Annotated in this window: 233 protein-coding genes, 4 tRNA genes and 2 pseudogenes (1 of these 239 only partly in view); 84 read left to right on the top strand and 155 right to left on the bottom strand. The window is 70.4% G+C overall.

From position 1 onward, the window contains the following. Positions 1-809: the 3' portion of a nucleotide sugar dehydrogenase gene (locus tag AB6L24_RS29020; protein WP_405660018.1), read on the top strand. 445 nt of this gene lie to the left of the window's left edge; the window shows 809 of its 1,254 coding nt (coding positions 446-1,254); its start codon lies off the left edge, out of view; the stop codon is at positions 807-809. 101 nt (positions 810-910) lie between these two features. Beyond that, positions 911-1,525, top strand: a complete 615-nt coding sequence (locus tag AB6L24_RS29015; protein WP_405660015.1) for a hypothetical protein — start codon at positions 911-913, stop codon at positions 1,523-1,525. A 108-nt stretch (positions 1,526-1,633) separates the two neighbouring features. Here the strand turns inward: AB6L24_RS29015 and AB6L24_RS29010 are convergent, their stop codons facing one another. The 4 genes from AB6L24_RS29010 to AB6L24_RS28995 form a co-directional block, all read right to left on the bottom strand. Then, positions 1,634-2,758, bottom strand: coding sequence for a GuaB3 family IMP dehydrogenase-related protein (locus tag AB6L24_RS29010; RefSeq protein WP_405660012.1), 1,125 nt, complete (start codon positions 2,756-2,758; stop codon positions 1,634-1,636). Positions 2,759-2,865: 107 nt separating this feature from the next. Further along, positions 2,866-4,374 carry an IMP dehydrogenase gene (guaB, locus tag AB6L24_RS29005; protein WP_380854124.1) on the bottom strand — a complete coding sequence of 503 codons (1,509 nt, stop codon included), beginning with the start codon at positions 4,372-4,374 and terminating at the stop codon, positions 2,866-2,868. Positions 4,375-4,684: 310 nt separating this feature from the next. After that, a complete protein-coding gene (locus tag AB6L24_RS29000; protein ID WP_030361423.1) occupies positions 4,685-5,260 on the bottom strand; it encodes a sigma-70 family RNA polymerase sigma factor in 576 nt (191 codons plus the stop codon). 266 nt (positions 5,261-5,526) lie between these two features. Beyond that, complete coding sequence (locus tag AB6L24_RS28995) at positions 5,527-6,138, bottom strand: response regulator transcription factor (RefSeq protein WP_003948568.1); 612 nt, start codon at positions 6,136-6,138, stop codon at positions 5,527-5,529. 399 nt (positions 6,139-6,537) lie between these two features. Between AB6L24_RS28995 and AB6L24_RS28990 the strand changes: the two genes are divergently transcribed. Further along, positions 6,538-6,855 carry a WhiB family transcriptional regulator gene (locus AB6L24_RS28990; RefSeq protein WP_030361422.1) on the top strand — a complete coding sequence of 106 codons (318 nt, stop codon included), beginning with the start codon at positions 6,538-6,540 and terminating at the stop codon, positions 6,853-6,855. 43 nt (positions 6,856-6,898) lie between these two features. Here the strand turns inward: AB6L24_RS28990 and AB6L24_RS28985 are convergent, their stop codons facing one another. Continuing rightward, positions 6,899-7,795, bottom strand: a complete 897-nt coding sequence (locus tag AB6L24_RS28985) for a LysR family transcriptional regulator (RefSeq protein WP_030361421.1) — start codon at positions 7,793-7,795, stop codon at positions 6,899-6,901. 80 nt (positions 7,796-7,875) lie between these two features. Between AB6L24_RS28985 and AB6L24_RS28980 the strand changes: the two genes are divergently transcribed. The 3 genes from AB6L24_RS28980 (at position 7,876) to AB6L24_RS28970 (ending at position 11,028) form a co-directional block, all read left to right on the top strand. Beyond that, on the top strand, positions 7,876-8,544 hold the full coding sequence (locus tag AB6L24_RS28980) for an MOSC domain-containing protein (RefSeq protein WP_405660005.1): 669 nt from the start codon (positions 7,876-7,878) through the stop codon (positions 8,542-8,544). Between the two features lie 164 nt (positions 8,545-8,708). Beyond that, the gene (locus AB6L24_RS28975) at positions 8,709-10,235 is read left to right on the top strand and encodes a multicopper oxidase family protein (protein WP_405660002.1); all 1,527 of its coding nucleotides are present in this window, start codon (positions 8,709-8,711) and stop codon (positions 10,233-10,235) included. A 19-nt stretch (positions 10,236-10,254) separates the two neighbouring features. Beyond that, entirely contained in the window at positions 10,255-11,028 is a 774-nt protein-coding gene (locus AB6L24_RS28970; RefSeq protein ID WP_405660000.1) for an SDR family NAD(P)-dependent oxidoreductase, read from the top strand. 181 nt (positions 11,029-11,209) lie between these two features. Here the strand turns inward: AB6L24_RS28970 and groL are convergent, their stop codons facing one another. The 3 genes from groL to AB6L24_RS28955 form a co-directional block, all read right to left on the bottom strand. After that, positions 11,210-12,838, bottom strand: coding sequence for a chaperonin GroEL (groL, locus tag AB6L24_RS28965; RefSeq protein WP_405659997.1), 1,629 nt, complete (start codon positions 12,836-12,838; stop codon positions 11,210-11,212). Between the two features lie 138 nt (positions 12,839-12,976). Further along, on the bottom strand, positions 12,977-13,285 hold the full coding sequence (gene groES, locus AB6L24_RS28960) for a co-chaperone GroES (protein ID WP_004955293.1): 309 nt from the start codon (positions 13,283-13,285) through the stop codon (positions 12,977-12,979). Between the two features lie 498 nt (positions 13,286-13,783). Further along, the gene (locus AB6L24_RS28955) at positions 13,784-14,764 is read right to left on the bottom strand and encodes a polysaccharide deacetylase family protein (RefSeq protein ID WP_405659995.1); all 981 of its coding nucleotides are present in this window, start codon (positions 14,762-14,764) and stop codon (positions 13,784-13,786) included. 82 nt (positions 14,765-14,846) lie between these two features. On the opposite strand from AB6L24_RS28955, the gene AB6L24_RS28950 reads away from it, so the two are divergent. Continuing rightward, complete coding sequence (locus AB6L24_RS28950) at positions 14,847-16,061, top strand: THUMP-like domain-containing protein (RefSeq protein ID WP_405659993.1); 1,215 nt, start codon at positions 14,847-14,849, stop codon at positions 16,059-16,061. 91 nt (positions 16,062-16,152) lie between these two features. Here the strand turns inward: AB6L24_RS28950 and AB6L24_RS28945 are convergent. After that, positions 16,153-16,275: pseudogene (locus AB6L24_RS28945) on the bottom strand (transcriptional regulator); the annotation flags it as partial. Between the two features lie 75 nt (positions 16,276-16,350). Beyond that, a complete protein-coding gene (locus tag AB6L24_RS28940) occupies positions 16,351-17,916 on the bottom strand; it encodes an MFS transporter (protein WP_405659991.1) in 1,566 nt (521 codons plus the stop codon). Between the two features lie 111 nt (positions 17,917-18,027). Between AB6L24_RS28940 and AB6L24_RS28935 the strand changes: the two genes are divergently transcribed. Beyond that, a complete protein-coding gene (locus AB6L24_RS28935; protein WP_405659989.1) occupies positions 18,028-18,831 on the top strand; it encodes a TetR/AcrR family transcriptional regulator in 804 nt (267 codons plus the stop codon). A gap of 66 nt (positions 18,832-18,897) precedes the next feature. Next, entirely contained in the window at positions 18,898-20,079 is a 1,182-nt protein-coding gene (locus tag AB6L24_RS28930) for a hypothetical protein (RefSeq protein WP_405659987.1), read from the top strand. Here the strand turns inward: AB6L24_RS28930 and AB6L24_RS28925 are convergent. From AB6L24_RS28925 to tsaB, 4 genes are read right to left on the bottom strand one after another with little or no spacing between them, the layout of a single operon-like run. Next, positions 20,043-20,300: a hypothetical protein gene (locus AB6L24_RS28925; RefSeq protein WP_405659985.1), complete on the bottom strand. Its 258-nt coding sequence runs from the start codon at positions 20,298-20,300 to the stop codon at positions 20,043-20,045. The two genes, AB6L24_RS28930 and AB6L24_RS28925, sit on opposite strands and share 37 nt — an antisense overlap. 16 nt (positions 20,301-20,316) lie before the next feature. Next, on the bottom strand, positions 20,317-21,432 hold the full coding sequence (gene tsaD / locus AB6L24_RS28920; RefSeq protein WP_030361410.1) for a tRNA (adenosine(37)-N6)-threonylcarbamoyltransferase complex transferase subunit TsaD: 1,116 nt from the start codon (positions 21,430-21,432) through the stop codon (positions 20,317-20,319). Continuing rightward, positions 21,425-22,015, bottom strand: a complete 591-nt coding sequence (gene rimI / locus AB6L24_RS28915; RefSeq protein ID WP_405663400.1) for a ribosomal protein S18-alanine N-acetyltransferase — start codon at positions 22,013-22,015, stop codon at positions 21,425-21,427. Before rimI ends, tsaD begins: the two co-directional genes overlap by 8 nt. A gap of 47 nt (positions 22,016-22,062) precedes the next feature. Then, positions 22,063-22,728 (bottom strand): tRNA (adenosine(37)-N6)-threonylcarbamoyltransferase complex dimerization subunit type 1 TsaB, encoded by a 666-nt coding sequence (gene tsaB / locus AB6L24_RS28910; protein WP_405659983.1) that lies wholly within the window; start codon positions 22,726-22,728, stop codon positions 22,063-22,065. 103 nt (positions 22,729-22,831) lie between these two features. Here tsaB and AB6L24_RS28905 point away from each other — a divergent pair, with 103 nt between their 5' ends. Further along, on the top strand, positions 22,832-23,380 hold the full coding sequence (locus AB6L24_RS28905) for a hypothetical protein (protein ID WP_087887802.1): 549 nt from the start codon (positions 22,832-22,834) through the stop codon (positions 23,378-23,380). A 43-nt stretch (positions 23,381-23,423) separates the two neighbouring features. Here AB6L24_RS28905 and AB6L24_RS28900 read toward each other — a convergent pair whose 3' ends face one another. From AB6L24_RS28900 to glmS, 7 genes are all read right to left on the bottom strand, one after another. Beyond that, entirely contained in the window at positions 23,424-23,615 is a 192-nt protein-coding gene (locus AB6L24_RS28900; protein WP_405659981.1) for a hypothetical protein, read from the bottom strand. A 208-nt stretch (positions 23,616-23,823) separates the two neighbouring features. Further along, a complete protein-coding gene (gene tsaE / locus AB6L24_RS28895) occupies positions 23,824-24,336 on the bottom strand; it encodes a tRNA (adenosine(37)-N6)-threonylcarbamoyltransferase complex ATPase subunit type 1 TsaE (protein WP_405659980.1) in 513 nt (170 codons plus the stop codon). A 61-nt stretch (positions 24,337-24,397) separates the two neighbouring features. After that, the gene (locus AB6L24_RS28890; protein ID WP_405659978.1) at positions 24,398-25,630 is read right to left on the bottom strand and encodes an alpha/beta fold hydrolase; all 1,233 of its coding nucleotides are present in this window, start codon (positions 25,628-25,630) and stop codon (positions 24,398-24,400) included. 13 nt (positions 25,631-25,643) lie between these two features. Next, the gene (alr, locus tag AB6L24_RS28885; RefSeq protein ID WP_405659975.1) at positions 25,644-26,804 is read right to left on the bottom strand and encodes an alanine racemase; all 1,161 of its coding nucleotides are present in this window, start codon (positions 26,802-26,804) and stop codon (positions 25,644-25,646) included. A gap of 491 nt (positions 26,805-27,295) precedes the next feature. Beyond that, positions 27,296-28,762 carry an NAD(P)H-hydrate dehydratase gene (locus tag AB6L24_RS28880; protein WP_405659972.1) on the bottom strand — a complete coding sequence of 489 codons (1,467 nt, stop codon included), beginning with the start codon at positions 28,760-28,762 and terminating at the stop codon, positions 27,296-27,298. Positions 28,763-28,851: 89 nt separating this feature from the next. After that, on the bottom strand, positions 28,852-29,220 hold the full coding sequence (locus AB6L24_RS28875) for a holo-ACP synthase (protein WP_385712015.1): 369 nt from the start codon (positions 29,218-29,220) through the stop codon (positions 28,852-28,854). Between the two features lie 44 nt (positions 29,221-29,264). Then, positions 29,265-31,121 (bottom strand): glutamine--fructose-6-phosphate transaminase (isomerizing), encoded by a 1,857-nt coding sequence (gene glmS, locus AB6L24_RS28870; protein WP_405659970.1) that lies wholly within the window; start codon positions 31,119-31,121, stop codon positions 29,265-29,267. A gap of 80 nt (positions 31,122-31,201) precedes the next feature. Here glmS and coaA point away from each other — a divergent pair, with 80 nt between their 5' ends. Together coaA and AB6L24_RS28860 are read left to right on the top strand one after the other, a co-directional pair. Continuing rightward, positions 31,202-32,209, top strand: coding sequence for a type I pantothenate kinase (coaA, locus tag AB6L24_RS28865; RefSeq protein WP_234311341.1), 1,008 nt, complete (start codon positions 31,202-31,204; stop codon positions 32,207-32,209). Positions 32,210-32,241: 32 nt separating this feature from the next. Next, a complete protein-coding gene (locus AB6L24_RS28860) occupies positions 32,242-33,192 on the top strand; it encodes a DUF389 domain-containing protein (RefSeq protein WP_405659968.1) in 951 nt (316 codons plus the stop codon). Here AB6L24_RS28860 and glmM read toward each other — a convergent pair. The 4 genes from glmM to AB6L24_RS28840 form a co-directional block, all read right to left on the bottom strand. Then, entirely contained in the window at positions 33,189-34,547 is a 1,359-nt protein-coding gene (gene glmM / locus AB6L24_RS28855) for a phosphoglucosamine mutase (RefSeq protein ID WP_087885490.1), read from the bottom strand. The two genes, AB6L24_RS28860 and glmM, sit on opposite strands and share 4 nt — an antisense overlap. A 189-nt stretch (positions 34,548-34,736) precedes the next feature. Beyond that, entirely contained in the window at positions 34,737-35,261 is a 525-nt protein-coding gene (gene rpsI, locus AB6L24_RS28850; RefSeq protein ID WP_380854168.1) for a 30S ribosomal protein S9, read from the bottom strand. Between the two features lie 42 nt (positions 35,262-35,303). Further along, positions 35,304-35,747 carry a 50S ribosomal protein L13 gene (gene rplM, locus AB6L24_RS28845; RefSeq protein ID WP_405659965.1) on the bottom strand — a complete coding sequence of 148 codons (444 nt, stop codon included), beginning with the start codon at positions 35,745-35,747 and terminating at the stop codon, positions 35,304-35,306. Between the two features lie 211 nt (positions 35,748-35,958). Next, on the bottom strand, positions 35,959-37,218 hold the full coding sequence (locus tag AB6L24_RS28840; protein ID WP_405659962.1) for a glycosyltransferase 87 family protein: 1,260 nt from the start codon (positions 37,216-37,218) through the stop codon (positions 35,959-35,961). 74 nt (positions 37,219-37,292) lie between these two features. Between AB6L24_RS28840 and AB6L24_RS28835 the strand changes: the two genes are divergently transcribed. After that, a complete protein-coding gene (locus tag AB6L24_RS28835; protein ID WP_405659959.1) occupies positions 37,293-38,141 on the top strand; it encodes a hypothetical protein in 849 nt (282 codons plus the stop codon). 21 nt (positions 38,142-38,162) lie between these two features. On the opposite strand, the gene truA is transcribed toward AB6L24_RS28835, so the two are convergent. The 49 genes from truA to AB6L24_RS28590 all read right to left on the bottom strand — a co-directional run bounded on the left by truA (position 38,163) and on the right by AB6L24_RS28590 (position 77,000). Beyond that, complete coding sequence (gene truA / locus AB6L24_RS28830; RefSeq protein ID WP_405659957.1) at positions 38,163-39,029, bottom strand: tRNA pseudouridine(38-40) synthase TruA; 867 nt, start codon at positions 39,027-39,029, stop codon at positions 38,163-38,165. A gap of 73 nt (positions 39,030-39,102) precedes the next feature. Then, complete coding sequence (rplQ, locus tag AB6L24_RS28825; RefSeq protein ID WP_405659955.1) at positions 39,103-39,612, bottom strand: 50S ribosomal protein L17; 510 nt, start codon at positions 39,610-39,612, stop codon at positions 39,103-39,105. A gap of 187 nt (positions 39,613-39,799) precedes the next feature. Then, positions 39,800-40,822: a DNA-directed RNA polymerase subunit alpha gene (locus AB6L24_RS28820; protein WP_016645160.1), complete on the bottom strand. Its 1,023-nt coding sequence runs from the start codon at positions 40,820-40,822 to the stop codon at positions 39,800-39,802. Positions 40,823-40,998: 176 nt separating this feature from the next. Then, the gene (gene rpsK, locus AB6L24_RS28815) at positions 40,999-41,403 is read right to left on the bottom strand and encodes a 30S ribosomal protein S11 (protein WP_003948617.1); all 405 of its coding nucleotides are present in this window, start codon (positions 41,401-41,403) and stop codon (positions 40,999-41,001) included. Positions 41,404-41,468: 65 nt separating this feature from the next. After that, positions 41,469-41,849: a 30S ribosomal protein S13 gene (gene rpsM, locus AB6L24_RS28810; protein ID WP_380854180.1), complete on the bottom strand. Its 381-nt coding sequence runs from the start codon at positions 41,847-41,849 to the stop codon at positions 41,469-41,471. 220 nt (positions 41,850-42,069) lie between these two features. Then, the gene (gene rpmJ / locus AB6L24_RS28805) at positions 42,070-42,183 is read right to left on the bottom strand and encodes a 50S ribosomal protein L36 (protein WP_003948619.1); all 114 of its coding nucleotides are present in this window, start codon (positions 42,181-42,183) and stop codon (positions 42,070-42,072) included. Between the two features lie 59 nt (positions 42,184-42,242). Continuing rightward, complete coding sequence (infA, locus tag AB6L24_RS28800) at positions 42,243-42,464, bottom strand: translation initiation factor IF-1 (RefSeq protein ID WP_003948620.1); 222 nt, start codon at positions 42,462-42,464, stop codon at positions 42,243-42,245. Between the two features lie 182 nt (positions 42,465-42,646). Continuing rightward, positions 42,647-42,796: a hypothetical protein gene (locus AB6L24_RS28795; RefSeq protein ID WP_405659949.1), complete on the bottom strand. Its 150-nt coding sequence runs from the start codon at positions 42,794-42,796 to the stop codon at positions 42,647-42,649. A 106-nt stretch (positions 42,797-42,902) separates the two neighbouring features. Continuing rightward, complete coding sequence (gene map / locus AB6L24_RS28790; protein WP_405659947.1) at positions 42,903-43,739, bottom strand: type I methionyl aminopeptidase; 837 nt, start codon at positions 43,737-43,739, stop codon at positions 42,903-42,905. A gap of 99 nt (positions 43,740-43,838) precedes the next feature. Then, positions 43,839-44,492, bottom strand: a complete 654-nt coding sequence (locus AB6L24_RS28785; protein ID WP_030359012.1) for an adenylate kinase — start codon at positions 44,490-44,492, stop codon at positions 43,839-43,841. After that, complete coding sequence (secY, locus tag AB6L24_RS28780; RefSeq protein ID WP_380854184.1) at positions 44,492-45,805, bottom strand: preprotein translocase subunit SecY; 1,314 nt, start codon at positions 45,803-45,805, stop codon at positions 44,492-44,494. Before secY ends, AB6L24_RS28785 begins: the two co-directional genes overlap by 1 nt. A 252-nt stretch (positions 45,806-46,057) precedes the next feature. Further along, positions 46,058-46,513 carry a 50S ribosomal protein L15 gene (gene rplO, locus AB6L24_RS28775; RefSeq protein WP_289946941.1) on the bottom strand — a complete coding sequence of 152 codons (456 nt, stop codon included), beginning with the start codon at positions 46,511-46,513 and terminating at the stop codon, positions 46,058-46,060. A 2-nt stretch (positions 46,514-46,515) separates the two neighbouring features. Beyond that, a complete protein-coding gene (gene rpmD / locus AB6L24_RS28770) occupies positions 46,516-46,698 on the bottom strand; it encodes a 50S ribosomal protein L30 (RefSeq protein ID WP_005481207.1) in 183 nt (60 codons plus the stop codon). Positions 46,699-46,700: 2 nt separating this feature from the next. Further along, positions 46,701-47,306 (bottom strand): 30S ribosomal protein S5, encoded by a 606-nt coding sequence (gene rpsE, locus AB6L24_RS28765; RefSeq protein WP_005313527.1) that lies wholly within the window; start codon positions 47,304-47,306, stop codon positions 46,701-46,703. A gap of 38 nt (positions 47,307-47,344) precedes the next feature. Then, on the bottom strand, positions 47,345-47,728 hold the full coding sequence (rplR, locus tag AB6L24_RS28760; protein ID WP_030359015.1) for a 50S ribosomal protein L18: 384 nt from the start codon (positions 47,726-47,728) through the stop codon (positions 47,345-47,347). Between the two features lie 3 nt (positions 47,729-47,731). Further along, positions 47,732-48,271: a 50S ribosomal protein L6 gene (rplF, locus tag AB6L24_RS28755; RefSeq protein WP_030359016.1), complete on the bottom strand. Its 540-nt coding sequence runs from the start codon at positions 48,269-48,271 to the stop codon at positions 47,732-47,734. A gap of 24 nt (positions 48,272-48,295) precedes the next feature. Next, a complete protein-coding gene (gene rpsH / locus AB6L24_RS28750) occupies positions 48,296-48,694 on the bottom strand; it encodes a 30S ribosomal protein S8 (protein WP_030359017.1) in 399 nt (132 codons plus the stop codon). 225 nt (positions 48,695-48,919) lie between these two features. Next, on the bottom strand, positions 48,920-49,105 hold the full coding sequence (locus tag AB6L24_RS28745; protein ID WP_003956452.1) for a type Z 30S ribosomal protein S14: 186 nt from the start codon (positions 49,103-49,105) through the stop codon (positions 48,920-48,922). A 5-nt stretch (positions 49,106-49,110) separates the two neighbouring features. Further along, positions 49,111-49,668 carry a 50S ribosomal protein L5 gene (gene rplE, locus AB6L24_RS28740; RefSeq protein WP_030359018.1) on the bottom strand — a complete coding sequence of 186 codons (558 nt, stop codon included), beginning with the start codon at positions 49,666-49,668 and terminating at the stop codon, positions 49,111-49,113. Continuing rightward, positions 49,668-49,991 (bottom strand): 50S ribosomal protein L24, encoded by a 324-nt coding sequence (gene rplX, locus AB6L24_RS28735; RefSeq protein WP_016645174.1) that lies wholly within the window; start codon positions 49,989-49,991, stop codon positions 49,668-49,670. The genes rplE and rplX overlap by 1 nt, the downstream gene beginning before the upstream one ends. Before the next feature lie 2 nt (positions 49,992-49,993). After that, the gene (gene rplN / locus AB6L24_RS28730; RefSeq protein ID WP_003974257.1) at positions 49,994-50,362 is read right to left on the bottom strand and encodes a 50S ribosomal protein L14; all 369 of its coding nucleotides are present in this window, start codon (positions 50,360-50,362) and stop codon (positions 49,994-49,996) included. A 135-nt stretch (positions 50,363-50,497) separates the two neighbouring features. Continuing rightward, the gene (gene rpsQ, locus AB6L24_RS28725) at positions 50,498-50,785 is read right to left on the bottom strand and encodes a 30S ribosomal protein S17 (protein ID WP_030039759.1); all 288 of its coding nucleotides are present in this window, start codon (positions 50,783-50,785) and stop codon (positions 50,498-50,500) included. Next, entirely contained in the window at positions 50,785-51,009 is a 225-nt protein-coding gene (gene rpmC / locus AB6L24_RS28720; RefSeq protein WP_010036720.1) for a 50S ribosomal protein L29, read from the bottom strand. The genes rpsQ and rpmC overlap by 1 nt, the downstream gene beginning before the upstream one ends. Continuing rightward, on the bottom strand, positions 51,009-51,428 hold the full coding sequence (gene rplP / locus AB6L24_RS28715) for a 50S ribosomal protein L16 (RefSeq protein WP_005313579.1): 420 nt from the start codon (positions 51,426-51,428) through the stop codon (positions 51,009-51,011). Before rplP ends, rpmC begins: the two co-directional genes overlap by 1 nt. A gap of 5 nt (positions 51,429-51,433) precedes the next feature. Beyond that, on the bottom strand, positions 51,434-52,273 hold the full coding sequence (rpsC, locus tag AB6L24_RS28710; protein ID WP_087885483.1) for a 30S ribosomal protein S3: 840 nt from the start codon (positions 52,271-52,273) through the stop codon (positions 51,434-51,436). Further along, positions 52,273-52,620, bottom strand: a complete 348-nt coding sequence (gene rplV / locus AB6L24_RS28705) for a 50S ribosomal protein L22 (protein WP_030359020.1) — start codon at positions 52,618-52,620, stop codon at positions 52,273-52,275. Before rplV ends, rpsC begins: the two co-directional genes overlap by 1 nt. A 41-nt stretch (positions 52,621-52,661) precedes the next feature. After that, a complete protein-coding gene (rpsS, locus tag AB6L24_RS28700; RefSeq protein ID WP_003992359.1) occupies positions 52,662-52,943 on the bottom strand; it encodes a 30S ribosomal protein S19 in 282 nt (93 codons plus the stop codon). 12 nt (positions 52,944-52,955) lie between these two features. Further along, positions 52,956-53,792, bottom strand: coding sequence for a 50S ribosomal protein L2 (gene rplB / locus AB6L24_RS28695; RefSeq protein WP_016645178.1), 837 nt, complete (start codon positions 53,790-53,792; stop codon positions 52,956-52,958). 39 nt (positions 53,793-53,831) lie between these two features. Beyond that, the gene (gene rplW / locus AB6L24_RS28690; RefSeq protein ID WP_030359021.1) at positions 53,832-54,248 is read right to left on the bottom strand and encodes a 50S ribosomal protein L23; all 417 of its coding nucleotides are present in this window, start codon (positions 54,246-54,248) and stop codon (positions 53,832-53,834) included. Next, positions 54,248-54,904 carry a 50S ribosomal protein L4 gene (rplD, locus tag AB6L24_RS28685; protein WP_030359022.1) on the bottom strand — a complete coding sequence of 219 codons (657 nt, stop codon included), beginning with the start codon at positions 54,902-54,904 and terminating at the stop codon, positions 54,248-54,250. The genes rplW and rplD overlap by 1 nt, the downstream gene beginning before the upstream one ends. A gap of 7 nt (positions 54,905-54,911) precedes the next feature. Continuing rightward, a complete protein-coding gene (rplC, locus tag AB6L24_RS28680; protein WP_030359023.1) occupies positions 54,912-55,556 on the bottom strand; it encodes a 50S ribosomal protein L3 in 645 nt (214 codons plus the stop codon). A gap of 14 nt (positions 55,557-55,570) precedes the next feature. Next, positions 55,571-55,879: a 30S ribosomal protein S10 gene (gene rpsJ / locus AB6L24_RS28675; protein ID WP_003948644.1), complete on the bottom strand. Its 309-nt coding sequence runs from the start codon at positions 55,877-55,879 to the stop codon at positions 55,571-55,573. A gap of 512 nt (positions 55,880-56,391) precedes the next feature. Beyond that, the gene (gene tuf / locus AB6L24_RS28670; RefSeq protein ID WP_030359024.1) at positions 56,392-57,585 is read right to left on the bottom strand and encodes an elongation factor Tu; all 1,194 of its coding nucleotides are present in this window, start codon (positions 57,583-57,585) and stop codon (positions 56,392-56,394) included. Between the two features lie 154 nt (positions 57,586-57,739). After that, positions 57,740-59,866 carry an elongation factor G gene (gene fusA / locus AB6L24_RS28665; protein ID WP_030359025.1) on the bottom strand — a complete coding sequence of 709 codons (2,127 nt, stop codon included), beginning with the start codon at positions 59,864-59,866 and terminating at the stop codon, positions 57,740-57,742. Between the two features lie 39 nt (positions 59,867-59,905). After that, a complete protein-coding gene (gene rpsG / locus AB6L24_RS28660; RefSeq protein ID WP_003974303.1) occupies positions 59,906-60,376 on the bottom strand; it encodes a 30S ribosomal protein S7 in 471 nt (156 codons plus the stop codon). A gap of 2 nt (positions 60,377-60,378) precedes the next feature. Beyond that, the gene (gene rpsL, locus AB6L24_RS28655) at positions 60,379-60,750 is read right to left on the bottom strand and encodes a 30S ribosomal protein S12 (RefSeq protein ID WP_003948652.1); all 372 of its coding nucleotides are present in this window, start codon (positions 60,748-60,750) and stop codon (positions 60,379-60,381) included. Positions 60,751-61,067: 317 nt separating this feature from the next. Further along, positions 61,068-61,604, bottom strand: coding sequence for a DUF1707 and DUF4190 domain-containing protein (locus AB6L24_RS28650; RefSeq protein ID WP_405659930.1), 537 nt, complete (start codon positions 61,602-61,604; stop codon positions 61,068-61,070). Positions 61,605-61,713: 109 nt separating this feature from the next. Beyond that, entirely contained in the window at positions 61,714-65,625 is a 3,912-nt protein-coding gene (locus AB6L24_RS28645) for a DNA-directed RNA polymerase subunit beta' (RefSeq protein WP_405659927.1), read from the bottom strand. Between the two features lie 94 nt (positions 65,626-65,719). Further along, a complete protein-coding gene (rpoB, locus tag AB6L24_RS28640; protein ID WP_016645186.1) occupies positions 65,720-69,205 on the bottom strand; it encodes a DNA-directed RNA polymerase subunit beta in 3,486 nt (1,161 codons plus the stop codon). A gap of 599 nt (positions 69,206-69,804) precedes the next feature. After that, positions 69,805-70,194, bottom strand: coding sequence for a 50S ribosomal protein L7/L12 (gene rplL, locus AB6L24_RS28635; RefSeq protein WP_016645187.1), 390 nt, complete (start codon positions 70,192-70,194; stop codon positions 69,805-69,807). 112 nt (positions 70,195-70,306) lie between these two features. Next, positions 70,307-70,834 carry a 50S ribosomal protein L10 gene (gene rplJ / locus AB6L24_RS28630; RefSeq protein ID WP_030359029.1) on the bottom strand — a complete coding sequence of 176 codons (528 nt, stop codon included), beginning with the start codon at positions 70,832-70,834 and terminating at the stop codon, positions 70,307-70,309. Between the two features lie 334 nt (positions 70,835-71,168). Continuing rightward, on the bottom strand, positions 71,169-72,020 hold the full coding sequence (locus AB6L24_RS28625) for an LppX_LprAFG lipoprotein (RefSeq protein WP_405659923.1): 852 nt from the start codon (positions 72,018-72,020) through the stop codon (positions 71,169-71,171). A 129-nt stretch (positions 72,021-72,149) separates the two neighbouring features. Further along, positions 72,150-73,049 carry a hypothetical protein gene (locus AB6L24_RS28620; RefSeq protein WP_405659921.1) on the bottom strand — a complete coding sequence of 300 codons (900 nt, stop codon included), beginning with the start codon at positions 73,047-73,049 and terminating at the stop codon, positions 72,150-72,152. 219 nt (positions 73,050-73,268) lie between these two features. Further along, entirely contained in the window at positions 73,269-73,991 is a 723-nt protein-coding gene (rplA, locus tag AB6L24_RS28615; protein WP_030359032.1) for a 50S ribosomal protein L1, read from the bottom strand. A gap of 107 nt (positions 73,992-74,098) precedes the next feature. Next, positions 74,099-74,533: a 50S ribosomal protein L11 gene (gene rplK, locus AB6L24_RS28610; RefSeq protein ID WP_030359033.1), complete on the bottom strand. Its 435-nt coding sequence runs from the start codon at positions 74,531-74,533 to the stop codon at positions 74,099-74,101. A 214-nt stretch (positions 74,534-74,747) separates the two neighbouring features. Next, positions 74,748-75,275 carry a hypothetical protein gene (locus AB6L24_RS28605; protein WP_030359034.1) on the bottom strand — a complete coding sequence of 176 codons (528 nt, stop codon included), beginning with the start codon at positions 75,273-75,275 and terminating at the stop codon, positions 74,748-74,750. 266 nt (positions 75,276-75,541) lie between these two features. Continuing rightward, positions 75,542-76,456 (bottom strand): transcription termination/antitermination protein NusG, encoded by a 915-nt coding sequence (nusG, locus tag AB6L24_RS28600; RefSeq protein WP_030359035.1) that lies wholly within the window; start codon positions 76,454-76,456, stop codon positions 75,542-75,544. A 77-nt stretch (positions 76,457-76,533) separates the two neighbouring features. Further along, positions 76,534-76,821 carry a preprotein translocase subunit SecE gene (gene secE / locus AB6L24_RS28595; protein ID WP_030359036.1) on the bottom strand — a complete coding sequence of 96 codons (288 nt, stop codon included), beginning with the start codon at positions 76,819-76,821 and terminating at the stop codon, positions 76,534-76,536. Between the two features lie 106 nt (positions 76,822-76,927). Next, a tRNA-Trp gene (locus AB6L24_RS28590) sits at positions 76,928-77,000 on the bottom strand. A gap of 192 nt (positions 77,001-77,192) precedes the next feature. On the opposite strand from AB6L24_RS28590, the gene AB6L24_RS28585 reads away from it, so the two are divergent. Both AB6L24_RS28585 and AB6L24_RS28580 read left to right on the top strand, forming a co-directional pair. Further along, positions 77,193-78,419, top strand: coding sequence for a pyridoxal phosphate-dependent aminotransferase (locus AB6L24_RS28585; RefSeq protein WP_380854212.1), 1,227 nt, complete (start codon positions 77,193-77,195; stop codon positions 78,417-78,419). A 128-nt stretch (positions 78,420-78,547) separates the two neighbouring features. Further along, positions 78,548-79,567, top strand: coding sequence for an adenosine deaminase (locus AB6L24_RS28580; RefSeq protein WP_405659916.1), 1,020 nt, complete (start codon positions 78,548-78,550; stop codon positions 79,565-79,567). Positions 79,568-79,590: 23 nt separating this feature from the next. On the opposite strand, the gene AB6L24_RS28575 is transcribed toward AB6L24_RS28580, so the two are convergent. The 8 genes from AB6L24_RS28575 to AB6L24_RS28540 all read right to left on the bottom strand — a co-directional run bounded on the left by AB6L24_RS28575 (position 79,591) and on the right by AB6L24_RS28540 (position 84,629). After that, positions 79,591-80,655, bottom strand: a complete 1,065-nt coding sequence (locus AB6L24_RS28575) for a UDP-N-acetylmuramate dehydrogenase (RefSeq protein WP_405663398.1) — start codon at positions 80,653-80,655, stop codon at positions 79,591-79,593. A 178-nt stretch (positions 80,656-80,833) separates the two neighbouring features. Then, positions 80,834-82,267, bottom strand: a complete 1,434-nt coding sequence (locus AB6L24_RS28570) for a DHA2 family efflux MFS transporter permease subunit (protein ID WP_405659914.1) — start codon at positions 82,265-82,267, stop codon at positions 80,834-80,836. Positions 82,268-82,395: 128 nt separating this feature from the next. After that, entirely contained in the window at positions 82,396-82,968 is a 573-nt protein-coding gene (locus AB6L24_RS28565; protein WP_405659912.1) for a TetR/AcrR family transcriptional regulator, read from the bottom strand. A 185-nt stretch (positions 82,969-83,153) separates the two neighbouring features. Beyond that, on the bottom strand, positions 83,154-83,582 hold the full coding sequence (locus AB6L24_RS28560; protein ID WP_380854220.1) for a MaoC family dehydratase: 429 nt from the start codon (positions 83,580-83,582) through the stop codon (positions 83,154-83,156). A gap of 2 nt (positions 83,583-83,584) precedes the next feature. Further along, positions 83,585-84,049 carry a MaoC family dehydratase N-terminal domain-containing protein gene (locus AB6L24_RS28555; RefSeq protein ID WP_030359044.1) on the bottom strand — a complete coding sequence of 155 codons (465 nt, stop codon included), beginning with the start codon at positions 84,047-84,049 and terminating at the stop codon, positions 83,585-83,587. A gap of 131 nt (positions 84,050-84,180) precedes the next feature. Beyond that, positions 84,181-84,345 (bottom strand): 50S ribosomal protein L33, encoded by a 165-nt coding sequence (gene rpmG, locus AB6L24_RS28550; RefSeq protein ID WP_003956487.1) that lies wholly within the window; start codon positions 84,343-84,345, stop codon positions 84,181-84,183. A gap of 89 nt (positions 84,346-84,434) precedes the next feature. After that, positions 84,435-84,507, bottom strand: a tRNA-Met gene (locus AB6L24_RS28545). 49 nt (positions 84,508-84,556) lie between these two features. Then, positions 84,557-84,629 (bottom strand) — tRNA-Thr (locus AB6L24_RS28540). Between the two features lie 302 nt (positions 84,630-84,931). Between AB6L24_RS28540 and AB6L24_RS28535 the strand changes: the two genes are divergently transcribed. Then, a complete protein-coding gene (locus tag AB6L24_RS28535) occupies positions 84,932-86,344 on the top strand; it encodes an amidohydrolase family protein (RefSeq protein ID WP_405659909.1) in 1,413 nt (470 codons plus the stop codon). A 97-nt stretch (positions 86,345-86,441) separates the two neighbouring features. After that, the gene (locus AB6L24_RS28530) at positions 86,442-87,098 is read left to right on the top strand and encodes an SDR family oxidoreductase (RefSeq protein WP_405659907.1); all 657 of its coding nucleotides are present in this window, start codon (positions 86,442-86,444) and stop codon (positions 87,096-87,098) included. 58 nt (positions 87,099-87,156) lie between these two features. Here the strand turns inward: AB6L24_RS28530 and AB6L24_RS28525 are convergent, their stop codons facing one another. Both AB6L24_RS28525 and AB6L24_RS28520 read right to left on the bottom strand, forming a co-directional pair. Beyond that, positions 87,157-87,381, bottom strand: a complete 225-nt coding sequence (locus tag AB6L24_RS28525) for a hypothetical protein (protein ID WP_033263997.1) — start codon at positions 87,379-87,381, stop codon at positions 87,157-87,159. Positions 87,382-87,671: 290 nt separating this feature from the next. Beyond that, positions 87,672-87,753 (bottom strand) — tRNA-Tyr (locus AB6L24_RS28520). 202 nt (positions 87,754-87,955) lie between these two features. On the opposite strand from AB6L24_RS28520, the gene AB6L24_RS28515 reads away from it, so the two are divergent. Beyond that, positions 87,956-88,444: a YajQ family cyclic di-GMP-binding protein gene (locus AB6L24_RS28515; RefSeq protein WP_030359047.1), complete on the top strand. Its 489-nt coding sequence runs from the start codon at positions 87,956-87,958 to the stop codon at positions 88,442-88,444. Positions 88,445-88,553: 109 nt separating this feature from the next. Here the strand turns inward: AB6L24_RS28515 and AB6L24_RS28510 are convergent, their stop codons facing one another. The 13 genes from AB6L24_RS28510 to AB6L24_RS28450 form a co-directional block, all read right to left on the bottom strand. Beyond that, complete coding sequence (locus tag AB6L24_RS28510; protein WP_030359052.1) at positions 88,554-88,820, bottom strand: GlsB/YeaQ/YmgE family stress response membrane protein; 267 nt, start codon at positions 88,818-88,820, stop codon at positions 88,554-88,556. Between the two features lie 254 nt (positions 88,821-89,074). Next, positions 89,075-89,491 (bottom strand): YccF domain-containing protein, encoded by a 417-nt coding sequence (locus AB6L24_RS28505; RefSeq protein ID WP_405659902.1) that lies wholly within the window; start codon positions 89,489-89,491, stop codon positions 89,075-89,077. Next, positions 89,488-90,351, bottom strand: coding sequence for a zinc metalloprotease HtpX (gene htpX, locus AB6L24_RS28500; RefSeq protein WP_405659899.1), 864 nt, complete (start codon positions 90,349-90,351; stop codon positions 89,488-89,490). The genes AB6L24_RS28505 and htpX overlap by 4 nt, the downstream gene beginning before the upstream one ends. A gap of 171 nt (positions 90,352-90,522) precedes the next feature. Beyond that, the gene (locus AB6L24_RS28495; RefSeq protein WP_405659896.1) at positions 90,523-92,061 is read right to left on the bottom strand and encodes an NADH-quinone oxidoreductase subunit N; all 1,539 of its coding nucleotides are present in this window, start codon (positions 92,059-92,061) and stop codon (positions 90,523-90,525) included. After that, complete coding sequence (locus tag AB6L24_RS28490) at positions 92,058-93,638, bottom strand: NADH-quinone oxidoreductase subunit M (protein WP_405659894.1); 1,581 nt, start codon at positions 93,636-93,638, stop codon at positions 92,058-92,060. Before AB6L24_RS28490 ends, AB6L24_RS28495 begins: the two co-directional genes overlap by 4 nt. 6 nt (positions 93,639-93,644) lie before the next feature. After that, positions 93,645-95,639, bottom strand: a complete 1,995-nt coding sequence (locus AB6L24_RS28485; protein WP_405659892.1) for an NADH-quinone oxidoreductase subunit L — start codon at positions 95,637-95,639, stop codon at positions 93,645-93,647. Continuing rightward, positions 95,636-96,046, bottom strand: coding sequence for an NADH-quinone oxidoreductase subunit NuoK (nuoK, locus tag AB6L24_RS28480; RefSeq protein WP_405659890.1), 411 nt, complete (start codon positions 96,044-96,046; stop codon positions 95,636-95,638). The genes AB6L24_RS28485 and nuoK (AB6L24_RS28480) overlap by 4 nt, the downstream gene beginning before the upstream one ends. Then, complete coding sequence (locus AB6L24_RS28475) at positions 96,046-96,681, bottom strand: NADH-quinone oxidoreductase subunit J (protein ID WP_405659888.1); 636 nt, start codon at positions 96,679-96,681, stop codon at positions 96,046-96,048. The genes nuoK (AB6L24_RS28480) and AB6L24_RS28475 overlap by 1 nt, the downstream gene beginning before the upstream one ends. Continuing rightward, entirely contained in the window at positions 96,678-97,331 is a 654-nt protein-coding gene (locus AB6L24_RS28470; RefSeq protein WP_405659886.1) for a NuoI/complex I 23 kDa subunit family protein, read from the bottom strand. The genes AB6L24_RS28475 and AB6L24_RS28470 overlap by 4 nt, the downstream gene beginning before the upstream one ends. Continuing rightward, positions 97,331-98,299: an NADH-quinone oxidoreductase subunit H gene (locus AB6L24_RS28465; RefSeq protein ID WP_405659884.1), complete on the bottom strand. Its 969-nt coding sequence runs from the start codon at positions 98,297-98,299 to the stop codon at positions 97,331-97,333. The genes AB6L24_RS28470 and AB6L24_RS28465 overlap by 1 nt, the downstream gene beginning before the upstream one ends. Next, entirely contained in the window at positions 98,296-99,486 is a 1,191-nt protein-coding gene (locus AB6L24_RS28460; RefSeq protein WP_405659882.1) for an NADH-quinone oxidoreductase subunit C, read from the bottom strand. The genes AB6L24_RS28465 and AB6L24_RS28460 overlap by 4 nt, the downstream gene beginning before the upstream one ends. Further along, on the bottom strand, positions 99,483-100,109 hold the full coding sequence (locus AB6L24_RS28455) for an NADH-quinone oxidoreductase subunit B (protein WP_405659880.1): 627 nt from the start codon (positions 100,107-100,109) through the stop codon (positions 99,483-99,485). The genes AB6L24_RS28460 and AB6L24_RS28455 overlap by 4 nt, the downstream gene beginning before the upstream one ends. Continuing rightward, positions 100,100-100,501: an NADH-quinone oxidoreductase subunit A gene (locus AB6L24_RS28450; protein ID WP_030359076.1), complete on the bottom strand. Its 402-nt coding sequence runs from the start codon at positions 100,499-100,501 to the stop codon at positions 100,100-100,102. The genes AB6L24_RS28455 and AB6L24_RS28450 overlap by 10 nt, the downstream gene beginning before the upstream one ends. A 261-nt stretch (positions 100,502-100,762) precedes the next feature. Between AB6L24_RS28450 and AB6L24_RS28445 the strand changes: the two genes are divergently transcribed. The 5 genes from AB6L24_RS28445 to AB6L24_RS28425 all read left to right on the top strand — a co-directional run bounded on the left by AB6L24_RS28445 (position 100,763) and on the right by AB6L24_RS28425 (position 107,958). After that, the gene (locus AB6L24_RS28445) at positions 100,763-101,947 is read left to right on the top strand and encodes a sensor histidine kinase (protein WP_405659878.1); all 1,185 of its coding nucleotides are present in this window, start codon (positions 100,763-100,765) and stop codon (positions 101,945-101,947) included. Between the two features lie 282 nt (positions 101,948-102,229). Next, complete coding sequence (locus tag AB6L24_RS28440; protein ID WP_405659876.1) at positions 102,230-103,615, top strand: sensor histidine kinase; 1,386 nt, start codon at positions 102,230-102,232, stop codon at positions 103,613-103,615. Between the two features lie 343 nt (positions 103,616-103,958). Next, complete coding sequence (locus tag AB6L24_RS28435) at positions 103,959-104,618, top strand: response regulator transcription factor (protein WP_282916681.1); 660 nt, start codon at positions 103,959-103,961, stop codon at positions 104,616-104,618. A gap of 330 nt (positions 104,619-104,948) precedes the next feature. Continuing rightward, positions 104,949-106,883, top strand: coding sequence for a 2-oxoacid:acceptor oxidoreductase subunit alpha (locus tag AB6L24_RS28430; RefSeq protein WP_405659874.1), 1,935 nt, complete (start codon positions 104,949-104,951; stop codon positions 106,881-106,883). Beyond that, positions 106,876-107,958: a 2-oxoacid:ferredoxin oxidoreductase subunit beta gene (locus tag AB6L24_RS28425; protein WP_405659872.1), complete on the top strand. Its 1,083-nt coding sequence runs from the start codon at positions 106,876-106,878 to the stop codon at positions 107,956-107,958. Before AB6L24_RS28430 ends, AB6L24_RS28425 begins: the two co-directional genes overlap by 8 nt. A 113-nt stretch (positions 107,959-108,071) precedes the next feature. Here AB6L24_RS28425 and AB6L24_RS28420 read toward each other — a convergent pair whose 3' ends face one another. Then, positions 108,072-108,461 carry a winged helix-turn-helix transcriptional regulator gene (locus AB6L24_RS28420; protein ID WP_405659870.1) on the bottom strand — a complete coding sequence of 130 codons (390 nt, stop codon included), beginning with the start codon at positions 108,459-108,461 and terminating at the stop codon, positions 108,072-108,074. Positions 108,462-108,571: 110 nt separating this feature from the next. Here AB6L24_RS28420 and AB6L24_RS28415 point away from each other — a divergent pair, with 110 nt between their 5' ends. After that, positions 108,572-109,432 (top strand): SDR family oxidoreductase, encoded by an 861-nt coding sequence (locus tag AB6L24_RS28415; protein ID WP_405659867.1) that lies wholly within the window; start codon positions 108,572-108,574, stop codon positions 109,430-109,432. A gap of 293 nt (positions 109,433-109,725) precedes the next feature. Then, the gene (rarD, locus tag AB6L24_RS28410; protein ID WP_405663395.1) at positions 109,726-110,706 is read left to right on the top strand and encodes an EamA family transporter RarD; all 981 of its coding nucleotides are present in this window, start codon (positions 109,726-109,728) and stop codon (positions 110,704-110,706) included. Here the strand turns inward: rarD and AB6L24_RS28405 are convergent. Beyond that, a complete protein-coding gene (locus AB6L24_RS28405) occupies positions 110,642-111,529 on the bottom strand; it encodes an NAD(P)H-binding protein (protein WP_405659865.1) in 888 nt (295 codons plus the stop codon). The two genes, rarD and AB6L24_RS28405, sit on opposite strands and share 65 nt — an antisense overlap. A 144-nt stretch (positions 111,530-111,673) precedes the next feature. Between AB6L24_RS28405 and AB6L24_RS28400 the strand changes: the two genes are divergently transcribed. Beyond that, positions 111,674-112,549, top strand: a complete 876-nt coding sequence (locus AB6L24_RS28400; RefSeq protein ID WP_405659862.1) for an AraC family transcriptional regulator — start codon at positions 111,674-111,676, stop codon at positions 112,547-112,549. Here AB6L24_RS28400 and AB6L24_RS28395 read toward each other — a convergent pair. Further along, on the bottom strand, positions 112,489-114,039 hold the full coding sequence (locus AB6L24_RS28395; protein WP_405659859.1) for an MFS transporter: 1,551 nt from the start codon (positions 114,037-114,039) through the stop codon (positions 112,489-112,491). The genes AB6L24_RS28400 and AB6L24_RS28395 overlap by 61 nt on opposite strands. A gap of 104 nt (positions 114,040-114,143) precedes the next feature. Here AB6L24_RS28395 and AB6L24_RS28390 point away from each other — a divergent pair, with 104 nt between their 5' ends. After that, a complete protein-coding gene (locus tag AB6L24_RS28390; RefSeq protein ID WP_405659856.1) occupies positions 114,144-114,617 on the top strand; it encodes a winged helix-turn-helix transcriptional regulator in 474 nt (157 codons plus the stop codon). On the opposite strand, the gene AB6L24_RS28385 is transcribed toward AB6L24_RS28390, so the two are convergent. Next, positions 114,614-115,201 (bottom strand): CGNR zinc finger domain-containing protein, encoded by a 588-nt coding sequence (locus AB6L24_RS28385; protein WP_405663392.1) that lies wholly within the window; start codon positions 115,199-115,201, stop codon positions 114,614-114,616. The genes AB6L24_RS28390 and AB6L24_RS28385 overlap by 4 nt on opposite strands. A 138-nt stretch (positions 115,202-115,339) precedes the next feature. On the opposite strand from AB6L24_RS28385, the gene AB6L24_RS28380 reads away from it, so the two are divergent. Next, complete coding sequence (locus AB6L24_RS28380; RefSeq protein ID WP_405659853.1) at positions 115,340-115,789, top strand: VOC family protein; 450 nt, start codon at positions 115,340-115,342, stop codon at positions 115,787-115,789. 58 nt (positions 115,790-115,847) lie between these two features. On the opposite strand, the gene AB6L24_RS28375 is transcribed toward AB6L24_RS28380, so the two are convergent. Then, positions 115,848-116,261 carry a cupin domain-containing protein gene (locus tag AB6L24_RS28375; RefSeq protein WP_405659850.1) on the bottom strand — a complete coding sequence of 138 codons (414 nt, stop codon included), beginning with the start codon at positions 116,259-116,261 and terminating at the stop codon, positions 115,848-115,850. Between the two features lie 51 nt (positions 116,262-116,312). Between AB6L24_RS28375 and AB6L24_RS28370 the strand changes: the two genes are divergently transcribed. Next, entirely contained in the window at positions 116,313-117,329 is a 1,017-nt protein-coding gene (locus tag AB6L24_RS28370) for a helix-turn-helix domain-containing protein (RefSeq protein WP_405659847.1), read from the top strand. Between the two features lie 69 nt (positions 117,330-117,398). Next, positions 117,399-118,031 carry a GNAT family N-acetyltransferase gene (locus AB6L24_RS28365; protein WP_405659844.1) on the top strand — a complete coding sequence of 211 codons (633 nt, stop codon included), beginning with the start codon at positions 117,399-117,401 and terminating at the stop codon, positions 118,029-118,031. A 148-nt stretch (positions 118,032-118,179) separates the two neighbouring features. Here AB6L24_RS28365 and AB6L24_RS28360 read toward each other — a convergent pair whose 3' ends face one another. Further along, the gene (locus tag AB6L24_RS28360) at positions 118,180-119,067 is read right to left on the bottom strand and encodes a TIGR03619 family F420-dependent LLM class oxidoreductase (RefSeq protein WP_405659841.1); all 888 of its coding nucleotides are present in this window, start codon (positions 119,065-119,067) and stop codon (positions 118,180-118,182) included. A gap of 188 nt (positions 119,068-119,255) precedes the next feature. Between AB6L24_RS28360 and AB6L24_RS28355 the strand changes: the two genes are divergently transcribed. From AB6L24_RS28355 to AB6L24_RS28345, 3 genes are all read left to right on the top strand, one after another. Then, complete coding sequence (locus AB6L24_RS28355) at positions 119,256-120,731, top strand: hypothetical protein (protein ID WP_405659839.1); 1,476 nt, start codon at positions 119,256-119,258, stop codon at positions 120,729-120,731. 168 nt (positions 120,732-120,899) lie between these two features. Beyond that, positions 120,900-121,862 carry a M28 family metallopeptidase gene (locus AB6L24_RS28350; protein ID WP_087885453.1) on the top strand — a complete coding sequence of 321 codons (963 nt, stop codon included), beginning with the start codon at positions 120,900-120,902 and terminating at the stop codon, positions 121,860-121,862. Positions 121,863-121,982: 120 nt separating this feature from the next. Then, positions 121,983-122,597 (top strand): flavodoxin family protein, encoded by a 615-nt coding sequence (locus AB6L24_RS28345; RefSeq protein WP_405659837.1) that lies wholly within the window; start codon positions 121,983-121,985, stop codon positions 122,595-122,597. A 66-nt stretch (positions 122,598-122,663) separates the two neighbouring features. Here the strand turns inward: AB6L24_RS28345 and AB6L24_RS28340 are convergent, their stop codons facing one another. From AB6L24_RS28340 to AB6L24_RS28310, 7 genes are all read right to left on the bottom strand, one after another. After that, entirely contained in the window at positions 122,664-123,584 is a 921-nt protein-coding gene (locus tag AB6L24_RS28340; RefSeq protein WP_405659834.1) for an ABC transporter permease, read from the bottom strand. Beyond that, positions 123,571-124,524: an ABC transporter ATP-binding protein gene (locus AB6L24_RS28335; protein ID WP_380854282.1), complete on the bottom strand. Its 954-nt coding sequence runs from the start codon at positions 124,522-124,524 to the stop codon at positions 123,571-123,573. The genes AB6L24_RS28340 and AB6L24_RS28335 overlap by 14 nt, the downstream gene beginning before the upstream one ends. A gap of 266 nt (positions 124,525-124,790) precedes the next feature. Then, the gene (locus AB6L24_RS28330; protein WP_405659833.1) at positions 124,791-126,041 is read right to left on the bottom strand and encodes a LolA family protein; all 1,251 of its coding nucleotides are present in this window, start codon (positions 126,039-126,041) and stop codon (positions 124,791-124,793) included. A gap of 329 nt (positions 126,042-126,370) precedes the next feature. Further along, entirely contained in the window at positions 126,371-127,399 is a 1,029-nt protein-coding gene (locus AB6L24_RS28325) for a CHRD domain-containing protein (protein WP_405659831.1), read from the bottom strand. A gap of 295 nt (positions 127,400-127,694) precedes the next feature. Beyond that, on the bottom strand, positions 127,695-128,705 hold the full coding sequence (locus AB6L24_RS28320; RefSeq protein WP_380854288.1) for a polyprenyl synthetase family protein: 1,011 nt from the start codon (positions 128,703-128,705) through the stop codon (positions 127,695-127,697). 595 nt (positions 128,706-129,300) lie between these two features. Further along, positions 129,301-130,107, bottom strand: a complete 807-nt coding sequence (locus AB6L24_RS28315; RefSeq protein ID WP_405659829.1) for an HAD family hydrolase — start codon at positions 130,105-130,107, stop codon at positions 129,301-129,303. A 708-nt stretch (positions 130,108-130,815) separates the two neighbouring features. Continuing rightward, positions 130,816-131,952, bottom strand: a complete 1,137-nt coding sequence (locus AB6L24_RS28310; protein ID WP_405659828.1) for a hypothetical protein — start codon at positions 131,950-131,952, stop codon at positions 130,816-130,818. 96 nt (positions 131,953-132,048) lie between these two features. On the opposite strand from AB6L24_RS28310, the gene AB6L24_RS28305 reads away from it, so the two are divergent. Together AB6L24_RS28305 and AB6L24_RS28300 are read left to right on the top strand one after the other, a co-directional pair. Next, on the top strand, positions 132,049-132,558 hold the full coding sequence (locus tag AB6L24_RS28305) for a MarR family winged helix-turn-helix transcriptional regulator (RefSeq protein ID WP_237307436.1): 510 nt from the start codon (positions 132,049-132,051) through the stop codon (positions 132,556-132,558). A gap of 115 nt (positions 132,559-132,673) precedes the next feature. Next, on the top strand, positions 132,674-133,030 hold the full coding sequence (locus AB6L24_RS28300) for a hypothetical protein (RefSeq protein ID WP_405659826.1): 357 nt from the start codon (positions 132,674-132,676) through the stop codon (positions 133,028-133,030). 90 nt (positions 133,031-133,120) lie between these two features. On the opposite strand, the gene AB6L24_RS28295 is transcribed toward AB6L24_RS28300, so the two are convergent. Next, on the bottom strand, positions 133,121-134,326 hold the full coding sequence (locus AB6L24_RS28295) for an FAD-dependent oxidoreductase (RefSeq protein ID WP_405659824.1): 1,206 nt from the start codon (positions 134,324-134,326) through the stop codon (positions 133,121-133,123). A gap of 90 nt (positions 134,327-134,416) precedes the next feature. Beyond that, positions 134,417-135,670: an ATP-grasp domain-containing protein gene (locus AB6L24_RS28290; protein WP_405659822.1), complete on the bottom strand. Its 1,254-nt coding sequence runs from the start codon at positions 135,668-135,670 to the stop codon at positions 134,417-134,419. A gap of 213 nt (positions 135,671-135,883) precedes the next feature. Here AB6L24_RS28290 and fahA point away from each other — a divergent pair, with 213 nt between their 5' ends. Continuing rightward, positions 135,884-137,179, top strand: coding sequence for a fumarylacetoacetase (fahA, locus tag AB6L24_RS28285; RefSeq protein ID WP_405659819.1), 1,296 nt, complete (start codon positions 135,884-135,886; stop codon positions 137,177-137,179). 209 nt (positions 137,180-137,388) lie between these two features. Here fahA and recQ read toward each other — a convergent pair whose 3' ends face one another. The 15 genes from recQ to AB6L24_RS28210 form a co-directional block, all read right to left on the bottom strand. Continuing rightward, positions 137,389-139,404 (bottom strand): DNA helicase RecQ, encoded by a 2,016-nt coding sequence (gene recQ, locus AB6L24_RS28280; protein ID WP_405659816.1) that lies wholly within the window; start codon positions 139,402-139,404, stop codon positions 137,389-137,391. Positions 139,405-139,651: 247 nt separating this feature from the next. Continuing rightward, a complete protein-coding gene (gene nuoN, locus AB6L24_RS28275) occupies positions 139,652-141,301 on the bottom strand; it encodes an NADH-quinone oxidoreductase subunit NuoN (protein WP_405659814.1) in 1,650 nt (549 codons plus the stop codon). Continuing rightward, positions 141,298-142,869, bottom strand: coding sequence for an NADH-quinone oxidoreductase subunit M (locus AB6L24_RS28270; RefSeq protein WP_380854304.1), 1,572 nt, complete (start codon positions 142,867-142,869; stop codon positions 141,298-141,300). Before AB6L24_RS28270 ends, nuoN begins: the two co-directional genes overlap by 4 nt. Positions 142,870-142,874: 5 nt before the next feature. Beyond that, entirely contained in the window at positions 142,875-144,776 is a 1,902-nt protein-coding gene (gene nuoL, locus AB6L24_RS28265; protein ID WP_405659811.1) for an NADH-quinone oxidoreductase subunit L, read from the bottom strand. A gap of 15 nt (positions 144,777-144,791) precedes the next feature. Further along, a complete protein-coding gene (nuoK, locus tag AB6L24_RS28260; protein WP_030359114.1) occupies positions 144,792-145,091 on the bottom strand; it encodes an NADH-quinone oxidoreductase subunit NuoK in 300 nt (99 codons plus the stop codon). Beyond that, a complete protein-coding gene (locus AB6L24_RS28255) occupies positions 145,088-145,981 on the bottom strand; it encodes an NADH-quinone oxidoreductase subunit J (RefSeq protein ID WP_380854308.1) in 894 nt (297 codons plus the stop codon). The genes nuoK (AB6L24_RS28260) and AB6L24_RS28255 overlap by 4 nt, the downstream gene beginning before the upstream one ends. Then, on the bottom strand, positions 145,978-146,706 hold the full coding sequence (nuoI, locus tag AB6L24_RS28250) for an NADH-quinone oxidoreductase subunit NuoI (protein WP_405659809.1): 729 nt from the start codon (positions 146,704-146,706) through the stop codon (positions 145,978-145,980). The genes AB6L24_RS28255 and nuoI overlap by 4 nt, the downstream gene beginning before the upstream one ends. Next, positions 146,699-148,087, bottom strand: a complete 1,389-nt coding sequence (nuoH, locus tag AB6L24_RS28245; protein WP_405663389.1) for an NADH-quinone oxidoreductase subunit NuoH — start codon at positions 148,085-148,087, stop codon at positions 146,699-146,701. The genes nuoI and nuoH overlap by 8 nt, the downstream gene beginning before the upstream one ends. Further along, positions 148,087-150,600: an NADH-quinone oxidoreductase subunit G gene (locus AB6L24_RS28240; protein WP_405659807.1), complete on the bottom strand. Its 2,514-nt coding sequence runs from the start codon at positions 150,598-150,600 to the stop codon at positions 148,087-148,089. The genes nuoH and AB6L24_RS28240 overlap by 1 nt, the downstream gene beginning before the upstream one ends. Next, positions 150,597-151,964, bottom strand: a complete 1,368-nt coding sequence (gene nuoF / locus AB6L24_RS28235; protein ID WP_405659804.1) for an NADH-quinone oxidoreductase subunit NuoF — start codon at positions 151,962-151,964, stop codon at positions 150,597-150,599. The genes AB6L24_RS28240 and nuoF overlap by 4 nt, the downstream gene beginning before the upstream one ends. Continuing rightward, positions 151,964-152,821 (bottom strand): NADH-quinone oxidoreductase subunit NuoE, encoded by an 858-nt coding sequence (gene nuoE / locus AB6L24_RS28230; protein WP_405659802.1) that lies wholly within the window; start codon positions 152,819-152,821, stop codon positions 151,964-151,966. Before nuoE ends, nuoF begins: the two co-directional genes overlap by 1 nt. Next, entirely contained in the window at positions 152,818-154,152 is a 1,335-nt protein-coding gene (locus AB6L24_RS28225; RefSeq protein WP_405659799.1) for an NADH-quinone oxidoreductase subunit D, read from the bottom strand. Before AB6L24_RS28225 ends, nuoE begins: the two co-directional genes overlap by 4 nt. Continuing rightward, positions 154,149-154,880: an NADH-quinone oxidoreductase subunit C gene (locus tag AB6L24_RS28220; protein ID WP_405659797.1), complete on the bottom strand. Its 732-nt coding sequence runs from the start codon at positions 154,878-154,880 to the stop codon at positions 154,149-154,151. Before AB6L24_RS28220 ends, AB6L24_RS28225 begins: the two co-directional genes overlap by 4 nt. Continuing rightward, on the bottom strand, positions 154,877-155,431 hold the full coding sequence (locus AB6L24_RS28215) for an NADH-quinone oxidoreductase subunit B family protein (protein WP_016640165.1): 555 nt from the start codon (positions 155,429-155,431) through the stop codon (positions 154,877-154,879). The genes AB6L24_RS28220 and AB6L24_RS28215 overlap by 4 nt, the downstream gene beginning before the upstream one ends. 13 nt (positions 155,432-155,444) lie before the next feature. Then, positions 155,445-155,804: an NADH-quinone oxidoreductase subunit A gene (locus tag AB6L24_RS28210; RefSeq protein WP_003992243.1), complete on the bottom strand. Its 360-nt coding sequence runs from the start codon at positions 155,802-155,804 to the stop codon at positions 155,445-155,447. Positions 155,805-156,674: 870 nt separating this feature from the next. Here AB6L24_RS28210 and AB6L24_RS28205 point away from each other — a divergent pair. Then, positions 156,675-157,514: a C40 family peptidase gene (locus AB6L24_RS28205; protein ID WP_405659793.1), complete on the top strand. Its 840-nt coding sequence runs from the start codon at positions 156,675-156,677 to the stop codon at positions 157,512-157,514. A gap of 206 nt (positions 157,515-157,720) precedes the next feature. Then, complete coding sequence (locus tag AB6L24_RS28200; protein ID WP_405659790.1) at positions 157,721-159,403, top strand: recombinase family protein; 1,683 nt, start codon at positions 157,721-157,723, stop codon at positions 159,401-159,403. 76 nt (positions 159,404-159,479) lie between these two features. Here the strand turns inward: AB6L24_RS28200 and AB6L24_RS28195 are convergent, their stop codons facing one another. Then, positions 159,480-159,665, bottom strand: coding sequence for a hypothetical protein (locus AB6L24_RS28195; protein WP_159399602.1), 186 nt, complete (start codon positions 159,663-159,665; stop codon positions 159,480-159,482). Between the two features lie 476 nt (positions 159,666-160,141). Here AB6L24_RS28195 and AB6L24_RS28190 point away from each other — a divergent pair, with 476 nt between their 5' ends. After that, the gene (locus AB6L24_RS28190; protein WP_405659786.1) at positions 160,142-161,140 is read left to right on the top strand and encodes a LuxR C-terminal-related transcriptional regulator; all 999 of its coding nucleotides are present in this window, start codon (positions 160,142-160,144) and stop codon (positions 161,138-161,140) included. Here AB6L24_RS28190 and AB6L24_RS28185 read toward each other — a convergent pair. Further along, positions 161,137-161,565 (bottom strand): hypothetical protein, encoded by a 429-nt coding sequence (locus AB6L24_RS28185; protein ID WP_405659784.1) that lies wholly within the window; start codon positions 161,563-161,565, stop codon positions 161,137-161,139. The genes AB6L24_RS28190 and AB6L24_RS28185 overlap by 4 nt on opposite strands. 207 nt (positions 161,566-161,772) lie before the next feature. Here AB6L24_RS28185 and AB6L24_RS28180 point away from each other — a divergent pair, with 207 nt between their 5' ends. From AB6L24_RS28180 to AB6L24_RS28145, 8 genes are all read left to right on the top strand, one after another. Beyond that, positions 161,773-161,922 (top strand): hypothetical protein, encoded by a 150-nt coding sequence (locus tag AB6L24_RS28180; RefSeq protein WP_405659782.1) that lies wholly within the window; start codon positions 161,773-161,775, stop codon positions 161,920-161,922. 13 nt (positions 161,923-161,935) lie between these two features. Further along, positions 161,936-162,223, top strand: coding sequence for a hypothetical protein (locus tag AB6L24_RS28175; RefSeq protein WP_405659779.1), 288 nt, complete (start codon positions 161,936-161,938; stop codon positions 162,221-162,223). 251 nt (positions 162,224-162,474) lie between these two features. Further along, entirely contained in the window at positions 162,475-163,476 is a 1,002-nt protein-coding gene (locus AB6L24_RS28170) for a hypothetical protein (RefSeq protein ID WP_405663386.1), read from the top strand. 159 nt (positions 163,477-163,635) lie between these two features. After that, on the top strand, positions 163,636-164,457 hold the full coding sequence (locus AB6L24_RS28165; protein WP_405659776.1) for a hypothetical protein: 822 nt from the start codon (positions 163,636-163,638) through the stop codon (positions 164,455-164,457). After that, positions 164,454-165,260 carry a hypothetical protein gene (locus AB6L24_RS28160; RefSeq protein WP_405659773.1) on the top strand — a complete coding sequence of 269 codons (807 nt, stop codon included), beginning with the start codon at positions 164,454-164,456 and terminating at the stop codon, positions 165,258-165,260. The genes AB6L24_RS28165 and AB6L24_RS28160 overlap by 4 nt, the downstream gene beginning before the upstream one ends. Beyond that, positions 165,257-165,508 (top strand): hypothetical protein, encoded by a 252-nt coding sequence (locus tag AB6L24_RS28155; RefSeq protein ID WP_405659771.1) that lies wholly within the window; start codon positions 165,257-165,259, stop codon positions 165,506-165,508. Before AB6L24_RS28160 ends, AB6L24_RS28155 begins: the two co-directional genes overlap by 4 nt. Then, the gene (locus AB6L24_RS28150) at positions 165,505-165,927 is read left to right on the top strand and encodes a hypothetical protein (protein WP_405659769.1); all 423 of its coding nucleotides are present in this window, start codon (positions 165,505-165,507) and stop codon (positions 165,925-165,927) included. The genes AB6L24_RS28155 and AB6L24_RS28150 overlap by 4 nt, the downstream gene beginning before the upstream one ends. Continuing rightward, on the top strand, positions 165,924-166,796 hold the full coding sequence (locus AB6L24_RS28145) for a hypothetical protein (RefSeq protein ID WP_405659767.1): 873 nt from the start codon (positions 165,924-165,926) through the stop codon (positions 166,794-166,796). Before AB6L24_RS28150 ends, AB6L24_RS28145 begins: the two co-directional genes overlap by 4 nt. 312 nt (positions 166,797-167,108) lie before the next feature. Here the strand turns inward: AB6L24_RS28145 and AB6L24_RS28140 are convergent, their stop codons facing one another. Continuing rightward, positions 167,109-168,014 carry a restriction endonuclease gene (locus AB6L24_RS28140; RefSeq protein ID WP_405659765.1) on the bottom strand — a complete coding sequence of 302 codons (906 nt, stop codon included), beginning with the start codon at positions 168,012-168,014 and terminating at the stop codon, positions 167,109-167,111. A gap of 344 nt (positions 168,015-168,358) precedes the next feature. Between AB6L24_RS28140 and AB6L24_RS28135 the strand changes: the two genes are divergently transcribed. Next, on the top strand, positions 168,359-168,805 hold the full coding sequence (locus tag AB6L24_RS28135; RefSeq protein WP_405659763.1) for a helix-turn-helix domain-containing protein: 447 nt from the start codon (positions 168,359-168,361) through the stop codon (positions 168,803-168,805). Further along, entirely contained in the window at positions 168,805-170,064 is a 1,260-nt protein-coding gene (locus AB6L24_RS28130; RefSeq protein WP_405659760.1) for a PBSX family phage terminase large subunit, read from the top strand. The genes AB6L24_RS28135 and AB6L24_RS28130 overlap by 1 nt, the downstream gene beginning before the upstream one ends. On the opposite strand, the gene AB6L24_RS28125 is transcribed toward AB6L24_RS28130, so the two are convergent. Further along, on the bottom strand, positions 170,041-170,409 hold the full coding sequence (locus AB6L24_RS28125; protein ID WP_405659757.1) for a hypothetical protein: 369 nt from the start codon (positions 170,407-170,409) through the stop codon (positions 170,041-170,043). The two genes, AB6L24_RS28130 and AB6L24_RS28125, sit on opposite strands and share 24 nt — an antisense overlap. Before the next feature lie 102 nt (positions 170,410-170,511). On the opposite strand from AB6L24_RS28125, the gene AB6L24_RS28120 reads away from it, so the two are divergent. Further along, complete coding sequence (locus AB6L24_RS28120) at positions 170,512-171,987, top strand: phage portal protein (protein WP_405659755.1); 1,476 nt, start codon at positions 170,512-170,514, stop codon at positions 171,985-171,987. 4 nt (positions 171,988-171,991) lie between these two features. Here AB6L24_RS28120 and AB6L24_RS28115 read toward each other — a convergent pair whose 3' ends face one another. After that, a complete protein-coding gene (locus tag AB6L24_RS28115; protein ID WP_405663628.1) occupies positions 171,992-173,164 on the bottom strand; it encodes a hypothetical protein in 1,173 nt (390 codons plus the stop codon). Here AB6L24_RS28115 and AB6L24_RS28110 point away from each other — a divergent pair. Further along, positions 173,087-175,330 carry a phage minor capsid protein gene (locus tag AB6L24_RS28110; RefSeq protein WP_405659753.1) on the top strand — a complete coding sequence of 748 codons (2,244 nt, stop codon included), beginning with the start codon at positions 173,087-173,089 and terminating at the stop codon, positions 175,328-175,330. The genes AB6L24_RS28115 and AB6L24_RS28110 overlap by 78 nt on opposite strands. Positions 175,331-175,343: 13 nt before the next feature. Continuing rightward, a complete protein-coding gene (locus AB6L24_RS28105) occupies positions 175,344-175,511 on the top strand; it encodes an Rmf/CrpP fold protein (RefSeq protein WP_405659750.1) in 168 nt (55 codons plus the stop codon). Here the strand turns inward: AB6L24_RS28105 and AB6L24_RS28100 are convergent. Continuing rightward, positions 175,508-175,822, bottom strand: coding sequence for a hypothetical protein (locus AB6L24_RS28100; protein ID WP_405659748.1), 315 nt, complete (start codon positions 175,820-175,822; stop codon positions 175,508-175,510). The genes AB6L24_RS28105 and AB6L24_RS28100 overlap by 4 nt on opposite strands. Positions 175,823-175,826: 4 nt before the next feature. After that, the gene (locus AB6L24_RS28095; RefSeq protein WP_405659746.1) at positions 175,827-176,351 is read right to left on the bottom strand and encodes a hypothetical protein; all 525 of its coding nucleotides are present in this window, start codon (positions 176,349-176,351) and stop codon (positions 175,827-175,829) included. Positions 176,352-176,455: 104 nt separating this feature from the next. On the opposite strand from AB6L24_RS28095, the gene AB6L24_RS28090 reads away from it, so the two are divergent. From AB6L24_RS28090 to AB6L24_RS28065, 6 genes are read left to right on the top strand one after another with little or no spacing between them, the layout of a single operon-like run. Further along, positions 176,456-177,121: a hypothetical protein gene (locus AB6L24_RS28090; protein ID WP_405659744.1), complete on the top strand. Its 666-nt coding sequence runs from the start codon at positions 176,456-176,458 to the stop codon at positions 177,119-177,121. 19 nt (positions 177,122-177,140) lie between these two features. Then, the gene (locus AB6L24_RS28085) at positions 177,141-178,154 is read left to right on the top strand and encodes a major capsid protein (RefSeq protein ID WP_405659742.1); all 1,014 of its coding nucleotides are present in this window, start codon (positions 177,141-177,143) and stop codon (positions 178,152-178,154) included. Further along, positions 178,151-178,357, top strand: coding sequence for a hypothetical protein (locus AB6L24_RS28080; RefSeq protein ID WP_405659739.1), 207 nt, complete (start codon positions 178,151-178,153; stop codon positions 178,355-178,357). The genes AB6L24_RS28085 and AB6L24_RS28080 overlap by 4 nt, the downstream gene beginning before the upstream one ends. Positions 178,358-178,361: 4 nt before the next feature. Then, the gene (locus AB6L24_RS28075) at positions 178,362-178,757 is read left to right on the top strand and encodes a hypothetical protein (RefSeq protein WP_405659737.1); all 396 of its coding nucleotides are present in this window, start codon (positions 178,362-178,364) and stop codon (positions 178,755-178,757) included. Further along, entirely contained in the window at positions 178,757-179,077 is a 321-nt protein-coding gene (locus AB6L24_RS28070; RefSeq protein WP_405659734.1) for a hypothetical protein, read from the top strand. Before AB6L24_RS28075 ends, AB6L24_RS28070 begins: the two co-directional genes overlap by 1 nt. After that, positions 179,074-179,427, top strand: coding sequence for a hypothetical protein (locus AB6L24_RS28065; RefSeq protein WP_405659732.1), 354 nt, complete (start codon positions 179,074-179,076; stop codon positions 179,425-179,427). The genes AB6L24_RS28070 and AB6L24_RS28065 overlap by 4 nt, the downstream gene beginning before the upstream one ends. Here the strand turns inward: AB6L24_RS28065 and AB6L24_RS28060 are convergent. Further along, a complete protein-coding gene (locus AB6L24_RS28060; RefSeq protein ID WP_405659729.1) occupies positions 179,424-180,011 on the bottom strand; it encodes an HNH endonuclease in 588 nt (195 codons plus the stop codon). The two genes, AB6L24_RS28065 and AB6L24_RS28060, sit on opposite strands and share 4 nt — an antisense overlap. 38 nt (positions 180,012-180,049) lie before the next feature. Between AB6L24_RS28060 and AB6L24_RS28055 the strand changes: the two genes are divergently transcribed. The 10 genes from AB6L24_RS28055 to AB6L24_RS28010 all read left to right on the top strand — a co-directional run bounded on the left by AB6L24_RS28055 (position 180,050) and on the right by AB6L24_RS28010 (position 189,095). Next, positions 180,050-180,481 carry a minor capsid protein gene (locus tag AB6L24_RS28055; protein ID WP_405659726.1) on the top strand — a complete coding sequence of 144 codons (432 nt, stop codon included), beginning with the start codon at positions 180,050-180,052 and terminating at the stop codon, positions 180,479-180,481. Between the two features lie 14 nt (positions 180,482-180,495). Further along, on the top strand, positions 180,496-181,041 hold the full coding sequence (locus tag AB6L24_RS28050) for a phage tail tube protein (RefSeq protein WP_405659724.1): 546 nt from the start codon (positions 180,496-180,498) through the stop codon (positions 181,039-181,041). After that, a complete protein-coding gene (locus AB6L24_RS28045) occupies positions 181,041-181,520 on the top strand; it encodes a hypothetical protein (RefSeq protein ID WP_405659722.1) in 480 nt (159 codons plus the stop codon). Before AB6L24_RS28050 ends, AB6L24_RS28045 begins: the two co-directional genes overlap by 1 nt. After that, positions 181,517-181,714, top strand: a complete 198-nt coding sequence (locus AB6L24_RS28040) for a hypothetical protein (RefSeq protein ID WP_405663383.1) — start codon at positions 181,517-181,519, stop codon at positions 181,712-181,714. Before AB6L24_RS28045 ends, AB6L24_RS28040 begins: the two co-directional genes overlap by 4 nt. Before the next feature lie 57 nt (positions 181,715-181,771). Continuing rightward, positions 181,772-183,832, top strand: coding sequence for a hypothetical protein (locus AB6L24_RS28035; protein ID WP_405659720.1), 2,061 nt, complete (start codon positions 181,772-181,774; stop codon positions 183,830-183,832). 22 nt (positions 183,833-183,854) lie between these two features. Beyond that, positions 183,855-186,002, top strand: a complete 2,148-nt coding sequence (locus tag AB6L24_RS28030) for a hypothetical protein (protein WP_405659718.1) — start codon at positions 183,855-183,857, stop codon at positions 186,000-186,002. Continuing rightward, positions 185,965-187,644 carry a right-handed parallel beta-helix repeat-containing protein gene (locus AB6L24_RS28025; RefSeq protein ID WP_405659715.1) on the top strand — a complete coding sequence of 560 codons (1,680 nt, stop codon included), beginning with the start codon at positions 185,965-185,967 and terminating at the stop codon, positions 187,642-187,644. The genes AB6L24_RS28030 and AB6L24_RS28025 overlap by 38 nt, the downstream gene beginning before the upstream one ends. A 68-nt stretch (positions 187,645-187,712) precedes the next feature. Then, positions 187,713-188,504 (top strand): peptidoglycan-binding protein, encoded by a 792-nt coding sequence (locus AB6L24_RS28020; RefSeq protein ID WP_405659713.1) that lies wholly within the window; start codon positions 187,713-187,715, stop codon positions 188,502-188,504. Between the two features lie 82 nt (positions 188,505-188,586). Beyond that, positions 188,587-188,847, top strand: a complete 261-nt coding sequence (locus AB6L24_RS28015; RefSeq protein ID WP_405659710.1) for a hypothetical protein — start codon at positions 188,587-188,589, stop codon at positions 188,845-188,847. Then, complete coding sequence (locus AB6L24_RS28010; protein ID WP_405659707.1) at positions 188,844-189,095, top strand: hypothetical protein; 252 nt, start codon at positions 188,844-188,846, stop codon at positions 189,093-189,095. The genes AB6L24_RS28015 and AB6L24_RS28010 overlap by 4 nt, the downstream gene beginning before the upstream one ends. A gap of 63 nt (positions 189,096-189,158) precedes the next feature. Here AB6L24_RS28010 and AB6L24_RS28005 read toward each other — a convergent pair whose 3' ends face one another. Continuing rightward, entirely contained in the window at positions 189,159-190,508 is a 1,350-nt protein-coding gene (locus AB6L24_RS28005) for a transcriptional regulator (protein WP_405659705.1), read from the bottom strand. A 334-nt stretch (positions 190,509-190,842) separates the two neighbouring features. On the opposite strand from AB6L24_RS28005, the gene AB6L24_RS28000 reads away from it, so the two are divergent. The 8 genes from AB6L24_RS28000 (at position 190,843) to AB6L24_RS27965 (ending at position 197,319) form a co-directional block, all read left to right on the top strand. Continuing rightward, the gene (locus AB6L24_RS28000) at positions 190,843-191,079 is read left to right on the top strand and encodes a hypothetical protein (RefSeq protein ID WP_405659703.1); all 237 of its coding nucleotides are present in this window, start codon (positions 190,843-190,845) and stop codon (positions 191,077-191,079) included. Between the two features lie 35 nt (positions 191,080-191,114). After that, positions 191,115-191,525, top strand: a complete 411-nt coding sequence (locus AB6L24_RS27995) for a hypothetical protein (protein WP_405659700.1) — start codon at positions 191,115-191,117, stop codon at positions 191,523-191,525. 271 nt (positions 191,526-191,796) lie between these two features. Further along, a complete protein-coding gene (locus tag AB6L24_RS27990) occupies positions 191,797-192,009 on the top strand; it encodes a hypothetical protein (RefSeq protein WP_405659699.1) in 213 nt (70 codons plus the stop codon). Between the two features lie 206 nt (positions 192,010-192,215). After that, a complete protein-coding gene (locus AB6L24_RS27985; RefSeq protein ID WP_159399591.1) occupies positions 192,216-192,998 on the top strand; it encodes a hypothetical protein in 783 nt (260 codons plus the stop codon). A 213-nt stretch (positions 192,999-193,211) separates the two neighbouring features. Next, positions 193,212-193,502 carry a hypothetical protein gene (locus tag AB6L24_RS27980; RefSeq protein ID WP_087885396.1) on the top strand — a complete coding sequence of 97 codons (291 nt, stop codon included), beginning with the start codon at positions 193,212-193,214 and terminating at the stop codon, positions 193,500-193,502. Between the two features lie 12 nt (positions 193,503-193,514). After that, positions 193,515-194,492, top strand: coding sequence for an ATP-grasp ribosomal peptide maturase (gene tgmB / locus AB6L24_RS27975; protein WP_405659695.1), 978 nt, complete (start codon positions 193,515-193,517; stop codon positions 194,490-194,492). After that, the gene (locus tag AB6L24_RS27970) at positions 194,489-195,637 is read left to right on the top strand and encodes a methyltransferase domain-containing protein (protein ID WP_405659692.1); all 1,149 of its coding nucleotides are present in this window, start codon (positions 194,489-194,491) and stop codon (positions 195,635-195,637) included. The genes tgmB and AB6L24_RS27970 overlap by 4 nt, the downstream gene beginning before the upstream one ends. Before the next feature lie 554 nt (positions 195,638-196,191). After that, a complete protein-coding gene (locus tag AB6L24_RS27965; RefSeq protein ID WP_405659690.1) occupies positions 196,192-197,319 on the top strand; it encodes a pentapeptide repeat-containing protein in 1,128 nt (375 codons plus the stop codon). Between the two features lie 115 nt (positions 197,320-197,434). Here the strand turns inward: AB6L24_RS27965 and AB6L24_RS27960 are convergent, their stop codons facing one another. Beyond that, on the bottom strand, positions 197,435-198,718 hold the full coding sequence (locus AB6L24_RS27960) for a geranylgeranyl reductase family protein (RefSeq protein ID WP_405659687.1): 1,284 nt from the start codon (positions 198,716-198,718) through the stop codon (positions 197,435-197,437). A gap of 133 nt (positions 198,719-198,851) precedes the next feature. Here AB6L24_RS27960 and AB6L24_RS27955 point away from each other — a divergent pair, with 133 nt between their 5' ends. Next, the gene (locus AB6L24_RS27955) at positions 198,852-199,394 is read left to right on the top strand and encodes a GNAT family N-acetyltransferase (RefSeq protein ID WP_405659685.1); all 543 of its coding nucleotides are present in this window, start codon (positions 198,852-198,854) and stop codon (positions 199,392-199,394) included. Between the two features lie 102 nt (positions 199,395-199,496). Next, positions 199,497-199,886 (top strand): PASTA domain-containing protein, encoded by a 390-nt coding sequence (locus AB6L24_RS27950; RefSeq protein ID WP_405659683.1) that lies wholly within the window; start codon positions 199,497-199,499, stop codon positions 199,884-199,886. 128 nt (positions 199,887-200,014) lie between these two features. Here the strand turns inward: AB6L24_RS27950 and AB6L24_RS27945 are convergent, their stop codons facing one another. The 16 genes and pseudogenes from AB6L24_RS27945 to AB6L24_RS27870 form a co-directional block, all read right to left on the bottom strand. Continuing rightward, positions 200,015-202,690 (bottom strand): hypothetical protein, encoded by a 2,676-nt coding sequence (locus tag AB6L24_RS27945; protein WP_405663627.1) that lies wholly within the window; start codon positions 202,688-202,690, stop codon positions 200,015-200,017. Positions 202,691-202,729: 39 nt separating this feature from the next. Continuing rightward, positions 202,730-202,798: pseudogene (locus tag AB6L24_RS27940) on the bottom strand (zinc-ribbon domain-containing protein); the annotation flags it as partial. Positions 202,799-202,944: 146 nt separating this feature from the next. Next, positions 202,945-203,640 (bottom strand): demethylmenaquinone methyltransferase, encoded by a 696-nt coding sequence (locus tag AB6L24_RS27935; RefSeq protein ID WP_030359128.1) that lies wholly within the window; start codon positions 203,638-203,640, stop codon positions 202,945-202,947. 184 nt (positions 203,641-203,824) lie between these two features. Further along, on the bottom strand, positions 203,825-204,376 hold the full coding sequence (locus tag AB6L24_RS27930; RefSeq protein WP_405659681.1) for an imidazolonepropionase-like domain-containing protein: 552 nt from the start codon (positions 204,374-204,376) through the stop codon (positions 203,825-203,827). Positions 204,377-204,383: 7 nt separating this feature from the next. After that, positions 204,384-205,583 (bottom strand): cyclic dehypoxanthinyl futalosine synthase, encoded by a 1,200-nt coding sequence (gene mqnC / locus AB6L24_RS27925; protein ID WP_380854331.1) that lies wholly within the window; start codon positions 205,581-205,583, stop codon positions 204,384-204,386. Positions 205,584-205,671: 88 nt separating this feature from the next. Further along, on the bottom strand, positions 205,672-206,403 hold the full coding sequence (locus AB6L24_RS27920) for an A24 family peptidase (RefSeq protein WP_341948728.1): 732 nt from the start codon (positions 206,401-206,403) through the stop codon (positions 205,672-205,674). Positions 206,404-207,211: 808 nt separating this feature from the next. Beyond that, positions 207,212-210,256, bottom strand: coding sequence for a BTAD domain-containing putative transcriptional regulator (locus AB6L24_RS27915; protein ID WP_405659679.1), 3,045 nt, complete (start codon positions 210,254-210,256; stop codon positions 207,212-207,214). Between the two features lie 199 nt (positions 210,257-210,455). Beyond that, positions 210,456-210,923, bottom strand: coding sequence for a TadE/TadG family type IV pilus assembly protein (locus AB6L24_RS27910; protein WP_380854337.1), 468 nt, complete (start codon positions 210,921-210,923; stop codon positions 210,456-210,458). Further along, entirely contained in the window at positions 210,920-211,351 is a 432-nt protein-coding gene (locus AB6L24_RS27905; RefSeq protein WP_405663381.1) for a TadE/TadG family type IV pilus assembly protein, read from the bottom strand. Before AB6L24_RS27905 ends, AB6L24_RS27910 begins: the two co-directional genes overlap by 4 nt. Before the next feature lie 62 nt (positions 211,352-211,413). Then, positions 211,414-211,848: a TadE/TadG family type IV pilus assembly protein gene (locus AB6L24_RS27900; RefSeq protein ID WP_030363319.1), complete on the bottom strand. Its 435-nt coding sequence runs from the start codon at positions 211,846-211,848 to the stop codon at positions 211,414-211,416. Between the two features lie 67 nt (positions 211,849-211,915). Further along, a complete protein-coding gene (locus AB6L24_RS27895; RefSeq protein WP_030363318.1) occupies positions 211,916-212,167 on the bottom strand; it encodes a hypothetical protein in 252 nt (83 codons plus the stop codon). Between the two features lie 92 nt (positions 212,168-212,259). Next, the gene (locus AB6L24_RS27890) at positions 212,260-213,189 is read right to left on the bottom strand and encodes a type II secretion system F family protein (protein WP_405659676.1); all 930 of its coding nucleotides are present in this window, start codon (positions 213,187-213,189) and stop codon (positions 212,260-212,262) included. Next, positions 213,186-214,202, bottom strand: a complete 1,017-nt coding sequence (locus AB6L24_RS27885) for a type II secretion system F family protein (protein ID WP_405659673.1) — start codon at positions 214,200-214,202, stop codon at positions 213,186-213,188. The genes AB6L24_RS27890 and AB6L24_RS27885 overlap by 4 nt, the downstream gene beginning before the upstream one ends. Positions 214,203-214,209: 7 nt before the next feature. After that, positions 214,210-215,517 (bottom strand): CpaF family protein, encoded by a 1,308-nt coding sequence (locus AB6L24_RS27880; protein ID WP_405659671.1) that lies wholly within the window; start codon positions 215,515-215,517, stop codon positions 214,210-214,212. Beyond that, complete coding sequence (locus tag AB6L24_RS27875) at positions 215,514-216,350, bottom strand: hypothetical protein (RefSeq protein WP_405659669.1); 837 nt, start codon at positions 216,348-216,350, stop codon at positions 215,514-215,516. The genes AB6L24_RS27880 and AB6L24_RS27875 overlap by 4 nt, the downstream gene beginning before the upstream one ends. A gap of 18 nt (positions 216,351-216,368) precedes the next feature. Further along, positions 216,369-217,100, bottom strand: a complete 732-nt coding sequence (locus tag AB6L24_RS27870; RefSeq protein WP_405659667.1) for a hypothetical protein — start codon at positions 217,098-217,100, stop codon at positions 216,369-216,371. Between the two features lie 728 nt (positions 217,101-217,828). Here AB6L24_RS27870 and AB6L24_RS27865 point away from each other — a divergent pair. Then, positions 217,829-218,779, top strand: coding sequence for a S1 family peptidase (locus AB6L24_RS27865; protein ID WP_405659664.1), 951 nt, complete (start codon positions 217,829-217,831; stop codon positions 218,777-218,779). A gap of 55 nt (positions 218,780-218,834) precedes the next feature. On the opposite strand, the gene AB6L24_RS27860 is transcribed toward AB6L24_RS27865, so the two are convergent. Both AB6L24_RS27860 and AB6L24_RS27855 read right to left on the bottom strand, forming a co-directional pair. Then, positions 218,835-219,395 carry a DinB family protein gene (locus tag AB6L24_RS27860; protein ID WP_405659662.1) on the bottom strand — a complete coding sequence of 187 codons (561 nt, stop codon included), beginning with the start codon at positions 219,393-219,395 and terminating at the stop codon, positions 218,835-218,837. Between the two features lie 53 nt (positions 219,396-219,448). Further along, positions 219,449-220,081 carry an AAA family ATPase gene (locus AB6L24_RS27855; RefSeq protein WP_405659659.1) on the bottom strand — a complete coding sequence of 211 codons (633 nt, stop codon included), beginning with the start codon at positions 220,079-220,081 and terminating at the stop codon, positions 219,449-219,451. 154 nt (positions 220,082-220,235) lie between these two features. On the opposite strand from AB6L24_RS27855, the gene AB6L24_RS27850 reads away from it, so the two are divergent. The 5 genes from AB6L24_RS27850 to AB6L24_RS27830 all read left to right on the top strand — a co-directional run bounded on the left by AB6L24_RS27850 (position 220,236) and on the right by AB6L24_RS27830 (position 224,420). Then, the gene (locus AB6L24_RS27850; protein WP_405659657.1) at positions 220,236-220,772 is read left to right on the top strand and encodes a hypothetical protein; all 537 of its coding nucleotides are present in this window, start codon (positions 220,236-220,238) and stop codon (positions 220,770-220,772) included. A 150-nt stretch (positions 220,773-220,922) separates the two neighbouring features. Then, positions 220,923-221,237 (top strand): hypothetical protein, encoded by a 315-nt coding sequence (locus AB6L24_RS27845; RefSeq protein ID WP_030363306.1) that lies wholly within the window; start codon positions 220,923-220,925, stop codon positions 221,235-221,237. 670 nt (positions 221,238-221,907) lie between these two features. Continuing rightward, on the top strand, positions 221,908-222,561 hold the full coding sequence (locus tag AB6L24_RS27840; protein WP_405659654.1) for a hypothetical protein: 654 nt from the start codon (positions 221,908-221,910) through the stop codon (positions 222,559-222,561). Further along, on the top strand, positions 222,558-223,652 hold the full coding sequence (locus AB6L24_RS27835) for a hypothetical protein (protein WP_405659651.1): 1,095 nt from the start codon (positions 222,558-222,560) through the stop codon (positions 223,650-223,652). Before AB6L24_RS27840 ends, AB6L24_RS27835 begins: the two co-directional genes overlap by 4 nt. Positions 223,653-223,841: 189 nt before the next feature. Further along, positions 223,842-224,420, top strand: coding sequence for a hypothetical protein (locus AB6L24_RS27830; RefSeq protein WP_405659649.1), 579 nt, complete (start codon positions 223,842-223,844; stop codon positions 224,418-224,420). Positions 224,421-224,438: the final 18 nt, after the last annotated feature.

Below are 224,438 nucleotides of genomic sequence, written 5' to 3'. Positions count from 1 at the left end.
ACCTCGCCTACTCCCCCGCCCGCCTCGACCCCGGCAACCGCACCCACGGCTACGCGGGCACCCCCAAGGTCATCGGCGGCCTCACCCCCGCCTGCACCGAGTCCGCCGCCGCCTTCTACGGCCGCCTCACCGACAAGGTCGTCCGCGCGCGCGGCCCCCGGGAGGCCGAAACCGTGCACCTCCTGGAGACCAACTACCGCCACGTGAACATGGCGCTGGTCAACGAGATGGCGGTGCTCTGCCACGACCTCGGCATCGACCTGTGGGACGTCATCCGCTGCGCCGAGACCAAGCCCTTCGGCTTCCAGGCCTTCCGCCCCGGCCCCGGAGTCGGCGGCCACGGCGTCCCCCTGGACGTCCCCGGACCCGCGCGCGGCCTGCGCCCCCTGCGCCTGGTCGAACTGGCCCAGCAGGTCAACGACCGGATGCCGGGCTATGTGATCCAGCGCGCCGCGACCCTGCTCAACGAGCACGGCAAGTCCGCGCGCGGCGCCCGCGTGCTGCTCCTCGGCGTCACCTACAAGCCGGACGTCGCCGACCAGCAGGGCGCCCCCGCCCAGGAGATCGCCGTCCGCCTCATGGAGCTCGGCGCCGCCGTCAGCTACCACGACCCCTACGTGGGCCACTGGAACGTTCTCGGCCATCCCGTGCCCCGCGCGGACACCCTCTACGAAGCGGCCGCCGACGCCGACCTGACGATCCTGCTCCAGCACCACCGCACCTACGACCTCCAGGGCCTCGCCGTGAAGGCCCAGCTCCTGCTCGACACCAGGGGCGCGACCCCGGCGGGCGCCGCCCACCGCCTCTGATCCCACACACAACCCCCTGGGGCCCTTCGCGCGCTGCTGCTACCGTGCGGATCCAGTCACTTACCGCACACCAGTGCGTTCACGTCCCAGGGGGAAACCAGATGACGCAGCCCACGCCTCCAGACCAGGGCGGACAGCCGTACGGCCAGCAGCAGCCCTACGGCCAGCAGCCGCAGCAGCCGTACGGCGGCCAGCCCGGCTACGGCTACCCGCAGCAGCCGCAACAGCCCTACGGCCAGCAGCCGCAGCAGCCGTACAACCCCTTCCCGCAGCAGCCGCAGCCCGGTGGCTTCCCGCCGCCGCCCCCGGCCGCGCGGGGCAACGTGGGCCTCGGCGTGGTGGCCGCCCTCGTCGCCGCCCTGGTCGCCGCCGGCGTCTACGGAGGCATCATCGGCGCCACCGAGCACGAGATCGGCTGGGCGGCGGTCGGCGTCGGCTTCGTCGTGGGTCTGGCCGCGGGCAAGGTGGGCGGCCCGAACCCGGCGGTCGGCGTGCTCGCCGCGGTCTTCTCGCTCGGCGCGGTGTACCTGGGCCAGCTGGTCGGCGCCTCCATCGTCATCGCCGACAAGCTGAACCTCGACTTCACCGAGGTCTTCTTCGACCACTTCGACTTCGTGCAGGAGGCGTGGAAGCACGACGCCGACGCGATGACGTACGTGTTCTTCGCGATAGCCGCCGTCGCGGCCTTCGGCAGCGCCAAGCGCGCCTCGCAGTAGGACGCCGAGGGCGCCCCGGCGAACACGACCGGGACCCGGAACGCCAAGGAGCCCGGACCGCCTGTCGGCGGTCCGGGCTCCTTGCTGCGCTCAAGCCCCGTGCAGCGGTCAGCGGCGGTGCTGCGAGTCCGCCACGGTGACCTCGACGCGCTGGAACTCCTTCAGCTCGCTGTAGCCCGTGGTGGCCATCGCGCGGCGCAGCGCTCCGAAGAAGTTCATCGAGCCGTCCGGGATGTGCGACGGACCGGTGAGGATCTCCTCGGTGGTGCCGACGGTGCCGAGGTCGACCTTCTTGCCGCGCGGCACGTCCTCGTGGACGGCCTCCATGCCCCAGTGGTGGCCCTTGCCGGGCGCGTCCGTGGCGCGCGCCAGCGGGGAGCCCATCATCACGGCGTCCGCACCGCAGGCGATGGCCTTGGGCAGGTCGCCGGACCAGCCGACGCCGCCGTCGGCGATGACGTGGACGTACCGGCCGCCGGACTCGTCCATGTAGTCGCGGCGGGCCGCGGCGACGTCGGCCACGGCGGTGGCCATCGGCACCTGGATGCCGAGGACGTTGCGCGTGGTGTGCGCGGCGCCGCCGCCGAAGCCGACCAGGACACCGGCCGCGCCGGTGCGCATCAGGTGCAGGGCGGCGGTGTACGTGGCGCAGCCGCCGACGATCACCGGGACGTCGAGTTCGTAGATGAACTGCTTCAGGTTCAGCGGCTCGGCGGCGCCGGAGACGTGCTCCGCCGACACCGTCGTGCCGCGGATCACGAAGATGTCCACGCCCGCGTCCACGACGGCCTTGGAGAACTGTGCGGTGCGCTGCGGCGACAGGGCGGCGGCGGTGACGACTCCGGAGTCGCGCACCTCCTTGATGCGCTGCCCGATCAGCTCCTCCTTGATGGGAGCGGCGTAGATCTCCTGGAGGCGGCGGGTGGCCTCCTCGGCGGGCAGCTCCGCGATCTCGTCGAGCAGCGGCTGCGGGTCCTCGTACCGCGTCCACAGGCCTTCGAGGTTCAGCACGCCGAGGCCGCCGAGCTCACCGATGCGGATGGCGGTCTGCGGCGAGACGACGGAGTCCATGGGGGCCGCGAGGAAGGGCAGCTCGAAGCGGTAGGCGTCGATCTGCCAGGCGATCGAGACCTCCTTGGGGTCCCGGGTGCGCCGGCTCGGCACGACGGCGATGTCGTCGAAGGCGTACGCCCGGCGGCCGCGCTTGCCGCGGCCGATCTCGATCTCAGTCACGTGTGTGGCCCTTCAGCTTTCCTATGGCGCTCCGTATGCCGTTCCAGTATCCCCGACACGCGCGTGGCCACCGGTTGCGGCGGCGACACGTCACGCCGGTGAATCGACTACTTGTTGCGGCTGTAGTTCGGCGCCTCGACCGTCATCTGGATGTCGTGCGGGTGGCTCTCCTTGAGGCCCGCGGACGTGATCCGTACGAACCGGCCGTTGGCCTGCAGCTCGGGCACCGTGCGCCCGCCCACGTAGAACATCGACTGGCGCAGACCGCCCACCAGCTGGTGCACGACCGCCGACAGCGGGCCCCGGTAGGGCACCTGGCCCTCGATGCCCTCGGGCACCAGCTTCTCGTCGGAGGCGACGCCCTCCTGGAAGTACCGGTCCTTGGAGAACGACCGCTGCTCGCCGCGCGACTGCATGGCGCCCAGCGAACCCATGCCCCGGTAGGACTTGAACTGCTTGCCGTTGATGAAGAGCAGCTCTCCGGGAGACTCCTCGCAGCCCGCGAGCAGCGAGCCCAGCATGACCGTGTCCGCACCGGCCACGAGCGCCTTGGCGATGTCTCCGGAGTACTGCAGGCCGCCGTCGCCGATCACCGGGACACCGGCTTCCTTGGCGGCGAGCGACGCTTCGTAGATGGCCGTTACCTGCGGTACGCCGATGCCGGCGACGACGCGGGTCGTGCAGATGGAGCCCGGGCCGACGCCGACCTTGATGCCGTCGACACCGGCGTCGATGAGCGACTTGGCGCCGTCACGGGTGGCGATGTTGCCGCCGATGACGTCCACGCCGCCCGCGTTCGACTTGATCTTGGCGACCATGTCGCCGACGAGCCGGGAGTGGCCGTGCGCGGTGTCGACGACGATGAAGTCGACGCCCGCCTCGATGAGTGCCTGGGCGCGGTCGAAGGCGTCCCCGGCGACACCGACGGCGGCACCGACGAGGAGGCGGCCCTCGGAGTCCTTGGCGGCGTTCGGATACTTCTCGGCCTTCACGAAGTCCTTGACCGTGATGAGGCCCTTGAGGACACCGGCGTCGTCGACCAGCGGCAGCTTCTCGATCTTGTGGCGGCGCAGCAGCTCCATGGCGTCCACGCCGGAGATGCCGACCTTGCCGGTGACGAGCGGCATCGGGGTCATGACCTCGCGCACCTGGCGCGTACGGTCGGCCTCGAAGGCCATGTCGCGGTTGGTGACGATGCCGAGCAGCTTGCCGCCGCCGTCGGTCACGGGGACGCCACTGATGCGGAACTTGGCGCAGATCGCGTCGGCCTCGGCGAGGGTCGCGTCCGGGTGCACCGTGATCGGGTCCGTGACCATGCCGGACTCGGACCGCTTGACCAGGTCGACCTGGTTGGCCTGGTCGGCGATGGAGAGGTTGCGGTGCAGCACGCCGACGCCGCCCTGGCGGGCCATGGCGATGGCCATCCGGGACTCGGTGACCTTGTCCATCGCCGCGGACAGCAGCGGGACGTTCACCCGGACGTTCTTCGAGATGGACGAGGCGGTGTCGATGTCGCCGGGCGCCATGTCGGACGCGCCCGGCAGCAGCAGCACGTCGTCGTAGGTCAGCCCGAGTGTCGCGAATTTCTCGGGCACTCCGTCGACGTTTGCAGTCATGACACCTTCCCCAATGGCCTTGATCGGTGCGGATGTCCATGCTAACGGGAAGCATGGCTCTCTCATTCCACAGTGCCGGCGGGGGCAGCGGTTCGTAGATTCCTACAGCCATGCCGTGGGGAGGGTGATCCACGGGGCCGAGGGCGGCCCGGCACCGCCGGAATGGCGTCGTGCGGGCTGATCACCGCCGCGGCGGAAAGAGACGCCCGGCTCCGCCGGGGCAACGAAGCGCCGCACCACAGGGTGGCCAAAGTCTCCACGGGACGAACGCGCCGACGCGACGAGAAGGGCCACCGGCGCCGGAAGGGGCCTACTGCTCGGCCAGCGCCCGCAGGCGGCTCAGCGCGCGGTGCTGGGCCACGCGGACCGCCCCCGGCGACATCCCCAGCATCTGCCCGGTCTCCTCGGCCGTGAGGCCGACGGCGACACGCAGGAGCAACAGCTCGCGCTGGTTGTCCGGCAGGTTGGCGAGCAGCTTCTTGGCCCACTCGGCGTCGCTGCTGAGCAGCGCCCGCTCCTCGGGCCCGAGGGAGTCGTCGGGCCGCTCGGGCATCTCGTCCGAGGGCACGGCGGTGGAACCGGGGTGGCGCATCGCGGCGCGCTGCAGGTCGGCGACCTTGTGCGCGGCGATGGCGAAGACGAAGGCCTCGAAGGGCCGTCCGGTGTCCCGGTAGCGCGGCAGCGCGAGCAGCACCGCGACGCAGACCTCCTGCGCGAGGTCCTCGACGAAGTGCCGCGCGTCACCGGGAAGTCGGGAGAGCCGGGTGCGGCAGTACCGCAGCGCGAGCGGGTGGACGTGGGCCAACAGGTCGTGCGTGGCCTGCTCGTCCCCCTCGACGGCGCGTAGGACGAGGGCACCGATCACCGTCGTCTTGTCATCGCGCATCGGTCCATGGTGCCTTGGCGCTGACTGATCTGTGGCACCGCGTCCATAGTTGTGCATCGAAGCGTTATGAGCGGGTGCGCCGGAACTCATCTCCCGCACCCTCCCCTCCCGCTCGGCCGACTCGTCCCCAAGGAACTCCACACCTCAAGGATGCGGCATCGGCGGCGAAGCGCCACAAGCCGCTCCCGAGGCGGGTGCGTGCGGGCCTCCATGGCCCCGTCCGCCGCACGGCGGACGGGAATCACCATGCCCCCGCCGCAGCACACTCAGCGAACCAGGCCCCAGCGGAAGCCGAGCGCCACCGCGTGCGCGCGGTCCGAGGCGCCGAGCTTCTTGAACAGCCGCCTGGCGTGCGTCTTCACCGTGTCCTCGGAGAGGAAGAGCTCGCGGCCGATCTCGGCGTTCGACCGGCCGTGGCTCATCCCTTCGAGGACCTGGATCTCACGCGCGGTGAGCGTGGGCGCCGCGCCCATCTCGGCCGAGCGGAGCCGGCGCGGGGCCAGCCGCCAGGTCGGGTCGGCGAGCGCCTGTGTGACGGTCGCGCGCAGTTCGGCGCGCGAGGCGTCCTTGTGCAGATAGCCGCGGGCCCCGGCGGCGACCGCGAGCGCGACCCCGTCCAGGTCCTCGGCGACCGTGAGCATGATGATGCGTGCTCCCGGGTCGGCCGAGAGCAGCCGCCGCACGGTCTCCACGCCGCCCAGTCCGGGCATGCGTACGTCCATCAGAATCAGATCCGAGCGGTCGGCGCCCCAGCGGCGGAGGACTTCCTCGCCGTTGGCCGCTGTCGTCACGCGCTCGACGCCGGGCACGGTCGCGACCGCGCGGCGCAGCGCCTCTCGGGCGAGCGGGGAGTCGTCGCAGACGAGGACGGATGTCATGGCCGTCCTCCGCAGCTGATGCGCGTCACCTTGAGCCTCCAGGCTGGTACAAGTCGTCACCTGTGCGGTTGACGCACTCGGACACCTGCCCGAGCACTTGTTCTTTCAACCGCCTCCGCACTCTCAACGACGGTCACTCGAAAGAGTTACGGGTCAGTCAGCCGTCTTCGGCACTCTACGTGAGGGCGCGGACACGGCACAGGCGGCGCGGACGGATGCGCCCTCCCAACGGGCCCCGACGAGCGCCATCAAGAGCTATGCCCCATTTAGCGGCTTTTCTTCCCTTTTCCTGGTGTCTGTGGCTAGATTCGCAATGAGTCATATTTTCATCTCCTTAGACAGTAGATGTACGGTCATGGGCACCGTATCCGCGTCAGAACGGCTACCAGGAGACACGCAATGGCAGATTTCTCCCGCCTTCCCGGACCGAACGCAGATCTGTGGGACTGGCAGCTCCTCGCGGCCTGCCGCGGGGTGGACAGCTCGCTCTTCTTCCACCCGGAGGGCGAGCGCGGCGCGGCACGGAGCGCACGTGAGAACTCGGCCAAGGAGGTCTGCATGCGCTGCCCGGTGCGCGCGGAGTGCGCGGCGCACGCGCTCGCGGTCCGCGAGCCGTACGGCGTGTGGGGCGGACTGACCGAGGACGAGCGCGAGGAACTGATGGGCCGGGCCCGCAACCGCCTGGTCACGGCGGCGGGCAGCGGCGCGACGCCCTGAAGGAACGTTTCTTCAAGCGCGCCCCGGGCCTTCCGGGCGCGCCTCAGCGCGCGGCGGCCCGCGCCAGGTGGTCGAGGGTGGCGGCGACGGCCGGCACCTGCGCCAGGTCGGGCAGCGTGAGCGCGACGATCTCCCGGCGCACGGCGGGCTCCACCGTCACCGCGCGGGCCCCCTTGGGCCGCACCGACTCGATCGCGAGCTCGGGCAGCACCGCGACCCCCAGCCCCGCCCCGACCAGGCCGATCACCGCCGGGTAGTCGTCCGTGGCGAAGTCGATGCGGGGGGCGAAGCCCGCGCTCTCGCAGACCTCCACCAGCTGGCGGCGACAGCGCGGGCAGCCCGCGATCCACGACTCGTCGGCCAGCTCACCGATGGTGACGCTGTCGGCCTTCGCCAGCCGGTGCTCCTCCGGTACGAGGCCGACGAGCCGGTCGTCGAGCAGCGGCCGTACGACGAGGTCGTCCCACTCGTCCGCGGCGGCGGCCCCCGCGTACCGGAAGGCGAGCGCCACGTCGCAGTCGCCCTCGCGCAGCATCTCCACCGAGCGCGGGGGCTCGGCCTCCTCCAGGGAGACGCGGGTGCCGGGGTGCGCGGCGCGCAGCGCGGCGAGCGCGCCCGGCACGAGGGTGGAGGAACCGCTCGGGAAGGAGACGAGGCGGACGCGGCCCGCGCGCAGCCCGGCGATGGCGGCGACCTCCTCCTCGGCCGCGGTCAGCCCGGCGAGGATGCCCGCGGCATGCCTGACCAGGGCTTCTCCGGCCTGCGTGAGCCGCATCTCGCGGCCGGTGCGGATCAGCAGGGGCGTGCCGACCGACGCCTCGAGGGCCTTCATCTGCTGGCTGACGGCGGGCTGGGTGCAGCCGAGCTCGCGGGCCGCCGCGGAGAAGGAGCCGGTGGCGGCCACGGCGCGCAGGACACGGAGATGACGGGCCTCGATCATGGCTCGAGCATAAGCGACCCTTGGGCCCATCACCCAATAATGCGTGGCCGCTTTGAGGAGCGCTCGCTTAGCCTGGCCGCATGAAGCTTCTCTCCGTGAATGTGGGCCGGCCCAAGACCGTCGACTACACCGACTCTCCCGGCGGCCGCACCGGGATCGACAAGCAGCCCGTCGACGGGGCCGTCCGGGTGACCGCGCCCGGCCCCAAGGGCACCGGCGGCAGCGGCCTCACCGGAGACACCATCTGCGACCTGCGCCACCACGGCGGCGACGACCAGGCGGTGTACGCCTTCGCGCGCGAGGACCTCGACGCGTGGGAGCGGCTGCTCGGCCGGACGCTGCCCAACGGCGGCTTCGGCGAGAACCTCACGACGTCCGGCGTGGACGTGAACGGCGCGCTGATCGGCGAGCGTTGGCGCGTGGGCCCGGACCTGCTCCTGGAGGTGACCTCCTCGCGCATCCCGTGCCGCACGTTCCAGGGCCACGTGGGTGAGACGGGCTGGGTGCGCCGGTTCACGCAGGCCGTGCTGCCGGGCGCCTACCTGCGGGTCATCGAACCGGGCGAGATCCAGGCGGGCGACGCGGTCGAGATCGTGCACCGCCCGGACCACGAGGTCACGGTCGCCGTGCAGTTCCGGGCCGTGACGACGGAGCGCGCCCTGCTGCCTTCGCTGCTCGCGGCCGAGGACGCGCTGCATCCCGAGACGGTGAAGAAGGCACGGAAGTACGTGGCGAAGCTCAGCGCGTAGCGATCCTGGGCGGCGCGAGCCGCGCGAGCCGCGCATGCACGAGCCGTACGAGCCGTACGAGCCGCGCATAGGGGAAGTCCCTAGGGGCGCACGGGAGTTGAATCGGGGTCGGGTGGGGGCCGTCCCCGATACTCCCGGGCGGGCCGAGCCGCGAGTCTCGAACCATGTCCCGACTCACGAGCAGGCCACGCCTCAAGCGCGTCCTCATCATCCTCGGCAGCGTCGTCACGGTCGTCGCGCTGGCGCTCGGCGGCGGCCTGCTGTGGCTGTGGCAGGACGCCGAGGTCAGCACGGTCGGCAAGGAATCCTTCGACAACGCCCTGGCGATACCGCCGTTGGCGAAGTCCCGCGTGGCCAAGGACGGCACCCGCGTCTTCGACCTGCGCATGCAGTCGGGCGAGAAGGAGTTCAAGGCCGGGCGCGCGACGCCGACCTGGGGTTTCAACGGCGACCATCTGGGCCCGACCCTGCGCGCGCAGCGCGGCGAGAAGGTCCGCGTGCGGATCCGCAACGGCCTCGACGAGGCGTCGACCGTCCACTGGCACGGCATGCACCTGCCCGCGAAGACGGACGGCGGCCCGCATCAGATGATCCGGCCCGGCGGCAGCTGGAGCCCGCACTGGACGGTGGACCAGCCCGCGGCCACGCTCTGGTACCACCCGCATCCGCACGGCGCGACGGAGAAGCACGTGCAGCGCGGCCTCGCGGGCATGTTCCTCCTCGACGACAAGCGCAGCGCGCGCCTCGCGCTGCCGAAGAAGTACGGCGTCGACGACCTGCCGGTGATCGTGCAGGACGTGAGGTTCGACGGCGCGAAGTTCGACCACGGCCACAAGATGATGCGCAACGTCGGCTTCCTCGGCGACCGGACCATGGTCAACGGCACGCTCGCGCCGTACCAGGAGGTGGGCGACGAACTCATACGCCTGCGGCTCCTGAACGCCTCCACCGCGCGTACGTACGACTTCGGCTTCCCGGACGACCGCGCCTTCTCCCTGGTGGGCACGGACGGCGGCGCCCTGGAGCGGCCGGCGCGGATGGAGCGGATACAGCTGTCGCCGGGTGAGCGCGCCGAGATCGTGGTGCGGATGCGGCCCGGCGAGAGGACCGTGCTGCGCAGCTTCCCGCAGGACAACTACGGCGGCGCCTGGCAGCAGCGGTTCAGCGGGGGCGACGACTCCTTCGACGTGCTCCAGCTGCGGGCGGCGGAGCGACTGCGTCCTTCGCCCGCGCTGCCCTCGGAGCTGGGCGACCTCGAGGTGCCGGACGGCGCGGGGGCGAGCCGGGCGCGGTTCTTCGACCTGAAGCAGTCCGGGATCAACGGCCGGGCGATGCGGATGGACCGGATCGACGAGGTGGTCACGCGCGGCGCCACCGAGACCTGGACCGTGCGCAACGACAACGGCATGCCGCACAACTTCCATGTGCACGACGTGCAGTTCCGCGTCCTGGAGGTGAACGGCGAGGCGCCGCCGCCGGAGCTGCGCGGCCCCAAGGACACGGTGTTCCTGCCGAACGGCACGACCATGAAGCTGGCCCTGCGCTTCGAGGGCCCCGCCGACCCGAAGACGCCGTACATGTACCACTGCCATCTGCTGAGTCACGAGGACGGAGGAATGATGGGCCAGTTCGTGGTCGTGGAGAAGGGCCAGAAGGCGGACAAGCCGTCCGGGCGGCACAGCGGGCACTGAGGCTCACTAGCCTTGGTCCATGACTACGGCTCTGATTACGGGATCGACCGCCGGTATCGGCGCTGCCTTCGCGCGGCGGCTCGCCGGTGACGGGCACAACCTGGTCCTGGTGGCACGCGACACCAAGCGGCTGCGCGAGCAGGCGACCGAGCTGCACGACCGGCACGGCATCGAGGCGGAGGTCCTGACCGCCGACCTCGCCACGGAGGACGGCATCACGGCCGTCGAGGAGCGGCTCGCCCGTCGCCGCGACGGAGTCGACCTGCTGGTCAACAACGCCGGATTCGGCAACAAGGGCCGCTACTTGGAGGTGCCGCTCGCCGACGAGCTGACGATGCTGAAGGTGCACTGCGAGGCCGTGCTCCGGCTGACGTCCGCGGCGACGGGGGCGATGCGGGAGCGGGGCCGGGGCGGCGTCGTCAACGTCGCGTCGGTGGCGGCGTTCGTGCCGCGCGGGACGTACGGCGCGTCCAAGGCGTGGGTCGTGCAGTTCACGCAGGGGGCGGCCAAGGACCTGGCGGGCACGGGGGTGCGGCTGATGGCACTGTGCCCCGGCTTCGTCCGCACGGAGTTCCACGAGCGGGCGGGCATGGGCACGGACAACATCCCCAAGTGGATGTGGCTGGACGCCGACAAGCTGGTGGCCGCGGCCCTCACCGACCTGGCCCGCGGCAAGTCCCTGTCCATCCCGGACCCGAGGTACAAGACCCTGATGGGCGTGGTGAAGGTGACCCCGAGGGCACTGCTGGGCGGGGTGACATCGAGGACGGGCAGGAAGTACGGCCCCAAGTAACCCCGGGGCCGAGCCCCGTAAGGGGCGCGGGGAACTGCGCGAGGACGGACCACGCCCCGCACCCGGCACCCCTGCGAAACCCGGCAGACGCGAACCCGGGACAGACCGAGGCCCGGCATCCCGCGACGGGATGCCGGGCCTCGGACGGCGCCTTGATCGGCTACCGCGCAGAGCGCATCGCTCAGTGCGAGTGACCGTGACCGTGCCCGTGACCGGCGTCAGCCTCTTCCTCGGCCGGCTTCTCGACGACCAGCGTCTCGGTCGTGAGCAGCAGGGAGGCGATGGACGCGGCGTTCTCCAGGGCGGAGCGCGTCACCTTGACCGGGTCGATGACGCCGGCCTTGACCAGGTCGACGTACTCGCCGGTCGCGGCGTTGAAGCCGAAGCCCTTGTCCAGCTCCGCCACCTTGGTGGTGATGACGTAGCCCTCGAGGCCGGCGTTCTCGGCGATCCAGCGCAGCGGCTCGACGACGGCGCGGCGCACGACCGCGACACCGGTGGCCTCGTCGCCGGTCAGGTCGAGGTTGCCCTCGAGGACCTTGGCGGCGTGGACGAGCGCGGAGCCACCACCGGAGACGATGCCCTCCTCGACCGCGGCGCGGGTCGCGGAGATGGCGTCCTCCAGACGGTGCTTCTTCTCCTTCAGCTCCACCTCGGTGGCGGCGCCGACCTTGATGACGCACACGCCGCCGGCCAGCTTCGCGAGGCGCTCCTGGAGCTTCTCGCGGTCCCAGTCGGAGTCCGTGGCCTCGATCTCGGCCTTGATCTGGGCGACGCGGCCCTCGACGTCAGCGGAGTTGCCGCCGCCGTCGACGATGGTCGTGTCGTCCTTGGTGATGGTGACGCGGCGGGCGGAGCCGAGCACGTCCAGGCCGACCTGGTCGAGCTTGAGGCCGACCTCCTCGGCGATGACGGTGCCGCCCGTGAGGGTGGCCATGTCGCCGAGCATCGCCTTGCGGCGGTCGCCGAAGCCGGGGGCCTTCACCGCGACGGCGTTGAAGGTGCCGCGGATCTTGTTCACGACCAGGGTCGACAGGGCCTCGCCCTCGACGTCCTCGGCGATGATCAGGAGCGGCTTGGAGGAGCCGGCCTGGATGACCTTCTCCAGGAGCGGCAGCAGGTCCTGGATGGAGGAGATCTTGCCCTGGTGGATCAGGATGTACGGGTCGTCGAGGACGGCCTCCATACGCTCCTGGTCGGACACCATGTACGGCGACAGGTAGCCCTTGTCGAAGGCCATGCCCTCGGTGAAGTCCAGCTCCAGACCGAAGGTGTTGGACTCCTCGACGGTGATGACACCGTCCTTGCCGACCTTGTCCATCGCCTCGGCGATGAGCTCGCCGACCTGCGTGTCCTGGGCGGAGAGCCCGGCCACGGCGGCGATGTCGGACTTGTCGTCGATCGGACGCGCGGTGGCGAGCAGGTCGTCGGAGACGGCCTTGACCGCGGCGTCGATGCCCTTCTTCAGGGCGGCCGGGGAGGCACCGGCGGCGACGTTGCGCAGGCCCTCCTTGACCAGGGCCTGGGCCAGCACGGTGGCGGTGGTGGTGCCGTCACCAGCGATGTCGTTGGTCTTGGTCGCCACCTCCTTCACCAGCTGGGCGCCGAGGTTCTCGTACGGGTCCTCGACCTCGACCTCACGGGCGATGGTGACGCCGTCGTTGGTGATGGTGGGGGCGCCGAACTTCTTGTCGATGACGACGTTGCGGCCCTTGGGGCCGATCGTCACCTTGACCGTGTCGGCAAGCTTGTTGACGCCGCGCTCGAGGGCGCGACGGGCGTCCTCGTCGAACTTCAGGATCTTCGCCATGGGAGCGTTTCAGCCCTCTCGAAAACTCGGGTGAACGAGCCGCGCCCCTCGCCGCCCGGCAATCAGCGGGGTGACCAGGGGCGCAGCGCAAGCAAATCTGCAGGTGAAGCAGGTGCAGCAGAGACGAAAGTCGCTCGACTACTTCTCGATGATCGCGAGCACGTCGCGGGCCGAGAGGACGAGGTACTCGTCGCCGTTGTACTTCACCTCGGTGCCGCCGTACTTGCTGTAGAGCACGACGTCGCCGACCTTCACGTCGAGCGGCAGGCGCTCGCCGTTCTCGAAGCGGCCCGGGCCCACGGCGAGGACAGCCCCCTCCTGGGGCTTCTCCTTCGCGGTGTCCGGGATGACCAGGCCAGAGGCCGTGGTCTGCTCGGCGTCGAGCGGCTGGACCACGATGCGGTCCTCAAGCGGCTTGATGGCAACCTTGGAGCTGGCGGTCGTCACGATCCGACCTCCCCCTTCGGAGATCTCGCGGGGTTAACTGATCTGAGGTGGCGACCAGGTGGATCCGTCGTCGCGGGTGCCGGACCTGCCCGTCGCTGTTGGCACTCTCCAGTGGGGAGTGCCAGGCCCGAGACTAGGACGACGATTAGCACTCGGTCAAGCGGAGTGCCAATGCAGGCGGAGTTACGGGGGGTCGGGGCGGGGCGCCCGGGCCGGAACCCGGGCTCACGCCTTCGGACAACGTCCCGCGCGGGCGCAGGGTTCCGAGCGGTCCGGGCCCGCACCGCTGCTCCGCCTGCGGCAGCTTGCGCGGGACCTTCCGCGGAATCTTCTCGGCCGCCTTCCTGCCGAGACGCTCGATCGGGTCGACCGACTGCGCACAGCCGGTGAGCAGCAGGACGGGGGCGAGCACCCCCGCCGCGACCGCCGCCACCCGGACCCTGGAAACCCGGGCCCACGAGACCCAGGCCCGCGCGGGTAGGCCCCGCGCGGGTCGGTTCACAGGTAGTCCTCGAGCCGCGCCACCGCGTACCCCTTCGCCGTGACCGTCTTCAGGACCGTGCGGACCATGTCGGGCATGGTGCCCTTCCAGTCCTCGCGGCCGCGGAAGTGCGTGAGGATGATGTCGCCCGGGTGCAGGTCCTTGTCCCACTCCCGCCACTCCATGTGCCGGGCGAAGCCCTCGGACGCCCACAGCGGCACCGCCTTGACGCCGCAGGACTTGGCGGCGCGCAGGGTGTCGCGGTTGTAGTTCCCGTACGGCGGCCGGAACAGCTCGGGCCGCTTCCCGTACCGCCTCTGGATGGTGTCCTGCATCCCGCAGATCTCCCGCCGCTGCCCCTCGTAGGAGAGCCCCGGCAGATAGCGGTGGTTGAGCGTGTGGTTGTTCAGCACGACGCCGTTCCGCTGCATCCGCTTGAAGTAGCCGTAGTCCTCCTTGACCAGGTAGTCGCTGAGGAAGGCGGTGTACGGGATCTTCAGGTCGCGCATCATCCGCAGGAACGCCGGGTCCTTCTCGGCGCCGTCGTCGATCGTCAGGAAGACGACCTTGTCCTTGGTCGGGACGGTGGTGAACACCGGCGGCAGCTGCGCCTGCCCCTCGACCTCGAAGCCCTTGCGGGTGGTGATGCGGGGCTTGACGGCGGGCGCGGGGGGCGCGGCCAGCGGGGTCCGCGCGAGCCCCCAGCGCTTCGCCGCCGCGGCCCGCGCGGCCTGCTTCGCGCGCAGCGCGTCGGCGTAGTCCCGCAGCGCCTGGGCGGGCGGGCCGAGGCGCGGCTGCTGGCCGTGCGCGCCGGGGCCGCCCCGCTCGTCGCCGTCGGCGGCGCAGCCGGAGGCGATCGCGGTGGCGACGACGGCGGTGCTGACGGCCAGGGCGGCGAGGCGGCCGCTTCTGCGCCGCCCGCGCGCACCGCGCCGCCCGTCCGGTCCGCCCCGTCCACCCTCCGGGGCATATTGTTCGTTTTGTCGTACTAGTCGCATGGCGCCGCATCCTCGCAGCTCAGGCAGGCCCTACGGGGCCGACACCGCCGCCGTACGCGCACCTTCCACCGACTGGCCCACAATGGGCGACGTGAACGATCCGCTTGCCTCCTTCGCCGCGCTCCGCACCGCCGAGGGCCAGGGCCTCCTCGACGCCGTACGGGACGTGGAACCGAGTCAGGAGCTCGCGGTGGCCACCCGGCTGCGCCGCGAGCACCCCGCCGACTTGGTCTCCGCCGCGCTCGCGCAGGCGCGGCTGCGGCAGCGGGCGGCTGCGAAGTTCGGCGCGGCGGACGCCGCCCGCATGTACTTCACGCCGAACGGCGTCGAGCAGTCCACGCGCACGTCCGTGGCGACGTACCGCGCGCGGCGCTTCAGTGACCCCGGCGAACTCGGCGGCCTCGGCGTACGCTCCGTCGCCGACCTCTGCTGCGGCATCGGCGGCGACGCCATCGCCCTCGCGCGCGCCGGGGTCGCCGTCCTCGCCGTCGACCGCGACCCGCTGACCTGCGCGGTCGCCCGCGCCAACGCCGAAGTCCTCGGCCTCGCCGACCTCATCGAGGTCCGCGAGGCGGACGTGACCGACGTCGACACCTCCCCCTACGACGCCGTCTTCGTCGACCCCGCGCGGCGCGGCGGGCGCGGCCGGATCTTCGACCCCGAGGCGTACTCGCCGCCCCTCTCCTGGGCCGTCGAGACCGCCCGCAAGGCGCCCCGCGCCGCCCTCAAGATCGCCCCCGGCATTCCGCACGAGGCCGTGCCCGGCGAGGCCGAGGCCGAGTGGATCTCGGACGGGGGTGACGTGAAGGAGGCCGTGCTGTGGTTCGGCGGTGACGCGCCCGGCTCGCACCGGGCCACGCTGCTGCCGTCCGGGGACACCCTCGCCTCCCCGCTCGCCACGATGCTCCCCGACCCGGACGTGCGGCCTGTCGGGCGCTTTCTGTACGAGCCCGACGGGGCCGTCATCCGTGCCCATCTCGTCGCCGAGGTCGCCGCGCGGGTCGGTGGTGGGCTCATCGACGAGACCATCGCCTACGTCACCTCCGACGCCGCCGTCGGCACGCCCTACGCCGACGCCTACGAGATCACCGACCAGTTGCCCTTCAACGTCAAGAAGCTGAAGGCTCTCCTTCGGGAGCGGGGGGTCGGCATCCTCACCGTCAAGAAGCGCGGCTCCGCCGTCGAGCCCGAGGAACTCCGCCGCAAGGTGAAGCCCCAGGGGCCTGGGTCCGCCACGGTGTTCCTCACCCGGGTGGGGGGCGCGCCGACGATGCTGGTGGGGCACCCGGTGGGGTAGCCCTCGCGGGGGCGCCCCAGACCCGCCCCTCCCCGAACCTGGGGCTCCGCCCCAGACCCCGCTCCTCAAACGCCGGAGGGGCTGGATTTTCCAGCCCGGCCTTGGTCATCTCCTGGAGCAGCTCGCCCATGCGCTCCTCGAGATCGGCGCTCGGGCCGCCGCTCTCCGGCAGGTTGTTCGCGTCGATGCGGATCATCGTCAGATAGCGCGGCATGGCCGTGACTCCGTTCAGCAGGTGGGTGGCGGAGGCTCTCCCCGCCGCCCGCTCCCACTTCTCACTTCTCACTTCTCACTGATGCGTCGAACGGGAGACGCCCGGATCGACACCCTCGCCGAGATTCTTCGAAGATTCTTCGGATGCGTACGTCTCCGCGGGTAGCGAGGGTGTCGCCGCCGACGGCGCGGGCGCACTCCGCCGCCCGTGCAGCACCACCGTCGCCACCGCCGCCCCCACGAGCAGCGCCGCCGCCACCCCGAACGCCGCCGCGTACCCCTCCGCGAGCGCCCCGGGCCCCGGCCCCGCCCCCGGCCCTCCCCCCGCCCCCGTCGCACTGGCCGCCACCGTCACAAGCACCGCGAGCCCGATCGAACCCCCGAGCTGCCGCGAGGTGTTGAGCAGCCCGGACGCCATCCCGGTCTCTCCCGCAGCGACCCCCGACGTCGCCGCCGTGCCGAGCGGTACGAAGCACATGCCGATGCCGACGCTGGCCACGAGCGAAGGCCCGAGGATCGACCCCGCGAACGTGCCGCCCGCCTCGACCGCGAGCGCGAACCACGCGAACCCGGCCGCCCCGAGCAGCCCGCCCGCCACGAGGAGCGCCCGCTCCCCGACCCGGCCCACCGTGCGGGTCGCGATCACCGTGCCCGCGACGACGCCCGCGCAGAACGGCAGGAAGGCGGCTCCGGCGCGCGTGGGCCCGTACGCCATGACGTCCTGGAGGTAGAGCGAGGTGAAGTAGAACGCGGCGAACTGGCCCGAGGACATCAGGAGCGCGAAGACGTTCGCCGACAGGACGGGGCGGTGCGTGAGCAGGCCAAGGCGGAGCAGCGGGCCGCGCGCGTGCCGTTCGCCGCGCCGCTCGACCCCGCAGAACGCGACCAGGAGGACGGCCGCCGCGGCCAGCGTGCCCACGGTCGTCGCCGAGCCCCAGCCGTAGGTCTCGGTGCGGACCAGGCCGAGGACGAGCGCGCTCGTACCCGCCGTGACCAGGAGCGCGCCCGCCACGTCCAGGCGCGGCGCGGGCCCCGTGCGCCGGTCGGCGGGGATGCCGGAGCGGCTCGCCGCGAGCGCCACGAGCACCACCGGCACGTTGACCAGCATCACCGAGCGCCAGCCCACCCAGTCCGTCAGCAGTCCGCCCGCCATGATCCCGACGGCACCGCCGAGCGCACCCGAAGCGCCCCAGAGCCCGAGGGCCCGCGCCCGCTCCCGGCCCGCCGCGAAGTGGACGGTGATCAGCGCGAGCGCCACCGGCGCGAGGGCGGCGGCGCCCGCCCCCTGCACCGCCCGCGCCGCGATCAGCTGCCCCGGGCTCTGCGCGAGCCCGCCGACGAGGCTCGCGGCCCCGAACACCAGGAACCCGGCGACCAGCGTGCGCCTGCGCCCCACGAGGTCGGCCAGTTTGCCGCCGAGCATGAGCAGCCCGCCGAACGCGAGCGCGTACGCGTTGACGACCCAGGTCAGCGACTCGGGCGCGAAGCCGAGGTCGGAGCCCATGTCGGGCAGGGCGATGTTGACGACGGACATGTCGAGGGAGACGAGGAACTGGACGGTCAGGAGGACGGGGAGCAGGAGCGGGCCGGGCGGAGGGGTCGAAGAGGTCGGAGAGGCCGACGAGGTCGGAGAGGTCGTCATGCGGCGCACATTATTATACGCGTATAGAAATTAGCTATACGCGTACGGAAATTGGTCGGAAGCGAGGCCCCGGGGGTCGGCCCCCACACGCCCGGACGCGACAATGAGCGCGTGGCAGCGCGAGCGAACGGCGAGAAACCCGGCACACCCGGGAACGGCACGGCCGGACAGGACACGGGCGGCCAGAACACGCCCGGGCAGACCCCGGCCGGACAGACCCCGACCGGGCAGAAGCGCCGCGTCGGGCGCCCCCGGCGGATCGAGCCGGCGGCGATCGTCGACGTGGCGCGGCGCATCCTCCAGGAGGAGGGCGTCGCGGCGCTCAGCATGCGCCGGGTCGCCAAGGAGGTCGGCGCCACCCCCATGGCGCTCTACCACCACGTGCGCGACAAGGACGAGCTGCTGATGCTCACCCTGGCCGGGACGGCCGCGACCCTGCCCCGCCCCGAGCTGCCCGCCGACCCCCGCGACCGGCTGCTCGCCGTCGCCCTGCACATGCACGGCATCCTGCGGGAGCTGCCCTGGGTGGTGGAGGTCCTGAGCCTCGGCGACCTCAGCGACAAGGGCGCGATGTGGATGGTCGACGAGATCATCGGCGCGGGCGTCGCCTGCGGGCTCTCCCCCGTCGAGGCCGCGCACGCCTACCGCACCGTCTGGCACTGCGTGTACGGCGACCTCGCCTTCCGGAACGCGATGACGCGCCGCGCCGCGGAGCCCGACCGCAAGCGGTACTTCCCCGACACCCTCACGGAAGCCGACACCGCCGACCTGCCCCACGTCGCCCCGCTGGCCTCCCGCTGGGCGGAGCTGCGGGAGACCTACGACTTCGCCCGCCAGCTCGGCGCGGTGGTGGACGGCCTGCTCGGCCGCGCCACCCGCCCGACGCCGTCGCACCCGCGAGCGGACACGCCATAGACAACGCGGTTACCGACCGACTACACAGGGCTCTGCGCAGCACGCACGCCACACGGGGGGGCACGCATGGCCGCATGGGGTCAGGGTGGGGCAGGACAGGGCATACCCGGTCAAGGCATACCCGGGCAGGGCCCACGGGGGCAGGGCTTCAGGGGACGCGTCGCACCGCACGACGCCCCGGCGCTCCAGTGGACCGGCGCGGCCGTCCTGATCTACGCGCTCACGGCGACGATCTGGATCGGGTACGAGGCCAAGGAGGCCGTCGACCACCCGTACGCCAGGTTCTCCTTCAAGGCCCTGTACGACCCGCGGCAGTTCCTGACGCCGGTCGCGCAGACCCACTTCGACTGGGCGTTCCTCGTGACCGCCGTCGTCGTCGGCGCCCTCGCGCTCGGGCGGCTCCGGGTGGCGCGCGGGGGCCTCGCCCTGGTGGCCGCGCTCCTGATCTGCCTGGGCCTGCGGGAAGTCGTCGGCCTCATGGCCTCGGACGAGTACGGCGACCTCATCACCGAGATCGGCTACGGCAAGGCCCTGCTCACCTTCCGCTTCACGGGCATCGCCCTCGGATGCGCGATCTGGGCGGCCGTGGCCCGCACCCGCGACCGGACGGACGGCACCCCGCCCCCGGCCCGCATTCCGGCCCACCCTCCGGCCCCGCCACAGCCCCCGTACGCGGACGCCCCGCCCCCGCCCGCCTACGCCCCGTACGGCGACATCTACTCCACCCGGCCCGGCGCGAACGTCCGCCGACCGGCCTTCGTGGCGTCCGGCATCGCCCTGCTCCTGAGCGGCGCGATCGAGGTGAGCTGGCTGATCTACTCCCTGAACCGGGACAACGTCCACTTCATCGGCAGCAGGCCGGGCTCCGACGCGGGCGACTTCTTCCGGGCTGCGGTCGACGCCTCCCGCGGCTTCCCGCTCCCCCAGGCCTTCTACGCCCTGGCCCTGGTGGCCGCGCCCCTGCTCGTCGGCGCCCTGCTGCTGGCCGGGCGCCCGGCGGCCCGCGGCGCCGCGCTCGCCCTGGCGCTCGCCTCGACCTACTTCGACGTCCGCACCCTGGTCCCGGCCTTCGACGACGGCTTCGACCCGTACTGGGACTCGACGGTCGGCACGCTCACCATCCTGACGCCGTTCGTCACCCTGCCGCTCCAGGCGCTGGTGGTGATCGCGCTGCTCGGGGCGCGCGAGGACGGCGCGGGCGCCTACGGGGGTCAACCCTGGCCGAGGGACTCGAACCGCCACCTGTGAGGCGGCCTGGCGGCCAACTCCACGGGCGGCTCGGCGAGTTCGGGCAGGTCGGCGTCGTACGCCGCGTCCCACCAGGTGATCACGAGGACGCGGTCCTGCGGCGCCTGGAAGGTCTCCCGGCGCAGCGGCGCGGGCTCCAGGGTCTGGGCCCGCGCCCACGCGAGGAGTTCCGGGCCCCGGCCCGCGCCGGCCCGTGCCTCCCACATCAACGCGACGCTCATGAGCGGAGGTTGCCCTTCACGAGTAGAGGTTGTCCTTGCTGACCTCGTGCACGTGGTCGTGGTCGTGGCTGTGTGCGTGCGCGCCCGGCACGTGCGGCTCCGTCACCGGCAGCGAGGAGTCGGCCGAGAGCCCGAGGTCGGAGGCGGCGCGGTTGCGGGCGACCATCTCCGCGCCGAGCGCGGCGACCATCGCGCCGTTGTCCGTGCACAGCTTCGGCCGCGGCACCCGCAGCCGGATCCCGGCCCGCTCGCACCGCTCCTGGGCCATCGCCCGCAGCCGGGTGTTCGCGGCCACACCGCCGCCGATCATGAGGTGGTCCACGCCCTCGTCCTTGCAGGCCCGCACCGCCTTGCGGGTCAGCACGTCGACCACGGCCTCCTGGAAGGACGCCGCCACGTCCCGCACCGGAACCTCCTCGCCCGCGGCCCGCTTCGCCTCGATCCAGCGCGCCACCGAGGTCTTCAGGCCGGAGAAGGAGAAGTCGTACGCGGGGTCGCGCGGCCCGGTCAGACCGCGCGGGAACGCGATGGCGTCCGGGTCGCCCTCGCGGGCGTAGCGGTCGATGACAGGACCGCCGGGGAAGCCCAGGTTGAGGACCCGGGCGATCTTGTCGAAGGCCTCGCCCGCCGCGTCGTCGATCGTCGCGCCAAGGGGCCGCACGTCGGAGGTGATGTCGGTGGACAGGAGCAGCGAGGAGTGCCCGCCGGACACGAGGAGCGCCATCGTCGGCTCCGGCAGCGCCCCGTGCTCCAGCTGGTCGACGCAGATGTGCGACGCCAGGTGGTTCACGCCGTACAGCGGCTTGCCGAGGGCGTACGCGTACGCCTTCGCCGCCGAGACCCCGACGAGCAGCGCGCCCGCGAGGCCGGGGCCCGCGGTGACGGCGATGCCGTCCAGGTCCTTGGCGCTCACGCCCGCGTCCTTCAGGGCGCGCTGGATGGTGGGGACCATCGCCTCCAGGTGCGCGCGGGACGCCACCTCGGGCACGACGCCGCCGAAGCGCGCGTGCTCGTCGACGCTGGACGCGACCGCGTCCGCGAGCAGCGTCGTGCCGCGGACGACGCCGACGCCCGTCTCGTCGCAGGAGGTCTCGATGCCGAGGACGAGGGGCTCGTCACGGGTGTCAGCCATGGATCTCGGTTCCTTGTACGCCGTTCAGCGGGCCAGGGGCCTGGCCGTCGGTGGGGCCGGCGGCCGAGCCGTCGGCCGCGGGGTCGGGGGCGCCGTGCGCGGAGCAGTCCGCCGCGGCGGACGGGTCGGACAGGCGCATCACCAGCGCGTCCACGTTGCCCGGCTGGTAGTAGCCGCGACGGAAGCCGATCGGCTCGAAGCCGAAGCGCTGGTAGAGCTTCTGCGCGCGGGTGTTGTCCACCCGCACTTCGAGCATCACCTCGGTCGCCTCGAAGGCCGTGGCGTGCCGCAGCAGTTCGGTGAGCAGCCGCGCGCCGAGGCCGGAGCCCCAGTGGTCGCGCGCGACGGCGATGGTCTGCACGTCGGCGGCCACGGCGGCGCCGCCGTCGGAGTCCGTGCCCGCGACGGCGAGGCCGCCGTAGCCGACGAGGCGTTCGCCCTCGTACGCCACCAGGTAGCGGCGGGTCGAGCCGGGCCCGCGGGCGTGCGCGAGCTCGGACCAGAACATGCCGCGGGACCAGGCGTCGTCCGGGAAGAGCTCCTTCTCCAGGGCGAGCACGGCGTCGATGTCCCACCAGCGCATCTCGCGCGGCACGACGGCGGGGGGCGGCGTCTTCGACGGCACGGTGGTCACTTGGGTGTGACCACCTTGTAGTTCTTGGGGACCTGCGCGTCGGGGCGGCGCAGGTACAGCGGGCGGGGTTCGAGGAGTTCCTCGCCCGCGGCGAGCCGCTCCGCCGCGAGCGCGGCGAGCGCCGCGGCCGACACGTGCTCGGGGCCGCGCACGTCCCCGAAGGCGTCCGGGTAGAGGGCGGCACCCGCGCCGACGGCGGGGAGCCCGGCGACCTGCTCCGCGATGTCGGCGGGCCGGTCGACGGCGGGACCGCTCACCCTCGTACGGGCGTCCTCGTAGCGCGCCCAGTAGACCTCCTTGCGGCGGGCGTCCGTCGCCACGACGAACGGCCCGTCCTCGATGCCCGCCGCGTAGGCGAGGCCGTCGAGGGTGCACACCCCGTGCACCGGGACGCCGAGGGCGAGGCCGAAGGTGTCGGCGGTCATCAGGCCGACGCGCAGACCCGTGTAGGGGCCGGGGCCGACGCCGACGACGACGTCCGTCACCGCGTCGAGTCCGAGGCCCGCCTCGGCCAGGACCCGGTCCACGGCGGGCAGCAGCAGCTCGCCGTGGCGGCGGGCGTCGACCTGGCTCGATTCGGCGACTGTTCCGAAGGAGGCCGTGCCGTCGTGCAGGGCGACGGTGACGGCGGGGGTGGCGGTATCCAGAGCGAGCAAGAGCACGCGAACAGCCTACGGCTCCGACGCCCGGCGCACGGCCGCCCCGGCACGGGCCGCGCCTGCTGCTACCGTCACCCCATAGCCGTACGTAGGAGAGGTGGGCCAGGTGTCAAGGAGCAGCTCGGGATTCGTGGCCGGGCTCACCGCGGCGGCACTCGCCGTGGTCGGCTTCCTCGCCTACCAGGCCTCCGCGAACGCCCCGGACGACCTCAACGCCCGCCCGGACAAGTCCCCGACGGCCCCCTCGCGCTCCCCCGGCGGCAAGACCGACCCGCTGAAGCTGCCCGCCGGTTCCGGCGCCGGCAAGCGCGTCGTGTACTCCCTCGAAGGGGACCGGGTGTGGCTGGTCGGTGAGTCCGGCAAGGTGAAGCGCACGTACAAGGTCACGCCGAGCACCGTGGACCCCGTGCCGGGGTCGTACGCCGTCAGCTCGCGGACGGGTCAGGTCATAGGGTCCGACGGCGTGCAGATCGAGCACGTGGTGCGGTTCACGAGTGTCGACGGCATAGCGATCGGGTTCAGCGCGGCGCTCAACGGCTCGACGCAGAAGCCGGACCCGGCGAAGAAGACCGGCGGCATCCGCTCCTCGCGCGAGGACGGCAACGTGATGTGGGACTTCGCCCTGTACGAGACGAAGGTCGTCGTGGTCCGCTAGGACCGGCCGGACCAACCGATCCCCCGACGCCGCGGCGCCCGCTCTAAGCGGCGTCGCGGCGTCGCTCGTCCGTGTGCACGGGCGTCGGGTGCGCCGGTGCCTCGGGGGCGGGGGGCGGCGTGGAGACGGCGCTCGCGGCGGCGCAGGACGCCAGCAGATCACTCATCGAGTACGCGTGGGAGGTCGTCGACGGCCGGTGCGGCCGGGGCTGCGCATCGCGTTCTGAAGCCGGCATGGACGCCTCCTGGGGCTCCGGGGGCAGACGTGGTTAGGTAGACCTAACCCGTACCTGGTATCCATGTGACCACGTACGACGCTCGGCGCGCAACATCTTGCCGACGGCTTGTCGGAAAGTTCGGGCGAACCGACGAGAACGCGTCACCGCGCAGGAGCCCCCACACCCGCAGCCGCAGCGGACCCGCCCCCGCCTCCCCCTCGGCCCCTCAGGCGGAGAGGACCGTCAGATCGGCCCCGGCCCACCGCTCCCCGATCCCCCGCAGCGTCACCTCACGCACCTCGTCGGTGGTGTCCCCGACGGCCCGATGGATCAGAACGTGCAGCCGGTCCTCCGAGAGCTCCTCGACCTTGCCGTCGCCCCACTCGACGACGATCACGGAGTCGGGCAGGGACACGTCGAGGTCCAGGTCCTCCATCTCGTCGAGGCCACCGCCCAGGCGGTACGCGTCGACGTGGACCAGCGGCGGACCGTCGCCGAGGGAGGGGTGGACGCGGGCGATGACGAAGGTCGGGGAGGTGACGGCGCCGCGCACGCCGAGGCCCTCCCCGAGCCCGCGGGTCAGCGTCGTCTTGCCCGCGCCGAGCTCGCCGGTGAGCATGACGAGGTCTCCGGGGCGCAGGATCTTGGCCAGGCGGCGGCCCAACTCGCCCATCTGCCCCGGCGAGTTCACGGTGAGCTCGAGAGCGTTGGCGGGGGCCGGGCTGTGCGGTGCTTCCATGACGGAAACGTTAGCCGCTCGGCGCACCCGCCCCGGCCCGGCCGACACCGGGCCCGGCGCCTCACATGGCGGCGCTGCGCGCCTGTTCCTTGGCCCTGACCAGCAGATCGGCGATGCGGTCGGTGACCACCTCGGGGTGTTCGAGCATCACCAGGTGCCCGGCGTCGGGGACGAGCACCAGTTCGGCGTCCGGCAGCAGGTCCGCGATGGCCTCGCTGTGCTCGCTCGGGGTGACGAGGTCCTTGTCACCCGCGAGGACGAGCACGGGAAGCCCGGCGAAGTGGACGAGCGCCTCGGCCTTGTCGTGCTCGGCGAAGGCCGGGTAGAACTCGGCGACCACGTCGATGGGCGTGGACTCGATGAGCCGCTCCGCGAACCGGGCGACGGCGGGATCAACGTCTTTGGAGGCGAAGGAGTACCGCTTGATGATGCCCGCGAACAGGTCGGCGGTGGCGCGGCGCCCCTTCTCCACCAGGTCGGCCTGGGAGCCGAGGGCCTTCAGGACGCCGGGCAGGACGCGCCGGATGGCGTTCATGCCCGCGACGGGAAGGCCGAAGCTGACCTCGCCGAGCTTGCCGGAGGAGGTGCCGATGAGGACGACGCCGACGACGCGGTCGCGGATCAGCTCGGGGAACTGGTCGGCGAGGGCCATGGTCGTCATGCCGCCCATGGAGTGGCCGACGAGGACGAGGGGCCCGGTGGGCGCGGCCGCGTCGATGACGGCCTTCAGGTCCCGGCCGAGCTGGTCGATGGAGACGGGTTTGTCGTCGTGGATCTGGGCCATGCCGCGACCGGAGCGGCCGTGGCTGCGCTGGTCCCAGTAGACGCTGCGCACGACACCGCGCAGGGCGGCGCGCTGGAAGTGCCAGGAGTCCTGGCCGAGACAGTAGCCGTGACTGAAGACAAGGGTGACGGGATCGGGCGCCTTGCGCCCGAAGAGCCGCAACCGCCGAGGCACAGCCCCCTCATCCCCACCCCCCTCACCACTGCCGTCCCCCACCTCATCGACCTCATAGGCGAGCTCCGTGCCGTCGTCGGCGTAGGCCTTGCCGGGCATGCCGCGGAGCGAGCCGAAGGGCCCGGAGGCGTCGAGGGCGAGGCGGGCCTTCTTGCGCATGCCGCGTCCGACGGTCATCCGCTCGATGGCGACGCCGGCCGCGGCGCCCGCGGCGATGACTCCTATGGCGGCGCCCGCGATGCCGGCCCGCCGCCAGTTGCTGCCCGCGGAACCGGCGACCTCGGCCACTTCGGTCACCAAGTCCGCGGCGGCCGCCCCCGTGCTGCCCTCGCCCACGTGCCGCTCCTCTTCAGTCGTCGCTGCCGCTGTGCCGCTCGTCGACATAGACGCGCGGAACGCGGGAACCGATGCGCGTCACGATCTCGTACGCGATGGTGCCCGCCGCGCGCGCCCAGTCCTCGGCGGTCGGCTCACCCCGGTCACCGGCCCCGAAGAGCACGGCCTCCGCGCCGACCTCCGGCTCGTCGCCGCCCAGGTCGACCACGAACTGGTCCATGGCGATGCGGCCCGCGGCGGTACGCCACTTGCCGCCGACCAGGACGGGTCCGGAGCCGGAGGCGTGCCGGGGGATGCCGTCGCCGTACCCGGCCGGGACCAGGCCGAGGGTGGTGGCGACGGGGGTGGTGTAGTGGTGGCCGTAGCTCACGCCGTGGTCGGCGGGGGCGTGCTTGACCGAGGCCAGGGCGGCGGCGACGGTCATGACGGGCCGCAGGCCGAAGTCCTGCGGGGTGCCGATCTCGGGACTGGGAGAGACGCCGTACATGGCGATGCCAGGCCGAACTAGATCGAAGTGAGCCTCAGGAACAGTCAGCGTCGCAGGCGAATTGGCGATGTGCCGCACCTCGGCGCGTATCCCCTCCCCCTCCGCGTGAGCGAGCATCTCCCGGAACACGTCGAGCTGACTCTTGATGGAGGGGTGCCCCGGCTCGTCGGCGCAGGCGAAGTGGGACCACAGCCCGGTCACCTTCACGAGCCCGTCCGCCTCGGCGCGCAGGGCCGCCGCGATCAGCTCGGGCCAGTCCTCGGGCATGCAGCCGTTGCGGCCGAGGCCGGTGTCCGCCTTCAGCTGGACGCGGGCCGTACGCCCGGCGGCGCGGGCGGCCGCGGTGACCTCGCGCAGGGCCCACATGCCGCTCACCGAGACGTCCACGTCGGCCTCGACGGCCTCGCGCCAGGGGCCGCCCGGGGTCCAGAGCCAGCACATCACGCGGCCGCCGACGCCGGCCGCGCGCAGGGCGAGGGCTTCCTCCGGGGTGGCGGTGCCCACCCAGGTGGCGCCTGCCTCCAGGGCGGCGCGGGCGCACGGGATCATTCCGTGGCCGTAGCCGTCCGCCTTCACGACGGCCATGAAGGCGGCCGTGGGGGCGTGGGCGCGGAGCGTACGCACGTTGGCCCTCAGGGCGGCGAGGTCGATCTCGGCGCGGACGCGCGGCAGTGCAGTCTCAGTCATCGCGCCCAAGTCTCTCAGAGCCGCACCTGGCCGGGGGCCCGCACCCGTCCCACCCCCGCCCCGTGGACCTCACGGGCGGCCCCAACCCTGGGACTCCCCTCCCCACACATCAAAGTCACCCCGGCCTGGGCCCCGTACCTCTCCCTCACATCAAAGTGACCGTCGGCCTGGGCTGTGCCCACCCGTTCCGCCCTCTGGGCGGCCCAGCTGCCCACAGCGGGTAGCGGCAGCTGGAAGCGGCCGCGCCCCCACCGGACCAAAGGGCGAACGCTCGCCCCCGCCGGACCGTCGGCCGGACGGGGAACCCCCACCGGACCGAAAGCCGCGAACCGAACGGGAGGGGACGTGCCGGTATGTCCGCGCGCAGCTCGGCCCACCACGAGGGGCGTACACAAGACGCGGGCGACGCCACACACGCGAGCACGGACATACCGGCACGGCCCCGCACCCACGAACCGGACAGAGGGCGAAGGGGCAGCAACCCCCACGACCTACCCCCGCACGTCCCGCCAAGCCAGCGGCACCGCGTCCGCGACGTCCTGGGCCCCCACCGGTGCCCCCTCAGCCGCGAGCCGCGCCGCGAGCCCGTGCAGGAACGCCCCCACGGCCCCCGCGTCCCGAGCCGCGAGCCCCGCGGCCAGCAACGACCCGGCAAGCCCCGAAAGCACGTCCCCGCTCCCGGCCGTGGCCAGCCACGCCGTCCCCGTCGGGTTGACGCGCACGACCCCGCCCCCACCCGGCGAGGCGACCAACGTGGTCGACCCCTTCAACAGCACCGCGGCCGCGTACCGAGCAGAAAGCTCCCGCACCGCGTCGAGCCGCGCCCCCTCGACCTCCCCCCGCGACACCCCGAGCAGCGCGGCCGCCTCCCCGGCATGCGGCGTGAGCAAGGTCGGCGCGGCCCGCCCCCGCACGGCATCGGGGTCGACAAGGCGCAGCCCGTCGGCGTCGATGAGGACGGGCACATCGGCGGCCACCACGTCCCGCAGCCGCCCGGCGTCGTCCCCGAGCCCAGGACCGGCCACCCAGGCCTGCACCCGCCCGGCCTTGGCGGGCGGCCCGTCGGACACGAGGGCTTCGGGGAAGCGGGCGATGACGGCGTCGGCGGCGGGCCCGACGTACCGCACGGCCCCGGCCCCGCCACGCAGGGCACCGGCGACGGAGAGGACGGCGGCGCCCGGGTATTGGGCGGACCCGGCGACGATGCCGACGACCCCGCGCCGGTACTTGTCGCTCGCGGCGCCGGGCACGGGCAACAGCCGGTCGACGTCGGCGTACTGAAGGGCTTCGAGTGCGGCTGCGTGCGGCCCGAGCGAGCCGTCGAGCCCGATGTCGACGAGCCGGACGGCCCCGGCGTACTCCCGCCCGGGGTCGACGAGCAACCCGGGCTTGTAGGTCCCGAAGGTCACGGTCGCGTCGGCGCGCACGGCGTCCCCGGCCACCTGCCCGGTGTCGGCGTCGACGCCACTGGGCAGATCCACGGCGACGATCAGGGCACCGGAGTCCTCGGCGGCACGCACGAGCCGGGCGGCGAGGGGCCGCAGCGCACCCTTGCCACCGATGCCGACGATCCCGTCGACGACGAGCCGGGCCCGCCCGACAGCGGCGAGCGCACCCTCCGCGACACCCCCACCCCCCACCACAGCGTCAACAACCCGCCCCCCAGCCCCCCGAAACGCAGCAAGCCCACCCTCATGGACCCGCTCAGGAGCAAGCAGCACAGCAGTCACTCCAGCACCACGCCGAGCGAGCCGCGCCCCGGCGTACAGGGCGTCACCCCCGTTGTCCCCGCTGCCGACGAGAAGCACGACCCGCGCCCCGTACACCTTGCCGAGCAACTGCCCGCAGGCGACGGCGAGCCCGGCGGCGGCGCGCTGCATCAGGGCGCCGTCGGGGACGCGGGCCATGAGGTCGTGCTCGGCGGCTCGGACACTCTCCACGCTGAAGGCAGTACGCATGCCCCAAGTCTCCCGCACGGGAGGAAACCCCACGCGTCGGCGAGCCCCCCCCTCAGCACCCCCGCTCCCCCGCTCCCCCGCTCCCCCAACTACCCCTCAGCGATCACCACAGCGGAAGCAACCCCAGCGTCATGACTCAAGGAGACATGCCACCCCCGAACCCCCAGAGCCTCAGCCCGAGCGGCAACGGTCCCCGAGACGCGCAGACGGGGCTGCCCACTCCCCTCGACGTACACCTCGGCATCGGTCCACCGCAGCCCGGCGGGAGCACCCAGGGCCTTGGCGAGAGCCTCTTTCGCGGCGAAGCGGGCGGCGAGGGAGGCGACGCCGCGCGGCTCCCCGCTGGGCAGGAACAACTCCGGCTCGACGAAGAGCCGTTCCCGCATCCCGGGCGTCCGCTCCAACGAGGCGGCGAACCGCTCGATCTCGGCAACGTCGATCCCGACCCCAATGATCACGAACTCACTCCCCTGCTCACAGCCCCGCGCCCCCGCTCACGAACTCACTCCACGGTCACCGACTTGGCCAGATTCCGAGGCTGATCCACCTCGTTGCCCCGGGCCACGGCGAGCTCGCAGGCGAAGACCTGAAGGGGCACCGTGGCGACGAGGGGCTGAAGCAGCGTAGGCGTAACGGGCACGCGGATCAGATGGTCGGCGTACGGGACGACGGCGTCGTCGCCCTCCTCGGCGATGACGATGGTGCGGGCGCCCCGGGCCCGGATCTCCTGGATGTTGGAGACGATCTTGTCGTGGAGGACGGAGCGCCCGCGGGGCGAGGGCACGACCACGACGACGGGCAGGCCCGGCTCCACGAGGGCGATGGGCCCGTGCTTGAGCTCACCGGCGGCGAAGCCCTCGGCGTGCATGTAGGCGAGTTCCTTGAGCTTGAGGGCGCCTTCGAGGGCGACGGGATACCCCACGTGCCGCCCGAGGAAGAGCACGGTCCCGGCCCCGGCGAGGGACCGGGCGAGCGTGCGGACGGGCTCCATCCCGGCGAGCACCCGCTCGACGGCGTCGCCGATGTCGGCCAGGTCCCGGACGACGCCGAGCACCTCGTCGCCCCACTTGGTGCCGCGGACCTGACCGAGGTAGAGGGCGACGAGGTAGCAGGCGACGAGCTGGGTGAGGAAGGCCTTGGTGGAGGCGACGGCGACCTCGGGCCCGGCGTGGGTGTAGAGCACGGCGTCGGACTCGCGCGGAATCGTGGAGCCGTTGGTGTTGCAGATGGCGAGGACGCGGGAGCCCTGCTCGCGGGCGTGCCGGAGGGCCATGAGGGTGTCCATGGTCTCGCCGGACTGGGAGACGGCGATGACGAGGGAGCGGTCGTCGAGGATCGGATCGCGGTAGCGGAACTCGCTGGCGAGTTCCACCTCGCAGGGCAGCCGCGTCCAGTGCTCGATGGCGTACTTGGCGATGAGCCCGGCGTGGAAGGCGGTGCCGCAGGCGACGACCACGACCTTGTCGACCTCGCGCAGCTCGGCGGCGGGGATGCGCAGCTCGTCGAGGGTGAGCGCGCCGTCGGCGCCGATGCGGCCGAGGAGGGTGTCGGCGACCGCGCGGGGCTGCTCGGCGATCTCCTTGTGCATGAAGGAGGCGTACCCGCCCTTCTCGGCGGCGGCCGCGTCCCAGTCGACGCGGAAGTGCCGCACCTCGGCGGGGCGCCCGTCGAAGTCGGTGACGGTGACCTCGACGACGCCGCCCCGCCGCACCTCGACGACCTGGTCCTGCCCCAGCTCGACGGCGGACCGGGTGTGCGCGATGAACGCGGCGACGTCGGAGGCGAGGAAGGCCTCGCCCTCGCCCACACCGACCACGAGGGGCGAGTTCCGGCGCGCCCCCACGACCACGTCCGGGGCGTCGGCGTGCACGGCGACCAGCGTGAACGCGCCCTGGAGCCGCCGGCACACCAGCCGCATGGCCTCGGCGAGGTCGGCGCAGCCGGAGAACTCCTCGGCGAGGAGGTGGGCGACGACCTCGGTGTCGGTCTCGGAGCCGAGGACGTGCCCCCGTTCGGCCAGCTCGGCACGCAGGGCGGCGAAGTTCTCGATGATGCCGTTGTGGACGACGGCGACGCGCCCGGCGTTGTCGAGGTGGGGGTGGGCGTTGCGGTCGGTGGGGCCGCCGTGGGTGGCCCAGCGGGTGTGTCCGATGCCGGTGGCGCCCGCCGGGAGCGGCCGGTCCACCAGGGCCTTCTCCAGATTGACGAGCTTGCCGGACTTGCGGGCCGAGGCGATCTGGCCATCGGCGAGTACGGCCACTCCGGCCGAGTCGTATCCCCGGTACTCCAGGCGCCTGAGCCCGGCGAGCACCACTTCGAGCGCAGACTGCGAGCCGACATATCCGACAATTCCACACATGCCGCAAAGCCTACGACGCATATCGACCAAGGTGACGCACCCCACCCGCCCAGCTGTTCAAACAGCCGTAACAATGGAATGTGATCTCTTCGGTCTCAGCGCCCACGAAGGCGCCACGGGGCGCCCACCGGCACAAGCCGGAGGCGACCCCTTATGTCGACCTCACCCGATCCGAGTGGAGCGCGCTGCGCGAGAAGACGCCGCTGCCGCTCACCGCCGACGAAGTCGAGAAGCTGCGCGGCCTCGGCGACGTCATCGACCTCGACGAGGTCCGTGACATCTATCTGCCGCTGTCGCGTCTGCTGAATCTGTACGTGGGCGCGACGGACGGCCTGCGCGGCGCCCTGAACACGTTCCTGGGCGAGACGGGCGAGAAGGCCGCCCAGTCGGGCACTCCGTTCGTGATAGGCGTCGCCGGATCGGTGGCCGTCGGCAAGTCGACGGTCGCCCGCCTCCTGCAGGCCCTGCTCTCGCGCTGGCCGGAGCACCCGCGCGTGGAGCTGGTCACCACCGACGGCTTCCTGCTGCCCACCAAGGAGCTGCAGGCCCGCGGCCTGATGTCGCGCAAGGGCTTCCCCGAGTCGTACGACCGGCGGGCCCTGACCCGCTTCGTCGCCGACATCAAGGCGGGCAAGGACGAGGTGACGGCCCCCGTCTACTCGCACCTGATCTACGACATCGTGCCCGGCGAGCGCCTCACGGTCCGCCGCCCGGACATCCTCATCGTCGAGGGCCTGAACGTCCTGCAGCCCGCCCTGCCCGGCAAGGACGGCCGCACCCGCGTGGGCCTCGCCGACTACTTCGACTTCAGTGTGTACGTGGACGCGCGCCCCGAGGACATCGAGCGCTGGTACCTGAACCGCTTCCGCAAGCTGCGCGCCACGGCCTTCCAGAACCCGTCCTCGTACTTCCGCAAGTACACCCAGGTCTCCGAGGAGGAGGCCCTGGACTACGCCCGCACCACCTGGCGGACCATCAACAAGGTCAACCTCCTGGAGAACGTGGCCCCCACCCGCGGCCGCGCCACCCTCGTCGTCCGCAAGGGGCCCGACCACAAGGTGCAGCGCCTCAGCCTGCGCAAGCTCTGAAGGGCCCGTCAGGGCCGCGTTAAGGTGCGGACATGCTGCATCTGCGCCTGATCACCCCGCCGGAAAAGACCGACGACGTGGTGCGCCTGATCGAGAAGACCCCGGGCACCACGCATCTGGCCGTCGTGGCGGGCGCGGCGCGCAACCCCTCGGGCGACATCGTCATGTGCGACGTCGCCCGGGAGGCGGGCGACGAGCTGATCGACAGGCTGCGCGGCCTGGAGATCGACAAGCACGGGTCGATCGCCCTGGAGAACATCGACCTGTCGCTGTCGCTGCGCGCCGACAAGGCGGAGGACGAGGCGCCGGGCGAGGGCGCGGACGCGGTCCTGTGGGAGCACCTGGAGGACGCCACCCACGAGGAGTCCACGCTCTCCGTCACCTACGTCGCCTTCATCACGCTCGCCACGATGATCGCCGCGTGCGGTGTGGTCCTCGACAACGCCATCCTGATCGTCGGCGCGATGGCGGTGGGCCCGGAGTTCGGGCCGCTCGCGGGCTTCTGCACGGCCCTGGTGCAGCGCGCGCCCCGGCTCGCGCTGCGCTCGATGATCGCGCTGCTCGTGGGCTTCGCGGTGGCGATGGTGGTGACGGTCGGATTCAGCTTCTTCATGGACGCGGTCGACCTGTTCGACGCGGAGTCCCTGGACGCCGCCCGCCCCAACACCAACTTCATCTACCGGCCCGACTGGTTCTCCTTCGTCGTGGCCGTCCTCGCGGGCGCCGCCGGGATGCTCTCGCTGACCTCGGCGAAGTCGGGCGCCCTGGTGGGTGTCGCGATCTCGGTGACGACGGTCCCGGCGGCGGCGAACGCCGCGGTCGCCTTCAGCTACGACAAGTACAACCAGGCCTGGGGCTCCACCGAACAGCTGCTCCTGAACCTGCTCGGCATCGTCCTCGCCGGTACGTGCACGCTGCTCGCCCAGAAGCTGCTCTGGGCGCGGCAGCGCGAACGGACCGCGAGGACACGCGAACTGGGCTAGCCCAGCGCCGACTTCACCACGTCGGCGAGGCGCCCGGCGACGGAGCGGGCCTGCTCGATGTCGGCGGCCTCGACCATCACGCGCACCAGCGGCTCGGTGCCGGAGGGGCGGAGCAGCACCCGCCCGGTCTGGCCCAGCTCGCGCTCGGCGTCGGCGACGGCCGAGGACAGCTCCGCGGAGGTCTTGACCCGGGACTTGTCGACGTCGGGGACGTTGATGAGGACCTGCGGCAGGCGCTCCATGACGGCGGCGAGCTCGGCGAGGCTCCGGCCGGTCTCGGCGACGCGGGCGGCGAGGAGCAGGCCGGTGAGGGTGCCGTCGCCGGTGGTGGCGTGGTCGAGGACGATGACGTGCCCGGACTGCTCGCCGCCGAGGGCGTAGCCGTGCTCCTTCATCGACTCCAGGACGTACCGGTCGCCGACGGCCGTCTGCACCAGGGACAGGCCCTCGCGCTCCATGGCCAGCTTGAAGCCCAGGTTCGACATGACGGTCGCGACAACGGTGTCCTGGCGCAGCACGCCGCGCTCGCGCATGGCGAGGGCGAGGACGGCGAGGATCTGGTCGCCGTCGACCTCGGCGCCGGTGTGGTCCACGGCAAGGCAGCGGTCGGCGTCGCCGTCGTGGGCGATGCCGAGGGCGGCGCCGTGCTCGACGACGGCGGCCTTCAGGAGGTCGAGGTGGGTGGAGCCGCAGCCGTCGTTGATGTTGAGGCCGTCCGGCTTGGCGCCGATGGTGATGATCTCGGCACCGGCGCGGGCGAACGCCTCGGGCGAGACCCGCGCGGCCGCGCCGTGCGCCTCGTCCAGGACGACCTTGAGCCCGTCGAGCCGGTTGGGCAGCACGCCGATGAGGTGGGCGACGTACTGGTCGAAGCCTTCGTCGTACGTCGTCACGCGGCCGACGCCCGCACCCGTGGGGCGCTCCCAGGGGGCGCCGGTGCGGTGCTCGTCGTACACGGCCTCGATGCGGTCCTCGAGGTCGTCGGCGAGCTTGTGGCCGCCGCGGGCGAAGAACTTGATGCCGTTGTCGGGCATCGCGTTGTGGCTCGCGGAGAGCATCACGCCGAGGTCGGCGCCCAGCGCACCGGTGAGATGCGCCACCGCGGGGGTGGGCAGCACACCGACGCGCAGGACGTCCACGCCCGCGCTGGCGAGGCCCGCGACCACCGCGGCCTCGAGGAACTCCCCGGACGCCCGCGGATCTCGTCCGACCACCGCCGTCGGGCGATGGCCTTCGAAGGTGCCCGCTTCGGCGAGCACATGCGCCGCGGCGACCGAGAGCCCGAGCGCGAGCTCGGCCGTCAGATCCGCGTTGGCGACACCGCGCACACCGTCCGTGCCGAAGAGTCGTCCCACTGCTGTCCTCCGAACATTGAGTGTCGGCTGGTCCTGCGGACGCGGTGACGTCAGCGGCTCCACCGCACGGTCCCGGACGCTCAGCCTGTCGAACTTCTACCCCAGATCATGGGGTGCTGATAAACGAACGCCCCGACAGCACACAGGGTGCCGCCGGGGCGTTCGAGAAGTACTAGCAGGCAGCGGTGATTAGCGCTTGCTGTACTGCGGGGCCTTGCGGGCCTTCTTCAGACCGGCCTTCTTGCGCTCGACCGCACGGTCGTCACGCTTGAGGTAACCGGCCTTCTTGAGGGCGCCACGGTTGTTGTCGACGTCGGCCTCGTTCAGCGCACGGGCGACACCGAGACGGAGCGCACCGGCCTGACCGGAGACGCCGCCGCCCGAGATGCGGGCGATGACGTCGTAGCGGCCGTCGAGCTCGAGCACCTTGAAGGGCTCGTTGACTTCCTGCTGGTGGACCTTGTTCGGGAAGTAGTCCTCGAGCGTACGCCCGTTGACCTTCCACTTGCCGGTGCCCGGGACGATCCGGACGCGGGCGATGGCGTTCTTGCGACGGCCCAGGCCGGCGGCCGGCTGCGGGTCGCCGAAGCGCGCGGCGTTGGACTCCGAGGTGTACTCGCCCTCCACGGGCGCGTCCGACTCGGTGGTGTACGACTCGATGTCGATGTTCTCGGCAGTCTCGTCGAGCGGCTGCTCAGGGGTGGTCTCGGCCACGATGCTCCTCAGATTCTTTTTCGTCTTAGGGGGTGGCCGGAACTACTGCGCGACCTGGGTGATCTCGAACGGGACCGGCTGCTGAGCGCCGTGCGGGTGCTGGTCGCCCGCGTAGACCTTCAGCTTCGAGAGCATCTGACGGCCCAGGGTGTTCTTCGGGAGCATGCCCTTGACGGCCTTCTCGACGGCCTTCTCGGGGTTCTTCTCGAGGAGCTCGTCGTAGCGGACCGAACGGAGGCCGCCCGGGTAGCCAGAGTGGCGGTAGGCCATCTTCTGGGTCTTCTTGTTGCCGGACAGGTGCACCTTGTCGGCGTTGATGATGATGACGAAGTCACCAGCGTCGACGTGCGGCGCGTAGATCGGCTTGTGCTTGCCCCGCAGGAGGGTGGCGGCAGTGGTCGCGAGACGGCCGAGGACGATGTCCTGGGCGTCGATCACGTGCCACTGGCGAGTGATATCGCCGGGCTTAGGGCTGTACGTACGCACTTCGTAGCCTTCGCTTCTTCAGTGGATGAGTTCCAGACACACGGATCCTCTGAAGCGATCATGCAGCTGGGGCTCACAAAGGCCGGGACGATGCCCGTATGCGAGCCACTGGTAACTGCTCCAGGGAACTTGCGTAAGGGCCCATCGCGTGAGAACGACCAAGCCAATACGCATAACGAACTGGCACAATACCCGCCATGCCCCGTACGGGTCAAAACGGGGCCGCCACCGGCGACCAGCGGGAAGGGGCGGGACCGGGGAGCCCCCGGCAGGACCCATGGCGCCGCCCTGCGGACGCACACCACCAGAACACCACCCCCGCCAGCACACAGAGCGTGAACGCGTCCTTGAAGGCCCGCTGCGGCAGCGCCTCCACCCCCACCCACACGAACCCCGGCACCTGCGGCACCAGCGCCACCCAGAACCACGGCACCCGCACCACGGAGCCCACCCCGAGGCCCCCGGCCAGCAGCAGCGGCAGCACGACCAGCAGATAGTGGTCGTACGACGGCCGCGACACGAGAAACGCGGCCAGCATCAACGCGGCCGCACTCTCCACGACCCGCCCCGCCTCGCCCGCCCCGGCCGACGGGCCCCGCGCCCCCGCCCAAGGCCCAGGGGCCCGCCACCGAAGCCACGCACACCACACCCCCACCACAGCCCCCACCCCCGAGACCAGCGACGCCACCACCCCCGGCACCCCCACCCGCGGCAGCACAGCGGCGGGCGACGCCTCGTAGAGGCGCACGAACCGGTCCTCGCCGCGCAGCAGGAACGGCAGGGTCCGGGTGAAGAACGCCCCCGGATCCGGCAGGACGAGCGCGGCGAGCACCGACACCACCACCGGCACGAGCACCGCCACCCCCAGCGCCCGCCACTTCCGCGCGAAGACGAAGAGCAGCAGCACCGGCACGAGCAGCGGCTTCACGGCGACCGCCACCCCGATCACCGCCCCGGCCGTCCCCCACCGCCCCCGGCAGACGCACAGCAGCGCCACCGGCAGCGCGAGCGCGGACGCCACCGTCCAGTTGCCCAGCTCCACGAGGTGCACGAAGGGCGCGAAGCCCAGGACGAGCCCGAGCAGCCCGAGCACGGCGAACCGGCTCCCCCAGGCCACACCGTGGATCCGCAGCGCACAGAACCACCCGGAGGCCAGCGCCCCCACCACCCCCACGGGCACGAGCACCCGCGCCGCCCCCGGGAACACCGCCTGCGGCACCGCCGCGAGCACGGCCCCCGGCAGATAGAGGAAGTGCCGGTCGGCGTAGGGCGAGCGCCCGTCCAGCCAGGACTCCGCGGCCCGCACGACGATCGCGTTGTCCATGCCGCCGTCCGGCACCCGGCAGACGATCCGCAGCGCCGCCGCCCCGAGGACGACCCCGAGCACGGCCCACGCCCACCACCCGGCGGGCCGGGCCGACCACCCGGCCGGACCAGAAAAGTCGTCACCATCCGATTTGCCCGCATCCATGCCGGTCAGGCTAGGGCGAGATCGGCCCACAACCCCGGCTCAACATCCCCACCGCCCCGTCTAAGATGCGGCCCATGAGCTTTGGGCAAGGGGGACCCCAGTGGGGTCCGGGGGGCTCGCAGACCCCCGACTGGGCGGCGCTCGCCGAAGCGTCCGAGGCACGTGCCCGCCGCCGCAAGTGGCTGATGATCGGCGGCGGCGCGCTCGCCACGATCGGCGTCGCCGCGGCCGTCGCCGTCGCCGTCGTCTCCGCGAACAGCGACGACGCCACGGCCTCGAACAAGCCCGCGAGCGAGCTGCCCACCAGCGCGGACATCCCCGGTGCCAGCGACTCCCCCGAGCCGTCCTTCGAGGCGACCACGCCCCCGCCCCCGCCGGACCCGAAGGACTACATCTCCAGCGCGAAGAAGGACAAGGCCCCGCTGAGCCCGGAGTCCTTCTTCCCGGGCACGAAGCTGACCTCCGGCGAGCGCGTCTACAAGAAGGGCGCGACGGCGAGCACCAAGAAGTGCGCCTCCGTCGCCCAGCCGGTTCTGGCCAACGTCCTGACGAAGAACAAGTGCACCGAGGTGCTGCGCGCCACCTACGCCCGCAAGGGCATCGCGGTCACCGTCGGCGTCGCCGTCTTCGATACCGAGGCACAGGCCAAGAAGGTCAAGCGGCAGGCCGACAAGGGCCTGGTCACATCCCTGCCCGGCAAGGGCGTGTCCGGCTTCTGCCGTACGACGGTCTGCCGCGGCACGTACAACGCGTACGGCCGTTACGCGTACTTCACGACGACCGGCTTCCTGAACGGCAAGGACGTCACGGAGAAGGACCGCAAGGCGTACGAGGTCGGCGACGACCTCGCCCGCTTCACGTTCCACCAGATCACCCGCCGCGGCGAGGCCCAGGCCTCGGCGGCGGCGAACAACCCGGAGTAGCCCCGCCCGCCGCCGGCCGCCTCAGCAGCACCCCGCCGCGCCCGCGGCCCCGGGCAGCGTCCGCTTGTTCCGCGCCTCCACGCTCCGCGCCGCGAGCAGCTCGTCGGCCGGATAGCCGACCTCTTCGAGGGTCAGCCCGTGCGGCCGCACCACGTGCACGGCGGAGTCCCGCACCCCGGCGGCGAGCACCTTGCCCGGCCAGTCCGTCGGCCGGTGCCCGTCCCCCACGAACAGCATCGCGCCGACCAGCGACCGCACCATGTTGTGGCAGAAGGCGTCGGCCTTCACGGTCGCCTCGATGATCCCGTCCGGACGCCGCTCCCAGCGCAGCTCCTGGAGCGTACGGATGGTCGTCGCACCCTCGCGCCGCTTGCAGTACGCGGCGAAGTCGTGCTCCCCGAGCAGCGCCTTCGCGGCGGTGTTCATGGCGTCGACGTCGAGCGTCCAGTCGTGCCACAGCACGTGCCCGCGCAGCAGCGGGTCGACGCCCCCGGGGTGATCGGTCACCCGGTACGCGTACCGCCGCCAGATCGCCGCGAACCGTGCGTTGAACCCGGCCGGCGCCTCCTCGACCCTCCACACCCGCACATCGTGCGGCAGCCGCCCGGCGAGCCGCCGCAGCAGCTTCTCCCGGTGCTCGGCCCACAGCGCCTCCGGCAGATCGACGTGCGCGACCTGCCCGCGCGCGTGCACCCCGCTGTCGGTCCGCCCGGCCACCGTCAGCTCGTACGTCTCCTTGGACCGCGTGACCGTACGCAGGGCGTCCTCGATCTCGCCCTGGACGGTCCGCTGCCCGTCGCGCTGCTTGGCCCACCCGGAGAAGTCCCGGCCGTCGTACGACAGGTCCAACCGCACCCGGACGAACCCGGGCTCCACTTCGTCACTCACACCGCAATCCTCTCAGGCATGCGAAAGCGGGCCCGCCCCGAAGGGCGGACCCGCTTCACAGCAAGGCAGAGCCTCAGGCGTCCTTGGACTCGCCCTCGGCCGGCTTCGCGTCCTCGACGACCTCGTCGGACTTGGCCTCGACGGCCTCGTCCTTCTTCAGGGCGTCTTCCTTGACGGCACGCTTGGTGGCCGCCTCGGCCTCACCGGTGGCCTGCTGGGCCACGGTCAGGGCCTCCACCAGCTCGATGACGGCCATGGGCGCGTTGTCGCCACGGCGGTTACCGATCTTGGTGATGCGGGTGTAGCCACCCGGGCGGTTCTCGTAGCGCGGGCCGATCTCCGTGAAGAGCGTGTGCACGATGCTCTTGTCGGTGATCACGGACAGCACCTGGCGGCGGTTGTGAAGGTCGCCCTTCTTCGCCTTGGTGACCAGACGCTCCGCGTAGGGACGCAGACGACGGGCCTTGGCCTCGGTGGTGGTGATGCGGCCGTGCTCGAAGAGCTGCTTGGCAAGGTTCGCCAGCAGAAGCTTCTCGTGCGCGGCACTGCCGCCCAGACGGGCACCCTTGGCGGGCTTCGGCATGGTGTTACTCCTTGTGATCTGCCCCGGCCGTACTAGGTACCGAGGTCAGTGTCCGAGCAGGCGGTCGCCCGTCGGAGATCCGGACCGAGCCCCGCAGGGGCGAGTCCGGAAGGGGCGCGGGGAACTGCGCGACAAGCCACAGCGCACCCGCACCCGCACCCAAGATCCGGCAAAAAGCGCCGAGCTCTTAGTACTGCTCGGTCTCGACGAAACCGGCGTCCGCGTCGTCGTCGGCGCCGAAGGCGTCCGCGGCGGCGGTCGGGTCGAACCCGGGAGGCGAGTCCTTCAGGGCCAGGCCCATGCCGTTGAGCTTCATCTTGACCTCGTCGATCGACTTCGCACCGAAGTTGCGAATGTCGAGCAGGTCCGCCTCGGAGCGGGCGACGAGCTCGCCCACCGAGTGGATGCCCTCGCGCTTGAGGCAGTTGTACGACCGAACGGTGAGCTCGAGCTCCTCGATCGGCAGCGCCAGATCAGCGGCGAGCGCGGCGTCCGTCGGGGACGGACCCATGTCGATGCCCTCGGCGTCGATGTTGAGCTCGCGGGCCAGACCGAACAGCTCGACCAGGGTCTTGCCGGCGGACGCCATGGCGTCGCGCGGGCGCATGGCCTGCTTGGTCTCGACGTCGACGATCAGCTTGTCGAAGTCGGTGCGCTGCTCGACTCGGGTGGCCTCGACCTTGTAGGTCACCTTGAGGACGGGCGAGTAGATCGAGTCGACCGGGATCCGGCCGATCTCCTGGCCGACCTGCTTGTTCTGCACGGCGGAGACGTAGCCGCGACCGCGCTCGACGGTCAGCTCCATCTCCAGCTTGCCCTTGCCGTTGAGCGTGGCGAGGACGAGGTCGGGGTTGTGCACCTCGACACCGGCCGGGGGCGCGATGTCGGCGGCGGTGACCAGACCCGGGCCCTGCTTGCGCAGGTACATCACGACCGGCTCGTCGTGCTCCGAGGAGACGACCAGCTGCTTGATGTTCAGGATGAGGTCGGTGACGTCTTCCTTGACGCCCGGCACGGTGGTGAACTCGTGCAGGACACCGTCGATGCGGATGGACGTGACCGCCGCACCCGGGATCGAGGAGAGCAGGGTCCGGCGCAGGGAGTTGCCGAGGGTGTAGCCGAAGCCCGGCTCCAGCGGCTCGATGACGAACCGGGAGCGGAACTCGTCGACGACCTCTTCGGTCAACGAGGGACGCTGAGCGATCAGCATGAAGTGATTCCTTCAGTCAGGGGCACCCACTATTTGATGCCCTGAGGTAGTACAAGGGTACGGGCGGTACGGCCCGAAGGAGCCGTACCGCCCGGCTGTTCCTATGTGGGGGACAACCCCCACACCCCCGGCCGAAAAAGCACGGGGACAGCAAAAGCCCTGAGAAGTGCCGTGCGTCAGACGCGGCGGCGCTTGGGCGGACGGCAGCCGTTGTGCGGCGTGGGGGTGACGTCCTGGATCGAGCCGACCTCGAGGCCCGTGGCCTGGAGGGAGCGGATCGCGGTCTCACGGCCGGAGCCGGGACCCTTGACGAAGACGTCGACCTTGCGCATGCCGTGCTCCTGGGCGCGACGGGCAGCCGACTCGGCGGCCATCTGCGCGGCGAACGGCGTGGACTTGCGCGAGCCCTTGAAGCCGACGTGGCCGGCGGAGGCCCAGGAGATCACGTTGCCGGTCGGGTCCGTGATGGACACGATCGTGTTGTTGAACGTGCTCTTGATGTGGGCGTGCCCGTGAGCGACGTTCTTCTTTTCCTTGCGGCGCACCTTCTTGGCAGCGCCCTGACGACCCTTGGGGGGCATCTATTACTCCTACGGGAGGTGGTCGGTCCTGCAGCGTCAGCTGTCGATAGACCGCTGAGCGAGGACTACTTCTTGCCCGGCTTCTTCTTGCCGGCGATGGCGCGACGCGGGCCCTTGCGGGTGCGAGCGTTGGTGCTGGTGCGCTGACCGCGGACGGGCAGGCCACGGCGGTGACGCAGACCCTGGTAGCAGCCGATCTCGACCTTGCGGCGGATGTCGGCCTGGATCTCGCGACGGAGGTCACCCTCGGTCTTGATGTTCTGGTCCACGTACTCGCGGATCTTGACCAGGTCCTCTTCGGACAGGTCGCGAACGCGGGTGTTGCGGTCGATCTCCGTGGCGTCCAGCGTCTGCTGGGACAGCGTCCGGCCGATGCCGAACACGTAGGTGAGGGCGACCTCGATGCGCTTGTCGCGCGGGAGATCGACTCCTTCAACGCGTGCCATTCATGGCTCCTGTTGATACTCGGAGGTCTTCAGCAGAACCGCTCCCAACCGCCGTTCCCCTCCGGTGGAGATTCACCGGGAAGAGTCGGTACGAACTGGGTCCCCGGCCTCCGAGCCGGGGGTGTCGCCCTCCATTACCGCTGTGGACCTGAAGAGGGACGGGTCCTGCACATGTGCTGTTACGTGCGTCGCGCGAAAATCTGCGAGTGCAGTACGTGCGTCAGCCCTGGCGCTGCTTGTGGCGCGGGTTGTCGCAAATGATCATGACCCGGCCGTGACGGCGGATCACCCTGCACTTGTCGCAGATCTTCTTGACGCTCGGCTTGACCTTCATGGGTGTGAGGTTCTCCGGGTCAGTGCCACCACCCCGCAGGAGCGGGATGCGGGCAAGATCTACTTGTACCGGTAGACGATCCGGCCACGCGTCAGGTCGTACGGAGACAGCTCCACCACGACCCGGTCGTCAGGGAGGATGCGGATGTAGTGCATGCGCATCTTGCCGCTGATGTGTGCCAGGACCTGGTGGCCGTTCTGGAGCTCCACCTTGAACATGGCGTTCGGAAGAGACTCGACGACAGTGCCTTCGATCTCGATGGCACCTTGCTTCTTGGCCACGCTTCGCCCTTCGAATCGACTACCTTGATCGACTCTGTGAGCGTTACGCAGACATGCGAATGCACGAGAGCCGACGCGTCAGTCTACGTCAGTGCACTCGGAAAGACGAATCGGGTATGACTGCCCGCCAACGAAGATCCTTAAGCAAGGGCACGGTCAGGGGGCCGACGCGACCGGCGACGTCAGGCCAGCGGGTCAGGCGCCGCCGTGATCCCGTACTCCGCCAGCTTCGCCTTGCCACCGTCGGGGGCCGTCAGGACCAGCGGACCCTGCTCGGTCAGCGCGACGGAGTGCTCCCAGTGCGAGGACCAGGTGCCGTCCGTGGTGATCACGGTCCAGTCGGACCATTCTCCAACGCCCTCCTCGCGGGCTCGGCGCCGGGGGCGCCTCACAAGCTTCGAAGGGCTGCGCCGGACTCCGTCCGACGGTCGGCTCGCCTCAGCCCAGCGGATCCGGCGCCGCCGTGATCCCGTACTCCGCCAGCTTCGCCTTGCCACCGTCGGGGGCCGTCAGGACCAGCGGACCCTGCTCGGTCAGCGCGACGGAGTGCTCCCAGTGCGAGGACCAGGTGCCGTCCGTGGTGATCACGGTCCAGTCGTCCTCGAGGACCTCGGTCTTGGCGGTGCCGAGGGAGACCATCGGCTCGATGGCCAGGCACAGGCCGGGGACCAGCTTGGGGCCGCGGCCTCGGCGGCGCTCGACGTAGTTCAGGAGGTGCGGGTCCATGTGCATCTCGGTGCCGATGCCGTGGCCGCCGTAGTCCTCGACGATGCCGTACTTGCCGCGGGCCGGGCGGGGCTGGCGGCGGATGTAGGTCTCGATGGCGCGGGAGATGTCGACGAGCCGGTTGCCCTGCTTCATGGCCGCGATCCCGGCCCACATCGACTCCTCGGTCACCCGGGAGAGCTCGACAAGCTCGGGCGCGTGCCCGCTGCCCACGAAGGCGGTGAAGGCCGCGTCGCCGTGCCAGCCGTCGATGATCGCGCCGGCGTCGATCGAGATGATGTCGCCGTCCTGGAGGACCACGTCCTCACTCGGGATGCCGTGGACGACGACCTCGTTCTTCGAGGTGCAGATGGTCGCGGGGAAGCCGCCGTACCCGAGGAAGTTCGACTTGGCGTCGTGCTCGGCGAGGACCTTGCGGGCCACGTCGTCCAGGTCCTTGGTGGTCGCCCCCGGGACCGCTGCGGCACGCGTCGCCTTGTGGATGGCGGCGACGACAAGCCCCGCCGCCCGCATCTTCGCGACCTGCTCGGGAGTCTTGATCTGCACCATCGCGCTTCCGCTCTCCGTCTTCCTGCAACCGTTGGATACAACAACACTACGGCCGCGGCGCCCAGGACGGGCACCGCGGCCGAAGCGACGTACTGATGACTACTTGTCGCCCTTGAGGGCGTCCATCGCGCGCTTCGTGACCTCGTCCACCTTGCCGAGCGCGGAGATCGTGACGACCAGACCCTGGGTCCGGTAGTAGTCGATGATCGGCTCGGTCTGCGTGTGGTAGACCTCGAGGCGCTTGCGGACGGTGTCCTCGCTGTCGTCCTCGCGCTGGTACAGCTGGCCGCCGCAGACGTCACAGACGCCTTCCTGCTTCGGCTGGGAGTACGTCACGTGGAAGACGTGGCTGGAGTCCTTGCGGCAGATCCGACGGCCCGCGATCCGCTTGACGACCTCGTCCTCGGGGACCTCGAGGTCCAGGACCGCGTCCAGCTTCACGTCGTCGGCCTTGAGCGCCACGTCGAGCGCCTCGGCCTGCGAGACGTTCCGCGGGAAGCCGTCGAGCAGGAAGCCGTTCTCCGCGTCGGGCTGCGCCATCCGGTCCTTGGCCATCCCGATGGTGACCTCGTCGGGGACCAGGTTGCCCGCGTCCATGTAGGACTTGGCCAGCTTGCCGAGCTCGGTCTGCTTACTGATGTTGGCCCTGAAGAGGTCGCCCGTGGAGATGTGCGGGATCGACAGGTTCTTGGCAAGGAACGCAGCCTGCGTTCCCTTGCCGGCACCGGGCGGCCCGACTAGGACGATACGCATCAGCGGAGGAACCCTTCGTAGTTGCGCTGCTGGAGCTGGCTCTCGATCTGCTTCACGGTCTCCAGACCCACACCCACGATGATGAGGATGCTCGTCCCGCCGAAGGGGAAGTTCTGGTTCGCGCCGAAGCCCACCAACGCCATCGTTGGCACAAGAGCGATCAGACCCAGATACAGCGAGCCCGGCCACGTGATCCGGTTGAGTACGTAACTCAGGTACTCAGCGGTCGGTCGGCCAGCCCGGATGCCCGGGATGAAGCCACCATACTTCTTCATGTTGTCCGCGACTTCCTCCGGGTTGAAGGAGATCGCCACGTAGAAGAAGGCGAAGAAGACGATCAGGACGAAGTAGGTGACGATGTAAATCGGGTGGTCACCCTTGGTCAGGTTCTGCTCGATCCAGGTCTTCCACCCGGCCTGCCCACCCGCGAACTGGGCGACGAGAGCCGGGATGTAGAGCAGCGACGAGGCGAAGATCACAGGGATGATGCCCGCCTGGTTGACCTTCAGCGGGATGTACGTCGACGTACCGCCGTAGGACCGGCGACCGATCATGCGCTTCGCGTACTGCACCGGGATGCGCCGCTGTGCCTGCTCGACGAAGACGACCAGGCCGACCATGAACAGACCGACCAGGATCACGGTGCCGAACTCGATCCAGCCACCGGCCAGGTCGCCCTGCTTCTTGATGCCCCAGAGGGCGGCGGGGAAGGTCGCGGCGATCGAGATGAACATCAGGATCGACATGCCGTTGCCGATGCCGCGGTCGGTGATGAGCTCGCCGAGCCACATCACACAGGCGGTGCCCGCGGTCATGGTGAGCACCATCGTGATGGTCACGAAGATCGACTGGTCGGGAACGATGTCCGAGGCGACCGAGCAGCCGCTGAACAGCGTGCCGGTGCGGGCGGTGGCGACGAGGCCGGTGCCCTGCAGGATGGCGAGCGCGATGGTCAGATAGCGCGTGTACTGCGTGATCTTGGCCGTGCCGGCCTGGCCCTCCTTCTTGAGGGCTTCCAGGCGCGGGATCACCACGGTCAAGAGCTGCAGGATGATGCTCGCCGTGATGTACGGCATGATGCCGAGCGCGAAGATCGTGATCTGCAGCAGTGCGCCACCACTGAACATGTTGACCAGACCGAACAGGCCCTGGTTGGCGTTCGCCTGGTCAATGCACTTCTGGACATTCGTGTAGTCGACGCCGGGAATCGGTACATGCGTACCGAGCCGGTAGATCACGATGATGCCGAGCGTAAAGAGCAGCTTCTTGCGCAGGTCGGGCGTCTTGAACGCCCGGGCGAACGCGGTGAGCACGGTGCCTCCTGCGACCCCCGCGCTACTGCGTCAGAGGTGACGGTGGTGAGTCCGACGGATAAGTACGTAACTTGCAGCGAGTAAAACAGGCAAGAACCGCGCGCCCTGTCGCGAGGACAGACCGCGCGGAAAGTAACAGTGCACGCCACCTTACCGGCGACCGTGCCCCCCTTGGAACGACCAACCGGGGATGCCCCTTTTGTGGGGCATCCCCGGTCGGGATCGCTCAAGTCATCGAGACGCCTGGGAAATTCAGACGAGCTCGGTGACGGTACCGCCGGCGGCGGTGATCTTCTCCTTGGCGGAGCCGGAGACGGCGTCAACCGTCACCTGCAGCGCCACGGTGATCTCACCCTGGCCGAGGACCTTGACAAGGCTGTTCTTGCGAACGGCGCCCTTGGCGACCAGGTCGGCCACCGTGACCTCGCCACCCTCGGGGTAGAGGGAGGCGAGCTTGTCCAGGTTGACGACCTGGAACTCGGTCTTGAACGGGTTCTTGAAGCCCTTGAGCTTCGGGAGACGCATGTGGAGGGGCATCTGCCCGCCCTCGAAGCGCTCCGGAACCTGGTAACGGGCCTTGGTGCCCTTGGTACCACGACCGGCCGTCTTACCCTTCGACGCCTCACCACGACCGACACGGGTCTTCGCGGTCTTGGCACCGGGGGCGGGACGGAGGTTGTGGATCTTGAGCGGGTTGTTCTCCGCCATGATCAGTCGACCTCCTCGACCGTCACGAGGTGGCGGACGGTGTGCACCATGCCGCGGAACTCGGGACGATCCTCCTTGACGACCTGCGTGTTGATGCCCTTGAGACCAAGGGAGCGCAGGGTGTCGCGGTGGTTCTGCTTGCTACCGATGTACGACTTCGTCTGCGTGATCTTGAGCTGAGCCATGATTACGCACCCGCTCCCGCACGCGCACGCAGGAGAGCCGCGGGGGCGACGTCCTCGAGGGGCAGACCGCGGCGGGCCGCGATCTCCTCGGGACGCTGCAGGCCCTTGAGGGCCGCCACGGTCGCGTGCACGATGTTGATCGCGTTGTCGGAGCCCAGGGACTTCGACAGGATGTCGTGAACGCCGGCGCACTCGAGCACGGCACGCACCGGGCCACCGGCGATAACACCGGTACCGGGGGAAGCAGGCTTCAGCAGGACGACGCCCGCGGCCTTCTCACCCTGGATGGGGTGCGGGATGGTGCCCTGGATACGGGGGACCTTGAAGAAGTGCTTCTTGGCCTCCTCAACACCCTTGGCGATGGCGGCCGGCACCTCCTTGGCCTTGCCGTAACCGACACCCACGGTGCCGTCACCGTCACCCACCACGACGAGCGCGGTGAAGCTGAAGCGACGACCACCCTTCACAACCTTGGCGACGCGGTTGATCGCGACAACGCGCTCAACGTATGCGGTCTTCTCGGCGGCAGCAGCGCCACCGTCACGGCCCTTCCGGTCCCGCCGCTCGCCGCCACCGGCACCGCTTCCACGGCGCTGGGGTCCAGCCATTGGATTACCTCTCTCTTTCCGCTAGCTACGGAAGCGGCTCAGAACTTGAGCCCGGCTTCGCGGGCGGCGTCCGCCAGGGCGGCGATGCGCCCGGCGTACTGGTTACCACCACGGTCGAACACGACAGTCTCGACACCGGCGGCCTTGGCGCGCTCGGCGACCAGGGCGCCGACCTGCTTGGCCTGCGCGGACTTGTCGCCCTCGCCACCGCGGATCGAAGCGTCCAGGGTGGACGCCGACGCCAGGGTGTGACCCTTCACGTCGTCGATCACCTGGGCGACGATGTTGCGGTTGGAGCGCGTCACGACCAGGCGCGGACGCTCGGCCGTACCGGAGATGTGCTTCCGGATACGAATGTGACGGCGCTTGATGGCAGCACGCTTGTAAGCGTCGCCCTTAGCAATCTTGACACCGTATGCCATGGCTTACTTACCCGCCTTTCCGACCTTGCGGCGGATGACTTCGCCCTCGTACTTGACGCCCTTGGCCTTGTACGGGTCAGGCTTGCGCAGCTTGCGGATGTTGGCCGCAACCTCGCCGACCTTCTGCTTGTCGATGCCCTCGACCGAGAACTTGGTCGGCGACTCGACCTTGAACGAGATGCCCTCGGGCGCCTCGATCAGGATCGGGTGGCTGTAGCCGAGCGAGAACTCCAGGTTGGAGCCCTTCGCCAGGACGCGGTAACCGACACCGCTGATCTCGAGCTTCTTCACGTAACCCTGGGTCACACCGGTGATCATGTTCGCCACCAGCGTGCGGGACAGGCCGTGCAGGGCCTTGTTCTGACGCTCGTCGTTGGGACGGGTGACGTTCAGAACGCCGTCCTCGCCCTTAGCGATCTCGATCGGCGCGACAACGGTGTGGTTCAGGGTGCCCTTGGGGCCCTTCACCGAGACCGTCTGCCCGTCGATGGTGACGTCCACGCCGGCGGGAACCGTGATGGGGAGCTTGCCAATACGCGACATAGCTGTTTCCTCCGTTCCCTTCCGCTACCAGACGTAGGCGAGGACTTCCCCACCCACGCCCTTCTTGCCCGCCTGCTGGCCGGTGAGCAGACCGTGCGACGTGGAGATGATCGCCACGCCCAGGCCGCCGAGCACCTTCGGCAGGTTGGTGGACTTCGCGTACACGCGCAGACCCGGCTTCGAGATCCGCTTGATGCCCGCGATGGAGCGCTCACGGTTCGGCCCGAACTTGAGCTCGAGAACGAGGTTCTTGCCGACCTCGGCGTCCTCGACCTTCCAGCCCGTGATGAAGCCCTCCTGCTGGAGGATCTCCGCGATGTGCGACTTGATCTTGCTGTGCGGCATCGCCACGGAGTCGTGGTACGCCGAGTTCGCGTTCCGCAGACGCGTAAGCATGTCTGCGATCGGATCAGTCATGGTCATGAATTGGCCTTCGGCCTCTCTCGCCGGGGTTTCCTGTATGCGCCATCCCTCTCCCCACTCAGTGGCGGGACGGGTGCGGCACGGGGACCTACGGCGTAGTAAGTCGTACGAGGGCGGCAGGCGCCCAACCACACAAGCCTAAGGCATGTGCGGTGGGCCACCCACCAACCTCATTGCTTACCGAGAGCGTCTGGTAATCCCTAATGTCCCAAGGACAGAGGGGAGTTACCAGGAGCTCTTGGTCACGCCCGGCAGCTCGCCACGGTGAGCCATCTCACGAAGGCACACGCGGCAGAGGCCGAACTTGCGGTACACGGAGTGCGGGCGGCCGCAGCGCTGGCAGCGGGTGTACGCACGCACACCGAACTTGGGCTTACGAGCAGCCTTGGCAATCAGAGCCTTCTTCGCCATCTCGCTTACGCCTCCTTGAACGGGAAGCCGAGGTGACGGAGAAGGGCACGGCCCTCAGCGTCGTTGGTCGCCGTGGTCACCACGGTGATGTCCATACCCCGGACGCGGTCGATCTTGTCCTGGTCGATCTCGTGGAACATGACCTGCTCCGTGAGACCGAAGGTGTAGTTGCCACGGCCGTCGAACTGCTTGGGGGACAGGCCGCGGAAGTCGCGGATGCGCGGCAGCGCGAGCGACAGGGTGCGGTCCAGGAACTCCCACATGCGGTCGCCACGGAGCGTGACGTGGGCACCGATCGGCTGGCCCTCACGCAGCTTGAACTGCGCGATGGACTTCCGGGCCTTGGTGATGGCCGGCTTCTGACCGGTGATCGTGGTCAGGTCACGGACGGCACCGTCCATGAGCTTGGAGTCACGGGCGGCGTCGCCGACACCCATGTTGACCACGATCTTGACGAGGCCGGGAACCTGCATGACGTTCTCGTACTTGAACTCGTCACGCAGCTTGCCCGCGATCTCCTCGCGGTACTTCGTCTTGAGACGCGGAGTCGTGGTGGTAGCCATCAGATGTCCTCACCCGTCCGCTTGGCAACGCGGATCTTGTTGCCCTCGTCGTCGAAGCGGTAACCGACACGCGTGACGACCTTGTTGCCGTCCTTCTCCACGACCAGCTGGACGTTGGAGACGTGGACGGGGGCCTCGGTGGTCACGATGCCGCCGGCCTGCGAACCGCTGGCGGTCGGGCCGGCCTTCGTGTGCTTCTTGACCCGGTTGACACCCTCGACCAGGACGCGCTCGTCGCGCGGGTAAGCGGCAATGACCTTGCCCTGCTTGCCCTTGTCCTTACCGGTGATGACCTGGACCAGGTCGCCCTTCTTGATCTTCATGCTTACAGCACCTCCGGCGCGAGCGAGATGATCTTCATGAACTTCTTCTCGCGCAGCTCACGGCCGACCGGGCCGAAGATGCGGGTGCCGCGAGGGTCGCCGTCGTTCTTCAGAATGACGGCGGCGTTCTCGTCGAAGCGGATGTACGAGCCGTCCGGACGACGGCGCTCCTTGACGGTGCGAACGATGACCGCCTTGACGACGTCACCCTTCTTCACGTTGCCACCGGGGATTGCGTCCTTGACGGTGGCGACGATGACGTCACCGATGCCCGCGTAGCGGCGACCCGAGCCACCGAGAACACGGATGGTGAGGATTTCCTTCGCACCCGTGTTGTCGGCGACGCGAAGTCGCGACTCCTGCTGGATCACGTCTATCTCCTGTTTGTCTGCCGGTTCCCGGCAGGGGCTTCACTCTGACGAGGTCGGCCCCTGCCGAGCCTGGCGGAACTGATCCGAGGGGAAACCCCCTCGGACGGAACTATGGAATTCCCTTGCGGGAATTACCTACTTGGCCTTCTCGAGGATCTCGACGACGCGCCAGCGCTTGGTCGCCGACAGCGGACGCGTCTCCATCAGGAGGACGCGGTCGCCGACGCCGGCAGCGTTCTGCTCGTCGTGCGCCTTGAGCTTGTTCGTACGACGGATGACCTTGCCGTACAGCGCGTGCTTGACGCGGTCCTCGACGGCGACGACGACGGTCTTGTCCATCTTGTCGCTGACGACCAGACCCTCACGGGTCTTGCGGAAGCCGCGCGCGGCCTTCGTCTCTTCAGTCACGTTGCTCTCGCTCATCAGGCGCTCTCCACCGTCTCGATGCCCAGCTCGCGCTCACGCATCAGGGTGTAGATCCGCGCGATGTCCTTACGGACGGCCTTCAGCCGACCGTGGTTCTCGAGCTGACCCGTCGCCGCCTGGAAGCGGAGGTTGAACAGCTCTTCCTTGGCCTCGCGGAGCTTGTTGAGGAGCTCCTCGTTGCCCAGCTCGCGCAGCTCGGACGCCTTGGTACCGGCCGACATCACGCTTCACCTGCCTCGCGCTTGACGATCCGGCACTTCATCGGCAGCTTGTGGGCCGCACGAGTCAGAGCCTCACGGGCGATCTTCTCGTTGGGGTAGGACAGCTCGAACATGACCCGACCCGGGTGCACGTTCGCGACCCACCACTCGGGCGAACCCTTACCGGAACCCATGCGGGTCTCGGCGGGCTTCTTCGTCAGCGGGCGGTCCGGGTAGATGTTGATCCAGACCTTGCCGCCACGCTTGATGTGGCGGGTCATCGCGATACGAGCCGCCTCGATCTGGCGGTTGGTCACGTACGCCGGAGTCATGGCCTGGATGCCGTACTCGCCGAACGCAACCGTCGTACCACCCTTGGCCATACCGCGGCGCTTGGGGTGGTGCTGCTTGCGGTGCTTGACCCTACGGGGGATCAGCATTTCGGTCAGGCCTCCGTTCCGGTGCTCTCAGCCGGAGCGGCAGCGGCGGCGGGAGCCTCGGCCTTGGGGGCCTCGGCAGCCGGCGCGGACTGCTGCTGCGGCTTGCGACCGCGACCGCCACGCTCGCCACCGCGGCCACCACGGGCCGGGCGGTCGTTGCCACCACGGGCCGGGCGGTTGCCGGCGCGGGCAGCGGCGTTCTCGGCGCGGACCTCGGCGATGTTCTTGACGTCGCCCTTGTAGATCCAGACCTTCACGCCGATGCGGCCGAAGGTCGTCTTGGCCTCGAAGAAGCCGTAGTCCACGTTCGCGCGGAGCGTGTGCAGGGGCACACGGCCCTCGCGGTAGAACTCCGAGCGGGACATCTCGGCGCCGCCGAGACGGCCACCGCACTGGATCTTGATGCCCTTGGCGCCCGCCTTCATCGCCGACTGCATGCTCTTGCGCATGGCACGACGGAAGGAGACGCGGGAGGACAGCTGCTCCGCGACGGCCTGGGCCACGAGCTGAGCGTCCGTCTCGGGGTTCTTGACCTCGAGGATGTTCAGCTGGACCTGCTTGCCCGTGAGCTTCTCGAGGTCACCGCGGATGCGGTCGGCCTCGGCGCCACGGCGGCCGATGACGATGCCGGGACGGGCGGTGTGGATGTCCACACGCACGCGGTCACGGGTGCGCTCGATCTCCACCTTCGAGATGCCGGCGCGCTCCATGCCGGACGTCATCATCCGACGGATGGCGACGTCTTCCTTGACGTAGTCCTTGTACAGCTTGTCGGCGTACCAACGCGACTTGAAGTCGGTCGTGACACCGAGCCGGAACCCGTGCGGGTTTACCTTCTGGCCCATTACCGGGTTCCTTCCTTGCTGCTGACGACCACGGTGATGTGGCTGGTCCGCTTACGGATCCGGTAGGCACGGCCCTGGGCGCGCGGACGGAACCGCTTCAGGGTCGGGCCCTCATCGACGAACGCCTCGCTGATGAACAGCGACGAGGCGTCCGTGTGGTCGTAGTTGTGTGCAGCGTTGGCGATGGCGCTGTCCAGCACCTTGCCAACCGGCACGCTCGCGGCCTGCGGGGCGAAACGCAGGACCGCCTGAGCCTCCGTGGCGTCCATGCCACGGATGAGGTCCACCACGCGGCGGGCCTTCATGGGCGTGACGCGGATGTACCGCGCCTGGGCCCTGGCTTCCATGGTTGTCCCTTCGGTGTTAGTCACAGTCGTTCACACCCCGCTTAGCGGCGCTTCGACTTGCGGTCGTCCTTGACGTGGCCGCGGAAGGTGCGGGTCGGCGAGAACTCGCCGAGCTTGTGGCCGACCATCGACTCGGTGACGAACACCGGGATGTGGGTCTTGCCGTTGTGCACCGCGAGCGTGTGGCCAAGCATGGCCGGCACGATCATCGAGCGTCGGGACCAGGTCTTGATGACGTTTTTGGTGCCTGCTTCGTTCTGGGCGTCCACCTTCTTGATCAGGTGGTCGTCGACGAAGGGCCCCTTCTTCAGACTACGAGGCATCTCAACCCGTCCTTAGCGCTTCTTGTTCGTCTTGCGGCGGCGGACGATGTACTTGTTGCTCGCCTTGTTGCGATCACGAGTACGCATTTCCTTCTTGCCCCAGGGCGACACCGGGTGACGACCACCCGAGGTCTTGCCCTCGCCACCACCGTGGGGGTGGTCAACCGGGTTCATGACGACACCACGCACGGTCGGGCGGACGCCCTTCCAGCGCATGCGGCCGGCCTTGCCCCAGTTGATGTTCGACTGCTCGGCGTTGCCGACCTCGCCGACCGTGGCGCGGCAGCGCACGTCGACCAGGCGGATCTCACCGGACGGCATACGAAGGTGGGCCATCGAGCCCTCCTTCGCCAGCAGCTGCACGGAGGCACCCGCGGAGCGGGCGAACTTGGCGCCGCCGCCCGGACGGAGCTCGATCGCGTGGATCGTGGTACCGACCGGGATGTTGCGGAGCGCGAGGTTGTTGCCGGGCTTGATGTCGGCGCCAGGGCCGTTCTCAATCCGGTCACCCTGCGACAGGCCGCGCGGAGCGATGATGTAGCGCTTCTCGCCGTCTGCGTAGTGCAGCAGCGCGATGCGCGCGGTGCGGTTCGGGTCGTACTCGATGTGCGCGACCTTCGCCGGCACGCCGTCCTTGTCGTGACGACGGAAGTCGATCACGCGGTAGGCGCGCTTGTGTCCGCCACCCTGGTGGCGAACGGTCACACGACCGGCGTTGTTACGGCCGCCCTTGCTGTGCAGCGGGCGGACCAGCGACTTCTCCGGCGTGGACCGCGTGACCTCGACGAAGTCGGCGACGGAGGAGCCACGGCGGCCCGGCGTCGTCGGCTTGTACTTGCGGATTCCCATTTCTCAGTCCTCGTCCGATATTCGGACCAGGGCGCTCCGTTAGGAGGCCTGGCCGAAGATGTCGATACGGTCGCCCTCAGCGAGGGTCACGATCGCGCGCTTGGAGTCGGCACGCTTGCCGAAACCGGTGCGGGTGCGCTTGCGCTTGCCCTGGCGGTTGAGCGTGTTGACGCCGGTGACCTTGACCGAGAAGACCGCCTCGACGGCCTGCTTGATCTGGGTCTTGTTGGCGCCCGGCGCGACGACGAAGGTGTACTTGCCCTCGTCGAGCAGCGCGTAGCTCTTCTCCGAGACGACCGGCTTGATGAGGACGTCACGGGGGTCCGTGAAGCTCTTGCTCAGCGGCGTCTCAACGGTGTTCTTGCCCTCGGCGGCGTGGCGACGCGCCTTGGCGACGCGCGCGGCCTTGGCGGCCTTGGCCGCCTTCGAGGCGATAGCGGGGTGACGGATAGCCATCAGGCCTCGCTCCCTTCGGTGTCAGCGGCCTTGGGGCCAGACACGAAGGACTCCAGCGCGGCCTGGGTGAAGACCACGTCGTCCGAGACGAGAACGTCGTACGTGTTGAGCTGGCCCGGCTCCAGGATGTGGACCTGGGGCAGGTTGCGGGCGGACAGCAGCGCTGCCTCGTCCGAGCGCTCGATGACCAGGAGCACGTTCTTGCGCTCGCTGATCTTGCCGAGCAGGCTCTTCGCGGCCTTGGTGGAAGGCGTCTCGCCCTCGATCACGCCGGAGACGACGTGGATGCGAGCGTTGCGGGCCCGGTCGGTGAGGGCGTGGCGCAGGGCCGCGGCCTTCATCTTCTTCGGGGTCCGCTGCGAGTAGTCACGCGGCACGGGGCCGTGGACGACGCCACCGCCGGCGAACTGCGGGGCGCGGGTCGAGCCCTGACGGGCGCGGCCGGTGCCCTTCTGGCGGTACGGCTTCTTGCCACCACCGCGGACTTCGCCACGGGTCTTGGTCTTGTGCGTGCCCTGACGGGCAGCGGCCAGCTGGGCGACAACGACCTGGTGGATCAGCGGGATGCTGACCTTCTCGACGTCGAAGATCTCCGCGGGGAGCTCGACGGTCCCGGCCTTGTCGCCTGCCGGCGAAAGGATGTCAATGGTGCTCATCGGTTCCTCAAGCCCCCTTGGCCGCGGTACGGACCAGGACGAGGCCGCCGTTCGGACCGGGAACCGCTCCCTTGATGAGGAGCAGGCCCTTCTCCGCGTCAACGGCGTGAACGGTCAGGTTCTGGGTGGTGACCCGCTCGTTGCCCATGCGGCCCGCCATGCGGAGGCCCTTGAACACACGGCCCGGGGTGGCGCAGCCACCGATGGAACCGGGCGAGCGGTGCTTGCGCTGGGTGCCGTGGCTGGAGCCGAGGCCACCGAAGTTGTGGCGCTTCATGACACCGGCGAAGCCCTTGCCCTTGCTCTTGCCGGTCACGTCGACCTTGACGCCGGACTCGAAGGTCTCAGCGGTCAGCTCCTGGCCGAGGGTGTACTCGCTGGCGTCAGCGGTACGGATCTCGACGAGGTGACGACGGGGGGTCACGTCGGCCTTGGCGAAGTGGCCCTTGAGGGGCTTGTTCACCTTGCGCGGGTCGATCTCGCCGAAGGCGATCTGGACCGACTCGTAGCCGTCGGAGTCATTCGTACGGACCTGGGTAACGACGCAGGGCCCGGCCTTGACCACGGTCACCGGGACGACACGGTTGTTCTCGTCCCAGACCTGGGTCATGCCGAGCTTCTCGCCCAGGATGCCCTTGATCTGCTTGGTCATCTCTTCCGTGCCTCTCAGAGCTTGATCTCGATGTCAACGCCGGCCGGAAGGTCCAGGCGCATCAGCGAGTCAACGGTCTTGGGCGTCGGGTCGAGGATGTCGATCAGGCGCTTGTGCGTGCGCATCTCGAAGTGCTCGCGAGAGTCCTTGTACTTGTGCGGCGACTTGATGACGCAGTACACGTTCTTCTCAGTGGGCAGCGGCACCGGGCCCGCGACCGACGCACCAGTGCGGGTCACCGTCTCGACGATCTTCTTCGCCGAGGAGTCGATGACCTCGTGGTCGTAGGCCTTGAGCCGGATGCGGATCTTCTGTCCCGCCATGGCTACTTAGTAGTCCTTTGTCTCGAACGCTCTGGCCCCCGGAAGGCCCTGTTTTCTACTTCCATCCGACCCACGCGGTCGGGCGTGTCGCAGTCCCGCTCACACAGATCTCCCGAAGGATTTCCCTGCTAGGGGCTGCGGCCCAGCTGACCGCGGGTCCGGGGGAAGAAACCCACCGGGCGCCTGGCCGAGCCACCTTGCCGCACTTCCCGGAAGATTCCCGTACGTCCGCCACAGTGCTGCCTGACGACAGATATGGCGACGAGTACCGTGGGACTCGCTTCCAGTCCTCCCGGCGGGAGGCGCGCAGCATCGGCACTCAACCGAGCAACCTGAACAGTGTGCCATACCTGGGACGACGAAGGCCAATCGAGCCGCTTGTCAAGCGGCGCGCCCGCCCCGCACTCCCCCGGACACGACAAGAGGCCCCACCCGCCGTAATGGCGAGTGGGGCCTCTTGCTGCGCTCAGTTCAGAGCAGCCGGGTCGCCCCGACCAACAAGCAAGCAGTACTTACTTGGTGATCTTGGTGACCTGGCCGGCGCCGACGGTCCGGCCACCCTCACGGATGGCGAACTTCAGGCCCTCCTCCATGGCGACGGGCTGGATGAGCTCCACCTTCATCTCGGTGTTGTCACCCGGCATGACCATCTCGGTGCCCTCGGGGAGGGTCACGACGCCGGTCACGTCCGTCGTACGGAAGTAGAACTGCGGGCGGTAGTTGTTGAAGAACGGGGTGTGGCGGCCACCCTCGTCCTTCGACAGGATGTAGGCCTGGGCCTCGAACTCGGTGTGCGGCGTGACCGAACCGGGCTTGATGATGACCTGGCCGCGCTCGACGTCCTCGCGCTTGATGCCACGGAGGAGCAGACCGACGTTCTCACCGGCCTGGCCCTCGTCGAGCAGCTTGCGGAACATCTCGATGCCGGTGACCGTGGTGGTGGTCTTCTCGGTCTTGATGCCGATGATGTCGACGGTCTCGTTGACCTTGAGGACACCACGCTCGATACGACCGGTGACGACGGTGCCACGACCGGTGATCGTGAAGACGTCCTCGATCGGCATCAGGAACGGCTTGTCGACGTCACGCTCGGGCTGCGGGATGGACTCGTCGACGGCCTTCATCAGGTCGAGGACGGACTTGCCCCACTCGGCGTCGCCCTCGAGCGCCTTGAGCGCCGAGACCTTGACGACCGGGACGTCGTCGCCCGGGAACTCGTACTCGGAGAGCAGCTCACGGACCTCGAGCTCGACGAGCTCCAGGATCTCCTCGTCGTCCACCATGTCGGCCTTGTTCAGGGCGACGACGATGTACGGGACGCCGACCTGGCGGGCCAGGAGCACGTGCTCCTTGGTCTGCGGCATCGGGCCGTCGGTGGCCGCGACCACGAGGATGGCGCCGTCCATCTGCGCCGCACCCGTGATCATGTTCTTGATGTAGTCGGCGTGACCGGGGCAGTCGACGTGAGCGTAGTGACGCGCCTCGGTCTGGTACTCGACGTGCGCGATGGAGATCGTGATACCGCGCTGGCGCTCCTCGGGAGCCTTGTCGATCTGGTCGAAGGCCGAGGCCTCGTTCAGGTCGGGGTACGCGTCGTGCAGCACCTTGGTAATGGCGGCCGTGAGGGTCGTCTTACCGTGGTCGATGTGACCGATGGTGCCGATGTTGACGTGCGGCTTAGTCCGCTCGAACTTCGCCTTCGCCACTGGGGTCCTCCTGTGGAGTGGTTCTGTACGCCTTACTTCATCGGCGCCAGGTGATCTTTGCTGGGGTGCCCGGGGCCCGGGCCATTCCGTCCCGGTAGGGGCTGGAATGACCCGGATGCTCCGGAGTCAAGCCTAAAGCGTGTACTCGGGTGAGTTACTCGCCCTTGGCCTTCGCGATGATCTCCTCGGCGACGTTCCGCGGAACCTCGGCGTAGGAGTCGAACTGCATCGAGTAGCTTGCGCGACCCGACGTCTTGCTGCGGAGGTCTCCGACGTAGCCGAACATCTCCGAGAGGGGCACGAGGCCCTTCACGACGCGAGCGCCGCTGCGCTCCTCCATGGCCTGGATCTGGCCACGGCGGGAGTTGATGTCGCCGATGACGTCGCCCATGTAGTCCTCGGGCGTGGTGACCTCGACGGCCATCATCGGCTCGAGCAGCACGGGCTTGGCCTGCCGCGCGGCCTCCTTGAAGGCCTGCGAACCGGCGATCTTGAAGGCGAGCTCGGAGGAGTCGACCTCGTGGTAGGCGCCGTCGATGAGCGTGACGCGGACGCCCGTCATCTCGTAGCCCGCCAGGATGCCGAACTGCATGGCCTCCTGCGCACCGGCGTCCACCGACGGGATGTACTCCCGCGGGATGCGGCCACCGGTGACCTTGTTCACGAACTCGTACGACGCGTCGCCGTCGAGGATCGGCTCGATCGCGATCTGCACCTTGGCGAACTGACCGGTACCACCGGTCTGCTTCTTGTGGGTGTAGTCCACGCGCTCGACGGCCCGACGGATCGTCTCGCGGTACGCGACCTGCGGCTTGCCGACGTTCGCCTCGACGCGGAACTCGCGCTTCATGCGGTCGACGAGCACCTCGAGGTGAAGCTCGCCCATACCACCGATGATGGTCTGGCCGGTCTCCTCGTCCGAGTGGACCTGGAAGGAGGGGTCCTCCTCCGAGAGGCGCTGGATGGCGACACCCAGCTTCTCCTGGTCACCCTTGGACTTCGGCTCGATGGCGACCTGGATGACCGGGGCCGGGAAGTCCATGGACTCCAGGATGACCGGGGCCTTGTCGTCACAGAGCGTCTCGCCCGTGGTGGTCTGCTTCAGACCCATGACGGCGACGATGTCACCGGCGCCCACCGACTCGATCTCCTCACGCTTGTTCGCGTGCATGCGGTAGATCTTGCCGATGCGCTCCTTCTTGCCCTTCACGGAGTTCAGCACCGCGGTGCCGGAGTCCAGGCGACCGGAGTAGATCCGGACGAAGGTGAGCTTGCCGAGGTGCGGGTCGCTCGCGATCTTGAACGCGAGGGCCGACAGCGGCTCGTCGTCGGACGGCTTGCGCTTGACGACCTGCTCCGGGTCCTTGACGTCGTGGCCCTCGATGGCCTCGACGTCCAGGGGGGAGGGCAGGTAGCGCACGACGGCGTCGAGCAGGGGCTGGACGCCCTTGTTCTTGAACGCGGTGCCACAGAAGACCGGGGTCACCGTGGTGTCCCCGCCCTTGCCGGAGGCGATGGTGATGCGACGGATGGCCGCGTACAGCTGCTCCTCGGTGGGCTCCTGGCCCTCCAGGTACAGCTCCATCATCTGCTCGTCGTTCTCGGCGACGGCCTCGAGCAGCTTGCCGCGGTACTCCTCGGCAGCCTCGGTGTGCGTCTCCGGGATGTCGACGATGTCGTAGGCCTCGCCCATCTTGGTCTCGGCGGACCAGACGAAGGCCTTCATCGTGACGAGGTCGACGACGCCCTTGAAGTCAGCCTCCGCGCCGATGGGCAGCTGCATGACGATGGGGGTCGCACCGAGGCGGTCGACGATCATGTCGACGCAGCGGTGGAACTCGGCACCCGTGCGGTCGAGCTTGTTGACGAAGCAGATGCGCGGGACGCCGTAGCGGTCCGCCTGACGCCACACGGTCTCGGACTGGGGCTCAACGCCGGCGACACCGTCGAACACCGTGACAGCACCGTCGAGCACGCGGAGCGAACGCTCCACCTCGACCGTGAAGTCGACGTGCCCGGGGGTGTCAATGATGTTGATCGTGTGGTCGACGTCGTTCAGCGGCCAGTGACAGGTGGTGGCAGCAGAGGTGATCGTGATGCCACGCTCCTGCTCCTGCTCCATCCAGTCCATCGTGGCGGCGCCGTCGTGGACCTCACCGATCTTGTACGAGACACCGGTGTAGAACAGGATCCGCTCGGTGGTCGTCGTCTTGCCCGCGTCGATGTGAGCCATGATGCCGATGTTGCGCACCTTGGCCAGGTCAAGTGAAGTGGTAGCCATATCGGCTCAGTCTTCTCTCGGTCTCGATGTGGGTAGCGACTACCAGCGGTAGTGCGCGAAGGCCTTGTTGGACTCGGCCATCTTGTGGGTGTCCTCGCGCTTCTTCACAGCGGCACCGAGGCCGTTGGAGGCGTCGAGGAGCTCGTTGAGCAGACGCTCGGTCATGGTCTTCTCGCGACGGGCGCGGGAGTAACCCACCAGCCAGCGCAGGGCCAGCGTGTTGGCGCGACCGGGCTTGACCTCGATCGGCACCTGGTAGGTGGCGCCACCGACGCGGCGGGACTTGACCTCGAGGGTCGGCTTGATGTTCTCGAGCGCGCGCTTCAGCGTGATGACCGGGTCGTTGCCCGTCTTCTCACGCAGACCCTCCATGGCGCCGTAGACGATGCGCTCGGCGGTGGAGCGCTTGCCGTTCAGCAGCACCTTGTTGATGAGGGAGGTCACCAGAGGAGAGCCGTAGACCGGGTCGATGATGACCGGGCGCTTCGGGGCGGGGCCCTTACGAGGCATTCTTACTTCTCCTTCTTGGCGCCGTAGCGGCTGCGGGCCTGCTTGCGGTTCTTGACACCCTGGGTGTCGAGGGAACCCCGGATGATCTTGTAGCGAACACCGGGCAGGTCCTTCACACGGCCGCCGCGCACGAGCACGATGGAGTGCTCCTGCAGGTTGTGTCCCTCACCCGGAATGTAAGCAGTGACCTCGATCCCGCTGGTCAGACGCACACGCGCGACCTTACGCAGGGCCGAGTTCGGCTTCTTCGGGGTGGTCGTGAACACACGCGTGCAGACGCCACGACGCTGAGGGGAACCCTCGAGTGCGGGCGTCTTGTTCTTCTCGACCTTGTCCTGCCGGCCCTTGCGGACCAGCTGCTGGATCGTAGGCACTACTTCTCCGGTTTCTGTGTGCCGAATAGTAAAGCTAACCTGGAACGTCGCCGACCCACGCGGTCGGGTGTGTCGAATGCTGCAGACTCCCGCTGAAGGCGGAGAGAGCGCAGATTGCGGTGGCCGGTATCGAACTCGCCGTGCGGCTGAAGACACGCACACGAGCCCGGGCACACCCCAGGCACAAGGTCTGAGCGTACCTACCTCATTGGCTGCGGTCAAAACAAATACCCCGGACCCCGGACACGCCGGGGTCACCTCGCGCCCCAGGTGCGCGAGTGCCCCCTTTGTGCCGTTGGTCGGCCTTGCGGCCCCCGTCAGCCCGAAGCCGCCGAAACGATCAGCAGCAACAGCAGCGCCCACCCCACGATCGCCAGCCAGCCCAGGGCCAGGCCCGCGACCGCCTGGCCGTCGCCCTGCTCGTGGGTCTGGCGGATCTCGGCGCGGGCCATGTGGCCGAGGATGACCGCGGGCACGGCCGAGGCGCCGAACGTGAAGAACGTCGCAATCCCGCAGACCATCGCCGCGGTGGCCTTGCCGTTGGTGGGCGCCGCGGGCATGAAGGTGGGCGGCACCACCATCGGGGCCTGCTGGAAGGCGGCCGGGCCCTGCGGCAGGTCGGCGACGAGGATGCTGAGGTCCCCCACCGTGCGGGCCTGGTACGCGCGCTCGACCCGGCGCTCGTACTCCTCCTTCTGCAGCCGCCCCTCGGCGAAGCCCGCGCGCAGCACGTCGACGGCGCGCTCGCGGTCGGAGTGGGCGGCCAGCATCGACGGCTGGCCCTGCGCCGGCCGCATGGCGGGCAGTCCCTGATGGGGCGGCCACGCCCCCGGCTGCCACGACGGATCCGTCATGCATGCCTCCCCCCGCACGTTGTGTGCCCTCCATGATGCGCCAACGCGCCGCGGGGCGGCCACCCGACCTTCGTCGGACGACCGCCCCGCGGTGATGCGCTGCGCGCTCCTACTGGTTGTACGGACCGTAGTCGTAGTCCTCCAGCGGCACGGCCTGACCCGAACCCGTCCCGAAGGGCGAGTAGTCGATGTCGTCGTAGCCGACGGCCGAGTACATCGCGGCCTTGGCCTCCTCGGTCGGCTCGACCCGGATGTTGCGGTAGCGGGAGAGACCCGTACCGGCCGGGATGAGCTTACCGATGATGACGTTCTCCTTGAGGCCGATGAGGCTGTCGGACTTGGCGTTGATCGCCGCATCCGTCAGGACTCGGGTCGTCTCCTGGAAGGAGGCGGCCGACAGCCAGGACTCCGTCGCCAGCGAGGCCTTGGTGATACCCATCAGCTGCGGACGTCCGGAGGCGGGGTGACCGCCCTCGGTGACCACACGACGGTTCTCGGTCTCGAACTTCGAGCGCTCCACGAGCTCGCCGGGCAGCAGCTCGGCGTCGCCGGACTCGATGATCGTCACGCGGCGCAGCATCTGCCGGATGATGATCTCGATGTGCTTGTCGTGGATCGACACGCCCTGCGAGTTGTAGACCTTCTGGACCTCTCCGACCAGGTGGACCTGGACGGCGCGCTGGCCGAGGATCCGGAGCACGTCGTGCGGGTTGGTGGCACCCACGGTGAGCTTCTGGCCCACCTCGACGTGGTCGCCCTCGCCCACCAGGAGACGGGCACGCTTCGAGATCGGGAACGCCGTCTCGTCGCTGCCGTCGTCCGGGGTGACGACGAGCTTCTTGGTCTTCTCGGTCTCCTCGATGCGGACGCGGCCCGCGGCCTCGGAGATCGGGGCGACACCCTTCGGCGTACGAGCCTCGAAGAGCTCGACGACTCGGGGCAGACCCTGGGTGATGTCGTCACCGGCCACACCACCGGTGTGGAAGGTACGCATCGTCAGCTGCGTGCCGGGCTCACCGATGGACTGGGCGGCGATGATGCCGACCGCCTCACCGATGTCGACCAGCTTGCCGGTGGCGAGCGAACGGCCGTAGCAGAAGGCACAGGTGCCGACCGCGGACTCACAGGTCAGGACCGAGCGGGTCTTGACCTCCTCGACGCCGTTGGCGACCAGGGCGTCGATGAGCACGTCACCGAGGTCGACGTTGGCCGGCGCGATGACCTTGCCGTCGATGACGACGTCCTCGGCCAGCATGCGGGCGTACACGGACGTCTCGACGTTCTCCGTCTTGCGGAGCACGCCGTCCTCGCCACGGACCGCGATCTTCAGCTTCAGACCGCGCTCGGTGCCGCAGTCCTCCTCGCGAATGATGACGTCCTGGGAGACGTCGACCAGACGACGGGTGAGGTAACCGGAGTCGGCGGTACGCAGAGCCGTGTCCGCAAGACCCTTACGAGCACCGTGCGTCGAGATGAAGTACTCGAGCACCGACAGGCCCTCACGGAAGGAGGCCTTGATCGGGCGCGGGATCGTCTCGTTCTTGGCGTTCGACACCAGACCACGCATACCGGCGATCTGACGCATCTGCATCATGTTTCCTCGGGCACCCGAGTCAACCATCATGAAGATGGGGTTGGTCTTGGGGAAGTTCGCGTTCATCGCCTCGGCGACCTCGTTGGTCGCCTTGGTCCAGATCGCGATGAGCTCCTGCGTGCGCTCTTCCTTGGTGATCAGACCGCGCTCGTACTGCTTCTGGACCTTCTCGTCCTGTGCCTCGTAGCCCGCGACGATCGCCTTCTTGGCCTCGGGGACCACGACGTCGGAGATGGCCACGGTGACACCGGAACGGGTCGCCCAGAAGAAGCCCGCCGCCTTCAGGTTGTCGAGCGTCGCCGCCACGATGACCTTGGGGTAGCGCTCGGCCAGGTCGTTGACGATCTCGGAGAGCTGCTTCTTGCCCACCGAGTAGTCGACGAACGGGTAGTCCTCGGGCAGCAGCTCGTTGAAGAGCGCGCGGCCCAGGGTCGTGCGCAGCCGGAAGCTGTCGCCCTGCTGGTACGCGCCGCCGAGGGCGTCGTCGCCGTCCTCGTCGACCGGCGGGGTCCAGCCGCGGGGCGGGAAGGTGCCCACCGGGAAGCGGATGTCGACCTTCGCCTGGAGCGAGAGCTCCTTGGCGTCGAACGCCATGATCGCCTCGGCCGTGGAGCCGAAGGACCGGCCCTCGCCCTTGACCTCGCGCTCCTCTTCGTCCGTGGTGAGGAAGAAGAGGCCGAGCACCATGTCCTGGGTGGGCATGGTGACGGGGCGGCCGTCGGCGGGCTTGAGGATGTTGTTCGAGGACAGCATCAGGATGCGGGCCTCGGCCTGCGCCTCCGCGGAGAGCGGCAGGTGCACGGCCATCTGGTCACCGTCGAAGTCCGCGTTGAACGCGGTGCAGACGAGCGGGTGGATCTGGATGGCCTTGCCCTCGACCAGCTGCGGCTCGAAGGCCTGGATGCCGAGGCGGTGCAGCGTGGGCGCACGGTTCAGGAGGACCGGGTGCTCCGCGATGACCTCTTCGAGGACGTCGTACACGACCGTGCGGCCGCGCTCGACCATCCGCTTGGCGCTCTTGATGTTCTGCGCGTGGTTCAGGTCGACCAGGCGCTTCATCACGAACGGCTTGAAGAGCTCGAGCGCCATCGCCTTCGGCAGACCGCACTGGTGCAGCTTCAGCTGCGGACCGACGACGATCACGGAACGCGCGGAGTAGTCCACGCGCTTGCCGAGGAGGTTCTGACGGAATCGACCCTGCTTGCCCTTGAGCATGTCGCTCAGGGACTTCAGCGGGCGGTTGCCGGGACCGGTGACCGGGCGACCACGACGACCGTTGTCGAAGAGGGCGTCCACGGCCTCCTGGAGCATGCGCTTCTCGTTGTTCACGATGATCTCGGGCGCACCGAGGTCGAGAAGGCGCTTCAGGCGGTTGTTGCGGTTGATCACGCGGCGGTACAGGTCGTTCAGGTCGGAGGTCGCGAAGCGGCCACCGTCCAGCTGCACCATCGGACGCAGGTCCGGCGGGATGACCGGCACGCAGTCCAGAACCATGCCCTTGGGGCTGTTGCTGGTCTGCAGGAACGCGGAGACGACCTTGAGGCGCTTGAGCGCACGGGTCTTCTTCTGGCCCTTGCCGGTGCGGATGATCTCGCGGAGGCGCTCGGCCTCCTCGTCGAGGTCGAAGGACTCCAGGCGCTTCTGCAGCGCCGCGGCACCCATCGAGCCGTCGAAGTACGTGCCGAAGCGGTCACGCAGCTCGCGGTAGAGCAGCTCGTCGCCCTCGAGGTCCTGGACCTTGAGGTTCTTGAAGCGGTTCCACACCTCGTCGAGACGGTCGATCTCGCGCTGCGCACGGTCGCGCAGCTGCTTCATCTCGCGCTCGGCACCTTCGCGCACCTTGCGGCGCACGTCGGCCTTGGCGCCCTCGGCCTCCAGCTCGGCCAGGTCGGTCTCGAGCTTCTTGGCGCGGGCCTCGAGGTCCGCGTCGCGGCGGTTCTCGATCTGCTGGCGCTCCACGGAGACGTGCGCCTCCAGGGAGGGCAGGTCGCGGGTGCGGCGCTCCTCGTCCACGAACGTGATCATGTACGCGGCGAAGTAGATGACCTTCTCGAGGTCCTTCGGCGCGAGGTCGAGGAGGTAGCCGAGGCGCGACGGGACGCCCTTGAAGTACCAGATGTGCGTGACGGGAGCGGCAAGCTCGATGTGGCCCATCCGCTCACGGCGCACCTTGGCGCGAGTGACCTCGACGCCGCAGCGCTCACAGATGATGCCCTTGAAGCGGACGCGCTTGTACTTGCCGCAGTAGCACTCCCAGTCCCGGGTCGGACCGAAGATCTTCTCGCAGAAGAGTCCGTCCTTTTCGGGCTTGAGGGTGCGGTAGTTGATGGTCTCGGGCTTCTTGACCTCGCCGTGGCTCCACTGACGGATGTCGTCAGCGGTGGCCAGACCGATCCGGAGCTCATCGAAGAAGTTGACGTCGAGCACTATGCGTCAATCCCTCTCAGGGTTGTAAGTCTTAGGGGTCTGAAACGGGGGTCCTGGGGCCGGCGGGCTCATTCCTGAGCCCGCCGGACTCCCGTCAGACCTCTTCGACGCTGCTCGGCTCGCGCCGGGACAGGTCGATACCGAGCTCCTCCGCCGCGCGGAAGACGTCCTCATCCGTGTCGCGCATCTCGATGGACATGCCGTCCGAGGACAGCACCTCCACGTTGAGGCAGAGCGACTGCATTTCCTTGATGAGCACCTTGAAGGACTCGGGAATGCCGGGCTCGGGGATGTTCTCGCCCTTGACGATGGCCTCGTAGACCTTCACGCGGCCGGTCACGTCGTCGGACTTGATCGTCAGCAGCTCCTGGAGGGCGTAGGCGGCGCCGTATGCCTCAAGGGCCCACACCTCCATCTCTCCGAAGCGCTGGCCACCGAACTGCGCCTTACCACCCAGCGGCTGCTGGGTGATCATCGAGTACGGACCGGTCGAGCGCGCGTGCAGCTTGTCGTCGACCAGGTGGTGCAGCTTGAGGATGTACATGTACCCGACCGAGATCGGGTCCGGGAACGGCTCGCCGGAGCGGCCGTCGAACAGACGCGCCTTGCCGGAGGGGAGCACCATGCGCTCGCCGTCGCGGTTCGGGATCGTGTGCTGGAGCAGACCGGCCAGCTCGTCCTCGCGGGCACCGTCGAAGACCGGGGTCGCGACGTTCGTGCCCGGGGCGACCGAGTCGGCGCCGATCGCCTGCAGGCGCTGTGCCCACTCGTCCCCGAGGCCGGAGACGTCCCAGCCGCGGCTGGCGAGCCAGCCGAGGTGGATCTCCAGGACCTGTCCCGGGTTCATTCGGGACGGGACACCCAGCGGGTTGAGGATGATGTCGACCGGAGTTCCGTCCTCGAGGAACGGCATGTCCTCGATGGGCAGGATCTTCGAGATGACGCCCTTGTTGCCGTGACGGCCGGCGAGCTTGTCACCGTCCGTGATCTTGCGCTTCTGCGCCACGTAGACACGAACCAGCTGGTTCACGCCCGGCGGCAGCTCGTCGCCCTCTTCACGGTCGAAGACGCGGACGCCGATGACCTTGCCGATCTCGCCGTGCGGGACCTTCAGGGAGGTGTCACGGACCTCGCGGGCCTTCTCACCGAAGATCGCGCGGAGCAGGCGCTCCTCCGGCGTCAGCTCGGTCTCACCCTTGGGCGTGACCTTGCCGACGAGGATGTCGCCGGCGACGACCTCGGCACCGATCCGGATGATGCCGCGCTCGTCGAGGTCGGCGAGGACCTCTTCGGAGACGTTCGGGATGTCCCGGGTGATCTCCTCCGGGCCGAGCTTGGTGTCACGGGCGTCGACCTCGTGCTCCTCGATGTGGATCGAGGAGAGGACGTCGTCCTGCACGAGGCGCTGCGACAGGATGATCGCGTCCTCGTAGTTGTGACCCTCCCACGGCATGAACGCCACGAGCAGGTTCTTGCCGAGGGCCATCTCGCCCTCTTCGGTGGCCGGACCGTCGGCGAGGACCTGGCCCTCGATGACGCGGGCACCCTCCTCGACGACGACCTTCTGGTTCACCGAGGTGCCCTGGTTGGACCGGGAGAACTTCGCGACGCGGTACGTGGTGTACGTGCCGTCGTCGTTGGTGACGGTGACGTAGTCCGCGGAGACCTCCTGGACCACACCCGCCTTCTCGGCCTTGATCACGTCACCGGCGTCGACCGCGCAGCGGTACTCCATGCCGGTGCCGACGAGGGGGGCCTCGGCGGTGATCAGCGGCACGGCCTGACGCATCATGTTCGCGCCCATGAGGGCACGGTTGGCGTCGTCGTGCTCGAGGAAGGGGATCATGGCGGTCGCGACCGACACCATCTGGCGCGGCGAGACGTCCATGTAGTCCACGTCGGAACCGGCGACGTAGTCGACCTCGCCACCACGGCGGCGGACCAGCACGCGGTTCTCGGCGAACCGCATGTCGTCGGTCAGCGGCGCGTTGGCCTGGGCGATGACGAAGCGGTCCTCCTCGTCGGCCGTCAGGTAGTCCACCTCGTCGGTGACCTGGTCGTCGGCGACGCGGCGGTACGGGGTCTCGACGAAGCCGAACGCGTTCACACGGCCGTAGGAGGCCAGCGAACCGATCAGACCGATGTTCGGGCCTTCGGGCGTCTCGATCGGGCACATGCGGCCGTAGTGAGACGGGTGCACGTCACGGACCTCGAAGCCGGCCCGCTCACGGGAGAGACCACCCGGGCCAAGAGCCGAGAGACGGCGCTTGTGGGTGAGACCCGACAGCGGGTTGTTCTGGTCCATGAACTGCGACAGCTGCGAGGTGCCGAAGAATTCCTTGATCGACGCCACGACCGGGCGGATGTTGATCAGGGTCTGCGGCGTGATCGCCTCGACGTCCTGCGTCGTCATGCGCTCACGCACGACGCGCTCCATACGAGCCAGACCCGTGCGGACCTGGTTCTGGATGAGCTCGCCGACGTTGCGCAGGCGGCGGTTGCCGAAGTGGTCGATGTCGTCGGTCTCGACGACGATGCCCACACCGCTGTCACCGACGGTCTCGGTCTCACCGGCGTGCAGCTTCACCAGGTACTTGATCGAGGCGATGATGTCCTCGACCGTCAGGACGCCCGCGTCGAGCGGCGCGTCCGCACCCAGCTTCTTGTTGACCTTGTAGCGGCCGACCTTCGCGAGGTCGTAGCGCTTCGGGTTGAAGTACAGGTTCTCGAGCAGCGTCTGGGCGGCCTCGCGGGTCGGCGGCTCGCCCGGACGGAGCTTGCGGTAGATGTCGAGCAGCGCGTCGTCCTGGCCCTGGGTGTGGTCCTTCTCCAGGGTGGCGCGCATGGACTCGTACTCGCCGAACTCCTCGAGGATCTGCTCGGTGGTCCAGCCGAGAGCCTTCAGGAGGACGGTGACCGACTGCTTGCGCTTGCGGTCGATGCGGACACCGACCATGTCGCGCTTGTCGATCTCCATCTCCAGCCAGGCACCCCGGGACGGGATGATCTTGGCGGAGAAGATGTCCTTGTCGGACGTCTTGTCGATGGAGGAGTCGAAGTAGACGCCGGGCGAACGGACCAGCTGCGACACCACGACACGCTCGGTGCCGTTGATGACGAAGGTGCCCTTGTTCGTCATGAGCGGGAAGTCGCCCATGAAGACCGTCTGGGACTTGATCTCACCGGTCTCGTTGTTGGTGAACTCGGCGGTGACGAAGAGCGGGGCGGCGAACGTGAAGTCGCGCTCCTTGCACTCGTCGATGGAGTTCTTCGGGGGCTCGAAACGGTGGTCGCGGAAGGTCAGCGACATCGACCCGGAGAAGTCCTCGATCGGGGAGATCTCCTCGAAGATCTCCTCCAGACCGGACTTGGTGGGGACGTCCTGTCCGCTTTCCAGAGCCGCCTCGACACGAGCCTTCCACGCGTCGTTGCCGAGCAGCCAGTCAAAGCTTTCGGTCTGCAGCGCAAGAAGGTTCGGAACCTCGAGGGGCTCCTTGATCTTTGCAAAGGAGATGCGCAGCGGGGCGGTGCTGGCGCCGTTGTTCGTATTCGCGGTCGAGGCAGTGCGCGAGGCGGCCAAGAGGGGGTCCTTCCGAGGGCTCGGACTCACTACGCGCGTACCGGTCCCAAGCTGGCAGAGAGACAGAAATCCCAGGTCAGGGTGGTTTCAGTCCACGGTGCTCAAGCATGGGCATGCCCCTGGTGACGGGCAGGAGGCAGCTAACAGGCAGCGCAAAGGGTCAGTGTAGCCACCTGGCCCACTGATGTCCAGTCCCGGTTTCTGGAGACCCTCGTTGTTCTCAACACCTGCGGCAAGCCACGTCCTCAACGCACATCGATACTGCCCTCTTCGTCGCCGATCCATGCCTCGGATGCGGATCGTTGTGACGACGCGTCCTGAGAATTGCGCGCTGCGTGCGGTTCGTCAAGGCCCCCCATGCCCCGACGAGGCCTGGCGTCGTCGCCGTCACGGCCTGTCGCCAGGCACAACGAAGATCACCATACTCGCCGCGAACGACAGTGCAAGGCAGCCGCCGCACGCGTGCCCGGGAACGCCGAAAGGCGACCACCCACATGGGTGATCGCCGTTCGGTGTGTGTGCGTTACAGCCCAGGGGCCGCGAGCACACGGAAGAGTCAGAAGACTCGCGCCACGCGCCCGTGGGCGCGCGGCGAGGTGTTACTTGACCTCGACGGAGGCGCCGGCGCCCTTGAGGGCCTCGGCGGCCTTCTCCGCGGCGTCCTTGGCGACCTTCTCGAGGACCGGCTTCGGGGTGCCGTCGACGAGGTCCTTGGCCTCCTTCAGACCCAGGGAGGTCAGTTCGCGCACGACCTTGATGACCTGGATCTTCTTGTCGCCGGCGCCGGTGAGGATGACGTCGAACTCGTCCTGCTCCTCGGCGGCCTCGGCGGCGGCGCCACCAGCGGCACCACCGGCGACGACGACCGGCGCGGCAGCGGCGGCGGTGACGTCGAACTTCTCCTCGAAGGCCTTCACGAACTCGGAGAGCTCGATGAGGGTCATCTCTTCGAACTGAGCGAGCAGGTCGTCCTGGCTGAGCTTCGCCATGATGGCGGTCCTTCCACTAATTCGGCGGGTGCCGGATGTACATGAGAGGCGGGCTGTACTAGTGGCCCGCATACGACCGTCGCCTCAGGCGGCGGTCACTGTGCGAGCCGAATTACTCGGCACCGCCCTGCTCGGCCTGCTTGGCGCGAAGCGCGTCCACGGTGCGGACGAGCTTCGACGGGAGCGCCTGGAAGACAGAGGCAGCCTGGGACTGCTTGCCCTTCATGGCACCCGCCAGCTTGCTGAGCAGAACCTCGCGGGACTCGAGGTCCGCAAGCTTCTTGATCTCGTCGGCGGTCAGCGCCTTGCCGTCAAGGACACCGCCCTTGATGACGAGAGAGGGGTTGTCCTTGGCGAAGTCACGAAGACCCTTCGCCGCCTCGACCGGGTCACCGGTCACGAAGGCGACAGCCGTCGAGCCCTTGAGGTGCTCGTCCAGCTGGATCCCGGCCTCGTTGGCCGCGATCTTGGTCAGCGTGTTCTTCACCACACGGTACTGAGCGTTCTCGCCGAGAGAACGGCGAAGCTCCTTGAGCTGCGCCACGGACAGTCCGGTGTAAGAAGTGACAACAGCAGCGTTGGAGTCGCGCAGCTTCTGCGTGATCTCCTCGACGGCTGCGACCTTGTCGGACGTCGCCATGAGCCTCGGCCTCCTTCCGGGGTGATGATCCTCGACTGACCTTTCGATCAGCCACGTGTCGCCGGACCGCCTGAATCAGGCACACAGGAAGGGGTTCTGCACAAAACGAAACGCCCCGGCGCAGGCGCACGGGGCGTGAGCTCGACCTGACGGATAACCGTCCGGGAGCACTTCCACAGTCACCTACGCGGGTCGTCCGCAGCTTCAGCGGATCCTTCGGCCACCGCACCCTCTTACGAGCGCACGGCAACGACCAGCGGTCTTTGGCTTCTGTGGAAGCGTACGCGAACGGATCCGCGTCAGGCAAATCGGGCCGGCCCGGGCCGGCCGGGGATCAGCCCTGGGCGCCCTTCATCTCCTTGGCGATGTCCATGACCTGGCTCGCCGGCGGGGCCGTGACGGTCACCTTCTTGTTGTAGTCGACGAAGGTGATGGTCATGTCGAGGGGGCCCTTGTCGCCCTTGCCGCGGGCGCGGAACTGCTTGGTGTGGTCCTCGCCGTCGATCCACATGTCCATCGTGAGCTTCTCGACGCCCATGTCCTCGTACTGCTTGAAGCTCTTCTCGCGGCGCTTCTGGGTGGCCGCGTCCTCGTCCTTCATGAGCTCGCGCAGCCGGTCCATCGTGACCGTGCCCGTGTAGCGGGTGGTCTCGACGCCCTCGACCTTCTCGGTGCCGACCTTCTTCAGGTCGTCGGAGCCGGTGAGGAGCGTGGACTGGTCGGCCGGGTTGTTGTCCGCCTGGGCGGAGAGCGAGGTGCCGCCGGGCTTCGTCTTGCCGAGGCCCTTGGCGGGGAACTTGATCCAGCTCTTGCCGTCCATCTCCTTGGCGGCTTCCTTGCCGCCGCCGAGGTAGAGGCCGCCGTCGACGAGGCGGATCTCCGCCTTCTGCGGGACGCCCTTGTCGGTCGCGCTCATCTCCATCCGCATGGCGAGCGGCTTGGTGCTCATGGCCGCCTCGGCCTTGACCCGGCCGTCGCCCGGGACCTTGCCGTCCATGCGGAAGGTGAACGAGGTCAGGTCCTCGCTCGTGGCCGCGGCCTTCTTCACGGCCGCCGCGGGCGCCAGGTCGCCCCCCGCCTTGTCGGACTTCTCCGACCCGCAGCTGACCGCGCCACCCGCGAGCAGCACGGCGGCGAGCGCGGCGCCCGCGGTTCTCTTGCGTCCCGTACGTACGGAAATGCTCATGACCCCACCCCTAGGAACATTTGGTTCATTTATTGCCCGGCCGAGATTACCCGAAGGTAGGCGGGGCCTTCCTCCGGGTTCTGCGGCGGCCGGGCAGCTCACCTGCGGCGGGGCGGGGTCGGAGCGGTCCTACGTGCTCGGCTGCTGGTTCATCAGGTCCTTGAAGTCCGCCGTGTCGTCGGCCGGGGGCTCCTCGGCGGAGACCTCGGTGCCGTAGTCGCTGTAGTACGCGGTGGCGGAGAGCCGGCCGGTCTTCATCTGGCCGCGCTCGGTCTTCTTCACGAGCAGGTTCTCGTCGTTGACCCAGATGTCGATGGTCTCGGTCGTGATCCCGGCCTGCTCCAACTGCTTCTTCATGTCGGCGAGTTGGGACTCGCTCAGGCCGGAGCTCCGCTCCGCGAGCTCGGCGACGTTCACGGTGCCGGAGTAGTGCGTGGTGTCCACGCCGCGCACCTTCTCCTCGCCGACCTTCTTCACGTCACCGGAGGCGAGCAGCATCTTCACCGACTGGTGCGGCGTGCTGTTCTGCATCGCGTCCTTCATGTACGCGCCCGAGCCGCCGCCTATCCGCTCCAGGTCGTCGTAGGCGTACTTCACCCAGTGCTTGCCGCCGGCCTGGGCGGCGAACTGCTCGCCCATCTTCGCGTAGTAGGCCTCGGGCAGATAGCGGGCCTCCATCGACGTGGTGCCGGCCCGGCGCATCGTCTCCGCCATCTGACCACCGGTGTACGTGATGGTCATGTTGCCGGTGAGGCCGTCGGCCCAGCCGAGGGCGCCCTTGGCCTTCATCGACATCACGGAGCCCATGGTGGTCTCGGACTCCACCTTGGCCGAATCCGCCTTGTCGGTGGTGTTCTCGATGGTCCGGAGCGCGGCGATGGGGCTCACGCCCAGGCCGCCCTTGCCGGACCCCTTGGCCTTGTCGGAGTCCCCCGAGTCGTCCGAGGAGCCGCAGGCCGTGACCCCGCCGGTCAGGGCCGCCGCGGCCGCGACCGCCAGCGCCACGCGTCGCACAGTCGTGCTGTTCATGTCGTCCCACCCCTTGCGTCCATGGAGAGCCAGCACGCTAGCGCAGCCCGCTCCTCCGCGTGTCTCCCGAGTCCGTCTCCGTACGCGGTCCGTGCGCGCCGCACCGCGCGCACCGGCACCGCCCGTCCCCGGGCGTGTACCCGAAAAACGGGACGGGCCCCGCACCGGAAATGGTTGCGGGGCCCGTCACAATCGCGCCAGGCGCGGCTGCCGTCAGATTCAGACGGCGGCCGGGTCCTCCTCGACGAGGAGGTTGCGGGTGCGGTTGGAGTCCAGCGGGATGCCGGGGCCCATCGTCGTGGTGACGGCGGCCTTCTTGATGTAGCGACCCTTGGCGGCCGACGGCTTCAGACGGAGGATCTCCTCCAGGGCCGCGGCGTAGTTCTCCACCAGCTTGGTGTCGTCGAAGGACACCTTGCCGATGATGAAGTGCAGGTTCGAGTGCTTGTCGACGCGGAACTCGATCTTGCCGCCCTTGATGTCGTTGACAGCCTTCACGACGTCGGGGGTGACGGTGCCGGTCTTCGGGTTCGGCATCAGACCACGCGGACCGAGCACGCGGCCGAGGCGGCCGACCTTGCCCATGAGGTCCGGGGTGGCGACGACGGCGTCGAAGTCCAGGCGGCCCTTCGCGACCTCGTCGATCAGCTCGTCGGCGCCGACGATGTCGGCCCCAGCGGCTTCCGCGGCCGCAGCACGGTCACCGGTCGCGAAGACCAGGACCCGGGCGGTCTTGCCGGTGCCGTGCGGGAGGTTCACGGTGCCACGGACCATCTGGTCGGCCTTGCGCGGGTCGACGCCCAGACGCATGGCGACCTCGACGGTGCCGTCGAACTTGGTCGCGGAGGTCTCCTTGGCGAGACGGACGGCCTCGAGCGGGGCGTACAGCTTCTCCCGGTCGATCTTGGCGTCCGCAGCGCGGAGAGTCTTGCTGCGCTTCACTTCTACTCCTGAGGTTCAGGTTTGGAGTTCGTGGTCCGGGCCAGCGCCTGGCCCTGCCACTTGAGGTCACGGGGTCGACCGAGCGACTCCGTCGCGGGGAGCTGTGATCAGCCCTCGACCGTGATGCCCATGGAACGGGCGGTGCCGGCGATGATCTTCGACGCGGCGTCCAGGTCGTTCGCGTTGAGGTCGGGCATCTTGGTGGTGGCGATCTCGCGGACCTGCGCCTGGGTGATCTTGGCGACCTTGGTCTTGTGCGGCTCGCCGGAGCCCTTCTCCACGCCCGCGGCCTTGAGGATCATCTTGGCGGCCGGCGGCGTCTTGGTGATGAAGGTGAAGGAACGGTCCTCGTAGACCGTGATCTCCACCGGGATCACCCAGCCACGCTGCGACTCGGTCGCGGCGTTGTACGCCTTGCAGAACTCCATGATGTTCACGCCGTGCTGGCCCAGCGCGGGGCCGACCGGCGGCGCCGGGTTGGCGGCACCGGCCTGGATCTGGAGCTTGATGAGCCCCGTGACCTTCTTCTTCTTGGGAGGCATTGCTCTCTCCGGGTCCTAGTGAGAGTGTTGAGCCGCATCCGTGGCGATGATCATCGATAGTCGCGATCATCCGGATGGAGGCATACCGCACTACGATAACGGGTATCTCGGCGGGGCCCAAACCAGCACCTGGACAGACCGCGGGCCCCACCCCTTCCGGAGCGGGGCCCGCGGCCCTCGGCACCCGGCTGCGACCACCGGGCAGCGGGTGCGCTCAGCAGCGCTTGGACGTCATAGCGTGGCCCGGAAGCGGGTCCCCGGGGGCACGCAGCTCACCGATCGCCGCAGTGCACTCCGCGGCGGTGTCGGCGGGCAGCGACCAGAACTCCTGGACGTTGGTGTCGTTCCACCAGTCCTGACCGACGACCTCGTCCCGGGCGTAGCTGTACACGCCGGTGCTGACGTCGTAGTCCTTGACCTTGTCGCGGAAGCTCTTCCACACCCAGACGTAGCCGTAGTTCTTCTTGCACCTGGGCGAGTAGAACTGCTTCACCGACGCGGCGTGCGCTCCCTTCCGGTCGATGTACGCGGTGGTGCCGATCTGGTAGGCGTCGGAACAGACCCCGGCCGCCTGGGCCTTGAGGCTCCGCGGGTTGCCGTCCGCCGAGGGCGCGGTCGACTGGGGCGCGGCCTTTCTGGCGTCGGGCGCGGGCGCGGGTCCTGTTCCGGCCAGCGCCGAGCCGGCGCCGAGCAGGACGAAGGCGCAGGCGGAGGCAGCAATCGCAGTCTTGCGGGCACGCATCAGGTGGTCCCCCTTGCTCGTCGGTGCAGGAACCCGGCCGCCATACCCGTGCAGAGCACCACAAATCGCCGCTCATGGTGACAGGGATCCCCATAAGCGTGCTGAGGTGTCGTGGAGGAAGGGACCGGGCGTTTCCGTCTACAAGTGAGACAGCCCGGGGCACCCGATGGTTGTGGCGTGGAACACATTTGTTCGCAGGCGCCCACGACAAAGCCCCTGACCAGCGGTTTCCCGTCGGTCAGGGGCTCTGCGCGAAGATCTTCGAGCTAGTTCTTCTGGATCTGGTCGAAGCTCAGCTCGACCGGGGTCTCGCGGCCGAAGATCTCGACGAGGCCCTTGACCTTCTTCGAGTCGGCGTTGATCTCGTTGATCGTGGCCTGCAGCGTGGCGAACGGGCCGTCGGTGACGGTGACCGAGTCGCCGACCTCGAAGTCCAGGACCTGGACCTCGACCTTGCGGGCCGGAGCCGGCTTGCCCTCGGCCTCGGCGGCCTCGCGGGCGGCCTTCTCCTCGGCCTCCGGGGCGAGCATCTTGACGATCTCGTCCAGCGTCAGCGGGTACGGGTCGTAGGCGTTGCCGACGAAGCCGGTGACGCCGGGGGTGTTGCGGACGACGCCCCAGGACTCGTTCGTCAGGTCCATGCGCACCAGGACGTAACCGGGGAGCTTGTTCTGACGGATGGTCTTGCGCTCGCCGTTCTTGATCTGGGCGACCTCTTCCTGCGGCACCTCGGCCTGGAAGATGAAGTCCTCGACGTTGAGCGAGACGGCGCGCTGCTCGAGGTTGGTCTTCACGCGGTTCTCGTAACCGGCGTAGGTGTGGATGACGTACCACTCGCCGGGCAGGCCGCGGAGTTCCTCGCGCAGGGCGGCGATGGGGTCGACCGGCTCGGCGGGCTCTTCGGCGACGGCGTCCTCGTCGGACTCCTCGTCGGCGACGGCCTCGGCCGCGTCGGCGTCCTCGTCGGTCTCGGCGACGTCGATGCCACCGGCCGCCGCTTCCTCGTCGGACTCCACGTGCAGAGCCGCCTCCTCGGCGGGCTCGCCCGCGGCGACGTCGGCAGCCTCGGCCTGGTCCGGGTCCTCGGCGTCCGCCGCCTCGACGATGTCGAGCTGGTCCTCCACGGACTCCGCCTGCTCTGCGCGAGGCTCGACGGCGTCGTTCAGGTTCGGGTCAGACACGGTGGCTGCTTCTTCCTGGATACATGGGGGTGGAACACGCGAAAGGGGCGCCTGGTGCGGCGCCCTTCGCTCTCGGCTCAGCCGAAGATGTACTTGATGAGGTTGCTGAACCCATAGTCAATCACGGTCACAAGGCCGATCATGATGACGACGAAGACGATCACGACTGTGGTGTACGTCGTGAGCTGGCTGCGCGTCGGCCAGACGACCTTGCGGAGCTCGGCAACGATCTGGCGGTAGAAGAGCGCCAGCCTGGCCAGCGGACCCTTCTTGCCTCGCTTGCCGCCCTTGCGCGCCTTCTTCTTGGAGTCCGGCGCCTCGTCCTGGGCATCAGGCATGTCGATGGAGCCCACGGCGTCCGTCACTCGTCTCACCTGATTCCGGGTCGTGGCCGTGCCGCGCCCGGTTGAGCCGCACGGCGGTGCATTGCAGTACGTACATGCGCACACATCCTGGCGAAGGTGTGTGTAGCAGGGCCGGAGGGACTTGAACCCCCAACCGCTGGTTTTGGAGACCAGTGCTCTACCAATTGAGCTACGACCCTTTGATTTCCCCCAACCTACAGCATCCGACCATGTGCACCGAGTGCTCTTGGAAGGTGCGGCCGGTGAGGGCCAACGACCAGTGAGTGTACGTGGTCCTGGGCCCCCCGTCGAACACGATGATCCGGCTCCGGATCGGGACGGTCCTCCAAACCCGTGTGTCGGGGCCGTTTCGGGTCTGGAACGATGGGCGCATGAGCGCTGTCACTCCTCCCACCGAGCGCCGGGTCTCCGCCCGAGTCGGCGCGATCTCCGAGTCCGCGACCCTCGCCGTCGACGCCAAGGCCAAGGCCCTCAAGGCCGCCGGGCGCCCGGTGATCGGTTTCGGCGCGGGCGAGCCGGACTTCCCGACCCCGGACTACATCGTCGAAGCGGCCGTCGAGGCCTGCAAGAACCCGAAGTACCACCGCTACACGCCCGCGGGCGGCCTGCCCGAGCTGAAGGCCGCGATCGCCGCGAAGACGCTGCGCGACTCCGGGTACGAGCCCGAGGTCTCCGAGATCCTGGTGACCAACGGCGGCAAGCAGGCCATCTACGAGGCGTTCGCCGCGATCCTCGACCCGGGCGACGAGGTCATCGTCCCCGCGCCGTACTGGACGACGTACCCGGAGTCGATCCGCCTCGCGGGCGGCGTCCCCGTGGACGTCGTCGCCGACGAGACCACCGGCTACCGCGTCTCCGTGGAGCAGCTGGAGGCCGCGCGCACCGAGAACACGAAGGTCGTGCTCTTCGTGTCCCCGTCGAACCCGACCGGCGCCGTCTACAGCCGTGAGGACGCGGAGGCCATCGGCCGCTGGGCCCTGGAGCACGGCCTGTGGGTCATGACGGACGAGATCTACGAACACCTCGTCTACGGAGACGCCCAGTTCACGTCCCTGCCCTCCCTGCTGCCCGAGCTGCGCGACAAGTGCGTGGTCGTCAACGGCGTCGCCAAGACGTACGCCATGACCGGCTGGCGCGTGGGGTGGATCATCGGCCCGAAGGACGTGGTGAAGGCCGCGACGAACCTCCAGTCGCACGCCACGTCCAACGTCTCCAACGTCGCGCAGGCCGCCGCCATCGCCGCCGTCTCCGGTGACCTGACGGCCGTCGACAAGATGCGCGAGGCATTCGACCGGCGCCGCCGCACGATCGTGCGGATGCTGAACGAGATCGACGGCGTGGTGTGCCCGGAGCCCGAGGGCGCGTTCTACGTCTACCCCTCGGTGAAGGCGCTCATCGGCAAGGAGATCCGCGGCAAGCGCCCGCAGGACTCCGTCGAGCTGGCCGCGCTCATCCTGGAGGAGGTCGAGGTCGCGGTGGTCCCGGGCGAGGCCTTCGGGACGCCGGGCTACCTGCGGCTCTCGTACGCCCTCGGTGACGAGGACCTGGTCGAGGGCGTCTCGCGGATCCAGAAGCTGCTTGCGGAGGCCCGCGACTGAGGCACCGCAGCGCGCGACGGACGGCGGCGCACCATATGGTGCGCTGCCGTCCGTTTCTTTGTTCAGGCGCGTACCCCATGGGAAAAAGCGGCTACCGGGACGCGGGGTACGTACGGCAAGATCCTGGAATGGAGCGCGTACGAGACGTAAGAGAGCTGCCGAAGGCCCATCTGCACCTGCACTTCACCGGGTCGATGCGGCCCTCGACGCTGCTTGAGCTCGCGGACAAGTACGGGGTCCATCTGCCGGAGGCCCTGACCGGGGGGACGCCGCCGAAGCTGCGGGCGACCGACGAGCGTGGCTGGTTCCGCTTCCAGCGGCTGTACGACATGGCGCGGTCCTGTCTGCGCGAACCCGAGGACATCCAGCGCCTGGTGCGGGAGGCGGCCGAGGAGGACATCAGGGACGGGTCGGGGTGGCTGGAGATCCAGGTCGACCCGACGTCGTACGCGCCCCGGCTCGGCGGGCTCATCCCGGCCCTGGAGATCATCCTGGACGCCGTCGACACGGCCTCGCGCGAGACCGGGCTCGGGATGCGCGTCCTGGTCGCCGCGAACCGTATGAAGCACCCCCTGGACGCGCGCACGCTGGCCCGGCTCGCGGTGCGGTTCGCCGACCGGGGCGTCGTGGGCTTCGGGCTCTCCAACGACGAACGGCGGGGCATGGCGCGGGACTTCGACCGCGCCTTCGCCATCGCCCGCGAGGGCGGCCTGCTCGCGGCCCCGCACGGCGGCGAGCTGAACGGGCCCGCCTCGGTGCGGGACTGCCTCGACGACCTGCACGCGCGGCGCATCGGGCACGGCGTGCGGGCGGCCGAGGACCCGCGGCTCCTGAGGCGGCTCGCGGAGCGGGGCGTGACCTGCGAGGTGTGCCCGGCGTCCAACGTGGCCCTCGGGGTCTACGAGAAGCCCGAGGACGTGCCCCTGCGGACGCTGTACGACGCCGGGGTGCCGATGGCGCTCGGCGCCGACGACCCGCTGCTCTTCGGCTCGCGCCTGGCCGCGCAGTACGAGATCGCGCGTCGGCACCACGGCTTCGACGACGCCGAACTGGCCGAGCTCGCGCGGCAGTCGGTGCGGGGGTCGGCGGCGCCCGCGGACGTGCAGGAGAAGCTGCTGGCCGGGGTCGAGGAGTGGCTGGCGTCCTGACGCGGCCCTGGGGCCCGCGAGCCCTACAGGCTGACGCCCACCGTCACCGGCTCGTTGACCAGCGTGATGCCGAAGGCGTCCCGGACGCCCGCGACGACCTCGCGGGCCAGGGCGAGGAGATCCTCCGTGGTGGCGTCGCCGCGGTTGGTGAGGGCCAGGGTGTGCTTGGTGGAGATGCGGGCCGGGCCCTGGCCGTAGCCCTTGGTGAAGCCGGCCTTGTCGATGAGCCAGGCCGCGGAGGTCTTCACGCGGCCGTCGCCCGCCGGGTACGCGGGCGGCGCGACGTCCGGGCCGAGCCGCTCGGCCACGCGCGCGTGGAAGACGGCGAACTGCTCGTCGGTGAGGATCGGGTTGGTGAAGAACGACCCGGCCGACCAGCTGTCGTGGTCCTCGGGGTCGAGCACCATGCCTTTGCCCGCGCGCAGCTTCAGGACGGTCTCGCGGGCCACGGCGGCGGGCACCCGGTCCCCGGCCTCGACGCCGAGCGTGCGGGCCGTCTCCGGGTAGGCGATCGGGGCGCTCATCCCGCCCGCGTCCTCCAGCTGGAAGCGGACGCGCAGGACGACGAAGCGGTCGGGGTCGGCCTTGAAGCGGCTGTGGCGGTAGGAGAAGTCGCAGTCCGCGTTCGCGATGGTGACGGTCTCGCGGTCCCTGCGGTCGTACGCGATCACTTCAGTGATCGTCGAGGAGACCTCCTGGCCGTACGCGCCCACGTTCTGGATCGGCGTCGCGCCCGCGGAGCCGGGGATGCCGGCCAGGCACTCGATGCCCGCGAGGCCCGCGTCGACGGTGCGCGCCACGGCGTCCGTCCAGACCTCACCGGCCGCGAGCTCCAGGCGGGTGCCGTCCAGGGCGAAGCCGGTGGTGGCGATGCGCAGGGCGGTGCCGTCGAAGCCCTTGTCGCCGATGACGAGGTTCGACCCGCCGCCGACGATCAGCAGCGGGGTCCCGGAGTCGTCGGCTTCGCGGACGGCGGCGACCACCTCGGCGTCGGTCGTCGCGGTGATCAGCCGAGCAGCGGGCCCACCGAGCCGAAAGGTGGTGAGCGGGGCAAGGGGGGCGTCGTGAAGTACCTGCACGCCCCCCAGGGTACGGGCGGCACAGCGGTGCCCTGCGGCGCGCCCCCGGCACACCCGAGCGCCGGACGGGGCTGTTTCAGCCCGTCCGGCGCTTGAGGACGAGGCCGTTCCAGCCCGTCCGGCGCTTGAGGACGAGGCCCGAAGGGCCAACAGGGGGGAGAGGGGCGCAGCCCCATGAGACCCCGCGTCACACGGCGACAGGCACCCGCTCCTCGGCCGAGGTCACCGAGGCACCCCCCTCGGTGCTCCCCCGCCGGGGAAGCAGGCCCGCGGCGACAGCCCCAAGAGCGACCACCCCGGCCCCCACCCACAGGGCAGGCTCCAACCCGTCCACGAACGCCCGCGGCGACTCGTACCCGCCCTGCGCGGAGAACACGGAGGCCATCAGGGCGACCCCGAGCGCCCCGCCCACCTCCCGCAGCGCGTTGTTCGCGCCGGAGGCGATCCCCTGCTCGGACGGCCGCACGCTGGCCATGACCAGGCTGGCGGCGGGGGCGAAGTACAGCGCCATGCCGATCCCGCTGATGATCAGGGCGGGCAGTTGGGCGGCGTACGACACGTCGGGCGACAGGACGAGTGCGAACCAGCCGAGCCCGACGGCCTGCAGGGCGAGGCCCGCGGTGACGACAGGGCGGCCGCCGATGCGGTCGGACAGATACCCGGCGATGGGCGCGACGATCATCGGCATGCCGGTCCAGGGCAGCATGCGCAGCCCCGCCTCGGTCGGCGAGTACCCGAGCACCCCCTGGAGGAACTGGCTGAGCAGGAAGATCGAGCCGAACATGCCGACGAACATGAGCAGGCTGGCCGCGTTGATCGCGGAGAACGCCCGGCTGCGGAAGAGCCGCATCGGCAGCATCGGGTTCTTGGCGCGGATGCCGTGGTGCACGAAGCCGGCGAGCAGCGCGGCACCGGCGATCAGGCCGGTCAGGACGGGCGCACTGGTCCAGCCGTCGATGTTGCCGCGGATCAGGGCGTAGACGATGCCGAAGAGGCCGCCGCTGGCGAGCAGGGTGCCGGCGAAGTCGAGCGGGGCGCCGGTGCCGTACGACTCCGAGAGGCGCATCCGGGCGAGCGGCAGCAGGGCGAGGCCCAGCGGGACGTTCAGCCAGAAGATCCACTGCCAGGAGACGTGCTCGGTGAGCGCGCCCCCGATGAGCGGCCCGCTGGCGACCGCGAGGCCGTTGACGGCGCCCCAGATCCCGAACGCCATGCCGCGCTTGGCGGCCGGTACGGCGGCCGTGAGCAGCGTCAGGGTGAGCGGCATCATGATCGCGGCGCCGACTCCCTGTATCGCGCGGGCGGCGATCAGTTCGTTGATGCCGGGGGCGAGGGCCGCCGCGGCGGAGGCGGCGGTGAAGATCGAGAGGCCGACGCCGAAGAGCTTGCGGCGCCCGAACCTGTCCCCCAGGGCCGCGCCGAACATCAGCAGCACGGCGAAGGTGAGGGTGTAGGCGCTCACCGTCCATTCGAGGTCTTCCAGGTGGCCGCCCAGGTCCTCGCGGATGGAGGGCAGTGCGGTGGTGACGACGAGGTTGTCGAGAGCCGCCATGAAGCCGGCGACGCTGGTGATGACGAGGGCCCAGACGGTGCCCCCGCGGGACCCTGTTTGCTGTGACATGTCTCCCCCGGACGGTGAGTGTCGGATGTCAGGTTAGTAATTGATGACTAACTTTCGCGGACATGGCGAGGCGCGAACCTCGGACCGCGACTACGTGGCTACTGGGGCTGCCGTGACCACTGTGGCCGCTACGGCTGCGTGGTCTTCTCCTGGGGCTGGGCCGACATGTAGAAGCCTTCCCAGACACGGTGGTCGGCGGGGAACTTCAGGGCCGACAGGACGTTGACGAGCATCCCGTAGGCCATGAACGTCGTCGTCTCGTTCACGTCGGCCCCGAGCGGCAGATGCGCCGCCTGCCAGATCTCCATCCAGCCGGCGCGCACCATCTCGCCGAACTCGTGGTCCCCCGCGGCCTCGGCGGCCGCCACGGCGACGTACGTCTGGAGCTGCATCTGGAGCTTGTCGGGGTCGTCCGCGATGAGCTGCGAGTACGCGACGGCCATAGCGTGCAGGGCCTCCTCGCCGTGCAGGCCCTCGCTCGCCTTCTCGAAGACCTTGCGGGTGTCCTCCAGGCAGCGCGACGACGCCGCCAGGAAGATCGCCTTCTTGCCGGGGAAGAGCCGGAAGAGATAGGGCTGCGAGACCCCGACGCGCTTGGCGATCGCCTCGGTCGACGTCCCGTGATACCCGCCGCGGGCGAACTCGCTCATCGCCGCGCGGATGACGCTCTCGCGCCTCTCCTCTGCGCTCATCCTGACCATGCGACTAAGTTAGTGTCCAATCACTAACCAAGTCAAGAGGTGTCTCTATGGAGGTACGAGTAAGGGGCGTCCGCAATGGCGGGCGCCCCTTACTATGCGACTGATGGCCGTGCCGTCTCCGAACCGCCCGGCTCGTCAGCCCGTCAGGCTCTTCAGCCCTTCAGCTCTTCAGCTCTGAAGGCCCTTCAGGCAAGCCGTACGACCGCCCGGGACATGCCGAGCACCTTCTGGTCGCCGCTCTTGGCGAGGAGGTCGACCCGCACCTGCTGGTCGTCGAGGATCGCGGCGACCTTCGCGCTGACCTCGATGGTGGCGCCCTTGTCGTCGTTCGGGACCACGACGGGCTTGGTGAAGCGCACGCCGTACTCGACGACGGCGGCCGGGTCGCCCACCCAGTCCGTCACGACGCGGATGGCCTCGGCCATCGTGAACATGCCGTGCGCGATGACGTCGGGCAGCCCGACCTCGACCGCGAACTTCTCGTTCCAGTGGATCGGGTTGAAGTCACCGGAGGCGCCCGCGTACCGCACGAGGGTGGCGCGGGTCACCGGGAAGGTCTGGGCCGGGAGTTCGGTGCCGACCTCGACGTCGTCGTATGCGATCTTCGCGGTCATGGTCAGGCCCCCTCAGCGGCGGGCTCGGCCGCGCGTGCGACGAGCTTGGTCCAGGCGGTCACGACGTGCTCCCCGGCCGCGTCGTGGACCTCGCCGCGGATGTCCAGGATGTCGTTGCCGGCGAGCGACTTGATGTTCTCGATGGTCGAGGTCACCGTCAGCCGGTCGCCCGCGTACACGGGGCGCGTGTACGCGAACTTCTGGTCGCCGTGCACGACTCGGCTGTAGTCGAGGCCCAGCTGCGGGTCCTCGATGACCAGGCCCGCCGCCTTGAAGGTGATCGCGAACACGAAGGTCGGCGGGGCGAGCACATCGGGGTGGCCGAGCGCCTTGGCGGCTTCCGGGTCGGCGTACGCGGGATTGGCGTCACCCACCGCGACCGCGAATTCGCGGATCTTCTCGCGGCCGACCTCGTAGGGGTCGGTGGGCGGGTAGGACCGCCCCACGAAGGACTGGTCGAGCGCCATGGCTCGGCACCTCCTGGCAGCTGGGTTCTCTTGAAGGACCGGACGGGGCCGCCGCTGGGACGGATCAGGTCCGGAAACGCCTCGAGGCCGCCCCCGAGTGATCGGGGGCGGCCTCGAGTACTAGCCTGTTTTTATCGCGTTTCGCGGTGCGCGGTGTGCGAGTTGCAACGCGGGCAGTGCTTCTTCATCTCCAGTCGGTCCGGGTTGTTACGCCGGTTCTTCTTGGTGATGTAGTTCCGCTCCTTGCACTCCACGCAGGCCAGCGTGATCTTCGGGCGGACGTCGGTGGCAGCCACGTGAGTGCTCCTTGACGGACGGATGGACGGATGAACGCATAAAAGAGTAGCCGATCGAAGGACCGACCCCACAATCGGCTACTGAAGGGTAGCGGTGACCGGACTTGAACCGGTGACACAGCGATTATGAGCCGCTTGCTCTACCGACTGAGCTACACCGCTGCGATGCGCTTCGGCCCCTCGCCCGGAAGCGAGGAACCTCACACATCAGAGCCCCAATGCGGAATCGAACCGCAGACCTTCTCCTTACCATGGAGACGCTCTACCGACTGAGCTATTGGGGCGAGCGATGAAGACATTACACGCTCGCCCGCCGATCGCCCAAATCCGTTTCGCCAGGGCCGTCCGGGGGCATGGCAGCGGCCCTCAAAAGGCCTTCTCACCCGCCCCACCAGGGATCACCAGGCCCTCGCACCACAGCAGTACGACTATTGCGCTCCTCCGCGAAGCGGGCTCCCCGCCGTCCTAGGCTCGACCCGCGCTGCGTGATCTTGCGTGCCTCGACGCCGCCGTCCACGCGCGCCCTCGGGTCGCGTCCCGGCACGCCTCGAGCCGCCTGCAGCCGCCCCCGAGCACCAGGAGCGCGATGCCTGACAGCCAGCCGCAGCAGCCCTCTTCGCCCGACTCCCCCGGCCCCGGGGAGTCGCCCGGCTCCCGGGACGGCCGCGCCCCCCAGAGCGCGTCGGGCTCCCCGGCACCGTCGCCCGCCCCGGGCCCGTCACCCGCACCGTCACCCGCAGCACCGCCCACGGCCGCGCCTTCGCCCTCCGCGCTGCTGCTCTGCGGGGCGCGCCTGACGGACGGCAGGACCGTGGACGTACGGCTCGGTGAGGGCCGTATCGAGGCCGTCGGCACGGCGGGCAGCCTGGCCGCGCACGGCGGGCGCGTGGACCTGAGCGGATATCTCCTGCTGCCCGCGGCGGCGGAGCCCCACGCGCACAGCGACACAGCCCTCAGCGCCCTCACGGAGGGCCCGGTCCCCGGGGACGTCCAGGACGTGCAGCGGCGCGCCACCGAGGCGGCCCTGCTGCAACTCGGGCACGGGGCGACGGCGCTGCGCTCGCACGTGCGGATCGGTGACGTCCAGGGCCTGGACGCGCTGCACGCGGTGCTCCAGGCGCGGCGCTCGCTGCGCGGGCTCGCCGACCTCTCCGTAGTGGCGGTGCCGCGCCTGCTGACCGGGGTGGCGGGCGCCGACGGGATGGCGATGCTGCGGGACGCGATGAAGATGGGCGCCTCCGTAGTGGGCGGTTGTCCGGATCTGGACCCTGATCCGACGGGGTACGCGGAGGCGGTGCTCGACCTCGCGGCGGAGCACGGCTGCGCGGTCGACCTGCATACGGACGGCGGGGATCCGGCCCGTCTCGCGCGGCTTGCGGCGGCGGCCGGGGGGCTGCGGCCGGGGGTGACGATCGGGCCGTGCGGCGGGCTCGGGCGGCTGCCTGCCGACGTGGCGGCGCGGACCGCGGAGCAGCTGGCGGCGGCCGGCGTGACGGTGGTGTGCCTGCCGCAGGGCGACTGCGGCGGGGCCGGGCACGGGGCGCGGGCCGGGGCCGCGCACGCGGGGGTGACGGACGGCGGGGCGGTCCCGGTGCGGCTGTTGCGGGCCGCCGGGGTGCGGGTCGCGGCGGGCAGCGGGGCGCTGCGGGACATGGCGAACCCGGTGGGCCGCGGGGATCCGCTGGAGGCGGCGTACCTCCTCGCGTCCCGGCAGGGGCTGCGCCCCGAGGAGGCCTACGACGCGGTGAGTTCGGCGGCGCGGGCGGCGATGGGTCTTGCCGAGGTCAGGGTGGAGGCGGGGTTCCCCGCGGAGCTCCTCGCGGTGCGCGGCGACACCCTCGCCGGGGCGCTGTCGCTGGCGTACAGCCGCGTGGTGGTGCACCGGGGGCGTGTGGTGGCGCGGACCAGCGCGGTGCGGGAGTACTGCGACTCGGCGGCCGCGGTGGCGCTGGATCTGCCGCGGCAGGGGCGGGGGAAGGGGGGCGGGGTGGTCTCGTGAGGGACCGTACGCCGCCCGGGGGTGGGCCGTACGGCATGTGGCCTGGTGACGGGCGTTCCGGCCGCGATCACGTGCGGGCTGCCGTACGGTCGGGAGCATGCGCATTGTCATCGCTGGAGGTCATGGTCAGATCGCGCTGCGGCTGGAGCGACTGCTCGCCGCGCGCGGTGACGAAGCCGTAGGGCTCATCCGCAACCCCGCGCACGAGGCCGATCTCCGGGACGCCGGCGCCGAACCGGTGCTGTGCGACCTGGAGTCGGCGTCCGTGGCGGAGGTCGCCCGGCATCTGGAGGGCGCGGACGCCGCGGTGTTCGCGGCGGGCGCGGGGCCCGGCAGCGGGGCGGACCGCAAGAACACGGTGGACCGTGACGCCGCCGTCCTGTTCGCGGACGCCGCGGAGCGGGCCGGGGCGCGCCGGTACATCGTGGTGTCGTCGATGGGCGCGGACCCCGACCACCCCGGCGACGAGATCTTCGACGCCTATCTGCGGGCCAAGGGCGAGGCCGACGCGTACGTACGCGGCCGTGCCGCCCTGGACTGGACGGTGCTGCGTCCCGGGATGCTGACGGACGACGCGGGCACGGGTCTCGTACGCCTGGAGGCGTCGACCGGCCGGGGTCCGATCCCGCGCGACGACGTGGCCGCGGTGCTCGCGGAGCTCCTGGAGACCCCGGCGACGGCGGGGCTCACCCTCGAACTCGTCAGCGGCTCGACGCCGGTGTCGGTGGCGGCGAAGTCGGTCGCGGGCAACTGACGCGCGCGGCCCGCCTGTCAGGGCGCCAGAACGCGCTCCGCGCTGTCTTCTCAGGGCGTCAGAACAGCGGCAACTGCCCCGGGAACTCCGGCACCACGTACCCGTCGAGCGCGGGCTGCGCGGCGCCGAGTTGGGCGTGCTGCCGGGACCCGGGGCAAGAGACGAGATCCCCGGCGCCACGCGGCCCGGGCGGATCGTGGCGGGCGAACCTGCCGCCGACGACCGCGATCTCTCGACGGCACACCGGGCAGTGTCTGCGACGGGACGAGCTGGACGACGACATACGTCCAGTGTGCCCACGCCGGAGCCGGACCTGCGGCAACCGGCCCCGGAACGGACGCCCAGGGATGCGGACGTGGTCGAGCTGGCTCAGCGATCGATGCGAGACGTGGGAAACAGAGCGGACCTCGCCGAAGCGTGACGCTCCCCGCACACCTCTGCCGCCGCCCGCGCCAAGCCGTGCGGCGTGGGACAGGTCACTCCGCTTCGGCTCCGCGCGAGGGGTCGCTCCCGCAAACGAAGAAACCCCTTCCGCGCCTGCTTTGTCGCAGGACGGAAGGGGTTTCCTTCATGTGGCGGCGCCAGGATTCGAACCTGGGAAGGCGAAGCCGGCAGATTTACAGTCTGCTCCCTTTGGCCGCTCGGGCACACCGCCAGGGATTGTCGCCCGGGGCCTTCCGCTCTCGCGGTGCTCCGTGGCAACGACGTAAACGATACCTGATGACCGGGGGTGCTTCGCCACCCGATTGATCGGCACCCGGAGCGGAGGCAGTGGCTAGGCTTTACGGATGCGGTCGGCGACTAGAAGGCCGTGTACCCGCTGAGTACGCAGACCCCGATACAAGGAGCCACAGGACATGGCCGACTCCAGTTTCGACATCGTCTCGAAGGTCGAGCGGCAGGAGGTCGACAACGCCCTCAACCAGACGGGCAAGGAGATCTCGCAGCGCTACGACTTCAAGAACGTCGGTGCTTCGATCTCCTGGTCCGGCGAGAAGATCTTGATGGAGGCCAACTCGGAGGACCGGGTCAACGCGATCCTCGACGTCTTCCAGTCCAAGCTGATCAAGCGTGGCATCTCACTGAAGGCGCTGGACGCGGGCGAGCCGCAGCTGTCCGGCAAGGAGTACAAGATCTTCGCCACGATCCAGGAGGGCATCTCCCAGGAGAACGCGAAGAAGGTCGCGAAGATCATCCGCGACGAGGGCCCGAAGGGCGTCAAGGCGCAGGTCCAGGGCGAGGAGCTGCGCGTCAGCTCCAAGAGCCGTGACGACCTGCAGGCCGTGCAGGCGCTCCTGAAGGGCCAGGACTTCGACTTCGCGCTGCAGTTCGTGAACTACCGGTAGTTCGTGGGCCGTTCGGCCCGCCGAGGTACGACGGAGGCCGAGGTACGACGGAGGGCGGGCACCCGGACCGGGTGCCCGCCCTTGCTGCTGGCTGCAGTCTGTGTCGTCGTCAGCGGCGCGAGTGGCCGAAGAGGATGCGGTAGGCGATCAGGAGGACGAGGGAGCCGCCGATGGCCGCGGCCCAGGTCGCGCCGTCGAAGAAGTGGTCGGCTATCGGGCGGTCGAGGAAGCGCGCGGAGATCCAGCCGCCCACGAAGGCGCCGGCGACGCCGATCAGCGTCGTACCGATGAAGCCGCCCGGGTCGCGCCCCGGGAGCAGGAGTTTGGCGGTGGCACCGGCGAGCAGCCCGAGAACGATCCAGCTGATGATGCCCATGGTGACCTGCCTTTGCGTGCTGTGGTGCGGGTGGCCCTTCGTACCTTTTCGTGCGGTGTTGTCCTCAAGGACGTCATGGGGGGCGCGTGCGGTTCCCGGGGGCCGTTCGGGTGAGGCGCAGGACACAGCGGCGCGGTGGGATCCGGTGTGGTTGCTCGGGGTTCGGCGGGGCGTCGCGCCCTCGTCAGATGTCCCGCCCGTTCCGGTTCGCCGGGCGCGGGGCGCGGGGCGCCCGCAGGGCCGTACGGGGACGGTCAGACGCTCGCCCGGGCGCCCATCGGGCCGGCCGTGAACGGCTCGTCCGTGGGCACGATCTCGCGGCCGAGCGGCAGCAACGAGATGGGGATCATCTTGAAGTTGGCGAGGCCCAGCGGGATGCCGATGATCGTGACGCAGAGCAGCAGGCCGGTGAAGATGTGGCCGAGGGCGAGCCACCAGCCCGCGAGGACCAGCCAGAGGACGTTTCCGATCAGCGAGGGCGCGCCCGCGTCCGCGCGCTCGACCGCCTTGCGCCCGAAGGGCCACAGCGCGAACAGGCCGATGCGGAACGACGCGAGGCCGAACGGGATCCCGATGATCGTGATGCACAGGATCACGCCCGCGAACAGGTAGAACAGGCACATCCACAGGCCGCACAGGATGAGCCAGATGACGTTCAGAACTGTCTTCACTGCTGGCGACCTGCCATCTGCTCGAGCCGGGCGATGCGCTCCGCCATCGGCGGGTGAGTGGAGAAGAGCTTCGACATTCCCTGACCGGGCCGGAACGGATTGGCAATCATCATATGGCTCGCCGTTTCGAGCCGGGGCTCCGGCGGGAGCGGCAACTGCTTCGTACCGGCGTCGAGTTTGCGCAAGGCACTGGCGAGAGCCAGTGGGTCGCCGGTGAGTTGCGCGCCGGACGCGTCGGCCTCGTACTCCCTGGAACGGCTGATGGCGAGCTGGATGATGGACGCGGCGAGCGGGCCGAGCAGCATGATCAGGAGCATCCCGAAGATGCCGGGGCCCTCGTTGTCGTTGGAGCGTCCGATCGGAATCAGCCAGGCGAAGTTGACCAGAAACATGATGACGGAGGCGAGGGCGCCGGCGACCGAGGAGATCAGGATGTCGCGGTTGTAGACGTGGCTGAGCTCGTGGCCGATGACTCCGCGCAGCTCGCGCGGGGTGAGGATGCGCAGGATGCCGTCCGTGCAGCAGACGGCGGCGTTGCGCGGGTTCCGGCCGGTCGCGAAGGCGTTCGGCGCCTCCGTCGGTGAGATGTAGAGCCGGGGCATGGGCTGGCGGGCCTGGGTGGAGAGCTCGCGCACCATGCGGTACAGCTCGGGGGCCTCGAACTCGCTCACCGGGCGGGCCCGCATCGCGCGCAGGGCCAGCTTGTCGCTGTTCCAGTACGCGTACGCGTTCGTGCCGACCGCCACGAAGAGCGCGACGATCAAGCCCGTACGCCCGAAGAAGCTGCCGATGACGAGGATGAGTGCGGACAGTCCCCCGAGGAGTACGGCGGTCTTCAGCCCGTTGGTCCGGCGGTGCACGGTACGCCCTCCTGGTGGTGCGCGGGGGAACCCTTCTTGCTGGTGCTTCCACTGTTCAGTGGACCCTCCCTTACTGGTCAACGCCAGGCGGAGGGTGCTAGTTCCCTTGTGCGCTCAGGAGCGGTGTGGGCCGCGCGGGTGACGGCGGCGTCCCGTGCCCCGCGTGCCGGCTCAGCGCACGCCGTGTTCCGCGAACTGCAGGACGAGCTGGGGCGCCCCGGAGAGGGCGACGCCGAGCACGGCGGTGACCGCGATGGCCGCGGTGAGGGGGGCCGGAACGTGGTGCTTGGCGGGCTCTCCCTCGGGGGCGCGGAACAGCAGCGCGGTCCACTGGAGGTAGTAGTAGAGCGCGATCACCACGTTGGCCGCCATGACGACGGCCAGCCAGCCGAGGCCCGCGTCGACCGCCGTGGAGAACACGGTGACCTTCGCGAAGAGGCCGATGATGCCCGGCGGCAGGCCGGCCAGGCAGAGCAGGAAGAAGGCGAGGACCAGGGCCGACAGGGGACTCTTGGCGTACAGGCCCCGGTAGTCGCTGACGCGGTTCAGCTTCTGGGTGCGGCCGACCAGGGCGGCGACGGCGAACGCTCCGAGGTTCACGGCGGCGTACATCAGGGCGTACGCGACGGTCGCGCCGGTGGTCTCCAGGACGTCGGTGTGGCGGTCGGCGTACCCGGCCGCCGCGATCGGCACCAGGAGGTAGCCCGCCTGGCCGACCGAGGACCAGGCGAGCAGGCGGACCGCGCTGTACGCGCGCGTGGGCTGCTGGCGCAGGGCGGCGACGTTGCCGATGGTCATGGTGAGGGCGGCGAGCGCGGCGAGCGCGGGGCCCCAGACGTCGGCGTACTCCGGGAAGGCGACGACCGTGACGAGGATCAGGCCGGTGAAGCCGACGGCCTTGCCGACGACGGAGAGGTAGGCGGCGACGGGCAACGGCGCGCCTACGTAGGTGTCGGGTACCCAGAAGTGGAAGGGGACGGCGGCCACCTTGAAGGCGAAGCCGACGAGGGTGAGGACGACGCCGGTCTGCGCGAGCGTGTCCAGCTGTCCGTCGACGTTCCCGAGCTTCTCGCCGAGCTCGGTGAGGTGCATGGTGCCCGTCGCGGCGTACACGAAGCTGACGCCCAGGAGGGTCACGGCGGTCGCGGTCACCGAGGAGAGGAAGAACTTCAGGGCGGCCTCGGAGGACCGCTTGTCGCCGCGCTTGAGGCCTACGAGGGCGAAGGCGGGCAGGGAGGCGACTTCCAGGGCGACGACGAGGGTCGCGAGGTCGCGGGAGGCGGGCAGCAGGGCGGCGCCGGCGGCCGAGGAGAGCAGCAGGAACCAGTACTCCCCTTCGGGGAGGTCCTTGTCGGCGTTCCGCGCGTCCTTGAGGGCGGTCATCGAGAGCAGGGCGGTGAGCAGCGCGCCGCCGATGACGAGGAGCTGGATGACGAGGGTGAACTCGTCGACCGTGTAGCTGCACGCGGTGGCCCGGGGGCCGCTGAGGCAGAAGGTCGAGCGGTGCGAGTCGGTGAGGGGCAGCAGGAACAGGCCCGCGGCGACCAGGCCCGCGAGGGAGACCCAGCCGAGCAGGTGCTTGTTGCGCTCGCTCAGGAACAGGTCGGCGACGAGGACCGCGAGGCCGACGACCGCCACGATCGTGGGCGGGGCGACGGCCACCCAGTCGACGGACTGGATGAGGCTCGCGGTGGATTCGGCGGCGATCACGACTTGCCTCCTGCGAGGAGCTGCTGGACGGCCGGGTCGGTGAGGCCGAGGAGGGCCGCGGGCCAGAGGCCGGCGAGGACGGTGAGGGCGACGAGCGGGGTCCAGGCGGCGAACTCGTAGCCCTGGACGTCGGTGAGCCGCGGTGCCTCCTGGGTCTCGGACGTCGGGCCCATGCAGACGCGGCGTACGACGATGAGCATGTACGCGGCCGTGAGCAGGGTGCCGAACGCGGCGATCGCCATGAACGTGAGGAACGCGGGGCGGCTGAGGTCGTCGGCGGGTTTGAACGCGCCGAACAGGGCGAGCATCTCGCCCCAGAACCCGGCGAGCCCCGGCAGGCCGAGCGAGGCGACGGCGCCGAAGGCGAGCAGGCCGCCGAGGCGGGGCGCCTTGCCGTACAGGGCGGCCCCGGACTCCTTGGCCAGGGAGTCGAGGTCGCTCGTGCCCGTGCGGTCCTTGAGCGCGCCGACCAGGAAGAACAGCAGGCCGGTGATGAGGCCGTGGGCGATGTTGGCGAAGAGCGCGCCGTTCACGCCGGTCGGCGTCATGGTCGAGATGCCGAGGAGCACGAAGCCCATGTGGCCGACGGAGGAGTACGCGATGAGGCGCTTGAGGTCGCCCTTCGCGCCGGGCCTGGCCAGGGCCAGGCAGGCCAGGGATCCGTAGATGATCCCGACGACGGCGAACGCGGCGAGGTAGGGCGCGAACGTCTCCATCCCGTCGGGCGCGATCGGCAGCAGGATCCGGACGAACCCGTACGTACCCATCTTCAGCAGGACACCGGCCAGCAGGACCGAGCCGACGGTGGGCGCGGCCGTGTGGGCGTCGGGGAGCCAGCTGTGCAGCGGCCACATCGGCGTCTTGACCGCGAGCCCGATCCCGATCGCCAGAACGGCGATGACCTGCACGGACGTACTCAGCTGCCGGTCGTTGTCAGTGGCGAGTGCCACCATGTCGAATGTGCCCGCCCTCAGCCCGATGAGGAGCAGGCCGAGCAGCATGACGACGGAGCCGAGCAGCGTATAGAGGATGAACTTCCAGGCGGCCTGAGTGCGTTGGGCTCCGCCCCAGCGCGCGATGAGGAAGTACATCGGGATGAGGACCATCTCGAACGCGAGGAAGAACAGCAGCAGATCGAGGACGGCGAAGGTCGCGAGGGTGCCGGACTCCAGGACGAGGATCAGCGCCACGAATGCCTTGGGAGACGGGCCCGACGGCATTTTGAAGTAGGAGTACAGCGCGCAGAGGAAGGTCAGCAGCGCGGTCAGGACCAGCAGGGGGAGGGAGATGCCGTCGATGCCGAGGTGGATGCGCACGTCGAGTGCGGGGATCCAGCTGATGTCCGTCGTGGCCTGCATCTTCGACGGGTGGTCGTGGTCGAAGCCGAGCGCGAGGACGATCGCGGCGATGAGGATCACGCCGGTCACGGTCACGCCGTGGCGCAGCACGGCCTGGTCGGGGGACTTCCCCTTCAGCCCGGGCGGGGCCGGCAGGAGAGCGGCCACGGCACCGACGAGCGGGCCGACGACGATCAACGCGAGAAGGAACTGCATCACTGACTCACTGATACCGATCACGGCTGCTCACGCTCCGGCGGTGGCGACGAGGACGGCGGCGACCGCCAGGACGACGGTGCCCGCGAGCAGCGCGCTCAGATAGGTCTGCACGTTGCCGGTCTGCGCGCGGCGGACGGCCGCGCCGAGCCAGCGGGGTGCGGTGCCCGCGCCGCGTACGTACGTGTCGACGACCTCGCGGTCGAGGAAGCGGACGAGGCGGGCGCCGGCCTGGACGGGGCGGACGAACAGGGCCGCGTAGAGGGCGTCGAGGTGGAAGCCGACGGCGGCGTGGCGGTGCAGCGGGCCGAGCAGGAGGCGGCCCGGGTCCGCCGGGTCGGGGGCGGAGGCCACATCTCCGTACGCGGGTGCGTGCGTGGCGATGGCCTCTGCCTCGATCCGGCCCGCGTCGGCGTCGGGGTGGGCGGCGACCGCGCCGATCGGGACGCGGGCGGCGAGCGCGGTGGTGTGCCGCCACGCGCCGTACGTGACCAGGGCGCCGACGAGGGCGACGCCCGTGCCGAGGACGGAGGTGGTGAGCGTCGGGGCGAGCTTGTGGCCGTCGAACCAGTCCGGGAGGACGCCGACGGTCACGCCGAAGGCCAGCGAGGGCACGGCGAGGACCCAGAGCACGGCGGTCATGGCGACCGGCTGCCTGCCGTGGTCCGGTGCCTCGGCTCCCCTGCCGTGGAAGGCGAGCAGCCACAGGCGGGTCGCGTACGCGGCGGTCACGAGGGCGGCGACCAGGCCCGCGACGAGGACGATCCAGCCCGCCGCGGCGGGGGCGGAATCGGCGTGGCCGGTGGCCGTGTGCTCGGCGGCGCCGAGGACGGCCTCCTTGGAGAAGAAGCCGCTGAAGGGCGGGATCGCGGCGAGCGCGAGGAGCGCCACGGTCATCGTCCAGTAGGCGTCGGGGACGCGGTCGCGCAGGTCCTTCATGCGGGACATGGCGGCGAGGGAGTTGGTGCCCGCGGCGTGGATGATCACGCCCGCGGCGAGGAACAGGAGCGCCTTGAAGGCGCCGTGCGACAGGAGGTGGAAGACGGCGGCACCGCGGTCGCCGACGGCGAGGGCGCCGGTCATGTAGCCGAGCTGGCCGATCGTCGAGTACGCGAGGACGCGCTTGATGTCGTCCTGGGCGAGCGCGGCGAGGGCCGAGCCCGCCATGGTCACGGCGGCCATGACGGCGAGGACGACCAGGGCGGCGGCCGAGGCGGCGAAGACCGGGAGGAGCCGGGCGACGAAGTAGACACCGGCGGCGACCATCGTCGCGGCGTGGATGAGCGCCGAGACGGGCGTCGGGCCCGCCATCGCGTCGGGCAGCCAGGTGTGCAGCGGGAACTGCGCGGACTTGCCCGCGACGCCCGCGAGGAGCAGCAGGGCGATGAGGGTGGGGTGGTCGAGGCCGCCCTGCGCGACGGTGGCCAGGATCCGCGTGATCCGGAACGAGCCCGCGTCCACGGCGAGGGCGAACAGGCCGATCAGGAAGGGGACGTCGCCGAGCTTGGTGACCAGGAAGGCCTTCAGGGAGGCGGCGCGGGCCTCGGGCGTCTCCCAGTAGTGGCCGACGAGGAAGTACGAGCAGATGCCCATGATCTCCCAGCCGACCAGGAGCACCATCAGGTCGCCGGAGTAGACGACGAGCAGCATCGCGGAGGTGAAGAGGGAGACCAGGGCCGCGTACGAGGGGTAGCGCGGGTCGTCGCGCAGGTAGGCCGTCGAGTAGATCTGCACGCAGGAGGCGACGACGCCGACGAGGACGGCGACGAGGGCCGCGAAGCCGTCGATGTGCAGGGCGAGGTCGATGGGGACCGAGCCGGTGGGGGTGAGCTGGGTGGCCGCGTCCACGGCCGTGTCGCCGCCCTGGCGCACGGCCACGACGGCGGCGAGACCGAGCGACGTCAGGGCGGGAAGCACCGCGAGCGGCCGCGCGAGGCCCGGCACGGTGCGGCCGAGCAGCAGGCCGGCGACGGCTCCGAGGAACGGCAGGAGGGGAACGAGGACGGCGAGGGTGGTCGTGGTCACGCGGTGGCCTCAGCCTTCTGCGACGCCCCGGGGGCGGGCTCGTCGGGTTCCTCGGCGGCGGCGCCCTCCGCGCCGGAGCCGTCGTCGTCGCCGTCGTCCGGACGCTCGGCCGTGTCGCGGAGGTCGTCCACGGCGGAGGTGCCGCGGTTGCGGTAGACGGCGAGGACGATCGCGAGGCCGATGCCGATCTCGGCGGCGGCGATGGCGATGGTGAACAGGGTCAGGGCCTGGCCGGAGTGCAGGGTGTCGCGGAGCCAGACGTCGAAGGCGACCAGGTTGAGGTTGACGGCGTTGAGCATCAGCTCGACGGACATCAGGACCAGGATCGCGTTGCGGCGGGCGAGGACGCCGTAGAGGCCGACGCAGAAGAGGAGGACGGCGAGGACGGCGGGGTAGGCGAGGTGCATCAGCGGGTCCCCTCCGTCTGGTCCTTCGGTGCCTTCTGGTCGGCCGGGGCGGTGGGGCCGTTGCGGTTCTGGCGGCCGTTGGCGTCCGGCTCGTCCTTGGACTTGCGGGACAGCACGATCGCGCCGACGAGGGCGGCGAGCAGCAGGACCGAGAGCGCCTCGAAGGGCAGGACCCAGTGCCGGAAGAGGATCGAGCCGGTGACGTCGGTGGTGCCCTGGGGCTTGTCGAGCTCGATCCACTGGGTGCGGAAGGCGTCCACGACGACCCAGACCAGGGCGCCAGCCGCGGCGAGGGCGACGGCGAGCGCGACGGGCCGGTTGCCCGAGTCGGCGTCCGGGGAGCGGCCGATGGGCGCCCTGGTGAGCATCAGGCCGAAGAGGAGGAGGACGACGACGGAGCCGACGTAGATGAGGACCTGGACCCAGGCGATGAACTCGGCGGTCAGGAGCAGGTACTCGACGGCGAGGCCGCCGAGGGCGACGACCAGCCAGAGCGCGGCGTGCACGAGCTGGCGGGTGGTGACGGTGATGACCGCGGCGCCCAGGGTGACGAGTCCGACGAGCACGAAGGCGATCTCGACGCCGGTCGGGGAGAGGAAGCCCTGGGGGGCGTCGGCGGCGATGGGGAGGTTCACGCGTCTCCCTCCGGCTTGGCCTCGGGGGCCCGCTCCGACACCGGCGCCGACTCGGCGGCCTGTGCGGCGGCCGACTGCTCGGCCTCGGCGGCGGCCTTCTCGGTTTCGGCGGCCAGCTTGTCGGCGGCCTTGCGGGCGGCGGCGAGTTCCTTCGGCTCCTCGGCGGCCGGGTCGAGCGCGGGCGGGGCGGGGACGGTCCACATCCACTCGCGGAGCTTGTCGCGCTCGTGGGTGAGTTCGTGGATGTCGGTCTCGGCGTACTCGAACTCCGGGGACCAGAACAGCGCGTCGAAGGGGCACACCTCGATGCAGATGCCGCAGTACATGCAGAGGGAGAAGTCGATGGCGAAGCGGTCGAGGACGTTGCGGCTGCGCTCGCGGCCGCCCGGCGCGGCGGCCGGGACCGTCTCCTTGTGGGAGTCGATGTAGATGCACCAGTCCGGGCACTCTCGGGCGCACAGCATGCAGACCGTGCAGTTCTCCTCGAACAGGCCGATGACGCCCCGGGTGCGGGGCGGCAGTTCGGGCTGCACTTCGGGGTACTGCTCGGTGACGGTCTTCTTCGTCATCGTGCGGAGGGTGACGGCCAGGCCCTTGGCGAGGCCTGAGCCGGGGACCCTGGGCCGGGCGGGCGGGGTCTGTGCAGCCATCAGTTGATCGCCACCTTCACGATTCCGGTGAGCGCGATCTGCGCGAGGGCGAGCGGGACGAGGAGGACCCAGGCGAGCTTCTGGAGCTGGTCCTCACGGAGCCGGGGGTAGGTGACGCGCAGCCAGATCACGACGAACGCGAGGACGGCCGTCTTCAGGAGCGTCCACACCCAGCCGAGCCCGTCGGCGCCCCACGGGCCGTGCCAGCCGCCCAGGAACAGGACGGTGGTCAGGCCGCACAGGACGACGATCCCGGCGTACTCGGCGAGCAGGAAGAGGGCGAAGCGCAGGCCCGTGTACTCGGTGTACGCGCCGAAGATGATCTCGGAGTCGGCGACCGGCATGTCGAAGGGCGGGCGCTGGAGCTCGGCGAGCCCGGCGACGAAGAAGACGATCGCGCCGACGATCTGCCAGGGCAGCCACCACCACTCGAAGGCGTCCACGATGCCGGGAAGCGAGACCGTGCCCGCGGCCATCGCCACGGACGCGGCGGCGAGCAGCATCGGCAGCTCGTACGCGAGGAGCTGGGCCGCGGTGCGCAGGCCACCGAGGAGGGAGAACTTGTTGGCCGACGCCCAGCCCGCCATCAGGGAGCCGAGGACGCCGACGCCCATGACGGCGAGCACGAAGAAGACGCCCGCGTCGATGGCCTGCCCGACGGCGCCCTCGCCGGGGCCGATCGGGATGGCGAGGAGCACGAGCAGGTACGGCAGCAGGGCCACGGCCGGGGCGAGCTGGAAGACCCGGCGGTCGGCGTCGGCCGGGACGATGTCTTCCTTCTGGGCGAACTTGACGCCGTCGGCGACGAGTTGGGCCCAGCCGTGGAAGCCGCCCGCGTACATGGGGCCGAGGCGGCCCTGCATGTGGGCCATCACCTTGTGTTCGGTCTGGCCGATGATCAGGGGGAACGTCAGGAAGACGACGAAGACGACGAGGAGTCGCAGCGTGACGTCGAGGGCGTCGTTCACTGCGGGCCTCCTGTGCGGTCGTCAGGGTCGTCGGGCTCGGCGGGGGCCGGTGCGGCTTCCGGGGGTTGCGGGGCTTCCGGGGCGTCGGGCGCGGCGGGGGCCTCGGGCTCTGCGGGGGCGTCGGCGGCCTCCGGAGCCTTCGCGGCCTCGGGAGCCTCCCCGGCCTCCGCTGCTTCCGGTTTCGCGGGCGGCGCGGCCTCCGGTTCGGTCTCGTCGAAGGCCGGGCGGGCGTTGTGCCAGGGGGCCTCGTCCTTGGCCTTCGGGGTCTCCGCCGCCTTCGGGGTCTCCGCAGGCGCTGCGGCCGGGGTCGCCGCAGGTGCTGCGGCCGGGGTCACCGCAGGCGCTGCGGCCGGGGTCGCCGAGGCAGCCGGCTCATCCGAAGTCACCGGCGCCGCCGCCTCCCCCGCCGGAGCCGCCGTCGCCCCTTCCGCCCGCTGCGAAGCCGACCCCTGCGACACACTGCGTGCCCGCCGTGCCGGGGCCGGAGCCGCCTCCGTCTCCGCCTGGCTCGCGGACCCCTCGCCCGCGGTCCGCGCGCGCCGGGCCGGGCGCTCGCCCGCAGCCCGCCCCGCACCGCCCGCGGCCCGCCCCGCCCCACGCGCGGGCCGTGCGGGAGCGGCCGGAAGCTGCCCCTTCAGCGGGCCCCACTCGTTGGGATCGGGCACGCCCGGCGGCAGCATCTGCCGACGCTTGGGACCGCCGTGCTCGGATTCCCCCGGCTCCTTCGCCCCGGGCCACGCCTTCGCGACCCGCGCCGCAAGGACGAAGTCCTTGCGCAGCGGGTGGCCCTCGAAGCCCTCGGGCAGCAGCAGCGGTACGAGATGGGGGTGGCCCTCGAAGCCGACGCCGAACATCTCGTGGGTCTCGCGCTCGTGCCAGGCCGCGCCCGCGTAGACGTCGACGGCGGTCGGCAGGACGGGCGCCTCGTGCGGCACGGTCGTGCGGACGAGCAGCCGCCGCACCGGGGCCAGCGCGACGACGTGGGCGGACACGCGGAATCCGGTGCCCGGTTCGTCGACGGCGCTGAGCCAGTCGAAGTAGGTGCAGCCGAGGTCGTCGCGGGCGGTGCGCAGGGCGTCGAGCCAGGAGGCCACGGGCACGTCCACCGTCAGGACCTCGTACGACTCCTCGGCGCTCGCCTCCGCGCCGAACAGCTCCTCGACGGGAGCGGGCAGCCAGCCGGTCATCCGGCGTCCTCCCCCGTCACCGGCGCGGCGCCCGGCGCGGGCGGCGGGACCAGGCCGCTCTGCAGCGCCGCCGTGGACGGCCGCGTGCCGTTCGCTCCGTAGCGCTCGCCGAGCGACTCGCGGGCGATCTTCTCCTGGAGCTTGAGGATGCCCTGGAGCAGCGCCTCGGGCCGCGGCGGGCACCCGGGGACGTACACGTCGACGGGGATGATCTGGTCGACGCCCTTGGTGACGGAGTACGAGTCCCAGTACGGGCCGCCGCAGTTGGAGCAGGCGCCGAAGGAGATCACGTACTTGGGCTCGGGCATCTGCTCGTACAGACGCTTCACGGCGGGCGCCATCTTGTCGGTGACCGTGCCGGAGACGACCATCAGGTCGGCCTGGCGCGGTCCTGGCGCGAACGGGATCACGCCGAGGCGGATGAAGTCGTGCCGGGCCATGGACGCCGCGATGAACTCGATGGCGCAGCAGGCGAGGCCGAAGTTGAAGACCCACAGGCTGTAGCGGCGGCCCCAGTTGAGGACCACCTTCATCGGCTCGGGGGCGAGGCGGGACAGGACGCCAAGCCGCTTCGGCTCCGGGAGGAGCACGGGATCCGCCGCGGGCTCCTGGTTCACGTCCATGTGAGGACGCCCTTCTTGTATGCGTACAGCAGGCCCACGGCCAGGAAGCCGAGGAAGATGAACATCTCGACGAGGGTCGCGGCGCCGTATCCGGGCGCGGCGAAGACCGTCGCCCACGGGAAGAGGAAGATCGAGTCGACGGCGAAGATGACGTAGAGGAACGCGTAGACGTAGTAGCGGACCTGGGTGTGGGCCCAGCCGTCGCCGACCGGGTCGACGCCGCATTCGTAGGTGAGCAGTTTCTCCGGGGTCGGTACGACCGGCCGCAGGAGCCGGCCCGCGCCGAAGGCCACGGCGACGAACAGCACGCCCACGACGGCGAGCAGCCCGACGACGGAGTACGACTCGAAGTAGCTCGCCGCGACGTCCGTGCGGTGCGTCGTCACTGGCACCTCAGCCCCTCACTCCCGAAACTCACGCGTGTCTCGCTCACGTCTCACCCGTGTCTCGTCCGATTCGCCGTCACACCGGGTCAACGGAGCAGCTTGCCGTCACGTCCGTTCGACGATCTGTACGCACGGGAGTCTAGGGCCTGCTAAAGAAGAGGTAAGCAGACCGTCACGGCCAAGCATGGGCAGGGTGGGGTTAACCACAGTGCGATCCGGCGGTCCCCCTCATGGCGCGAGCGCGGCGAGCCGGGCACCCTTTGCGGTATGACCGCAAGCACCACGCCTTCGGAAGCCCCGCCAGAGGGCCCGCCGCCTGCCCGTTTCGCCTATGACGTGCACACCTGGAAGGAGATCACGCATCTCCTGGTGAACCTGCCGATCGGCATGGCCGGTTTCGTGTACGTGGTGGCGGCGCTGGGCATCGGCGGCGTCCTCTCGGTGACGGTGATCGGCCTGCCGCTGCTCGCGTTCGCGTTGTTCGGCGCGCGGCTGCTCGGCAAGGCGGAGCGCTGGCGCGCGCGGCTGCTGCTCGGCGTCCGGATCGAGGAGCCGAGTCCGATGCCGTCGCCTTCGCGGCGCGGCGGCAGCTTCCTCAACTGGCTCTGGTCCACCCTCAAGGACCCGGTGGGCTGGCGGACGATGCTGTACTGCTTCATCCGGCTGCCGTGGGCCGTGGTGACGTTCACGGTCATGTCCGTCGGGGTGTTCGTGCTGTGGCCGATCCTGCCGTTCATCGCGCGGCTGCTCGCCAACGCCGACCGGGCGATGGTGCGGGGCCTGCTCTCGCGCTCCGACGAACTGGAGCGGCGCATCGCCGAGCTGGAGTCGGACCGCGGGGTCGTCGTGGACACCGCGGCGGCCGACCTGCGGCGCATCGAGCGGGACCTGCACGACGGCGCGCAGGCGCGGCTCGTCGCCCTCGCCATGGGGCTCGGCCTCGCCAAGGAGAAGCTCCTGGAGGACCCGGAAGCGGCGGCGGCGATGGTCGGCGAGGCGCACGGCGAGGTGAAGCTGGCCCTCCAGGAGCTGCGGGACCTGGCCCGCGGCATCCACCCTGCCGTCCTCACCGACCGCGGCCTCGACGCGGCCCTGTCGTCGGTCGCCTCCCGGTGCACGGTGCCGGTGAAGGTGACGGCCGACCTGCCGACGCGCCCGGCCGCCGCGATCGAGGGCATCGCGTACTTCACCGTCTCCGAACTCCTGCAGAACGTGAGCAAGCACAGCGGGGCGCGGACCGCGAGCGTCGAGGTGTGGCGCTCCGACCAGCGCCTGCTGATACAGGTGTGGGACGACGGCCGCGGCGGCGCCAGCCTGGACGGCGGCAGCGGCATGGCGGGCCTCGCGGACCGGCTCGGCGCGGTGGACGGCCTGTTCGTCATCGACTCGCCGACGGGCGGACCGACGACGATCACGGCGGAGCTGCCGTGGCGGGACCGGAGCGCGGGCTGAGGGCCCTCCGGGCGCTGAAGGCCATCCGGGCCCGAGGGCTCTCCTGGTGCTGAGGACTCTCCTGGTGCTGAGGGCCCTCCTGGGCGCTGAGGGTGTTCCGGAGGCCGAGGGCCCCGCGGGTGCCACGCGCCCTCGCGAGGTAGGGAAAACCCCCCGCTCAAGACGCCGACCCACTCCATGGTCGCGACCGGGCGCCGGAGCGCACTCTGGGGGTACGACAAGGGGAAGCTCACGCGGGGCAGGCAAGAACCCGCGCGGGGACGAGCAGAACGGATGACAGCGATGGCCACGGATTACGGACAGGGGTACGGACACGTCATGGACGCCGACGTCGAGGACCACCGCGGCCACGGCGGTCAGCGGGGCGGCGGGCGCGACGAGGGCCGTCTCGGCCGCCTCCCGGTCGCCCTGCGCGCACCGCTGGAAGGGCGCGCGTGGCGTGAACTCCTGTACGTGCTCCTCTCGTTCCCGATCAGCATCGTCGGCTTCGTCTTCGCGGTCACGATGCTGTCGACCGGCGTGGCGCTCGCCGTCACGTTCATCGGCATCCCCGTGCTCGCCCTGGGGCTCATGGCCTGCCGCGGCTTCGGCGCCCTGGAGCGGATCCGGGCCCGGACGCTGCTCGGGGTGGACGTCAAGGACCCGCACCCGCTGAAGCCCCGGGACAAGGGCTTCATGGCGTGGATGGGGGCCGTCCTCAAGAGCGGGGTCTCCTGGCGGCACGTCCTGTACGCGCTGATCCACATGCCGTGGGCGCTCTTCTCGTTCGTCGTGACGGCGGTCTTCTGGACGTACGGCTGGGCGATGCTGACGTACCCGCTGTGGTTCTGGCTGTTCCCGCTCTACGGAGGGCAGGACGGGATCCAGCTCTACGGCGACGACGGCCACCGGATATACCTGGACAACCCCTTTGAAATCGGCCTCACCGCCGGTACGGGACTGCTCGTCACGCTGGCCACGCCCTGGATCGTCCGCGCCCTGACCACCGTCGACCGGCTGCTCGTCCTCGGCCTCCTCGGCCCCTCGCGCCTGGTGTCACGTGTCGTCGAGCTGGAGTCGGACCGCGGGGTCGTCGTGGACACCGCGGCGGCCGACCTGCGGCGCATCGAGCGGGACCTGCACGACGGCGCGCAGGCGCGGCTCGTCGCCCTCGCCATGGACCTCGGCCTCGCCAAGGAGAAGCTGGCCGAGGACCCTCAGGCGGCGGCGCGGATGGTGGACGAGGCGCACGGCGAGGTGAAGGTCGCGCTGCAGGAGCTGCGGGATCTGGCCCGGGGGATCCACCCCGCGGTCCTCACCGACCGGGGGCTCGACGCCGCGCTCTCCGCACTGGCCGCGCGGTGCACCGTGCCGGTGGAGGTCGAGGTGGATCTGGCCGCGCGGCCCGCCGCCGCGATCGAGGGGATCGCCTACTTCACGGTGTCCGAGCTGCTGCAGAACATCAGCAAGCACAGTGGGGCGGGGCGGGCCTCTGTGGACGTGTGGAAGGTCGAGGACCGGTTGATGCTGCAGGTCGGGGATGACGGGCGGGGTGGGGCCGATGTGTCGGCCGGGTCCGGGCTTGCGGGGCTCGCCGAGCGGCTCGACGCGGTGGACGGGATTCTGGTGGTCGAGTCGCCCGTGGGCGGGCCCACCTTGATCACGGCTGAGCTGCCCTGGCGGGGCTGAGCCCTCGCGGGGCGCCCCAGTCCCGCCCCTTCTCCGAAACCGGGGCTCCGCCCCTGGACCCCGGGGGCGGGCCGTCCCCTTCGGGCGGGACGGTCCGCCCCCGATCGGCGCTTCGCGCCTCGTCCTCAATCGCCGGACGGGCTGAAATGTGCCGGGGCTGGCTGAAATGGCCCTGGCCGCGGAGAGGTGCGACCCCCTCGACCGCCCGTGGCCGAGCCCTTCTCGGAGTCGTACGACACTCTTCACCTCTGTCCGGCGCGAGCTCGTCCGAATGCTGGGATGCTGGAGCCTGTCAATGGGGCGGGGACAGGCTGTGGGGGTCCAGAACATCGTGGAGGACAAGGTGCGGGTGGTCATCGCCGAGGATTCAGTGCTGCTCAGGGAGGGCCTGACCCGGTTGCTGACCGACCGCGGGCACGACGTCGTCGCGGGGGTGGGTGACGCGGAGGCGCTGATCAAGACGATCACCGAGTTCGCGGCACAGGGCACGCTGCCGGACGTCGTGGTCGCGGACGTGCGGATGCCGCCGACGCACACCGACGAAGGGGTGCGCGCGGCCGTGCTGCTGCGCCAGCGCCATCCGGGGCTCGGCGTGCTGGTGCTCTCGCAGTACGTGGAGGAGCAGTACGCGACGGAGCTGCTCGCCGGGTCGAGCCGGGGCGTGGGCTATCTGCTCAAGGACCGGGTCGCCGAGGTCAGGGAGTTCGTGGACGCGGTCGTGCGCGTCGCCCAGGGCGGCACCGCGCTCGACCCCGAGGTCGTGGCGCAACTGCTCGGGCGCAGCCGCAAGCAGGACGTCCTCGTGGGCCTCACCCCGCGCGAGCGGGAGGTCCTCGGTCTGATGGCGGAGGGGCGGACCAACTCCGCCATCGCGCGCCAGCTGGTCGTGAGCGACGGGGCGGTCGAGAAGCACGTGAGCAACATTTTCCTGAAGCTCGGGCTCTCGCCCAGTGACGGGGACCACCGGCGGGTACTCGCGGTCCTGACCTATCTCAATTCCTGACCTCAGTTCCTGACCTCAACACCTGACCTCGGTTCCGGGTCCCAGTGCCTGGGCCGAGGGCCCTTCGTCCCGCCACCGGGACAAGGTCACGCACAGCGACACCGCACCACCGCAACACGGTCCTAGAACCAAAGGATGAGCGGAGAGCGTCTTCATGAAAGGCCGGGGGGCGAGTCACAGCATGACAAATCAGGGCATCCAGCTGTCTCAAAGGTGCGTCCACCATGCGAGCGGCCCTAAGAAGGTGACCCTTACAGACGTAGGGTGGGCGATGGGAGGGCAGGGCGGCCTGCCGCTCCCGCACAGCCGCCTCGAGGGAGGTCCAGTTCAGTGACCAGCCAGGTCAGTAGCCCGGCCGAGCAGGCCGACGAAGCCGTCGTAGGGGAGCAGCGCAAGGCCGCTGCGGGCGAGAAGGACGTGCGTCGTCTCGACCGGGTGATCATTCGGTTCGCGGGTGACTCCGGTGACGGCATGCAGCTCACGGGTGACCGGTTCACCTCCGAGACGGCGTCCTTCGGCAACGACCTGTCGACGCTGCCGAACTTCCCCGCCGAGATCCGCGCCCCCGCCGGGACGCTGCCCGGTGTGTCGTCGTTCCAGCTGCACTTCGCGGACCACGACATCCTCACCCCGGGCGACGCGCCGAACGTGCTGGTCGCGATGAACCCGGCGGCGCTGAAGGCGAACATCGGCGACGTGCCGCGCGGCGCCGAGGTGATCGTGAACACGGACGAGTTCACCAAGCGGGCCATGCAGAAGGTGGGGTACGAGACCTCGCCGCTCGAGGACGGCTCGCTGGACGGCTTCCAGGTGCACCCGGTGCCGCTGACCACGCTGACGGTCGAGGCGCTGAAGGAGTTCGACCTGTCCCGGAAGGACGCGGGCCGGTCGAAGAACATGTTCGCGCTCGGCCTGCTCTCGTGGATGTACCACCGGCCGACCGAGGGCACCGAGAAGTTCCTGAAGACGAAGTTCGCCAAGAAGCCGGAGATCGCCGCCGCGAACATCGCCGCGTTCCGCGCGGGCTGGAACTTCGGCGAGACGACCGAGGACTTCGCGGTCAGCTACGAGGTGGCGCCCGCGTCCAAGGCGTTCCCCACGGGCACGTACCGCAACATCTCCGGCAACCTCGCCCTGTCGTACGGCCTGATCGCGGCCGCGCGCCAGGCGGACCTGCCGCTGTACCTGGGCTCGTACCCGATCACGCCGGCCTCGGACATCCTGCACGAGCTGAGCAAGCACAAGAACTTCGGCGTGCGGACCTTCCAGGCCGAGGACGAGATCGCGGGCATCGGCGCGGCGCTCGGCGCGGCCTTCGGCGGCTCGCTGGCCGTGACCACGACCTCCGGCCCCGGTGTGGCGCTGAAGTCGGAGACCATCGGCCTCGCGGTGTCCCTGGAGCTGCCGCTCCTGATCGTCGACATCCAGCGCGGCGGCCCCTCCACGGGCCTGCCGACCAAGACCGAGCAGGCGGACCTCCTCCAGGCGATGTACGGCCGCAACGGCGAGGCCCCGGTGCCCGTCGTCGCCCCGCGCACGCCCGCGGACTGCTTCGACGCGACCATCGAGGCGGCCCGGATCGCCGTCACGTACCGCACCCCGGTCTTCCTGCTGTCCGACGGCTATCTGGCCAACGGCTCGGAGCCGTGGCGCGTGCCGGACACCGACGAACTGCCCGACCTGCGCACGCAGTTCGCCTCCGGCCCCAACCACACGCTGGCGGACGGCACCGACGTCTTCTGGCCGTATCTGCGCGACCCGCAGACCCTCGCCCGGCCGTGGGCGATCCCGGGCACGCCGGGCCTGGAGCACCGCATCGGCGGCATCGAGAAGCAGGACGGCACGGGCAACATCTCCTACGACCCGGCCAACCACGACTTCATGGTCCGCACCAGGCAGGCCAAGGTGGACGGCATCGAGGTGCCCGACCTGGAGGTCGACGACGCGAGCGGCGACGCCCGGCTGCTCGTCCTCGGCTGGGGCTCGACGTACGGCCCGATCACGGCGGCGGTGCGCCGGCTGCGCGCCGCCGGGCAGAGCGTCGCGCAGGCGCATCTGCGCCACCTCAACCCGTTCCCGAGGAACCTGGGCGAGGTCCTGAAGCGTTACGACAAGGTGGTGATCCCCGAGATGAACCTCGGTCAGCTCGCCACCCTGATCCGCGCCCGTTACCTCGTGGACGCGGTCTCGTACAACCAGGTCAACGGCATGCCGTTCAAGGCCGAGCAGCTCGCCACGGCTCTCAAGGAGGCCATCGATGGCTGACACCACGCTCGAGGGGCCCACAGGTTCCGAGACGCTTCTGAAGCTCGTGCCCAAGGCCGAGGGCAAGCAGTCCATGAAGGACTTCAAGTCCGACCAGGAAGTGCGCTGGTGCCCCGGCTGCGGTGACTACGCGGTCCTGGCCGCCGTGCAGGGCTTCATGCCCGAGCTCGGCCTGGCCAAGGAGAACATCGTCTTCGTCTCCGGCATCGGCTGCTCGTCCCGCTTCCCGTACTACATGAACACGTACGGGATGCACTCCATCCACGGCCGCGCCCCGGCCATCGCGACGGGCCTCGCCTCCAGCAGGCGCGACCTGTCCGTCTGGGTCGTCACGGGTGACGGCGACGCGCTGTCCATCGGCGGCAACCACCTCATCCACGCGCTGCGCCGCAACGTGAACCTGAAGATCCTGCTGTTCAACAACCGGATCTACGGCCTCACCAAGGGGCAGTACTCCCCGACCTCCGAGGTCGGCAAGATCACCAAGTCGACGCCGATGGGCTCGCTCGACGCGCCCTTCAACCCGGTGTCCCTGGCGATCGGCGCGGAGGCGTCCTTCGTGGCGCGGACGGTGGACTCCGACCGCAAGCACCTCACCGACGTCCTGCGCCAGGCCGCCGACCACCCGGGCACGGCGCTCGTGGAGATCTACCAGAACTGCAACATCTTCAACGACGGCGCCTTCGAGGTCCTGAAGGACAAGCAGCAGGCCGAAGAGGCCGTGATCCGCCTGGAGCACGGCGCACCGATCCGCTTCGGCACCGACAACTCCAAGGGCGTCGTGCGGGACCCGGCCACCGGCGATCTGAAGGTCGTCGCGGTGACGGAGGAGAACCAGTCGCAGATCCTGGTCCACGACGCCCACGCCGCGTCCCCGACCACGGCCTTCGCGCTGTCCCGCCTCGCCGACCCCGACACGCTGCACCACACGCCCATCGGCGTCTTCCGCAGCGTGGACCGGCCGGTGTACGACACGCTGATGGCCGACCAGCTCGACGCGGCCATCGAGCAGCGCGGCAAGGGCGATCTTGCTGCGCTGCTGGCCGGCGGGGACACCTGGACCGTGGTCGGGTAAGCCCTTCGGCTGCGGGCCGTTCGTGGCTGGTCGCGCCCACGCGGCGGAGCCGCACATGCCAGAGCCCCGCGCCCCTCAGGGGCGCCTCCGGCACCGGAGCCCGGTCCTGACCGTCAGGACCGGGCTTCGTCGTACTTCGCGCGTGCCTCCAGCACGTCGTCCATCCGTCGGTCCGTCCACGCCGCGAGGGTGTGGACCAGCTCGGCGGCCTCACGGCCCAGGCCGGTGAGGGAGTAGTCGACGCGGGGCGGGATGACCGGCTTGGCGTCGCGGTGCACCAGTCCGTCGCGCTCCAGGGTCTGAAGGGTCTGGGTCAGCATCTTCTCGCTGACGGTCCGGCTGCCCAGGGCGCCGATCGCACGACGCAGCTCGCTGAACCGGTACGAGCGCTCGGCGAGGGTGATCAGGACGAGGACGCCCCAGCGGCTGGTGACGTGCTCCAGGACGAGGCGGTGGGGGCACATCTGCTCGGCGTCGAAGGTCCAGTTGGTACTTACGGCCATGCCAGTACCTTACTTCAAAGTGGGTACTTACGGATAGTTAGTGCCGGAGCTAGGGTGAGTGGCATACCACGTCACAACAGCCCTGAGCAGGGCATATGGGAGATTTCGCCATGAGCATCGTCGTCACCGGAGCCACCGGCCACCTCGGCCGCCTCGTCGTCGCGGGCCTGCTGGACGCGGGCGTGCCCGCCGGGCAGGTCGTGGCCGTCGTCCGGAACAAGGAGAAGGCCGCGGACCTGGCCGCGCGCGGCGTGGAGCTGCGCGTCGCCGACTACAGCGCCCCCGAGACGCTCGCCGGGGCCTTCGCCGCGGGCGACAAGGTGCTCCTGATCTCCGGCAGCGAGGTCGGACAGCGGGTGCCGCAGCACCGGGCCGTGATCGACGCGGCGCGCGCCGCCGGGGTCGCCCACCTCGTCTACACGGGCGTGCTCGGCGGACCCGCCGCCGACTTCGACCTGGCCGCCGAGCACAAGGTCACCGAGCAGGCGGTGCTCGACTCGGGCCTGCCGTACACGTTCCTGCGCAACGGCTGGTACCACGAGAACTACACGGAGCACCTGGCCCCGGTCCTGGCCCACGACGCCGTCGTCGGCAGCGCGGGCACGGGCCGGGTGGCCTCGGCCGCCCGCGCCGACTACGCCGCCGCCGCCGTCGCCGTGCTGACCGGCGAGGGCCACGAGGGCGTCGCGTACGAGCTGAGCGGCGACACCGCGTGGAGCTTCCCCGAGTACGCCGCCGAGGTCGCCGCGCACTCCGGCAGGCCCGTCACGTACAAGGAGGTCTCCCCCGCCGAGCACCGCGCCGTGCTGACCGGCGCCGGGATGCCGGAGCCGTTCGCCGCGATCCTCGTGGACGTGGACGCGGCGATCGGGCGCGGGCTGCTCGCCGGGGGCAGCGGCGACCTGGCCCGCCTCATCGGGCGCCCGACGACGCCGATGGGCGAGGCGATCGCCGCGGCGCTCAAGGGCTGAACCCCGCCGGGAGCACGCCTGGGATCACCCTGGAATCCCCCAGGATCACTCCAGGATCACTCCGGGATCACTCCGGAATCCCCCCCCGGGACCCCCCGGGATCACTCCGGGTTCGCCCCCGGGGCGGGCTGTCATGACCGTATTGCGATACGGACATGACAGCCGTGCCCCGGGGGCGCTACCTTCGTGCTCGGCAGCGAGCGGCTGCCCCGCACGAAGGAGGAGCCGTGACCCCAGCGCAGGCGAAGGCCGAGGCACGGATAGGTCTGCTCAACGGCTTCGCCGCGTACGGCATGTGGGGCCTCGTGCCCCTCTTCTGGCCGCTGCTCAAGCCCGCGGGCGCGGGCGAGATCCTGGCCCACCGCATGGCGTGGTCCCTGATCGTCGTCGGCGTCGCGCTGCTCGTCGTGCGCCGCTGGGCCTGGGCCGGTGAACTCCTGCGCCAGCCGCGCAAGCTGGGCCTGGTGACGGTGGCCGCGGCCGTGATCACCCTCAACTGGGGCGTCTACATCTGGGCCGTGAACTCCGGCCACGTCGTCGAGGCCTCCCTCGGCTACTTCATCAACCCCCTGGTCACCATCGCCATCGGCGTCCTGCTGCTCGGCGAGCGGCTGCGCCCGGTGCAGTGGACGGCCGTCGGCGTCGGCCTCGCCGCCGTCCTCGTCCTCGGCTTCGGCTACGGCCGCCCGCCGTGGATCTCCCTCGTGCTCGCCTTCTCCTTCGCCACGTACGGCCTGGTCAAGAAGAAGGTCAACCTCGGCGGCCTGGAGTCGCTCGCCGCCGAGACCGCCGTGCAGTTCCTGCCCGCGCTCGCCTTCGTGGTGTGGCTCGGCACGCAGGGCGACGCCACCTTCGCCACCGAGGGCTTCGGGCACGCCGCGCTGCTCGCCGCCACGGGTGTGGTGACGGCCGCGCCGCTGGTCTGCTTCGGCGCCGCCGCGATCCGGGTGCCGCTGTCCACGCTCGGGCTGCTCCAGTACCTGGCGCCCGTCTTCCAGTTCCTGCTCGGCATCCTGTACTTCCACGAGGCGATGCCGCCCGAGCGGTGGGCCGGGTTCGCGCTGGTGTGGCTGGCCCTGGTCCTGCTGACCTTCGACGGTCTGCGCACCGCGCGCCGGAACGCGGTGCGCCTCGCGCGGCGTAAGGCAGGCGAACCGCATGGGGGCTTCGCCCCCTCTCCCCCCTCTGTCAGCGCTTCGCGCCTCGTCCTCAAACGCCGGACCGGCTCCCCTCCCACGCCCCCCGCGCCGCAGTCGCCTTCACGTACTCCGTGAAGTCCCGCGGCTCCCGCCCCAGCACGTCCCGCACGCCGGTCGCCAGCGACGAGAGGTGGCCCTCGGCGACGAACGTGAAGAGGTCGGTGAGCTCCTGGGCCACGGCCGCGGGCACGCCGTCGGCGGTCAGCTCCGCCAGGAACTGCTCCGGCGAGATCGCCTCGAAGCGCATCGGGCGGCCCGACGCCTCCGCGATCTCCGCGACCGCCGCGCCGTAGGTGAGGGCGCGCGGGCCCGAGAGCTCGTACACGCGGTGGCTGTGGCCCTCCTCGGTGAGCAGCGCGACCACGACGTCCGCGATGTCCTCCACGTCGACGAACGGCTCCACCGTGTCGCCGACCGGCAGGGCGAGGCGGCCCGCGAGGACCGCCGCGTGGAAGAAGTCCTCGGAGAAGTTCTGCGCGAAGTTGTTGGCCCGGACCACCGTCCAGTCGACGCGCGCGTCCGCGACGGCCCGCTCGGCCCGCGCCATGCCCGGCAGGAAGGACTCGCCGGACACGTCGGCGCCGCGCCCGGACAGGACCACGAAGCGCCGCACGCCCGCCGCCGCGGCCTGCGCCACGAAGTCGTCGACGGGTTCCGGGTCCTCGGGCGCGATCAGGTAGAGCCCGGTCACGCCGTCCAGGACCGGGGCCCAGGTGGTCCGGTCGTGCCAGTCGAAGCGGGTCTCGCCGGAGCGGGACACCGCCCGCACGGTGTGGCCCGCGGCGCGCAGCCGGGGCACGACGCGGCGGCCGGTCTTGCCGGTGGCGCCGAGGACGAGGAACAGGGGGCTAGTAGGGCCAGTGGGGTCGGTGGGGCCGGCGTGAGGTGTTGTCGTCATGCGGCAAGCCAACCTCCGTGCCGTTCCTGGTGACATGGGCGGGCGTCTTGGCGCCATACGCGTCCGTCTCACGCACGCCGGAGCCCGCCCCACGGGCGCCGCGGCCCGTCCCGCCGCGGCGGGACTCCGTCTACGGTGGACGGCATGGACGCTCTGGGGGATCTGCTGCGTGGCATCCGCGCCGACGGCGCACGGTTCAGTCGTACGGTCCTGAGCGGGGCGTGGGAGTCGGAACCGCCGGAGCCCGCCGCGCTGACGCTGGTGATGGTGTTGCGGGGCGAGGCCCGGGTGACGCCGGGGCCCGGGGTCTCGGGGGTCGGCGGCCTGCGGACGGTCACGGCCGGGTCCGCCGCCGTCAGCACCTCCGCGCCGTACCGCATCGCCACCGCCGACAGCGCCGAGACCGAGCTGGTCACCGGCGCCTACCAGTGGGACGGGGCCGGCGGGCGGCGGCTGCTCACCGCGCTGCCGCCGCTGCTCGTCGTGCCGGGCGGCGAGGAGTGCCTGACGATCATCGAGCTGATCGCCGAGGAGGTGGCCGCCGAACGTCCCGGCCGCCAGTACGTGATGGACCGGATGCTCGACTGGCTGCTCGCCTGCACCCTGCGGGACTGGTTCGACCTGCCCGAGGCGCGGCCGCCCGCCTGGTACCGGGCGCTCGGCGACGACGTGGTCGGCCCGGCCCTGCGCGCCATGCACGACGAGCCGGGCCGGGCCTGGACGGTGGCGTCGCTCGCCGGGTGCGCCCAGGTGTCCCGCGCGGCGTTCGCCAGGAACTTCGCCGACCTGGTGGGGGTGCCCCCGATGGCGTACCTCACCGAGTGGCGCATGGCCCTCGCCGCCGACCTCCTCGCGGAGCCGGGCGCCACGGTCGCGGCGGTGGCCGCGCGGGTGGGGTACGCCGACGGGTTCGGCTTCAGCGACGCCTTCAAGCGAATCCGCGGGGTCACGCCGAGCGGCTACCGCGCCTCCCTGACCGCGCGGCGCGGGGACTCCGGAGCGCTCAGGGCGGCGGGCTGAGCGCTGCCCGCGACCGTGCGGGACGGGCCTGCGCCCTTGCCCCGCCCGCCTGTTGCCCCGCTCCCGGGCCCGGCGCCCACCGCACCACCGCGCCCGCCGCGCCGACTCGTCCGCACGCCGACCATCGCGACGACCGTGCCCAGGACCGCCATGACCACCGGCACGACCAGCGCCCAGCGGAACGCCGCCAGATCCGCGTCCGCCGCCCCGCCCCCGTGCGCGTGCGCGCCCCCGGAGACCAGGCCGTAGACGGCCGTCACGGCCGAGATGCCGATCGCCGCGCCGAACTGCGTGGACGTCTGAAGGAGCCCGCTGGCGAGCCCCTGCTCCCGCTCGGCGACGCCGTCCGTCGCCGCGATCATCTGCGGGCCGAGCGTGAGCGCGAAGCCGGTGCCCGCGAGCAGCAGCGTCGGGAACATCGCGAGGTACGGCCAGTCCGCGCCGACCGGCAGGAAGAGTCCGTACCCCACGGCGGCCATGACGAAGCCGCCGAGGATCACGCGCGCGTTGCCGAACCGCCGGACCAGGCGCGGGGTGAGCGTCGGCGAGAGGATCACGTCGCAGCCGAGGACGATCATCGCGACGGCGGTCTGCCAGGACGACCAGCCGCGCAGGTCCTGGAGGTAGAGCGTCAGGACGAACTGGAAGCCCATGAAGGCCCCGAGGTAGAGCAGCGCCCCGAGCCCGGCCCGCACCACGGACCCCGTACGGAAGATCCCGAGGCGCACCAGCGGGTCCGCCGTGCGCCGCTCGATGCGGACGAACGCCCCGACGAGCAGCAGCCCCGCGAGGGCCGCGGCGACCGTCAACGGCCAGTCCGCGAAGCCGTGTTCGAGCCGTACGACGCCGAAGGCGAGGAGCAGCATGGCCCCGGCCGCCGCCGCGGCCCCGGGCAGGTCGAACCGGCGCGAGGGCCCGGTCCCGGCGCGGGGCGGCTCCGGCGGGATGAGCCGCAGCGCCGCCACGAGGATCGCGGCCGCGAAGATCACCGGCGTGAAGAACACCCACTGCCAGCCGAGTTCGGTGAGCAGCCCGCCGACGACCAGGCCGAGCGAGAAGCCGCCCGCCGAGGTCCCGGCGAAGACGAGGAGCGCCTTGTTGCGGTCGGGGCCCTCCGCGTACGAGGTGGTGATGATCGACATCGCGGCGGGCGTCATGAACGCCGCGGCCACGCCGGTCACGAAGCGCGCGACGACCAGCATCCAGCCCTCGGTCGCGAAGCCGCCGAGGCCGGAGAAGAGCAGGAAGACCCCGAGCCAGACGAGGAACATCCGCCGCCGGCCGAGCAGGTCGGCGGCCCGGCCGCCGAGCAGGGTGAAGCCCGCGTAGCCGAGGACGTAGGCGCTGACGACCCAGGCCGCCGTGCCGGTCGAGAGGCCCAGGTCGGACCGGATCGAGGGGATCGCGATCGCGACCATCGCGATGTCGATGCCCTCCAGAAAGATCGTTCCGCAGAGCACGAGCAGCAGTGCCCAGGCGCGGGCGCCCATGAGGACTCCTTGGTCTCGGGGTGTCGGCCTCGGGGTGTCGGTTACTCGACCGACGGCCGGTTCCTTCTTGTAACCAAGGGAATCGTGGGGCAGCATCGACAGGTATGGAAGAAGGCACTTTGAAGTCACCGAGTAACTCCCAAGGCACCGTGGGCGCGACCGTGGACTATGGCGACGCCGATCCCTTCCAGTGGGACACCCGCGAGGACTGCCAGGTACGGCAGATCCTGGACCGGGTCGCCGACAAGTGGTCGCTCCTCGTGATCGCGCTCCTGGACCGCCGCCGCCTGCGCTTCACCGAGCTGCGGCGCGAGATCGACGGCATCAGCCAGCGCATGCTGACGGTCACCCTGCGCCAGCTGGAGCGCGACGGCCTGGTCCTCCGCACGGTGCATCCGGTGGTCCCGCCGCGCGTGGAGTACGAACTCACGCCCCTCGGCGGCACGTTGCACCACACGATCCAGTCCCTGGTGACGTGGACGGAGCAGCACCAGGGGGAGATCGCGGCGGCGCGGACGGCGTACGACGAGCGGGCGGCAGCAGAGGAGGAGGCGGAGTCGGGGGCGGGGCTCCCCTAGGGCTTGTCCGGGTCCGCCGAAGCGGCGCGCGTCGCCCGGTGCGTGCGCGCCTTCGCCCTGTTCCCGCAGCGCTCCATCGCGCACCAGCGCCGTCGCCCGGGGCGTGAGGTGTCCACGAAGAGCAGGAAGCAGTCGTGGGCGGAGCACTCGCGTACGCGCGGGGCGTACGGGCCGGTGAAGAGGTCGACGGCGTCGCGGGCGACCGTCGCGAGGAGCTGGGTTCCGGTGCCGCCGGGGGTCCAGGCGCGGGTGCCGTCCGGTTCGATGCGGGCGGCGAGCGGGGTCGCGGCAGCGGCGGCATTGAGCGCCGCGACGCGGCGGGGGTCCCAGGGGCGGCCGTGGGCGTGGTCGGCCGTGAACAGGAACAGCGCGTCGCGCAGGTCCCTGGCCGACGCCAACTCGGCCTCCGTGACGGTCAGTCCGGGGCATCCGCCGAGGCGGCTCGCGGCCGCCCACGCGGCCAGGTCCGAGGGCGCGCGCAGCGTCTCGAAGCGGGCGAACTCGCCGGGGCCGCCGGTCGCGAGCAGTTCCAGACAGAGCGCCCCGGGGTCGAAGCGGTAGACCTGCCCGTCCGGCGGCCGCATGATCACGCCCGGCGGGCGCCCCGGCCCACCCGCCGACGCGCCTTCGCGGCCTTCACGGCCGCCCCGGCTTTCCCTGGCTTCTCGGGTTTCTCGCTTCTCGTCCGGCACATAACCATTATAAGTGGTTACGATGAAGGCATGACCCTGCACTGGAAACTCGTGATCGATGCGCAGGACCCGCACGCCCAGGCCGCCTTCTGGGGCGAGACGCTGGGGTACGAGGTCGAGGACAACAGCGCCCTGATCGAGCGACTGCTCGGTTTCGGCGCCGTGACGGAGGCCGACACCGTCGACTTCCGGGGACGCCGCAGCTTCCGCGACCTCATCGCCGTACGGCATCCGGACGATCCGTACGACGAGGAGACCGGCACCGGCCTCGGGCGGCGGCTGCTCTTCCAGCGCGTCCCGGAGACGAAGTCCGGCAAGAACCGCCTGCACGTGGACGTGCACGCCGCGCCCGGCACCCGCGAGAAGGAACAGGCCCGCCTGGAGGCGCTGGGCGCGACCGCGCTGCGGCACGTCCAGGAGCAGGGCGGCGAGTGGGTGGTGATGGCCGACCCGGAGGGGAACGAGTTCTGTCTGACGTAGGCCGGGCGGGGGCGCGTCGCGCCGGCCCGGCACCGGGCGGCCGTGGCGCGGCGGCCCGTCAGGCCAGCGCGTGGCCCGTCGTCGCGTCCACGTAGTCCGGGACCTCCTCGTGCCGGTCCCCCACCGTCAGCGTGCCCGTGGGCTCGAACAGCAGGATCGAGGCGCGGGTGCGGGCGATCGGCTTGTGCTCGGTGCCGCGCGGGACGGTGAAGACGGAGCCCCGGGGCAGCGTGACGGTGCGCTCGCCCGCGGCGTCGCGCAGGGCGATGTCCAGCTCGCCCTCCACGACGAGGAAGAACTCGTCGGTGTCGTCGTGGACGTGCCAGAGGTACTCGCCCTCGACCTTGGCGACGCGGACGTCGTAGTCGTTGACGCGGGTGACGATGCGGGGGCTCCACAGCGCGTCGAAGGAGGCCAGGGCGTCGTGGAGGGCGATGGGGTCGCGGCTGTGGGCGGCGGTTTCGTTGCTCATGGACTCATCGTGGGCCTTGGCCGGGATCGCGACGAGTGCTAGAAATCGCATATGGCGCAAGAAAACTCTCACGTCTCCGGGGCAGGCCGCCCGCCCCACGCCGACGCCCCCTCCGCCGACCCCCTCCACCGCGTCGTCGTCATCGTCGACGAGAACTCCAACCCCTTCGAGCTGGGCTGCGCCTCCGAGATCTTCGGCCTGCGCAGGCCCGAACTCGGCCGGGAGCTGTACGAGTTCACGCTCTGCTCCCCCGAGCCCCGCACCCTGATGCGGGACGGCTTCTTCACCCTCACCGGGGTCGCCGCCCTCGACGCGGCCGACACCGCGGACACCCTGATCGTGCCGAACCGCCCCGACACCTGGGTCCCCCGCCGCCCCGCCGTCCTCGCCGCCGTCCGCAGGGCGCACGCGCGCGGCGCCCGCCTCGTCGGCTTCTGCAGCGGCGCCTTCACGCTGGCCGAGGCCGGGGTCCTCGACGGGCGCCGGGCCACCGCGCACTGGCAGTGGGCGGACGACTTCCGGCGCCGCTTCCCCGCCGTCCAGCTCGAACCGGACGTCCTCTTCGTCGACGACGGCGACATCCTCACCGCCGCGGGCAGCGCCGCCGCGCTCGACCTCGGACTGCACGTCGTGCGCCGCGACTTCGGCGCGGAGGTCGCCAACTCCGTGTCGCGGCGCCTGGTCTTCGCCGCCCACCGGGACGGCGGCCAGCGCCAGTTCGTGGAGCGCCCCGTCCCCGACGTGCCCGACGAGTCGCTCGCGCCGCTGCTCGCCTGGGCCCAGGAGCGGCTCGGCGAACCCCTCACGGTCCCCGACCTCGCCGCGCGCGCCGCCGTCAGCCCGGCGACGCTGCACCGGCGCTTCCGCGCACAGCTCGGCACGACCCCGCTGGCCTGGCTGAACGGCGAGCGCACCGCGTTCGCGTGCCGCCTCATCGAGCGCGGCGAGGAGCGGCTCGACGTGGTCGCCCACCGGAGCGGCCTCGGCACGGCGGCCAACCTGCGGGCCCGCCTGCGCCGCGAGACGGGCCTCAGCCCGTCCGCGTACCGCCGCCGCTTCGGCCCCTGAACCCGCCAAAACCCTTGCACGCGCGAAGAGATACCCCTGGCCCGAGCACCGAAGATCACCAAGTGCACAATGAGCCGCATGTCGATGACCAATACAACGAATGCGGCGAGTGCGGCCAATTCCCCGCGGCCCGCGACGCTCGACGACGCCACGGCGATCAGCCGCACCCTGACGCGCGCGTTCGACGACGACCCGATGATGCGCTGGTTCTTCCCCGACGAGGCCACGCGCGAGGCGGGCCTCGGGCGGTACTTCGCCACCATCTTCACCCGGCAGTACGGCCGCCACGGCGTCTGCGAGCGCACCGAGGCCGCCGCCTCGTTCTGGGTGCCGCCGGGCGCGCAGGACAAGGCCGTGCCGGACGCCGGGACCGTCCAGGAGCTGACGGAGATCCTGGGCGACCGCGCGCCGCTGTTCCGCGAGGCCGTCGATCTTGCCGCCGAGCACGGCCCCAAGGAGCCGCACTGGTACCTGGCCGTCGTCGGCGCCGACCCCGCCGCCCAGGGCCAGGGCCACGGCTCCGCCCTGCTCCGCTCGGGCCTCGCCAAGGCCGACGCGGACGGCCTGCCGGTCTACCTGGAGTCGTCCAAGCCGGCCAACATCCCGGTCTACGAGCACTTCGGCTTCACGGTGCTCGGCGAGGTCGAACTGCCGGGCGGCGGCCCGGCCCTGTGGGCGATGCGGCGCCCCGCCGCGGCCTGAGGACTCCCCCGTACCGGCCCGCGGGACCGGGCCGGTACGGGCCTCGTCGCGGAAGGGCCGGTACGGGGCCGCGCCACCCGCCGGACGGGCCCGGACTCGCCGCACCCGCCGGACGGGCCCGGACTCGCCGCACCCGTCGGGGCGGGCCCTAACCCCGCCGCACCCGCTCCAGCACCGCGCTCCCCAGCTCCAGCGCCTCCTCCGGCTCCCGCACGCACTGCTGGAGGTCCACGAAGCAGCTCTCCGCCCCCGTGTCCCGCACCCCGCGCAGCACGGCGGCGATGTCCTCGGCCGTCGCCCCGGGCCTCGGGTTGTGCCGGATCCGGCGGCGCAGCTCGTCCGGGTCCCGGCCCGCGTCCTCGGCGGCGCGCCGCGCGATCCCCCACAGCCCCGCCTGCGCCTCGGCGGGCAGCGAGACCCCGACCCACCCGGCGGCCCTGCGGCCGACCCGGGCCATCGCGGCCGGGCTGAACCCGCCCAGGTAGAGCGGCGGCCCGGAGTGCTGGACGGGGCGGAGCCCGACGTACGAGCGCGGGATCTCCCAGTGCTCGCCCTTGTGCCCGAAGACCTCCTGCGCCCAGATGCCCTCCAGGACGTCGAGGATCTCCTCCAGGCGGGCCCCGCGCCTGCCGAAGTCGGCGTTCACAGCCGTGTATTCGTCCCGCATCCAGCCGATGCCGAGCCCGGCGTCCAGGCGGCCGCCGCTGACCCGGTCCAGGGAGGTGAGCGAGCGCGCGAGGAGCAGGGGCGGGTACCAGGGGGCGTTGAGGGTGCTCGTGCCGAGCCGGACCCGGGTGGTGGCGGTGGCGGCGACGGTGAGCACGACGAGCGGGTCGAGGAAGGTCTTGTACTCGGCCGGGTACGGGTGCTCCGGGGTGTGTCCGGGGTAGAGGTCGCTGGGCTCGACCGGGGTCAGCGAACGGTCGCCGACCCAGAGCGAGTCGAACCCGGCGGCCTCCGCGTCCCGCGCGAAGGGCGCGACGATCTCGGCGCGGGCGTGGGTTCCGTACTGCGGCAGCGCGATACCTATGTGCATGGGCTCATCCTGGCGGCGGCAGGGGCCTTCGCCCGAACAGCCCACGCCGTGCACCGCACGGCTCCCGCGCCGCACCCGCCGCACGCCCGCCCCACCGGCATCGCCGCCCCGCACGGACAGCGCTTCCACGCCACGCCCGACAACTTATGTACTGCCTGAGTCCACCTCCCGTTTCCTACCGTGGTCCCGTGGCCGTCGTCGAGAAGTGGAAATCGCAGAGCAGCCGAGCCGAGCGTCGCGACCGCGAACGACTGGCCCACCGGCTGCTCGTCGCCGTGTGCGCCCTCTTCGCCCTCGCCTCGCTGGCCCTCGTCCCCCTCGACCTGCGGCTCGGCTGGGACGAACTCGTCTACGCCAGCCGCTTCGGCCCCTACGCCCCCGACCAGGCGCCCGGCGTGCCCTTCAGCGCGCCCCGCACCCGGGGCGTGCCCGTGCTGCTCGCGCCCGTCGCCTCCTGGAGCGACTCGGTCGTGCTGCTGCGGATGTGGCTGACGGCCCTCGCGACCGCCGCGCTGTACCTGGGCTTCCGGCCCTGGCTGCGGTCGCTGCCGCGGCTGCCGTACGCGGCGGGGATCGCGGCCGCGCTGTACGGCACCCTGTGGACGGCCGTGTTCTACGCCGACGCCGCGATGCCGAACCACTACACGGCCATGGGCACGGCGGCCGCCGTCGGCCTCTTCCTGCGCCGCCGCCCCGGCCCGCGCGCTTGTGCGGGCATCGCCGCCGGAGTCCTCGTCGCCACCCTGATGCGGCCCAACGACGGCGTCTCCGTGGCCGTGCCGCTGCTCGCCGCCGCCGTCCTGGTGCCGCTGTGGCGCTCGCGCGCCCGGACGCTCGCCGTGCTCGGCGGCCTCGGCGCGGGTCTGCTGCCGTGGGCCATCGAGGCGTACGTTCGCTTCGGTGGCGTCCGCGAACGGCTCAGCGACGCCAGCGAAGTGCAGGGCGGGCTGCGGTTCACGGACTCGCTCCTGCACCAGTTCACGGCGATCGACGGGCCCCTGCTGTGCCGTCCGTGCGAGGGCGACGGGGTGCGGGTGCCCTCGCTGACGTGGTGGGTGCTGCTCGCCGCGCTCGTGCCGCTCGGGCTGTGGTCGGCGCGGCGATTCCGGCAGACGGCGACGGCGGCGTGGCTGGCCCTGGCCGTGGGTCTGTGCGCCGCGCTGCCCTACGTCCTCGTGGTGCCCTACACCGCGCCCCGGTTCCTGCTGCCCACCCACGCGCTGCTCGCGGTGCCCGCGGCGCTCGGGGTGCTCACGGCGGTGCGGCGGGCCCGCGCCGCGCGGCGGCCCGCGCTGGCCGGGGGCGTGCTCGCGGGGCTGCTCGCCGGGCATCTGGCCATGCAGGGCACCCTCGTCAGCTCCAACGCCCACATCCAGTCCGAGGCGCGGGAGGACTGGGCGCGGGTGGCCGCGGTCGTGCACGAGCGGGGGGTGCGGCCGCCCTGTCTGCTCGGCGGCAACACGTCGGTGATCCCGCTGGCGTACGTGGCCGGCTGCGAGCCCGCCCCGCGCGCGCACGAGCGACGGCCCGGGGACCGGCGGCGGCCCGGCGTGCTGGTGCTGCGGGAGCATCCGGCGCCGGCCTGGGCCAGGGACTGGGTGCGGGTCGCGGTGCCGGACACGTACGCGCGCAGCTGGCGCGTTCTCGTACCGCCTGGCCTGTGAATTTCCTTCGTACACGCGGAGATTGGGGGTCCGGCGCGGTGATCCGGCGAACCGGTATCCGGAACACTCCGTCCGGATCCCGCTCTTGACGTGAACTCAACACCACTCCACCATCGGGCACTCCAGGCTCATTCGGAATTCAACTCACGGAAAGCCGGAGCCCCCCACATGAGACTCTCCGTCACCGGACGCAGCGCGGCCGCGGCCGTCATCGCCGCCGCCGCACTTCTGACGACCAGCGCGATATCCACCGCGGCCACCGGATCCACCGGCACGTCCGCGCCACCGCGCGCGGCCGCCCCGGACATCCCCGTGGCCAACGTCAAGGCCCACCTCTCGCAGTTCCAGTCGATCGCCTCCGCCAACGGCGGCACCCGGTCGCACGGCAGCGCGGGCTACAAGGCCTCGATCGACTACATCAAGGGCAAGCTGGACGCCGCCGGATTCACCACCACCGTGCAGCAGTTCACCACCAGCGGCCGCGTCGGCTACAACCTGATCGCCGACTGGCCCGGCGGCGACGCCAACCAGATCGTGATGGCAGGATCGCACCTCGACAGCGTCAGCCGCGGCGCCGGCATCAACGACAACGCGTCCGGCTCGGCCGCCGTCCTGGAGACCGCGCTCGCGGTGTCCCGTGAGCAGTACAAGCCCACCAAGCACCTGCGGTTCGCCTGGTGGGGCGCCGAGGAGCTGGGCCTGATCGGCTCCTCGAACTACGTCCGCGGCCTGCCCGCGGCCGAGCGCACGAAGATCAAGAGCTATCTGAACTTCGACATGATCGGCTCGCCGAACCCGGGCTACTTCGTCTACGACGACGACCCCACCATCGAGCGGACCTTCAAGGCGTACTACTCGGGCCTGAACGTCAGCACCGAGCCGGACCGCGAGGGCGACGGCCGCTCCGACCACGCGCCGTTCAAGAACGCGGGCGTCCCGGTCGGCGGCATCTTCTCCGGCGCCAGCACCGCCAAGTCCTCGGCCCAGGCCCAGAAGTGGGGCGGCACGGCGGGCCAGGCGTTCGACCGCTGCTACCACGCGTCGTGCGACACCACGGCGAACATCAACAACACGGCGATCGACCGCAACAGCGACGCGGTCGCGTACGCGGTGTGGGGGCTCTCCTCCTAGGTCCCCGGACGTAGGGCTCCGGTCGTAGAGCCCCTGGACGCGAATGCTTGCGCGTGCATATAGTGCATGCGCAGGCATTCGCTGTGCGCAAGCAGCGCGCACGTCATCCCAGGGAGACCCATGGCCACCCGCAGCTTCCTCTTCGTCCACGGCAGCGCGCGCCCCGACGGCAACACCGCCATCCTTGCCCGCAAGGCCGCCGAGCAACTGCCCGCGGACGTCGAACAGCGCTGGATCGACCTCGCCGACCACCCGCTCCCCGACTTCAAGGACCTGCGGCACGACGACTCCGTCCCGCGCGCCCGCCCCCGCCCGGAGGGCGACACCGAGGCGCTGCTCCTGGACGCCACCCTCGCCGCCACGGACGTCGTGATCGCGTCGCCGCTGTACTGGTACTCGCTCTCGGCCACCGTCAAGCGCTACCTCGACTTCTGGGACGCCTGGCTGGAGGTCCCCGGCCTCGACTTCAAGGACGAGATGGCCAAGCGCACCCTGTGGGGCGTGACCGCGCTCGCCGACCGCAACGAGGCCGCCGCGGACCCGCTGGTCGGCACGCTGCGCAACACCGCCGCGTTCTTCCCGATGCGCTTCGGCGGCGTCCTGCTCGGCAACGGCACCCGGCCCGGGCACGTCCTGAACGACACCGAGGCCCTGGCGCGCGCCAAGACGTTCTTCGCCCAGGAGGACGTCCCGCTGGCCACGTTCCCGTTCACCTCCTCGGACTACAGCGAGTAGGCCGCGGGCGGCGAGCGGGCCGGGCCAGGAGGCGACGTCCCCGGGCCAGGAGGCGACGTCCCCGGGCTAGGAGGCGATGTCCTTCGCCCCGAACCGCGCCCACGCCGCCGAGCCGAACACCCCCGCGTACAGCGCCTGGAGGCCGAGGTTCTTCACCAGGTCGTCCCAGTAGACGGGATCGCGCATCAGGTCGGCGAACGACAGCCAGTAGTGCGAGAACAGATACGGGTGGATCGCGTGCAGCTGCGGGATCTGGTCGACGATCTGGACGGTGATGAGCAGGCCCACGGTCGTCGCCATGGCGGCGATGCCGCTGCTCGTCATCGTCGAGACGAACAGGCCGAGCGCCGAGACCCCGATCAGTGAGGCGGCCACGACCAGCGCGATCAGCAGGGCCCGCAGCAGCCCGTCCGAGAAGCTGATCCGCGTCCCGGAGATCGTCGTGACCTCCCCCAGCGGAAACAGCAACGCCCCCACCGCAAGCGCGGACGCCGCCACCACCAACGTCGCGACCAGGCAGAACGTCAGCGCGGCCGCGTACTTGGCGAGCAGCAGACGGGTGCGGCCCGCGGGTGCCACCAGCAGGTAGCGCAGCGTCCCCGCGCTCGCCTCACCCGCGATGGCGTCGCCCGCGACGACGCCGATCGCCATCGGCAGGAAGAACGGCAGGGTCGCCGCCAGCGCCGTGAACACCAGGAACAGGCCGTTGTTGGTGACCTGCGCGATGAACGCGGGCCCGTCGCCCCCGTCGGGACCGCCGCCGCCGACGGAGCCGCCGTCGCTCGTCTCGATCTTCACGGCGATGCCGACGAGCACGGGCACGGCGGCGAGCACCGCGAGCAGCGCGAGGGTGCGCCAGCGGCGGAAGGTGAGGGACAGCTCGCTGCGGAACAGGCCGAGGGTCCAGGCGAGGCGCACGGGGCGCGCGGCACCCTCGGTCGCCGCCGTCGTGGCGCTCGCCCCGGCCGTCACTTCAGCCCGCGACATCGAATCCCTCTCCCGTCAGCGCGACGAACGCGTCCTCCAGGGAGGCCCGTTCGACGCCGAATCCACGGACGCGGACGCCCGCCTCGACCAGTGCGGCGTTCACGTCGGCGAGGTCCGTGCCGGGCGGCTCGCCCGTGACACGGTCCTCGGTGACGACCAGGTCGGCCACGCCGAGCTCCTTCAGGACGCGGGCCGCGTCGCCGGTGTCCGGGGTCGTCACCGAGAGCCGTCCGCGCGCGCCGGCCGCGAGTTCGGCGACCGGGCCCTGGGTGATCAGACGGCCCTGGGCCATCACCGCCGCGTGCGTGCAGACCTGCTCGATCTCGTCCAGGAGGTGCGAGGAGAGGAAGACGGTGGTGCCGTCGGACGCCAGCTCCCGCACCAGGGAGCGGATCTCCCGCATGCCCTGCGGGTCGAGCCCGTTCGTCGGCTCGTCGAGGACCAGCAGCTCGCGCGGCTGCAGCAGGGCGGCGGCCAGGCCGAGGCGCTGCTTCATGCCGAGCGAGTACGCCTTGGCCTTCTTGCCCGCGGCCGCCGTCAGGCCGACCCGGTCCAGGGCCGCGTCGGCGCGCGCCTTGCGGGTGCGGGGGTCGGCGGTCGGGTCGGCGGAGTCGTACCGCAGGAGGTTGTCGCGGCCCGACAGGAAGCCGTAGAGCGCGGGGCCCTCGATGAGCGCGCCCACGTGCGGCAGGACCCGGCGGGTCTCGAACGGCATGGGGCGGCCGAGGACCTTGGCGCGGCCGGAAGTCGGCTCGATCAGGCCCATCAGCATGCGGATCGTCGTGGTCTTGCCGGAGCCGTTGGGGCCGAGGAACCCGAAGACGCTGCCGCCGGGGACGCTGAGGTCGAGGCCGTCCACGGCGAGGTGCTTGCCGTACCGCTTGGTCAGGCCGGACGTCTCGATCACGCTGCCCCTGGTCCCGCCCGTGGTGCTCGGCACCGGCTTCCTCCCGTTGAACGTTGGGCTGAACGATGGGCGGCGGGGGGGGGGGGGCCGGGGCCGGGACCCCCCCCCCCCCCCCCCCCCCCCCAGCGCACCCCCCCCCCCCCCCCCCCCCCCCCCCCCGCCCCCCCCCCCCCCCCCCCCCCCCCCCCCCCCCCCCCCCCCCCCCCCCCCCACCCCCCCCCCCCCCCCCCCCCCCCCCCCCCCCCCCCCCCCCCCCCCCCCCCCCCCCGCCCGCTCTCACGTGCTCACGGCGTCCGGCCCTACCGGGCCGCGTTCGCCGCCTTGACCAGCGCGTCCTTCGTGACCGCGCCGACGTACACCGTGCCGTCGTCGGTGACCAGGGCGTTGATCAGGCGGGTCTTGAAGACCGTGCCCGAGCCGAAGTCGCCGTTCACCTTGTCGCCGAGGGAGTCGAGGAACTTCGCCGCCTCCCGCGGCACCTCGTCGGAACCGGCGGCCGACGTCGGCAGGCCCTGGCCGCCCGGCATCTTCAGCTCGGCGATGGACGTCCAGCCCTCGCCGATGACGTTCAGGCCCTCGGGGCCCTCGCCCTCGAAGTCCCCGCCGCGGTGGCCGGGCTTCTTGGACTCGGCGCCCTCCTCCGTGACCTTCGTGCCCTTCGGCGGCTTGAAGTCGAACGTGGACGCCGAGGGCTTGCCGAAGTCGACCTTCGTGAAGCCCGCGTCGACGACCGCGGAACCGCCGCCGGCCGGGGACAGCGTGAACTTCAGCGGCGTACCCGTCTTCTCGTCCACCGCGATGGTGATCTGGCCGACCGTCGAACCGGAGTCCTTCGGCTTGAGCACCAGGCGGTAGGCGTCACGGCCCGCGACCTGCGCGCTGCCGTCGACCTTCACGGACGTCGAGGACTCGTCGGCCGCCTTCAGGGCCTGCTCGGCGAACTCCTTGGGCGTGGCGGGAAGTTCCTTCGGCAGGTCCTTCCGGTCGCCCTTGCCGCTGTCCGCGTGGCCGCCGCCGTCCTTGGAGTGGTACGCCTCGTTCGACGCGCTGTCGTACGCCCAGACGTCGTCGCCGTTGTGGATCAGGCTGTACTCGGCGGCGTCGTCGAGCACCGACAGCTTCTGCTTGTCGGGTCCGTCGGCCGCGATCCGCAGGGTGTGCGTGCCGGAGGCCAGCTCCATCAGCTTGGCGCTCGGGTCGGCCCCGCCCTTGCCGCCCTTGCCGCCCTCGTCGTCACCGCCGCCCCCGGCGCCCGGCGCGAAACCGCCGGTCATGCCGGAGCCGAACGACGGCAGGCCCAGGTCGGTGCTGATCTTCACGGTGCCGGAGAGCTGCTCGGTGTCCGACGCGGCGATCTTCTCGATGAGTTCCTGTGCGGTGATGTCCGGCAGATCCGGGTCACCCGAGGTGGCGAGCGCCGGGACGAGCCCGATGGTCGCCGCGGCCACCCCCGCCACCGCGAGCGGGACGACATAGCGCACGGCCTTGCGGCGGCCCGCGCTGAGCTCGTCTGCCTCGGTGGTGTCCTGCTCCGGTTCGTACGGTGCCATTGTGTGCCTTACCTCCGTCGTCGGCGGCGGCGATTCGTTCCTCGCGTGCACTCGTCCACCCCGCGCCGCCATTCTCACCCGAATTGGTCAGGATGTGGTTGTCGGTACCTGTCTTCGTCTGTCTCCATCCGACCAAATCGGCCACGCGGAAGCGTCAGACCCCGGGAGCAAGTCCGCGTACTGCTCTGGGATGACAAAAAGGGGCGGCACCTCCCCCGTCCCGTAAGGGGAGGTGCCGCCCGGGATGGTGACGACCGTGCGTCACGGGGGAGTTCCGCACACGTGCGTCACATGGTCTGGTTCTGCCCCTGAGCCCGTACCCGCAGGTCTCAGCGCTGTACGAAGACGTAGTCCGCGCCGTACGGAACGGCCGCGATCTTGCCCTTGGCGCAGCTGCCGGACGGCTGGACGCCGCCGACGGTGTTCAGGCGCAGGATCTCGGTCGTGCCCGCGAGCAGCCCGCGCTTCTTGCCGACCTGCTTGGCCTTCAGGTCGAGTTCGGCGATGTTCTTCGCGCCGTTGGGCGTCTTGGAGATGAGCTTGCCGGTGACGCCGCTGCGGTCCGGCGCGACCCAGCGCGGGGTGCCGGAGTTCGGCGCGACGAAGTCGTGGGCGATGTGGCCGCCGAGGGTTGCGCGGACGTCGCGCTGCTGGAAGGTGCGGCCGCCCGAGCCGTCCTCGGCCTTCTTGCACTGGTAGATCTGCTTGCCCTTGAGCACGGAGGCCTGGAAGCTGCGGGCGGCCGCGTCCAGGGAGACGTTCGCGGTGACCTTGTGGAGCTGGCCGCGGACGGCTCCGCCGGGGAACTCGGCGGTGTGCAGGTTGGCGTAGAAGCCGTTCGGGTTCGCCTTGAGCTGCTTGAGCAGCGCGGCGTCCGCGACCTTGACCGTGCCGGTCACGCGCTGGTGCTCGGCCTTGGCGAGCAGCTTGGTGAAGTCGACCTTGATGCCGCCGTTGGTGCCCTTGACGCCCTGGTGGATGTGGAGCGCGGACGGCTTGGCGGTGCCGCGCCACTTGACGGTGACGCTGACCTTGTCGCCCTTGACCTTCACGAACTGCAGGGCCGCGCCGTCCTTGTCCCCGACGGCGGGACCGCCCTGCGCGGGCACCTCGTTGGCCCCGTTCATGCTGGCCACGAAGAGGGAGCCGCCGCGGCTCGCGGTGCTGCTCCGCACCTCGACGGCGTCCCCGCCGTGTGCCCCGCCGTGCGCGGCGCCCTTGGAGCCCTTCGCCTCGCTCCCGCTGTCGGCCGTCGCGGGCAGGACGGCGGCGGCGACGCCGGCGGCCGCGGCGACCGCGACACCGGTGACGATCAGGGTGCGGCGGCGGTTCTTCGCAGAAGTACTGATAGCGCCCATGACGTGAAATCTCCCCGTTCCTCAGCCGACGCCCCCTGCGTCAGCTTCTGGGCATGAGTACGGAACGGATCCGAGCCTGGACTCAATCCAAGCTGAGGAATTTCATGTGACCTGCGTCACGCGACCTGTCGTGCGTGTTGCTCGCTGTGGGCAGCTGGGCCGCCCAGAAGGCGATGGGGGTCCCCCCTGCTCGAGCGAAGCCGAGAGCTTGGGGGAGGGTGGGCACAGCCCAGTTCTACGGCGCCTTTGACGTGAGGAGAGGGGCACGGCGAGGCAAGGGGCGCAGCCCCGAGCCTCACCCCGCGCGGTGGACCACCAGGTCACAGAGCTCGACCAGCGACGCCTTGGCGTCGCACTCGGGCAGCGGGGCCAGAGCGGCCCGAGCCTCCTCGGCGTACCGCACCGTGTCCCGCCGAGCCAGCTCAAGAGCCGGATGCACCCGCAGCCGCGCCAGCGCCTCGGCGTGCCGAGCGTCGTCCGTGAGGTCGGAGTCGAGCAGCTCGCACAGCGCGACGTCCTCCGCGAGCCCGAGCCGCGCGACCCGCTCCCGCAGCCGCAGCACCGGCAGCGTGGGAATCCCTTCCCGCAGGTCGGTGCCGGGCGTCTTCCCGGACTCGGTGGACTCGGACGCGATGTCGAGGACGTCGTCGGCGAGCTGGAAGGCGACCCCGAGCCGCTCCCCGTACTGCGTGAGCACGTCCACGACCGTCTCGTCGGCCCCCGACATCATCGCGCCGAACCGGCAGGCGACCGCGACCAGCGAACCGGTCTTGCCCGCGAGCACTTCGAGGTAGTGGTCGACGGGGTCACGCCCGTCGGACGGTCCCGCAGTCTCCAGGATCTGCCCGGTGACGAGCCGCTCGAACGCCTCGGCCTGGACCCGGACGGCCTCCGGACCGAGGTCGGCCAGCGTGTGGGACGCGCGCGCGAACAGGAAGTCGCCGGTGAGGACCGCCACGGAGTTGCCCCAGCGCTGGTTGGCGCTGGCCACCCCGCGGCGCACATCGGCCTCGTCCATCACGTCGTCGTGGTACAGCGTCGCGAGGTGCGTCAGCTCCACGACCACGGCGGACGGCACCACACCGGGGGCGTACGGGTCGCCGAACTGGGCCGTGAGCATCACCAGGAGTGGCCGAAAACGTTTGCCGCCCGCGCGCACGAGGTGCTGCGCGGCCTCGGTGATGAAGGGGACCTCGCTCTTGGTGGCCTCGAGCAGGCCTTCCTCGACAGCCGCCAACCCGGCCTGGACATCGGCTTCGAGAGCCTGGTCCCGCACGCTCAGCCCGAAGGGCCCGACGACGGTCACGAGGGGTTCTCCTGTCTGCTGACGATCACAAGTCGATCACTCGGTCGATCATTCGTCGATGACACGGTTTGTCGATGTGTCGCTGCCATCACTCAAGTCAGCGTATCCGGTCGCCTTTCGATCACAGCGAGCGCCTGCCCGAGCAGAGGAGACCAGCGTGCCCGATAGACATGGAATGACCGAAATACTCCACAGAGAACGATGTGCCCCACATGAAGGGAGTGATGCCTCCCTCCATCGGACGCCCCGCCACCACCCGTCCCGTCCCTCCACCCACTCCCGGCACACCGCCGGTACGCGCACCGAACCGGGGCGCACCCCCGGGCCGACACCGCCGCACCCTGTCCACCCGGCTCCGGATCCCGCCGGAGGACGGTGACGACATCCGGCCAGAGATCCGGCGCGTGTACGTTTCCGGCCATGGTCCAGGAGTCGGGCCGGAGCCGAGGGCTGGAGACCGGGCCGAGGGCTGGAAACCGGGCCGAGGCCGGGGCGGGGCTAGGGCAGGGCCGGGGCGGGGGCGGGGCGGGGCGGGCGAGGCTGCCGAGGTACGGGGCCCGGGTCACGGCACCGGGGCGAGCCGCGCCCCCGCCCCTCACCCCAGCAGCCGCTCCAGCACCACCGCAATCCCGTCCTCCTCGTTGGACGCGGTCAACTCGTCCGCCACCGCCTTGAGTTCGAGGTGGGCGTTGGCCATGGCCACCCCGTGCGCGGCCCACGCGAACATGGGGATGTCGTTCGGCATGTCCCCGAAGGCGATCGTGTCGGCGGCAGTCAGCCCCAGCCGCTCCGCCGCGAGGGCGAGCCCCGTCGCCTTGGTGACGCCGCACGGCTGGAGTTCCACCGTGCCGGGCCCGGACATCGTCACGGTCGCCAGCGACCCCACCGCGTCACGGGCCACCGCCGCCAACTCGTCGTCCGCGAGCGCGGGGTGCCGCAGCAGCACCTTGCTGATCGGCTCCTCCCACAGCACGTCGCGCCGGGGCACCCGCACCGCAGGCAGCGTCGGGTGCGGCATCTCGTACCCGGGCTCGATCAGCGTCAGGCCGTCCACGCCGTCCTGGTCGACCGCCGCGAAGACCTGCCCGACCTCGGCCTCGATCTTCCCGAGCGCGGCCTCGGCCAGCTCCCGGTCCAGCGTCACCGACCAGACCATGCGGCCACTCCCGGCGTCGTACAACTGGGCGCCCTGCCCGCACACCGCAAGACCGTCGCAGCCGAGCTCCTCCAGGAGCGGGCGCACGCGGGGCGCGGGACGTCCGGTGACGACGAGGTGCCGTGCGCCGCCCTCGCTCGCGGCGGCCAGCGCCCTGCGCGACCGGTCGGACACCGTGTCGTCGCAGCGCAGCAAGGTTCCGTCGAGGTCAGTGGCGATGAGGGCATATGCGAGGGGAACGGCCATGATCCGAAGAATACGGATCTGACGCCGGTCGGTAAGCCGTGTGGCAGGAGCTGTGACGGATCGGGTGCGCCGGGCGCACTCCCGGCAGACACCGGGGTGTGGGCCCGGCTACGCCCGGTGACGCGCGCCCGGGGCACATCCGTGCGCTGGCCCCGTCGGCCCGCTCCGGGTTCACCGGAACGAGGCGGCCCCGGATCGCCCTCGCCGGACCGACCCCACCCGGGCCGACCCCACCCGGACCCACTCGACCCCACCCGACCCCACCCGGGCCCACTCGACCCCACCCAGGCCCACCCGACCCCACCCGAGCCGTCCCACGCCACCCGAGTCGCGCCGAACCGCCCCACGGCCGCGCGCACGCCTTCACGCCGGGCCCGAACTCCCGCACGCGGGCGGGCAGTCCGCACCGAGGGCCGCCATGTCTTGGCCCGCGACGCCCTGGCCCGCCGCGCCCCGGCCTGCACCGCCCTGCCCTGCCCTGCTCTGGCTCTCGGCGCCCCGGCCCATCCGACCCACCACACCCCGGCCCGCCTGGCCCGCCACGCCCTGGCCTGCCCCGGCCCGTCGCCCCAGGCTGCCCCGGCCCATCGCGTCCCCGCGTGCTCCAACCCACCACACCCCGGCCCACCCCGGCCCGGCCGCCCCTCGGCCCGCCTTCCCCGTCGACCAGCCCCCTCCGTCACCAGCCCCAGCCCCAACCCCCTCCGACTAGTCCGCCGTCCCCGCCGACACCCCCGCCACACCTCCGCCCGCGTCCAGGCGGGGTATGCGGCGCTGTGCCGCGTACGCCGCCGCCGGATAGCGGGGGTCGGGCCGCAGTGCGTACTCCCGGAGGCAGCCTTCCGTGAACTTGATGACGTGCTCGTCGCCGTGCTCGACGGCCCGGGCGCCCAGTTCGTCGAGCGGGGGCAGGTCGTCGGCCTCGGCCTGCCAGGCCGACGACTCCTCGTCGCGCCGGTCGGTGGTGAAGGCCAGCAGGAAGGCCGACTGGACCTGCCACAGTCGCGCGAGCGTCGGCTCGTACAACTCCTGTGGCAGGTGCGGCAGTACGAGGCGGGCCGCAGCGGGGGCGGTGAGGCCGTGGACGAGGGGGACCGGGAAGACCTCGGGGTGGCCCAGATACACATCGGCGAACTGCAGCGTCATGTCGCTGAGCAGCCGGGACGCCGGGTGCGGTGCCAGCCACTCCAACGACTCCGCGTATCCGGGGAGTCGGTCGAGGGTCTCGATGCGGCCGAGGGCCACGGCTGGTCCACGTGGTCCTTCGAGGGGCACGCGGGGCAGCGCGGCGACGGCCTCCGGGACTGTGCGGGGGCCGTGCAGGGCGGGGGTGCCGGGCAGGGCCCGATACCGGGCGGCCCAGTACGCCAGGCCTCTGGCCAGCTCGTCCAGCTGGAGCGGCGTCGGCTTCTCCCCGGCGACGGAGAGACCCCGCACCGCGTGCGCCGTCCGGATGAGGCCGTGCGTCAGGCCGGCGAAGAGGCCGGGGAGCAGGCGCGGCCACCAGTGGGCGAGGACGTCCCGCCAGGCGGCGGTGGCGAGTTCGCGCGCGAACAGCCGCTCCCAGTCCCCCGCACGGCCGAAATCACCCAGCGCCTGCCGCCACGACGACTCGTCTCCGGGGTCGAGGGCGAAGCGCGCGGCCGGGGGCTCGTGGTGGTCGAGGGCGCGCCGATAGCGCCCGATCCAGCCGGCCACCTCGTCGCCGTGCCCGAGCACCGCGACGGCTTCGGCACCCATGGGCCCGTGGTTGGCGAGGTCGACGCCGACGCCGCGCTCGTACCCGAGGTCCTCCAGTCGTTCCAACGCGTCATTGACGGCTTCGTAGTAGCTGATCGACGGCATGCTCACTCACCTTCAGAAAGCTCGTGGTCCGCACAGGGCTCGTAATACTTTGGATACCCAAACAGTTCGGGGATCCAAACAAACTACACTCGCGGAATGCAGAGCGCGCAAGAACCGGAGCAGCCGGGGGCCGGATCCGCCCAGCACCCCCTCACCCCCGTCGAGATCCGGATCGTGGGGCTCGTGCCGCTCCTGGAGCCGTACTTCCGGGGGGCGGCCGTGAGCGCGCTGATGCCGGAGCCGCTGCGGGAGGCCATGGACAGCCACGGCCTGACCCCGCGTCACGGCGCGGTCCTGCCTCAGCTCCTCGCGGCCGACGGGCCGTTGACCGTCAGCGGCATCGCCGACCGGCTCCAGGTGTCCCTGCCGACGGCGAGCGAACTGGTCGGGGGCCTCGCGCGCGCCGGCATCGTCACGCGCGCCCCGGACGAGACGAACCGCCGCCGGGTCCTCGTGTCCCTCGCCGAGGAGTACCGCCCGCTCCTGGAGTCGTTCGTCGCCCGCCGGGGCGAGCCGCTGCTCCGCGCCCTCGCGGGGCTCCCCGCCGAGCAGCGGGAGGGGTTCATGGCGGGGCTGCGGGCCTGGGTGCGCGAGGTGCAGCAGTAGCGCGGGGAACCGTTCGCGCCGCGCGCACGTCGCACAGGGGCAAGCCGGTCTCCCGTACGCGGGCAGGCCTCCGTACGTCACCTGGCACGAACGTCACCTGACACGAAGGAACGACATGACTCTCCGTCCGGCCCGCAAGCTCGCCCTCACCGCCGCCGCGTCCGCCGCGCTGCTCACGGCGCTGCTCACCTGGCAGGCAGCGGCCGCGGACTCGGACGGCACCGGCAGGGAGTCCCGCCCGGGCGCGGGGGCCGCGGTGTCGGACACGTCGCACACGTCGGACGCCTCGCGTACGAAGACCGGCAAGGAGTCCCCCACGACGCCCGGCAAGAAGCCCGGCAAGGCGCCCGCCAAGGCGTCGGACACCACGACCGGCGAGGTCGAGCACGGCGGGACCGACGCGGCGGGGTACTGGACGCCGGAGCGCATGCGCGACGCCCAGCCCGCGCCGATGCCGGTGGTCGAGCGCTGAGCCCTGACCTCCCGGACGCCGGCCGCCGGACCCTGGGCCGAGCCCGGACGGTGACGGTCGAGCACTGGGCCCGGCGCGCCGGGCCCGCATTCACACCCCCCGGTGGGCCGCCGCCAGATGCCCCGCAAGACGCGGCGAGGCGAACTCCGTGCCGCACACGAACCGCATCACCGGTCCGTACGACGACCCGGCGAGCATGCCCGTGAAGTACAGGCCGGGGACCGAAGAGACATAGCCCGCGCCCAGCTTGGGCGTGCCGCGACTGGTGGCGAGGCGGGCGCGCAGGCCGTGGCCGAGGAAGCTGAGGGCGGCGAGGTCCACGCGATAGCCCGTCGCCGCGATGACGTGGTCGGCCGCCAGCTCCCTGGCCCGGCCGCCGAGGGTCTCGAGGCTGAGGACGGGGCGGCCGTCGCGGGTGCCCGTCGTCACGATGCGCCGCACCTCGCGCGCCTCGACCTTCCGCTCGAACCGCTCCCGCAGCCACCAGGCGCCGAGCGGGCCGAGGACGCGACGGGTGAGGTAGTGCCGCGTGGCGGCGGGGAGGTGGCGGTACCCCCCGGCGTGATAGCTGAACGCGTACAGCGACCAGGCGCGGCCGAACGGGGACTCCGGGCGCAGCTTCGGCTGGTCCCACGGCGGCGCGCCGAACGCCACCGAGCGCCGCCCGCGCGCCACCACGCGCACCCGCGCGCCCGCCTCCGCCGCGAGCACCGCCGTCTCCAGGGCGGACTGCCCGGCGCCGACGACGAGCAGGTCCTGGCCCGCGTACCGCGTGAGGTCGTGGTGCTGTGCGCTGTGCGAGACGGGGCCCGCGGGCGAGGGGCCGTCCGGCACGGCCGCGGCCAGCTCGGACGGGAGCCGCGACAGGCCGGACAGGCCGGTGGCGACGACGACCGCGCGGGCGGTGAACTGCTCCCCGGAGTCCAGCTTCAGCTCGAAGCCGCCGCCCGGCCGGGCGTCGACGGAGACCACCCGCACCCGCTCCAGGTCGGGCACGATCTTCTGCTGGAACCACTGGCCGTACCCGACGAACGTCTCGACGGGGATGATGTCCTCGTCCGTGACGAGGCGGGGCAGGCCCGCCGCGTCGCAGTAGTCGACGAGGGTGTGGCCGGGCTGCGGGGCGTCGATGTTCGACGCCACGGGTGTCGACTTGAGGAGCATCCCCGCGGGCATGTGCGCCTGCCAGCTCACCATCGGCTCGCCGAACACGCGCACCGGGATGCCCCGGGCCCTCAGATGCGCCGCCGTGGACAGGCCGTAGGGGCCCGCACCGATGACGGCGACCGGTTGCACTGGTTGCGCTGATTGCGCTGATTGCGCTGGTTGATTCACGAAGTCCCTCCCCAGGACGTCCTGTGCGCCGTGCCGTCGCACGGCGCACCGTCACTTCGTGGTCGTGCCGCCGCGGCGGTTGGTCCGCCACAGCTGGAACAGATGCTTCGCTCCTGGCCGTACGAAGCGCGCGAGCATGGTGAAGACCGGCAGCATGTCGTCCGCCGCGAGCCACGCCAGCTCCGTGCCGCTGGCGCGGGACGGCGCGTGCGGTGTCACATAGCCGCTGCGGCGGTAGGCGAGATAGGCGGGCAGGTCGATGTTCTCCACGACATAGCGGTGCCCCGCGCGCTGCTCCCCCTCGGGGACGGGGCGGCCGGTCAGATGCAGATGCATCGCCCGGACGACGTCGATCCCCGACTCGCTCTCGAAGAGGCGGAACTGGGCGCCCATGCGTGGGTTGAAGTCGAGCAGTTTGTACTGACCGTCGCGGCGGTCGAAGCGGAGGTCGAGGTCGATGACTCCGGTGAAGCCGATCTCTTTGATGAAACGCGCGGCGAGATCCGCGAGTTCCGGGTTGTCGACGACGTACGCCATCGCCGTCATCCCCGCGTGCGGCGGCCAGGAACGGACCTTCACGCCGGTGAACAGGGCGAGCGGGGCGGAGTCCGTGTCGAAGTAGGCGTGCACGACCCAGTCCTCGGCCTGCTCGCGCGGCAGATACTCCTGGAGGATCACACCGGGCCGCTCGCCCCAGTCGCGGGCCAGCTCCAGCAGGCCCGCGGACGTGTTGATGCGGGTGGTGCCGTTCACGGCGGGCTGTTGACGGCGCTGGAACGCCTCCCGGTTCTTGGCCACGACCGGGAACCGTGCCGTCGCGGCGAACTTCTCCACGTCCTCCTGACTCTGCGGGCACACCGACGCGGGCGAGGACAGGCCGTGCTCCACGCACAGCTCGTGCAGCCCTTGCTTGCTGGCGAGGCGCCGCGGCAGCGCGGGCGTGACCGGCGGGAACAGGAAGCCTCCGAAGTCCGCGTCCCGCAACTCCCGCTGGTGCTCGGCGATCAGCACCGCCGCTTCCTCGTCCGTCGGGATCAGCACCGTCGGCCTGCCGATCCGCCGCCCGATCCGCAGCAGGCCCTCCACCAGATACGCGGGGTCCTCGACGCCGGTGGTCGGCCAGGGGAACGCACGGGTGAGGTAGCGGGACGCGGCCGCGGGCGTGTGCCGGTCCTCGGTGATCGCGTACATGGGGATGCCGAGCCGTCCCAGGCTGCGGATCGCCCCCACACCGCCGTGGTGCAGCGGATAGTCGCCGAACTTCACAAGCAGTCCGGGCACTTCGCGGTCAGGCCTTAATCCCATGCCGCCGCCTGAAATGGTCACGGGTCCCCCCACGTGTCCGTCTGCGCCGAACCGGACCCACCCCTGTCCGTGTCCCCCTAAAGGAAGCTATGCAGGAACTGACCGTTCCACTCCTGGTTCATCCGGACATTGCGAACTCTTTAGACACTGCCCCCGGAGAGGCATCCCACGTAACGTGTGGGGCACTCAGACCGGAAAGCGAGGCAGGCACGCATGTCCGAGCAGAACCCGCTCGACCTCCCCGAGGGCGACCCCTTCGGCCCGCACAACCTTCCGTACGGAGTCTTCTCCCCGGCCGGGTCCGCCACGGACTCCGCGACCGGGTCGGCGCCCGGAGCAGCGCCCGGTGCCGCCGCCTCGGACGGCCGTCGGGTCGGCGTCCGCATCGGCTCGTACGTCCTGGACGCGGGCGCGGCCGCCGCCGCCCTCGGCTCGCCCTATGTCTCGCTGCTCGCCCAGCCCACGCTGGGTCCGCTGCTCGCCGCCGGACGCCGGACGTGGAGCGACGTCCGCCGCGCCCTCACCGCCTGGGTGACGGTCCCCGCCCACCGCGACGCCGTCCGCCCGCTGCTCCACCCCCTCTCCGACGTCACCCTGCACCTGCCCTTCGAGGTCGCGGACTACGTCGACTTCTACGCCTCCGAGCACCACGCGTCGAACCTGGGCCGGATGTTCCGCCCGGACGCGCCCACGCCGCTGACCCCCAACTGGAAGCACCTGCCCATCGGTTACCACGGCCGGTCCGGCACCGTCGTGGTCTCCGGCACGGACGTGGTGCGCCCCACCGGTCAGCGCAAGACGCCCGCCGACACCGCGCCCCTCTTCGGCCCGTCCACCAAGCTCGACATCGAGGCCGAGGTCGGCTTCGTCGTCGGCGCGCCGTCCACGCTCGGGACCCCCGTGCCCCTCACGGACTTCCGCGAGCACGTCTTCGGCCTCTGCCTGCTGAACGACTGGTCCGCCCGCGACCTCCAGGCCTGGGAGTACGTCCCCCTCGGCCCCTTCCTCGGCAAGTCCTTCGCCACCTCCGTCTCGGCCTGGATCACGCCCCTGGAGGCCCTGGACGCCGCCCGCGTCGCCCCGCCCGCGCGCACCGAGCCCCTGCTGCCCTACCTCGACGACTCCGCCGAGTCCGTCGCGGACGAGCCCGGCGGCTACGACCTCCGCATCACCGTCTCCCTCAACGGCCACGTCATCTCCGAACCCCCCTTCTCCACCGTCTACTGGACCGCCGCGCAGCAGCTCACCCACATGACCGTCAACGGCGCTTCGCTCCGCACCGGTGACCTCTACGGCTCCGGCACCGTCAGCGGACCCTCCCCCGAGCAGTTCGGCTCCCTCATCGAGCTGACCTGGAACGGGCGGGATCCGCTCGAACTCCCCGACGGCAAGCGGACGTTCCTCGAGGACGGCGACGTCGTCACGATGACCGCGTGGGCCCCCGGCCCCGACGGGACCCGGGTGGGCCTCGGGGAGGTCACGGGGCGGATCGCGGCTACGCGGGGCTGAGGCCCGGGGGGCCTCGCGGGTGCGCCCCAGGCCCACCCCTTTCCCGCAACTGGGGCTCCGCCCCAGACCCCCGCTCCTCAATCGCCGGAGGGGCTATTCATAGCCCGTCCGGCGATTGAGGACGAGGCGCGAAGCGCCGACAGCGGGGGTCCGGGGTCGCAGCCCCCGGTTTCGGGAAGGGGCGGGATCGGGGAAAGCCCCGCCAGGGCCTACTCCCCCACCCCCGCCACCACCTCCAGCACACCCTCCCCATACGTGGCCAACTTCTTCTCGCCGACCCCGCCGATGCCCCCCAGCTCCCCGACGGAGGCGGGCCGCACCGTGGCGATCTCCCGCAACGTCGCGTCATGGAAGATCACGTAGGCGGGAACCCCCAGCTCACGGGCCTGCGCGGCCCGCCAGGCCCGCAGCGCCTCGAAGACGGGCACGGCCTCGGGCGCAAGCTCGGCCACAGCGGCGGCGGCCCGCGCCCTGCGCTCACCCTTGGAGCCGGAACGCGCCGCGGTGGCGGGCTTCTTGGGCTCCTTGCGCAGGGGCACCTCGCGCTGTCGGCCGAGCACGGAGCCACTCGCCTCGGTGAGCACCAACGTGCCGTACTCCCCCTCGACCGCGAGCAGCCCCTGGGCGAGCAACTGCCGGACCACGCCCCGCCATTCGCCCTCGCCGAGCTCCTCGCCGATGCCGAAGACGGAGAGCTGGTCGTGGTCGAACTGGATGATCTTGGCGGTTCTGCGGCCCAGGAGGATGTCGATGATCTGGCCGGCGCCGAACTTCTGGCCGCGCTCCCGCTGCAGCCGCACGACGGTCGACAGGAGCTTCTGCGCGGCCACCGTGCCGTCCCAGGTCTCGGGCGGGGTGAGACAGGTGTCGCAGTTCCCGCAGGACTCGGCGGTGGGGTCCTGGCCGAAGTAGGTCAGGAGCTGGGCGCGGCGGCACTGGGCCGTCTCGCACAGCGCAAGCATGGCGTCCAGGTGCGCGGCGGCCCGGCGCCGGAACGCCTCGTCGCCCTCGCTGCCCTGGATGAGCTTGCGCTGCTGGACGACGTCCTGCAGGCCGTACGCCATCCAGGCCGTGGAGGGCATGCCGTCGCGGCCCGCGCGGCCCGTCTCCTGGTAGTATCCCTCGACCGACTTGGGCAGGTCGAGGTGGGCGACGAAGCGGACGTCCGGCTTGTCGATGCCCATGCCGAAGGCGATCGTGGCGACGACCACCAGGCCGTCCTCGCGCAGGAACCGCGACTGGTGCAGCGCGCGTGTGCCGCTGTCGAGTCCCGCGTGGTACGGCACCGCCTCCACGCCGTGGGCGCGGAGGAAGTCGGCGGTGCGCTCCACGCCGTTGCGCGAGAGGCAGTAGACGATGCCCGCGTCGCCCTCGTGCTCCTCCTTCAGGAAGGTGAGGAGCTGCTTCTTCGGGTCCGCCTTGGGCACGATCCGGTACTGGATGTTCGGCCGGTCGAAGCTCGCCACGAAGTGCTTGGCGTCGGGCATGGCCAGGCGCTGGGTGATCTCCTGGTGCGTGGCGTCCGTGGCGGTCGCCGTCAGGGCGATGCGGGGCACGTCCGGCCAGCGCTCGCCGAGGACGGACAGGGACAGGTAGTCGGGGCGGAAGTCGTGGCCCCACTGAGCGACGCAGTGCGCCTCGTCGATGGCGAAGACGGAGATCGTGGCCCGGGAGAGCAGGCCGAGCGTGGCGTCCAGGCGCAGCCGCTCCGGCGCCAGGTAGAGCACGTCGAGCTCGCCCGCGAGCAGCTCGGCCTCCACCACCCGGCGCTCGTCGAAGTCCTGCGTGGAGTTCATGAACCCGGCCCGCACGCCGAGCGCCCTGAGCGCGTCCACCTGGTCCTGCATCAGCGCGATGAGCGGGGAGACCACGACGCCGGTGCCGGGGCGGACCAGGGCCGGGATCTGGTAGCACAGGGACTTGCCGCCGCCGGTCGGCATGAGGACGACGGCGTCGCCGCCCGCGACCACATGGTCGATGATCGCTTCCTGCTCGCCGCGGAAGGAGTCGTACCCGAAGACGCGGTGCAGTGTCTCCAGCGCGTTGCCCGCGGCTACCCGGCCGGAGCCCGCGCCGGAGCCCGCACCCGCTCCGGCGCCCGGGTGCGCGTCCGCGAACGGATCCTCGCCGGGGTCGCCGAACGGGTCCTCCTCCGCGTCCCCGAAGGGGTCGTCGAACGGGTCCGGCTCCGCGAACCGACTCGCGCCCTCGTCCATCTCAGTCATGCCACCGATCCCATACATCGCCCAGCCCCCGTACGTCACGCCTCGACCACCGCGTGCTTCCACCACTGCGTCCACGATAGGGGTCCGCGCCGACAGCCCACGAAGTTATCCACAGGCCGGCCCCCGCGGTGTGAGGATTGCGCCACCCCTGGCACCGCCGGTCCCCGCACACGCCACCGCCCGGCCTCCCGCGAGCTGCGGGAGGCCGGGCGGTGGCGTACGAGGCGGGCGGGGCCGGAGCCCTCGCCTAGCGGACGAAGACTCCCGACTGGCTGGCCAGATCGAGGAAGTACTGCGGCGCCACACCGAGCACCAGCGTCACCGCGACGCCGAGCCCGATCGCCGTCATCGTCAGCGGCGACGGCACGGCGACCGTCGGGCCGTCCGCCTTCGGCTCGCTGAAGAACATCAGGACGATCACGCGGATGTAGAAGAACGCCGCGATCGCGGACGAGATCACACCGACCACGACCAGCGCGCCCGCGCCGCCCTCGGCGGCCGCCTTGAACACCGCGAACTTGCCCGAGAACCCGGAGGTCAGCGGGATGCCCGCGAAGGCGAGGAGGAAGACGGCGAACACCGCGGCGACCAGTGGTGAGCGGCGGCCGAGCCCCGCCCACTTCGACAGGTGTGTCGCCTCGCCGCCCGCGTCCCGCACCAGCGTGACCACCGCGAACGCGCCGATCGTCACGAAGGAGTACGCGCCCAGGTAGAACAGGACCGACGAGACGCCGTCCTTCGTGGTCGCGATGACACCCGCGAGGATGAAGCCCGCGTGCGCGATCGACGAGTACGCGAGGAGCCGCTTGATGTCGGTCTGGGTGATCGCGACGATCGCGCCGCCCAGCATCGTGATCACGGCGACGCCGTACATCACCGGCCGCCAGTCCCAGCGCAGGCCCGGGAGCACGACGTAGAGCAGCCGCAGGAGCGCGCCGAACGCGGCCACCTTCGTCGCCGCCGCCATGAAGCCCGTCACCGGCGTGGGCGCGCCCTGGTAGACGTCGGGCGTCCACATGTGGAACGGCACCGCGCCGACCTTGAAGAGCAGGCCCATCACGATCATCGCGGAGCCGATGAGGAGCAGCGCGTCGTTGCCCATGGTGCCCGCGAGGGCGGGGTCGACCGTGGTGATCGTGCCGTCGACGACCTTGGCGACCGTGCCGTACGACACCGAGCCCGCGTAGCCGTAGATCAGCGCGATGCCGAACAGCGTGAACGCGGAGGCGAAGGCGCCGAGGAGGAAGTACTTCACGGCCGCTTCCTGCGACATGAGCCGCTTGCGGCGCGCCAGGGCGCACAGCAGGTACAGCGGCAGCGAGAAGACTTCCAGGGCGATGAAGAACGTCAGCAGGTCGTTCGCCGACGGGAAGACCAGCATGCCGCCGATGGCGAACAGTGCCAGCGGGAACACCTCGGTGGTGGTGAACCCGGCCTTGGTGGCGGCCTGTTCGCCCGCGCTGCCCGGCATGGACCCGGCCTGCGCCACGAAGGAGTCGACGCGATTGCCGTGCGCCACCGGATCGAGCTTGCGCTCCGCGAAGGTGAAGATCGCGACCAGGCCGGCGAGGAGAATGGTGCCCTGGAGGAAGAGCGCGGGACCGTCGACGGCGATGGCTCCCATCGCCGCGATGCGGGCCTTCGTGGTGCCGTAGCCCCCGGCCGCGAGGGCGACGACCGCGGCGAAGGCCGCGGCGAGGGCGACGACGGACACGAACAGCTGGGCGTAGTAACGGGACTTGCGCGGCACGAAGGCTTCGATGAGCACTCCGATGACGGCGGCACCGATGACGATCAGGGTCGGTGCCAGCTGGCCGTACTCGATGTTCGGCGCGTCGATCTTGTCGATCGGCTCGGCCGCCGTTGTCCACAGGCTGTGGACGGCTGTCGCACTCACTTGGCGGCCTCCACCTCGGGCTTGGGGTCCTTCTTCTGGACGTCGGACATGGTGTGCTTGACCGCGGGGTTCACCAGCTCCGTGACCGGCTTCGGATAGACGCCGAGGACGATCAGGAGGGCGATCAGCGGGGCCACCACGGCCAGCTCGCGCACCTTCAGGTCGGGCATCGACGCGACCTCCGGCTTCACCGGGCCCGTCATCGTCCGCTGGTAGAGCACGAGGGTGTAGAGCGCGGCGAGGACGATGCCGAAGGTGGCGATGATCCCGACCGCCGGGTAGCGCGCGAACGTGCCCACCAGGACCAGGAACTCACTCACGAACGGCGCGAGCCCCGGCAGCGACAGCGTGGCCAGACCGCCGATCAGGAACGTGCCCGCGAGCACCGGCGCGACCTTCTGCACTCCTCCGTAGTCCGCGATCAGACGCGAGCCGCGGCGCGAGATGAGGAAGCCGGCGACCAGCATCAGGGCGGCCGTGGAGAGGCCGTGGTTGACCATGTAGAGCGTCGCGCCGGACTGCCCCTGGGACGTCATCGCGAAGATGCCGAGGATGATGAACCCGAAGTGCGAGATCGACGCGTACGCCACCAGGCGCTTGATGTCGCGCTGACCGACGGCGAGCAGCGCTCCGTAGATGATGCTGATCAGGGCGAGCACCAGGATCGCCGGTGTCGCCCACTTGCTGGCCTCCGGGAACAGCTGGAGGCAGAAGCGCAGCATCGCGAACGTACCGACCTTGTCGACCACCGCCGTGATCAGCACGGCGACCGGGGCCGTGGCCTCGCCCATCGCGTTCGGCAGCCAGGTGTGCAGCGGCCACAGCGGGGCCTTCACCGCGAAGGCGAAGAAGAACCCGAGGAACAGCAGCCGCTCGGTGTTGGTCGCCATGTCCAGCGACCCGTTGGCCCGCGCTTCGGCGATCTCCTGGAGCGAGAAGTTCCCGGCGACCACGTAGAGCCCGATCACGGCGGCCAGCATGATGAGGCCGCCGACCAGGTTGTAGAGCAGGAACTTCACGGCCGCGTAGGAGCGCTGCGCCGAGGCGTTCTCGTCGCTGCCCGCGTGGGCGCGGTCTCCGAAGCCGCCGATGAGGAAGTACATCGGGATGAGCATGGCTTCGAAGAAGATGTAGAAGAGGAAGACGTCGGTGGCCTCGAAGGAGATGATCACCATCGCCTCGACGGCCAGGATCAGGGCGAAGAAGCCCTGAGTCGGCCGCCAGCGCGACGACTTGGTCTCCAGAGGATCGGCGTCGTGCCAGCCCGCCAGGATGATGAAGGGGATCAACAGGGCGGTGAGCGCGATCAGGGCGACGCCGATGCCGTCGACGCCCAGTTCGTACCGCACCCCGAAGTCACTGATCCAGGCGCGCGATTCGGTCAGTTGATAGCGGTCGCCGTCCGGGTCGAACCGGACGGCCACCACGACGGCCAGCACGAGCGTGGCCAGCGAGAAGAACAGCGCGAGCCACTTGGCGGCGGTCCGCCGTGCGGCCGGGACGGCCGCCGTGGCGATCGCGCCGACCGCGGGAAGCGCGGCCGTCGCTGTCAGCAGAGGAAACGACATCGGTATCAGACCGCCCTCATCAGCAGGGTCGCGGCGATGAGGACCGCCACGCCGCCGAACATCGAGACCGCGTAGCTGCGGGCGTAGCCGTTCTGCAGCTTGCGCAGCCGTCCGGAGAGCCCGCCGACCGAGGCCGCCGTGCCATTGACCACGCCGTCCACCAGGGTGTGGTCGACGTACACCAGGGAGCGCGTGAGGTGTTCGCCGCCGCGCACCAGGACCACGTGGTTGAAGTCGTCCTGGAGCAGGTCGCGGCGGGCCGCGCGGGTGAGCAGCGAGCCGCGCGGGGCCACCGAGGGCACCGGCCGCCTGCCGTACTGGAGCCAGGCCAGGGTGACGCCGATGACCAGGACCACCATCGTGGCGCCCGTGACCGTGGCGGCGCTCAGCGGGGAGTCGCCGTGGTCGTGGTGGGTGACCGGCTCCAGCCAGTGCATGAAGCGGTCGCCGATGCTGAAGAAGCCACCCGCGAACACCGAGCCGACGGCGAGCAGGATCATCGGGATCGTCATGGACTTCGGCGACTCGTGCGGATGCGGCTGCTTGCCCTCCGCGTCCGGCTCCCAGCGCTTCTCGCCGAAGAAGGTCATGATCATCACGCGGGTCATGTAGTACGCCGTGATGGCCGCGCCGAGCAGCGCCACGGAGCCGAGGATCCAGCCCTCCGTGCCGCCCTTGGCGAACGCCGCCTCGATGATCTTGTCCTTGGAGAAGAAGCCGGACAGGCCGGGGAAGCCGATGATGGCGAGATAGCCGAGGCCGAAGGTCACGAAGGTCACCGGCATGTACTTCCGGAGACCGCCGTACTTCCGCATGTCCACCTCGTCGTTCATGCCGTGCATGACCGACCCTGCGCCGAGGAAGAGCCCGGCCTTGAAGAAGCCGTGCGTCACCAGGTGCATGATCGCGAAGACGTAGCCGATGGGGCCGAGGCCCGCGGCCAGGATCATGTAGCCGATCTGGGACATCGTCGACCCGGCGAGGGCCTTCTTGATGTCGTCCTTCGCGCAACCGACGATCGCACCGAAGAGGAGCGTCACGGCGCCCACGACGGTGACCGCCAACTGTGCGTCCGGAGCGCCGTTGAAGATCGCTCCGGAGCGCACGATCAGATACACACCTGCGGTCACCATCGTCGCCGCGTGGATCAGGGCCGAGACCGGGGTCGGGCCCTCCATCGCGTCCCCGAGCCAGGACTGCAGCGGCACCTGTGCGGACTTGCCGCACGCCGCGAGCAACAGCATCAGGCCGATCGCCGTCAGCTTGCCCTCGCTCGTCTCACCGGACGCCTCCAGGACGGGCCCGAAGGCGAACGTCCCGAAGGTGGTGAACATCAGCATGATGGCGATCGACAGGCCCATGTCGCCGACGCGGTTGACCAGGAAGGCCTTCTTGGCCGCCGTGGCCGCGCTGGGCTTGTGCTGCCAGAAGCCGATCAGGAGGTACGAGGCGAGGCCCACGCCCTCCCAGCCGACGTACAGGAGCAGGTAGTTGTCGGCGAGGACGAGCAGGAGCATCGCCGCGAGGAACAGGTTCAGGTAGCCGAAGAAGCGGCGGCGCCGCTCGTCGTGCTCCATGTACCCGATCGAGTACAGGTGGATCAGGGTGCCCACGCCGGAGATCAGCAGGACGAACGTCACCGACAGCTGGTCGAGCTGGAAGGCGACGTCCGCCTGGAAGCCCTCGACGGGGATCCAGCTGAACAGGTGCTGGTTCAGGGTCCGGTCCTCGACCCCCTTGCCCAGCATGTCGGTGAAGAGCACAAGCCCGATCACGAAGGAGACGGCCGCGAGCGCCGTGCCGAGCCAGTGGCCCACCCGGTCGAGGCGGCGCCCGCCGCACAGCAGTACGGCCGCTCCGAGCAGAGGCGCCGCCACCAGCAGCGCAATCAAGTTCTCTGTGTTCACGGTTCTAGCGACCCCTTACAGCTTCATCAGGCTGGCGTCGTCGACCGAGGCCGAGTGACGGGAGCGGAACAGCGACACGATGATCGCGAGCCCGACCACGACTTCCGCCGCCGCGACGACCATCGTGAAGAAGGCGATGATCTGGCCGTCCAAGTTGCCGTGCAGCCGGGCGAAGGCGACGAACGCGAGGTTGCAGGCGTTCAGCATCAGCTCGACGCACATGAAGACGACGATCACGTTCCGCCGGATCAGCACGCCGGTGGCGCCGATGGCGAACAGCAGGGCCGCCAGATACAGGTAGTTGACCGGATTCACTTCGACGCCTCCTCGGTCTGCTCGCCCGCCGCGGCGGCGACGGGGTCGGACCCGGAGTCGCCCGCACCGCTCCGGCCGGTGTCCGGCCGGACCGATCCGGGCCGCTCCAGACGGTCGGCGGCACGCTGCTCCAGGGCCCGCAGGTCGTTCAGCGCCTCGCTGGAGACGTCCCGGATCTGGCCGCGCTCCCGCAGCGTCTGGTTGACCGTCAGCTCCGAAGGAGTGCCGTCCGGGAGCAGGCCCGCGATGTCCACCGCGTTGTGCCGGGCGTACACACCCGGGGCCGGCAGCGGCGGCAGGTGCTTGCCCTCGCGCACGCGCTCCTCGGCGCGCTCGCGCTGGGTCTTGGCGCGCTCGGTGCGCTCGCGGTGGGTGAGGACCATCGCGCCGACCGTCGCCGTGATCAGCAGGGCGCCGGTGATCTCGAAGGCGAAGACGTACTTCGTGAAGATGAGGGACGCGAGGCCCTCCACGTTGCCGCCCTCGTTGGCCTTGGCCAGGCCGTTGAAGTCCTTCAGGGACGCGTTGCCGATGCCCGCGAACAGCAGGATGGCGAAGCCGAGTCCGCACAGGGCGGCCAGCCAGCGCTGGCCCTTGATGGTCTCCTTCAGGGAGTCGGCGGCGGTGACGCCGACGAGCATGACCACGAAGAGGAACAGCATCATGATCGCGCCCGTGTAGACCACGATCTGCACGATGCCCAGGAAGTACGCCCCGTTGGCCAGGTAGAACACCGCGAGGATGATCATGGTCCCGGCGAGGCAGAGCGCGCTGTGCACCGCCTTGCGCATCAGGATCGTGCACAGCGCGCCGATCACGGCGACCGTGGCGAGCACCCAGAACTGGACGGCCTCGCCGGTGGAGGTGGTGTAGGCCGCGAGGGCGGTCATGCGCCCACCCCCTGCTCGCGCGAGGCCCCGGCCCCTTCGCCGGAGCCGGATCCCTCGGCGGCGTCGTCCCCGGATGCGGGCTTCTCGCCCTTGGAGACGGCCACTTGGGGCACCGTGCCCGGCGCGGCCTGGGTGACAAGACCGCGGTAGTAGTCGCCCTCGTCCATGCCGGGGTAGATCGCGTGCGGCGAGTCGACCATGTCCTCTTCGAGGCCGGCGAGCAGCTGCTCCTTGGTGTAGATCAGGTTCTCGCGGCTGCTGTCGGCGAGCTCGAACTCGTTCGTCATCGTCAGCGCGCGCGTGGGGCACGCCTCGATGCACAGGCCGCAGAGGATGCAGCGGGCGTAGTTGATCTGGTAGACGCGGCCGTACCGCTCGCCCGGGGAGTAGCGCTCCTCGTCGGTGTTGTCCGCGCCCTCCACATAGATGGCGTCCGCGGGACAGGCCCAGGCGCACAGCTCGCAGCCGACGCATTTCTCTAGGCCGTCCGGATGGCGGTTGAGCTGGTGCCGGCCGTGGAACCGGGGTGCGGTGGTCTTCTGCTGTTCCGGATACTGCTCGGTCAGCCGCTTCTTGAACATGGCCTTGAAGGTCACGCCGAAGCCCGCGACGGGGTTCTGGAACCCCTGGTTGGACTGGTTCGACTGCTGCGGGTCGGCCGCCTGCTGCTGCTCGGGCAGCTGCGAGCGCTTGGGCCGGTCCGGCATGTTCGACTGCTCAGCCATCGGACGCCTCCTTTCCGTCACTTTGAGTATCGGGCCCACCACTGACAATCAACTCCCGCTCATGGCGCGGGCGTCGGCGCGGCACCGGCGGCAGGGTCTGTCCGGGCAGCGGCGGCACGGGGAATCCCCCGGCCATCGGGTCGAAGGCGGCGGATTCCTCGGGCGGGGAAGCCGCGATCTCCTGCTTCTCACGCTTGTCGCGGAAGATGTCCACGAGTACGGAGAGCAACAACAGGGCGAGCACACCGCCGCCTACGTAGAGCGCGATCTCGCTGAAGTCGTAGTCCTCGTTGCGCAGTGCCCGCACCGTGGCGACGAGCATCAGCCACACCACCGACACCGGGATGAGGACCTTCCAGCCGAGCTTCATCAGCTGGTCGTAGCGCACGCGGGGCAGCGTGCCGCGCAGCCAGATGAAGAAGAACAACAGCAGCTGGACCTTGAGCACGAACCAGGCCATCGGCCACCAGCCGTGGTTCGCGCCCTCCCAGAAGGTGCTGATGGGCCATGGAGCCCGCCAGCCGCCCAGGAAGAGCGTCACGGACACGGCCGAGACGGTGATCATGTTGATGTACTCGGCGAGCATGAAGATCGCGAACTTGATCGACGAGTACTCGGTGTTGAAGCCGCCGACGAGGTCGCCCTCGGACTCCGGCATGTCGAACGGAGCGCGGTTGGTCTCGCCGACCATCGTCACGATGTAGATCAGGAACGAGACCGGGAGCAGCAGGACGTACCAGCGGCCCTCCTGCGCCTCCACGATCCGCGACGTCGACATCGACCCGGAGTACAGGAAGACGGAGGCGAACGCGGCGCCCATCGCGATCTCGTAGGAGATCATCTGCGCGCACGAGCGGAGCCCGCCGAGCAGCGGGTACGTCGAGCCGGAGCTCCAGCCCGCGAGCACGATGCCGTAGATGCCGACCGAGGCGACCGCGAGGATGTAGAGCATCGCGATCGGCAGGTCGGTGAGCTGCATCGTGGTGCGCTGCCCGAAGATCGACACTTCGTTGCCCGCGGGGCCGAAGGGGATCACCGCGATCGCCATGAAGGCGGGGATCGCGGCGACCACCGGCGCGAGGATGTAGACCACCTTGTCCGCGCGCTTGACGACCAGGTCCTCCTTGAGCATCAGCTTGATGCCGTCCGCGAGGGACTGCAGCATGCCCCAGGGGCCGTGCCGGTTCGGGCCGATGCGCAGCTGCATCCAGGCCACGACCTTGCGCTCCCACACGATGGAGAACAGCACCATCACCATCAGGAACGCGAAGCAGAAGACGGCCTTCAGGCCGATCAGCCACCAGGGGTCCCTGCCGAACATCGACAGGTCCTCGGCCGCGAGCGGCACCGATGCCTGCGCGGTGTGCACTGCCTGAAGCATCACGACGTCACCTCCGTGGCCTCGGCGTGGGCCACCAGACCGGCCGGGCCGACGCGGACCAGATCGCCCGGACGGGCGCCGGTGTCCGACGTGACGCCTCCCCCGGTCGAGTTCAGCGGGAGCCAGACCACCCGGTCGGGCATCTGGGTGACAAGGAGCGGCAGCGTGGTCGTGCCCGCGGGACCGGTGACGGTGAGCGTGTCGCCGCCCTTGACGCCGACCTCGGCCGCGGTGGCCGCCGAGAGCCGGGCCACCGCGGCGTGCCGCGTCCCGGCGAGCGCGTCGTCGCCCTCCTGGAGGCGGCCCTGGTCGAGCAGCAGCCGGTGACCGGCGAGCACGGCCTCACCGGCGGCGGGCCGGGGCGGCTGGGCGCCGGTCTCGAGCGGCTCGGTGGCGTGCGGCCCGTCCCAGCCGCCGAGCCGGTCCAGCTCGCGCCGGATCGCCAGCAGGTCGGGCAGGCCTAGGTGGATGTCGCCCGCGTCGGCCAGCATGTGCAGGACACGGGCGTCCGCCGGGGACGACTTGCGGGTCATCTGGTCCGGCTTCAGCGCGGCCTCGAAAAGCCGGGCCCTGCCCTCCCAGTTGAGGAACGTGCCCGGCTTCTCCGCGACGGCTGCCACCGGAAGGACCACGTCGGCACGTTCCGTCACCTCGCTCGGCCGCAGCTCCAGGGAGACCAGGAAGCCGACCTCGTCGAGGGCGGCACGCGCGCGTGCCGGGTCGGGCAGGTCGGCGACGTCCACGCCCGCGACGAGCAGCGCGCCCAGTTCGCCGGTCGCCGCGGCCTCGATGATCTGGCCGGTGTCCCGGCCGTAGCGGTGCGGGAGTTCGGCGACGCCCCAGGCACCGGCGACCTCGTCCCGCGCGCGCGGGTCGGTGGCCGGGCGGCCGCCCGGGAGCAGCGACGGCACGGCGCCCGCCTCGATCGCCCCGCGCTCGCCCGCGCGGCGCGGAATCCACACCAGCTGCGCGCCGGTCGCGGACGCGGCCCGCACGGCGGCGGTGAGCCCGCCCCGTACCGCCGCGAGCCGCTCCCCGACCACGATCACGGCGCCTTCGGAGCGCAGCGCCTCGGCGGCCTTCGCGCCGTCGTCCGCGAGGCCCACGCCCGCGGCGAGCGCGTCCAGCCACTCGGTCTCGGTGCCGGGCGCGGCCGGAAGCAGCGTGCCACCGGCCTTCTCCAGGCCGCGGGTGGCGTACGTGGCGAGCGAGAAGGTGCGCTGGCCGTGCTTGCGCCAGGCCTTGCGCAGCCGCAGGAAGACGCCGGGCGCCTCCTCCTCGGACTCCATCCCGACGAGCAGCACCGCCGGGGCCTTCTCCAGCGTGCTGTACGTGACGCCGGTGCCGTCGAGGTCCCGGCCGCGCCCGGCGACACGCGCCGCGAGGAAGTCGGCCTCCTCGCTGCTGTGCACCCGCGCGCGGAAGTCGATGTCGTTCGTACCGAGCGCCACGCGCGCGTACTTGCTGTACGCGTAGGCGTCCTCCACGGTGAGCCGGCCGCCGGTCAGCACTCCGGCCCGGCCACGGGCGGCGGCGAGGCCCTTGGCGGCCGTCTCCAGGGCCTCGGGCCACGAAGCCGGCACCAACTGCCCGGATTCGGCGTCCCGCACCAGGGGCGTGGTCAGCCGGTCCGGCTTCTGCGCGTACCGGAATCCGAAGCGCCCCTTGTCGCAGATCCACTCCTCGTTGACCTCGGGGTCGTCCTGCGCGAGCCGCCGCATGACCTTGCCGCGCCGGTGGTCGGTGCGCGTCGCGCAACCGCCCGCGCAGTGCTCGCACACCGAAGGCGACGACACCAGGTCGAAGGGGCGCGACCGGAAGCGGTACGCGTGCGAGGTGAGCGCGCCCACCGGGCAGATCTGGATGGTGTTCCCGGAGAAGTACGACTCGAAGGGATCACCCTCACCCGTGCCGACCTGCTGGAGCGCGCCGCGCTCGATCAGCTCGATCATCGGGTCGCCCGCGATCTGGTTGGAGAAGCGGGTGCAGCGCGCGCACAGCACGCACCGCTCACGGTCGAGCAGCACCTGCGTGGAGATCGGCACGGGCTTCTCGTACGTGCGCTTCTTGCCCTCGAACCGGGAGTCCGGGTCGCCGACCTGCATCGCCTGGTTCTGCAGCGGGCACTCGCCGCCCTTGTCGCAGACCGGGCAGTCCAGCGGGTGGTTGATGAGGAGCAGCTCCATCACACCGCGCTGCGACTTCTCGGCGACCGGCGACGTCAGCTGCGACTTCACCACCATGCCGTCGGTGCAGGTGATGGTGCAGGAGGCCATCGGCTTGCGCTGGCCCTCGACCTCGACGATGCACTGACGGCAGGCACCGGCGGGGTCGAGCAGCGGGTGGTCGCAGAAGCGCGGGATCTCGATGCCGAGGAGCTCGGCGGCGCGGATCACCAAGGTGCCCTTGGGGACGCTGATCTCGATGCCGTCGATCGTCAGCGAGACCAGGTCCTCGGGCGGTACGGCCGCTTCCCCGCCCCCGGAGGGAGCGCTGTTTGTGGTCACTGTCATGCGTTCACCTCCGTGTGGATGTCGGGCCGGCCGCGGTCGGCCCAGAGCGTGGACTTGGCGGGGTCGAAGGGGCAGCCCCGGCCGGTGATGTGCTGCTCGTACTCCTCGCGGAAGTACTTCAGCGAGGAGAAGATCGGCGAGGCGGCGCCGTCGCCGAGGGCGCAGAAGGACTTGCCGTTGATGTTGTCGGCGATGTCGTTCAGCTTGTCGAGGTCGGACATGACGCCCTTGCCTGCCTCGATGTCGCGCAGCAACTGCACCAGCCAGTACGTCCCTTCGCGGCAGGGCGTGCACTTGCCGCAGGACTCGTGGGCGTAGAACTCGGTCCAGCGCGTCACGGCCCGCACCACGCAGGTCGTCTCGTCGAAGCACTGCAGGGCCTTGGTGCCGAGCATGGATCCGGCGGCGCCCACGCCCTCGTAGTCGAGCGGCACGTCGAGGTGCTCGTCGGTGAACATCGGCGTCGAGGAGCCGCCGGGCGTCCAGAACTTGAGGCGGTGGCCCGCGCGCATGCCGCCGCTCATGTCGAGGAGCTGGCGCAGGGTGATGCCGAGCGGGGCCTCGTACTGGCCGGGCGAGGTGACGTGCCCGCTGAGCGAATAGAGCGTGAAGCCGGGCGACTTCTCGCTGCCCATCGACTTGAACCAGTCTTTTCCGCGATGCAGGATCGCGGGAACCGACGCGATCGACTCGACGTTGTTGACAACAGTGGGGCATGCGTAGAGGCCCGCGACCGCAGGGAAAGGGGGACGGAGTCGCGGCTGGCCACGGCGGCCTTCCAGCGAGTCGAGCAGCGCGGTCTCCTCACCACAGATGTACGCGCCCGCGCCCGCGTGCACGGTGAGTTCGAGGTCGAGTCCGCTGCCGAGGACGTTCTTGCCGAGATAGCCCGCCGCATAGGCCTCACGGACGGCCTCGTGCAACCGCCGCAGGACGGGGACGACTTCACCCCGCAGATAGATGAACGCATGCGAAGACCGGATCGCGTAACAGGCGATCACGATGCCCTCGATGAGGCTGTGCGGGTTCGCGAAGAGGAGCGGGATGTCCTTGCACGTCCCGGGCTCCGACTCGTCGGCGTTGACAACTAGATAGTGCGGTTTGCCGTCGCCCTGCGGAATGAACTGCCACTTCATTCCGGTGGGGAAGCCCGCGCCGCCGCGGCCGCGCAGGCCCGAGTCCTTCACATAGGCGATCAGGTCGTCCGGCGCCATGGCGAGCGCCTTGCGCAGCCCCTCGTAGCCGTCGTGGCGGCGGTAGGTCTCCAGCGTCCAGGACTTGTCCTCGTCCCAGAAGGCGGAGAGCACCGGCGCGAGCAGCTTCTCCGGGCTGGTCTCGTTGTCGATCTCGGCGGCCAACGTCATCACTCCCCCTCCTCGGCTGACGGACCGGCCGGGTGGGCCGGGTCGGAGGCCGAGGTCTGCTGCGGCGCGTCGTGCGAACTGAGGTGCTCGCTGGGCGACGGGTCGTGCGGCTGGGTGTCCTCCGGTCCGCCCGCACGCGGGTGGACCACGCGCGCGGGGGACACCTCGCCCTTGGCCAGGCGCAGTCCGATCAGCGAGGCGGGGCCCGCGCCGCCGGTCGCGTCGACGGCGCCGGGGCGCTCGTCGGGGAAGCCCGCGAGGATCCGGGCCGTCTCCTTGAAGGTGCACAGGGGGGCGCCGCGGGTGGGTTCGACCTGGGCGCCGGAGCGCAGGTCGTCGACGAGGCGCTTGGCGCTGCCCGGGGTCTGGTTGTCGAAGAACTCCCAGTTGACCATCACCACGGGGGCGAAGTCGCAGGCAGCGTTGCACTCGATGTGCTCCAGCGTCACCTTGCCGTCGTCGGTGGTCTCGCCGTTGCCGACGCCCAGGTGCTCCTGGAGGGCCTCGAAGATGGCGTCGCCGCCCATGACCGCGCACAGCGTGTTGGTGCAGACACCGACCTGGTAGTCGCCGGAGGGCTTGCGGCGGTACATGGTGTAGAAGGTCGCGACCGCCGTCACCTCCGCGGTGGTCAGGTCCAGCATGTCCGCGCAGAACTGCATGCCGGTGCGGGTCACATGGCCTTCCTCCGACTGCACCAGGTGCAGCAGCGGAAGGAGCGCCGAGCGGGAGTCGGGGTAGCGGGCGATGAGTTCGCGCGCGTCGGTTTCGAGGCGGGCGCGGACGTCGTCCGGGTAGTCCGGCGGGGGCAGTTGGGGCATGCCCAGGCTGACGCCCTCGGGGGAACTGGTGGTCACCGGTCGACGCCTCCCATCACGGGGTCGATGGACGCGACGGCGACGATGACATCGGCGACCTGGCCGCCCTCGCACATCGCCGCCATGGCCTGCAGATTGGTGAAGGACGGGTCGCGGAAGTGGACCCGGTAGGGGCGGGTGCCGCCGTCGGAGACGACGTGCACGCCCAGTTCGCCCTTGGGCGACTCCACGGCGGCGTAGGCCTGTCCGGGCGGGACCCGGAAGCCCTCCGTCACCAGCTTGAAGTGGTGGATCAGGGCCTCCATGGAGGTGCCCATGATCTTCTTGATGTGGTCGAGCGAGTTGCCGAGGCCGTCGGGGCCGAGGGCCAGCTGGGCGGGCCAGGCGATCTTCTTGTCGGCGACCATGACCGGGCCCGGCTCCAGGCGGTCCAGGCACTGCTCGATGATGCGGAGCGACTGGCGCATCTCCTCCAGGCGGATCAGGAAGCGCCCGTAGGAGTCGCAGGTGTCGGCGGTGGGGACGTCGAAGTCGTACGTCTCGTAGCCGCAGTAGGGCTCGGCCTTGCGCAGGTCGTGCGGGAGGCCGGCCGAGCGCAGGACCGGTCCGGTGGCGCCGAGGGCCATGCAGCCGGACAGGTCCAGGTAGCCGACGTCCTGCATGCGAGCCTTGAAGATGGGGTTTCCGGTGGCGAGCTTGTCGTACTCCGGAAGGTTCTTGTGCATCTTCTTCACGAACTCGCGGATCTGGTCCACCGCGCCGGGCGGCAGGTCCTGGGCGAGTCCGCCGGGCCGGATGTACGCGTGGTTCATGCGCAGGCCGGTGATCAGCTCGTAGATGTCGAGAATGAGTTCACGATCGCGGAAGCCGTAGATCATGATCGTCGTCGCGCCGAGTTCCATGCCGCCGGTGGCGATGCAGACCAGGTGCGAGGACATCCGGTTCAGCTCCATCAGGAGCACCCGGAGGATCGTGGCGCGGTCGGGGATCTGGTCCTCGATGCCGAGCAGCTTCTCCACGCCCAGGCAGTACGCCGTCTCGTTGAAGAACGGCGTCAGATAGTCCATGCGCGTGACGAACGTGGTGCCCTGGGTCCAGGTGCGGTACTCCAGGTTCTTCTCGATGCCCGTGTGCAGGTAGCCGATGCCGCAGCGGGCCTCGGAGACCGTCTCGCCCTCGATCTCCAGGATGAGCCGGAGCACGCCGTGCGTGGAGGGGTGCTGCGGCCCCATGTTGACGACGATGCGCTCGTCGTCGGCCCTCGCCGCGGACTGGACGACCTCGTCCCAGTCGCCGCCGGTGACGGTGTAGACGGTGCCTTCCGTCGTGGCGCGGGGGGTTGCGTGGGGAGCGGTGTGAGGAGAAGTCACGAGTACGACCTCCGCTGGTCCGGAGCCGGGATCTGGGCGCCCTTGTATTCGACGGGGATGCCGCCGAGTGGGTAGTCCTTGCGCTGCGGGAAGCCCTGCCAGTCGTCCGGCATCATGATCCGCGTGAGGGCCGGGTGGCCGTCGAAGACAAGACCGAAGAAGTCGTACGTCTCGCGCTCGTGCCAGTCGTTCGTCGGATAGACGGCGACGAGCGAGGGGACGTGCGGATCGGCGTCCGGGGCGCTGACCTCGATGCGGATCAGGCGGTTGTGGGTGATCGAGCGCAGATGGTAGACCGCGTGCAGCTCGCGGCCCTTGTCCTCCAGGAAGTGCACGCCGCTGACGCCCGTGCACAGCTCGAAGCGCAGCGCCGGGTCGTCGCGCAGGGTGCGGGCGACCCGCACGAGGTGCTCGCGCGCGATGTGGAAGGTCAGCTCGCCGCGGTCGACGACCGTCTTCTCGATGGCGTTCTCGGGGACGAGGCCCTGTTCCTCCAGAGCGCCTTCGAGTTCGTCGGCCACCTCGTCGAACCAGCCGCCGTAGGGGCGCGAGGAGGCGCCGGGCAGGGTGATGGTGCGGACGAGGCCGCCGTACCCGGAGGTGTCGCCGCCGTTGTCGGCGCCGAACATGCCCCTGCGGACGCCGATGACGTCGCCGGAGGTGTCACGGGGGGCGGGCACCGTGCCCTCGGGCTGCTCGCCGGTGCCGTTCACGTGCGCGTCGCTCACCGCAGCAGACCCTTCATCTCGATGGTGGGGAGGGCCTTGAGGGCCGCCTCCTCCGCCTCACGGGCCGCTTCCTCGGCGTTCACGCCGAGCTTGGAGGTCTGGATCTTCTGGTGCAGCTTGAGGATCGCGTCCATCAGCATCTCGGGCCGGGGCGGACAGCCGGGCAGATAGATGTCGACCGGGACGACGTGGTCCACGCCCTGCACGATCGCGTAGTTGTTGAACATCCCGCCCGACGAGGCGCAGACCCCCATGGAGATGACCCACTTGGGGTTCGGCATCTGGTCGTAGACCTGGCGCAGGACGGGCGCCATCTTCTGGCTCACGCGCCCCGCCACGATCATCAGATCCGCCTGCCGCGGCGAGCCGCGGAAGACCTCCATGCCGAAGCGCGCCAGGTCGTAGCGCCCGGCGCCGGTCGTCATCATCTCGATGGCGCAGCACGCGAGGCCGAACGTGGCCGGGAAGACGGATGACTTGCGCACCCACCCGGCGGCCTGCTCGACGGTGGTCAGCAGGAATCCGCTCGGGAGTTTCTCTTCGAGTCCCATGCTCAGTGGCTCCTCAGTCCCATTCCAGACCGCCGCGCCGCCAGACGTACGCGTAGGCGACGAAGACGGTGAGCACGAAGAGCAGCATCTCCACGAGCCCGAAGATCCCGAGGGCGTCGAAGGTGACGGCCCAGGGATAGAGAAAGACGATCTCGATGTCGAAGACGATGAAGAGCATCGCCGTCAGGTAGTACTTGATGGGGAAGCGCCCGCCACCGGCCGGCGTGGGGGTCGGCTCGATCCCGCATTCGTAGGCCTCGAGCTTCGCGCGGTTGTACCGCTTTGGACCGATAAGCGTGGCCATGACCACGGAGAAGATCGCAAAGCCTGCCCCGAGGGCTCCCAGTACGAGGATGGGCGCATAGGCGTTCACCGCTCCTCGCTCCTCTCAGTCGGCACTGACTGCTGGCGGTTGCATCGGACTCGCGAGGATCGCCCACACGCGAAGATCGCTTACATGTGAAGCAGGTCACAAGCCCAACTGCCCCGCATCTTATGCCTGCCGGTCTGTGATCTGCGACACGGGGTACGACAACGACTTTGTGATCTCCACCACCTGACGAAGGATCATGAAGTCGGATGAGCGGTGATCTTCGTACGCGAAGCGCCTGAGTGATCACCAGAGGTGACATCCTGACGCGTAAGGCCTGGTCGAGGCGGGGTTGCACTATCAAGAGATGGCCGCTACAGGCAAATTGGTGCTGGACGTGAGCGCTTGATAGAGGAGCGCGTTCACACTTTGGCGGCAGAGATGTGGACGAGTGTGGACGTGTGCACCGATTCACGAGTCGGGCACCGCGTCCCACGGGTCGAGCGCCGCGGCACGCCACAGGTCGGCCACCGCGTCACCCGCGCGCAGGTGACGCGGGCATCAGCTTCACCACGCACGCGCGCACGCGTGCGCGAGGGAGCCGACGGCACTGATGTGCGAGCGGAAGATCTCGGCCCGGTCTCGGTGAGGTCTCGGGGAGGTTCATCGCGCCACCCGAGGTGACCTGCGCCACACGCGAACTACCGGCCAAACAACCGGGCTTGGCCAACCGGCACAGGGGGTGGTAGTCCAAGGGCAATTCGGACGTAACGCGGAAAACCCATGATCACAGGCGTGATCACGACTGTCCGCATTGCCCGTTACGGCGTCAATAAGATGCGACACGCCCGGGATTCAGCCGCACGCCGGGCAACTGTGGCGCAGCACACGTTTCTTGAAGGGAACCCGGTGTCCCTGATAGCGGTTGTTCTCATGTCCCACACCGCTCACATACCCAGCCACCGGAAGCCCCGCCGCAGCGCGTCGAAGATGGCTCTGCGCGCCGGAGTTGCCGGTGGCGTCCTCAGCACCCTGGCAGTGGCCGCCGCCGCTGGTACGGCGAACGCCGCCGAGCCGGTGACCGAGACCATCGAGCTGCCCACCCTGACCGCCGATGTGTCCGCGCAGATCGCCCAGTCCGCTGACGCGACGGCCCAGACCGCCGACAGCTACGAGGCCCGCGCGCAGCAGGACGCCGCGGCCGTCAAGGCTGCCAAGCAGGCAGCCAAGGACCAGGTGGAGGCCGAGAAGAAGGCGGAGGCCAGGAAGAAGGCCGAGGCCAAGGCCAAGGCCGAGCGTGAGGCCGCGCAGGAGCGCGCCGCGCGGGACTCCGAGCGCACGCAGCTCAGCACGTCCTCCGCGCCCTCCGGTGGCGGCTCCTCCGCCACGCCGTCCTCCAACAACTCCGCTCCCGCCAGCGGCAGCGTCGGCACGGTCATCAGCTTCCTGAAGGCGCAGCTCGGCGACGCGTACGTCATGGGTGCCTCGGGCCCCAACGCGTGGGACTGCTCCAGCCTCGTCCAGGCCGCCTTCAAGCAGGTCGGCGTGGACCTGCCGCGCGTCTCCCAGGCCCAGTCGACGGCCGGCACCCCGGTCTCGCTCTCCAACCTCCAGGTGGGCGACATCGTTTACTGGGGCAGCGCGGGCTCGGCGTACCACGTCGGTGTGTACATCGGTAACGGCCAGTACCTGGACGCCGCGAACCCCGGCAAGGGCGTCGTGATCCAGGACCTGTCGGGCTACCCGGCCTCGGGCGCCGTGCGCGTCCTCTGACGGCTTTCGCGTACGTCCACGGCGTACGCACGAAGGGCCGGAACCCCCCAGCGGGGTTCCGGCCCTTCGGCGTGCGTACCGGGACGGCCCAGGGGCTCCCCGGCGCCCCACGTGCGTCCACGCGGGGCCCAGGGGCCAGGTCAGGCCTTCGGGGCCACCTTGGTTCTTCCGAGTTAGGGACATACTTGGGAGAACTGGGGGTGCCTATGAACCTGGAGAGCTTGAAGGGACTAAGGGGAGGGCTGTACGCGCGGAAGAGCGCGTACCGCGGGAAGACGAAGAGCCAAGGGCGATCCGTACGCGAGCAGCTCGACGCGGGGCAAGCGGATGCGGATCGCTTCGGCGTCCCGATCGTCAAGGAGTTCGTCGACGACGATAGGTCTGCCTCGATCTACCGCGCCCGGGAGCGCGAAGAGTTCGAGAGCATGATCGAGTGGATCAACAAAAAGCGGCTCGACATCGTGTTCGCTTGGGCATCCACCCGTCTTCAGCGAGACCTTGCTGTGTACGCGCGACTCCGCGACGCCTGTGCGGCCAACGGTGTCTTGTGGTGCTACGGCGGCAAGGTCTACGACCTGACTAATAAGGATGACCGGCTACAAACTGGACTGCATGCCCTGCTCGGCGAGAACGAAGTCGAGGAGATGCGTAACAACGTCCTTCGGACGTTGCGAGCCAACGCCGCGAACGGGCGCCCTCACGGGCAGGAGGGGTATGGGTACCGTCGCGTTTACGACCCTCGGACCCGCGCCTTGCTGAGGATTGAGGTCGAGCCGAGCGAGGCGAAGATCATCGGTGAGTTGTGCAAGAGGGTTGCGGCCGGTGATGCCTACTCAGTAATCGCGCGCGACTTCAACCTGAGGGGTGTAGTGCCCCCTGCTCGGCAGTGGCGCAAGGAGCACATTGGGCGCCTGGCTGTATGGCGTGATGATCTGCCCGAGAATGTACTGATACACCCTGAGTGGGTTCAGCGGATCAAGGATCATGCGCACTTGCAGGCCGAGGTGCAGCAGCGCCTGAAGGAGGGCGAAGAGGCGCTTTCCGTTTCGCAGGACTTCAACGAGCGGCAGGAGCCTTTGCTTCTTGCCCGGTGGCATGCGGCGACGGTCGTGGACTACGCGAGCCATCCTCGTTACATCGGTGTCCGCACTCACCATGGCAAGGCGACCGCCGAGGGGGTGTGGCCGAAGATCGTGAAGAAGTCCACCCATGCACGCTGCTTGGCGATCATCAAGGAGCGGAAGCGGAAGCCGCATAACTCACGCCCGGGACGTGCCGTGAACTGGCTCTCGGGAAGCATGGTCTGCGACGTGTGCTCGGTTGAAGTTGGTTCGGGACGTAACGCGTCGGGGCCCTACTACCGCTGCATGCAGCCGAAGGTCGAGGGCAAGTACGGCGGTAAGGGCTACCACGTGTCCGCTACGACCGGCCCGATAGACGAGTACGTCGAGGAGAGGCTGTTCGAGTGGCTCTCTTCGCCGCAATTCGTCGAGGCGTACACCAAGGGCGATGACGAGCTGATGAAGCAGGCAGCAGAGGCAGACGCCGAGGTCGCGTTGCTTCGGGGCCGTTTGCAGGAGTTTCGCGAGAGTGCCATCGACGGCAAGACATCCGCAGAGACGCTTGCCGTGGTCGAGGCGGGCCTACTGCCAAAGATCGAGGAAGCCGAGAGCGCGGCGAAGGCGCTGAAGGCACCCTCTTTGGTGCGGGACTTGGTGGCGGCGACTCCCGAGGAAGTCGCTGCTGCGTGGGCAGAGGTGCCGATGGCTCAGCGCCGCCTCGTCGCCGAGACGCTGCTCGACATTCGCTTGCGGAAAGCCCCGAGAGGTGGGCACATGCCGGTTGAGGACCATGTGGTCGTGACGCCGCGATTGCCTGCGGCGGCATAGCAGCGCAACACATTGGGCCGCGCGGAGCATTCCGCGCGGCCCTGATGTTGGTTCGGCGCTCCCAGTGGCACGCGTGCTACCGCAGTGTGGGGGGCTGCTGCGCGGCAGGGCTACCACCGAGGCCGTTGAGTGCGAGTTCGAGGGCTGCGGCACCGTGGGGGGTGATGTGCCGGTCGTCCATCGCGATGGTGAGGTCTTCAGCGGTTGCTCGTACGAGGGCGGGTGCGCCGTCGTCGAGGCGGGTTCGAATTACGTTGATCACGTTCGCCCCCCTTGCGCCGTGCGCCTCGGTGGAGGGGCGTGCGCGTTCCTGGCGTGCTTGATGCGGTGTGGCGGGCAGTTAGCCCCACGAGGTGTCGCCGCTGGCCTGCGAGGCGCGATCGGCCATTTGGGGGGTGGCGCTTGCGGCCGGATCTACGTCGGAACCGGGCGAGCCCCAAGAGGTGTCGTCGGTAGGGGTGCCCCAAGAGGTGTCGGCGCGGATGCTGTGGCTCGGCTCGTCGGGGGTTGTGAGGGTGTAGCCGGTTGCAAGTGCAGCGGCGAGCAGGAGGGGTGCGAGGAGCTTCCGGAATTTGTTGGTACGGACCATGCTTGGCCTCCCCTTCGGTGTGGTGTTGCCTATCGAACAGTCGTGCGGCATATGCCTCTACGAAGGGTTACGCTCCATGTTCAATGGGTCAACATTCAAGCGAACTGCCAGGTAAAACACCGGAAGTTCAAGAAGACGAAGGGTCAAAAGTGGACAATCCGGTGGTCACTTCGACTGCACAAGCCCTTCACGACTCGCTCGCAATGTCCGAGTGCGAACGGGAGTTGTACCGGCACATTGCCGACGGGGGACTCGTCCACCGGCACACGCCCGAGCTCGACAAACTGCTCGCTCTGGGCCTGGTCATCCGTGAGCCTCTGCAAGAGGGGCGCTACCTGCTGGTGCCTGCGGGGCGGGTCGCCCGGCGGCTGCTGAAGACAGAGAGTGACGCACTCGGGCAGTCCGTCGCCCGGATCGCTGAGATACCGGCGCTGATTGCTGATCTGCGGTCGATGAACCCCCGCGAGGAACCGCGGGGGGAGATGGCCGTTCAGTGGCTGGACGGCGTGGACGCCGTCAACGAGGCCATCGCCACGGCAGTCGACGCCGCCACCACCGAGATCCTGGCTGCGCAGCCGGGTGAGCGCCCCCGCACGGTGCTGGAGAAGTCGATGTTCCGCGACGCTGACGCCCTGCGCCGGGGCGCGGCCATGCGGACGCTCTACCACGTGAGCGCACGCAGCAACCCGGCCGTACGACAGCGGGTCGACGTCATGTCCCCGCTCGGCGGCGCCTACCGCACGCGTAGTGCGATGTTCATGCGCTGCGTGGTCATGGACCGGCGGTTCGCCGTCGTCGCCGACCATGCCGAGGGCCGGCCAGTCACCGCAGGCGGGTACGTCGTGCGCTCACCAGCCATCTGCGCTTTCATCGCCGACTCTTTCGAGTTGGAGTGGACGCGGGCCGAGGACTGGTACGCCGACCCGTCCGAAGAGGGCATCGTGACGACGCAGATTCAGCGCACCATTCTGCGCATGCTCCACAGCGGGCATGATCAGCAGCAGGCAGCGTCACTGCTCGGGTACAGCACCAAGACTGTGAACACGCATCTGCGGCGGCTGTGCAAGGAGTTGGGGTTCGCCACGGTCTATCAGCTCATGGCGTGGTGGGGCTCCCCGGCCGCGAGCGCCGAGCGCGAGCTCGACTAGGCGCCGGAGCGGCCACCCTCCGGCGCGGGCCCGTCGCCGGACGCGAACTGCGCCAGGACTTCACGGACCCTGGGCATGTCCTTGGCAGCGAGGCCCGGCACATGCACAACCACAACCGTCGCATCCGACGTCGAGGCGTTCAGCGGGTCGTCTGCGACGAGGCCGACGTATTCCTCGGCGACAGCGAGCTGCACCGTGCGCAGCGGCACGCCCAGGCCTGCGGCGAAAGCGCGTACGACCTTGCGCTCAATCCGGATGGGTTGCCCGTCGGACACCTTCCAGACTGTTGACGGCGAGATCGCGTGTCCGCTCGCGGGGTCCACGGCGCCCGCAGCCAGCTTCCGGAAGGTCATCCCTTTAGGCCTGAGCGCCTCGCGCACAAGATCGGCGAAGGGAGTTCCGGCGCCCTCTTCCGGCTCCGTCACGTTCCCGCTCCTGTTCTCGTCGAGAAACACAAACGCTGCCATCTAAGCAGTCATCACCTGCGCTGAACACCCCGAGATGTGCGTTGACGTGCGCATCCGCGCCACTTACGGTTGATCGTGTTCGAGAACAGAAACAGGCGTATGGCCCGTACGGCCAGCGTCTATGCCTGTGACTGTTCGAGTTCTCACACGCATGGAAGGGGAGCCATGGCCAACCGGGTGCCGCAGATCACGCCGCCCGATGCCAACGAATGGCCGGAGCCGACGCCCGAGCAGCTCGACCTCGTCCGCCGAGTTCTCGCCCCGCACATTCACCGCGCCCGCGCCGAGCAGGCCGAGCAGCCGAAGGCAGCATGAGGGAGATCAGCACGTGAGCGACGTCGAGTTCATCGGGCCACCGCCCCAGCACAAGTACACCAAGCACGCACTCATCGCCGCGAAGTTGCGCGAGCGGCCAGAGGTGTGGGGCGTGGTGCGCAAACCGACATCGATCGGCCGCGCCTCGTCCGCGGCACAGGCCATCAAGACTGCACGCTTGGCCGCGTATGCGCCCGCGGGCTCGTTCGAGGCCGTCGCGTGCACGGTCCTCATCGGCAAGGGCAAGCGTCAGCGCAAGGAACACCACGTCTACGCCCGGTATGTGGGCGGTACGAAGTGACCGCCGCGCAGCAGAGGCCGCCCCTGTTGACGCCCGCCAGGGTTGTCGTCGCTGCGCCGTATCTGCCGCGCGAGCAGGAGCCCGCCGCCCGCCGCGCGGGCGTTGGCGACCCCGATGTCGCCTCAGGCGTTCCGGCGGAGTTCACCGGGTGTCCTGAGACCACCGAGCAGGGATGCGAGGCGGACTTGGCCAAGCAGGACACCCCGGCCCTGCGCTTGCTGTCACTCGGGGCAGGAGTCCAGTCCACGACACTGCTTCTCCTGGCCGCCGAGGGGCGTCTGCCTCGCATCGACGGCGCCGTGTTCTCAGACACGGGATGGGAACCGCGCGCAGTCTATGAACACCTAAACCGCCTCGAACGCGAGGTCGCCGAGCCCGCCGGTATCCCGATCTACCGCGTGTCTGGGGGCAACATCCGCGATGACGCCCTCGACCCCGCGCACCGGTTCGCCTCGATGCCCCTGCACGTGCTCGGGCCGTGCCAGGTCTGCACCGGGCACAAGGACGACGTACCAGGGCGTGTGGAGGATCTAACAGGCGAGGTCGACGGCCGGACGTACGAGCGGTACTCCGGCGTCTGCCCACGCTGCAAGGGCAGCGGGAAGCAAGAGGGGCTCTCCCGGCGCCAGTGCACGAGTGAGTACAAGTTGAAGCCGATCAAGCGCCAGGTTCGCCGACTGCTCGGCTACCCCCACCCCACCCGCGTGCCGCGGGGCGTGTTCGCCGAGCAGTGGATCGGAATCAGTCGCGATGAGTTCCACCGCGCCAAAGACTCCGGCATCCGCTACCTGTGCAGCGTCTTTCCCCTGCTTTACCTCGGCGGGGCTGCGGACGGGCGCGAGGGCTGGACCCGCGACGACTGCGCACGCTACCTCCGCTCGCGCGGCTGGGAGTCGACGCCCAAGAGCGCCTGCGTAGGGTGCCCGTTCTCGGGCAACTCCCGGTGGCGCCTGCTTCGCGATCACTTCCCCGATGAGTGGGCCGACGCCGTCGAGTTCGACCACGCCATACGAACGGGCAACGCCCGCGGTACGGCGATGGGCCACGCAATGCGGGGCGAGGCGTTCCTGCACCGTTCCAAGAAGCCCTTGGACCAGGCCCCGATCGACCGCGTCACGGCACACGAGTGGTCCAAGCGGCAGACCGATGTCTTCGGTCAGGTCGCCGACGCCGAGCTCGACGAGGACCCCGAGGGGTGCTCGCCCTGGACGTGCCGCGCCGAGGACCACCTCGACGACGAACTCGCCGCATGATCTGCGGGCACTGGATCGGCCCCGAACGCCGCCCGTGCCGCGCCATCGACGGTGTACGCCGCTACCTGACCGGCTACCGCTGCCCACTGCACACCCCCGCCGCCCTCGCCCACCGGCCCGAGCCCCCAGGGTCGCCAACGCCTGTAAGGAGACGGACTGTTGAGCCTCGACGCCATGGATTGGGTATGGACGCGGTCGACCGCCCGCGGCACCGCCCGCATGGTGTTGCTCGCCATCGCAGACAAGTGCCCTGATGATCAGTGCACCGCCTACGCCGGTACGACCATGCTCGTGCAGCGCAGCGGCGCGGCCCGTTCGTCCGTGATCCGTGCCGTCGACCGGCTGCTCGTCTCGGGCGAGCTCAAGGTCTCCGAGGACCGTCGCGGGCCGCGCGGTGAAACCGTCTACCAACTGCCGCACGCCGTAGGCCACGTGCGGGCCGATTCCGATACGCCCGTGTACGGGGGTCCGAAATCGCGACCGGTAGCGAATCCGGACCGGTCCGAGAACGAGACCCCGGGGGGTAGCGAAACGCGACCTGAGGGGTCGCAGAACGAGACCCCCAGGGGTAGCGATCTGAGACCCCAGAACGCATATGAACGCAAGCACCAAGCAGAACAGCAGCCCCGCGCGACCCGGTCCCCGCTGATACCCGAACTGCGCCCTCTCGCCGACGCGCTCGCCGCGGCCGATATCAACGTCCGGTGGTCGCTCGGTCTCGGCGAGCAGCGCGACCTCTGGCAGCTTGTGAAGGCGCACGGCGTCGAGGCTCTCGTCGGCCTCGCCGCCCGCCGCACCGCCCCCGGTACCGAGGCCAAACCGGCCCGCTACTGGCTCAAGGTCTGGGGCGACCTCGACGACTCCCCCGCCGCCCGCCCCGGCCCGAACGTCGTACCCCTTCGCGCCGCGCCCGCCGCCTACAGCGACAACCTCGCCGCGGGCCTCGCGCTCCTCCAGTCCCAGAAAGGCGCCACCTCATGACCGACGAGCAGATCGCCGCCCTTCTGTCGTTCGCACGCCCCCACGACAGCCGCGTGCGCCGCGCCCTCGCCGACCCGCAGCAGTCCGCGCGCACCATCGCCGAATGGACCCGCGTCCTGGCGGACGTGCCCGCAGTCCTCCCCGAAGTCCGTTGGGATGCCTCGCACGCCGTACGCCGCTACTACGAGCGTCGCGGCGGTGACCTCTCCGCGCAGTTCCGTGCGATCGAACCGCACGACGTACTCGCCGCGTGGGCCGCGCACCGGGCCGAGCTCATGCAGCGCCACACCGACCCCGTACCGGTCGCCGACCCGGACGATCCGCAGGCGTGGCGCGAGGAACTGCTCGGCACGCGCACCGCCGTCGCCCACGGGCAGCAGCCACCCGCCCAGCACCGGAACGAGATCAACCCCGCCGGACAGAAGCGTCTCGCCGCACTCGTCTCCGGTGTCGGCAACGGCCCCCGCCGGTACATGCCGGCAGATGTCGCCGAGCAGCTCGCCGAGTTCAGAAAGGCCCGAGCAGCCCGCGAGGCCGCCGCCGCGGATGGGCAACCCAACCCCTACGCCGACAAGTGCACTTGGTGCGGCGCCGAGCCCGAGAAGCCGTGCCGTACCGGGTACCGGCCCCGGGGCAAGGGCCGCGGCATCCGCGTGACGCCGCACCCCTGCCGTATCGATGCCGCCACCCGCGCCGCCGAGCGGGTCGAGGACGAGCAGCAGCGTCTCGCCCGCCTCATGTCCACCCCGCCCGCCCCACGCGAGTGCCGCGCCCGCCACACGTCCGGAGGAGACCGCCCGTGACCCCCGCCGCCGTGCGCGACACGATCGCTGCCCACCTGACCGACGCACTCGACGTGCAGCCCCACCTCGCCACACTCACCGCGGCCGAGCTACTCGACCGTCTCGCGATCGAGGGATGGGAGATCACCACCACCGAGCACGCGCGACCGGTCGCGCCTCGCGCGCGGGAGAACCGCGGCGCTCGGCGCCTGTTCGTTCGCCTGCCCGGCCGTACCCGCACCACATCGCACGAGGGGGACGCACGATGACCCGAACCGACTCCCGCCGCGACCGGCGCGAGCAGCGGCAGATCGCCCGCGACACCCGCCGCGAGCGTCTGCGTGCCCTGCTCACCCACGCCGACCACGGCACCCTCACCCCCGAGGACTCTGCCGCTCTGCGCGCCGCCGTCGAGGCCGAGGTCGCCGAGAACGAGACGCACCGCCGCAGCGCGGGCGGCCATCAGGCGGCGTCCATGCGGCTGCACCGCACCCTCGCCGCCGCCGACACATGCCTCGTCGAGACCGAGACCGACCGCGATCTGTACGCCGCCCGCCTCGCCCACGTCGAGCAGCTCGTCGACGCCCTCGCCGCGCGTCTGCCCGTCGGCGAGCAGCAGTTCGTCGAGGACATACGGCACGCGTGCACCGGCCGCGAGCAGGGCCTCAACACTGGGGGGCGCCGATGACCTACGCCCGCGCGGTGCACGAGACCGTCGCCGCCCTGCGCACGGTCCGGGAGCAGTGGGCCGAGCTGCTGCTCGCCATCGAGACCCCGCCCGCGGACGTGTGGCCCCCGCGGCAGCTCACCCACACCATGCGCGCCGCCGACGACGAGCAGCTCGTCGTCGAGGACCGGGCGCCGCTCGTGCTGCGCGAGCACCCCGCCCCGCTGAACGTAGATGCGCTCGACACCGGGCGCGCCGTCGAGCGCGCCGTGTTCGACCTCGCCGACACCCTCGCTGCCGCCGTCCAGACCCGCGCACCGCGCGGTCGTGACGCGCGGCGCTGGGACTTCGCCGACCCTGGTGCCGCCAATATCCGACACGCCCACGGGAGCCGGGCGCATGGTCTGCACTTCGCGTGCGTGTGGGTCGAGGGCCGCGTGCTCGACGAGGACACCGAGCCCGAGCAGCAGCTCGACGGCACCCTCGCCGCACCCCCGTTCGCTCCCCTGCCCCCGCATCTGCTGCACGAGGCGCGGCGTACTGCGCGGATCGCCCAGGGGCGCCTACTGCGCACCCTCGGCCTCGACGCGCGCAGCACCCTGGTGCCGGATCGGGCGTGCCCGTGGTGCGGCGGCGACCTTGAGCTGCACACCGGGCCGGAGACTGCGCCGAGCGTGAGCTGCTCGACGGGATCGGAGTGCACCGCGCCCGTGCCGCTCGATGAGAAGCGACGGCGTGTGTGGGGGTGGGAAGCCTTGCCGAAGCTGGTGACCGCGCTTGATCTTGAGGGACGGATCGCCACACGTTGCCGCATGACGGTGGGCGGCCCTGGACAGGGCCAGGGCCGCCCATTAGCTAGCGGCGCTGCCACCACCAGATCGCAGCGGTAACCAACGCGGCGCCAAAAGCCCCTGCGGCCCCGCGCACCGCGGCGAATGCTGCGGTGCGCGCCAGCCGCCGTCCGGACCTACGGGAGGGCGGGCGCCGTTTGGGCTTGGGCGGCTTGTCCGTGTCGGTCGTGGAGGCGTTGTCGATGTCGGAGTCGGACATACTGATACCTGCTCCTGTCTGCTAAGGGCGAGAGCGCGGGCCACCCGCGGCGCCTGGAAACAATGCGGGTGGCCTGCAAAGACTTCATGAGGGCGAGAGGTCCTCGCTTCTGACTGGTTGGCTCGGCCTCTGTGCGTGGCCGTTGCGACTCATCAACCAGGACTCTGGGCGTAGCCGTCCCCTTCCGGCCAGATGACTTTGATCTCGACCGATGTGCAAAGGTCGAGAAGGTCCTCCTCGGGCTTGGAGGGCACGAGAAGAGCAAGACCGCTCGGCGACGGAATGATGTGCCGGCGGTAGTCGAAGAGCTGACCGATAGCTAGGCGGATGGCGTCTCGGTGAACCGTGCCCTTCGCCTCGATCAAGACCTCGTCGGTGACGTCGTAGATGTCGGTGTAGAGGGCCTTGAGGACTCCACGAGGGATGATCTTGTGTCGGACTACGTCGTGCCCTTCGCTGCGGAGGTGCTCGACGTAGTCCCGGACGAGTGACGCCTCCCGACGCTCTGCCTCATACGGCTCCCGTGACGGGTCGACCAGAGCGCGTTCGGTGTGCTGCTGCTCGACGTCGACCGCGAAGACGCTCAGCTCTCGCTCGGGGGTGTGGGGGAGGCGCGCTCCCTTGTGAAGTGCGGCATCCACCGGGCGCAGCCGGAACATGATCACGCTGCGGAGTTCGCCGTCCGTGCCGGGGGCGTCGGTGCGGTACCAGGGGTCTTGGGTATCGAGCAGGAACTCGCCGAGGTACTCGACGGTGCCGGTGCCGGCTGCCTGGAACAGGCGCAGCGCACGTCCGTCCTGCTGGTGGTTGAGGATGGAGAGGTTTCCCTGCGTCATCCGCTGGTCGCCGAGCTGGCCCTCGCCGGCGTAGTGGTAGCAGCCGTCCTCGCCCCAGCCGTCGAAGTACCCGTGCTGGCGCCCTTTCGACGGGTCAGTGAAGAGCAGGATGTTGGCCGAGACGCGTGACGGCCCGATACCTCCCTGCCGGCGCCCCCCGTACGCCTCGTGCAGTGCAACGCGCTTGAGCCGGTCCCCCTCCTTCACGCTCCACTCGACCACTCGCTACCCCTGTTTTTTAGGTTCGAAATCGACCCTAAAACTATACCCCACCCTGCGCGAAGCGCCACACGAAGAACTCCCGATGAAATATCGCGGCGCAGCAATTACGTCTGACCCAATTGGGCTTGGCAGCAAGAATCGATCCCCGAGAGCCCTCATATCTGGTCTTTCCAGTCATAACGACTCTGCCTGTGCGCCACGAACGCCCTTGACTCGTTATCGAATCGTGACCTAATGTTGGAGGCGCCTCCGGTGTGCCCGGAAACTTCGGCCCCTCAACCCGTACGCCCCGCCGCACCCCCCGCGGCGGGGCGTACGCATGTCCCGTGTCGGGAGGTGAGCGCGTGGCCGAGCCGATCACTGACCGCGACCACGAGGCCGTCCGCCGTCTTCACGGCGAGGGCAAGAGCCGCAACCAGATCGCGCACGCCATCCGGCGCGGCGCCGCCACCGTCTCAAAGATCGCCGCCGCCGAGGGACTCACCTTCTCCGGTGGCGCTCGCGTCGCCGCAGCCACCGAGGCGCACCGGGCGGACGCTGCCGCACGGCGCGAGCAACTCGCCGACGACGCCCTCGACGGCGCCCTCGGACAGATCGCCAAGACCACCGTCGCCGAGTCCGCGCGCGATGCCCGCGACCATGCCACCGCCGCACGCGCCCTGACCGAAGTGCACGCCCGCGTCGCCGAGCTCGCCCGCCACACCGGCACCGGGACGAGCGGCGGCTCGATGCTCGACCGCCTCGCCGACGCCCTGCTCGGGCAGAGCGGAGGCGATGGCGAGGAGGGCTGATGACCGGCCCCCTGCCGCTGTCCGACAAGCAACTCGACTCCATCCGCTGCGCCACTGCCCGCATCAACATCTGGCACGGCAGCGTGCGGTCGGGCAAAACGATCGCGAGCCTCGTCCGCTTCCTGCTCGCCCTGCGCCGCGCGCCCGCCTCAGGCCTGGTCGTCATCGTCGGGCGCAGCTTGCAGACGATCGAACGTAACTGCCTCGATGCCCTCGCCGACCCCCTGCTGTTCGGTGACGTTGCCGCCGAGGTGCACCACACCCGTGGCGCCACCACCGCGATGATCCTCGGGCGCGTTGTGCACCTCGTCGGCGCCTCGGACGCGAGGGCCGAGGGACGGCTGCGTGGCATGACCGCGGCGCTCGCCTACTGCGACGAGGTGACGCTGCTCCCGGCGGCGTTCTTCCGGCAGTTGCTCGCCCGCCTGTCCGTCCCCGGCGCGATGCTCGTCGGGACGACGAACCCGGACTCGCCGAAGCACTGGCTGCGCACCGAGTACCTCGACCGCGCGCACGAGCTCGACCTCGCCGAGTTTCACTTTCAGCTCGCCGACAACCCGTCGTTGTCGCCTGAGTATGTCGCCGCTCTGGCCGCGGAGTTCACCGGCCTGTGGCGACGTCGCATGATCCTGGGCGAGTGGGTCGTCGCCGAGGGCGCGATCTACGACGCGTACGACGAGCAGCAGCACGTCGTCGACGAGCTGCCCACTATGCGCCGGTACTGGTTGGGTGTGGACTACGGCACGACCAATCCGTTCGCCGCGGTCCTGCTCGGCCTCGGCGACGACGACCGCCTGTATGTGGTGAGCGAGTGGCGCCACGACTCGCGCGCAGCCCACCGGCAGATGACAGATGCCGCGTACTCCGGCGCGGTGCGTGCCTGGCTCGACGGGCGCCACGCCGTCCCGGAGTGGACGTTCATCGACCCGAGCGCGGCGAGCTTCCTCGTGCAGCTCTGGACCGACGGTCACCCCGGGGTGACACGGGCGAATAACGCGGTGCTCGACGGCATCCGGTCCGTCTCCGTGGCTCTCGACTCCGGCCTGCTGCGCATCCACCGCTCATGTGCGGGGCTGCTCGGCGAGCTGCCCGCCTACGTATGGGATGAGACGGCCGCTGCCCGCGGCGAGGACAAGCCCGCGAAGGTCGACGATCACTCGGTCGACGCGCTGCGCTACGTCGTCCACTCCACCGCGCACGAGTGGCGCCACCTCCTGACCGCATCTGCCTCGTGTTCAGCCGCCACGCTTCCTACCTAGGTCCCATCCCAGGAAAAGCACCGCAATGATCATGAGGCCACCAGCCATTACTAGTGAGCGCGCGTTGACCAGAGTCCCCAAGCCCGCGAGAGCGAAGCCCAGGAAGAACAGGCCGAGCAGAGCATTGCTCTCCTGCGCTTTCATCCGCTCGCTGTGCTCTTGCTGAGCTAGCAGTCGCTCCTCTTCCTCTCGGCGGACCTGGCGCAGGGCCGCAGTCATCTGCTCTTGGAACCGGTCCGACGGCTCAGTGACATTGATGTTCCCGTGGACGTCCCGCGCCTGGATTGACGGCCCATGGATATGGCCGCCGGTGACTTCGTTGAAGGTGTCGTTGCCCCGGTGCATCCGTCGACGGTAGTGCGCGGATGGAGAACCAGCCGCCAAATCGCAGCATTGGTTAGCAACCGTCTGTCCGTTCCCTCCAGCTGTGATTGAAAGGGGGAACTTGTGCCGCTGCCTGCCAACGGCGCCCCGTGGCCGCCACCGCAACTGGCCAAGTTGTACCGCGACATACGCATCGATGATGCGTGGTACAGCGGCGATCATGACAAGCTGACTCGGGTCTACCGCGACAACGAGCTGCGCAAGGACGGGCGGCGCCGGCTGTGGTCGCGTGACCGCGACGTGCACCAGGGCAAGCGCGACACCCGTCTGCACATCCCGCTCGCCGGCGACATCGCGACCGCGTCCGCGGACCTGCTCTTTGCCGAGCCCCCGACGTTCACAGTCGCCGCCCCTCGGACGCAGGATCGGCTCGACGAGGTCGCCGAGGCTGACGGGATCGCGAACACCCTGCTCGAAGCGGCCGAGGTCGCATCCGCCCTCGGCGGCGTCTACTTACGCATCACGTGGGATCGTGAGCTCGCCGCCCGCCCGCTGCTCACCGTCGTGCACGCCGACGCCGCCGTTCCCGAATGGCGCTGGGGCCGCCTGGCCACAGTGACGTTCTGGCACGAGCTCGCCTCGGACTCCGCCACCGTATGGCGGCACCTCGAACGGCACTCCCCGGGCCGCATCGAGCACGCGCTCTACCAGGGCACCGCCGACAACCTCGGCGTACGCGTGCCGCTCACGGAGCACCCCGAGGTCGCCACCCTCGCCGACTCGCTCGGCCCCGAGGGCGACTCGATCGAGACCGACATCGACCGGCTGACCGCGGCGTATATCCCCAATATCCGGCCGAGCCGGCGCCACCGCGGCAGCCCGTTCGGACGCTCGGACTATGCCGCCCCGCTGTACGACCTGTTCGATGCTCTCGATACGACGTGGTCGAGTTGGATTCGCGATCTGCGGCTCGCCCGCGCGCGGCTGCTCGTGCCCGACGGATACCTGCGCGATCACGGACCGGGCCGCGGTGCCTCGTTCGATGACGATCGGGAAATCTGGCAGCTCTTGAACATCCCGCCGACCGAGGCAGGCGGAATCACCCTGTCGCAGTTCGCAATCAGGGTCGCCGAACACGCACAGACTGCCGAGGCTGTCACCCGGCAGGCCGTTCTGTCCGCCGGATACTCGGCGCAGACGTTCGGGCTCGGCGACCAGAGCACCGCCGTCACTGCGACAGAGGTCAAGGCGCGTGAGCGGCGCAGCATGACCACGCGAGGCAAGAAGGGGCGGTATTGGTCACCCGAGGTCGCCGACATGCTGCACGTCCTGCTCATGCTCGACCGTGCCCTGTTCACCCCGGGCCTTACAGTCGAGCGGCCCCGGATTGAGTTCGCCCCCGTGGTGAGCGACGATCCCCTGAGCACCGCGCAGACCCTTGCCCTGCTCACTCAGGCCGAAGCAGTCAGTACCGAGACCAAGGTGCGCGCGCTGCACCCGGACTGGGACGAGACCGCAGTGCACGAGGAAACCGACCGCATCCTCGCCGAAACAGGGCAGGCAGTGCCCGACCCGATGCAGGCCGGGCAACTGCTCTGAAACATCAGGCGAGGGTCCAGCCGACGAACTTGTCGCCGTCCTCGTAGACGAGCTCCATTCCGGCATGCGCTACGAGCTCGGCCAAGTCGTCGACCGGCTTATCGGGGAGCATCACGACGAGGCGCGCGTCCTTGTTGGGGATGTGCCGGCTGTAGTCGTGCAACTGTCCAATGGCCATCCGCACGGCGTTACGGCTGTTGCTGCCCTTGAGCTCGTAGAGAACGTTGTCGGTCACGTCGTACAGGTCCGTCCAGAACGTAGCGGTCAGACCCTTAATCCGGATCTTGACGCGCTTCACCTCGTGGCCCTGGCTCTGGAGGAACGCGAGGAGCCGGTCACTCAGCTCCGCCTCCCGCCAGGTGATCTCGACGGCGTCGCTCGCCTTGCGCGTGGCCTTCTTCTTACTGTTCTTCTCCGGCTTAGTGACCTGTCCCGTGGTTACCTCGGCCGGCTTGAGTTCGAGCAGCGTGGGGTCGCTGATCGGCACAGCCGGCACGGTCTCGATGTCGTCCTCGGGCGCCGCGGAGACGAAGTCTTCGGCGACCTGCTCGACCTCGGCCAGCGGACGCAGGCGGAAGACGTAGACCCACCGCAGCTTGTCCTTGTTCTGGTCGAGCGCGCGGCGCCGCACGAACGGCTCGTCGTCGTCGAGCGTGAACTCGCCGAGATACCGGTGCTTCTTGGTTCCGCTGTTGCCCCTGACGTACCCGACGCAGACGAACACCCGTAGTGTGCGGCCCTGTTCGACATGCAGCGCGACGGCCTTGTTCCGGTCGGTCAGCTTCTGGTCACCTTCGACGCCCTGCCCGGTGTACTCGAAGACAGGGCCCTTCTCGTCCTCTTCGGCAATCCACCCATCCTGATAGCCGTAGTCCTTGCCGCTGTCGTGATCCGCATAGATCAGAACGTTGGGGGTCGTGCTGGACGGGATGATGCCGCCCTGAGGGCCGCCGCCAAACATCGCCTGCATGTCCGCGCGCGTAACAACGTCGCCGAGCTTGAGCTGCACAGAGGTCATACTCACGACCGTACCGACCACCGCTGACAGTCCGTCCCAGCTCAGGGTGGGGGGTGCAGTGCCGTGCCCATCCATCCTGGGATGGCTGAGGATCTTTCGGCCGGCGTGCGCGACCTGTACGCCGACGCCGAGCTGCGGCTGCTCGAACTGGTCGCGCACCAACTGGCCGCCGGGTTCGACGCCCCAGGGTGGGCCGTGGCCAAGCTCGCCGCGGTGCAGCCGTTGCGGCGGGCGGCACAGTCCGTCGTCGATGCCCTTGCGTCCGCCATGGAGCTCTCCGTTTTCGATGCGGTCGCCGAGGCGTACGGCGTCGGGGCGCGGGCGGGGCTCGCCGAGCTGGGTGCCCTGTCGGATGCCGGCGTCCGCCGTGCCGCTGGCACCACCCCGAACACGAGGGCGATCGACCGGCTCGCCATCGAGGCCGTGCAACTCGTCACTGCCACGCACCGCGGCATCCTCCGCGCAGTCGAGGACGTCTACCGGAAGGTGGTCGCCGCCGTTTCCGGCACGCCGCTGCTCGGCATCGACACCCGCCGCCAGGCGACTCAGCGCGCGGTGCAACAGTTCGCCGACCGCGGCATCGGCAGCTTCACGGACAGGGCGGGCCGTACGTGGTCAATGACCACCTACGCCGAGATGGCAGTCCGCGCGAGCACCGGGCGGGCCGCCGTCGAGGCGCACACCGACCGTCTGCGCGCCGCGGACCTCGACCTCGTCGTCGTCTCCGACGCCCCGCACGAGTGCCCGCTGTGCAAACGGTGGGAAGGCAAGGTTCTCGCGCTCGCCGGGCCCGACGGTGCCCGCACGGTCGAGGCCGAGCACGCGGTCGAGGACGGCCGCACCGTCCGCGTGCACATCGCCGGAACCCTCGACGAGGCACGGCTCGCTGGCTTGCAGCATCCCAACTGCCGCCACAGCATCAGCGCCTATCTTCCCGGCGTGACCGTCCTGCCCGTCGAGCAGGCCCAGGATCCCGACGGGTACGAGGCCACGCAGCGACAACGGGCAATCGAGCGCACCATTCGCAGGTGGAAGGTGCGCAGTGCCGCTGCGGTCGACCCGGCCGCCAAGCGTGCCGCCGACGCCCGTGTGCGCGTGTGGCAGGGCAAGATGCGCAATCACCTGACCGCGCATCCGGAGCTGCGGCGCAAGCGCGAGCGCGAAGCCATCGGCGCCGGAAACCTCCCCAACCCTCGCCCCGGTCCGCCCGCCACAGCAGTTGAGGCCGCGCGGCTGCGCGCGGGAGACGAGCGCACGGTGGGCGAGATGAGCGAGCAGCAGGTCGCCGACGCGGTCGGTACCGCTCTGCTCGACGGCCGCGACCTTGACCGGGCTGCGGCAGAGCTCGACCGGCGCGACGAGCAGGTGTTGTTCGACCGTGTCCGCCCCGGTGGCGTCCTGGCCGAGGACCTGACCGGTTTCTCGGACCGCGAGCTTGCCCGCGTCCTGGACCGGCTCGACGACGGGCAGGTACTGCGCGTCATGGCTGAGCTCGACCGGCGCGATGTCGCCGCCGCCCTGCCCGGCATCCGCCCGGACCTGGTGGGGCTGTCCGACGAACAGCTCGCCCACCGCGCCCGTCTCGCCACTGACGAGGTCGAGTTCGCCGCGCTCGCCGCCGAGGCCGACCGCCGGCAACTGCTCGCCGTGCTGTTCCCCGGTGGGCGCCTTGCCTCCGATCTTTCCACGTTCGGCGACGAGGTCCTCGCGTGGGCCGTGCGCTACGCGCGCCCCGACGATGCCGCCCAGATCGCTGCCGACTCCGACCGCCGGTATCCGAGCGTGCCGCCCGCCATGGTCGCGCGGGCGACCGTCGACGGCTACCTCGCCAACCGTGCCGCCCTCGACGAGGCCATGCACCCGGTGCGGCTCGGCGATGCGCAGCCCGCAGACCCCGACGAGTGGGGCGTCTACGGACGGGACATCGAGAAGGGGCCCGACGGCACCGAGCACATGTCCGCCGCGGAACGCTGGGCGTACGAGAAGGAACTCGCCGAGCGCGAGGCAGAGATCACGTACACCCGCGCTGAGATTCGCGAGATGTACCAGGAACACATCTACCTGCAATGGCTCGCCGCCGAGGACTACACCCGCGGCAACCTCCTCAACCGCAAGGCCGAGGCCGCAGGCGTCGACCCACGCACCCTGTTCACCGGCCCCGCCCACGTCGCGTACGCACGCGCTTCCGAGGACTTGATCAGGTTCTGGGAAGCCGAGTCCCCCCGCGTCACGTTGGCAGAGTTCACCGAGCAAGTCACCGGCGTACGCAGCGCGGCGGCCGAGACTGCCCGCAACGCGCGCGAGGACCAACGCCGTAGATTCTGACTGGGGGTTAACCGTGAACGTTCGCGAGGCTGCCGTGCGGGCGCAGGAGGCTGGCCAGGCCGCTGCCCGCTCCGGGCGTCCACCGGCGGAGTGCCCTCATACCGGCCGCAGTGGCATCGAGGCGATGCTCCGTATCGCATGGGTACGCGGTTACAGAGCCGCGATCCGTACCGCGCTTTAGGCGCCAACGATCCTCACCCTGGCTTTACGGAACTTATCGCGAATTGCTTCCGCCGCCCGTTTCGCGTCCTCCTCTGAAGTCAGCGCAACCCGCACGACCGTGGGTGAAGTTTCTTCATCTGCCACCTTCGCGACAATCCCATGGGACCTCAGGAGTTGCCTGACATCTGTGCGGTCGACTTCTTCGATGATCAGGATCGATGGCCGTTCCTGCCCGATGGGGAGATCGGACCACCACTCGTTGTCGTGCAGACTCGACCATTCGTTCTCGCCATCAGCACTCGGCCACTCGTTCTCATCACCCTTGCGCATAGCGTCACTCCAGCGCGATAGCAGTGATGACTACGGCCACTTCGGCGAGAAGTAGAAGCATCGCCGCCTGCAAGGCCACAGCCATACGCCTTATCTTCTTCTTGTTCGCATCGAGGTAGTCCCTCATTTTTTCGATGAGCCATCGGCTGATCGGCTTTTCCGCCGCCGCCGGCGCGTCTTTCGGTGGGTCCACGATCTCTACCACAGTGTGGCCGTATTTCATTTTGACCGGCCACAGGACGAACATGACGAGAAATCCCTGCACTGCAATCAGAGCAAGCATCACCCAGGCCGCCCATTGAGGGAAGATTACGTTCTTCTGCGCATCAAATCGCAACAGCCCGACCGACGTGGAAAACGTTACGACGAGTGCAGCCGTCGCCAGCATTGCACTGGCACGGGTGCGCAGATTAGTCACTGTCCGATCCTGGGCCGCGAGCAGGATCTTAGCCATTTCATAACCCAGCTTGAGCCGCTCGTCTTCTTGCGGCCCGGGGGATACGACGTCCTGCTGCTGCGGGTCCGACATGAGGATCACCTCATTGCCCCCTGAGGTACACACCTCCATCATCCTCCGCAAAACCACTTCCCGCCACGGGGCTTCTTTTCGATTCAATTGAAAGGGAAACGAATATGCGCGGACTTCCGATTCAGCCACGCAGCGGTGTGCGCGCCGTCGGCTTTCGCCAGGACGGCCGCCCGATCTGGCCGATCAAGGGCGGCTCGGGCGAGGGCGGCGATCCGGGTACCGACCTCGGCAGCCCGCCTGCCACCGACCCCACGCCGCCCACCGCCGCCCCGGCCGCCGAGCAGCATCTCGCCGACGTCACCAAGCGCGCGGACGAGGCCGCCGCCGAGCGCGACCAGTTGCGGGCCGCGCTGGACGCGGTGAACAAGGCACTCAACCCGGGCGCCGAGCAGGGCGGGCAGGACCCGGCTGCGCTCGCCGCTTCGGTCGCCGACCGCGACAAGCAGCTCGGCCAGGCCGCCGCCGACCTCCGCGCGGCGCAGGTCGAGCTCGCCGCCTACCGAGCCGCCGCCGCGCAGGGCGCGCGGGCCGACCGACTGCTGAACTCCCGCAGCTTCGCGGACACGCTCGCCGCGCTCGACCCGGCCGACGCCACATTCGGTGATCAGCTCGCCGCCACGATCAAGACGGCGGTCGATACCGACCCCGACCTGTACCGCGCCGTGGTCACTCCGGCGCGCGGCGGGGCGGAGTTCAACGGTGCCCCGGCGGGCGAGCGCCGTGCCGCTTCCCTGCACGACGCCGTCGCCGTCCGCATGAGCGGCGGCTGAACGACCAAGGAGAACCGATTTGCCCACCTCTCTTGCTGAGGCGCGGAACAATGCCCAGGACGACGTCGACGTGAACGTGATCGATGAGTTCCGCAAGTCCTCGGACATCCTCGACCGGCTCACGTTCGACAACGTCGTGTCCCCGACCGGTGGCGACACCCTGACTTACGGATACCGTCGCCTGATCACGCAGCGCACCGCGGACTTCCGCGCGCTGAACACCGAGTACGCCCCGGCCGAGGTCGAGACCCGCCGGTACGACGTCGAGCTCGCGCCGCTCGGCGGTAGCTTCCGTATCGACCGGGTAATCGCCCGTATCGGCCCGGCCGCCTCGGGTGCGGTCACGCTCAACATGCAGCAGCTCATCAAGGCGGGCCGCGCGAAGTTCGCCGACGCTGTGATCAACGGTGACAAGTCCGTCGAGACCAACGGGTTCGACGGGCTGTCGAAGATCCTCACCGGCAGCTCGACCGAGTACCTGCCGCTGAACAACGGCGTAGCCGCCGGGTTCGTCGACTGGACAGCGATCAACGACAAGGCCGCCGCGCTGGTCGCGCAGACCCACATCGACAACTGGCTCGCGACCCTCGACGACACCCCGGATGTGATCTACGGCAACCGCAAGACCTTGAGTCTCTTCAAGCGCATCGCGGCGTGGTGCGACCAACTCGACAAGAGCACCGACGCGTTCGGCCGCCCCGTCATCGCGTACAACGGAATCCCACTCCTCGACCTCAAGAGCAAGGCGGGCAGCAACGCCGACGTGATCGGCCTCCTCGCCCGTGACCCCGACGGCGCCGGAAGCGGTGGCAACGTGACGGGACTCGGTGATCTGTACGCGATCCGGTACGGGCTCGACGGATTCCACGGCGCGAGCGTCGGCGGGGGCGCCCCTCTGGTGTCGACATGGCTTCCCGAGTTCGACCGAGCGGGCGCGGTCAAGACCGGCGAAGTCGAAATGGGTCCGGTCGCCCCCGTGCTCAAGGCAACGAAAGCAGCCGGAGTCTTCCGCAACATCAAGAGCGCGGCGTGACGCCCATGAAGATGCGCGTCACTGCGCCCTTGGACGGATTCAACGGCGAGGGTGTCGGCGGACTGCTGTTCGTCGACGGCACCGCCACCACCAGCGACCTCGCGATCATCGGCTACTGCCAGGGCGCCGGGTACCGCGTCGAGCCCCTCGACGGCCAGTCGGACGAACCAGCGGGCCGTTCCGCTGCCCGTAAGAGGGGGTGAGCCGTTGGCGCGCCGCCCCTACGCCACCCCCGAGCAACTCGCCGCACGGCTCGGCGAACCCGCCCCGGCGGACGCCGTACGGCTGCTCGCCCGCGCGGGCGAGGACATCGACTCGGCGCTGCTGACCGCCCTCTACGGCGTCGATGACGACGGCAACCCCACCGACCAGACGATCGCTGACGCGCTCAGTGACGCGTCTTGCGCGCAGGTCGAGTACTGGATCGCGACCGGCGACGACGGCACCGGGGCGGGCGGCGTCTGGGACTCCGTCTCGATCGGCCCCGTGTCCCTGTCCGGGCGGGGCAGGACCGCGTCGACCGCGGCGGGCGTCGAACTCGCTCCGCGCGCCGAGCGGGCGCTGCGCCGTGCCGGGCTCACCCCGCGCCGGGTGATCGCGTGATGAGCCGCGTCCCCCGCTTCCTGCTGCGGCATCGCGTCAGCGTCGAGCCGTATCTCGGCGACTCCGCGTACGGCAAGCGCTATGGGCCAACCGTCGCCGATGTGCCCGCGCTCGTCGCCGAGACCGTGCGCCAGGTGCGTGCGCCCGACGGGCGTCAGGTCATCTCGACTGCGCAAGTCGTCACCGATCCCGGCCTCGTCTGCCCGGTCGGCTCCCGCCTCACCCTGCCCACCGGACGCACCACGACCGCAATCGCGGTCGCGCACCACACCGCACCGGGGCTTCCGGTCCCGGCCTGTACGGAGGTGAGTTGCGAATGAGCCCCCAGCGCGCCCGCCTCACGTTCAACGGCGACACAGCCCTGCGCGCTACCCGCGAGGGGGCCGTGCGCGGTCTGCTGCTCGGCGCCGAGCACGTCCTCGCCGAAGCCCGCAAGCTCGTGCCGCTCGACGAGGGCACCCTCGAACGCTCCGGCACCGTGTCCGTGGACGAGCAGGACCTGACCGCCGCCGTCGCCTTCGACACTCCATACGCGGTGCGGATGCATGAAGAACTCTCCTACCGGCACGCACCCGGACGGTCCGCGAAGTACCTCGAAGGGCCGATGACCGCCGAAGCCCAGGTAGTTGCGGTCATCCTCGCCGCACAAATCCGGAGGGCATTGCATTAGATGGGGTCGCCTTCAGCCCATCGCTCGACAATGCCACGGCCCTTTTCTGTAAGCAACACAATCTTCGAGTTGAGCTTTTCATCTAGCTCCATTAGGTCAAGCCCTCCACCATCTGGAGCAGGAACAAGCAGCTCAATTATCCCGTCATCGAGCAAGTTCCCAACAGTCCACCACATGTCCATATTCATTCTCGGCATAGCCAACCCGTTGCTCCATCCCGGATTCCTGAACACGCCTTCGACGTTCCCGTCGGCGACTGCCTGCTTAAGCCTGAGATGCTGACGAACAAAGGTACGAAGTAGCTGTTGCTCGATGTCGGTGTACCTGCCGTTCATTATCTCAAGATTTTCCTTGTACTGGAGCATCGATCGCCGGTCGATTTCGCCGCAGTCAAAACGCGTATGGCAGGTTGGGCACAGTGCGATCAAGTTACCGAAGGAATGTTCCTTGACCTTCACCCAAGGTGTGATGTGCGCCAATTCAACAGGGGTCTGCCTACATGTAGGTATGGCACATCGGTGGCCAGCCTCCACAAGTACCGCTCTTCTTAAGGATGTTGGGATGTTGGGTCGATGCTGCGCCATAGAGGGTGAGCCTACGGACTAGGAAGGATGTCTGCCCGATGAGCTTCCTCACTGAGACCATCGACGGTCTCGCGCGGCTGCTCGCCGAGCACCAGGTCGCCTCCTACCGGCCAGACGCGGTGTACTCGGCGGGCGAGACCGCCATCACCGACACCGTGATGCCCGAGCAGCCTGACCGCATCGTCTGTCTGACCGTCTATGCGATCGAGGAGTCGGCCGCCCTGACTGATGCCGTGTTCACCGTGCAGGTACGCACCCGTGCCGGGCCGGACCCGCGCGAGGTCGCCGCCCTCGACGAGCAGGTATTCACCGTCCTGCACGGTCTGCGGCGCCTCGCCCTCCCCACGGCCCGGATCACGCTCGCACATCGCGTCTCGGCCGCACCGATCGGCGCCGACGCGCTCGGCCGCCTTGAGCGCACCAGCAACTACCAGCTGCGCGGCCACCGACCGCACCCGTACCTCGAATAGGAGGACCTTCCCCCTTGAGTACGCCCACTCCCCCGGCCGAGACCGAGACCGCCCTCGCGCGCCGGTACCGGCTGGAGTTGAACACCGGTACCGCTGCCGCGCCCATGTGGAGTCTGGTCCCCGGTGTCCAGGAATTCGCGCCGAAGGTCGAGGCGACGCAGCAGAAGAGCAGCACCTACGACGACGAGGGGTGGGCCGACTCCACAGTGACCGAGCTCGCGTGGTCCATCGAGGCAAAGCTCGCCCACCGGTGCCACCCCGAAACCCGCGTCTTCAACGCCGCCCAAGAGCGGCTGCGTGTCGCCGCCGAGTCGTTCGGTGCGGCCAGCGTCGTGCACGTGCGCTACTACGACCGCGAGGCCCGCCCCGAGGCCTACGAGGGCCGCGCCCTGGTTACGTGGGAGCCCGAAGGCGGAGCCTCCGACGACCTCGACACCGTGAAGGTAACGATCACCGGGAAGGGACCCCGCAAGTCGATCCCCAACCCCGCCGCCGGGACGCCCGGCGCTCTCGTCGCCACCGACGAGCCACCGGCCACTACGAGGAAGGAGGCCGCATAGTGGCATGTGAAGCCATCGACGAGTTGCTCAACGAACCGTTGGTCCTGCCGATCGGCGGGCGCCGCTACACCGTGCCCGCCCCGTCCGCCGACGCGGGCATCCGCGTACAGGCCCTTATGCGGGCTGCCGCTGTCGTCGCGAACGGCGGCGACGTCGATGCCGAACTCCTCGGCAACGCCGATGAAGAGGCCCTGTACCGCGATCTTCTCGGCACCGCCTACGCCTTGATGCGGGCCGACAAGGTCAGCTTCCCTGCGCTCAAGGCAGCCGCGCAGACCGTGATTGCGTGGATCATGCACGACAAGCAGACAGCCGAACGAGTGTGGGCTGCGGGCGGCGACCCAAACCGGCTGACCCCGCCCAACCGAGCCGAGCGCAGGTCGGACGGGGCGAATACGACGAAGAGTCCGGCCTCTGGGAGTGGTACGAGTACCCGCCCGGCACCGCCCCGCGCCAAGCGCCGGGCACCGCGTCGCTGACCTGGTCCCAACTCTTCGACCTGTGGCCGCTGATCGAAGCGGACCTGCACGAGGTGTACGGCGTGGACGTCGGCGACCCCCACCTCATGCGCACCCGCACGTGGCGATGGCTGCGCGTACGGATTCTCGGCCTGTTGTCGGCCGACTCCCGCCTCGCCCGCCACCTCGCACCACCTGAGACGCCCGCGCGCTAGCCCGCCTCCGAGCAGGCCCGCGCCCACCACCTGACACGTGACGGGAGGTGGGCGCCCGTGGCGTTGCGTATTGGCGAGCTCTTCGGCGTCATCGACCTTGACGACAGCGGAGCGCAGCGCGGGATCGCCCGCACCGAGGCAGGGCTCACCGGACTCGTCCGTGCCGCCGACGGGCAGTTGCGGGACCTACGTGGCAGGTTCACCGCTCAGGGTGAGGCGGCGGGCGACTCACTCGGCGACGGCGTCCGGTCCGGCGCGCTGCGTGCTGCAGCCGGCCTGGGGGTACTCGGTGCCGCCGTGCCCGCGGTCGCCGCCGCCACGGTCGCGCTCGGCGGACTCGCCGCGGGCGCCGCCGCAGCGGGGTTGGCAGTCAGAGCGTTCTCCGCTGCGGTCGGGCCGCAGATGGACGGCGTAAGAGAGGTCGCAAAGCTCGCCGAAGAGGCGGAGAAGGCTGCGGCCGAGGGCGCCGCCGATGCCGCCGAGAAGCAACAGGCCTACACGGCCGCGCTCGCCGAGCTGCCGCCCGCGACGCAGCAGACGGCACGCGCGTTCCTCGGCCTGAAGTCGGACTATCAGCAGTGGTCGGACGCGCTCAGCGCCACGACAATGCCCGTCGTCACGAAGGGCATCACGACCCTGCGCAGCCTTCTGCCGACCCTGACCCCCTTCGTCGAGGCGGCGGCCGGTGCCTTCTCGTCCTTCCTCGACGACGTCGAGGAAGGGGTCGAGTCCGCTCGTTTCAAGGAGTGGGCGAGCGAGACCGCCGCCGCATCCGGGCCCGCGCTCCGGGACCTCCTGTCCGTCGTCAAGAATCTCGGCGTCGGGTTCGGTGGCCTGCTGCAAGCCTTCCTGCCCGCGGCCGAGGGCGTCACCGGCGGACTCGTCGACATGTCCGGCGCATTCGCCGACTGGGGCAGCAACCTCGACGGCTCCGAGGGGTTCGAGCAGTTCCTCGCCTTGGCCGGCGAGGGCGGCGAAACCCTGGGGAGCCTTGCCGGGGCCGCGCTCGACCTGCTAGTCGCTCTCGGCCCGCTGATCGGCGTGGGTACCCAGATCGCGCTCGTCCTGGCGCAGATCGTCAGCGCCACGCCCACCCCCGTTCTGACCGCTCTTGCTGTCGCCATCGGCGCGGTGACCGTGGCCTCGAAGGCTTGGGCCATCGCGCAGACCGTCGTCGCGGTCCGCAACCGGATCTGGACGGCATCGCAGTGGCAGCTCAACGCGTCCATGTACGCGTCACCTGCGTTCTGGATCATCGCGGCGATTGTCGCCCTGGTCGCCGCCGTGGTGCTCATCGCCACGAAAACGGACTGGTTCCAGCGTGCGTGGTCGGCCGCGTGGGGGCTCATCCGGTCCGCGGCGAGTGCCGCGGTCGCCGCCATCGACACCACGCTCGCCTGGTTCGGCAGCTTGCCGGGCAAGGCGAGCGCCTGGTTCGGTGGAGTCAAGGACGCCGCGACCGAGAAGATCACCGCCTTGACGTCGTGGCTCGGCGGTCTACCCGGCCGTACGGCGTCCGCCCTCGCTGGGCTGCCCGGCTCGCTCCGCGGCGCAGCCTCCCGCGGCTTCCAAGCCTTCCGCTCAGCCGCCGGACAGAAAGCCGCCGCCTTCCTCGGGTGGGTGCGCGGCCTCCCCCGCAGCATCGCCGCCGGAATCGGCTCCCTCGGAGGGCTGCTCCGCGGGCACGGCCGTGACGTCGTACGCGGTCTGTGGGCCGGTATCCGCTCCATGGGCGGATGGCTGAAGAGCACGATCACCGGATGGGCGAAGAGCGTCATCCCGGGCCCGGTCGCGCGGGCCCTGCGCATCGGTAGCCCCTCGCGCCTGATGGCGGACGAGGTGGGCCGGTGGATTCCCGCGGGCATCGTCGCCGGTATCGAGTCGGGCGCCCCGGCGGTCGACCGCACCATGCGCAACCTCGTGACCACCCCCACCCCCGGACAGGCGACAGCTGCCGCTGTTGCGGCACAGACCAGCGCCGTAACCGGTGCGGCGGGTGCGGGGGGCGGGCGTCTGGTCCTCGACGTCACCGGCGCCGACGCCGAGTTCAAGCGGCTCATCCGCCGGATGGTCCGCGTCGACGGCCGCGGCAGTGTGCAGACCGCCTTCGGCACCTGAGTAGCAACACGGGGGTGAGTCTGTGGCGTTTCCCGACACCCCGCTCGGCGTGCGCGTCGAGCTGCTGCTCGATGCCGTGTGGGTGGACATCACCCCGGACGTCTACACCGAGTCCCCGATCACGATCACGCGCGGGCGCCCGGACGAGGGTGTCCGCACCGACGCGTCCTCGTGCGCTTTCGTCCTCGACAACCACACGGGCCGCTACTCGCCCCGCAATCCGCGCTCGGACTTGTACGGGCTGCTGGGCCGCAATACTCCCGTGCGCGTGTCCGTGGCCCCCGCAGGGCCGGACGGCCCTCGGTTGGTGCGCTTCGTGGGCGAGGTCCCGGCGTGGCCCGTGCGCTGGGGCACCCCGCACGACGTCACCGTGTCCGTACAGGCCGCCGGCATCCTGCGCCGCCTGGGCCAGGGCGCGGCTCCTCTCCACTCCGCGCTGCGGCGGGAGTTCACCCACCCCTCGCGCACGAGCGTCGTCGCCTACTGGCCGCTCGAAGACGGCCCGGATGCCTCGGAGTTCGCTTCCGCGCTGCCCGGCGCCGCACCGATGCGCGTCAGCGTCCCCGGGGTGCGCCCGGCCGCGTACAGCGGGTATGCGGCCTCCGATGCGCTGCCCACGCTCGGCGAGGGTGCGCTCACCGCCACCGCGCCCCGCTACAAGCTCACCACCGAGACCGCGCTCCGCGTGGTCGTGGCGATCCCCCAGACGCCGCCCGAGCGTGAGATCCCGCTGTGCACCGTGGCTACGACCGGGCTCGCCGCCCGCTGGACCATCACCCTGCGCCCCGACCAACGACTGTCCATGTACGCAACAGCGCTCGGCGGTCTGGAGTTGGTGCGCGTGATCGGCGGTGGCGACACCCTCGCCGGACGTCGCCTCACGCTTGGCCTCGACCTCAACGACCGCGGCATCGCCACCGATTGGCGCCTGTACTACCTCGACATCGACGCGTACACACTGAGCGGCGGGGGCCGTGTGCCGCAGTGGTCCGGCACCACCGTGCCCGGTGCGCATGGCCGTATCACGCACGTCAGCATGGGCGGCGGCACCTCCGGCGAGCTCGCCGTCGGTCACATCGTCCTCGCCACCCGGCTCGACGCCTACGCCAACACCGGGTCCGCCATGGTCGCGTGGGCAGGCGAGGGCGTGGGCGCGCGCCTTGAACGCCTCGCCCGCGAGGAACAGATCCCGCTCGACTCCACCGGCCGATCAGGCGCCCTCGCCACACGCGTGGGCGCGCAGCGAGTAGCCGCGCTTCTCGACCTGTGGCAGGACGTCACCGACGCCGACGACGGCCGCCTCTTCGAACCCCGCGACCGGCTCGGTCTGGCCTACCGCACCCGCGCCACCCACTACACCCAACCCATCAAGCTCGCCCTCGACTACGCCGCCCGCGAGGTCAAGGCGCCCCTCGAACCCGTCGACGACGACCAGGCCGTACGGAACGACATCACCGTGCAACGGTCGGGCGGCTCCTTCGCCCGCGCGGTGCGCGAGGACGGCCCACTATCTGTGCAGCCACCCCCGCAGGGCATAGGCCGGTACGCCGAGCAGCTCACCCTGGCCCTGGCCGACGACGCGCAGTGCGCGCACGTCGCCTGGTGGCGGCTGCACCGCGGCACCTGGGACGCACCCCGCTACCCCGCCGTGTCCGTTGCCCTGCACCAGGCGCCGCACCTCGTCGGCCCGGTGGCCGCGGTCGACGTCGGCGACCGCCTCACCATCACCCACCCGCCCCCGTGGCTCCCGCCCGAGCGCGTCGAGCTGCTCGTCGAGGGCTACACGGAAGTGCTCGGCGCCCGTACCTGGGAGATCGAGTTCACGTGCTCGCCCGGTGGGCCGTGGCTGGTCGCCACAGCCGACCACCCCGAGTACGCCCTCGCCGGCCCCGACGCCGTCGAGCTCGCCGCCGACGCCGACACCACCACCACGCGCCTCACCGTGCGCACCACCGCGGGCCCGCCCTGGCCCACGAGCACACAGTCGCCCGGCCTGTACCCGGTCGCGGTCCGCATCGGCGGCGAACAGCTCGACATCACCGCCGCCATGCCCGGCGCGCGTCCCGATGAGCAGATCCTCACTGTCACCCGCGCGACCAACGACGTCGCCCTCCCGCACCGCGCGGGCGCCGATGTACAGCTCGCCCGCCCCGCGCTCGTCGCCCTGTGAAAGGAGGCCGCCTCTGTCCACACCCATTGATCAGTGGGTGCCCGGCATGCAGGTCACGGCCGGACGCCTGCAATACATGCTGGAGCGGCTGTCCGAGTCGCTGACCGTCACCTCGTACGGGGCCACCGGGTCCGGCACAGTCGACGACGCCCCCGCCATCCAAGCCGCCCTGACCGCCGTGAAGAAGGTGGGCGGGGGATGGGTCATCGTCCCGCCCGGCACCTACCTCCTGGCCAGCCTCCCCCTGCGCATCTACCGCAACACCCGCTTGACGCTGCTGCCGGGCGCCCGCTTCGTGCGCGGCATCGCCGAAACGATGCTGCTCAACGGTGACGCGAACCAAGGCTTCGGCGGATACACCGGGCACGGCAACATCACCGTTGAGGGCGGCGTGTGGGACTGCCAGGGCGCCGCCCCCGGGCTGAAGTCCGCCGCCATGTGCATCAGCATCGGCCACGCCCGCGACATCACCATCCGCGACCTCGAAATACGCGACGTCGCCGGCTACCACGCCATCGAGCTCAACAGCACCAAGCGTGCGTTGGTCGACAACTGCCGCTTCCTCGGCTACATCGACACCGGCCAGCGGGATTTCAGCGAGGCCGTACAAATCGACTTGGCCAAGAGCAGCGGCGTCTTCGGCGGCTTCGGCCCCTACGATCACGTGGCTTGCGAGGACATCACCGTCCGGAACTGCTACTTCGGCGCGTCCGGCACCGCGGGCACGACCGCATGGCCGCGCGGGGTCGGCTCGCACTCGGCGACCATCACCCGCTGGCACCGCCGCATCAAGATCGCAGAGTGCACGTTCGAGGACCTCCCGCAGTACGCCGTCTCGGCCTACAACTGGGAAGACTCCAGTGTCACGGCATGCACGTTCCAGGGGTGCGGCTCCGGGGTGCGCCTGCGCACGGTCATCCTCACGGACAAGGAAGACACCAAAACCCCCGACGGAACGCAGACCAACGCCTCGCAGGACATGAGGAATCTGGCCGTCACCGGCAACACGTTCCGCAGCGGCACGGGCTACGACGACGTGATCACCGCCCTCGGCGAAACGTCCGGCCTGATCCTGAACCTTGCCGTCACCGGCAACACCATCGACGGCAACAGCAAGGGACAGAACGGGATCCGCGTCCAGCGCACCAGCCGCTCGACCATCGGCCCCAACGTGATCACCAACGTCAGCGGCACGGGCATCTCGGCCGGTGACAGCGGCAACCTCACCGTGACCGGCAACCAGTTGTGGGGTGTCGACGCCAACGGCATCGCGTTGACCCGCTGCGATCACTCCAGCGCGACCGCCAATCAGGTCCGCGAGATCGGCCAGACCGGGCTACTCGTCTCCGACGGCAACGACATCCAGCTCAAGACCAACTACGTGCGGGCGCCCGGTCGGGCCAAGACCGCCATGTACTACGGCATCCGGATCTCGGCCCCCGCCTCGTCGGTCACCGTCACCGGCAACAAGGTCCGCCCCTACGGCAGTGGCGCCGAGGCCATCCACGCGTTCTCGGCCGAGCAGAACGTGACCTTCCTCCACCGCTACGGAAATGACTTCCGCGGCTCCACATGGACCGGCAACGCCGCCATGAACGACAGCTCGACGTCACCGAGCACGTCGGCCGCCGACCTCACCTGACCCCGCTCCGCCCCGTACGCCTCCGCGCACCGCGCCCGGGGGTTCTTTCATGCCCTCCAGGAGTGCCCTTGAAGTTCGTCACGCGCGCCCAGTGGCGCGCCCGCCCCTCCCGCTACGCCCTGACCCATATACGCGGCACACGCGGCGTAAAGATCCATTACGAGGGCACAGCTGTTCCCGCGTCCCTCGCACGCCCGGAGAACCACCCGAAGTGCGCCGCCCGGATGCGTGCCCTTCAGGCAAGCCACCTCGCCAACACGGCGGAGAACTACTCCGACATCGCGTACAACGCCCTCGTCTGCCCGCACGGCTACGTGTACGAGGGCCGCGGCGCCCACAAGAAGACCGGCGCCAACGGCACCGCCACGCTCAACAGCGCGCACTACGCGGTGTGCGCCATGCTCGGCAACTCCGGCCTGACCAAGCCGACCGACGCCCAGCTCGCCGGACTGCGCGACGCGGTCGAGTGGCTGCGTGACAGCGGCGGCGCCGGACACGAGATCCGGGGGCACCGGGACGGCTACCCGACCGCGTGCCCCGGCGGACCGCTGTACGCGTGGGTCAAGCAAGGCGCCCTCCGCCCCGGGGGCAGCAACCCGGAGCCCCCGCGGAAGTACGAGCCGTTCCCCGGAGTCGGCTGGTTCAAGTCGGCCCCGCGCTCGCCGATCGTCACGGCCATGGGTCGCCGCCTGGTCGCCGAGGGCTGCTCCGCCTACACCGAAGGCCCCGGCCCGCAGTGGACCGACGCCGACCGCGCCTCTTTCCGGAAGTGGCAGCGCAAGCTCGGCGACGCCCCCGAGTACGGCGACGGATGGCCCGGCCCGCAGCAGTGGGCCGCCCTCAAGGTCCCCAGCGCCTGACCCCCGCCGCCCGCTCGGCGGCCGCTCACCGCCCGCGGCCGGCCCGCTTCCCCCTTCACCTTCCACGAAATGAGGCACCCCCATGACCGACGCCACTCGCCGCACCATCCGCACGGTGGTGCAGACCGTTCTCGCCCTCGCCGCCGGACTCCCGCTCATCATCGAGGCCGCGGGCATCCCGCAGACCGCAGCCGGCATCGGTGTCGCCCTTGCCGTCGCCGGTGGCATCACGCGCGTGATGGCGCTGCCGGTCGTCGAGAACCTGCTGCCCCGGTGGCTGCGCACTCCGATACCCGACGACGAGCTGCTCGCCCTCGACCGCAAGAGCGGCGGGCGCCGGTGACCGACCCCTCGCCGTCCGACGTCGCCCTCGAACTGGAGCGGCTGCGCGGAGTCGTCGAGACCGGGTTCGCCCGCCTCGACGGGCAGCTCGCCCTCGTCGTCCAGCGAGGGGAGCAAGTCGAGGCACGGCTCGCCGACCACGAACAGCGCCTCGACGCCCTCGAACGATCCCGGTGGCCGCTCCCCTCCATCACCGTCCTCGTCGCCGTGTTCAGCCTGTCCCTGACTGCCTGGCAACTCCTCCACTGAACCACCAACGCCCCCTGTCCGGCCCGCGTGGGCCGGACAGGGGGCGTCTTTGTGTTTCTGGACCTACGCAGCGACGAGTTCCCGCGCTCGCTCGTTGAAGTCGGCGACGAGTCGGTTGTCGCCGAACGGTTCCATGCGTCGCTGCAAGTCTTGTACGGCTTCCACGCACCTCGTGCTCTTCACCTGCTTTGACAGCGACAGGGTGCGCAGGCCAGCCGAGTATGCGGCATCCAAGTCGTTGCGCTGCAAGTACGACGCTGCGAGGGCAGCCTGCGACATGGCGCCTCGTCGCGCCCTCTTCTGCTTGCGTGCATGGTCGATCGACCTTCGGGCATGCTGCTCCGCCGCCTTCCCCTCGCCCATGTCCCGGAAGGTGTTGGCGTGTTCGCCATGCAAGTAGGCGACATCGATGAACGCTGCCCACTCCTGTTCTTCCTCCGGCCGGACCCGCTCTGCTGCTGCCTCGGACTGAACGACTGCGCGCTCGGCTTCGGCCTTGTCGCCCAGCTTGCTCAAGGCACGCGCCTCCAAGGCCCACAGATCGGCGAGGCAAGCCGGAGACGTCTTCTTGCCCAGACCGGCACGGCCAGCCTGAGCCAGGCGCCGCCCTTCCTCCGGGTTGCCAAGCAGCGTTGATTGGTCTGCCATGCCGGCGAGCACATGCGCGCCGAGTGCGGAATTCTTCGACTCCTCCGCCAGTCGCAGCGACTGAATCAAGTAGCGCTGTGCGGTGCCGTGTTCACCGGAGTCATACGCCATCCATCCGAGCAAGTACGTCTGCTCGGCTGCGGCCTCGCACAGGGCTCGGCGCACGGATTCGGTGTTCGTGCGCCGGAGCAGCGGAAACACATGCTGGTTCATGTACTCGGCGAGAATGAGGCGCCCGGAGCCGCCTCCCTGTAGAACGTCCATCTTCTGAAACTCGCCGAACATGTTGCGCACGGCTGTGACGTCTTCCAGTCGGACGCGGCCCCCTGTGGTGGGCTCCTGGTCCAGGGTGCTGAGCAGCCAGTCGCGTGATGGGCCTACCGCCGCCACGGCGGCGAAGGGCGCTGCTGCCATGAACTTTCGACGTTCCACGTCGGCTCTCCCCAGGTCGGCAACTGCTTCCACGGTAGCCGCGAATGAGCGGTTGTAGACGAGGGAGCGCTCGGCGGTACGGGTTTCTCCGAAGCCGAGATCACATGTTGTGACCCGGTATCCAACCTCTGCGGAGAACACGTCAGCGATGATTTCGGGTGTCGGTTGGCGCGGTTCGTCACCTGCGAGCCACCGTCGTACGGCGCTCGCATTTGGGGTGATGTGGGGCTGTCCCCACGTCTGAGCTGCACGTGTCACCCTGCGTGCAAGCTCCTTGTTGCTGAGTCCGCTCCGCATCAACCAGTGAGCGAGTCGCGTGTTGGCCGGTTTCATGTCTGCCCTACCTCTAACCCACGGACGGTAGTGGAAGTAACACCCTTCGACACCCCTACCGACGGTACCCGCAGGTCTGCCAGCGATGTTGCCTTGATGGACGAACTAACCGTTTGAGTCGGGGAGTTAGCACCATGAGCAGCAGTCGCCACAGAAGCGTGTCGCAGCCGCACGTCGAGGCTCCCACGGCTACACCTCCCGGTGACACCCCGAGGGCAAGCTCCCCCACCACGGCAGCATCCGCCTCCACTGACGAACTCTTAGCCCGCTCGGTCGAGTTGCAGCGTCGGCTTGCCGCGCACGAGGCGGTCCTGCGTGGCGAGGGGCGGACGTGATGGGCACTGACTACCGCCCTCGCGAGCACACCATCACGCCGAACCGAGGGGCCGATGCCGAGCCGATCACCCGGTGCATGGAGTGCATGGCGTGTGGTGAGGCGAGCCCGGTCAGCGAGGACCACGTAGAGACCCAGGACTGGATTCTGGGGCACGTGGGTGAGTTTCCGGCGCACCTCGACTACCGGGAGCACGTCACGCTGCCCTACCGCGTCCACCCCGGGCAGTGGCTGTGAACGCCGCCCGCGAGCCGATGCCTCCTGCACTACTGATGCAGCCTCCAAGGGTGTGGTGCGAGGTCACGATCGGCGAAGGGCTCGCCAACACCGCCGCCCGGGAATGGCTTCTCGACGGCTACGTCGCTCCTTCCCCACGCCTCGCCCTGCGCTGGTTCGACGGGTGGGCGCCGCGCCTGGCCAACCGCATCGACCCGCCCCTCGACGCGGTGTGGCTCGAAGGACCCCACAAGATCGGCGCTATCCGCGTGGTCGAGCACGGCGCGCCCGACCCGGCCACCCCGCTGCGTGCGTGGCCGTCCGACAGCGAGCTGCACGACGAGGCGCTCGCCGCCCTCGGTGACGGAACTGTCTTCCGCATCGCAGTCATAGACCGCCACGGCTTCTACAGCCTCTCGGCCCGCCCTCTCCTCACCCGCGCCGAGCCCCACGGCTGCGCGCCCTAAGCCCCCGCCCCCCTACCGCGGACGCCCTATCTCGGCCCTCCCCACGCGGCCGGATACCCCCGCGGCAGGGGAGCGGGCCCAACCGAAAGAGCCTCGGCGACCGCGTAGGACCGGCCGCCGAGGCGAGGCCACCAGCTACACAGGAGCTGACGACACAATGCGCGACTTTATCGCCCGCACGTTAAGAGCCCTGTTCACCCCTCGCGCCCCCAGGCACCGTGCCCCGGCGTCTCCGGCTGCTCAACTCCCGCCGGTACCGGCCCCCGCCGAGGTGCCCCTGCCGCGGCACGTGCAGGAGCGGCGCGGCCACCTCGTCGGCGAGGAGGTCGCCCTCGTCCGGCCCTACCTCCTCGCTCACGAGCACCGCGTGTACCGCGAACACGTCGAACATGCCCAGCGGGAACGGCGGCTCCAGCGGGAGCGCCGTACGGCTGCGGCTCTGGCCAGCATGGGCATCGACTACGACATCGCCGTCGCGATATGAGCGCCGCCACCTGTTGCGACTGCGGGCGCTTCACCCCCGCCGCGGTGCCCGTGCGCGACCTCGTCAGTCCCAGCGGCCAGGCCCTGACTCTCCACGCGTGCCCGGACTGCGCACCCCGCATCCCCTCGGGCCCTCTCGCCGCAGACCTCCCGGCCCACCGCACGGGCCCCCACCAGCCCCCGCCCTCCCCGGAAAGGACGTCTCCCGTGAAGCGCTCCAAGCGCAACCCCTGCTACACCCGCTGGGAACTGACCGGCGCGCCCATGACCCCGCAGCAGGCATTCAACACCCTCATACGAGGCCGCGTCGCTCACGAACTGAACACCGTCCACGACGTGCAACTCGCCGTCGCTCCACGCCTCTTACGCCCGATGCTCTACGACCTCGCCGCCACCGGCCTTTGGGAACGCCACGCCAAGCACGGCTACTACCGGCTCACCGACAACCAGTGCCACACCTTCCAATGGGACAGCACCGGCACCGTCCTGGAGCACTACAAGGCCGACCACCCCGACGACCAATGCCCCCAGGTCACCGACCCTCCGCATGAAACCCGGGCGTTCCTCCCGCACTTCGACACCCGCCCGCCCCTGCCCGAGCCCGGCACGCCCCACGGATGGCGGGGCATACTCCGCCGCGCCGCCTCCCTCCCCCTCACCTTCCTCCCGACCGCCGTCACCTTCTACGGCCGCTACCACTTCGGGTACCAGGACATCGGCGCCGCGACCTTCGCCCACACCTTCCACGCTATGGCCGACGAAGCCCAGACCGTCTACGGACGCTGGGAGACCACCCCGGGCCACCACTTCGTGAAAGACCGCTCCGGCCTCATCTGGACCATCACCACGGCCCCCAGCGAGCACAGCGCGAAGCCCGCAGTCACCAGCATTTACCCGCCCCGCGGAGCCCTCACAGACCACCCCGAGCACCAGCGCGCCACCCGCGCGCCCGGCTCCTCCACGCTCGCCACGCACAGACGCCTCGCCTAGCCGCCACGGGAACGCGCAGGGCACCGCCAGACGGCCGCCCACCTCCTAGGAGAACCCCAAACTACGGGCCGCCTGTGCTCTCGTGGAGAGGAGCATGCAGGCGCCCTCCGTGCCCCCGGCGCAGTTCAGCCGCACACCGCCCTCAGCGCCGGGCGTCCCTTCCCAGACCCCGAAGGGGCGCCCGGTCACCGACACGGAACGAGGAGACAAGCAGTGTCCATACCGACGACCGACCTCGCCGCAACCGACGAACTCGACCTCGTCACGCACTCCCCCGACGGAGAGTCCCGCGGCCTGTTCGAGCGGACCGGCAGCCTGTTCCCGCTCAACCCCATCGGCCACCTCCTGACCGCGATCACCGACGCCCCCTCCACCGTGCGCCCCTGGGGGCTGCGGTTCGCCGAGATCCCCCGCCCGTCCTGCGGCAAGCACGAAGGCGGCAGCAAGACCACGTCCGGCCACCCCGACGGCCAGCAGTCGGGCGAAGAGATGCAGGACGACTAGGAGCAGCCGACCATGACCGTTCTCATCCTCACCGACGAGACCGACGTCACCGCCGGTCGCGTCGCCGCTGAACTCGCCGTCCGCGGCGTACCGGTCGTACGGCTGGACCCGGCCGACTTCCCCACACGCCTCGCGATGTCCGCCCAGATCACCACCGGCACGACGTGGTCCGGCGCGCTCACCGACCTCGCCGAGGGCCGTACGGCCGTCGACCTGACCGCCGTCAGCGCCGTCTACTACCGGCGCCCGACACAGTTCCGCCTACCCGACGGCATGAACCGCGCCGAGCAGACCTTCGCCTACGGCGAGGCCCGCCGCGGCTTCGGCGGAGTCCTCGGCGCCCTCGATGCCGCCCTGTGGGTCAACGACCGCGTCGCCGCCGCCCGCGCCGAGTACAAGCCCCTGCAACTCGCCACCGCATCCCGCGTCGGCCTCGCCATCCCCCACACCCTGATCACCTCCGAGCCCGATCGCGCCCACCAGTGGGCCAAGCAGCAAGACGGCCCGATCATCTACAAGCCGCTCTCCGGCATCTGGCACGCCGACGACGACCGGGTCCGCGTCATCTACACCAACTCCGTCGACGACCTCGACACCCTGCTCGACCCGTCCCTCGGCCACACCGCCCACCTGTTCCAGCAACAGGTCCCCAAGGACCACGAAGCACGCGCGATCGTGGTCGGTCAGCAGGTCTTCACCGTCGCCATCGACGCCGCGACCGACCGCGGACACACCGACTGGCGCTCCGACTACGACCACCTCTCCTACCGCCTGATCACCCTCCCCGAAGACGTCACGGCCAAGCTTGTCGCCCTGCACCGCGAACTCGGCCTCGTCTTCGGCGCCGTCGACCTCATCCACCGACCCGACGGGCAATGGGTGTTCCTGGAGACGAACCAGTCCGGCCAATGGGACTGGCTCGCAACCGAAACCGGCATCCCCGTAGCCGAGGCCCTCGCCGACGTGCTCACCGAAAAGGCCCCCGCATGAGCCAACAACTTGCCACCGATCTCGCCGCCCACCTCACCGCATCCGGCAACCTTCCCGCCCTCTGGCACGAGCACTACACCGTCGTACCCCGACACCACTTCATCCCCGACGTGGCATGGGTGGTCCCCGACGTCACTGGCGCCGAGCCGTACCCCATCGACCGCAACGAGGACGCCGTCGGATGGCTCCGCGCCGTCTACTCCGACGCATCGATCGTCACCCAACTCGACGCCGGCACCGGAGACCTACGCACCGGCAAGGGCACCCCGACATCGAGCTGCTCGGCCCCCGGCATCGTCTTCCCGATGCTCCAAGCCCTCGACCTCCTCGACGGCCACAAGGTCCTGGAGATCGGCACCGGAAGCGGCTGGACCGCAGCCCTGCTGTCCGCACGCCTCGGCTCCCAGTGCGTGACATCTATCGAGGTAGACGCAGACGTCGCCGCACGCGCCGCCGAGGCCATCGCACGAACCGGATACACACCCCACCTGATCACCGCCGACGGCGCAGACGGCTACACACCGAACGCCCCGTACGACCGCGTGCACGCCACCTGCGCAGTCGAACGCGTGCCGCACGCATGGATCCGCGACACCCGCCCCGGCGGCGTCATCGTCGCTCCCTGGAGCCCCACCTACGGCCACGGACTACTCGCCCGCCTCGTCGTCACCCACAACGGCCACGCCATCGGCCGCTTCGAACGCACCGCATCGTTCATGATGCTGCGCTCCCAACAGCGGGCGATCGGCTGGACACCGCACGACGCAGAGGGCGCCACCAGCGAGCCGACAACTCTCGACCCGCGCACCATCATCAACGCCCCCGCAGGAGCAGCACTCGCTATCGCCGCCCTCACCCCCGGCGTCACACAGACCGTGATCACCGACCCCGGCGGCGACGTGTCACTGCTGCTGTCCGAAGCCGACGCCCCCGGAGGTGCGTGGGCCGCAGTCGACTACTCCGCCGGGCAAGACGCCTACACCGTCACCTGGTGGGGCCAACGCAACCTGTGGGCGCACGTGTCCGATGCCTACCTGCGATGGGTGACCTGGGGGCAACCCGACCGCGCCCGATTCGGCATCACGGTCACTCCCGAGGAACAAGTCCTCTGGCTGGACCACCCCGGACACCGTGTGACGCCGTAGGCCTGAGCGGCGTCCAACCCTCCGCCCGCCGGAGCCGAACGCAGCCGCTACAGACGCGACTCTGGTCCCCAGTAGTCAGGCCCGCCACCGCGCCACTCGATCAACGTCGGATCAGAAAGTTCCACCACGTCCGGGTCTAGGCCCGCACGACGCAAGAACTCGAAGAGGTCTGTCGGCCCCATGGCCAAACCTGCGATCTGATCGCCGATGGTCACCCGCCGTCCCCCACTCGGGGACGGCGGGTGCACGATCACACGCGGATGGACGGACACATCTCCAGGATCATGCATCCTGAGCGAACACGCATCCGACGCGGCGCGCGATCACGTACCGAGATCGGCTAATGGGATGCAGGCCTCTCAAGGAGAGGTGGAGCAAGTCGCAACCAAGCCACCAAGTACCGGCATGTACTCGGTATGAAGTCTCTGCGCCCACGCCGCAGCATCCGCGAGATTCAGGCGCGCCGCCGCGCCGCACGGAATGCGATGACGCTCCTCGACCAGCGTCGGACCAGGGTTCGGCGGAAAGCCCGAACCCGCCGGTGGTGCACGATCGTGCTCATCGCAGTGGTTGTGCTGGTCCTGCTCGCGGGCCTGCCGTGGATGGTGTGGCGAGGACCCTACGTGTTCGATGGGAAGTACCTCGACCGCAACGAACTGGCGAAGGGGTCGGCTGCCCTGGTCACCGGGCTGCGCACCGCCATAGTCGCTTGCATCGCTGCCCTCGGCGCCGGTTTCGCCCTGTTCTACACCGCCCGCACCTACCGGCTCACCCGACGAGGCCAGATCACCGAGCGCTTCACCAAAGCGCTGGAACGCCTCGGCTCAGATCACCAGTACGTACGCATCGGCGGCATCCTCGCCCTGGAACAGATCGTCCAGGACGCACCCGAGCAAGCCGCCACCGATGCCGCCCGGGTCCTGGGCCACTTCATCCGCGACCGGGCCCCAAAGGCTGTACCCGCCCCAGACCCCGACGGGCCCACACCCGCCTCCACATCCCCGGACCCTGCGCCGGAGAAACTCCCCCCGGAGCCGGACGCCGACGTCCAAGAAGCCCTGACCGCCCTCACCCGCCCGGAATCACGCATCCACGTCGACCCTCGCGAAGTACTCGACCTCCACGGCCTCCACCTCGCCGGTGCACAACTACGCCAAGCCGACCTGACAGGAGCCAACTTGCGCGGGACGACACTCACCGGTGCCTACCTAACCCGGGCAACGCTCACAAAGGCCGTCCTAGCCGGGGCGACACTCACCGGGGCCCACCTGGCCAGGGCAACCCTCACGAAGGCCGAGCTGCCGGGGGCAAACCTCACTAAGGCGAACGTATCCGGGGCAACGCTCACCGAGGCCTACCTAGCCGGGGCAACGCTCGTCCAGACCAACCTGTCCGGGGCAACACTCTTCCAGACCAACCTGTTTGGGGCGGACCTCACCAAGGCCAAACTGATCAGAGCGACGCTCATAGGGGCCTTTCTGGTCGGGACTACGCTCACCAAAGCCGACCTATCCGAGGCGACACTCACCGGGGCCCATCTCTCCGGGGCCACACTCACCGAGGCCAACCTGGCTGGGGCCGACTTTTCACGTGTCCGAGACTTCAACCAGCCACTCACAGAAGCGCAAACCGACGAGAAGACCGTCCTTCCACCCGAGCAACAGTGTCCGGCAACCCCCTGACCAGTCTCACGACACTGGTCGCACAGCGCCGCGATGCACCTTCGGGGCAACAACGTCGTCCCGAAGGTGCATCCACGCCCAGATCAGCAGATCCGAAGCCGACCGCCTTGAATCATCATGAACGCGGAGCTACCTTGCTGAGGCCGTTGATGATGCGGTCCATCGCGTCGCCGCCCCGCGGGTCCGTGAGGTTCGCCAGCATCTTCAGGGTGAACTTCATCAGCATCGGGTGCGTGAGGCCCCGCTGGGTGGCGATCTTCATGACCTTCGGGTTGCCGATGAGCTTCACGAAGGCGCGGCCGAGCGTGTAGTAGCCGCCGTAGACCTCCTTCAGCGTCTTCGGGTAGTCCTGAAGGGCCAGTTCGCGCTGGGCGGGCGTGGCGCGGGCGTGGGCCTGCACGATGACGTCGGCCGCGATCTGGCCGGACTCCATGGCGTACGCGATGCCCTCGCCGTTGAACGGGTTGACGAGGCCGCCCGCGTCGCCGACGAGCAGCAGGCCCTTGGTGTAGTGCGGCTGGCGGTTGAAGGCCATCGGCAGGGCCGCGCCACGGATGGGCATCGTCATGTTCTCGGGGGTGTAGCCCCAGTCCTCGGGCATCGACGCGCACCAGGCCTTGAGGATCTCGCGCCAGTCGAGCTCCTTGAAGGCGGCCGAGGTGTTCAGGACGCCGAGGCCGACATTCGACGTACCGTCGCCCATGCCGAAGATCCAGCCGTAGCCCGGCAGGAGCCGGTCCTGGGCGCCGCGGCGGTCCCACAGCTCCAGCCAGGACTCCAGGTAGTCGTCGTCGTGGCGCGGCGAGGTGAAGTACGTCCGCACGGCGACACCCATCGGGCGGTCCTCGCGGCGGTGCAGGCCCATCGCGAGCGAAAGGCGCGTGGAGTTGCCGTCCGCGGCCACGACCAGCGGCGCGTGGAAGGTCACCGGCGTCTTGTCCTCGCCGAGCTTGGCGTGCACGCCGGTGATGCGGCCGGTGCGGTCGTCGATGATCGGGGCGCCCACGTTGCAGCGCTCGTGCAGCCGGGCGCCCGCCTTCTGGGCCTGCCGGGCGAGCTGCTCGTCGAAGTCGTCGCGTTTACGGACCAGGCCGTAGTCCGGGTAAGAGGCGAGTTCCGGCCAATCCAGTTGGAGGCGTACCCCGCCGCCGATGATGCGGAGCCCCTTGTTCCGCAGCCAGCCCGCCTCTTCGGAGATGTCGATGCCCATCGACACGAGCTGCTTGGTGGCGCGGGGCGTGAGCCCGTCACCGCAGACCTTCTCCCGCGGGAACGCGGTCTTTTCGAGGAGGAGTACGTCGAGGCCGGCCTTCGCCAGGTAGTACGCCGTGGTCGAACCGGCTGGCCCGGCCCCGACGACGATGACGTCAGCGGTGTGTTCGGAGAGGGGCTCGGTCACGGCGGGTTCTCCCCAAGGCTCGAAATCTGTGTGCCGACCGGCACGGGATATGGGCAGTCTATGAGGCGGTACCGATCAACCAGGCGAAGGGCCACTTGTGAGCGATGTGAGCGACGTGAGCGAAGCGGGCCCCATGGCCGACGCACGCCCCAGGAACGACGCGGACGCCAGGAACGTTCAAGGCCCTGCCGTCCGGCTGCGCGTCCCGACCGACGAGGACGCCTTCGTCTGGCACCGCCTCTTCGACGACCCCGAGGTCATGCAGTACGTCGGCGGCTGGAGCTCGGAGCGGTCCACGTACGAGGAGCTGACCGCGCGCCAGCGCAGACATGACGCGGAACTCGGCTTCTGCCTGTGGACGTTGCTGGACCCCGAGGGCGATCCGGTGGGCTTCGCCGGCGCCATGCCGTGGCCCCGGGAGTGGGGGCCGACGGGCGAGATCGAGATCGGCTGGCGGCTCGCGCGCGCGGCGTGGGGGCACGGCTACGCGACCGCGGCGGCGCGCGCGACCCTGGAGCGGGTGCGGGCGGCGGGCGTGCGGTCGGTGGTCGCGATGATCGACATACGCAACGAGCGGTCCATGGCGGTCGCGCGGCGCCTCGGCATGGAGCGGGCGGAGACGTTCACGTCGCCCAGCACGGGCGTGACGGCGTACTGCTACCGGCTCACGCTGTAGCGCGCGCCCCGGCCATGGCACGCCGCACCACGCGCCCCTCGGCCGGGGTTGCCCTCCCGCGTGCCGGAGTTACCCTGCCCATACCGCTGGGGGGTGACGCCCGTGCTGAACACACCCGGGTCCGCCGGGCCGCCGGTGCGCGTACCGCGCTTCGTCGGGCTGATGGCGATGGACGCGCGCGAGACGGCCGCCGAGCACGGCGTGGTGCTCACGGCTCCGGACCGGCCCGGTTTCCGCGACCTGGTCCTCGACCACGTCGTACGCCAGTACCCGCCGCCCGGCGCCCAGGTCCCGCGCGGAGCCGTCGTGACGGTGTGGTTCGACCTCGGGCCGCACGAGGGCGGGGGCGGCGCGGGCGTGCGCGAGCCGCGGCGCCCCGGGCCGCCGGGCGGCGGGTTGCGGCGGGAGCTGGACGAGCCGGGGCCGCCCGAGGTGAGCCTGGGCCAGTCCGAGGTGGGCGTCGGGACCGCGGGCGGCACCGGAAGCGGCTGAGGCGGCGCCCGCCGGGGGGCGTGCGCCGCCTCGTTCTCCGTACGCTGCCTCGATCTCCGTACGCCGCCTCGATCTCCGTACGCCGGAGCGCAGTCCGGCGAGGTGAGGGTGACGGTCCGGCCAGGTGCCTATCCGGTGAGGTGCCAGGTGTCCAGCGCCGTCTGGTGCGTCTTCGCGCCGTGCCCGGCGGGCCAGAAGTCCTCGCGCCAGGAGAGCTGGAGGGCGTACTCGGTGCCGTTGTCCGCGATGTAGCTGTGGTTGATCGCGTGGATCGTGCGGTCCGCGCGGTCCGTGTACGTGTACTCCCAGACCGCGGCCTCGTGCCCCTGGAAGGTCGTGTGCGCGAGCCGCAGACGCCGGTAGTCCGACTTGTCCGGGTCCTTCTTGGCGTGCACCTCCATGTTCTTCATGTTCCCGTACGAGGTGTAGTCGGCGCTGTCGATGACGCCGATCTGGAAGTTCTCCGGGCCGGTCAGGCCCGCGTACGTGACCTGGGTCGGGTTGTCGCCGCGCTCGCGGCTCCAGCCGTCGGGCACGGCGAACGAGAAGCCCTTCACGTCGTTCACCCGCGCCGAACCGGCGGGCACCGGGGCGTCGTCGGCGCTGTCGTCCGACCCGCCGCCCGTGTTCCCGGCCGAACTCCCGCCCGTGCTCCCCGCCGTGGTCCCTGCCGTGCCGCCGGTGTCCGTCGTCGGGTCGGGCGTCGAGGGGCCGACGGGGTCGCCGGTGGGCTCCTCCGAGGTGGGCGGCGGGACGGTCTCGTCCTCGGTGCGGCTCACGGCCGGTCTTTCGTTCTTGCCCTTGGCGTCGTCCTTGCCGTCGTCGTCCTGCCAGAGCAGCAGCCCGGCCGCGGTGCCGCCGCCGAGGACGAGGGCGCCGACGAGCGTCGCCACCCAGACCCCCGTCCGCCCGCGCGGCCCACCGGAACCGGGCCGGGGCGCCCCCGGGTGGCCGATCTGGAAGGCGTGGGGGTCGTACGGGGTGGGGCCGTGGGGCGGGGTGCCGTGCGGCGGGGCGCCCGGGGCCGGGGGCCCGTGGACGGGGAAGCCGCTCTGGGTCGGCGCGGCGTGCGGGTCGGGAACCGGCCCCGGACCACCACCGGGCCCACCAGGCCCACCCGGCCCGCCGGGCGGCACCGGCGGCCCGCCCACCCCACCGCCCTGCCCGGCCATCCGCACCAGCAGCGGCCCGACGACCAGCGCCCCGGCCACCCACAGCAGCCCGAAGAGGAGCACGTCCGGCAGGCTCACGCCGCCTTCGAGACCGGCCGTGGCGGAGTCGCCGCCGTACCCGACCTCCTTCGCGGACGTCTCCACGCTGAAGCCGCCGATCGCGGCGAGCAGCAGGTAGAGGCCGAAGAAGAGCCCTCCGGCCAGGATCTGCTCGCCCCGGCCCGCGCACCGGCGGGCGGCGAGCACGCCGATCGTCAGCGCGCACACCAGGCCGAGCGCCACCGCGCCCACGACCGCACCGGTGTTGAACAGGTCCCCCAGCTCGGAGAGCGCGAACGAGTGGCTCTCGGAGTTGTCGCCGTACGCCGAGCGCCTCCCGTCCGCCTCCGCCTCCAGCGGAGCGCCCCAGCCGACGCCGAGCGCCGCGATGCCGAGGTTCGGCAGCACGAGCAGCGCGACGAGGTACGGCGAGACGCCGGAGTCGCGCGCGTCGGACGCGTCGTCCAGGTCGGGGATCTGGGTGAACGCGAAGTAGCCGACGGCGGAGGCGAGAACGAGCACGATGACCAGCGCGCGCAGCGTCACACCGGCGGCGCGCACGAACGACTGCGCGCCGGGGCGTACGGCCAGCCAGTGCGTGAGGTCGTCGCGGTGCAGTACGGCGGCGGACACGACCAGGGCGAGCCCGAGCGCGCCGAGCATGGCGAGGAACGGGCCCGACGACACCTCGACGTCCCGGATCTCCGGCTGCGCGAAGAGGCCGAGCACCAGGACGCCCAGAGCCGTCAACACGCCCACGCGCACGGCCGCTTCGAGCCCGGCCGTCGTACCGGGACCGCCCGTGCCGTACGCGGCGGCGCGGTGCCGCAGCCGGTTGTGGAGGATGCGTACGCCGATGAGCAGCGCGAGGACGAACAGCGCCGTGACCGTCAGCGGGACCAGGTGCACCGACAGGGTGCCGTCGATCGCGGACTCCGACGACTGGTACGAGGACGAGCTGTCGTAGCCCCGCTCCTCGCGGCCGCTCAGCGTCACGTCGCCGCCCACGGCCTGGAGCGCCGCCGCGAGCGAGAGCCGCATCCGGTCGCCGAAGCCGACGACGATGTCGTCGCTCTCCTGGCCGTACGTGGGGATCGCGAGCCCCGCGGCGGTGATCAGCAACAGCGCGAGCGGCCAGAGCGCGGCCTGCGCGGCCCCGGCCCAGTCGCCCCGCGCGGCCCGCCCGATGAAGGCGCCCACGGGTGAGGGCGCGGCGGGGCCCGCCGGTGGGGCGAGCGGGGGCGGGGTCGGCGGAGGCGGGGTGTGCGGCGGGGCCGCGGGAGCGGCGGCCGGGGGCGGAGGTGCGGCCGGGGGCGCCGGGGCCGCGGCGGGAGCGGGGGCCGCGGGTGCGTCGGGCGACTCGGGGGCTAGGGGAACCACCACGGTCGCGGGGTGAGGTGCCGGGACTTCGGGCTCGGCGGCCGGAGGTGCCTTGTCGGTACTGATGGCCTGCGCGGCCTTGGCGGCTTTGGCGGCCTTGGCGGCCTTGGCGGCCTTCTCGGCTTCGTCTGCGATCTCGGCCTTGTCGGCACTGACGGGCTCATCCGCCTCGTCGGTGCCGACGGCTTCGTCGGAGGGAGCCTCGGACGGCACCGCATCCTCCGGCTCCGGGGGAACCGGTGTGCGTTCGCGCCCGCATCTCATGCAGAAGCGGGCCTCGTCGGGAGCTGGAGCCCCGCAGTCGGGGCAGTTCGACGCCATCGGGACGCTCCGTTATGGGGAGATATATCAGGGGACGTGATCGGCGTGTGCCGACCGTCACGCCCCGACCACGGCAAGTGGCCGGGACATATCAACTGACACATCTTCTCCGGCGAACGGTTCCCGTCAACTCCCCGGCGAAATGGCTAGTTCGCCTTGAACCCCCGGTGCAGCGCGACCACTCCCCCGGTGAGGTTCCGGTGGGCCACCTTCGACCAGCCCGCGTCCTGCAACAGGGCGGCGAGTTCGGTCTGGTTGGGCCAGGAGCGGATGGACTCGGCGAGGTAGACGTACGCGTCCGGGTTGGTGCAGACCGTGCGCGCGACGGGCGGCAGCGCGCGCATCAGGTACTCGATGTAGACCGTGCGGAACGGACCCCACGTGGGCTCGGAGAACTCGCAGATGACGACGCGTCCGCCGGGGCGGGTCACGCGGTGCATCTCGCGCAGCGCGGCGCCGGTGTCCTGGACGTTGCGCAGGCCGAAGGAGATCGTGACGGCGTCGAAGGTGTCGTCCTTGAAGGGCAGCTTCATCGCGTCGCCCGCGGTGAACGGCATCCACGGGTGGCGCTGCTTGCCGACGCTCAGCATGCCGAGCGAGAAGTCGCACGGGACGACGTACGCGCCCGCCTGCGCGAAGGGCTGCGAGGAGGTGGCGGTGCCCGCGGCGAGGTCGAGGATCTTCTGCGCGGGGCGCGCGTCGACCGCCTGCGCGACCGCCTTGCGCCAGAGGCGGGCCTGGCCGAGCGAGATCACGTCGTTGGTCAGGTCGTACCGTTCCGCCACGTCGTCGAACATCGAGGCGACTTCGTGCGGCTGCTTGTCCAAGGAAGCTCGGGTCACGGGGACCATTGTGTCAGGGGGTGCCCTGGTCCAGGGCGGTGGGCTTCGCCTGCGGCGGGCTCTTCGCGAGAGCGTCCGCCGTGTTCGCGGTTCTGGCGAGTGCGGGTTCGTGTGGGTTGCTCGCGCAGTTCCCCGCGCCCCTTTGGGGCACCGTCTTGCCGCGCGCCTCGGCTTACCGCGTGGCTCAGCGGCGCCGGTACACCAGGCGGCCGCCGATCGCCGTCGCCAGGCAGGTGCCGTCGGGGGTCAGCACGGTGAAGTCCGCTTCTCCCCCGGCGCGGGGCGGGGCCACCGGGCGGTCGCGGAGGCCCGAGCGTGCGGCGGCCGTGCGGACCGCGGGATGGGTGAACGGGCCCGCGAGGGCCGTGGTGCCCGTCGCGAGCAGGCGTTGCAGGCCCCGCCGCGCACTCGCGCCCCAGCGGGTGTCCGTCATGTCCAGGGCGGCGAGGGCCGGGCCGGTCAGCGGCTCGGTGCCGAGGGTGTCGGCCTCGCGGGGGTCGGGCCAGTACGCGGACTCCAGGAGGGCGACGGCGTCCGGCTCGAAGCGGCCGGGGGTCAGGATCCCGTCGCCCCAGTCGCGGACGCGGGCCCGCTCGCCGTACGCGGCGAGGAGTTCCTCGTACGGACCGACGGCCGCGAAGCGGGCGCCGTCGACGACGACGGCGTGCCCTGGAGCGACATCGCCGATGCCGCCCGCGGCCGCCCCGACCCCGCGTACCCGGTGAATCGTCAGCAAGTCGGCGTCAGTTCGTGGCCAGGAGCTTGAGCTCCGGGTGGGCCGTGCCGCCCTCGATCGCGGTGGAGGAGATGTGCGAGGCGACGCGGGCGTCGACGGGGTCGTTCGCCGGGTCGTCGTGGACGACGAGGTGCTCGTACGTGGTGGCGCGCTGGGCCGGGACCCGGTCCGCCGTACGGATCATGTCGATCATCTCGGCCAGGTTGGAGCGGTGCTTGGCGCCGGCCGAGGAGACCACGTTCTCCTCCAGCATGACCGAGCCGAGGTCGTCCGCGCCGTAGTGCAGGGTGAGCTGGCCGGCCTCCTTGCCGGTGGTCAGCCAGGAGCCCTGGATGTGCGCGACGTTGTCGAGGAAGATCCGGGCGATCGCGATCATGCGCAGGTACTCGAAGATCGAGGCCTGCGTGCGGCCCTTCAGGTGGTTGTTCTCGGGCTGGTACGTGTACGGGATGAAGGCGCGGAAGCCGCCGGTCCGGTCCTGTACGTCGCGGATCATGCGCAGGTGCTCGATGCGCTCGGCGTTGGTCTCGCCGGTGCCCATGAGCATCGTGGACGTCGACTCGACGCCGAGGCCGTGGGCCGTCTCCATGATCTCCAGCCAGCGCTCGCCGGACTCCTTGAGCGGGGCGATGGCCTTGCGGGGGCGCTCGGGCAGCAGCTCGGCGCCGGCGCCCGCGAAGGAGTCGAGTCCGGCGGCGTTGATCCGCTGGATCGCCTCCTCCACCGTCACCTTGGAGATGCGGGCCATGTGCTCGACCTCGGACGCGCCGAGGGAGTGGATGACCAGCTGCGGGAAGTCCTTCTTGATGGCGCTGAAGTGGTGCTCGTAGTACTCGACGCCGAAGTCCGGGTGGTGGCCGCCCTGGAACATGATCTGCGTGCCGCCGAGTTCGACGGTCTCCGCGCAGCGGCGCAGGATGTCGTCGAGGTCGCGGGTCCAGCCCTTCTTGGTGTCCTTCGGGGCGGCGTAGAAGGCGCAGAACTTGCACGCCGTCACACAGACGTTCGTGTAGTTGATGTTCCGCTCGATGATGTACGTCGCGATGTGCTCGGTGCCCGCGTAGCGACGGCGGCGTACGGCGTCGGCGGCGGCGCCGAGCGCGTGCAGCGGGGCGTCGCGGTACAGGTCGAGCGCCTCTTCGGCGCTGATCCGTCCACCGGCGGCGGCGCGGTCGAGAACGGACTGAAGGTCGGCCTTCTCGGTCACCGGGGCGTCCCTTTCGTAAGGTCCAAATGGGGCGGACAGATCCTCTTCAGCGTACGCCAGGCCCCTGGGCCTCTCGCGGGTGCGGGGGCTATGCCGCGTACGCCCCCAGCAGCAGCCCCGCGAAGGTGCCGCCCAGCAGGAACGGGCCGAACGCGATCGCCGTCCTGCGGCCCGCCTTGCGCACGGCGACGAGCCAGCCGCCGTACACGGCCGCGAAGACGAAGCCCGCGAACGTGCCGAGCAGCAGGACGCCCCAGCCGTACCAGCCCAGTACGGCCCCCAGGGCCACCGCGAGCTTCACGTCGCCGAACGCCATGCCGTTCGGATTGATCAGGAACAGCACGAAGTAACCGCCGCTCAGGACGAGCGCGCCGAGCCCCGCGGTGGTCCAGGAGCCGCCGTGCTCCGGCAGGGCGGCGGCGACGCCGAGCAGGGCGAGCGACGCGGCGCCCATCGGCAGGGTCAGCACGTCCGGCAGGCGCATCACGGCGAAGTCGACGGCCGCGAGGACGACGGCGGGCGGGGTGAGGAGCAGCCACACGGCGAGTTCCGGCCGGGGGCCCGTGGCGGTGGCGAGGGCGGCGCAGGCCGCGGTGGTGACGAGGGCGAGGAGCAGGGCGCGGGCCTTGCGGTACCCCTCGTTCCCGCAGCCGTCCGGCCAGGGGCCGAGCCAGCCCTTGACCTCGTGCTCACCGCTCGGGCAGCGGGTCTGCCACGGCTCTCCCGGCGGGACGGAGAACCGGTACGCGGCACGCGGAAGGAGCAGGCCCGCGGCGGCGCCCCAGAGGACGGCCCCCACAACGATCAGGGTCTGCTGCACGGTGCGCTCCGCTTCGGGGTCGGGGGTGTGAGGGCTGCGGCTGCGGATGCGGCTGCGGCTCGGTGGGTGGTACCGCCGCTACCGCGGCGGAATCCTCCCACCCGCCCACCCGTTCACCCTGGGCCACCAGGCGCACCGGGGGCAGCCGGGGTTGGACCTGGGGACAGTCTCCCTCGGCCGGGCGGGCCGCCTGTTGTGGGGTTGGGGGCGGGGAGCTGGTGGGGTGCGGTGCTGTTGGGGTGCGACAGCGTTGGGGCGGGGAACTGGTGGGGTGCGGTGCTGTTGGGGTGCGACAGCGTTGGGGCGAGGAACTGGTGGGGTGCGGGGGCCGTTGGGGTGCGACAGCGTTGGGGCGGGGCGCAGTCGGGGCGGGGCACCGATGGGTCTGTCGGACCCGGCGAGCACTGTCGAGTGGGGCGGGCACGGCGTGCCTCCGGGGGTGGAGCCGGGGCCCACGGATACGGGCGGGCGGGCGGGAGAGGCCGGCGCGGAGCGGCGGCTGCGGTTGCCGCGGGGCGAGCGCCGGGCGACCAGGAGCGGTGGGCGGGGCGAGGGTCGCACGCCGCCCGGGGGCGAAGCCGGGGCCCACAGATACGGGCGGGCGGGTGGGAGAGGCCGACGCGGAGCGGCGGCGCCGGTTGCCGCGGGGCGAGCGCCGGGCGACCAGGAGCGCTGGGCGGGGCGAGGGGCGCACGCCGCCCGGGGGCGAAGCCGGGGCCCACAGATACGGGCGGGCGGGTGGGAGAGGCCGACGCGGAGCGGCGGCGCCGGTTGCCGCGTCCCCGAACCCGCGCCCCCGCGAGAACCCTCATCCGGCCGAAGCGAGCCCCGCCCGCCACCCAGGAAGCAGTTCGTCGAGGAGCGCCTCCGTCCGGGGAGGAACCCCGCGCGCCCCGCTCCGGCCGACGAGGTCCACCGCGAGGGCCTGGAGCCGCGCCGGATCACCCACGGCATGGGTGGCCCGCAGCAGCTCGTGCCAGAGCCGCTCGTCGCCCGGCGCGGAGCCGAGCGCCGCGGTCAGCGCCTCGATGGCCTTCTCGGCCCGGTCCTTCTCCAGGTGGAACTCGGACAGGGCGAGCCCGATGTCGGCGACGAGCAACGGGAGCTGGGCGTCGACGATCTCGTGGGTGAGCCAGCCGTACCGCCCCTCGGCCCGGTCCGCGAGCAGCGGCCCCCGCACGAGGACGAGCGCGTCGGTGAGCATCCGCCCGCGCACGGCGCGGTTGCCGGACCCCCGGCCCTGCGTCGCCTCGTGGTAGAGCGACCGCAGGACGTCCAGGTCGGACACGACCGACTTGGCGAGGGTGAGGCGCCCGGTCGCGTCGACGCGCAGCCGCGGCGAACCGTCGGGCTCGCTGCCGAGCCAGTCCCGCAGCCGGTCGACGAGGGCGTCCCGCACGTCGTCGGTGACGCCGCGCGGCCACAGCGCGGAGGCGAGCACGCGCGGGTGCACCCCTTCGCGGTGGAGCAGCAGGAGCGCGAGCGCCTCGTGCAGGAGCGCGCTGCGCTCACCGTCGGGCGTCTCCAGGCCGATGATCTCGTAAGCGCCGACGAGCCGGGCGTACACCGCGGGCCGCCCCTGCTCGCTGACGTCGACGAGGAACGGCGGCGCGGCCGCGGCCCCGCCGTCGGAGCCGTCGCCGCCGCCCTCGGGCCGCGGGTCGGCCGCGACGAACAGCTCGACGACGGCGCGCCGCAGCGCGTCCGGCAGGAGCTGGGCGTCGAGTTCGAGGCCGAGCAGCGGGGCGAGCAGCTTGCCCTCGCCGGTGACCTTCATCTCCCAGGCGGCGCCGGGCAGTTCACCGGTGTCGGAGCCGACCAGGTAGCCGATGCCGAGACGGCCGGCGTCGGCGGCCAGCTCGGCGAGCTTGACGGCGTCGTCGGGGCCGGGGCCGTCCGCGAGCAGCACCAGGTGCGGGGCCCAGCGGGTGTGCTGGGCGGGGCCCGTGCGACCGGTGAGCACGGAGTCGTGTCCGGCCGCGCCGAGCGCGCCGCGCCGCTGCCGGGTCTCGGCCTCCATCGTCTCGATGAGCGCCTCGACGTCCTCGAGGTGCCGCAGCCGGTTCGGCGCGAGCGCCGTGAGGTCCTCGCCGAAGCCGACGAGGGTGATGGTCATGCGGTCCGACCAGCCGTTGGTGGCCAGTTCGGCGGCGACGGACGCGAACACGGCGGCCCGGTCGGCCGGGCTGCCGCCGAGCGACACGATGCCGGGCACGGCCTCCAGGTTGAGCAGCAGGCGCGAGTCGTCCATGGTGCCGAGGCAGACCAGGCCGGGGTAGGGCGCGGCGGCGTCCACGTCCCCGTACCGCTCGGCGTCCGCGCGGGCGAGCGTCCAGAACGTCTCGTCCTGGCCGGGCTGCCAGGGCGCGGGCGGACGTCCGGAGGCCTGGGCGAGCTGGAGGTGCAGGTCGCCGTTGCTGAGCCAGGCCGCGTACACCGTGGGCAACGGGCGGGACTCCTCCGTCAGCGCGGCGGCGAGGCCGCGCAGGGAGCGGTCCAGGAGGCGTACGCCGTCGGGGTCGGCGCCGACGAGCAGCGCGTCCTGGGCGTCGGCTGCGGAGCCGGTCGGCGTCGGCGGCTCCATGCCGCGGCGCAGGCCGACGGCGCCCATCGCCGACTGCCACAGCGTCTGCCGTCGGCGGCGGCCGAGGGCGCCGAGCAGTCCGGCGGCGAGCAGCGGCGCGCCGATGAGTGCCTCGGGCAGCCCGAAGCCGGAGTCGTCGGACTCGGCCGCGGCGGGCGTACCGCTCTCGCGGCCGGTCTCCTCGCCGTCGCCCTGGGGGCCCTGGCCGCCCTGCCGGTCCTGCCCGTCCCCGCGCGCGCCGCCGTCCGGCCGCTGCTCGGGGATCGTGATGTGTGCCGTGTCCTGGTCGACGGAGCCTCCGCCGCCCTGCCGGTCACTGCCACCCTGCCGGTCGCCGCCGCTCTCCTGCGCGCCGCCGCCCTGCCGCTGGTCCCCGGTCTTCGCGTAGTCCGAGATCTGCTCGCGGACCTCCTCGGAGACCTTGGGGGCCTCGTCGGGCATCTGCACCAGTTCGCCGCCGTGCGCGTCGGCGGGCATTTCCATGATCCAGCCGGGCCGGATCAGGCTGGCCTCGGAGAGCCGCGAACCGTCGGGCTGCTCACGGTCCTTGTTGAGCTGGTAGATCTCCTTGTACCGCCGCCCGTCCCCCAGGTGGCGCTCGGCTATCTCCCAGAGCGAGTCGTGGTGGCGTCCCTCCGGGGGCTGGATGCGGTAGAACTTCGTGTCCCCGTCCTGCCCCGTGCCCGCCTTGGCGGCGGCCTGGCCCGCCTGCTCGGCGAGGGCGGCCGCGGCGGCCGCGGCAGACTCCTTGTCCTGCCCGAGGACGCCCGGCGTCTGCTGCGCGGCGGCCGCGGCCGGCTTCTGGTTGCCCTCGAGGGACTGCCCGAACTGCGAGAGCCCCGGCGCGAAGCTGGCCGCCGTGGCGCCCACGAGCAACAGCGCGGCGACGAGTTGCCGCGCGAGGACCTGGCTCGCCCCGGCCCCCGGCACCCGCCCCGGCATCCCGACGCCGGAGAGCGCCGCCTTCACCTCCACCAGGACGCATGCCGTGAACTGGGCCCAGGCCAGCCAGACCACCACGGTCAGCACGTTGATGAACGTGGTGACCGTGATCTCCTGCTGGAGCCAGTCGAGGGACGGCGCGCCGCCGGGCAGCGGCCACCCCACGAAGTAGGCGAGCGCGCCGGGCACGCCGACGACCAGCGCGGCGAGGGCCACGAAGGCGAGGAACGCCTTGACGAAGTCCCCTGCCGAGCGCCGACGCCCCGGCAGGGGCTGAGGCGTCCGGTTCCGCGGACCCGTCGAGCTTGGGGTGGTTCGTCGCGCCATGGCGGGTGTCCTGGTCCTGATCCTTGTGGGGTAAGTGGGTTCGTACTCAGCGATGTTACGGAAGGTGCCGATGCCCTGGCAGGGGCTGTGGATAACTCTCGGCAGCCACCGGCTCGGCAGTCACCGGCCCGGCCACCGCCTGCCCGGCGGTCACCGGCCCGGCGGTCACCAGCTCGGCGGTCACCAGCCCGGCGTCCGCCTATCCGATCTCGTTCTCCGCCGCCGCCCGCCCGCGCACCGTCACGTCGCCGCCGAAGAACATCCCGGTGAAGACCGGGCTGTAGGTCATCTCGACCTCGACCTCGACCTGTTCGGCGGTGGCGCTGACGCAGTGGGTGGCGGCCACGTCCGGGCCGGTCAGGCCCATCTCGCGGGCGAACTTCTTGACCCGGGCGTCGCAGTTCTCGTAGTTGATGGGGGCGCCCTTCGCGCCCTCGTACAGGCCCTCGGTGTCGAGGTCCTGCGCGGCGTACCGTGCGGCCTGTTCGGCGATGTCGGCGGCGCGTTCGCGCTTGGAGATGGACAGGCCGCCGTCGATCACGAACGCGGACAGGGTGAGGAAGACCAGCGCGAAGACGATGACGGCGCCCGCGCCCGAGCCCCGGTCGTCCAGGCGCGCCCGACGGGCGTCCACCACGGCGCGTACCCGCGCGCATGCCGCGTTCACGCCGACCTCCGGTACGGATCCAGCGGGGAGCTGAAGCTCGCCTCCAGCGTCGTCGGGATGTCCAGGCCGAGCATCTCCAGGCCCCGCACCTCGCAGCTCACCTCGACCGTGAAGAGCGTGTCGGGCTCGAAGCCCGCGCTCTTCTGGACGACGGTGACCGGTCCCGAGCAGACGTCCTCCAGGTCCGCCTTGGCCGCCTTGCGCGCCTCGGCCATCGCCGTGCCCTGGTCCTTCTGGATGGAGCCCGCGCGGGCGGCGTCGCGGGCCGCCCCGTCGATGGCCCCCCGGCCGTCGACGAGCTGCCCGAAGGCCACCAGGACCAGGATGAAGAGGATCATCACCGGCGCCAGGATGACGACTTCGACGGTCGAGAGCCCCCGATCCCCCGAAAGCCCCCGGTCGCCCGACAGCGCCCGTGCACGCGACAGCCCCCGGCCCGCGCCCAGGACCCGCCTCCGAAGCCCCACGCACCGCACCCGCACCCCCCGCATCACCCTTCCTCCTCGACGAACCGCTCCACCGGCCCCGACGACTGCGCGTGCACCTGGAGGTCGAGCCCCGGGAACACCGAGGGCACGTCGGCCGTGATCTCCACGCCGACCGTGTTCTGCTCCGGCTGGAGCGTCTTCACGTCGGGGCCGAGGACGAGCTTCGGGCCGAGCTGGCGGATGTAGGCGTCGACGACGTCGGTCGCCTCGCCCCGCCAGCCGCCCGGGTTCTCGTCGGCCGTGGCGCGGGCCTTGCGCGCGCCCGCCTGGGCCGCGGCCTGGGCCACGTGGTCCGCGAAGAAGTACAGCGCGAACTGCACCGTCGCGAAGATCAGGAAGAAGAGGACCGGGGTGAGCAGCACGAACTCGATCGCGGTCATGCCGGATTCGCCGCGGGTGGAGGCGGCCTCCACTCTTCGGCGCACGAATCCCGGCATCCGGTCGCGGCTCACCCCTCGCCCGCTCCCGCCCCCGTCGTCCAACATGTCCGCTGCAACCGTCCGGTCAGCAGGTCTTGCTGGCGTCGGCGCCCTCGATGCAGTCGCTGACCTTGTCGGCGCCGCCCTTGAGCGCGTTGTTGATGATCGCGGCGACCACGCCGACGATCGCCACGACGACCGCCGAGATGATCACCCACTCGACCGCGGACGCGCCGCGGTCGAGCTCGCCGGAGCGGGCGCGCTGCACGCGGCCCTGCAGGAAGGTCACGAGGAAGTCGACCGCCGGGATGCCGGTGCTGAAGTTCCGTCCGTTCATGGTGAGTTGTCCTCTCGAAAACAGAGTGTGTGGGGGGATGTACGGGTCTGTGGAGCCGCGTGCGACAGGTCCCCCGCCGCCGGGCTCGGGGTTCAGGCCTGGAACACGCGCATCGCCGCCGGAAAGATGAGGAACACCAGGAATCCCGCACACAGCAACAGCTGTGCCACCAGCATCGACTGTGACTTCTCGCCCGCGCTGCCCTCGATCTCGGCGAGCTCGCGGTGGCGCATCGTCTCGGCGCGGGAGGCGAGCGATTCACGCACCTTCGCGCCGTCGTCCGCGACCAGGGCGAGCGACGCGGAGAGGTCCTTGAGCTCTTCGACGCCCAGCTGCTCGCCGAGCGAGCCGAGCGCCTGCCACTGGCTGATGCCGGTGATGCGGGCGTCCGACAGGGCGGTGCGGATACGTTGCGTCGCCCAGCCGTCCGACACCTCGGCCGCCGCCATCAGCGCCTCGGGCAGACCGCGGCCGCCCGCGAGGCTCATGGAGACCAGGTCCAGATAGGCGCCGATGACGCGCCGCAGGTCACGCCGCTTCTCCTGGGCGTCCCGCCGCACTTCGAGGTCCGGCAGGAAGAAGAAGAGCACCCCGAACATCAGCGCCAGCCACACCGGGATGATGGGGCTGCGGCCGAAGCCGAGGGTCCAGATGATCGCGAACAGGAACGGCCCGAAGAAGACGCCGGTGGCCGCGAGCAGCACCTTCGTCGCCAGGAACTTCTCCCAGCTCCGGTCGAGCACCGCCAGGTCGGCCCGCAGCGACCGCAGCTCCCAGCCCTGCTGGACGTAGAACTCGGCGGCCCTGGCGCCCACCCGGGCGCGCAGCGTGCCGAGCCGCCCGGTGTCCTCGGCGTCCGCGGTGCGGTGCGAGGACTCGTACGCCGCGCCGCGCGCCCGCATCGCGTCGATCCGGGCGACCGTGGCGACCGCGCTGCGCTTGGACGGCATCAGCGCGCGGACGAGGGCGAAGATGCCGAGGCCCAGCGTCGCGCCGATGACGATCGGCAGGGTCAGGTTCACCGGCGTACCCCCTCGGTGGAGTTGGTGTGCGGCGGCAGCGGCTGCTGTCCCGGCGCGCCCTCGGGGCCCACGGCGCCGGGCAGCGGCGCGCCGCCGGGACCCCGGGGACGTACGAACTGCACGCCCGGCTCGTCACGGACGAGGAAGCGGTCCGGCGTCTCGACCGTGGACAGCTTGCGCAGCCACCAGAAGCCGAGCGCGAACAGGCCGCACACGCAGGCGAGCACGAGCTGCCCGACGGGCGTGCTGTACGGCGACACGAACTCGCGGTTGAAGATCGAGAGTCCGAGTACGAAGGCGATGGACACGGCGACGACGATCTGCACCGAGCGCCGGGTCGAGGCGCGCTGCGCCATCACGCGCTGGCGCATGTCGACCTCCTCGCGCGCCGACTTGGCGAGCGCGCCGAGGACCTGGCGCAGGCCGGGGCCGCGCAGCTTGGCGTTGAGGATGAGCGCCGCGACGATGATGTCGGCCGAGGCGTCGTCGATCTCGTCGGCGAGGACCTGAAGGGCCTCGGGCAGCGGGGTGCGCGCCCGCAGCCGGTCGACGAGGGCGTCGAGGTGCGGCCGCAGGACGGGCGCCGCGGCCCGCGCGGACGCCGGGATGGCCTGCTCCAGGCCGACCGCGCCCGCGATGGTGTCGCGCAGCGACTCGGTCCAGGCGGCGAGCGCCTCGACCCGCTTCATCTGCAGCCGCTCCTCGGCGGCGCCGCCGAACAGCTTGTCCCAGAAGAAGACGAGGACGCCGGACGCGATGCCGGCCACCGCCCAGCGCGTGAGCAGCAGCACGACAAGACCGACGCCGATGGCGATGGAGCCGCGCTGTCCGACGAAGCGGACCAGCTCGTTCATCCGCTGGCTGGCGCGCTGCTTCTCGTGGGTCGGCTTGACGGGCAGGCCGCGGATCGCGACGAGCAGCAGCGCGAGGCCGCCGCCGACGGCGACACCGCAGGCGAGGCCGTAGAGGACGGGCAGCGAGAACACGCCGCCCATGGAGCCGAGTGCGTTCATGTCGTGCTCACCCCCATTGCCCGGCGGGCCGGTAGCCGAATGCGGCGAGGTCGTCCATGCAGGCGATCGGCGCGTGCGGCACGATCCGGCCGTCCGGCGCCTCCGCGAAGACCTCGCTGGAGAGCACGCGTCCGTCCACGCCGTTGACCTCGCGGACGGAGGTCACCATGCGCTGGAGCTTGCCGCCGGTCTGGTAGTTGTTGCGCCGCTGGATGAAGACGACGAAGTTCACCGCTCCCGCGACGAGCATCTGGCTGGCCTCGATGGGCAGCCGCTCGGAGGCCTGGAGCGCGTACGTCGAGATCCTGTTGAAGACCTCGCTGGAGCTGTTGGCGTGGATCGTGGAGAGCGAGCCGTCGTTGCCCTGGGACATCGCGTTCAGCATCGTCACGATCTCGTCGCCGAGGACCTCACCGACGATGACGCGGGAGGGGTTCATGCGCAGGGACCGGCGGACCAGTTCCGCCATGGATATCTGGCCCTGGCCCTCGGAGTTGGGCAGCCGCTCCTCGAACGCCACCACGTTGGGGTGCAGATCGGCGAACGTGTCGAGGCCGAGCTCCAGCGCGCGCTCGACGGTGATGAGGCGCTCGTGCGGCGGGATCTCGCTGGCGAGGGCGCGCAGGAGCGTGGTCTTCCCGGCGTTCGTGGCCCCGGCGATCATGATGTTCTTGCGTGCCCGCACGGCGCAGGCGAGGAAGTGCGCGACGTCCGGTGTGAGCGTCCCGTTCCCGACCAGGTCGGACATGAACACCTTGCCCATGCGCGCGCGCCGGATCGAGAGCGCGGGCCGCCTGGCCACGTCCATCACGGCCGAGAGCCGGGAGCCGTCGGGCAGGCGCAGGTCGAGCTGGGGGTTGGCGGAGTCGAAGGGCCGCGACGACAGACCGGAGTAGGCGCCGAGGATCTGGATGAGCTCGATCAGCTCCTCGTCGGTCTCGGCGACCGGCTCGGCCTTGGCCTCGCGCCCGTCCGCGTATCCGACGAAGACCTGGTCGCACCCGTTGATGTCGATGTTCTCGACCTCGGGGTCGTCCAGGAGCGGCTGGAGGCGGCCGACGCCGAAGAGCGCGGCGTGCACGGCGGCCGCGTACTGCTCCTCGGTCTCGGCGTCCAGCGGGGTGCGCCCGGCGTTGATCTCGCCGCGGGCGTACTCCTCCAGGATCTGCGCGATCACGGCGCGGGCGTACTGCCGCTCGTCCTCGCTGGTCATCGGCGTGACGCCGGAGACCTGGTCGAGGCGGCGCTGCTCGGCGATGCGGTCGCCGGCGTCCTGCCGGAACCGCTTCACCAGCTGGTGGTCGACGGCGCTCATCGCCCGGCACCCGCTGTCGGGCCCGCGGCCGGATTCGCCCAGGCCGCGCCGTACTGCTGCGCCAGGTCGACGGTGACCTTCCGCGCCGACCGGATGAGCATCGACTTGTCGAGCCGTCCGCGCTTGCGCCCGGCCAGCTGGTCGGCGCCCGCCGGGTCGTCGGCGAGGGTGCCGACGACCCGGGCGCCGGTCTGCGCGGCCATCAGCATCTCGTTGACCTGGTGCACCAGTTTGCCCGAGTTGCCCGGGTCGGCGATCAGGACGACGCCGATGAGCGGGGTGGCGAGGGTCGCGCCGCGCGGCCCGCCGTGCAGCTTCGCGGACAGCGCGGCGGCCCGGTCCCGTACGCGGGCGATGGCCTCCGGCTCCGTACGCGAGATCAGCAGGACCAGGTTGGCGTGCGGGAACAGCTCGATGGCCGGGCTGTCCCCGGCGATGCGGCCGCAGTCGGCTATGACGTCGGCCGGGGCCTGTGGGGAGTCGGCGAGCTGGGCGAAGGCGCGCCCGAGCGTCGGCCAGATCCCGACGAGCCCGGCGGCCTGCTCGGAGATGCCGAGGCCGACGAGCACTTCGAGGCCGCCGGACAGCGGCTGGGTGTGGTCCCAGAGTTGGTCCGGTACGAGGCCGCGGCGCGCGGTCGCGGCGATGGACAGCATGCCGGTGTTCGGGTTGAGCGGGCCGCCGTGCGCGGCGGCGCTGCGGTAGACGAGGTCGCCGCCCGCGGGGTCGGTCTCCGCGACCAGGACCCGCCGGGGCCAGACCGCGGCGAGCGCGACGGCGGCGGTGGTGACGCCGGGGGAACCTTTGTCGGCGGCGAGAGCGATGAGGGCCATGTGTCTGCTGCCCGCCCTCTAGTTGGCGGTGGTGGGGACGATCACGACGGCGGCCTCGCCCAACGTCGCGGCGTTGGTGACCTCCGCGGCGTCCTCCCTGTCGACGAGAAGCGTGATGCTCAGGTTGCCGGTGCTGATCGTGGAGTCGCTCTTCTCGATCTTGGTGCTGACGACGGCGTCGGGGACGATCGGGGTCCTGCCTGCGGCGCTGCCTCCGCTGGAGCCCTTGTCGTCGCTGGAGTTCGAGGAGCCGTTGCCGGCCACGCGGTAGACGGCGACGGTGTCGCCCTGCCTGATGTTGGCCGGGTACTGGCCCTCCTTGAGGGAGAGGCCGACGGTGGCCTTGCCGCTGGGCAGGCCCTCCTTCGCGGCGAACATCTGGCCCACGGCGACCGACCCCGCGGGGATCGTGCTCTTGGCCTTGTACTTCTCCAGCGTGGCGCGAGCGCTCCACTTCACGTACTTGATGCCGGAGTCCTCGGCGACCATGACGGGCTCGATGTTCACGCCCGCCTCAGCGGACTCGCCCGCGGGTATCTCCTTGACCACCTTGACGACCTCGATACGGTCGCCCGCGCGCAGCACGAGCACCGTCGCGCCGAGCGCGCCGACCAGGATGAGCAGGACGGCCAGAGCGGCCAGCGCCGGTTTGCGCTCGCGAGGCGCAGTGGGAAGGCGCTCACCGACGCCCGCCGGAGCCGACACGGCGGAACGGTTGTTGCCCGCCCCCGTACGCTCTTGGATCTTCACGCAACCGCTCCCCGTACGACCCAGAAAAATCCGTCATTTGAGACACCCAGATGCGACTCGCATACGCCTCGGCCGGGGTTCCATCGGCCCGTCAGCCCCAGGCGCGGTGTCAAGCCATCGCACCGTATCAGCAGCACATAAGGCCCTCAAGGCGCGTTATGGATCGCGAAGCTCAGGCGCTTCATCGTTATTCACGCGCAATACGGGCCCCTTGGTTCCGACGTCACACCGGGAGCACACCAAGGCACTTTCGTATGCGACTGCGAACCAACTTGCTTTGCGCATAACCCTTTCGGGCGACGACATCCCGCCAACGGAATCCCCCGCCCCGCTCGCCCCACCACACCCCGTACGCCCATCCCTCAGGCACCAGAACGACGCGAGGAGGGGCAGGAGCGGTTCCCGGGACGGCGAGCGGAACATGAGGCGGAGCGGGCAGGTCACCGCGGCGCGCGGCCGGAGGCACCGGACGATCGCGACACCTCCCCAGAACCTCCGCACAAATTTGCGGGGCAGGCCTGTCGGATGGTGCGACATACCCGAACTATCCGACTTGCACGGACCGTTGACAGAAAGACCCACGCGTCGGGTGAACCCGCCCCCGCGCGGCGCCCTCTCACTCTTCGGCGCCGAATCTCCACGTATGCCGGTCCCGTACCGGCCCCACAAGATGTTTCACAGGGCGCTGCAAAACTCAACAAATCCACCGAAAGAGAAATTCAACCCCCATGAGACTTTCCTTTCCTTCCCGCACCGCCCGCGCAGCCGGCGACACCACCAGCACGAGCCGCGCGTCCCGCACCTCCCGCGCACCCCGCGCCGCCCTCGCCTCCGCGACGGCCGCGACCGCCCTCGCGCTGGTGGCGACCAGCGCGCCCGCCGCCAACGCGATCATCGGCGGCACCGAAGTCTCCAACGACGCCTACCCGTTCATGGTGGCCGTCCTGGAGAAGGGCTCCGGCAGCGCCTTCGACCGCCAGTTCTGCGGCGGCAGCCTCATCGCGCCGGACACCGTCATGACGGCCGCGCACTGCCTCGTCGACGACGCGGGCAAGCCGGTCAAGGCGAAGACCGTGCAGGTCGCCGTCGGCCGTACGGTCCTCTCCAAGAGCGGCCAGGGCCAGATACGCAACGCCAGGACGAAGGGCACCGGCAGCCGCGGCAGCATCGTCGTGCACCCCCGCTACCTCAAGGGCCAGGAGGCGTACGACGTCGCCTTCATCCAGCTGGACAAGCCGGTCCGCGGCATCAGCCCGGTCAAGCTGCCCACCCAGGGCACCGACTCGCTGCTCCGCCCCGGCCAGAAGGCCACCGTCGCGGGCTGGGGCAACACGGACACCGCGATGACCCACACCCCGGACCGCCTCCGCCAGGTCAAGGTGCCGATCCTCTCGCACAACGAGTGCAAGGTCAGCTACAACGGCTACAGCTCCAAGGTCAACTTCTGCGCCGGCGTGGAAGGCAAGGACTCCTGCCAGGGCGACAGCGGCGGCCCCATCTTCCGCACCGTGCCCGGCCGCCAGGACCCGATCCAGATCGGCGTCGTCTCCTACGGCGACGGCTGCGGCGACCAGGGCGCTCCCGGCGTCTACACGTCCACCAGCTCGGCGAAGCTGTGGAAGACGCTGGACGAGTCGCCGTCGGGCAAGCGGCTGAAGCGGGCGCTGGGCCGCCGGTAGTCACAGGTGGTCCGGCGGGGGCCCCGCCTCCGCCTGGCTCGGCCCTGCTCCCCTGCTACTCCCCCGTCCTGCCGTCGATCCGCTCCCGCAGCAGATCGGCGTGGCCGTTGTGGCGGGCGTACTCCTCGATCATGTGCGTGAGGATGTGGCGCAGCGAGTAGAAGGTGGTGCCGTCGTGGCCGCCCGCCGTCTCCAGCGAGTCGGCGGCGGCCACGGCGGCGCGGGAGCGGGCGCACTCCTCGCGCCAGAGCCGGAAGGCCTCCTCCGGGTCGGCGTCCTCGACGTCGAAGTCGGCGTACTCGCCCGGCGCGGCCCCCGGCCAGTAGGGCTCGTCCGCCTCCCCGAGCAACACGCTGCGGAACCAGCCCCGCTCGACGTCGGCGAGGTGCCGCACCAGGCCGAGCAGGGACAGCGGCGACGGCGGCACGGCCCGCTGCCTGAGCTGGTCGGGGGCCAGGCCGGCGCACTTCAGGGCGAGGGTGTCGCGCTGGAACTGGAGGAACGCGGCGAGCATGGTGCGTTCGTCGGCCCGCCCGGGCGGCTCGACCCGGGAGCCCTCACTCCCACCCGCACTGCCCCCACCGACCTCGCCACCGGGACCCTCACCGCTCACCATCCCCCCATACTGCCCCGCACCCCCAAGGACCGCCCCGCGTCCTTCCCATCGCCTCAGTCGAACCGCATGTGCTTGACCCCCGTCCACGCCCGCCGGATCCGCCCCCGCGCGGCGCTGTCCGTGTTCGGTACGAGGGTGAGTCCCGCGGACGCGGCGATCCGGTCGGCGCTCCGCGCGACGGAGACGTGGTCCGTCCACATCTGCTCGGCGAACTCCGGCTCCCGCAGCCGCTCCAGGCACAGGTCGAGCTTGGCGACGGCGAAGCTCTCGCGCCGCAGCGGGGCGTCCCGCCCGCCGACGACCCGCACGACATGCCCGAGGCCGCGCTCGCGCAGCCGCTTCAGGACGGTGCGCCGGTCGGCGAGCAGCGCGAAGTGCCGTACGTCGTGACCGCGTTCGCGAAGGCGCCCGACGGTCTCCTGGAAGTACGCGGGCTCCACGACCGTCATCGGAACGATCACGGTCCCCTCGTGCTTGGCCAGCGCCAGATCGAGCACGTCGTACACCGCCTGCCGCCACACCGGCAGATCCTGGAAGTCCCCGCGCAGCCCCGGCGGCATCATCCGGTGCAACCCGAAGCCGACGTACTCCGGATCGCACACCACACTCCCGGGCAGCCGCCGCTGAATCTCGAACGCCGTCTGCGTCTTGCCGCCGCCGAAGGGGCCGTTGAGCCAGAGAAGCATGGGGGTGACGGTACGCCCACGTCGGCGCCGGGCCGGCCGACGCCTCGCATTCGCGCCGTGCACGCCGTTCGCTCTGGCGAAACCGCAGGCCGCTTGAGTAGCGTCTGACCGCCCGCAGCGCCTGTGAGCAGGCGGACCCGACAAGGAATGGAACATGACGTACGTCGAGAAATCCCCCAAGACCTGGTCCAGTGTGTGCATCGGTGTCTATCTGGCTGGAATTGGCTACATGGGGGTGGAAACCCTGCCCGACGACTTCGGTGTCTGGCTCGGCGTTTCCGGGCTGTTCCTCCTGTTGCTGCTGCCGTGCCTCGCCGTCCCGATATCGAAGCGGATCTACCACCGCGTCGAGATCGACGCCACCACCCTGCGCGTCGGCCGTGAGCGCCTGCCGCTGACGGACATCGACCCCGCGTCGGTCCGCGCCGCCGCCCAAGGCCAGCTCCCCAGCGCACCGCAGCACTACGCCACCTCCCTGAACACGCCCGACGTCCTCTCGCCCGACGCCCGGGGCAGCCACGCCAACCCCCGGCTCATGGGCGGCGCCTGGGGCATGCCGATGGGCATGGACAGCGTCGTCATCGCCACCCGGCGCGGGGAGTTCCTGACCGTCGCCACCCGCGACCGCGCCGCGTTCCTGCAGGCCCTTTCCGCTCCGCTGCACCCGGCCGCACCACCGCAGCAGTACTGATGCACGGCTGTTGAAGGAGCGGCTCGATGTCGCTGGAATCCGGCCAGTAGAGTCTGGCGGGCCAAGGTCGGTTCGCTGCCGCAGACGTCCCTGCTCCGAACAGGGTCGGGTGGCGGGCCGGGACCCGTTCACCGATCGGAGACATTCGAGTTGCGCAAGCTTTCGCTCGCAAAGCGGTCCATAGCCGTCGGGGCCACCAGCCTCGCCGTGCTCGCCATGACCGGAACGGCCCACGCGGCACCGGCGCAGGCCCGCGCCGCCGCCCCCTCGTGCGTCAAGGTCAAGGTCGACAAGGGGATCATCTCGCAGACCGCGTACGTCACGAACAAGTGCTCGTCGACGAAGCGGGTCAAGGTCAGGTGGTCCTTCGCCCCGGACTCCGGCTGCAACACCCTCAAGCCGGGCCAGAAGTTCAAGACCAAGCGGGGGCTCGCGGCGCAGTTCGACGGGTTGCCGTTGTGCTGAGGCCACTGGCGTGAAGCCCACGCCGCCGAGGCCGCTGGGATGAAGTCACGCTGATCCCAGCGGTTCAGGTCCCTCACCTCGGCGGAAAGCCCCGCACGGCGTGCGGGGCAACCTCAGCGATCGGTGCTCCCTCAACTGCCCTGTCCTGTCTTCCGTCCGATGAAGCCGACCGTCGTCAAGCACGCGAGAAAAAACACATGCCTCACCTCGACTGGGCAGCCCTCAGGGAGAGGACGGCACAGCGCAGCAGACGCCGCAAGGTGGCGGACGGGGCCGCCGCCACCGCTCTAGTGGCCGCTTCAGTCGGGATCTGGCTCACCACGGGGGGCGAGGACAAGGAACCGGTCAAGCACCCAGCCAAGATGCCGACCCGTGGTCGGCTCCGGTCCTGCCCCGCCACCGGATGGGACGGCAAAGATGTCAGGTCCTTCCTGACGGCACTTCACGTACGCCCGCTGCCATGGACGTCTTCGAACCCCACCGCGAAGACGCCCGCAGGAAACCGAGCCTGCCGCAAGTCGCGTACTTCGCATCACGACCCGATGACATTCCGCCAGGATGCGACACCTTGTCCCGCTAACAACGCTGGCGCAACCAACAACCCCCGGATAACGTCGGCCCGTTCCAGCCACCCTCGCCTCACCGGGAGCCGACCGTGAACTGCCGAACGATGCCCGTCACTGCCGCGCTCGCCGCTGCCGCAGCCCTGATCCTGACGAGCTGCGGCAGCGGGGGCGACGTGGACTCCAAGGACGACGACAAGATCGTTGGAGCCGAGCAGGGACCGGAGAAGCCGAAGAAGTCGACGGGACCGTCACCGACCGACGAAGAGCCGGATGGCATCGACCTGTCCTTGCCCAAGGACATGAAGCTGGTCTTCGACTGGGAGACGCCGAAGGCCAAGAACGAGGCGTCCGCGATGAGCGACGCCGCCAATTACGTCCGTGCCATCTACCACGGCGTCGACAAGCGCACGGCCACGAACGCGGCCGTGTCCACCTACGCCACGGGCGAGGGCCTTCACTATGCGAAGGTGCAGATCAACAGCCGCGTCGACGACGGCTGGACCGCCACCGGGACACGACGGCATTACCAGGCGGACACGCGGTCCACCGCGAACGGCACATCCGTAGAGGTCGCGTTCTGCGCGGACTCGAGCAAGTTCTACGGCAAGGACATCAAGACCGGGAAGGTCCAGAAGACCAAGCCCAGCGACACGGACTTCGACCACTTCAGGATCATCATGGTCAAGTACCCGACGGGCAAGGAACGTTGGCAGGCATCCAAGGTGTTCGTCGAGGAGAAGGCGAAGCAGTGCCAGTGAACAGATCACGCCGCGCGGCCCGCCGCGCCAGTACCGCTGCCCTGACATTCACCGTAGGCGCCCTGAGCGCTCTCGTCCTCGCAGCGCCCGCCCACGCGGGAGAGCCCAACAAGAACGGCGACGGAGCCAGCACTGAGGAGTCCGGCGGCAGCGACGGAACCGGCATCTATGCCGCCGCGAAGATCCGCTACTCCGGCGCCGTAGCCAAGGGCGGCAGCAGCGGAAACGTCACCTCGGCCGACGTCAACTGGGATCCCCCGCCGTGCTGGTACGCCCCGGCGTACGGCGCCAAGGAATTCAAGAAGAAGATGACCGCGAGCCTCAAGGAGCAGATGGGCGCCCCGGGCATGGGCGGCCACGCCGGCGCCGCCCTGGCCGAGACCCAGCGGCACTACGAGGACGGCTACGGCTGGGCCGACACCCCCGGCTACAAGGACTACAACGTCAAGAAGGACGGCGAGGGGATGTTCTGGGCCGGGGTCGAGAACCCGGATGAGCCGGACTACCTCAAGCGGACCTCGTGCAGCGACCTCCCGTTCTGGGTCGACAACGGCGAGGCCCCGCCGCCCCAGTACGAGGAGGCCATCACCCCGGAGATCCTCGCCGCCCTCGCCTACCAGCACATGATGCTCCCCGACACCAAGGTCACGCTCGCGCCCGACGGCACGACCAAGGTGAACCTGCCGACGTGGGCCTGGCTCGACCGCACCACCTTCAACGACGTCAAGGCGACGGCAGCCATCGACGTCCCCGGCTTCAACATCCAGGCGACGACGACCGCCACGCCCAAGTCGCTCACCCTCAACCCGGGCACCAAGGACGCGACCACCACCCCCGCCAACGGCGAATGCCCCATCGTCGACGGCAAGATCGGCGAGCCCTACGCCAAGGGCAAATCGGAGGAGACCCCTCCCTGCGGCATCACGTACCGCCGCTCGTCCGGTGACGGCACGTTCCCGCTCAAGGCGTCCCTCACCTGGGAGATCAGCTGGACGGGAACCGGGCGCGCGGGGCCGACCTCGATGCCCGACGGCACAATTGAGGCGGTCCAGGACATCACGGTCGAGGAAGTTCAATCTGTCAACCGCTGATCGCGCAGAAAGCTCAAGAGCCGCTCCTCAAGGAGAGCGGTACCCGGAGCGTGCAGACCCGGCCTCGGCCGACCCGGCACGCCCCGGTTAAGGTCGAACTGCCCCGGAGTGGCGTCGGCCCATGAAGCGGCCACGACTCCTTGATCGTATTCCGGGCAGAGCGGGAACGTCATCCGACGAGAGAGAGCAATGGCGGACTTTCAGTTCGAACTGCTGCGGTACACGCGCAAGAAGGTGCGCGGCTACAGCGGAACTGTCGGGCCTTTCGGCGAGGTCACCATCGAATCCGAGTGGCGGAAGGGAAGCATCAAGACCGCACACAGGCAGCAGGAGGTGCGCCTGCTCGGTGAGCAGATGCCGGAGGTCGTGTACCGGACCGTCGGCCCGGGACGCCCCATGCTGCGGAACGCACGTCTCCTCATCGAGGGAGAGCTGGCTCGGCTGACGTTCAACAGCAAAGCGTTCCGCAACAAGGCGCGCGCCTTGCGGATCGACTGTGGTGAGCGTTCCTACGAGTACGTCGTGACGCGTCTCGCCAAGGGTGCGACCCTCTCACGCCCAGGCATCGAAATCTCTTTCACCCGCGGCAAGAATGCTCAAGGAAAATGGGGATGCCAGGGTACGGTGTCCGGCGAGGCTGACGCACTCGACCTGGCGTTGGCCATTGTCTTCGAAGACGTGGACACAATGGAGTTGACGACGACGGGACATGCCACCGAAGCCATCCACCGTTTCCTCAACCCTCGTTCGAATGAGCCCATCGTCTAATAGCGACGATTGCCCCAG

This window comes from Streptomyces sp. RK9, assembly GCF_045070545.1.
Lineage (GTDB): Bacteria > Actinomycetota > Actinomycetes > Streptomycetales > Streptomycetaceae > Streptomyces > Streptomyces alboflavus.
This window is presented reverse-complemented; position numbering and strand designations above follow the sequence as displayed.

Excerpts from the sequence above, each read along its gene's own strand:
- AB6L24_RS29015 (WP_405660015.1), top strand. The coding sequence starts at position 911 with ATGACGCAGCCCACGCCTCCAGACCAGGGCGGACAGCCGTACGGCCAG.
- guaB (WP_380854124.1), bottom strand. The coding sequence starts at position 4,374 with ATGACTGCAAACGTCGACGGAGTGCCCGAGAAATTCGCGACACTCGGG.
- AB6L24_RS29000 (WP_030361423.1), bottom strand. The coding sequence starts at position 5,260 with ATGCGCGATGACAAGACGACGGTGATCGGTGCCCTCGTCCTACGCGCC.
- AB6L24_RS28995 (WP_003948568.1), bottom strand. The coding sequence starts at position 6,138 with ATGACATCCGTCCTCGTCTGCGACGACTCCCCGCTCGCCCGAGAGGCG.
- AB6L24_RS28990 (WP_030361422.1), top strand. The coding sequence starts at position 6,538 with ATGGCAGATTTCTCCCGCCTTCCCGGACCGAACGCAGATCTGTGGGAC.
- AB6L24_RS28985 (WP_030361421.1), bottom strand. The coding sequence starts at position 7,795 with ATGATCGAGGCCCGTCATCTCCGTGTCCTGCGCGCCGTGGCCGCCACC.
- AB6L24_RS28980 (WP_405660005.1), top strand. The coding sequence starts at position 7,876 with ATGAAGCTTCTCTCCGTGAATGTGGGCCGGCCCAAGACCGTCGACTAC.
- AB6L24_RS28975 (WP_405660002.1), top strand. The coding sequence starts at position 8,709 with ATGTCCCGACTCACGAGCAGGCCACGCCTCAAGCGCGTCCTCATCATC.
- AB6L24_RS28970 (WP_405660000.1), top strand. The coding sequence starts at position 10,255 with ATGACTACGGCTCTGATTACGGGATCGACCGCCGGTATCGGCGCTGCC.
- groL (WP_405659997.1), bottom strand. The coding sequence starts at position 12,838 with ATGGCGAAGATCCTGAAGTTCGACGAGGACGCCCGTCGCGCCCTCGAG.
- AB6L24_RS28955 (WP_405659995.1), bottom strand. The coding sequence starts at position 14,764 with ATGCGACTAGTACGACAAAACGAACAATATGCCCCGGAGGGTGGACGG.
- AB6L24_RS28950 (WP_405659993.1), top strand. The coding sequence starts at position 14,847 with ATGGGCGACGTGAACGATCCGCTTGCCTCCTTCGCCGCGCTCCGCACC.
- AB6L24_RS28940 (WP_405659991.1), bottom strand. The coding sequence starts at position 17,916 with ATGACGACCTCTCCGACCTCGTCGGCCTCTCCGACCTCTTCGACCCCT.
- AB6L24_RS28930 (WP_405659987.1), top strand. The coding sequence starts at position 18,898 with ATGGCCGCATGGGGTCAGGGTGGGGCAGGACAGGGCATACCCGGTCAA.
- AB6L24_RS28925 (WP_405659985.1), bottom strand. The coding sequence starts at position 20,300 with ATGAGCGTCGCGTTGATGTGGGAGGCACGGGCCGGCGCGGGCCGGGGC.
- tsaD (WP_030361410.1), bottom strand. The coding sequence starts at position 21,432 with ATGGCTGACACCCGTGACGAGCCCCTCGTCCTCGGCATCGAGACCTCC.
- rimI (WP_405663400.1), bottom strand. The coding sequence starts at position 22,015 with ATGCGCTGGTGGGACATCGACGCCGTGCTCGCCCTGGAGAAGGAGCTC.
- AB6L24_RS28900 (WP_405659981.1), bottom strand. The coding sequence starts at position 23,615 with ATGCCGGCTTCAGAACGCGATGCGCAGCCCCGGCCGCACCGGCCGTCG.
- tsaE (WP_405659980.1), bottom strand. The coding sequence starts at position 24,336 with ATGGAAGCACCGCACAGCCCGGCCCCCGCCAACGCTCTCGAGCTCACC.
- alr (WP_405659975.1), bottom strand. The coding sequence starts at position 26,804 with ATGACTGAGACTGCACTGCCGCGCGTCCGCGCCGAGATCGACCTCGCC.
- AB6L24_RS28880 (WP_405659972.1), bottom strand. The coding sequence starts at position 28,762 with ATGCGTACTGCCTTCAGCGTGGAGAGTGTCCGAGCCGCCGAGCACGAC.
- glmS (WP_405659970.1), bottom strand. The coding sequence starts at position 31,121 with ATGTGTGGAATTGTCGGATATGTCGGCTCGCAGTCTGCGCTCGAAGTG.
- AB6L24_RS28860 (WP_405659968.1), top strand. The coding sequence starts at position 32,242 with ATGCTGCATCTGCGCCTGATCACCCCGCCGGAAAAGACCGACGACGTG.
- AB6L24_RS28840 (WP_405659962.1), bottom strand. The coding sequence starts at position 37,218 with ATGGATGCGGGCAAATCGGATGGTGACGACTTTTCTGGTCCGGCCGGG.
- AB6L24_RS28835 (WP_405659959.1), top strand. The coding sequence starts at position 37,293 with ATGAGCTTTGGGCAAGGGGGACCCCAGTGGGGTCCGGGGGGCTCGCAG.
- rplQ (WP_405659955.1), bottom strand. The coding sequence starts at position 39,612 with ATGCCGAAGCCCGCCAAGGGTGCCCGTCTGGGCGGCAGTGCCGCGCAC.
- AB6L24_RS28820 (WP_016645160.1), bottom strand. The coding sequence starts at position 40,822 with ATGCTGATCGCTCAGCGTCCCTCGTTGACCGAAGAGGTCGTCGACGAG.
- rpsK (WP_003948617.1), bottom strand. The coding sequence starts at position 41,403 with ATGCCCCCCAAGGGTCGTCAGGGCGCTGCCAAGAAGGTGCGCCGCAAG.
- rpsM (WP_380854180.1), bottom strand. The coding sequence starts at position 41,849 with ATGGCACGCGTTGAAGGAGTCGATCTCCCGCGCGACAAGCGCATCGAG.
- rpmJ (WP_003948619.1), bottom strand. The coding sequence starts at position 42,183 with ATGAAGGTCAAGCCGAGCGTCAAGAAGATCTGCGACAAGTGCAGGGTG.
- map (WP_405659947.1), bottom strand. The coding sequence starts at position 43,739 with ATGGTGCAGATCAAGACTCCCGAGCAGGTCGCGAAGATGCGGGCGGCG.
- AB6L24_RS28785 (WP_030359012.1), bottom strand. The coding sequence starts at position 44,492 with ATGCGTATCGTCCTAGTCGGGCCGCCCGGTGCCGGCAAGGGAACGCAG.
- rplO (WP_289946941.1), bottom strand. The coding sequence starts at position 46,513 with ATGGCGGAGAACAACCCGCTCAAGATCCACAACCTCCGTCCCGCCCCC.
- rpmD (WP_005481207.1), bottom strand. The coding sequence starts at position 46,698 with ATGGCTCAGCTCAAGATCACGCAGACGAAGTCGTACATCGGTAGCAAG.
- rpsE (WP_005313527.1), bottom strand. The coding sequence starts at position 47,306 with ATGGCTGGACCCCAGCGCCGTGGAAGCGGTGCCGGTGGCGGCGAGCGG.
- rplR (WP_030359015.1), bottom strand. The coding sequence starts at position 47,728 with ATGGCATACGGTGTCAAGATTGCTAAGGGCGACGCTTACAAGCGTGCT.
- rplF (WP_030359016.1), bottom strand. The coding sequence starts at position 48,271 with ATGTCGCGTATTGGCAAGCTCCCCATCACGGTTCCCGCCGGCGTGGAC.
- rpsH (WP_030359017.1), bottom strand. The coding sequence starts at position 48,694 with ATGACCATGACTGATCCGATCGCAGACATGCTTACGCGTCTGCGGAAC.
- AB6L24_RS28745 (WP_003956452.1), bottom strand. The coding sequence starts at position 49,105 with ATGGCGAAGAAGGCTCTGATTGCCAAGGCTGCTCGTAAGCCCAAGTTC.
- rplE (WP_030359018.1), bottom strand. The coding sequence starts at position 49,668 with ATGGCTACCACCACGACTCCGCGTCTCAAGACGAAGTACCGCGAGGAG.
- rplX (WP_016645174.1), bottom strand. The coding sequence starts at position 49,991 with ATGAAGATCAAGAAGGGCGACCTGGTCCAGGTCATCACCGGTAAGGAC.
- rpsQ (WP_030039759.1), bottom strand. The coding sequence starts at position 50,785 with ATGAGCGAGAGCAACGTGACTGAAGAGACGAAGGCCGCGCGCGGCTTC.
- rpmC (WP_010036720.1), bottom strand. The coding sequence starts at position 51,009 with ATGTCGGCCGGTACCAAGGCGTCCGAGCTGCGCGAGCTGGGCAACGAG.
- rplP (WP_005313579.1), bottom strand. The coding sequence starts at position 51,428 with ATGCTGATCCCCCGTAGGGTCAAGCACCGCAAGCAGCACCACCCCAAG.
- rpsC (WP_087885483.1), bottom strand. The coding sequence starts at position 52,273 with ATGGGCCAGAAGGTAAACCCGCACGGGTTCCGGCTCGGTGTCACGACC.
- rplV (WP_030359020.1), bottom strand. The coding sequence starts at position 52,620 with ATGGAAGCCAGGGCCCAGGCGCGGTACATCCGCGTCACGCCCATGAAG.
- rpsS (WP_003992359.1), bottom strand. The coding sequence starts at position 52,943 with ATGCCTCGTAGTCTGAAGAAGGGGCCCTTCGTCGACGACCACCTGATC.
- rplB (WP_016645178.1), bottom strand. The coding sequence starts at position 53,792 with ATGGGAATCCGCAAGTACAAGCCGACGACGCCGGGCCGCCGTGGCTCC.
- rplW (WP_030359021.1), bottom strand. The coding sequence starts at position 54,248 with ATGGCTATCCGTCACCCCGCTATCGCCTCGAAGGCGGCCAAGGCCGCC.
- rplD (WP_030359022.1), bottom strand. The coding sequence starts at position 54,904 with ATGAGCACCATTGACATCCTTTCGCCGGCAGGCGACAAGGCCGGGACC.
- rplC (WP_030359023.1), bottom strand. The coding sequence starts at position 55,556 with ATGACCAAGCAGATCAAGGGCATCCTGGGCGAGAAGCTCGGCATGACC.
- rpsJ (WP_003948644.1), bottom strand. The coding sequence starts at position 55,879 with ATGGCGGGACAGAAGATCCGCATCCGGCTCAAGGCCTACGACCACGAG.
- fusA (WP_030359025.1), bottom strand. The coding sequence starts at position 59,866 with ATGGCTACCACTTCACTTGACCTGGCCAAGGTGCGCAACATCGGCATC.
- rpsG (WP_003974303.1), bottom strand. The coding sequence starts at position 60,376 with ATGCCTCGTAAGGGCCCCGCCCCGAAGCGCCCGGTCATCATCGACCCG.
- AB6L24_RS28650 (WP_405659930.1), bottom strand. The coding sequence starts at position 61,604 with ATGACGGATCCGTCGTGGCAGCCGGGGGCGTGGCCGCCCCATCAGGGA.
- rplL (WP_016645187.1), bottom strand. The coding sequence starts at position 70,194 with ATGGCGAAGCTCAGCCAGGACGACCTGCTCGCTCAGTTCGAAGAGATG.
- rplJ (WP_030359029.1), bottom strand. The coding sequence starts at position 70,834 with ATGGCGACGTCCGACAAGGTCGCAGCCGTCGAGGAGATCACGCAGAAG.
- AB6L24_RS28625 (WP_405659923.1), bottom strand. The coding sequence starts at position 72,020 with ATGAGCATTTCCGTACGTACGGGACGCAAGAGAACCGCGGGCGCCGCG.
- AB6L24_RS28620 (WP_405659921.1), bottom strand. The coding sequence starts at position 73,049 with ATGAACAGCACGACTGTGCGACGCGTGGCGCTGGCGGTCGCGGCCGCG.
- rplK (WP_030359033.1), bottom strand. The coding sequence starts at position 74,533 with ATGCCTCCCAAGAAGAAGAAGGTCACGGGGCTCATCAAGCTCCAGATC.
- AB6L24_RS28605 (WP_030359034.1), bottom strand. The coding sequence starts at position 75,275 with ATGCGTGCCCGCAAGACTGCGATTGCTGCCTCCGCCTGCGCCTTCGTC.
- AB6L24_RS28585 (WP_380854212.1), top strand. The coding sequence starts at position 77,193 with ATGAGCGCTGTCACTCCTCCCACCGAGCGCCGGGTCTCCGCCCGAGTC.
- AB6L24_RS28580 (WP_405659916.1), top strand. The coding sequence starts at position 78,548 with ATGGAGCGCGTACGAGACGTAAGAGAGCTGCCGAAGGCCCATCTGCAC.
- AB6L24_RS28570 (WP_405659914.1), bottom strand. The coding sequence starts at position 82,267 with ATGTCACAGCAAACAGGGTCCCGCGGGGGCACCGTCTGGGCCCTCGTC.
- AB6L24_RS28565 (WP_405659912.1), bottom strand. The coding sequence starts at position 82,968 with ATGGTCAGGATGAGCGCAGAGGAGAGGCGCGAGAGCGTCATCCGCGCG.
- AB6L24_RS28560 (WP_380854220.1), bottom strand. The coding sequence starts at position 83,582 with ATGACCGCGAAGATCGCATACGACGACGTCGAGGTCGGCACCGAACTC.
- AB6L24_RS28555 (WP_030359044.1), bottom strand. The coding sequence starts at position 84,049 with ATGGCGCTCGACCAGTCCTTCGTGGGGCGGTCCTACCCGCCCACCGAC.
- AB6L24_RS28535 (WP_405659909.1), top strand. The coding sequence starts at position 84,932 with ATGCCTGACAGCCAGCCGCAGCAGCCCTCTTCGCCCGACTCCCCCGGC.
- AB6L24_RS28530 (WP_405659907.1), top strand. The coding sequence starts at position 86,442 with ATGCGCATTGTCATCGCTGGAGGTCATGGTCAGATCGCGCTGCGGCTG.
- AB6L24_RS28525 (WP_033263997.1), bottom strand. The coding sequence starts at position 87,381 with ATGTCGTCGTCCAGCTCGTCCCGTCGCAGACACTGCCCGGTGTGCCGT.
- AB6L24_RS28515 (WP_030359047.1), top strand. The coding sequence starts at position 87,956 with ATGGCCGACTCCAGTTTCGACATCGTCTCGAAGGTCGAGCGGCAGGAG.
- AB6L24_RS28510 (WP_030359052.1), bottom strand. The coding sequence starts at position 88,820 with ATGGGCATCATCAGCTGGATCGTTCTCGGGCTGCTCGCCGGTGCCACC.
- nuoK (WP_405659890.1), bottom strand. The coding sequence starts at position 96,046 with ATGCACCTCGCCTACCCCGCCGTCCTCGCCGTCCTCCTCTTCTGCGTC.
- AB6L24_RS28470 (WP_405659886.1), bottom strand. The coding sequence starts at position 97,331 with ATGGCTGCACAGACCCCGCCCGCCCGGCCCAGGGTCCCCGGCTCAGGC.
- AB6L24_RS28460 (WP_405659882.1), bottom strand. The coding sequence starts at position 99,486 with ATGACCGGCTGGCTGCCCGCTCCCGTCGAGGAGCTGTTCGGCGCGGAG.
- AB6L24_RS28455 (WP_405659880.1), bottom strand. The coding sequence starts at position 100,109 with ATGGACGTGAACCAGGAGCCCGCGGCGGATCCCGTGCTCCTCCCGGAG.
- AB6L24_RS28445 (WP_405659878.1), top strand. The coding sequence starts at position 100,763 with ATGACCGCAAGCACCACGCCTTCGGAAGCCCCGCCAGAGGGCCCGCCG.
- AB6L24_RS28440 (WP_405659876.1), top strand. The coding sequence starts at position 102,230 with ATGGCCACGGATTACGGACAGGGGTACGGACACGTCATGGACGCCGAC.
- AB6L24_RS28425 (WP_405659872.1), top strand. The coding sequence starts at position 106,876 with ATGGCTGACACCACGCTCGAGGGGCCCACAGGTTCCGAGACGCTTCTG.
- AB6L24_RS28420 (WP_405659870.1), bottom strand. The coding sequence starts at position 108,461 with ATGGCCGTAAGTACCAACTGGACCTTCGACGCCGAGCAGATGTGCCCC.
- AB6L24_RS28415 (WP_405659867.1), top strand. The coding sequence starts at position 108,572 with ATGAGCATCGTCGTCACCGGAGCCACCGGCCACCTCGGCCGCCTCGTC.
- rarD (WP_405663395.1), top strand. The coding sequence starts at position 109,726 with ATGTGGGGCCTCGTGCCCCTCTTCTGGCCGCTGCTCAAGCCCGCGGGC.
- AB6L24_RS28405 (WP_405659865.1), bottom strand. The coding sequence starts at position 111,529 with ATGACGACAACACCTCACGCCGGCCCCACCGACCCCACTGGCCCTACT.
- AB6L24_RS28400 (WP_405659862.1), top strand. The coding sequence starts at position 111,674 with ATGGACGCTCTGGGGGATCTGCTGCGTGGCATCCGCGCCGACGGCGCA.
- AB6L24_RS28395 (WP_405659859.1), bottom strand. The coding sequence starts at position 114,039 with ATGGGCGCCCGCGCCTGGGCACTGCTGCTCGTGCTCTGCGGAACGATC.
- AB6L24_RS28390 (WP_405659856.1), top strand. The coding sequence starts at position 114,144 with ATGGAAGAAGGCACTTTGAAGTCACCGAGTAACTCCCAAGGCACCGTG.
- AB6L24_RS28385 (WP_405663392.1), bottom strand. The coding sequence starts at position 115,201 with ATGCGGCCGCCGGACGGGCAGGTCTACCGCTTCGACCCCGGGGCGCTC.
- AB6L24_RS28380 (WP_405659853.1), top strand. The coding sequence starts at position 115,340 with ATGACCCTGCACTGGAAACTCGTGATCGATGCGCAGGACCCGCACGCC.
- AB6L24_RS28375 (WP_405659850.1), bottom strand. The coding sequence starts at position 116,261 with ATGAGCAACGAAACCGCCGCCCACAGCCGCGACCCCATCGCCCTCCAC.
- AB6L24_RS28370 (WP_405659847.1), top strand. The coding sequence starts at position 116,313 with ATGGCGCAAGAAAACTCTCACGTCTCCGGGGCAGGCCGCCCGCCCCAC.
- AB6L24_RS28365 (WP_405659844.1), top strand. The coding sequence starts at position 117,399 with ATGAGCCGCATGTCGATGACCAATACAACGAATGCGGCGAGTGCGGCC.
- AB6L24_RS28360 (WP_405659841.1), bottom strand. The coding sequence starts at position 119,067 with ATGCACATAGGTATCGCGCTGCCGCAGTACGGAACCCACGCCCGCGCC.
- AB6L24_RS28350 (WP_087885453.1), top strand. The coding sequence starts at position 120,900 with ATGAGACTCTCCGTCACCGGACGCAGCGCGGCCGCGGCCGTCATCGCC.
- AB6L24_RS28345 (WP_405659837.1), top strand. The coding sequence starts at position 121,983 with ATGGCCACCCGCAGCTTCCTCTTCGTCCACGGCAGCGCGCGCCCCGAC.
- AB6L24_RS28340 (WP_405659834.1), bottom strand. The coding sequence starts at position 123,584 with ATGTCGCGGGCTGAAGTGACGGCCGGGGCGAGCGCCACGACGGCGGCG.
- AB6L24_RS28330 (WP_405659833.1), bottom strand. The coding sequence starts at position 126,041 with ATGGCACCGTACGAACCGGAGCAGGACACCACCGAGGCAGACGAGCTC.
- AB6L24_RS28325 (WP_405659831.1), bottom strand. The coding sequence starts at position 127,399 with ATGGGCGCTATCAGTACTTCTGCGAAGAACCGCCGCCGCACCCTGATC.
- AB6L24_RS28315 (WP_405659829.1), bottom strand. The coding sequence starts at position 130,107 with ATGGCCGTTCCCCTCGCATATGCCCTCATCGCCACTGACCTCGACGGA.
- AB6L24_RS28310 (WP_405659828.1), bottom strand. The coding sequence starts at position 131,952 with ATGCCGTCGATCAGCTACTACGAAGCCGTCAATGACGCGTTGGAACGA.
- AB6L24_RS28305 (WP_237307436.1), top strand. The coding sequence starts at position 132,049 with ATGCAGAGCGCGCAAGAACCGGAGCAGCCGGGGGCCGGATCCGCCCAG.
- AB6L24_RS28300 (WP_405659826.1), top strand. The coding sequence starts at position 132,674 with ATGACTCTCCGTCCGGCCCGCAAGCTCGCCCTCACCGCCGCCGCGTCC.
- AB6L24_RS28290 (WP_405659822.1), bottom strand. The coding sequence starts at position 135,670 with ATGGGATTAAGGCCTGACCGCGAAGTGCCCGGACTGCTTGTGAAGTTC.
- fahA (WP_405659819.1), top strand. The coding sequence starts at position 135,884 with ATGTCCGAGCAGAACCCGCTCGACCTCCCCGAGGGCGACCCCTTCGGC.
- recQ (WP_405659816.1), bottom strand. The coding sequence starts at position 139,404 with ATGACTGAGATGGACGAGGGCGCGAGTCGGTTCGCGGAGCCGGACCCG.
- AB6L24_RS28270 (WP_380854304.1), bottom strand. The coding sequence starts at position 142,869 with ATGTCGTTTCCTCTGCTGACAGCGACGGCCGCGCTTCCCGCGGTCGGC.
- AB6L24_RS28255 (WP_380854308.1), bottom strand. The coding sequence starts at position 145,981 with ATGACCGCCCTCGCGGCCTACACCACCTCCACCGGCGAGGCCGTCCAG.
- nuoI (WP_405659809.1), bottom strand. The coding sequence starts at position 146,706 with ATGGCTGAGCAGTCGAACATGCCGGACCGGCCCAAGCGCTCGCAGCTG.
- nuoH (WP_405663389.1), bottom strand. The coding sequence starts at position 148,087 with ATGCTTCAGGCAGTGCACACCGCGCAGGCATCGGTGCCGCTCGCGGCC.
- AB6L24_RS28240 (WP_405659807.1), bottom strand. The coding sequence starts at position 150,600 with ATGACAGTGACCACAAACAGCGCTCCCTCCGGGGGCGGGGAAGCGGCC.
- nuoF (WP_405659804.1), bottom strand. The coding sequence starts at position 151,964 with ATGACGTTGGCCGCCGAGATCGACAACGAGACCAGCCCGGAGAAGCTG.
- AB6L24_RS28215 (WP_016640165.1), bottom strand. The coding sequence starts at position 155,431 with ATGGGACTCGAAGAGAAACTCCCGAGCGGATTCCTGCTGACCACCGTC.
- AB6L24_RS28205 (WP_405659793.1), top strand. The coding sequence starts at position 156,675 with ATGTCCCACACCGCTCACATACCCAGCCACCGGAAGCCCCGCCGCAGC.
- AB6L24_RS28200 (WP_405659790.1), top strand. The coding sequence starts at position 157,721 with ATGAACCTGGAGAGCTTGAAGGGACTAAGGGGAGGGCTGTACGCGCGG.
- AB6L24_RS28180 (WP_405659782.1), top strand. The coding sequence starts at position 161,773 with ATGGCCAACCGGGTGCCGCAGATCACGCCGCCCGATGCCAACGAATGG.
- AB6L24_RS28160 (WP_405659773.1), top strand. The coding sequence starts at position 164,454 with ATGACCGACGAGCAGATCGCCGCCCTTCTGTCGTTCGCACGCCCCCAC.
- AB6L24_RS28150 (WP_405659769.1), top strand. The coding sequence starts at position 165,505 with ATGACCCGAACCGACTCCCGCCGCGACCGGCGCGAGCAGCGGCAGATC.
- AB6L24_RS28145 (WP_405659767.1), top strand. The coding sequence starts at position 165,924 with ATGACCTACGCCCGCGCGGTGCACGAGACCGTCGCCGCCCTGCGCACG.
- AB6L24_RS28130 (WP_405659760.1), top strand. The coding sequence starts at position 168,805 with ATGACCGGCCCCCTGCCGCTGTCCGACAAGCAACTCGACTCCATCCGC.
- AB6L24_RS28125 (WP_405659757.1), bottom strand. The coding sequence starts at position 170,409 with ATGCACCGGGGCAACGACACCTTCAACGAAGTCACCGGCGGCCATATC.
- AB6L24_RS28110 (WP_405659753.1), top strand. The coding sequence starts at position 173,087 with ATGGCTGAGGATCTTTCGGCCGGCGTGCGCGACCTGTACGCCGACGCC.
- AB6L24_RS28100 (WP_405659748.1), bottom strand. The coding sequence starts at position 175,822 with ATGCGCAAGGGTGATGAGAACGAGTGGCCGAGTGCTGATGGCGAGAAC.
- AB6L24_RS28095 (WP_405659746.1), bottom strand. The coding sequence starts at position 176,351 with ATGTCGGACCCGCAGCAGCAGGACGTCGTATCCCCCGGGCCGCAAGAA.
- AB6L24_RS28090 (WP_405659744.1), top strand. The coding sequence starts at position 176,456 with ATGCGCGGACTTCCGATTCAGCCACGCAGCGGTGTGCGCGCCGTCGGC.
- AB6L24_RS28070 (WP_405659734.1), top strand. The coding sequence starts at position 178,757 with ATGAGCCGCGTCCCCCGCTTCCTGCTGCGGCATCGCGTCAGCGTCGAG.
- AB6L24_RS28065 (WP_405659732.1), top strand. The coding sequence starts at position 179,074 with ATGAGCCCCCAGCGCGCCCGCCTCACGTTCAACGGCGACACAGCCCTG.
- AB6L24_RS28060 (WP_405659729.1), bottom strand. The coding sequence starts at position 180,011 with ATGGCGCAGCATCGACCCAACATCCCAACATCCTTAAGAAGAGCGGTA.
- AB6L24_RS28055 (WP_405659726.1), top strand. The coding sequence starts at position 180,050 with ATGAGCTTCCTCACTGAGACCATCGACGGTCTCGCGCGGCTGCTCGCC.
- AB6L24_RS28025 (WP_405659715.1), top strand. The coding sequence starts at position 185,965 with ATGTACAGCTCGCCCGCCCCGCGCTCGTCGCCCTGTGAAAGGAGGCCG.
- AB6L24_RS28015 (WP_405659710.1), top strand. The coding sequence starts at position 188,587 with ATGACCGACGCCACTCGCCGCACCATCCGCACGGTGGTGCAGACCGTT.
- AB6L24_RS28005 (WP_405659705.1), bottom strand. The coding sequence starts at position 190,508 with ATGAAACCGGCCAACACGCGACTCGCTCACTGGTTGATGCGGAGCGGA.
- AB6L24_RS28000 (WP_405659703.1), top strand. The coding sequence starts at position 190,843 with ATGGGCACTGACTACCGCCCTCGCGAGCACACCATCACGCCGAACCGA.
- AB6L24_RS27995 (WP_405659700.1), top strand. The coding sequence starts at position 191,115 with ATGCAGCCTCCAAGGGTGTGGTGCGAGGTCACGATCGGCGAAGGGCTC.
- tgmB (WP_405659695.1), top strand. The coding sequence starts at position 193,515 with ATGACCGTTCTCATCCTCACCGACGAGACCGACGTCACCGCCGGTCGC.
- AB6L24_RS27970 (WP_405659692.1), top strand. The coding sequence starts at position 194,489 with ATGAGCCAACAACTTGCCACCGATCTCGCCGCCCACCTCACCGCATCC.
- AB6L24_RS27955 (WP_405659685.1), top strand. The coding sequence starts at position 198,852 with ATGGCCGACGCACGCCCCAGGAACGACGCGGACGCCAGGAACGTTCAA.
- AB6L24_RS27915 (WP_405659679.1), bottom strand. The coding sequence starts at position 210,256 with ATGGCGCGACGAACCACCCCAAGCTCGACGGGTCCGCGGAACCGGACG.
- AB6L24_RS27900 (WP_030363319.1), bottom strand. The coding sequence starts at position 211,848 with ATGCCGGGATTCGTGCGCCGAAGAGTGGAGGCCGCCTCCACCCGCGGC.
- AB6L24_RS27895 (WP_030363318.1), bottom strand. The coding sequence starts at position 212,167 with ATGAACGGACGGAACTTCAGCACCGGCATCCCGGCGGTCGACTTCCTC.
- AB6L24_RS27885 (WP_405659673.1), bottom strand. The coding sequence starts at position 214,202 with ATGAACGCACTCGGCTCCATGGGCGGCGTGTTCTCGCTGCCCGTCCTC.
- AB6L24_RS27880 (WP_405659671.1), bottom strand. The coding sequence starts at position 215,517 with ATGAGCGCCGTCGACCACCAGCTGGTGAAGCGGTTCCGGCAGGACGCC.
- AB6L24_RS27875 (WP_405659669.1), bottom strand. The coding sequence starts at position 216,350 with ATGGCCCTCATCGCTCTCGCCGCCGACAAAGGTTCCCCCGGCGTCACC.
- AB6L24_RS27865 (WP_405659664.1), top strand. The coding sequence starts at position 217,829 with ATGAGACTTTCCTTTCCTTCCCGCACCGCCCGCGCAGCCGGCGACACC.
- AB6L24_RS27860 (WP_405659662.1), bottom strand. The coding sequence starts at position 219,395 with ATGGTGAGCGGTGAGGGTCCCGGTGGCGAGGTCGGTGGGGGCAGTGCG.
- AB6L24_RS27855 (WP_405659659.1), bottom strand. The coding sequence starts at position 220,081 with ATGCTTCTCTGGCTCAACGGCCCCTTCGGCGGCGGCAAGACGCAGACG.
- AB6L24_RS27850 (WP_405659657.1), top strand. The coding sequence starts at position 220,236 with ATGACGTACGTCGAGAAATCCCCCAAGACCTGGTCCAGTGTGTGCATC.
- AB6L24_RS27840 (WP_405659654.1), top strand. The coding sequence starts at position 221,908 with ATGCCCGTCACTGCCGCGCTCGCCGCTGCCGCAGCCCTGATCCTGACG.
- AB6L24_RS27830 (WP_405659649.1), top strand. The coding sequence starts at position 223,842 with ATGGCGGACTTTCAGTTCGAACTGCTGCGGTACACGCGCAAGAAGGTG.